203 protein-coding genes, 1 other RNA gene, 4 pseudogenes, 4 riboswitches and 4 other annotated features (2 of these 216 only partly in view) are annotated in these 230,686 nt (G+C 30.2%); of the genes and pseudogenes, 156 read left to right on the top strand and 52 right to left on the bottom strand.

Annotated features, from left to right (window positions below; all coding sequences use genetic code 11):
* Positions 1-356 carry the 3' portion of a 2,4-diaminopentanoate dehydrogenase gene (ord, locus tag KQI89_RS06815; protein WP_216456436.1) on the top strand. It extends 700 nt beyond the left edge of the window, so the window shows 356 of its 1,056 coding nt (coding positions 701-1,056); the start codon falls outside the window, past its left edge; it ends in the stop codon at positions 354-356.
* Between the two features lie 102 nt (positions 357-458).
* Here ord and KQI89_RS06810 read toward each other — a convergent pair whose 3' ends face one another.
* Together KQI89_RS06810 and KQI89_RS06805 are read right to left on the bottom strand one after the other, a co-directional pair.
* Complete coding sequence (locus tag KQI89_RS06810; RefSeq protein ID WP_216456435.1) at positions 459-1,490, bottom strand: NAD(P)H-dependent amine dehydrogenase family protein; 1,032 nt, start codon at positions 1,488-1,490, stop codon at positions 459-461.
* A 71-nt stretch (positions 1,491-1,561) separates the two neighbouring features.
* Positions 1,562-2,395, bottom strand: a complete 834-nt coding sequence (locus KQI89_RS06805) for a MerR family transcriptional regulator (RefSeq protein ID WP_216456434.1) — start codon at positions 2,393-2,395, stop codon at positions 1,562-1,564.
* 192 nt (positions 2,396-2,587) lie between these two features.
* Between KQI89_RS06805 and KQI89_RS06800 the strand changes: the two genes are divergently transcribed.
* Both KQI89_RS06800 and KQI89_RS06795 read left to right on the top strand, forming a co-directional pair.
* A complete protein-coding gene (locus KQI89_RS06800) occupies positions 2,588-3,007 on the top strand; it encodes a DUF3785 family protein (RefSeq protein ID WP_032122322.1) in 420 nt (139 codons plus the stop codon).
* A gap of 56 nt (positions 3,008-3,063) precedes the next feature.
* Positions 3,064-3,222, top strand: coding sequence for a hypothetical protein (locus tag KQI89_RS06795; protein ID WP_096877968.1), 159 nt, complete (start codon positions 3,064-3,066; stop codon positions 3,220-3,222).
* 334 nt (positions 3,223-3,556) lie between these two features.
* On the opposite strand, the gene KQI89_RS06790 is transcribed toward KQI89_RS06795, so the two are convergent.
* Positions 3,557-5,329: a M3 family oligoendopeptidase gene (locus tag KQI89_RS06790; protein WP_216456433.1), complete on the bottom strand. Its 1,773-nt coding sequence runs from the start codon at positions 5,327-5,329 to the stop codon at positions 3,557-3,559.
* 267 nt (positions 5,330-5,596) lie between these two features.
* On the opposite strand from KQI89_RS06790, the gene KQI89_RS06785 reads away from it, so the two are divergent.
* On the top strand, positions 5,597-6,280 hold the full coding sequence (locus KQI89_RS06785; protein WP_042439466.1) for a transglycosylase domain-containing protein: 684 nt from the start codon (positions 5,597-5,599) through the stop codon (positions 6,278-6,280).
* A gap of 281 nt (positions 6,281-6,561) precedes the next feature.
* Positions 6,562-7,320: a polysaccharide deacetylase family protein gene (locus tag KQI89_RS06780; protein WP_216456432.1), complete on the top strand. Its 759-nt coding sequence runs from the start codon at positions 6,562-6,564 to the stop codon at positions 7,318-7,320.
* Positions 7,321-7,372: 52 nt separating this feature from the next.
* On the opposite strand, the gene KQI89_RS06775 is transcribed toward KQI89_RS06780, so the two are convergent.
* Together KQI89_RS06775 and KQI89_RS06770 are read right to left on the bottom strand one after the other, a co-directional pair.
* Positions 7,373-8,092, bottom strand: a complete 720-nt coding sequence (locus tag KQI89_RS06775) for a lysophospholipid acyltransferase family protein (protein WP_216456431.1) — start codon at positions 8,090-8,092, stop codon at positions 7,373-7,375.
* A gap of 232 nt (positions 8,093-8,324) precedes the next feature.
* On the bottom strand, positions 8,325-10,076 hold the full coding sequence (locus KQI89_RS06770) for a DUF6020 family protein (protein ID WP_216456430.1): 1,752 nt from the start codon (positions 10,074-10,076) through the stop codon (positions 8,325-8,327).
* Positions 10,077-10,408: 332 nt separating this feature from the next.
* Between KQI89_RS06770 and KQI89_RS06765 the strand changes: the two genes are divergently transcribed.
* The 5 genes from KQI89_RS06765 to KQI89_RS06745 all read left to right on the top strand — a co-directional run bounded on the left by KQI89_RS06765 (position 10,409) and on the right by KQI89_RS06745 (position 14,302).
* Positions 10,409-11,098 carry a glycosyltransferase family 2 protein gene (locus KQI89_RS06765; RefSeq protein WP_032122317.1) on the top strand — a complete coding sequence of 230 codons (690 nt, stop codon included), beginning with the start codon at positions 10,409-10,411 and terminating at the stop codon, positions 11,096-11,098.
* Positions 11,099-11,134: 36 nt separating this feature from the next.
* On the top strand, positions 11,135-11,500 hold the full coding sequence (locus KQI89_RS06760; protein WP_216456429.1) for a DUF2304 domain-containing protein: 366 nt from the start codon (positions 11,135-11,137) through the stop codon (positions 11,498-11,500).
* Between the two features lie 349 nt (positions 11,501-11,849).
* Entirely contained in the window at positions 11,850-12,995 is a 1,146-nt protein-coding gene (locus KQI89_RS06755; RefSeq protein WP_216456428.1) for a DEAD/DEAH box helicase, read from the top strand.
* Positions 12,996-13,020: 25 nt separating this feature from the next.
* Positions 13,021-13,359, top strand: a complete 339-nt coding sequence (locus KQI89_RS06750; RefSeq protein WP_032122314.1) for an arsenate reductase family protein — start codon at positions 13,021-13,023, stop codon at positions 13,357-13,359.
* Positions 13,360-13,777: 418 nt separating this feature from the next.
* Positions 13,778-14,302, top strand: coding sequence for a phosphatase PAP2 family protein (locus KQI89_RS06745; RefSeq protein WP_216456427.1), 525 nt, complete (start codon positions 13,778-13,780; stop codon positions 14,300-14,302).
* Positions 14,303-14,612: 310 nt separating this feature from the next.
* Here the strand turns inward: KQI89_RS06745 and ytaF are convergent, their stop codons facing one another.
* The gene (gene ytaF / locus KQI89_RS06740) at positions 14,613-15,230 is read right to left on the bottom strand and encodes a sporulation membrane protein YtaF (RefSeq protein ID WP_216456426.1); all 618 of its coding nucleotides are present in this window, start codon (positions 15,228-15,230) and stop codon (positions 14,613-14,615) included.
* Between the two features lie 226 nt (positions 15,231-15,456).
* On the opposite strand from ytaF, the gene KQI89_RS06735 reads away from it, so the two are divergent.
* The gene (locus KQI89_RS06735) at positions 15,457-16,641 is read left to right on the top strand and encodes a M20 metallopeptidase family protein (RefSeq protein WP_216456425.1); all 1,185 of its coding nucleotides are present in this window, start codon (positions 15,457-15,459) and stop codon (positions 16,639-16,641) included.
* A gap of 86 nt (positions 16,642-16,727) precedes the next feature.
* Here the strand turns inward: KQI89_RS06735 and KQI89_RS06730 are convergent, their stop codons facing one another.
* The 4 genes from KQI89_RS06730 to KQI89_RS06715 form a co-directional block, all read right to left on the bottom strand.
* Positions 16,728-18,185: a catalase gene (locus tag KQI89_RS06730; RefSeq protein WP_216456424.1), complete on the bottom strand. Its 1,458-nt coding sequence runs from the start codon at positions 18,183-18,185 to the stop codon at positions 16,728-16,730.
* Between the two features lie 215 nt (positions 18,186-18,400).
* Entirely contained in the window at positions 18,401-19,264 is an 864-nt protein-coding gene (locus KQI89_RS06725; RefSeq protein WP_216456423.1) for a 2-oxoacid:ferredoxin oxidoreductase subunit beta, read from the bottom strand.
* Positions 19,265-20,944 carry a 2-oxoacid:acceptor oxidoreductase subunit alpha gene (locus tag KQI89_RS06720; RefSeq protein WP_216456422.1) on the bottom strand — a complete coding sequence of 560 codons (1,680 nt, stop codon included), beginning with the start codon at positions 20,942-20,944 and terminating at the stop codon, positions 19,265-19,267.
* Positions 20,945-21,204: 260 nt separating this feature from the next.
* Positions 21,205-21,879 carry a uracil-DNA glycosylase gene (locus tag KQI89_RS06715; protein WP_216456421.1) on the bottom strand — a complete coding sequence of 225 codons (675 nt, stop codon included), beginning with the start codon at positions 21,877-21,879 and terminating at the stop codon, positions 21,205-21,207.
* Between the two features lie 139 nt (positions 21,880-22,018).
* A riboswitch (cobalamin riboswitch) is annotated at positions 22,019-22,209 on the top strand.
* A 131-nt stretch (positions 22,210-22,340) separates the two neighbouring features.
* On the opposite strand from KQI89_RS06715, the gene KQI89_RS06710 reads away from it, so the two are divergent.
* The 3 genes from KQI89_RS06710 to KQI89_RS06700 are packed head-to-tail and all read left to right on the top strand — an operon-like array spanning position 22,341 to position 25,300.
* Complete coding sequence (locus KQI89_RS06710) at positions 22,341-23,447, top strand: ABC transporter substrate-binding protein (RefSeq protein ID WP_216456420.1); 1,107 nt, start codon at positions 22,341-22,343, stop codon at positions 23,445-23,447.
* Positions 23,448-23,468: 21 nt separating this feature from the next.
* A complete protein-coding gene (locus KQI89_RS06705; RefSeq protein ID WP_246582966.1) occupies positions 23,469-24,518 on the top strand; it encodes a FecCD family ABC transporter permease in 1,050 nt (349 codons plus the stop codon).
* A complete protein-coding gene (locus tag KQI89_RS06700) occupies positions 24,515-25,300 on the top strand; it encodes an ABC transporter ATP-binding protein (protein ID WP_216456418.1) in 786 nt (261 codons plus the stop codon). Before KQI89_RS06705 ends, KQI89_RS06700 begins: the two co-directional genes overlap by 4 nt.
* 293 nt (positions 25,301-25,593) lie before the next feature.
* Here the strand turns inward: KQI89_RS06700 and KQI89_RS06695 are convergent, their stop codons facing one another.
* Complete coding sequence (locus KQI89_RS06695) at positions 25,594-26,127, bottom strand: DUF6144 family protein (protein ID WP_216456417.1); 534 nt, start codon at positions 26,125-26,127, stop codon at positions 25,594-25,596.
* Between the two features lie 374 nt (positions 26,128-26,501).
* Here KQI89_RS06695 and KQI89_RS17905 point away from each other — a divergent pair, with 374 nt between their 5' ends.
* The 18 genes from KQI89_RS17905 to KQI89_RS06605 all read left to right on the top strand — a co-directional run bounded on the left by KQI89_RS17905 (position 26,502) and on the right by KQI89_RS06605 (position 49,051).
* On the top strand, positions 26,502-27,572 hold the full coding sequence (locus tag KQI89_RS17905; protein WP_216456416.1) for a M23 family metallopeptidase: 1,071 nt from the start codon (positions 26,502-26,504) through the stop codon (positions 27,570-27,572).
* Positions 27,573-27,897: 325 nt separating this feature from the next.
* Positions 27,898-29,703, top strand: a complete 1,806-nt coding sequence (locus KQI89_RS06685; protein WP_246582965.1) for a thioredoxin domain-containing protein — start codon at positions 27,898-27,900, stop codon at positions 29,701-29,703.
* Between the two features lie 84 nt (positions 29,704-29,787).
* Complete coding sequence (locus tag KQI89_RS06680; protein ID WP_216456415.1) at positions 29,788-30,501, top strand: M48 family metallopeptidase; 714 nt, start codon at positions 29,788-29,790, stop codon at positions 30,499-30,501.
* A gap of 235 nt (positions 30,502-30,736) precedes the next feature.
* Positions 30,737-30,959 (top strand) — a binding site (T-box leader).
* 83 nt (positions 30,960-31,042) lie between these two features.
* The gene (locus tag KQI89_RS06675) at positions 31,043-32,410 is read left to right on the top strand and encodes a sodium-dependent transporter (RefSeq protein ID WP_216456414.1); all 1,368 of its coding nucleotides are present in this window, start codon (positions 31,043-31,045) and stop codon (positions 32,408-32,410) included.
* A 414-nt stretch (positions 32,411-32,824) separates the two neighbouring features.
* A complete protein-coding gene (gene mgtE / locus KQI89_RS06670) occupies positions 32,825-34,159 on the top strand; it encodes a magnesium transporter (RefSeq protein ID WP_032122302.1) in 1,335 nt (444 codons plus the stop codon).
* 34 nt (positions 34,160-34,193) lie between these two features.
* Positions 34,194-35,300: an iron-containing alcohol dehydrogenase family protein gene (locus KQI89_RS06665; protein ID WP_216456413.1), complete on the top strand. Its 1,107-nt coding sequence runs from the start codon at positions 34,194-34,196 to the stop codon at positions 35,298-35,300.
* Between the two features lie 107 nt (positions 35,301-35,407).
* Entirely contained in the window at positions 35,408-36,106 is a 699-nt protein-coding gene (locus KQI89_RS06660; RefSeq protein WP_032122300.1) for a DUF5714 domain-containing protein, read from the top strand.
* A 46-nt stretch (positions 36,107-36,152) separates the two neighbouring features.
* A riboswitch (TPP riboswitch) is annotated at positions 36,153-36,263 on the top strand.
* A gap of 85 nt (positions 36,264-36,348) precedes the next feature.
* A complete protein-coding gene (gene thiW / locus KQI89_RS06655) occupies positions 36,349-36,837 on the top strand; it encodes an energy coupling factor transporter S component ThiW (RefSeq protein ID WP_032122299.1) in 489 nt (162 codons plus the stop codon).
* A gap of 34 nt (positions 36,838-36,871) precedes the next feature.
* Positions 36,872-37,702 carry a bifunctional hydroxymethylpyrimidine kinase/phosphomethylpyrimidine kinase gene (gene thiD, locus KQI89_RS06650; protein WP_216456412.1) on the top strand — a complete coding sequence of 277 codons (831 nt, stop codon included), beginning with the start codon at positions 36,872-36,874 and terminating at the stop codon, positions 37,700-37,702.
* The gene (gene thiM, locus KQI89_RS06645) at positions 37,689-38,528 is read left to right on the top strand and encodes a hydroxyethylthiazole kinase (protein WP_216456411.1); all 840 of its coding nucleotides are present in this window, start codon (positions 37,689-37,691) and stop codon (positions 38,526-38,528) included. The genes thiD and thiM overlap by 14 nt, the downstream gene beginning before the upstream one ends.
* A gap of 140 nt (positions 38,529-38,668) precedes the next feature.
* Complete coding sequence (namA, locus tag KQI89_RS06640; RefSeq protein ID WP_216456410.1) at positions 38,669-39,685, top strand: NADPH dehydrogenase NamA; 1,017 nt, start codon at positions 38,669-38,671, stop codon at positions 39,683-39,685.
* Positions 39,686-39,832: 147 nt separating this feature from the next.
* On the top strand, positions 39,833-41,275 hold the full coding sequence (locus KQI89_RS06635) for an NAD(P)/FAD-dependent oxidoreductase (protein ID WP_216456409.1): 1,443 nt from the start codon (positions 39,833-39,835) through the stop codon (positions 41,273-41,275).
* A gap of 105 nt (positions 41,276-41,380) precedes the next feature.
* Positions 41,381-42,337, top strand: a complete 957-nt coding sequence (locus tag KQI89_RS06630) for a glycoside hydrolase family 73 protein (RefSeq protein ID WP_216456408.1) — start codon at positions 41,381-41,383, stop codon at positions 42,335-42,337.
* A 116-nt stretch (positions 42,338-42,453) separates the two neighbouring features.
* Positions 42,454-42,693, top strand: coding sequence for a DUF3006 domain-containing protein (locus KQI89_RS06625; RefSeq protein WP_032122293.1), 240 nt, complete (start codon positions 42,454-42,456; stop codon positions 42,691-42,693).
* Positions 42,694-42,697: 4 nt separating this feature from the next.
* On the top strand, positions 42,698-43,264 hold the full coding sequence (gene lepB, locus KQI89_RS06620; protein WP_042439641.1) for a signal peptidase I: 567 nt from the start codon (positions 42,698-42,700) through the stop codon (positions 43,262-43,264).
* A 93-nt stretch (positions 43,265-43,357) separates the two neighbouring features.
* Positions 43,358-44,752: a dipeptidase PepV gene (gene pepV, locus KQI89_RS06615; protein ID WP_216456407.1), complete on the top strand. Its 1,395-nt coding sequence runs from the start codon at positions 43,358-43,360 to the stop codon at positions 44,750-44,752.
* Between the two features lie 68 nt (positions 44,753-44,820).
* Positions 44,821-46,725: an ATP-dependent zinc metalloprotease FtsH gene (gene ftsH, locus KQI89_RS06610; protein ID WP_042439455.1), complete on the top strand. Its 1,905-nt coding sequence runs from the start codon at positions 44,821-44,823 to the stop codon at positions 46,723-46,725.
* Positions 46,726-46,924: 199 nt separating this feature from the next.
* Positions 46,925-49,051: a HelD family protein gene (locus KQI89_RS06605; protein WP_216456685.1), complete on the top strand. Its 2,127-nt coding sequence runs from the start codon at positions 46,925-46,927 to the stop codon at positions 49,049-49,051.
* Between the two features lie 126 nt (positions 49,052-49,177).
* On the opposite strand, the gene KQI89_RS06600 is transcribed toward KQI89_RS06605, so the two are convergent.
* Entirely contained in the window at positions 49,178-50,257 is a 1,080-nt protein-coding gene (locus tag KQI89_RS06600) for a PRK06851 family protein (protein WP_216456406.1), read from the bottom strand.
* Between the two features lie 286 nt (positions 50,258-50,543).
* On the bottom strand, positions 50,544-51,728 hold the full coding sequence (locus KQI89_RS06595; RefSeq protein ID WP_216456405.1) for a cation diffusion facilitator family transporter: 1,185 nt from the start codon (positions 51,726-51,728) through the stop codon (positions 50,544-50,546).
* Positions 51,729-52,126: 398 nt separating this feature from the next.
* A riboswitch (Lysine riboswitch) is annotated at positions 52,127-52,302 on the top strand.
* A gap of 126 nt (positions 52,303-52,428) precedes the next feature.
* Here KQI89_RS06595 and lysA point away from each other — a divergent pair.
* The 3 genes from lysA to KQI89_RS06580 all read left to right on the top strand — a co-directional run bounded on the left by lysA (position 52,429) and on the right by KQI89_RS06580 (position 64,203).
* Positions 52,429-53,736: a diaminopimelate decarboxylase gene (gene lysA, locus KQI89_RS06590; RefSeq protein WP_216456404.1), complete on the top strand. Its 1,308-nt coding sequence runs from the start codon at positions 52,429-52,431 to the stop codon at positions 53,734-53,736.
* Between the two features lie 135 nt (positions 53,737-53,871).
* The gene (locus tag KQI89_RS06585) at positions 53,872-55,173 is read left to right on the top strand and encodes a M18 family aminopeptidase (protein ID WP_216456403.1); all 1,302 of its coding nucleotides are present in this window, start codon (positions 53,872-53,874) and stop codon (positions 55,171-55,173) included.
* Positions 55,174-55,404: 231 nt separating this feature from the next.
* Complete coding sequence (locus KQI89_RS06580; protein ID WP_216456402.1) at positions 55,405-64,203, top strand: glycoside hydrolase family 94 protein; 8,799 nt, start codon at positions 55,405-55,407, stop codon at positions 64,201-64,203.
* Between the two features lie 240 nt (positions 64,204-64,443).
* Here the strand turns inward: KQI89_RS06580 and KQI89_RS06575 are convergent, their stop codons facing one another.
* Positions 64,444-64,677, bottom strand: coding sequence for a hypothetical protein (locus KQI89_RS06575; RefSeq protein ID WP_216456401.1), 234 nt, complete (start codon positions 64,675-64,677; stop codon positions 64,444-64,446).
* A 204-nt stretch (positions 64,678-64,881) separates the two neighbouring features.
* Between KQI89_RS06575 and KQI89_RS06570 the strand changes: the two genes are divergently transcribed.
* The gene (locus tag KQI89_RS06570; RefSeq protein WP_216456400.1) at positions 64,882-65,256 is read left to right on the top strand and encodes a desulfoferrodoxin; all 375 of its coding nucleotides are present in this window, start codon (positions 64,882-64,884) and stop codon (positions 65,254-65,256) included.
* A gap of 84 nt (positions 65,257-65,340) precedes the next feature.
* On the opposite strand, the gene KQI89_RS06565 is transcribed toward KQI89_RS06570, so the two are convergent.
* Complete coding sequence (locus KQI89_RS06565) at positions 65,341-66,936, bottom strand: peptide chain release factor 3 (protein WP_216456684.1); 1,596 nt, start codon at positions 66,934-66,936, stop codon at positions 65,341-65,343.
* Between the two features lie 288 nt (positions 66,937-67,224).
* Here KQI89_RS06565 and KQI89_RS06560 point away from each other — a divergent pair, with 288 nt between their 5' ends.
* A complete protein-coding gene (locus tag KQI89_RS06560; RefSeq protein WP_216456399.1) occupies positions 67,225-68,373 on the top strand; it encodes a double-cubane-cluster-containing anaerobic reductase in 1,149 nt (382 codons plus the stop codon).
* A gap of 66 nt (positions 68,374-68,439) precedes the next feature.
* Here the strand turns inward: KQI89_RS06560 and trpS are convergent, their stop codons facing one another.
* Together trpS and KQI89_RS06550 are read right to left on the bottom strand one after the other, a co-directional pair.
* Positions 68,440-69,438 (bottom strand): tryptophan--tRNA ligase, encoded by a 999-nt coding sequence (trpS, locus tag KQI89_RS06555; RefSeq protein WP_216456398.1) that lies wholly within the window; start codon positions 69,436-69,438, stop codon positions 68,440-68,442.
* 49 nt (positions 69,439-69,487) lie between these two features.
* Positions 69,488-69,720 (bottom strand) — a binding site (T-box leader).
* 67 nt (positions 69,721-69,787) lie between these two features.
* The gene (locus tag KQI89_RS06550; protein ID WP_106383681.1) at positions 69,788-69,943 is read right to left on the bottom strand and encodes a lmo0937 family membrane protein; all 156 of its coding nucleotides are present in this window, start codon (positions 69,941-69,943) and stop codon (positions 69,788-69,790) included.
* Positions 69,944-70,238: 295 nt separating this feature from the next.
* Here KQI89_RS06550 and KQI89_RS06545 point away from each other — a divergent pair, with 295 nt between their 5' ends.
* Positions 70,239-70,790 carry an ECF transporter S component gene (locus KQI89_RS06545; RefSeq protein WP_343216330.1) on the top strand — a complete coding sequence of 184 codons (552 nt, stop codon included), beginning with the start codon at positions 70,239-70,241 and terminating at the stop codon, positions 70,788-70,790.
* 98 nt (positions 70,791-70,888) lie between these two features.
* Here the strand turns inward: KQI89_RS06545 and KQI89_RS06540 are convergent, their stop codons facing one another.
* Together KQI89_RS06540 and KQI89_RS06535 are read right to left on the bottom strand one after the other, a co-directional pair.
* The gene (locus KQI89_RS06540; protein ID WP_032122280.1) at positions 70,889-71,056 is read right to left on the bottom strand and encodes a zinc-ribbon domain-containing protein; all 168 of its coding nucleotides are present in this window, start codon (positions 71,054-71,056) and stop codon (positions 70,889-70,891) included.
* 156 nt (positions 71,057-71,212) lie between these two features.
* Positions 71,213-72,286 carry an endospore germination permease gene (locus KQI89_RS06535; RefSeq protein WP_216456397.1) on the bottom strand — a complete coding sequence of 358 codons (1,074 nt, stop codon included), beginning with the start codon at positions 72,284-72,286 and terminating at the stop codon, positions 71,213-71,215.
* A 91-nt stretch (positions 72,287-72,377) separates the two neighbouring features.
* On the opposite strand from KQI89_RS06535, the gene KQI89_RS06530 reads away from it, so the two are divergent.
* From KQI89_RS06530 to KQI89_RS06475, 12 genes are all read left to right on the top strand, one after another.
* Positions 72,378-73,775 (top strand): spore germination protein, encoded by a 1,398-nt coding sequence (locus KQI89_RS06530; protein WP_216456396.1) that lies wholly within the window; start codon positions 72,378-72,380, stop codon positions 73,773-73,775.
* Entirely contained in the window at positions 73,765-74,901 is a 1,137-nt protein-coding gene (locus tag KQI89_RS06525; protein WP_216456395.1) for a Ger(x)C family spore germination protein, read from the top strand. The genes KQI89_RS06530 and KQI89_RS06525 overlap by 11 nt, the downstream gene beginning before the upstream one ends.
* A gap of 107 nt (positions 74,902-75,008) precedes the next feature.
* Positions 75,009-75,500, top strand: coding sequence for a YajQ family cyclic di-GMP-binding protein (locus KQI89_RS06520; protein WP_032122277.1), 492 nt, complete (start codon positions 75,009-75,011; stop codon positions 75,498-75,500).
* Positions 75,501-75,538: 38 nt separating this feature from the next.
* Positions 75,539-76,609 (top strand): sensor domain-containing diguanylate cyclase, encoded by a 1,071-nt coding sequence (locus KQI89_RS06515; protein WP_216456394.1) that lies wholly within the window; start codon positions 75,539-75,541, stop codon positions 76,607-76,609.
* Between the two features lie 372 nt (positions 76,610-76,981).
* Positions 76,982-77,392 (top strand): hypothetical protein, encoded by a 411-nt coding sequence (locus KQI89_RS06510; RefSeq protein ID WP_032122275.1) that lies wholly within the window; start codon positions 76,982-76,984, stop codon positions 77,390-77,392.
* A gap of 242 nt (positions 77,393-77,634) precedes the next feature.
* On the top strand, positions 77,635-78,855 hold the full coding sequence (gene tyrS / locus KQI89_RS06505; protein WP_216456393.1) for a tyrosine--tRNA ligase: 1,221 nt from the start codon (positions 77,635-77,637) through the stop codon (positions 78,853-78,855).
* A gap of 247 nt (positions 78,856-79,102) precedes the next feature.
* Positions 79,103-81,193 (top strand): hypothetical protein, encoded by a 2,091-nt coding sequence (locus KQI89_RS06500; RefSeq protein WP_216456392.1) that lies wholly within the window; start codon positions 79,103-79,105, stop codon positions 81,191-81,193.
* Between the two features lie 44 nt (positions 81,194-81,237).
* A complete protein-coding gene (locus KQI89_RS06495; RefSeq protein WP_032122272.1) occupies positions 81,238-81,504 on the top strand; it encodes an EscU/YscU/HrcU family type III secretion system export apparatus switch protein in 267 nt (88 codons plus the stop codon).
* Positions 81,505-81,511: 7 nt separating this feature from the next.
* Positions 81,512-82,198: a metallophosphoesterase gene (locus KQI89_RS06490; RefSeq protein WP_216456391.1), complete on the top strand. Its 687-nt coding sequence runs from the start codon at positions 81,512-81,514 to the stop codon at positions 82,196-82,198.
* Between the two features lie 243 nt (positions 82,199-82,441).
* On the top strand, positions 82,442-83,035 hold the full coding sequence (locus tag KQI89_RS06485; protein ID WP_216456390.1) for a GNAT family N-acetyltransferase: 594 nt from the start codon (positions 82,442-82,444) through the stop codon (positions 83,033-83,035).
* Positions 83,036-83,202: 167 nt separating this feature from the next.
* Entirely contained in the window at positions 83,203-83,490 is a 288-nt protein-coding gene (locus tag KQI89_RS06480; protein ID WP_216456389.1) for an ArsR/SmtB family transcription factor, read from the top strand.
* A 194-nt stretch (positions 83,491-83,684) separates the two neighbouring features.
* Positions 83,685-86,147 carry a DsrE/DsrF/DrsH-like family protein gene (locus KQI89_RS06475; protein WP_216456388.1) on the top strand — a complete coding sequence of 821 codons (2,463 nt, stop codon included), beginning with the start codon at positions 83,685-83,687 and terminating at the stop codon, positions 86,145-86,147.
* 101 nt (positions 86,148-86,248) lie between these two features.
* Here the strand turns inward: KQI89_RS06475 and KQI89_RS06470 are convergent, their stop codons facing one another.
* Both KQI89_RS06470 and KQI89_RS06465 read right to left on the bottom strand, forming a co-directional pair.
* Positions 86,249-87,244, bottom strand: a complete 996-nt coding sequence (locus tag KQI89_RS06470) for a methyl-accepting chemotaxis protein (protein WP_216456387.1) — start codon at positions 87,242-87,244, stop codon at positions 86,249-86,251.
* Between the two features lie 99 nt (positions 87,245-87,343).
* Positions 87,344-88,237 (bottom strand): DUF2225 domain-containing protein, encoded by an 894-nt coding sequence (locus KQI89_RS06465; protein ID WP_216456386.1) that lies wholly within the window; start codon positions 88,235-88,237, stop codon positions 87,344-87,346.
* Positions 88,238-88,589: 352 nt separating this feature from the next.
* On the opposite strand from KQI89_RS06465, the gene yjbM reads away from it, so the two are divergent.
* From yjbM to KQI89_RS06445, 4 genes are all read left to right on the top strand, one after another.
* Positions 88,590-89,384, top strand: coding sequence for a GTP diphosphokinase (yjbM, locus tag KQI89_RS06460; protein ID WP_032122266.1), 795 nt, complete (start codon positions 88,590-88,592; stop codon positions 89,382-89,384).
* Positions 89,385-89,683: 299 nt separating this feature from the next.
* On the top strand, positions 89,684-90,466 hold the full coding sequence (locus KQI89_RS06455) for a hypothetical protein (RefSeq protein ID WP_216456385.1): 783 nt from the start codon (positions 89,684-89,686) through the stop codon (positions 90,464-90,466).
* A gap of 38 nt (positions 90,467-90,504) precedes the next feature.
* On the top strand, positions 90,505-91,635 hold the full coding sequence (locus KQI89_RS06450; protein WP_216456384.1) for an AAA family ATPase: 1,131 nt from the start codon (positions 90,505-90,507) through the stop codon (positions 91,633-91,635).
* A 5-nt stretch (positions 91,636-91,640) separates the two neighbouring features.
* Positions 91,641-93,026, top strand: a complete 1,386-nt coding sequence (locus tag KQI89_RS06445; protein WP_246582963.1) for a vWA domain-containing protein — start codon at positions 91,641-91,643, stop codon at positions 93,024-93,026.
* 343 nt (positions 93,027-93,369) lie between these two features.
* Here KQI89_RS06445 and KQI89_RS18240 read toward each other — a convergent pair whose 3' ends face one another.
* From KQI89_RS18240 to KQI89_RS06430, 3 genes are all read right to left on the bottom strand, one after another.
* Positions 93,370-93,480, bottom strand: a complete 111-nt coding sequence (locus KQI89_RS18240; RefSeq protein WP_484793043.1) for an iron-sulfur cluster assembly accessory protein — start codon at positions 93,478-93,480, stop codon at positions 93,370-93,372.
* Between the two features lie 440 nt (positions 93,481-93,920).
* The gene (locus KQI89_RS06435; RefSeq protein ID WP_216456382.1) at positions 93,921-95,405 is read right to left on the bottom strand and encodes a sensor histidine kinase; all 1,485 of its coding nucleotides are present in this window, start codon (positions 95,403-95,405) and stop codon (positions 93,921-93,923) included.
* The gene (locus KQI89_RS06430; RefSeq protein WP_246582962.1) at positions 95,395-96,111 is read right to left on the bottom strand and encodes a response regulator transcription factor; all 717 of its coding nucleotides are present in this window, start codon (positions 96,109-96,111) and stop codon (positions 95,395-95,397) included. Before KQI89_RS06430 ends, KQI89_RS06435 begins: the two co-directional genes overlap by 11 nt.
* A 164-nt stretch (positions 96,112-96,275) precedes the next feature.
* On the opposite strand from KQI89_RS06430, the gene KQI89_RS06425 reads away from it, so the two are divergent.
* Positions 96,276-96,833 (top strand): class I SAM-dependent methyltransferase, encoded by a 558-nt coding sequence (locus tag KQI89_RS06425; RefSeq protein WP_216456380.1) that lies wholly within the window; start codon positions 96,276-96,278, stop codon positions 96,831-96,833.
* 25 nt (positions 96,834-96,858) lie between these two features.
* Here KQI89_RS06425 and leuS read toward each other — a convergent pair whose 3' ends face one another.
* The 3 genes from leuS to KQI89_RS06410 form a co-directional block, all read right to left on the bottom strand.
* Positions 96,859-99,315, bottom strand: a complete 2,457-nt coding sequence (gene leuS / locus KQI89_RS06420; protein ID WP_216456379.1) for a leucine--tRNA ligase — start codon at positions 99,313-99,315, stop codon at positions 96,859-96,861.
* Between the two features lie 112 nt (positions 99,316-99,427).
* Positions 99,428-99,633, bottom strand: a binding site (T-box leader).
* Between the two features lie 53 nt (positions 99,634-99,686).
* Entirely contained in the window at positions 99,687-101,057 is a 1,371-nt protein-coding gene (locus KQI89_RS06415; protein ID WP_216456378.1) for an MATE family efflux transporter, read from the bottom strand.
* Positions 101,058-101,167: 110 nt separating this feature from the next.
* A complete protein-coding gene (locus KQI89_RS06410; protein ID WP_216456377.1) occupies positions 101,168-101,728 on the bottom strand; it encodes a class IV adenylate cyclase in 561 nt (186 codons plus the stop codon).
* Between the two features lie 89 nt (positions 101,729-101,817).
* Here KQI89_RS06410 and KQI89_RS06405 point away from each other — a divergent pair, with 89 nt between their 5' ends.
* Positions 101,818-102,318: a DUF6106 family protein gene (locus KQI89_RS06405; RefSeq protein ID WP_216456376.1), complete on the top strand. Its 501-nt coding sequence runs from the start codon at positions 101,818-101,820 to the stop codon at positions 102,316-102,318.
* Between the two features lie 32 nt (positions 102,319-102,350).
* Positions 102,351-103,388 (top strand): nucleoid-associated protein, encoded by a 1,038-nt coding sequence (locus KQI89_RS06400; RefSeq protein ID WP_032122259.1) that lies wholly within the window; start codon positions 102,351-102,353, stop codon positions 103,386-103,388.
* A gap of 48 nt (positions 103,389-103,436) precedes the next feature.
* On the opposite strand, the gene fba is transcribed toward KQI89_RS06400, so the two are convergent.
* From fba to KQI89_RS06385, 3 genes are all read right to left on the bottom strand, one after another.
* A complete protein-coding gene (gene fba / locus KQI89_RS06395) occupies positions 103,437-104,366 on the bottom strand; it encodes a class II fructose-1,6-bisphosphate aldolase (RefSeq protein WP_216456375.1) in 930 nt (309 codons plus the stop codon).
* Between the two features lie 176 nt (positions 104,367-104,542).
* Positions 104,543-104,923, bottom strand: a complete 381-nt coding sequence (locus tag KQI89_RS06390; protein ID WP_246582961.1) for a DUF4363 family protein — start codon at positions 104,921-104,923, stop codon at positions 104,543-104,545.
* Between the two features lie 6 nt (positions 104,924-104,929).
* Positions 104,930-105,610 (bottom strand): DUF421 domain-containing protein, encoded by a 681-nt coding sequence (locus tag KQI89_RS06385; protein WP_216456374.1) that lies wholly within the window; start codon positions 105,608-105,610, stop codon positions 104,930-104,932.
* 137 nt (positions 105,611-105,747) lie between these two features.
* On the opposite strand from KQI89_RS06385, the gene KQI89_RS06380 reads away from it, so the two are divergent.
* The 4 genes from KQI89_RS06380 (at position 105,748) to KQI89_RS06365 (ending at position 109,694) form a co-directional block, all read left to right on the top strand.
* Positions 105,748-107,406 (top strand): nucleoside kinase, encoded by a 1,659-nt coding sequence (locus KQI89_RS06380; RefSeq protein WP_216456373.1) that lies wholly within the window; start codon positions 105,748-105,750, stop codon positions 107,404-107,406.
* Positions 107,407-107,465: 59 nt separating this feature from the next.
* A complete protein-coding gene (gene sdaAB / locus KQI89_RS06375; protein ID WP_032122254.1) occupies positions 107,466-108,146 on the top strand; it encodes an L-serine ammonia-lyase, iron-sulfur-dependent subunit beta in 681 nt (226 codons plus the stop codon).
* 1 nt (position 108,147) lies between these two features.
* A complete protein-coding gene (gene sdaAA, locus KQI89_RS06370; protein ID WP_216456372.1) occupies positions 108,148-109,023 on the top strand; it encodes an L-serine ammonia-lyase, iron-sulfur-dependent, subunit alpha in 876 nt (291 codons plus the stop codon).
* A gap of 167 nt (positions 109,024-109,190) precedes the next feature.
* The gene (locus KQI89_RS06365; RefSeq protein ID WP_216456371.1) at positions 109,191-109,694 is read left to right on the top strand and encodes a hypothetical protein; all 504 of its coding nucleotides are present in this window, start codon (positions 109,191-109,193) and stop codon (positions 109,692-109,694) included.
* Positions 109,695-109,708: 14 nt separating this feature from the next.
* Here KQI89_RS06365 and pssA read toward each other — a convergent pair whose 3' ends face one another.
* On the bottom strand, positions 109,709-110,221 hold the full coding sequence (gene pssA, locus KQI89_RS06360; RefSeq protein ID WP_032122252.1) for a CDP-diacylglycerol--serine O-phosphatidyltransferase: 513 nt from the start codon (positions 110,219-110,221) through the stop codon (positions 109,709-109,711).
* Positions 110,222-110,447: 226 nt separating this feature from the next.
* On the opposite strand from pssA, the gene KQI89_RS06355 reads away from it, so the two are divergent.
* A complete protein-coding gene (locus KQI89_RS06355) occupies positions 110,448-111,332 on the top strand; it encodes a YegS/Rv2252/BmrU family lipid kinase (protein WP_216456370.1) in 885 nt (294 codons plus the stop codon).
* Positions 111,333-111,714: 382 nt separating this feature from the next.
* Positions 111,715-112,026: a hypothetical protein gene (locus tag KQI89_RS06350; protein ID WP_216456369.1), complete on the top strand. Its 312-nt coding sequence runs from the start codon at positions 111,715-111,717 to the stop codon at positions 112,024-112,026.
* Between the two features lie 74 nt (positions 112,027-112,100).
* Here KQI89_RS06350 and KQI89_RS06345 read toward each other — a convergent pair whose 3' ends face one another.
* A complete protein-coding gene (locus tag KQI89_RS06345) occupies positions 112,101-113,954 on the bottom strand; it encodes a YgiQ family radical SAM protein (RefSeq protein ID WP_216456368.1) in 1,854 nt (617 codons plus the stop codon).
* Between the two features lie 313 nt (positions 113,955-114,267).
* Here KQI89_RS06345 and sleB point away from each other — a divergent pair, with 313 nt between their 5' ends.
* The 8 genes from sleB to KQI89_RS06305 all read left to right on the top strand — a co-directional run bounded on the left by sleB (position 114,268) and on the right by KQI89_RS06305 (position 120,852).
* Positions 114,268-114,927, top strand: coding sequence for a spore cortex-lytic enzyme (gene sleB, locus KQI89_RS06340; protein ID WP_425514079.1), 660 nt, complete (start codon positions 114,268-114,270; stop codon positions 114,925-114,927).
* Positions 114,928-115,008: 81 nt separating this feature from the next.
* Positions 115,009-115,241: a binding site (T-box leader), on the top strand.
* 118 nt (positions 115,242-115,359) lie between these two features.
* Positions 115,360-116,271 (top strand): cysteine synthase A, encoded by a 912-nt coding sequence (gene cysK / locus KQI89_RS06335; protein WP_216456366.1) that lies wholly within the window; start codon positions 115,360-115,362, stop codon positions 116,269-116,271.
* 20 nt (positions 116,272-116,291) lie between these two features.
* Entirely contained in the window at positions 116,292-116,879 is a 588-nt protein-coding gene (gene epsC, locus KQI89_RS06330; protein WP_032122247.1) for a serine O-acetyltransferase EpsC, read from the top strand.
* A gap of 11 nt (positions 116,880-116,890) precedes the next feature.
* Positions 116,891-117,886: a tRNA epoxyqueuosine(34) reductase QueG gene (gene queG / locus KQI89_RS06325; protein ID WP_216456365.1), complete on the top strand. Its 996-nt coding sequence runs from the start codon at positions 116,891-116,893 to the stop codon at positions 117,884-117,886.
* 120 nt (positions 117,887-118,006) lie between these two features.
* Positions 118,007-118,708 carry a lysophospholipid acyltransferase family protein gene (locus KQI89_RS06320; RefSeq protein ID WP_216456364.1) on the top strand — a complete coding sequence of 234 codons (702 nt, stop codon included), beginning with the start codon at positions 118,007-118,009 and terminating at the stop codon, positions 118,706-118,708.
* Positions 118,708-119,346 carry an endonuclease III gene (nth, locus tag KQI89_RS06315; RefSeq protein ID WP_216456363.1) on the top strand — a complete coding sequence of 213 codons (639 nt, stop codon included), beginning with the start codon at positions 118,708-118,710 and terminating at the stop codon, positions 119,344-119,346. The genes KQI89_RS06320 and nth overlap by 1 nt, the downstream gene beginning before the upstream one ends.
* Positions 119,347-119,409: 63 nt before the next feature.
* The gene (locus KQI89_RS06310; protein WP_216456362.1) at positions 119,410-119,985 is read left to right on the top strand and encodes a LemA family protein; all 576 of its coding nucleotides are present in this window, start codon (positions 119,410-119,412) and stop codon (positions 119,983-119,985) included.
* Between the two features lie 18 nt (positions 119,986-120,003).
* On the top strand, positions 120,004-120,852 hold the full coding sequence (locus KQI89_RS06305) for a TPM domain-containing protein (protein ID WP_216456361.1): 849 nt from the start codon (positions 120,004-120,006) through the stop codon (positions 120,850-120,852).
* A gap of 126 nt (positions 120,853-120,978) precedes the next feature.
* Here KQI89_RS06305 and KQI89_RS06300 read toward each other — a convergent pair whose 3' ends face one another.
* Genes KQI89_RS06300 through KQI89_RS06290 form a run of 3 tightly spaced genes read right to left on the bottom strand, consistent with a single transcriptional unit; the run spans position 120,979 to position 124,594 of the window.
* Positions 120,979-123,225 (bottom strand): ABC transporter permease, encoded by a 2,247-nt coding sequence (locus KQI89_RS06300; protein WP_216456360.1) that lies wholly within the window; start codon positions 123,223-123,225, stop codon positions 120,979-120,981.
* Between the two features lie 21 nt (positions 123,226-123,246).
* On the bottom strand, positions 123,247-123,945 hold the full coding sequence (locus tag KQI89_RS06295; RefSeq protein ID WP_216456359.1) for an ABC transporter ATP-binding protein: 699 nt from the start codon (positions 123,943-123,945) through the stop codon (positions 123,247-123,249).
* Positions 123,946-123,955: 10 nt separating this feature from the next.
* Positions 123,956-124,594 carry a TetR/AcrR family transcriptional regulator gene (locus KQI89_RS06290; RefSeq protein WP_032122239.1) on the bottom strand — a complete coding sequence of 213 codons (639 nt, stop codon included), beginning with the start codon at positions 124,592-124,594 and terminating at the stop codon, positions 123,956-123,958.
* 168 nt (positions 124,595-124,762) lie between these two features.
* Between KQI89_RS06290 and KQI89_RS06285 the strand changes: the two genes are divergently transcribed.
* Complete coding sequence (locus KQI89_RS06285) at positions 124,763-126,037, top strand: dihydroorotase (protein ID WP_216456358.1); 1,275 nt, start codon at positions 124,763-124,765, stop codon at positions 126,035-126,037.
* 425 nt (positions 126,038-126,462) lie between these two features.
* Positions 126,463-127,365, top strand: coding sequence for a D-alanine--D-alanine ligase (locus tag KQI89_RS06280; protein ID WP_216456357.1), 903 nt, complete (start codon positions 126,463-126,465; stop codon positions 127,363-127,365).
* A 108-nt stretch (positions 127,366-127,473) separates the two neighbouring features.
* Here the strand turns inward: KQI89_RS06280 and KQI89_RS06275 are convergent, their stop codons facing one another.
* A complete protein-coding gene (locus KQI89_RS06275) occupies positions 127,474-128,514 on the bottom strand; it encodes a M42 family metallopeptidase (RefSeq protein ID WP_425514078.1) in 1,041 nt (346 codons plus the stop codon).
* A gap of 239 nt (positions 128,515-128,753) precedes the next feature.
* On the opposite strand from KQI89_RS06275, the gene KQI89_RS06270 reads away from it, so the two are divergent.
* The 36 genes from KQI89_RS06270 (at position 128,754) to KQI89_RS06095 (ending at position 171,937) form a co-directional block, all read left to right on the top strand.
* Positions 128,754-130,142: a VanW family protein gene (locus KQI89_RS06270; protein ID WP_216456355.1), complete on the top strand. Its 1,389-nt coding sequence runs from the start codon at positions 128,754-128,756 to the stop codon at positions 130,140-130,142.
* A gap of 177 nt (positions 130,143-130,319) precedes the next feature.
* Positions 130,320-131,261 carry an AAA family ATPase gene (locus KQI89_RS06265; protein WP_216456354.1) on the top strand — a complete coding sequence of 314 codons (942 nt, stop codon included), beginning with the start codon at positions 130,320-130,322 and terminating at the stop codon, positions 131,259-131,261.
* Between the two features lie 278 nt (positions 131,262-131,539).
* A complete protein-coding gene (locus KQI89_RS06260; RefSeq protein WP_216456353.1) occupies positions 131,540-132,412 on the top strand; it encodes a DUF58 domain-containing protein in 873 nt (290 codons plus the stop codon).
* Between the two features lie 89 nt (positions 132,413-132,501).
* Positions 132,502-134,688: a transglutaminase-like domain-containing protein gene (locus tag KQI89_RS06255; protein WP_216456352.1), complete on the top strand. Its 2,187-nt coding sequence runs from the start codon at positions 132,502-132,504 to the stop codon at positions 134,686-134,688.
* A gap of 145 nt (positions 134,689-134,833) precedes the next feature.
* Entirely contained in the window at positions 134,834-135,664 is an 831-nt protein-coding gene (locus KQI89_RS06250) for a Cof-type HAD-IIB family hydrolase (protein ID WP_216456351.1), read from the top strand.
* Positions 135,665-135,785: 121 nt separating this feature from the next.
* Positions 135,786-136,253, top strand: a complete 468-nt coding sequence (gene trmL / locus KQI89_RS06245; RefSeq protein ID WP_032122231.1) for a tRNA (uridine(34)/cytosine(34)/5-carboxymethylaminomethyluridine(34)-2'-O)-methyltransferase TrmL — start codon at positions 135,786-135,788, stop codon at positions 136,251-136,253.
* A gap of 18 nt (positions 136,254-136,271) precedes the next feature.
* The gene (locus KQI89_RS06240) at positions 136,272-137,111 is read left to right on the top strand and encodes a DegV family protein (protein ID WP_216456350.1); all 840 of its coding nucleotides are present in this window, start codon (positions 136,272-136,274) and stop codon (positions 137,109-137,111) included.
* 159 nt (positions 137,112-137,270) lie between these two features.
* A riboswitch (glycine riboswitch) is annotated at positions 137,271-137,376 on the top strand.
* 199 nt (positions 137,377-137,575) lie between these two features.
* On the top strand, positions 137,576-137,953 hold the full coding sequence (locus KQI89_RS06235) for a GrdX family protein (RefSeq protein WP_216456680.1): 378 nt from the start codon (positions 137,576-137,578) through the stop codon (positions 137,951-137,953).
* 88 nt (positions 137,954-138,041) lie between these two features.
* Positions 138,042-138,971, top strand: coding sequence for a thioredoxin-disulfide reductase (gene trxB / locus KQI89_RS06230; RefSeq protein WP_216456349.1), 930 nt, complete (start codon positions 138,042-138,044; stop codon positions 138,969-138,971).
* Between the two features lie 47 nt (positions 138,972-139,018).
* Positions 139,019-139,351: a thioredoxin family protein gene (locus tag KQI89_RS06225; protein WP_032122228.1), complete on the top strand. Its 333-nt coding sequence runs from the start codon at positions 139,019-139,021 to the stop codon at positions 139,349-139,351.
* 82 nt (positions 139,352-139,433) lie between these two features.
* Entirely contained in the window at positions 139,434-140,720 is a 1,287-nt protein-coding gene (locus KQI89_RS06220; RefSeq protein ID WP_216456348.1) for a glycine/sarcosine/betaine reductase component B subunit, read from the top strand.
* A 54-nt stretch (positions 140,721-140,774) separates the two neighbouring features.
* Positions 140,775-141,245: a glycine/sarcosine/betaine reductase complex selenoprotein A gene (gene grdA, locus KQI89_RS06215; RefSeq protein WP_081923262.1), complete on the top strand. Its 471-nt coding sequence runs from the start codon at positions 140,775-140,777 to the stop codon at positions 141,243-141,245.
* A 36-nt stretch (positions 141,246-141,281) separates the two neighbouring features.
* Positions 141,282-142,586: a glycine reductase complex selenoprotein B gene (gene grdB, locus KQI89_RS06210; protein WP_216456347.1), complete on the top strand. Its 1,305-nt coding sequence runs from the start codon at positions 141,282-141,284 to the stop codon at positions 142,584-142,586.
* A 150-nt stretch (positions 142,587-142,736) separates the two neighbouring features.
* Entirely contained in the window at positions 142,737-144,272 is a 1,536-nt protein-coding gene (grdC, locus tag KQI89_RS06205) for a glycine/sarcosine/betaine reductase complex component C subunit beta (protein ID WP_216456346.1), read from the top strand.
* Positions 144,273-144,286: 14 nt separating this feature from the next.
* Positions 144,287-145,447 (top strand): glycine/sarcosine/betaine reductase complex component C subunit alpha, encoded by a 1,161-nt coding sequence (grdD, locus tag KQI89_RS06200; protein WP_216456345.1) that lies wholly within the window; start codon positions 144,287-144,289, stop codon positions 145,445-145,447.
* A 380-nt stretch (positions 145,448-145,827) separates the two neighbouring features.
* Positions 145,828-146,931: a BMP family lipoprotein gene (locus tag KQI89_RS06195; RefSeq protein WP_032122220.1), complete on the top strand. Its 1,104-nt coding sequence runs from the start codon at positions 145,828-145,830 to the stop codon at positions 146,929-146,931.
* Positions 146,932-146,999: 68 nt separating this feature from the next.
* On the top strand, positions 147,000-148,541 hold the full coding sequence (locus KQI89_RS06190; protein ID WP_032122219.1) for an ABC transporter ATP-binding protein: 1,542 nt from the start codon (positions 147,000-147,002) through the stop codon (positions 148,539-148,541).
* Complete coding sequence (locus KQI89_RS06185; RefSeq protein WP_032122218.1) at positions 148,534-149,619, top strand: ABC transporter permease; 1,086 nt, start codon at positions 148,534-148,536, stop codon at positions 149,617-149,619. Before KQI89_RS06190 ends, KQI89_RS06185 begins: the two co-directional genes overlap by 8 nt.
* Positions 149,612-150,547, top strand: a complete 936-nt coding sequence (locus KQI89_RS06180; protein ID WP_216456344.1) for an ABC transporter permease — start codon at positions 149,612-149,614, stop codon at positions 150,545-150,547. Before KQI89_RS06185 ends, KQI89_RS06180 begins: the two co-directional genes overlap by 8 nt.
* A gap of 324 nt (positions 150,548-150,871) precedes the next feature.
* Complete coding sequence (gene rpoN / locus KQI89_RS06175) at positions 150,872-152,248, top strand: RNA polymerase factor sigma-54 (RefSeq protein WP_216456343.1); 1,377 nt, start codon at positions 150,872-150,874, stop codon at positions 152,246-152,248.
* Between the two features lie 455 nt (positions 152,249-152,703).
* Positions 152,704-153,738 carry a sugar-binding transcriptional regulator gene (locus KQI89_RS06170; protein ID WP_216456342.1) on the top strand — a complete coding sequence of 345 codons (1,035 nt, stop codon included), beginning with the start codon at positions 152,704-152,706 and terminating at the stop codon, positions 153,736-153,738.
* Positions 153,739-153,838: 100 nt separating this feature from the next.
* Positions 153,839-154,849 (top strand): type I glyceraldehyde-3-phosphate dehydrogenase, encoded by a 1,011-nt coding sequence (gene gap, locus KQI89_RS06165; RefSeq protein WP_216456341.1) that lies wholly within the window; start codon positions 153,839-153,841, stop codon positions 154,847-154,849.
* Positions 154,850-154,988: 139 nt separating this feature from the next.
* Positions 154,989-156,182: a phosphoglycerate kinase gene (locus KQI89_RS06160; protein ID WP_216456340.1), complete on the top strand. Its 1,194-nt coding sequence runs from the start codon at positions 154,989-154,991 to the stop codon at positions 156,180-156,182.
* A gap of 53 nt (positions 156,183-156,235) precedes the next feature.
* The gene (gene tpiA / locus KQI89_RS06155) at positions 156,236-156,982 is read left to right on the top strand and encodes a triose-phosphate isomerase (RefSeq protein WP_216456339.1); all 747 of its coding nucleotides are present in this window, start codon (positions 156,236-156,238) and stop codon (positions 156,980-156,982) included.
* 193 nt (positions 156,983-157,175) lie between these two features.
* Complete coding sequence (gene gpmI, locus KQI89_RS06150) at positions 157,176-158,705, top strand: 2,3-bisphosphoglycerate-independent phosphoglycerate mutase (RefSeq protein ID WP_216456338.1); 1,530 nt, start codon at positions 157,176-157,178, stop codon at positions 158,703-158,705.
* A 113-nt stretch (positions 158,706-158,818) separates the two neighbouring features.
* Positions 158,819-160,117, top strand: coding sequence for a phosphopyruvate hydratase (eno, locus tag KQI89_RS06145; protein WP_032122211.1), 1,299 nt, complete (start codon positions 158,819-158,821; stop codon positions 160,115-160,117).
* 206 nt (positions 160,118-160,323) lie between these two features.
* The gene (gene secG / locus KQI89_RS06140; RefSeq protein ID WP_032122210.1) at positions 160,324-160,554 is read left to right on the top strand and encodes a preprotein translocase subunit SecG; all 231 of its coding nucleotides are present in this window, start codon (positions 160,324-160,326) and stop codon (positions 160,552-160,554) included.
* Between the two features lie 452 nt (positions 160,555-161,006).
* On the top strand, positions 161,007-163,031 hold the full coding sequence (locus KQI89_RS06135) for a sodium-translocating pyrophosphatase (protein ID WP_216456337.1): 2,025 nt from the start codon (positions 161,007-161,009) through the stop codon (positions 163,029-163,031).
* 345 nt (positions 163,032-163,376) lie between these two features.
* Entirely contained in the window at positions 163,377-165,608 is a 2,232-nt protein-coding gene (gene rnr, locus KQI89_RS06130; protein ID WP_216456336.1) for a ribonuclease R, read from the top strand.
* A gap of 32 nt (positions 165,609-165,640) precedes the next feature.
* Complete coding sequence (locus KQI89_RS06125) at positions 165,641-165,817, top strand: hypothetical protein (RefSeq protein ID WP_216456335.1); 177 nt, start codon at positions 165,641-165,643, stop codon at positions 165,815-165,817.
* Positions 165,810-166,583, top strand: coding sequence for an SDR family NAD(P)-dependent oxidoreductase (locus KQI89_RS06120; RefSeq protein ID WP_216456334.1), 774 nt, complete (start codon positions 165,810-165,812; stop codon positions 166,581-166,583). Before KQI89_RS06125 ends, KQI89_RS06120 begins: the two co-directional genes overlap by 8 nt.
* 102 nt (positions 166,584-166,685) lie before the next feature.
* On the top strand, positions 166,686-167,153 hold the full coding sequence (gene smpB, locus KQI89_RS06115) for an SsrA-binding protein SmpB (protein ID WP_032122206.1): 468 nt from the start codon (positions 166,686-166,688) through the stop codon (positions 167,151-167,153).
* A 128-nt stretch (positions 167,154-167,281) separates the two neighbouring features.
* Positions 167,282-168,676, top strand: a complete 1,395-nt coding sequence (locus KQI89_RS06110) for a hypothetical protein (RefSeq protein ID WP_216456333.1) — start codon at positions 167,282-167,284, stop codon at positions 168,674-168,676.
* A gap of 623 nt (positions 168,677-169,299) precedes the next feature.
* Positions 169,300-169,631, top strand: a transfer-messenger RNA (tmRNA) gene (gene ssrA, locus KQI89_RS06105).
* 690 nt (positions 169,632-170,321) lie between these two features.
* Positions 170,322-170,513: a hypothetical protein gene (locus tag KQI89_RS06100; protein ID WP_216456332.1), complete on the top strand. Its 192-nt coding sequence runs from the start codon at positions 170,322-170,324 to the stop codon at positions 170,511-170,513.
* 398 nt (positions 170,514-170,911) lie between these two features.
* A complete protein-coding gene (locus tag KQI89_RS06095; RefSeq protein ID WP_343216329.1) occupies positions 170,912-171,937 on the top strand; it encodes an alpha/beta fold hydrolase in 1,026 nt (341 codons plus the stop codon).
* A 71-nt stretch (positions 171,938-172,008) separates the two neighbouring features.
* Here the strand turns inward: KQI89_RS06095 and KQI89_RS17615 are convergent.
* From KQI89_RS17615 to KQI89_RS06080, 3 genes and pseudogenes are all read right to left on the bottom strand, one after another.
* Positions 172,009-172,242 (bottom strand): annotated as a pseudogene (locus KQI89_RS17615) (IS3 family transposase); the annotation flags it as partial.
* The gene (locus tag KQI89_RS18160; RefSeq protein WP_216456677.1) at positions 172,191-172,397 is read right to left on the bottom strand and encodes a transposase; all 207 of its coding nucleotides are present in this window, start codon (positions 172,395-172,397) and stop codon (positions 172,191-172,193) included. The gene KQI89_RS18160 and the pseudogene KQI89_RS17615, both read right to left, overlap by 52 nt.
* A gap of 85 nt (positions 172,398-172,482) precedes the next feature.
* Positions 172,483-172,953 (bottom strand): cupin domain-containing protein, encoded by a 471-nt coding sequence (locus KQI89_RS06080; RefSeq protein ID WP_032122200.1) that lies wholly within the window; start codon positions 172,951-172,953, stop codon positions 172,483-172,485.
* Between the two features lie 317 nt (positions 172,954-173,270).
* On the opposite strand from KQI89_RS06080, the gene KQI89_RS06075 reads away from it, so the two are divergent.
* From KQI89_RS06075 to KQI89_RS06055, 5 genes are all read left to right on the top strand, one after another.
* Positions 173,271-175,598, top strand: coding sequence for an ABC transporter permease (locus KQI89_RS06075; RefSeq protein ID WP_216456331.1), 2,328 nt, complete (start codon positions 173,271-173,273; stop codon positions 175,596-175,598).
* Between the two features lie 11 nt (positions 175,599-175,609).
* Entirely contained in the window at positions 175,610-176,365 is a 756-nt protein-coding gene (locus KQI89_RS06070) for an ABC transporter ATP-binding protein (RefSeq protein WP_216456330.1), read from the top strand.
* 33 nt (positions 176,366-176,398) lie between these two features.
* Positions 176,399-177,085, top strand: a complete 687-nt coding sequence (locus tag KQI89_RS06065) for a response regulator transcription factor (RefSeq protein WP_216456329.1) — start codon at positions 176,399-176,401, stop codon at positions 177,083-177,085.
* Entirely contained in the window at positions 177,067-178,458 is a 1,392-nt protein-coding gene (locus KQI89_RS18000) for a HAMP domain-containing sensor histidine kinase (RefSeq protein ID WP_216456328.1), read from the top strand. The genes KQI89_RS06065 and KQI89_RS18000 overlap by 19 nt, the downstream gene beginning before the upstream one ends.
* Positions 178,459-178,725: 267 nt before the next feature.
* Positions 178,726-179,181, top strand: a complete 456-nt coding sequence (locus KQI89_RS06055; RefSeq protein WP_216456327.1) for a GNAT family N-acetyltransferase — start codon at positions 178,726-178,728, stop codon at positions 179,179-179,181.
* A 289-nt stretch (positions 179,182-179,470) separates the two neighbouring features.
* On the opposite strand, the gene KQI89_RS06050 is transcribed toward KQI89_RS06055, so the two are convergent.
* Positions 179,471-180,142: a cysteine hydrolase family protein gene (locus tag KQI89_RS06050; RefSeq protein WP_216456326.1), complete on the bottom strand. Its 672-nt coding sequence runs from the start codon at positions 180,140-180,142 to the stop codon at positions 179,471-179,473.
* Between the two features lie 880 nt (positions 180,143-181,022).
* Between KQI89_RS06050 and KQI89_RS06045 the strand changes: the two genes are divergently transcribed.
* From KQI89_RS06045 to KQI89_RS06010, 10 genes and pseudogenes are all read left to right on the top strand, one after another.
* On the top strand, positions 181,023-181,274 hold the full coding sequence (locus tag KQI89_RS06045) for a kinase to dihydroxyacetone kinase (RefSeq protein WP_216456325.1): 252 nt from the start codon (positions 181,023-181,025) through the stop codon (positions 181,272-181,274).
* Between the two features lie 10 nt (positions 181,275-181,284).
* Positions 181,285-181,353 (top strand): annotated as a pseudogene (locus KQI89_RS18155) (4Fe-4S binding protein); the annotation flags it as partial.
* Positions 181,354-181,800: 447 nt separating this feature from the next.
* Positions 181,801-183,714 (top strand): S9 family peptidase, encoded by a 1,914-nt coding sequence (locus tag KQI89_RS06040; RefSeq protein WP_246582958.1) that lies wholly within the window; start codon positions 181,801-181,803, stop codon positions 183,712-183,714.
* Complete coding sequence (locus tag KQI89_RS06035; protein WP_216456324.1) at positions 183,707-183,844, top strand: hypothetical protein; 138 nt, start codon at positions 183,707-183,709, stop codon at positions 183,842-183,844. Before KQI89_RS06040 ends, KQI89_RS06035 begins: the two co-directional genes overlap by 8 nt.
* 265 nt (positions 183,845-184,109) lie before the next feature.
* The gene (locus tag KQI89_RS06030; RefSeq protein WP_216456323.1) at positions 184,110-184,883 is read left to right on the top strand and encodes a class I SAM-dependent methyltransferase; all 774 of its coding nucleotides are present in this window, start codon (positions 184,110-184,112) and stop codon (positions 184,881-184,883) included.
* Between the two features lie 87 nt (positions 184,884-184,970).
* The gene (locus tag KQI89_RS06025; protein ID WP_216456322.1) at positions 184,971-185,588 is read left to right on the top strand and encodes a CPBP family intramembrane glutamic endopeptidase; all 618 of its coding nucleotides are present in this window, start codon (positions 184,971-184,973) and stop codon (positions 185,586-185,588) included.
* 22 nt (positions 185,589-185,610) lie between these two features.
* Entirely contained in the window at positions 185,611-185,715 is a 105-nt protein-coding gene (locus KQI89_RS18150; RefSeq protein WP_216456321.1) for an aminoglycoside 6-adenylyltransferase, read from the top strand.
* A 108-nt stretch (positions 185,716-185,823) separates the two neighbouring features.
* A complete protein-coding gene (locus KQI89_RS06015) occupies positions 185,824-186,357 on the top strand; it encodes a DUF2314 domain-containing protein (protein WP_216456320.1) in 534 nt (177 codons plus the stop codon).
* A gap of 19 nt (positions 186,358-186,376) precedes the next feature.
* Positions 186,377-186,550 (top strand): DUF6483 family protein, encoded by a 174-nt coding sequence (locus tag KQI89_RS17605; protein WP_343216344.1) that lies wholly within the window; start codon positions 186,377-186,379, stop codon positions 186,548-186,550.
* Between the two features lie 105 nt (positions 186,551-186,655).
* On the top strand, positions 186,656-186,976 hold the full coding sequence (locus KQI89_RS06010) for a hypothetical protein (RefSeq protein WP_216456319.1): 321 nt from the start codon (positions 186,656-186,658) through the stop codon (positions 186,974-186,976).
* 341 nt (positions 186,977-187,317) lie between these two features.
* On the opposite strand, the gene spoVAE is transcribed toward KQI89_RS06010, so the two are convergent.
* The 5 genes from spoVAE to KQI89_RS05985 are packed head-to-tail and all read right to left on the bottom strand — an operon-like array spanning position 187,318 to position 190,267.
* Positions 187,318-187,671, bottom strand: a complete 354-nt coding sequence (gene spoVAE, locus KQI89_RS06005; RefSeq protein WP_216456318.1) for a stage V sporulation protein AE — start codon at positions 187,669-187,671, stop codon at positions 187,318-187,320.
* A gap of 22 nt (positions 187,672-187,693) precedes the next feature.
* Entirely contained in the window at positions 187,694-188,695 is a 1,002-nt protein-coding gene (gene spoVAD / locus KQI89_RS06000) for a stage V sporulation protein AD (RefSeq protein WP_216456317.1), read from the bottom strand.
* The gene (gene spoVAC, locus KQI89_RS05995; protein WP_216456316.1) at positions 188,696-189,175 is read right to left on the bottom strand and encodes a stage V sporulation protein AC; all 480 of its coding nucleotides are present in this window, start codon (positions 189,173-189,175) and stop codon (positions 188,696-188,698) included.
* A 12-nt stretch (positions 189,176-189,187) separates the two neighbouring features.
* Positions 189,188-190,048, bottom strand: a complete 861-nt coding sequence (locus KQI89_RS05990) for a DUF421 domain-containing protein (RefSeq protein WP_216456315.1) — start codon at positions 190,046-190,048, stop codon at positions 189,188-189,190.
* A gap of 12 nt (positions 190,049-190,060) precedes the next feature.
* Positions 190,061-190,267, bottom strand: a complete 207-nt coding sequence (locus KQI89_RS05985; protein ID WP_216456314.1) for a DUF1657 domain-containing protein — start codon at positions 190,265-190,267, stop codon at positions 190,061-190,063.
* A 237-nt stretch (positions 190,268-190,504) separates the two neighbouring features.
* On the opposite strand from KQI89_RS05985, the gene KQI89_RS05980 reads away from it, so the two are divergent.
* The 23 genes from KQI89_RS05980 to KQI89_RS05870 all read left to right on the top strand — a co-directional run bounded on the left by KQI89_RS05980 (position 190,505) and on the right by KQI89_RS05870 (position 213,877).
* On the top strand, positions 190,505-190,708 hold the full coding sequence (locus tag KQI89_RS05980) for a DUF1657 domain-containing protein (protein ID WP_216456313.1): 204 nt from the start codon (positions 190,505-190,507) through the stop codon (positions 190,706-190,708).
* Positions 190,709-191,022: 314 nt separating this feature from the next.
* The gene (proB, locus tag KQI89_RS05975; protein ID WP_216456312.1) at positions 191,023-191,835 is read left to right on the top strand and encodes a glutamate 5-kinase; all 813 of its coding nucleotides are present in this window, start codon (positions 191,023-191,025) and stop codon (positions 191,833-191,835) included.
* A gap of 25 nt (positions 191,836-191,860) precedes the next feature.
* The gene (locus KQI89_RS05970) at positions 191,861-193,105 is read left to right on the top strand and encodes a glutamate-5-semialdehyde dehydrogenase (protein ID WP_216456311.1); all 1,245 of its coding nucleotides are present in this window, start codon (positions 191,861-191,863) and stop codon (positions 193,103-193,105) included.
* A gap of 245 nt (positions 193,106-193,350) precedes the next feature.
* Positions 193,351-194,016: a hypothetical protein gene (locus KQI89_RS05965; RefSeq protein ID WP_216456310.1), complete on the top strand. Its 666-nt coding sequence runs from the start codon at positions 193,351-193,353 to the stop codon at positions 194,014-194,016.
* Positions 194,017-194,930: 914 nt separating this feature from the next.
* Positions 194,931-198,239 carry a type I restriction endonuclease subunit R gene (locus KQI89_RS05960; protein ID WP_216456309.1) on the top strand — a complete coding sequence of 1,103 codons (3,309 nt, stop codon included), beginning with the start codon at positions 194,931-194,933 and terminating at the stop codon, positions 198,237-198,239.
* A gap of 20 nt (positions 198,240-198,259) precedes the next feature.
* On the top strand, positions 198,260-199,762 hold the full coding sequence (locus KQI89_RS05955; protein WP_216456308.1) for a type I restriction-modification system subunit M: 1,503 nt from the start codon (positions 198,260-198,262) through the stop codon (positions 199,760-199,762).
* Between the two features lies 1 nt (position 199,763).
* Positions 199,764-200,897 (top strand): restriction endonuclease subunit S, encoded by a 1,134-nt coding sequence (locus tag KQI89_RS05950; protein ID WP_216456307.1) that lies wholly within the window; start codon positions 199,764-199,766, stop codon positions 200,895-200,897.
* A gap of 117 nt (positions 200,898-201,014) precedes the next feature.
* Positions 201,015-201,599: a hypothetical protein gene (locus KQI89_RS17995; RefSeq protein ID WP_343216328.1), complete on the top strand. Its 585-nt coding sequence runs from the start codon at positions 201,015-201,017 to the stop codon at positions 201,597-201,599.
* On the top strand, positions 201,580-201,804 hold the full coding sequence (locus tag KQI89_RS05940; RefSeq protein WP_216456306.1) for a DUF6718 family protein: 225 nt from the start codon (positions 201,580-201,582) through the stop codon (positions 201,802-201,804). Before KQI89_RS17995 ends, KQI89_RS05940 begins: the two co-directional genes overlap by 20 nt.
* Before the next feature lie 315 nt (positions 201,805-202,119).
* A complete protein-coding gene (gene xerA, locus KQI89_RS05935) occupies positions 202,120-203,073 on the top strand; it encodes a site-specific tyrosine recombinase/integron integrase (RefSeq protein ID WP_216456674.1) in 954 nt (317 codons plus the stop codon).
* A 46-nt stretch (positions 203,074-203,119) separates the two neighbouring features.
* The gene (locus tag KQI89_RS05930) at positions 203,120-203,680 is read left to right on the top strand and encodes a restriction endonuclease subunit S (protein WP_216456305.1); all 561 of its coding nucleotides are present in this window, start codon (positions 203,120-203,122) and stop codon (positions 203,678-203,680) included.
* A gap of 425 nt (positions 203,681-204,105) precedes the next feature.
* Positions 204,106-204,276: a CbrC family protein gene (locus tag KQI89_RS05925; RefSeq protein ID WP_216456304.1), complete on the top strand. Its 171-nt coding sequence runs from the start codon at positions 204,106-204,108 to the stop codon at positions 204,274-204,276.
* Positions 204,273-204,941, top strand: coding sequence for a DUF4272 domain-containing protein (locus KQI89_RS05920; RefSeq protein ID WP_216456303.1), 669 nt, complete (start codon positions 204,273-204,275; stop codon positions 204,939-204,941). The genes KQI89_RS05925 and KQI89_RS05920 overlap by 4 nt, the downstream gene beginning before the upstream one ends.
* Before the next feature lie 645 nt (positions 204,942-205,586).
* Positions 205,587-206,324, top strand: coding sequence for an alpha/beta hydrolase (locus KQI89_RS05915; RefSeq protein ID WP_216456302.1), 738 nt, complete (start codon positions 205,587-205,589; stop codon positions 206,322-206,324).
* A 270-nt stretch (positions 206,325-206,594) separates the two neighbouring features.
* Positions 206,595-207,683 carry a radical SAM protein gene (locus KQI89_RS05910; RefSeq protein WP_216456301.1) on the top strand — a complete coding sequence of 363 codons (1,089 nt, stop codon included), beginning with the start codon at positions 206,595-206,597 and terminating at the stop codon, positions 207,681-207,683.
* A 521-nt stretch (positions 207,684-208,204) separates the two neighbouring features.
* Entirely contained in the window at positions 208,205-208,957 is a 753-nt protein-coding gene (locus KQI89_RS05905; protein WP_216456300.1) for an MBL fold metallo-hydrolase, read from the top strand.
* 146 nt (positions 208,958-209,103) lie between these two features.
* A complete protein-coding gene (locus KQI89_RS05900) occupies positions 209,104-209,742 on the top strand; it encodes a Vat family streptogramin A O-acetyltransferase (RefSeq protein WP_216456299.1) in 639 nt (212 codons plus the stop codon).
* 274 nt (positions 209,743-210,016) lie between these two features.
* The gene (locus KQI89_RS05895; RefSeq protein WP_216456298.1) at positions 210,017-210,394 is read left to right on the top strand and encodes a cytidine deaminase family protein; all 378 of its coding nucleotides are present in this window, start codon (positions 210,017-210,019) and stop codon (positions 210,392-210,394) included.
* Between the two features lie 166 nt (positions 210,395-210,560).
* A complete protein-coding gene (locus KQI89_RS05890) occupies positions 210,561-210,833 on the top strand; it encodes a CD3324 family protein (RefSeq protein WP_216456297.1) in 273 nt (90 codons plus the stop codon).
* Positions 210,834-211,140: 307 nt separating this feature from the next.
* Positions 211,141-211,410 carry a CD3324 family protein gene (locus KQI89_RS05885; protein WP_216456296.1) on the top strand — a complete coding sequence of 90 codons (270 nt, stop codon included), beginning with the start codon at positions 211,141-211,143 and terminating at the stop codon, positions 211,408-211,410.
* Positions 211,411-211,682: 272 nt separating this feature from the next.
* Positions 211,683-212,090: a RidA family protein gene (locus KQI89_RS05880; protein WP_216456295.1), complete on the top strand. Its 408-nt coding sequence runs from the start codon at positions 211,683-211,685 to the stop codon at positions 212,088-212,090.
* Between the two features lie 140 nt (positions 212,091-212,230).
* Positions 212,231-213,133: a GNAT family N-acetyltransferase gene (locus KQI89_RS05875; RefSeq protein WP_216456294.1), complete on the top strand. Its 903-nt coding sequence runs from the start codon at positions 212,231-212,233 to the stop codon at positions 213,131-213,133.
* Between the two features lie 135 nt (positions 213,134-213,268).
* Complete coding sequence (locus KQI89_RS05870) at positions 213,269-213,877, top strand: hypothetical protein (RefSeq protein ID WP_216456293.1); 609 nt, start codon at positions 213,269-213,271, stop codon at positions 213,875-213,877.
* 473 nt (positions 213,878-214,350) lie between these two features.
* Here the strand turns inward: KQI89_RS05870 and KQI89_RS05865 are convergent, their stop codons facing one another.
* Together KQI89_RS05865 and KQI89_RS05860 are read right to left on the bottom strand one after the other, a co-directional pair.
* A complete protein-coding gene (locus tag KQI89_RS05865) occupies positions 214,351-214,704 on the bottom strand; it encodes a hypothetical protein (protein ID WP_216456292.1) in 354 nt (117 codons plus the stop codon).
* Between the two features lie 172 nt (positions 214,705-214,876).
* A pseudogene (locus tag KQI89_RS05860) lies at positions 214,877-215,017 on the bottom strand (Hsp70 family protein); the annotation flags it as partial.
* Positions 215,018-215,277: 260 nt separating this feature from the next.
* Here KQI89_RS05860 and KQI89_RS05855 point away from each other — a divergent pair.
* The 9 genes from KQI89_RS05855 to KQI89_RS05815 all read left to right on the top strand — a co-directional run bounded on the left by KQI89_RS05855 (position 215,278) and on the right by KQI89_RS05815 (position 224,578).
* Complete coding sequence (locus KQI89_RS05855; RefSeq protein ID WP_216456291.1) at positions 215,278-216,045, top strand: ABC transporter ATP-binding protein; 768 nt, start codon at positions 215,278-215,280, stop codon at positions 216,043-216,045.
* The gene (locus KQI89_RS05850; RefSeq protein WP_216456290.1) at positions 216,035-218,026 is read left to right on the top strand and encodes an FtsX-like permease family protein; all 1,992 of its coding nucleotides are present in this window, start codon (positions 216,035-216,037) and stop codon (positions 218,024-218,026) included. Before KQI89_RS05855 ends, KQI89_RS05850 begins: the two co-directional genes overlap by 11 nt.
* Before the next feature lie 85 nt (positions 218,027-218,111).
* On the top strand, positions 218,112-218,783 hold the full coding sequence (locus KQI89_RS05845; protein ID WP_216456289.1) for a response regulator transcription factor: 672 nt from the start codon (positions 218,112-218,114) through the stop codon (positions 218,781-218,783).
* Positions 218,780-219,799 (top strand): sensor histidine kinase, encoded by a 1,020-nt coding sequence (locus tag KQI89_RS05840; RefSeq protein ID WP_216456288.1) that lies wholly within the window; start codon positions 218,780-218,782, stop codon positions 219,797-219,799. The genes KQI89_RS05845 and KQI89_RS05840 overlap by 4 nt, the downstream gene beginning before the upstream one ends.
* A gap of 422 nt (positions 219,800-220,221) precedes the next feature.
* Entirely contained in the window at positions 220,222-221,088 is an 867-nt protein-coding gene (locus KQI89_RS05835; RefSeq protein ID WP_216456287.1) for an AraC family transcriptional regulator, read from the top strand.
* Between the two features lie 4 nt (positions 221,089-221,092).
* Positions 221,093-221,407, top strand: a complete 315-nt coding sequence (locus KQI89_RS05830; protein WP_343216327.1) for a GyrI-like domain-containing protein — start codon at positions 221,093-221,095, stop codon at positions 221,405-221,407.
* 141 nt (positions 221,408-221,548) lie between these two features.
* Positions 221,549-222,502, top strand: a complete 954-nt coding sequence (locus KQI89_RS05825; RefSeq protein ID WP_216456286.1) for an ABC transporter ATP-binding protein — start codon at positions 221,549-221,551, stop codon at positions 222,500-222,502.
* A complete protein-coding gene (locus KQI89_RS05820) occupies positions 222,499-223,254 on the top strand; it encodes an ABC transporter permease (RefSeq protein WP_216456285.1) in 756 nt (251 codons plus the stop codon). The genes KQI89_RS05825 and KQI89_RS05820 overlap by 4 nt, the downstream gene beginning before the upstream one ends.
* Positions 223,255-223,480: 226 nt before the next feature.
* The gene (locus KQI89_RS05815) at positions 223,481-224,578 is read left to right on the top strand and encodes a helix-turn-helix domain-containing protein (protein ID WP_216456284.1); all 1,098 of its coding nucleotides are present in this window, start codon (positions 223,481-223,483) and stop codon (positions 224,576-224,578) included.
* Between the two features lie 287 nt (positions 224,579-224,865).
* Here KQI89_RS05815 and KQI89_RS05810 read toward each other — a convergent pair.
* From KQI89_RS05810 to KQI89_RS05790, 5 genes and pseudogenes are all read right to left on the bottom strand, one after another.
* Positions 224,866-225,687, bottom strand: a pseudogene (locus KQI89_RS05810) (phosphotransferase enzyme family protein); the annotation flags it as partial.
* 166 nt (positions 225,688-225,853) lie between these two features.
* Complete coding sequence (gene rsgA / locus KQI89_RS05805; RefSeq protein ID WP_216456283.1) at positions 225,854-226,933, bottom strand: ribosome small subunit-dependent GTPase A; 1,080 nt, start codon at positions 226,931-226,933, stop codon at positions 225,854-225,856.
* Positions 226,934-227,862: 929 nt separating this feature from the next.
* A complete protein-coding gene (locus tag KQI89_RS05800) occupies positions 227,863-229,503 on the bottom strand; it encodes an ABC transporter ATP-binding protein (RefSeq protein WP_216456282.1) in 1,641 nt (546 codons plus the stop codon).
* A gap of 3 nt (positions 229,504-229,506) precedes the next feature.
* Positions 229,507-229,770, bottom strand: a complete 264-nt coding sequence (locus tag KQI89_RS05795; protein WP_216456281.1) for a hypothetical protein — start codon at positions 229,768-229,770, stop codon at positions 229,507-229,509.
* A gap of 31 nt (positions 229,771-229,801) precedes the next feature.
* Positions 229,802-230,686 carry the 3' portion of a radical SAM protein gene (locus tag KQI89_RS05790; protein WP_216456280.1) on the bottom strand. The gene runs 207 nt beyond the window's last position, so the window shows 885 of its 1,092 coding nt (coding positions 208-1,092); its start codon lies off the right edge, out of view; its stop codon occupies positions 229,802-229,804.

Raw genomic sequence — 230,686 nt, 5'->3', positions numbered from 1 at the left:
ATGTACCTCGCTCAACGGATATTGTTTCTGTTAGTGCTGGAGATGTGGCTGGATGTAGACAGGTGGGGTATGCAGATTTAGGAGATAAATTATTTGTTACCATGGAACATCCACAGCAAATAAAACCAGAATTAGAACAGGTGGAAACTGGGGATTATATAAAAATTAATGGAGTTCCAGAGTTAAACTTTCAAATAAAGCCAGAGATACCAGGAGGAATTGCTACTATTGCTATATGCGTAAATATGATTCCACTGGTTATGAACTCTGAGCCAGGATTAAAAACTATGCTAGATTTACCAATTCCAAGAGCTATTATTGGAGATGTTAGAGACTTAGTAAAGGATAGAGATTAACTAGTTTTTAAAGTGAAATAGAACCTAAAAATATAGGTTCTATTTTTTATGTTATTATTTTGTTACAAAATTAGATTGATTTAGTTATAAATATTTTTTATTCTAATCTTCTACATAAAAATTCATTGGATAAGTAAGATATTCTGCTCTTGGCATTTTTTCTGTAGTATAGAATCCAGAAGGTGCCATAATAAGTTGAGGTATACGGTTTACTATAGTAGCACAAGTAAGTTCTACTGTTGCAGGACATTCTATTTTTACTGTAGTATTTGGTTCACCATGAATGGTCCAAAGATTCCTGTCCACTTCTCCTTCAGGATAAACTTTACCTATACATTGAGCTACAATAGTAGGTCCTTGGTTAGTAACTGTAGTAACTATAGCAGACATTCCAAGGGCATCTCCCGCTTTTATAGTCTTTCCTAAAGTAGATGAATAAATATCCTTGTCATGGAATATAGGAACTAGCTCTTGTTTTATTGATTTTATTGTCCAACCAAATTGTGAACATAACCATTGATTTGCATTCCACATGTAAGAAGGTAGAGAATCATTTTTAACTATCTCTTCTTCAAATTCTTCAGGAGTTAAACCAGCGCCGTGAGCTTCAGCTAAGGCTATACCATAGTCTTCAACATTATAGCTAGAAGAGCCTTCTATTTTTATAATGTTATGAGTAGCACCAGCTAAAGTACTAACAAGATTTCCCCAGAAAACATCTTGATAGCCAGAACCAGTAAGTGTACAGTTATTTTCCTTAGCAAGTTTGTCTAATTTATTAGTAATTGCAGGTGAAGTATTCCAAGGATACATAGCTTCTTCACAAGTACTTATAGCGTTGACACCATATTTAGCAGATAATTCAAAGGCATCATATACATCAGACATTAGACTTTTAACAGAAATTATACATACATCAGCATCACATTCTTTAAAAACATTTTCTGCATCACAGCGAACTGGAACGCCAAGATTAAAGCCAAGTTCAGCTATCTCACCTACATCTTTACCTACTAAATTAGGATTCATGTCTATAGCTCCTACTATTTCAGCTCCCTTCTCATAAAGGTAACGTAGAAATACTATCCCCATCTTACCGCAACCATATTGAATAACTTTAATTTTTTCCTTCATTTAAAAACTCCCCTTTCAAGATATTGTCTATAATTTAACAATACACTTTATACTAAGTAGAGAGTCAAGAACTATTTGAAATCTATAGGAATTTGAAGTTTAATAAATAAGTTTCTTTCATTATTAGAGAAGACAGGAAGCTCAGCAATTACCTCGCAAATATAGTCTCCAACTATCTTATAACCCTGATTTTCAATATGTTCAAGTAGTTTTTTTGCATAGTTTTTTTCTTCATAAAAATCATGAAAATAAATACAAGCAAAGGTTCCTGATTGGATTACCTCTATTCCTTCCTTTGGCTGAAACTCTGGAGCTATAAAGAGAAATATTTCTGTTGAATAAAAATCCTCCATAACTAGTCTGTTTTTTCTTAATATAGAACCTACATTGCAGAAGTATACCATGGGTAACTTATGTAGGAGTATATGGTTTTTAAGTTCACGGAGCATATACTCATAGTTTTCTATTCCGTTATTATATATATTGACGCCACAGTCATAGCAATATATCCTCCTCTCAGGTATATATTCTATTAAAACTACGCCTTCTTTAGGGGATGAAGTATAGCGTTTGTAGTCTTCTATGGATTTAGTTATAGCGTTTTTCTTTTGGGTAAGTGCTAATATATTTTCATCTAAAATTTTCTTTTGACATTCTAATACCTCTTGAATTAATTGCACATTATTATTATCTAAATGCTCCTTTATTTGTTTAAGATTCATACCAAATTCTTTCATATATTGAATCATATCTAGTCTTGCACATTGTTTTATATTGTAATATCTATATCCTGTAGATTCATCAACATAATAAGGTTTTAAAAGACCAATTTTGTCATATAGACGTAAGGCTTGTTCAGATATATTATTAAGTTTAGCCATTTTACCTATAGTTAATTTTTCCACAATATCCCCTCCTAATAATAAAATTATATAATGAAAACCTTATACATGCTATAAAGTTTTCGTTATATATTTATCTTTTTATATTAAGAAGTACCAATATAGTAAAGTAGACTAATTAACATAAAATAATTTATTTTTGTGATACAATATTATAGGATATAAAATATTTTAATTTACAAGAGGAGATAGACTATGGATAGTTATAAATTTGTTTTTAGGGGTAAAACCTATGAACTTTCCAAAGATAATTGCAGTTACTTGATAAATGATGAAGAAAATGAAGTAAAGGGTATAGAAATTTCTGATGTTTTAGAGCTGTTAAATCAATATGAGGGAGCTAATTTTGATTTAGAATATTATAATCAGCCCTGTGAAAAGTGTTTTTATGGAAAGGAAGAAAAGTTAAAGCATTTTAATTTTTTAGAGTATCATTTTTATGTGTTTACTAAGGAAGATAAATATATAATTAGTAACATATCTAAGGAATATGAGAATACAAGCTTTACAAGACTATTAAACCTAGGAAAAGTGGATAATAGCTATATTGTAATTATAATGGTATGTGAAAATTGTGGAGCTTACTCCATAGAAATAGAACAATGCGATATGTGATTTCAGTTTAGATTTTAATTATATAAGTTTTACTTAAGAGGAATGGAGAAGTGCTTATGTCAGATAAGAATATTGAAATGATGAAAAAAATTATTGAAGAAAAAAGATTAAAGGGTTCAAACAAACCTTCTAATCAAAGGGCAGAAAAATGTACTGGAGTATATAGAAAAGCAAGTAGAAGTAGTAAAAAAACTGGGGGATTGTTTGATAAGTAATTAGAACCTTTAGATAAACAGAGTTCTTGCCTTTAGAGAGAGTTTTTACTCCCGCTAAAGTTAGAAGTCCTTATCCAAAGATGTAGCCCATCTTTATTCCAACTTTGAAGAAGACGGGAATATTAGAAGGGGGAGGCATTGGATAAAGTCTGTAAATTCTAAAACATAATAGCTTTCTATTATGAAGTGATCCAAAGGTTCAGGTGGAGCTTACTTATAAAAAGTACTTTCTCTATCTGAACCTTTGAAAAACTTATCCAGACACTTACATTGCTTATGCCAAAGGTTTATAGAAGATGGGGGATTAGCAATGGTAGTCATGGGATAAAACTATTTATTTGCTACATAGATTTAAGAATTCTTCTATGTCTCCTTTAATTATTTCTAAAGAGCCTCTCCAAAATTCTATATCATGAATATCTATGTTCATTACTTTTGTTACCTCTGATGCATTATTTTTACCTGTCAAGGCTAATAATTTATCATATTCTTTAACAAACTCTTCTCCTTTTTTTAGATATTCAGCGTAAAGTCCCTTTGCAAATAATAAGCCGAAGGCATAAGGGAAGTTATAGAAACTATATCCTGCTGAATAATAGTGAGGTTTACAAATCCACATATATGGATGTAATAAGTTCTCATCTAAACCATCTCCATAGGCTTCTTTTTGAGCAGAAAGCATTATTTCTTTAAGTTCATCAGGGTTTAAAGCTGCTTCATCTCTCATATCAAACAATTTCTTTTCAAATAAGAATCTACTATAAATATCTACAATAACCTGTGTTGAATCCTGAAGTTCACTTTCTAATATGGTAAGGGCCTCTTCCTTTGAAGATTTTTTTAGTGCCGCTTTCTTCACTATGGTCTCACAGAAGGTAGAAGCTGTTTCAGCTATAGGCATTGGGTAATCAGAATTTAATATAGATTCACCTAATAGACAATCTCCATGGTATCCATGACCAAGTTCGTGAGCTAGGGTGATTACATCGCTAAGGTTTCCACCAAAGTTTAGCATTATTCTGCTTTGGCCTAAGGTATGCAGACCAGCACAGAAAGCACCAGCTACTTTTCCTTCTCTTGGAAGCACATCTATCCAATTACCCTCAAAGGCTTTTACTGCAAAGTCCCCTAATTTATCACTGAAGCTTCTAAAGTTTTCTTCAACAAATTTCTTTGCACCATCATAACTATAAGATTTGTTGATTTCTCCCATTGGGGCAAATAATTCATAGAAAGGAAGACCTTTCTCATAGCCTAGGATTTCAGCTTTTTTCTTTAAATATGATCTAAAATGAGGCATATATTCTTTCATGGCATTGAGCATGGCATCTAAAGCTTCCATATCCATTCTTGATTTAGCTAAGGATTCGTGAAGAGGGGATTCATAGCCTCTTAATCTTGAAGTAGTTATAACTTCACCTTTTATGCCATTAAGTGCAGCAGCTACAGGATCTTCTATTTTCTTATAGCTTTCAAGTTCAGCGTAATAAGCTGTTTTTCTGACTTCCTTATCTTTATGATGGGCTAAATTTCTAACCTCCGTAAGAGGCAATAACTTCTTTTCACCATTAAGTTCTATATCAACCATTAGTTTTGAAATTAAAGATTCCTTTAAAGTACCCCAAGCAGAGGAACCTGTAGTTTGCATTTTAGCAATTATAGATTCTTCTTTGTCACTTAAAACATGTTTACTATTTTCTTTAATTTCCTTAAGCATAAACTCATGCTCTTTAAGAAGAGCACTAGAGTCTATTATTTCTTCTAAGTTATCTATAGATCCTATAAACTTTTTATATTTTGCATTACTTTCTGCTAATTCAGCTAAAGTTTTTTCAATAACTTCTTGATTTTTTAAGGCTTCAGTATTTTTAGTATCCACTGAAATTGTTAGACTACAAAAGGAATCTAGGTTGATGATTAGATTTGAAAGGTTTATATTATCATTTATATACTTTTCAAGCACTACCTTAGTGTTTTTGCATTTTATGTCTTCATTAACTTCTGAGTTTATTCTAGAAATAAGTTCCTGTAATTCTTTTAAATCCTTTTTAAATTCAGGACTATCAAAGGAAGGGTAAAGCTCCTTTAAGCTCCATTTTAAATCCATAATATTACCTCCTATTAATTACTTATAGAAATATTATATATCATTTATTGATAATACTTCCATATAAAATTGTATTATTGTGTTAGAATAATAGAACAAACCTGATAAGTTTTATTATTGTTACAAAAATGTAAGATTTACAGTATTATTTGTAATGAAGATAAATTGAGAATCTATTTATATATTTATAAAATTAAACTAAGGAATGGATTATGAAAGTTCTCTATTTAAAATTTAAAAAGTAATTCAATAAGGAGAGGGGTTTATATGAAGAAAAAGAGAAGTTTTATCATACTATTGTTTTTGTTTGTTTTAGTTTTAACTGCTTCTACAACAAAATATTATGATAATAAATATAATATAGACAGCAATATAATAGAAAATTTAAAGTTAGAAAAACAGAACTATGTGACTATAGACAGAATGCCTAAGGACTTAAAAAGAGCTGTTATATTAATGGAGGATAAGAGATTTTATAAACACGGAGGTTATGATGTAAAGGCAATAACTAGGGCTTTAATTGCAGATATTAAAGCCAGGAAGATAGTGCAGGGAGGAAGTACTATAACCCAACAGCTGGCTAAAAATTTATTTTTATCAGAGGATCAAAGTTTAAAAAGAAAAATTGATGAGTTATTTTTATCAATTAAGTTAGAAAAAGTATATTCTAAAGAGGAAATTTTAGAGATGTATCTTAATATAATATATTATGGAGATGGAGCTTATGGGGTTCAAGAGGCTAGCAATAAATTTTTCAACAAAAATATTTGGGAGCTTTCAATAGAAGAATGTGCAATGCTAGCAGGGATACCTCAAGCACCAAGTCTATATAACCCTAAGGATAACTTAGAAAAAGCTAAGAGTAGACAAAGGTTTGTATTGAAACTTTTAGATAAAAATAAGGATATGGTTATATCAAGAGTTGTAAACATGAACTTTGTAGAGGCTTAGGATATTTTTATAGATGTTATAAAATAATCATTATTCTGCGTAGTGTACTTAACTTTATAAATTATTAGCATAGTTATTAAATTGTGTGTTAATATAGTATTGTATTGGAAATAAACAGGGTTCTTACCTTTAGAGGGAGCTTTTACTCACTCTAAAACTTAGAAATCCTTATCCAGATACGTAGCCCTATTTATTACCACTTGAAGAAGATGGGAGCATTAGAGTGGATAGTCATTGGATAAACAGTAGTGCGTTAGGGTATACAAGGAAGTGAGGTTTTTATGAAAAAGAGTTCTAAAATATTTATTGCCACAATGATAGCCATAATTTCATCATTATTTATATTTAAACCTGCCTTTGCTAATAGGTTAAATAAGAATAGTGGACAAGCAATTCCTATATTGATGTACCATTCTATTACAGAAAATGACAAAGGATTATTTAAGGTTAATAAAAATGATTTTTATGAACAAATGAAATATTTAAAAGATAATGGTTTTAACACATTATCTATGGATGAAGTTTATGATCATTTACAAAATCATAAGCCTTTTCCAGATAGATCTATAGCAATTACTTTTGACGATGGTTACAAGGATAATTATGAAAATGCTTATCCTATATTAAAAGACTTAGGTTTTAAGGCTACTATTTTTGTGGTTACAGATAATTTAAATACTGGATCTTATTACTTAAGCTCTGATGAACTTATAGAAATGGATGCTGATAATATTGATATCCAAAGTCATACTACTAATCATCCGAAATTAGACAAGCTTACAGATAGAGAGAGAGTTGAAGCTTTAAGAGACTCTAAAGAGTATATTGAGAAACTATTAAATAAAAATGTAAAATATATGGCATATCCTTATGGAAGATATAATGAAAAAGTAATAAAAGATACTATTAATACAGGATATAAGATGGCGTTGACCACTAAGCAGGGTTGGTCTAGTGGTGATGATTTGCATAGATTAAAAAGAGTTATTACTATAGGACATATGAGGATTAATCATTTTAAAAGAATGGTTAATAAATAATTAAAGAAGCAGTTTCATTTTTGTGAAACTGCTTCTTTTTCTTTAAATAATTTTAATTTAAAAGATTCTTTTCAATAATTTTTTTAACTTTATCAGGTAGAACATCTAAATCTTCCTTTGAAAGATTTTTTGTTTCTATCATAGGATGTATAAATATCTCCACATCAGCAGGTTTAATTCTATTTCCGTTTTCCTCCATAAGCTTATAGGAGCCTTTTATTGTAACTGGAACAATAGGTACCTTAGCTTTGGTAGCTAGTTTAAAGCTTCCTGCTTTGAATTCTCCTATTTTATTCCCTCTGCTTCTTGTGCCCTCAGGAAATATTACTAAAGAATGTCCATTTTTAAGAATTTTTATTCCCTCTATAATGGCTTCAGCAGATTTTTTTAAACTGCTTCTATCCATAAAAATACAATTCATATATTCCATCCAGTTTCTAAGTAAAGGTATTTTTTTCATTTCAATTTTTGCTACATACCCTTTAGGTTTATCTATGTAACTCATAAATAGTGCAATATCAAAATTCCCTTGATGGTTACTAATAAATAGTACAGGAATATCCTTTGGAATATTTTCTTCTCCATGAACCTTAACCTTTGCACCGCTCATTTTAACATGGGACATTGCCCATTTTGATGTAGTTTTGTGGATATATTCATCTCTTTCAGTTGTTTTTCCTTGCTTTTCTAAAGATTTAACCTTATACATAGCTGGAATTTTACTGATTAAACTTGTTGCAAAGTGAGTATACCAAGCTATTGTTCTGAACATAATAAACCTCCATATATACTTTAGTATATTTTGATTATAGTACAAAGCTATGTTTTGTTAAAGTATTATAAGCTAATCAAGTGAAACTTGTCCTAAGACAGTATTCATATTGATGAAAATATCCTTTTAGTTTAAAATCAGAAAAGCTTAAAAACTAATTTTAATAGAAGCTATCCTTAACTCTAATTTAAAAAAAACATTGGAGTTAAGGATAGTCATAGGGTAATAGATTTTATTTTTCACTTATATTAGGTATAGAAGAAATATTTTTTTTAGAAGTATCTATTTTAATAAAAGAAAACAAAATAGTTACTAAATAAACTAATATGTTGGCATATAAATATCTAAAATCTTGAGCTGGGGTAGCTATAAATATGGTTGCTGCATTTAGTAGTACTGGCAAAATTACAAGAATGGTTTTTGAACCATTTCGTAATATGGCTACAAAAGCAAATAATATCATAAAAAACATTTGAAAAGCTGGTTTCCAAAAGAAGTATGTCAAATCAGATTTTTGAGTTAAATTTAAAAACTTATTTCCAATTTTAGTTAGGGTATTACTTAAAATAGTCTGTTTTAAACCTAGAGAGTTTTCTGAAATCTCTCTACTACCCCAATTCACATATCCTTTAACTGACCAACCTATGGCAGTTTGAGAACCATAAGCTTTAAGAGCAATTTTAGGATTTTGAATGCAGGCACCAGCCCATAGCTTAAGAAATCCCATTTTATCTTCCATTAGCTTATCAACATTAAAATCTTTATGGAATTTTATATAGTCCACATTTCCAGGCATATAGTTTTCCGCCCATGAATTTAGAGGCATTATTTCCTCTGCCTTTTTTAATTGATCTTCTGTTAAGTAACCATTATTTTTTATAACTGCCGCAATTTGTTGTGTAGGTATTCCAAAAGCCTCACTAGAAGAGGCAGGCTCTATACCAATTATTTTATAAATAGGTCCTTTTATTAAAAGAAAAATGGCTAAAACAGAAATAAAGGTTATTACATAAGGCTTTGATTTTTTTATATTTAATATTATTAATATAGTTAAAGTTACAAATAGGGGCAATAAACCATTATGCCTAAATAAAACAACTCCAAGAGAACAAAGTATAAAATAAATAAGATTTTTTTTAGTATTTATCCATTCATTATTAGTAATAACAATGTTTATAATAAGCATTGTAAATAAAAGTATAAAGCCAGTATAGATTATATCCTTCCATAATGTTACAAACATTATGCCATTAACGGGATTCAGAGCCATGGCTAAAGTAACTAAATACAAAATCTTTTTATCTACACCAAGTTTTTCAAAACTATACATGCAATATCCAATAATTGTAGACATAATAAATACCTGTACTATAACAACCGCAGCAGGAGAATACCATATTCTCGTAATCAAATAAGTGAATAAGGTATGTACTACAGGGTTAGAATCATAATAAACACCCTTTGATATTTGAGTCCATTGATTCATTGAGTCTGCTGTCATAACCCCTGGATAAAATGAAAGTAAGTAAAAAATGCCTAATATAATAAAAGGAATAGCATAGATAAGTATTCTTTTTTTAGGTATCACTTCATGTTTCACTGGAATTTGAACCTGCAAAAGTGCTATAAAAAATATTAAAAAAGAAGTATATAATAATAAAAACATAAATAGTTTTATTGAATAATTAATAATAGTTGGATAAGGTAATAAGTAATTTACATAGGATATAAATACAAGCTTATATCCTAAGCATGATATAAAAGAAAAAATAGGTACTAACATTTTATTTTTTTTGCTTAAGCTATTAAATTTATTAGGTAATTCATCTATTATTTTATTGAAGAATATGGTCAATGGAACAATAAAAAACATAGGTATAAGTACCCGATTATTATTATTTGGATTAATGTATAAAGATAGTGTAAAACTATAAATAATACCTAAAAGTATACTTAATAAAGAATTATTAAATTTGGTATTCATTGATATATCACCTCGTAAAATTTTAATGAAAAATAACACTAAATATTAAAAAATAACATATTAAGTTATTATAAAAAGTATTATTATGGAAAAAGTGGTACATTTTAATATAACCCTTTTACATAATAACATATATTATTAAAAAAAAGTATAATTTTTAGAATTTAAAAGATTATTTTCAAAAAAAAACAAAAATACAATATTTTATAAATCTGTTAACTTATTTGTTATAACTATATGATATAATTTATATGCACATAATCATTTCAAAAAAATTACTAGTTGATAAAGACAATTTTTAAAAATAATAAGAACAAAGGAGTAAATTTTAAATGAAGGTATTGATCATTATTCCTGCCTTTAATGAAGAAAAGAATTTGGAGAAATTAGTATATGATATAAAAAAACATTGTAATTTCTGTGATATTTTAATTGTAAATGACTGTTCTAAAGATAATACGAGATTTATTAGCTTTGAGCCACCAGTTTACAAAATAGATTTAAGTTCTAATTTAGGAATTGGAGGGGCAGTTCAGACAGGATATAAATTTGCTTATTATAATAACTATGATATTGCAATACAAGTTGATGGAGATGGTCAGCATAATCCCTCATATATAGAAGCTCTTATCGAAGAGATTAATAAAGGAGCAAATCTTTGTTTGGGATCTAGATTTATAGACAAAGCAGGTTTTCAATCAACTTTTGCAAGAAGAATGGGGATAACCTATTTTTCTAAACTTATACATTTAGTTTCTAAAAAAAAGATAACAGACCCTACCTCTGGCTTTAGAGCCTGTGATAGAGCTGTTATTAAAATGTTTGCAACTAGGTATCCTACAGATTATCCAGAGCCAGAAACCTTGGTACAACTTGCCAAAAAGAAATTAAAAATTAAAGAAATACCTGTTATTATGAATGAGAGGCAAAGTGGAGTATCTTCAATAAATTTTATTAAATCCATATATTACATGATAAAAGTTTCCATGGCGATATGCTTTACCTCAATTTCAAGTAAATAATGTAATCTATAATTAACATTTTGGAGGATATTTTTTATGAATTTTCAGCTACAAATTATTCTTTTAGTTGTATCTATAAGTTTTTTTATATTTATTTCTAAAATGATAATGAGTTATAAACTACAGCTAAGATATAGTATTGTTTGGGTATTAGCAAGTTTAACATTTATATTATTTTCTATATTTCCTAAGATTTTAACTAATATATCTAAGCTCTTACATATTGAAGAGCCAGTTAATACAATTTTTCTTTTAGTTATATTTTTCTTATTAGTAATCAATTTTACTTTAACATTAACTATTTCAAAAAAATCTAGTACTATAAAGGACTTAGTTCAAGAAGTTGGAATTTTGAAACTTAAGTTTGAAGAGTTATCTAAAGAAAAATTAAAGGATTCTTAAGGCAAAGTGAAATTTGCTAATAAAAGAGTATTAGCTTTTATAGGTATTTCGTAAGATTGATTAAAGATGCAGTGATTTTATATCCAGTGACGTAGCCACTCTTTATTCCTACTTTGAAGAAGATGGGAGTATTAGAGAGGTGAGTCATCGGATAAAATCTACTGTTCTTTTTTTATGAAGTGATTCTTAGGTTCAGGTAAAATACCATTATCAATGGTAGGGATGGGATAAGTTTATTAAGTTTTAAATATATAAATAATAGAAATACAATTAATAATAAGTTTTTTGACAATAGAGAAAACTATTGATAAAATTAATAATTACGGAGTTTAGTGAAAGAGGTATAAATATGGAGATTAATTTTGAAGGTCTTAATATAAGACAAGAAATGATAAATGGACTAAGCAATTTAGGTATTAAAAAACCTACTGAAATTCAAGAAAAGATAATTCCTTTAGCTTTAGAGGGAAAGAATTTAATAGGGCAATCTGAAACAGGTACAGGAAAAACTTTAGCCTATCTTTTGCCTATAATAGAAAAAATAGATATAAATAAAAAAGAGATGCAGTGTATAATAATAGCTCCAACCCATGAGCTTTCAATGCAAATACATAATACTATTGGAGATTTAAGAAATAATTCTGGTATAGAGGTTACATCTACACCTTTAATAGGAAGTGCTAATATTACAAGACAGATAGACAAATTAAAGACTAAGCCTCATATTTTGGTAGGCTCATCTGGAAGGATATTAGATTTAATAAGGAAAAAGAAAATATCTGCTCACACTATAAAGCACATTGTTATTGATGAAGTAGATAAACTTTTAGATAAAAATAACCTTCCTTATATAAAGGATATAATAAAAAGCACTCCAAAAGATACTAGAGTTATGATGTTTTCAGCAACATTAACAGGTAAAACTTTAGATGTAGCTAAAACTTTAGTGGAAGAGTTAACTATAGTAAGAGTTAAAAATAAAAATGCTGTTAATGAAGATATAATTCACAGCTATGTAATTACTGAAAATAGAAAGAAAATAGAAACCTTAAGAAAGCTTGTACATGCATTAAATCCTAAAAGAGCCATTGTTTTTATTAATAATAGCTATGATGTAGATATTACCCTTGAAAAACTTAGGTTTCATAATATAAAGGTGGATGCAATTCATGGCAGTAATGAAAAGGAAGATAGAAAAAGAGCTTTACAAAATTTTAGAAAAGGTAGCATACAAGTATTAGTTGCTTCTGATATTGCGGCTAGAGGATTAGATATTAAGGGTATAACTCATGTTATAAATTTAGATATGCCTAAAGATCCAAAAGATTATCTTCATAGAACTGGAAGAGTGGGAAGAGCAGGAGAAACAGGAGAAGTATTTTCATTGGTAGATACTAAAGAAGAAAATCTTATAAAGAAATATGAAGAAAGCTTCAATATATCTATTACTGAAAAATATATTTATAAAGGTAAAGTTGAAAAGGGAGAAGAGTAAATAGTATTAAGGAGAATGTTTAGGGATGAATATTCAAATTTTCGGTATTAAAAAATGCTTTGATACTAAAAAGGCTGAGAGGTATTTTAAAGAGAGAAAGATTAAATATCAATTTATTGATTTGAATGAAAAGTCATTAAGTAAAGGCGAACTACAAAGCGTAAAAGCAGCTGTAGGTTTAGGGAATTTAATAAATAAAGAAAGTAAGGAATATGAAAGATTAAATCTTCAACATATTAGAAGTGACAGCACAAGGGAGGAGCTTCTTTTAAATAATCCAAAGTTATATAGGACTCCTATAGTGCGTAATGGTAAACAGGCTACAGTAGGATATGAGCCAGAACTTTGGAAGACATGGGAATGATGCAAAATTTTAGTGAGAAATATTATATAAGTAAATGAGGCTAGGCTATATATAGTAATCATAGAGTTATATAAACAGAGTTCTTACCTTTAGAAGGAGTTTTTACTCCGTCTAAAGCTTAGAAATCGTTATCCAGGGACGTAACCGCTCTTTACTCCCACTTTGAAGAAGATGGGAGTATTAGAGCGGTAGTCATCGGATAAACAGAGTTCTTACCTTTAGAAGGAGTTTTTACTCCGTCTAAAGCTTAGAAATCGTTATCCAGGGACGTAGCCGCTCTTTATTCCCACTTTGAAGAAGGTGGTAGTATTAGAGCGGTAGTCATGGGATAAAAATACAAAGTATAATTAATGTAACTTACTCTATTAAATTACGTATATAGTTTGAATAAACAAAGGAAAATCTATGGAGGAATCGAATGAATAGTTATGTTTTTTATGCAATAAATAATTTAGCAAATCATAATAAGGTATTAGATAAAATAATGATAGGATTTTCTAAGTATGGACCTTATGTATCTATGGCATTTTTGCTAGCTATATTCGTAATAGGAATATATAAAAAGAAAAGATTTCCCGTTCAATGTGCCACTGAAACTCTAATAATAACTGTACTTAGTATGATATTAAGCTTTATTTTAGGTAAAGTATTTTATGTGGACAGGCCTTTTGTTAATAATAAGGTAAATTTACTAATAGACCATAAGAGCAACGCATCCTTCCCTAGTAACCATGCTATGGGGACTATGAGTATTTCGGTAGGATTATTTTCCTATGATAATCTTATAGGTATATTTTTAACAGCTTTATCTATAATGGTTGGTATAGCTAGAATTTATGTGGGAAATCATTATCCTTTAGATGTTATTGGTGGATATATATTAGTGTTTATTATAAACTTTGTGTATAGAAGGTACTTAAGAAAGTTTATAATTGCGGACTAACAATTTAAAATATACTTACATATTAAAATAGATCTCACTATTTATTAATGAGATCTATTTTAATTTTAAAGGGGAATATTATTTTAATTAAAATATTTATTTTTATTGGTTTAATTAAGAATAAAAGTCTTTTAAGTGGCTAATAAACAGAATTCTTGGCTTCAGAGGGAGTTTTGACTACCTCTGAACCTAGAAATCCTTATCAAGGGATGTACTCTCTCCTTACTCCAACTTTTAAGAAGTTATGAGTATTAGAACGGGGAGTCATCGGATAAATTTATTAGAGGATTAATCCTTTAATTTAAAAAGATTATATTACCTTTAAAACAGATAAAATTATAAGCATTATTCCACCTAGCCAGGATAAGTCAATCTTTGATTTTTCAGCAAACTTTCTACCTAAAAAAGTTCCTGTCCATATAGAAAATATACCACAAATTAAAGATAACACTATTACTTGGAAGTAATTTATGTCACCTAAGCTGCTTCCAAATCCTACAGCTAAGGAGTCTAAAGAAAGGGCTACTGCAAGATAAAAGGCCTCTTTGGGGTCAAGAGTCTTTGAATTATTAATATCAGCCTTAGTTTCATCAGCATAAATATCTATTATAAATCTAAAATTAAATAGCTTTAAATCTACTCTCTTACTTGAATTTTTTCCTATATAATTTTTAACAAGACCTTGAAATAAGTAATATATACCTAATAGCAGTAGTATGGAAAAGCTTATTATTGATGTAATATTTCCTGGTATAAATTTTTTTACTATAGAACCAAATAAAAGTGATAAACCAAGAAAAGACGAACAAATAATATTAATAATAGTAACGGATATAAAAGGTACTTTTATTTTATTTGTTCCATAGGCAATACTAGCCACAAAAGCATCAAGAGATACTGCTAGCACTAGCAATATAGATTCTAACATAATAACACCTGCCTTTGTATCTTAGGAAAGCATTTGCTTAAATATATTCCTAGGATAAATCTATTAATATGTTATTCATTCCTTCATTAATGGTTACAATACTTTATGATCCTATTAAATGTAAAAGATAGATTTACGCTAAAAAACTTATAATAAATCCTTTGATTTATATATTGTATTAGTATTATAATGTAGACAAAAATCTTATTATAAAGGGGGAGGTAATTTGTTACAAGAACTAGTTTTAAAAAAAGCTGAAGATATAAAAGAGGAACTTATACATATAAGACGTGATATTCATGCCCATCCTGAATTTGCTCTAGAGGAGATTAGAACCTCAGAGGTAATTGCCGAAAAATTAGAGGCTATGGGATTAGAGGTACAAAGAGAAATTGGCGTCACTGGGGTTATAGGTACATTAAGAGGAACAAGTCCTGGCAAAACTATATTGTTAAGGGCTGATATGGATTGTCTAAAAATTGAAGAGGAAACGGGTTTAGAGTTTAAGTCTTTGAATAAGGGATATATGCATGCTTGTGGTCATGATGCCCATATGACCTGGCTTCTTGGCGCAGCTATGATACTTTCTGATCTTAAAGAACATATCAAAGGAAATGTAAAATTCTTATTTCAACCTGCAGAGGAAGTGGTAGGAGGAGCGGAGAGGATGATTAAAGCTGGGGCTTTAGAAAATCCTAAAGTAGATGCAGCTATAGGAGCTCATGTATGGCCATCAATTTCTTCAGGTAAAATAGGAATAAGATATGGTGAAATGATGGCAGCCCCAGATGTATTTACCATAAAAATAATAGGGAGAGGTGGCCACGGTGCGGCACCTCATACTTGTGTTGATCCAATTTCTATAGCTTGCCAAGTTTATATGGCTCTTCAAACTATAGTTAGTAGAAGAGTAGATGCAGTAGATCCTGCTGTTTTAACAGTAGGCAGATTTGAAGCTGGAAACGCCTTTAATATTATCCCAAATGAAGTTATTATGGAAGGTACCACTAGAACCTTGAATAAGGATTTAAGAGAAGCTTTACCAGGAATGATGGAGTCTATTATTAAAGGAATTACAGAATCACAGGGAGGAAGCTATGAGTTCGAATATAGATTTTGTTATCCACCGGTAATTAATGATAGCTCTATGGCAGATTTAGTTAAGGAAGCAGGTGGACTAATCCTAGGAAAGGAAAACATAGAAATAATGAAAAAGCCTGAAATGATAGGAGAGGATTTTTCTTATTTCCAAAATGAAGTTCCAGGTGTATTTATAGCTATAGGTACATTAAATGAAGAGAAGGGAATAAATAAGCCTCTTCATAATGCGTGCTTTACCATTGATGAAGATATTTTACATAAAGCATCTGCTGTATTTGCTATGAGTGCAATAAAGTTTTTAAATGAATAATGAAAATTAACATAAGGATGTCTCAGGATGGAAAGCAATCTCTATACTAAGACATCCTCTAATATTTAAAAATTTATTTATTAATATTAAAATCCTAATCCTTTAGCAATTCGTGATCCAAGTTCCTTATCTGCACTCATGAAGTGCTCAATCATTTTTTTCTGAGTGTGTTTTTCTGCGTAGCATAAAGACTCAACAATATTTGAAATTAAGTGGTCTTTATCAATTTTACTCATGGAGCGGTATCTGTCACCAGCTTGGGTATAGTCATCTGTTTTACTTATTTTCTTTCTCTCTATCTTACCTTCAACAAAAGGAGTGTAGGGAACTCCGTTTTCGGGTGCAGGTTCTGGCATACCACAACCTAGAGTGTTTGGAGAGTAATTAATACTACCTCTATTTGGAGTGAATTGCATAAAGCCATCTTGTTGATTGTTATTAACTGGGACTTTAGGGCGATTAATAGGTAACTCCAGATAGTTTGCTCCAAGGCGATATCTTTGAGTGTCACCATAGGAGAATATCCTTCCCTGAAGCAGTTTGTCATTTGAAAACTCAATACCTGGTACAATGGCAGCAGGACAAAATGCGGATTGTTCAACCTCTGCAAAGAAATTTTCAGGATTTTTGTTTAGCACCATTCTTCCTACAGGTATTAGGGGAAACTGATCCTCTGGCCAAGTTTTTGTGGCATCTAATGGATCGAAGCATTGTTTATTTTCATCTTCTAGATCCATCATTTGAACAAGAAGCTCATATTCTACAGTATTTCCACAGGCTAGGGTGTTAAATAAATCTCTACTAGCTATATCAGGATCAAGACCTGCAAGTCGCTTAGATTCCTTGCTATCTATTGACTGAACTCCTAAAACAGGTTTCCAATGGTATTTTATAAGCATGGCTTTACCATCTTTGTTAACCCACTTATATGTGTTAACACCAAAGCCTTGCATGAATCTATAGCTTTTAATTGTACCCAAGTCTGAGAATAACCAGGTTAGCATATGAGTTGCTTCTGGAGTTAGTGACATGAAGTCCCAAAACCTAGGGTTTTGAGAAGAGTCACCGGGTATGTTAGAAACTGGGTCTGGTTTTAGAGCGTGAATTAAATCAGGAAACTGTATAGCATCCCTTATGAAAAACACAGGTAAGTTATTTCCTACTATGTCGTAGTTCCCCTCCTCTGTATAGAATTTTACAGCAAAACCTCTTACATCTCTTACTGTGTCTGCAACTCCTTTAGAGCCAATAACCACAGAAAATCTTATAAATACAGGAGTTTCTTTTGATGGATCCTGTAAGAATTTAGCCTTTGTATAGGGAGCCATAGACTTATAAACCTTAAAGTATCCATGTGCCCCAGCACCTTTTGCATGAACAACTCTTTCAGGGATTCTCTCCCTATCAAAATGTGCAAGTTTTTCTAAGAAAACAATGTCTTGAAGTAGGGTTGATCCTCTTTCTCCCACAGTTAGGGAATTTTGATCATCATTAACTGGTTCACCTTGGTTTGTAGTAAGATATTCTTTTTTAAATTCTTTCACATTAATCTCCTCTCCAAAAATACTTTTGATTTAAGGATTAAAACTTAAAAAGGCTTATAAAGTACAATATGAATTTTGGAAGTGAATTGCTACTCATTAGGTAATTGTTTATGGTAGTACTTGGATATTATGTGGAGAAAAAATATAGTCTCCCTCAAAATAGAGAGAGACTGTAAATAATATTTTATTTAAATACTTACGAAAGACTATATGTGCTACATGAATTCTGAAAGGAATTTTTCTGTTTCATTAGGACTCCATTGTCTATCTACTAAAGATTTTCCTGAACTTAGTACAGGATGTAACTCTTCATAAGTGGATTTTCCTTCTTCTTTATAAATTATACCAGCTGGTATACCTTCATCTCCAAATTGGGAGGCTTTTTCAAAGGCTAAAAGCTTATTGGTTGCATCATAGGATTCATCTAGATAGTAAACTCTATCTTTATACCATTTGAAGGTATTTACCTTGTTAAAGGTTACGCAAGGTTGAAGTATATCTATTAATGCATAGCCCTTATGGTTCATAGCTGCCTTTATAATTTCAATTAGCTTAGCCTTATCTCCAGAAAAGGCTCTTGCTACAAAGGTAGCTCCTGCACTTATGGCTACAGCTAGTGGGTTTAAGGGATATATATTAACCCCTTCAAATTGCATAGAAGTTTTTTGACCTAATGCGGTGGTAGGAGAGCCTTGTCCTTTAGTTAGTCCATAAATTTGATTGTCGTGGACTAATTGAACTATATCAACATTTCTTCTTTGAGCATGTAAGAAGTGATTTCCACCTTCTCCATAGGCATCACCATCTCCACCGGTAACCACAACCTTAAGATCTTTATTAACCATTTTTATAGCTTGAGCTGGAGGAAGAGCTCTTCCGTGAAGGCCATTAAAACCGTTAGCTCTTATATAGTGAGGGGTTTTTGCAGCTTGACCTATACCAGAAACCATAACTAATTGTTCTGGTAATATTTCAAGTTCTGCAGCTGCCTGTTTTATGGCATCTAATATATTAAAATTACCGCAACCAGGGCACCATGAATTTTCATCCTTAGAGTTATAAAGTTTTATATCTAACATTTATAGCACCTCACTTTTTACTGAATTGTATATTTCTACAGGATTTAATTGTCTTCCGTCATATTTTAATATACTCTTATTCATCATTAATCCTGTTTCTTGAGCTATTAATTTAGCTAGTTGCCCTGTAAAGTTTTGTTCTACATTGATTAAAAGCTTAGCTTCTTTAGAATATTTAGTTAATAACTTTTCTGGAAGAGGATAGATATCTCCAAAACTTAATGCTCCTACTTTTAATCCATCCTTATTAAGCATATCTACAGCTTCCTTTAAGGAACCATAAGTGGATCCCCAACCTAGAAGTAATACTTCTGGGGTTTCTACTCCAAAGTATTCTGGTTCTAGAAGTTCTTCTTTTAGTAAATTTAATTTTTTCATTCTCTTTTCCATTTGTTGATTTCTTACCTCAGAAGATTCTGTTATATGGGAATCCTCTGAGTGTTCGTCACTATCCACCAATACTATTTGGCCTGGGACTTTTCCAGGAATAAGTCTTGGTGATATTCCGTTTTCAGTTAATTTATATCTCTTATACTCTTCCTCTGGAGCTAAAGCCTCTGTTCCTGATATATGTCTTTCTATATTAAGAGAATCCAAATTAAATTTAGGTACAGTAATGTTGTAATCTGCTAGATATTGATCTGTTAATAGTAGTACAACAGTTTGATATTTATCTGCTAAGTTTAATGCTCTAAAAGTTTGATAGAAAGCATCTTCAGGGTTTCTAACGGCTATAACCATTCTTGGAAACTCTCCATGAGAGGCTGTGAGTAAAAAGCTTAAATCACTTTGCTCAGTTCTAGTAGGTAGCCCTGTAGCAGGTCCTGGTCTTTGGGAATCTACTACAACTAAAGGAGTTTCTGTTATACCTGCAAGGCCTAAAGCCTCTACCATAAGAGAGAAGCCGCCTCCAGAAGAACCAGTCATAGATCTAGCTCCTGCATAAGAAGCACCAATAGCTGCGTTAATAGCTGCTATTTCATCTTCCACTTGATCTACTACTATGCCAGCTTCTACTTGTTTTTTAGAAAGGTATGTCATTATACTTGTGGCTGGAGTCATAGGATAAGCTGCATAATAGGAAAGTCCTCCAGCTAAAGCACCTAAAGCTATAGAAGTATTACCATTTATCAGCATAGAGTCTTTTAGTGTACCTTCTTTCAGTTCATATTTATTTTCAACTAATTCATAGCCTTTATTAAAGGCATCTACATTTATTGCTCTTATTTCTTCAGTGAATTTTTTACTAAAGATATCTTCTACATTTTCTTTTGAAACTCCAAAGTACTTTACTACAGCTCCAGCAGCTACAGAACCAAAGGCTCTTGTAAGTCCTGCTTCTTTAGCAATATTCATAAGAGGAAATGCCTTAACCCTATTATCCTCATGGTTTATTTTTTCATCAGCTATAATTAAGCCACTTTCTTTCAAACGAGGAAGATGTATATCTATAGTGTCTTTATCTAAAGCTACTATTAAATCTAAATCAGGATGGTGAGCCAGAATAGGTTCATCACCAAACCCTATCTGTGTGAAATTATGTCCGCCCCTAACTCTAGACATATAGTCTTTATTTGAGAAAACATAGAAGCCTTTTTTCATAAATAATCTTTCAAGGAAATCACTGATGGTATCCATACCTTGACCGGCTGTACCACCAACTAATATATTAAATTTCAATGTTAAACACCTCATTTCATAATATTTTAATAATCTGTTTATAAATTTTTTAAATACTGTTATATTACTTACAATTTAATATTAGTCTATTTTATATAATTTGTCAATAATAATTATCAATTACTAGTTATTATCAATGATATAAAAGAGAGATAAATACAAATAATTTGCGTTTATCTCTCTTTTATGTAATATACAAGCGTATTTAAATTATCCCATGACCACCCGCTCTAATACTTCCATTTCTTTAAGGTTGCATCTTATATGTTTTCAATTTGCCAGTCAATAGGTTCTTTACCTATAGATATAAGAAAATTGTTAGCCTTAGAAAAAGGTTTGCTTCCAAAGAAACCTCTATGAGCAGATAATGGACTTGGATGAACTGATTTTATTATATAATGTTTTGGGTTTGTTATTATACTCATTTTAGATTGAGCATTACTTCCCCATAATATAAAGATAATAGGATCTTCCCTATCATTTAATAAACTTATTATTCTATCAGTAAAGTACTCCCACCCCATGTTTTTATGTGAGTTTGCTTCACCTGCTCTAACAGTTAATGCAGTGTTAAGTAACATAACTCCTTGGTTAGACCATTTTTTTAAATATCCGTTATTAGGAATATAACAGCCTAAATCACTATTAAGTTCCTTATATATATTCATAAGAGAAGGAGGAGCAGGCACACCCGGTTTTACAGAAAAGCTTAAGCCATGAGCTTGATTTGGCCCATGGTATGGATCCTGACCTAATATGACTATCTTTACATTTTTATACTCTGTATAGTGCAGAGCATTAAATATATCATACATATCAGGATATATAGTTCTTGTTTTATACTCACTTATCAAAAATTTTCTAAGGTTTAGATAATAATCTTTTTTAAACTCATCTTCTAATAAATATTGCCAATCATTTTTTAATATTTGCATATAAATCACCCTAATAAATTATAACATAAAGCTTAGATTAATTATGAGAAATTCCATGAGATTTTAATAAAACTATAAAATATTTGTATTTTTTCCATATCTATAGTAAACTACCTATGGATTAAAAAATAATTATAAATATGGATATTCGTAGCAAGGTGGTAAATATTACAAAAATATTTACATAATAGAGAATTAGGTGAAAATCCTAAACGGTCCCGCCGCTGTAAAGTGGAGTAATAATTGCTAAGATCACTGTACTATTGTATGGGAAGATAAATTATTACAATGAAGCTAAGTCAGAATACCTGCCTTGTTATGTATCTTTACTTTGCGTGAGACAGGGGGGAAGATGTATTTTTATTATTAAATAGAAATTCCTGTACTTCGTGTAATAAAGTACAGGAATTTCTTATTTTATGCAGACATATGTACAAATACATTATAGAAGGAGAAGGAAAATGAAGAAAAAAAGACTTGCAATATTTTTAACTTTTATTATGATTATTAGCTGTTTGGTTGGATGTGATTCAACTAAACAAACTAATGTGCAATCTAAATCAGAGATTACTTTTACGGATATAGCGGGAAGGGAAGTTACCATTAAAAAACCAGTAAAAAGAATTATAGTAAATAATAGAAGTTTGTTTGATTCTCTTTTTGCGGTTGGTGGAGAAGAAATGGCAGATATGATTATTGCAACATCAGGTGGTACTAGAGGAATTGAGGGATTCAATAAAACTTATGGAGAAAAGTTTCCTAAATTAAAAGAGTTAGAACAAATATCAGGCGGTGGTGGTAGTGGTGGATATGATGCTGAAAAAATTATTTCATTGAAACCTGATGTGGTAATACTAATTAATCAAAAGCCTGATCAAAATCTAGAATCTTTAGATAAGGTTATAAAAGTTGGAATACCTGTAGTCTGTTTAAGCTACAACATTGAACCACTAGAAGATAGGGTAAAAAACATTGAGATTATTGGGAAAATTTTAGGGAAAGAAGAACGAGCAAAAGAAATATGTGATTTCATTACTGATAAATACGAACTAGTTAACAAGCGTTTGGAAAATATGAATACTCCTGCACCAAATGTTCATCAGCTAACATTTCATGGTGATACACCTAAATCTTTTTGGAGTTGGGCAATAATTGCAAAACATGCTGGAGGACATGATATAGCAGAGGATATACCAAGTGGAAAGCTTGAAAATGGTGGAACTATTGACAATGAGTATTTGTTAAAACGTGACCCTGATATTATAACAATGGGCGGTGACGCTTTAGGATTAGGTGGAAATGAAAAAGAAGCTCAGGCTTATCTTCAAGAAATGGTTTCAAAACAGGCAGGATGGGAAAGTCTATCGGCGGTTAAAAATAAAAGAGTATATGCTATATCTTATTCTACGGCATTAAACTTAGAAACTTTTTATGCAAATATGCAACTTGCTAAATGGTATTATCCTAAAGAATTTGAAGATATTGATCCCGATGCAACCTTAAAAGAGTTTTATGATAAATATATGGTTTTTGATTATGAGGGAATTTGGTCAACCCAACTTAAATAAAATCAAGATATGGAGGAAGGAATGATTTCAAAGGATAAAGAAGCAATAGGTATTTATAAAGATTTAATAAAGAGAAAGAAGATAATATTAGGTTTTTTGATTATTGCTATTATAGGTGTATTTTTTGCTAATATTTTAATTGGTTCCTCAGGTCTTACTATTTTAGAGGTATTCAAAACTATAGGAGGAAAAGCGCCTGATGATATAACAAGAACAATTGTATGGGAAATAAGATTACCTATAGCGCTTATGGCCATAATAGTAGGAGCCGCTCTTGCTATAGGTGGATGTGAAATGCAAACTATATTGAGAAATCCAATGGCAAGCCCCTATACATTAGGTATCTCTTCTGCTGCATCTTTTGGAGCAGCAACTGGAATGATTTTGGGAGTTAGATTTATACCGAGTTTTACAAACTTTACCATACCAATAAATGCATTTTTTTGCACTATGATTGTAGCAACTATAATGTACATATTTACTAAGAAAAAACATGTTGCAAAAGGTACAATAGTACTCTTTGGAATAGCTTTAAGTTTTATGTTTAATGCTTTAACAGCGTCATTACAATACATAGCAACGGAACAAGAGTTACAAGGGTTTATGTTTTGGTCTTTCGGAGATTTAACAAAAACAACTTGGGAAAAGTTGCTTATTACAACAATTGTATTTTCTGTATGTCTAATTGTATTTGCGAAAAATGCATGGAAATTGACAGCGTTAAGTTTAAGTGACAGTAAAGCAATAAGTTTAGGTGTAGACGTTTATAAAATAAGACGAATATCCATAGTATTAATTTCAATGCTTTCAGCTACAGCCATATGTTTTGTAGGTACAATTGGATTTATAGGATTAGTGGCACCACATTTAGCACGAATGTTAGTTGGAGAGGAACAAAGATTTTTACTTCCTATATCTGCATTACTAGGAGCTTTAATTTTATCCTTAGCATCTACCATAAGCAAAATCATTATTCCAGGTGTGATTATTCCTATAGGTATTGTCACATCTTTCATTGGAATTCCTTTTTTTCTAGTTTTAATTTTTAGAAATGGGAGGAATTACATGTGATTGAAATAAAAGATTTAAGTTTTAACTATAAAGAAAACAAGGTTTTAGACAACATTTCTTTGGAGATAAAACCAGGATTAAATGCAATTGTAGGACCAAATGCGGCAGGAAAATCTACTTTGATGAAATGTATTTTTGGATTACTAAAACCTAAAGGAGAAATTTATTATAAAGAGAAATTGCTATCAGAATACAGCCAAAGTGATATAGCGAGTTTTATGGTATATCTTCCGCAAGAAGAGGAGGGTACGCCACAATTAACAGTGCTTGAAACTGTTCTTTTAGGTAGATTACAAAATTTATCATGGAAAATAGATGATAAGGACTTAAATACTGTAATGGGTATACTTCAAGCTCTATGCATAGACAATCTATCTTCACGTTATTTAACAGAGTTAAGTGGTGGACAAAAACAGATGGTGTATATTGCTCAAACTTTAGCTAAAGATCCAGAGATATTATTGATGGACGAGCCTACTAATAATCTTGATATGCAAAAACAATTAGAATTTTGTGAATTGCTAAGGCTAATAATGGAAAAAAAGAATTTAATGATATTAGTTGTATTTCATGATTTAAATCTTGCTGCACAATATGCTGATAATATTATTATAATGGATGGAAGAGGAGGTTTACATAGTTCTGGTGCACCAAGAGATGTAATTACTGAAAAAATGCTAAAAGATGTGTATGGTATTGAAGGAAATGTACATATTGATGAGTATGAAACTCCTATAATATCTGCAAGAAAATCTATAAGAAAAGTAGAGTTTTTAATCTGATAAAAAGTTTGTAGTCATATGAAACTTTAGAACTTATAATTGAATTTGAACTATAGAAAAAGAAAAGTCCTTTATTAATTTTAAAGTTAATAAAGGACTTTAAAATTAATTACAGCATACACAATAAAAAAGGATAGACAACTTTGGGGATTTAATGGTTTAACATTTTATAAACAAAACATAATAATCTTTATAAGCTTTATAAGGTAAAGTTTCTATGTTGTTTGAGGCTTTAAGGCTCCAAAAGTTTTGACAAACAACATATCGTATGTTTTATATAGTAAATATTTGAACTAAACAGTAATTTCAAATATACACTTGTCTGAACCATCCAAGATAGACTGAACTTTTCTAACTTTTACAGAGTACCCAAAAACAGATGAGAACAGTTTTTCAAACCATCCTGCTGAACAATAGCAATAAATTTGTGACATGTCCTTAGCTTGTTTTGCAAGACCACAATAGCAAGAACTATACATACCGATTATGCTTCCATCCTTTGTATGTAGGTGTCCACCACCAATATGCTGTTCATTAAGTAATTGCAAAAAATCATCTAAATTGCTGGACTTTTTATACAACCTCTTAGCCTTATTAATGACTGAACTGGAAATGCATTGATATCCACAGGGCTTCATAACTTTTTCAGCAACAGATTCACCTTGATTTTCTTTGATTTCATCCATTATTTGTTTAACATATTTTGCTTGTTTATTAGGAGTTGCCTTCGAATCTAAAACTCCATAAATTGCTATTATATTATTATAACCATCAATACCTGTATTTGTTTTAATACTTTCAAGTATTCTGTCAACTTTATTTGCCAATGATATCACCTCCCTTTTCCGCTACTTTACCACACATAATATGACAACAGTATGTCATGTTAAATTACTTTTAGAAGATTAGTGGATTTTTGTGGATATTATAGAAGAATGATAAGGAGTCTTTTGCAAATATTACCTGTGGAGCTATGGAAATTGCATTTCTATCACTAATTAGTGGAATTATATTAGCGTAATAATTCTTACTATGGAGTGGCGCATTTTCATTTCAGAAAAATGTTGTAGGTTGATACGCTGATATACCCAGTGATATCATTTAAATAGAAGGTTAAGAAATTAGTGAAACCCATGGTAAAATAAGCGAAGTATTAATAGTCAATAAAAACAATCTAATATATATAGTTGGGGGGATTATAATGCAAATAAATACAATTCCAATAGATTTTATTATTAATATGGCCCTTGAAACTGGTGGAAAAATAGTATCAAATTTCCTTTTACATGGGTTAAAACTTAAAAATGATTCAGGTAAAAATGTAATACTAAAAGATATAAATTTTGAGCTATATGCTTCAGATATTTTAGTGAAACAAGTTACATATCAGGGAAAATCACTTGCAAATTCTATAAAAGAATTTGCAGAAAATAGTGCTTGGCTTGGTAAAGGGTTTGGGGCTAAATTATTTTTGGGTGAAGAGGGGTTTTGGAACCCTGAATGTTATACAAATTCTATAGAGATGGAACCAAATCAGGAAACAGGTATATTTAATGAATACTTCATAATAGTATACGATAAAGTTATAGATTTACTGGTGATAAAGGTTAATTATCTTAAATGTGGAAAGGAATATATACAACAGTTGAAAGTCCCGCTAGTACAATATAAAAATAAAAATCAATATATATTCCCACTTAAAGGTAACATTTCAACTTGTGGAAATTATAACACTTTGCCTGAACATCGACAACATTATTCAATGGAATTTGCTTTTGACATGGCTCAGTATAATGCAGAGCAAAAGCTATGTTACAAGGAAAATATGTGTGAAGAGGACTATATAGTTTATGGTAAGGATATACTTGCAATAGCTGATGGTGAGGTAGTAGATTGTTATCACAGTTTTAATATGACTACTTCTTGGGATTGGAATGAGAGAAAGCTACTTATAGATAAATATGGATTGGCAGCTCAGTGTGGAAATTATATAGTTTTGAAACATGCCAATGAAGAATATTCTTTTTATGGACATATGGTTAAAGATAGTCTAACTGTAAAAAATGGTGATAGAGTAAAACAGGGACAAGTTATAGGTAAAGTTGGACATACAGGATTATCTAATTGTCCTCACTTACATTTTCAACTTATGGATGGACCAGACTTCATGGCAGCTAGAGGACTACCTTGCTCTTTTTCAAATATAAGAGATGTAGCCGGCAATAAGCTTAGCTTAATACAAGAAGAAAATATAATTGTGCATGCAGAATAAAAAAATAATAAATGAGAGAAGTTTCTAAAATAGCAAAATGTTATCTGAATAAAAAACAACAGTATTTGGAAAGAAGATTAGTACGTCACGTTAAGCGGAGGATTAAATAGATCTATGAAATCAAATAAATCTTATAAGGGAAGAATACACAATAGTTAATTCTTTAAGTAGTATTTGGATTGAAAAGCAAGAATTTTATTATTACACACTTAGGAAGCGTGAATGGGAAAATAGGTTCTCTATAAAAGTAAAAGCTACCAGATAATATCTGATGGCTTTTTTGGGTATAGTAATATAGATAAAAAGATGAAGGGAGCGTGATAATATGACAGAAGAGAAAATGTATAATAAAACCAATAGATTAATAAATGAAAAATCACCATACTTACTTCAACACGCTTATAATCCAGTGGATTGGTTCCCGTGGTCTGAAGAAGCCTTTGAAAAGGCAAAAAAAGAAGATAAGCCTATATTTTTATCTATAGGTTACAGCACTTGTCACTGGTGCCATGTTATGGAGAGGGAGTCTTTTGAGGATGAAGAAGTAGCTTATTTATTAAATGCTTATTTTGTTCCTATTAAGGTAGATAGGGAGGAAAGACCAGATATTGATAGTGTGTATATGTCTGTGTGTCAAGCTATGACTGGAGCAGGAGGATGGCCTCTTAATTTGTTTTTGACACCAGATAAAAAACCTTTTTATGCAGGCACATATTTTCCTAAAAGACCTAAATATAATCAACCGGGATTGATGGAGCTTTTAGAAAATATAAATGAGGTTTGGAAGAATAATAGGGAGCATGTATTAGCTACCTCAAATCAGGTTGTAAAAAGTTTAAAAGGCTATAGTGAGGATGAAAGCGGAGAGATTCCAGAAGATATATTTAATAAGGCCTATGAAAGTTTCCTAAAATCCTTTGATCCTGTATTTGGAGGTTTTGGAAGGGCTCCAAAATTTCCTACGCCACATAATCTATCCTATCTTTTAAATTATTATAAAGTTAAAGGAGAAAATAAGGCTTTAGATATTGTAAAGACAACTTTAGATAATATGTACAAGGGAGGAATTTTTGACCATATAGGTTTTGGATTTTCTAGATATTCTGTAGATGAAAAATGGTTAGTTCCCCATTTTGAAAAAATGCTTTATGATAACGCTCTATTAGCTATAACTTATTTAGAAGCTTATGAAGTAACTAAGGGGGAACTATATAAGGAAGTGGCGGAGAAAATATTTACTTATGTATTAAGGGATATGACATCACCAGAAGGAGGATTTTATTCTGGAGAAGATGCAGATTCAGAGGGTGTGGAAGGAAAGTTTTACCTTTGGACTTGGCCAGAAATATATGAACCTTTAGAGATGGAAGAGGGAGATCTTTTTGTAAATCACTATGGTATATCTAAAACAGGTAATTTTGAAGGGTCTAATATACCTAATTTAATTGGAGAGGAATTAGAAGATATTGAACAAAAGCAGTTAAAAAATTCTTTAGAGAAAATAATAGAGAAGTTATTTAAGCATAGGGAAAAAAGAATACATCCACATAAGGATGATAAAATATTGACATCATGGAATGGACTTATGATTGCAGCCTTAGCTTATGGAGCTAGAGTACTTAATAATAATGAATATAAAACTGCGGCTCTTAAGGCTTTAGATTTTATCTTTCATAATCTAGAGAGATGTGATGGAAGATTACTTGCGAGATTTAGAAAGGGAGAATCCGCATATCTTGCCTATCTAGAGGACTACGCTTTTATTGTTTGGGCTCTTATTGAAGCTTATGAAACTACTAAAGATTATTCTCACATTGAAAAGGCCTTAGTGCTAAATGAACAGATGATAGAACTATTTTTGGATGAAGAAAAAGGCGGGTTATTTATATATGGAAAGGATAGCGAAGAACTTATTTTAAGACCAAAAGATATTTACGATGGAGCTATACCTTCAGGTAATAGTGTGGCAACTATGAATATGCTAAAACTCTATGAAATTGCAGGGGATAGAAAATTAAAAGAAAAAGCAGAACAGATATTTAGAACCTTTGGTAAATCAATAGAGGGAATACCACAGGCTCATTCAAAAATTCTTAGTGCTTTCTTATATTATAGTTTTCAGTTAAAATAAATTTATAGATATTTTAACCGTACTGTGTAGAATGTACATAGACACTCTAAGATATCTATGATTATCTAAGCTTAGAGGGGAATTATGAAAGATAAATTTATATATAAGAACGAAGAGATAGAATTTGAAATAATATATAGTAAGAGAAAAACGCTAGAAATAAGTATAGAGCCACCAGATAAAATAAGGGTTAGAGCACCTAATAGGTTGCCTAAATATAAGATTATAAATAGGTTAATTGAAAAGGGAGATTGGATATTAAAACATTTAAATTATTTTAAAACTATAGATTATAAAGAAATAAATAAAGAGTTTATTGATGGAGAGAGTTTACTATATCTTGGGAAGGAATATACCCTTAAAATATATGAAGAAAACTTAAAGAAAAAATCTGAAGTGTATATAGAAGAAGATAATATAGTTGTAAGAATTAAAGATAAAAATAAAGATAAGATAAAAAAAGTTCTACAACTATGGTATAGACAACAGGCTTTAAGCTATATAATTCAGAGTGCAGAAAAATATGAAAAGATTTTTAGCAAAAAACCAAAGGACATAGTTGTTAAAGAACAGAAAAGAAGATGGGGAAGCTGCACCTATGATAATAGATTACTTTTTAACTGGAGATGTATAATGGCAGAGCCTAGGGCAATAGACTATGTAATCCTTCATGAGATGTGTCATATGGTTTATAAAGATCACTCTAAAAATTTTTGGAATTTGGTAAGCTCTATAATGCCTGACTACAAGGAGCAAAAACAATGGTTTAAAATAAATGGACATAAGTTAGAACTTTAGAAATTTTAAATTGTAAGAGTCTATTTTTTATTTAATTAAGGATGTTTTTGGAAAAGGATACTACATATATCTTAGTAAAGTATAGAAGGTAAAGCCTATCAAAATATCAAGTAAAAAATAATAAAATTGCAATATAAACGATTACTTTTAATTAAATAGAATTAAATTAACTTGTGTATTTATTGAATTGATTATAAAATGTATAAATACTAATTGTGAAAATTTAATTTTATATTTAAAGGTTATGATGGAGGGAGTAGTTGTAATTTATTCTTTAGAGAGCTAATGGTAGGTGGAAATTAGTGAAGATTTGCAATGAAGTTCGTTCCTAAACTACAAGCTGAAAATTATATATTAATGATTAAGCTGAGTCGTATGTCTACGTTACAGATTAGAGAGATTTAAAAATTAATTTAACTGTCAATAGGGTGGTACCACGGATAAAGTTCGTCCCTTTATCTTTGGTACCTTTTTTTATGTTTTAATAAATTTTAAAAATATAATTTGGTAATAATAATGGAAAAGTGAAAGGAGAGAGGTTATGAAGGATTTGAAAGAGAGAGAATCATTCTCATCGGGACTTGCAATATTTTTTGCTACACTAAGTTCAGCTGTAGGTCTTGGGAATATATGGAAGTTTCCTTATGTAATTGGTAGCAATGGTGGAGGAGCCTTTTTGTTTATATATCTTTTATGCATTGTTTTTGTTGGGTTACCTGTAATGATAAGCGAGTTTTATATTGGAAGAAAAACTAAGAAAAATATAATTGGCGCCATAAGAAGTATTAAAGGTGACTCTAAGTGGAAACACATGGGTACTATAGGAATTATTACTGCTTATTTAATTTTATTTTTTTATAGCTCCGTAGCTGGATGGGTGTATTCTTATGTATTTAAAGCATTAAAAGGAGAGTTTAATAATATAAATTCAGCTAGTGCAAGTTCTATTTTCACTAATACTATGATAGGACCCATAGAACCAATAGTTTGGCAGTTTATCGCAATAATTGTGGTGTCTTTGATAATATTTTTAGGGGTAGGAAAGGGAATAGAAAAATTTACAAAAACCCTTATGCCATTATTATTTATTTTAATAATTATCTGCGATATAAGAGCTGTAACTCTTCCAGGCGCAGCTGAGGGATTTAAGTTTTTATTTAAACCTGACTTTTCAAAGTTAACTAAAGATGCATTTTTGGTTGCTCTAGGATTATCCTTTTTTAAATTATCTCTTGGTATGGGAACCATGGTTACTTATAGTAGTTATTTTACAAAGGATAACAATATGATAGGTACATCTATAAAGGTAGCTTTGTCTGATACCCTAGTTTCCATATTGGCGGGAATTGCTATTTTCCCAGCAGTATTTTCCTTTGGATTAACACCAGAATCAGGACCAGGATTATTATTTTTAACTATACCATTAGTATTTTCTAAAATTCCTTTTGGAAACATATTATTAGTAGCATTTTTCTTATTAAGTTCTATAGCTGCTACTACAGCTATGATGTCTATGATGGAAGTATTAATTGCATACCATACAGAGGAAAAGTCAATGAGTAGGAAGAAAGCTGTTATTATAAATGCTTTAATTATAATGGTTGTTGGAGTTTTTGCTACTTTATCAGCTGATGGACAAAGTATTTTAGGTGGAATAAGTATTTTAGGTAAGAAAATTTTTGATATATTTGATTATGTTTCTTCAAATATTCTTATGCCTATTGGAGGATTTTTGGTAGCCATATTAGTAGCATATTATAATAAGAAAGAAAATATTGTAGATGAACTATCTAATGAGGGAACTTTAAATAATAAAAAAGTAATTAGTTTGTATTATTTTTTAATAAGATATATTTCTCCTGTACTTTTAGTTATAATATTCTTCTATTCTATAGGATTAATAAAATAAACAATTGGCACCTTTGAGGGAATAAAATTCTATGAAAACTCAAAGGTGTTTGTTTTTGTATCTTACTATTATTTGAAATATTTTTATTCTTTTCAGTTAATTTTTTTATATAGAATAATCTTTACGTATATGTTTTGCTGATTTTCTGTTATAATAAATATAACAAAAATCCATTATTAAATATAAAATAAAAAAAGAAAGGGAGATGGTAGTAATGGATGATTATCCTAGTGGGGATAATAAAAAAATAAATATGTATAATATGTTCAGCCATCTTCTAACTATTATAGTGTAAAAATTATAATGGATTGTTCTAAAGCAATTAATTATAAAATGTAGAAATTTTTACAATAATAGAGGTGATTTTTCTATATAGTAAGGAGATAGAGCTGAACTTATTTAGGAGGTTTGGCTATGAATAATTTACTATTTGGTTACTTAGATAAGGAAAGATTAGAAACATTAAGAAACAAATTTTCTGAAATGAATGTGGTAGATATAGCTCAAATGTTTGAGGAAATACCAGAAGAAAAAAAGTTAATAATTTTTAGGATATTACCAAAGGACATTGCTGCAGAGGTATTTTCCTACATGAGTCAAAAGGAGCAGCAATTCATAATTGAATCTATAACAGATAAAGAAGTTCAATCTTTGATAGAGGATTTATACTTAGATGATACTGTAGACTTTATAGAGGAGCTACCAGCTAATGTAGTTAAAAAAGTTTTGAGAAATACAGACGAACAAACAAGAAAGACAATAAATCATTTTCTAAATTATCCTGAAAATTCTGCTGGAAGTATAATGACTATAGAGTATGTAAATCTTCATAAAGAGATGACTATTAAACAAGCTATAGCTAGGATAAAAGAAATTGGGGTAGATAGGGAAACTATAGATACTTGTTATGTGACTTCTAAGGGAAGAAAGTTAGAGGGCGTAATTTTACTTAGGCAACTAATATTAAGTGAAGAAGAAGAAGTAATTGAAAATATCATGGATAAAGACCTTAAATATGTGCATACTCATGATGACCAAGAGAAAGCTGCTTCATTATTTAAAAAATATGACCTTATTACTATGCCAGTAACAGATAATGAAAATAGATTAGTAGGTATAATTACTGTAGATGATATTTTAGATATTATTGAAGAAGAAACTACAGAGGATTTCCAAAAAATGGCGGCAATGGAGCCTTCAGAGGAGGAATATTTAGAAACAAGTGTTTTTTCTTTAGCAAAGCATAGAATTGTTTGGCTTTTAGTTCTTATGATTTCGGCTACCTTTACTGGTAATATAATAAAAAGATATGAGGATGTTCTTCAAACTGTTGTAATTTTAACTGCATTTATTCCTATGCTTATGGATACTGGAGGAAATGCAGGTTCCCAATCTTCTACATTAATTATTAGAGGATTGGCTTTAGGAGAAATTAAACCAAAGGATTGGGTGAAAGTGGTATTTAAGGAGCTAAGAGTTAGTTTGTTAGTAGGAATAACCTTAGCTGTGGTAAACTTCGGAAGAATTTATTTCTTAGAAAAAGTTGACTTTTATGTATCCTTAACAGTTTGCATTACATTATTTTGTACTGTAATTATTGCAAAAGCTGTAGGTGGATTATTACCTATAGTTGCAAAAAAGCTTAAAGTAGACCCAGCTATAATGGCTAGTCCTCTTATAACTACCATAGTAGATGCATTAGTTTTAGTTTTATATTTTGCTACAGCAACAGTACTTCTTGGGATTTAAAGGTTAGATATAACTTTGGAAAGGTGGAGTTTTAGTGTTGTTCAATTATTTTATGCCCACAAAAGTTTATTTTGGAAAAAATATTTTGTGGCAGAAGAAAGAAGAGTTTAAAAACTTCGGTAAGAAAGCTTATATTGTAACAGGAATGAGATCATCAAAGGTTAATGGTTCTTTAGATGATGTTATAAAGGTATTAGAAGATAACGGCACAGAATATGTTATTTTTGATGAAGTAGAAGAAAATCCTTCTATAGAAACTATAGAAAAGGCAGCTTTAGTAGGTAAAGAAGAAAAAGTGGATTTTATAATAGGCATTGGAGGAGGGTCACCTTTAGATGCTTCTAAGGCTATTGGGATTTTTATAAATAATCCTGAAGTAAATGGTGAAAACATATTTCAGTTAAAAAATTTAAAGAGCATACCTGTAATTGCAGTTGCTACAACTTCAGGAACAGGTTCTGAAGTTACTCAATACTCTATAGTTACTGATCATAAGGAGCTTACAAAAAAGAATTTAGGACAAAGTGTTTTTCCACATATAGCCTTTTTAGATCCTTCCTATACTATGGATATGAGCTATGATGTTACAATAAGTACGGCTATAGACGCTTTTACTCATTTAGTGGAAGGTTATTTAAACAGTAACGCCAATGATTTAACAGATATAATGGCAGAAAAAGGCATAGAACTTTTTGGGCAATGTATAAAAAATTTATTAGAAAATAATATAGACTACTCTAATAGAGAAAAGCTTATGCTAGCTTCTACACTAGGAGGAATGGTTATAGCGCAAACGGGAACTTCACTTCCACACGGTATGGGATATCCTCTAACCTACTTTAAAAATGTTCCACACGGAAAAGCAAATGGAATATTATATGGAGAATACTTAAAGGTTTTTAAAGATAAGGAAAGAGTAAATAGAGTATTAAGCCTTTTAAATGTAAAAGACTTAGAAGAAATGATAGATATATTAAATAAATTAATGCAATGTGATGTAGAAATAACTGAAAAAGAGATAAAGGTTTATGCAGAAACTATGTGCTCAAATGAAGGGAAGTTAAAGAATCATCCTGAAAAGATAGGTTATGATGAAATATATAATATATATGTAAATAGTCTAATAAAGAAAATTAAATAAAGATTTTCTAACTGTTTGCTTATATGAAAATAAAACTGCTTACAATAATATTTTGTTAGCAGTTTTTGTTATAATTATTACATAATAGGTATGAAAAGAGGGGTTTTATGGAACATAAATATAATTGTCTAATATGTGGTGGAAACTTAGTTTATAAAGAAAAATCAACAGAATATAAGTGCTTTTACTGTGGAGAAACCCATGTCTCACAGGCAATATGTGAAAATGGACACTATGTCTGTGATGGATGTCATGCTAAGGGAGCCTATGACATAATACAGGAATACTGTGTTAAAAGTGAAAGTATAAGTCCATTGCATATTGCTACAGATTTAATGAGGCACCCTGCTATAAAAATGCATGGACCGGAACATCACTTTTTAGTGCCGGCGGTACTTATATCAGCTTATTATAATGCTATAGGAAAAAAGGAAGATAAAGAAGGAAAAATTAAAGAAGCTGCAAAAAGATCTAAAAATGTGTTAGGGGGTTTTTGTGGCTTTTATGGAAGCTGTGGTGCTGCTGTAGGAACAGGAATATTTATGAGTATAATTACTGGGGCTACTCCACTGTCTAAAGAGCCTTGGAAGTTCAGCAATTTTGTTACTGCTAAAAGTTTAAATGCTATAGCAGAAAATGGTGGACCTAGGTGTTGCAAAAGAGATAGTTTTTTAGCTATAGAAGAGGCTAGTAAATACCTGGCTGAAACTTTAAATGTAAATTTAGTAAATGATAAAGTAAGTTGCTCTTTCAGCCAATTTAATCCACAGTGTATAAAAGAAGAGTGTATATTTTATAGAAAATAATTATTGATTAAAGAAAAAAATAGTGTTATGATTTGGTTAACAACATAATACAACACAAGGGAGCTAGAACAAGGCTGGCTGAGAGTAAGAATCCTGATTCTTAGACCTTAAACCTGAACTGGATAATGCCAGCGTAGGAAGTGTACTATTAAATAATACAATATTTTTAGGGATAAATAGCACAGATCTTACGGATCTGTGCTTTAATTTTTTTAAAATATTCTAATAAGGGAGGATATTCAATGAAGACAAAAAAATTAACTTTTTCTGCTATGCTTATTGCTATTGGTGTACTAGGAAGTCAGCTTATTTATATACCAGTGGGAGCTTCAAAGTGTTTTCCAGTACAGCATACCATTAACGTACTTGCTGCTGTAACCTTAGGACCAGTGCATTCTATAGGAATAGCTTTTGTAATTTCCTTATTGAGAAATTTATTAGGCGTAGGTTCATTGTTAGCTTTTCCAGGTAGTATGATAGGAGCTCTATTATCAGGGATATTATTTAAGATTACTAAGAAAAAGGGTTTAGCTGTACTAGGCGAAATATTTGGTACAGGCATTTTAGGTGGGATATTAGCCTTCCCTATAGCAAAATTTGTTTTAGGCAAAGATGTGGCAGCTCTATTTTATGTTGTGCCATTTTTAATAAGTACTATAGGTGGAAGTATCATAGCCTATGCTATATTAAAAGCTTTTGATTTTAGTAAGGTTACTAAGAAAATTATGTAACATAAGATAAGAATAAAATAGTGGAGGTAAGAAAATGAGAAAAGCATTAACCATTGCAGGTTCTGATAGTTGTGGGGGAGCTGGGATTCAAGCGGATATAAAAACTTTTAGTGCTCATGGGGTTTATGGCATGAGTATTATTACTGCTGTAACAGCACAAAATACTCAAGGAGTTTTAGCAGTTCAGGATATTGAAGAGAAAATAATAAAAGCTCAAATGGATGCTATATTTAAGGATATTAATGTGGATGCATTAAAAATAGGCATGGTATCAAAAATAGAAACTATAGAAGCAATAGGAAAAAAGCTTAAGGAATATAATCCGAAGAATATAGTTTTAGATCCAGTTATGGTATCAAAGAGTGGATATTCACTTTTAAGACCTGAATCTAAAGAGGCTTTGATAAAAACTTTAATACCTCTTGCTACTATAATAACTCCAAATATTCCGGAGGCGGAGGTAATATTAAAGGCTACTAAATCTGAAATTATAGAAATAAAAACTATAGAAGATATGGAAAAGGCAGCTAAGATAATTTATAAATTAGGTTGTAAAAATGTACTTATGAAAGGTGGACATATTGAGGGTGAAGCCATAGATGTTTTATATGATGGAAGAGACTTAACACATTTTTATTCAAAGAGAATAGATGCAAAGAATACCCATGGCACAGGATGTACACTTTCTTCAGCTATAGCTTCTAACTTAGCACTTGGCTATGACATGGTGGAGTCTATAAGAAGGGCTAAGGAATATATAACAGAAGCTATTGAACAATCTTTTAGTATAGGTCATGGAGTTGGTCCAACCCATCATTTTTATAGACTTTATAAAAAGGCAGGGATAGAAGATGGAGATATGTAAAGAGTTTGGGGAACAAATTCAAAATATAAAGGATAGAAAACCTTTGGTGCATCATATTACGAATTATGTAACTGTAAATGATTGTGCAAATATAACTTTAGCTATTGGAGCTTCTCCTGTTATGGCAGATAGTGTCCATGAGGTAGAGGAGATGGTTAGCATAGCATCTTCTTTAGTATTAAATATAGGAACTATAAATGAAGAAAAACTAATATCTATGATAAAGGCAGGTAAAAAGGCAAGGGAGCTTAATATACCTGTAGTTTTAGATCCTGTAGGTGTAGGTGCTACAGCTTATAGAAAAGAAGCTGTAGATAGAATAATAAAAAATGTGCATTTAGACATAATTAGAGGGAATTTTTCTGAAATAAAGACTATCTTTGGACTCCAAGGACAAGGAAAAGGAGTAGACTCTGAAGAAATACATAGTGAGAAAGAATATATGGAAGAAGCTATATATGTAGCAAAAGAACTATCTAAAAAATTAGATTCCGCTATAGCTTTAAGTGGTGCTATTGATATTATAGCTGAGGGAGACAAAGTTGCTAAAGTATTTAATGGACATGAAATTATGACTAAGGTTACAGGAACGGGATGTATGAGTGCCTCTTTAATAGGTTCTTTTTTAGGGGCTAAGGTTGAGGCTTTTAAATCAGCAATTTTTGGTACAGCTTCCATGGGTATATCAGGAGAAATGGCATATGAAGCTTTAAAGCAGAAGGAAAATCAAGGTATTGGAACCTACAGGGTTAATATAATAGACTCTATATACAATTTAAACTATGAAAATATATGCAAAAGAGCACATATAGAAGTTGAAGGTTAAAAATTAAGGTTTAATAAGGTTTAATTTGACAATATCAATCTGTAGCACTATAAATTATCATACCCTTTACCTTATGGATATTTTAGAGTAAAATTATATTAACAAATAATTTTTAAAAATAGCTAAATGAGGTGATATGGTTGAAAATATTTGAAAGCTACAAATTGAAGGATATAGAGTTTAAGAATAGAATAGTTTTACCACCTATGTGTATGTACGGTACTGACCAAGAAGGGCTGGCAAAGATATTTCATTTTATTCACTATACAGAAAGGGCTATTGGAGGAGTAGGACTTATAATCTTAGAAGCCACAGCCGTTACACCTAATGGGAGGATAAGTAGTAAGGATTTAGGAATATGGAGTGATAACCATATAGAGACTTTAAAAACCATTGTGGAGTCAGGTCAAAAATATGGCTCTAAAATGGCAATACAATTAGCACATGCAGGAAGAAAATGTGAAGCAGAAGCAGACTATATAGTGGCTCCAAGTGCTATAGCTTTTAGTGAAAATTACAGAGAACCTAAAGAACTTTCAAAGGAAGAAATAAAAGAGTTAGTTAAAGTTTTCAAAGATGCTGCTATTAGAGCTGATAAAGCAGGTTTTGATATGATAGAACTTCATGGGGCTCATGGTTATTTAATAAATGAATTTTTATCTCCCTTAACTAATAAAAGGGAAGATGAATATGGCGGAAGTACTGAAAATAGAGTGAGATTCTTAAAGGAGATATTAGAAGAAATAAATAAGGTATGGCCTTCTAATAAGCCTATAGGTCTTAGGGTTTCTGCTTCTGATTATGCAGAGGGTGGAGTAGATATTAATGAAATGGTAAAAATAATTGATATGATAAAGGATAAGGTGGATATAATCCATGTAAGCTCAGGGGCAGTAGTACCTACGCCTATAAAGACTTACCCTGGATATCAAATTAAGTTTGCAGAAGAGATAAAACATAGGTGCAATATACCCACTATTGCAGTAGGATTAATAGAAAATCCTGATATGGTTGAAGAGATACTTCAAAATAACAGAGCAGATATGGTAGCTTTAGGCAGAGAATTATTAAGAAACCCTTATTGGGTTCTTCAAACGGCTTATGAAAAAGAAATAAACATGGAGTTTCCAGAGCAATATATAAGAGCTTTTAAGTAGTTTTTTAAAAGTATTTTTAAGTTATATATTATGTAAAAATTAAATATTATTTTACCTGAGAATTTGAGAAGGTGCATTTGAATATAAGTCAAAGGCACCTTTTTGCTATAAATTAAAACTATTATTCAATATGAAAGGGTGAAGGATATGTATGATGTAAGTATTATTGGTGCAGGAGTTGTAGGTTCTGCTATAGCAAGAGAATTATCAAAATATAATTTAAACATTTGTCTTATAGAAAAAGAAGATGATGTTACAACTGGAGCATCTAAAGCTAATAGTGGAATAGTTCATGGGGGTTATGCAGCTAAGTATGGAACCTTAAAGGGGGAGCTTTGTGCTAAAGGAAATAGTATGTATAAAGAATTAGAAGAACAATTAAATTTTGGATATAAAAACACAGGAGCTTTAGTTATTGGTTTTGATGAGAAGGATGAAAAAACCATTAAGGGTCTTTATGATAATGGAATAAAGATAGGCTGTGATGATTTAGAAATCATATATAAGGATAGGATAAAAGATATAGAACCACATATAAATGATAAAGTTAAGGTAGCTTTATATGCAAAAAGTGTAGGGGTTACCTCACCTTATGAATTTACCATAGCATTAGCAGAAAATGCTATTGAAAATGGGGTTGAATTAAAACTTGAAACAGTTGTACAGCATATTGAGAAAAAAGAAGGTTATTTTATAATAAAAACAAATAGGGAGGATATAGAAAGTAAATATGTAATAAATGCAGCGGGACTTTATAGTGATAAGGTGGCTAATATGGTGGGACTAAATGATTTTACCATAGTGCCAAGGAGAGGACAATATCTATTAATGGGAAAAGACCAAGGTCATCTTGCAAAAACAGTAATATTTCAGGTTCCTACTGAGAAGGGAAAGGGAATACTAGTAACTACTACTTATCATGGTAATTTAATGATTGGACCTAATGCGGAAGAAGTAGATGATGTAATGGATGTAGCTACAGATATAGAAACTTTAGAAAGGGTTTTGGAAACTGCAAGAATGTCTATACCAGATTTTGAAGTTAAAAGAACCCTTACAACATTTTCAGGCATAAGAGCTATAAGTAGTACAGGAGATTTTATAATAGAAGAAAGTAAGGTTAAAGGTTTTATAAATGTTGCAGGTATTGATTCACCAGGACTTACTTCGTCACCAGCTATTGCAAAACTGGTTGCTTCAATACTTAAAGACTCTGGTTTATCATTAAAGGAAAAGGAAAACTTTAACCCCTATAGAAAGCCAATAATCATAGAAAAACATAGGGATTTTGATGGTAAAATTGATGATGAAAATCCAGAAAAAAATATAATTTGTCGTTGTGAAAAGGTTACAGAATCAGAGATTATAGATGCTATGAATAGAGGAATTAAAATAAAGTCTACAGATGCTATAAAAAGAAGAACTAGAGCAGGAATGGGACAATGTCAGGGGAATTTTTGTCAAAAAAGAGTAAAGTCAATAATAGCAAGAGAAATTGGAATACCTATGGAAGAGGTAACAGTAAGAGGAAGTTCCTCTGAAATTAAGGTAGAAAGAGCTGATATAAATTTAGTTAGAAAGTTAAAATAATAGATTTTAGCTAAGGGATATTGTAAATATGTGAGTTTTATAAGATAATATAGATATCAGTGTTTAAAATATATAGTATTTAAAGTAGTATTGAGGAGAAAAAGCATGACTATTAAGAAAAAAGTTACAATATCCCTTATTATGATATTAATATTATCATCTTCCATTTGTTTTTTATTGTATAAAAGAAATTATAACTTAAAATATAAAAATATAAATTTTAAAAGTATGAAGGTTATAGATTACATAAAATCAGCAGATGAGGCTAGCAAAGGTAAGTTACAGGTTAATTGGAAACAAATGGCTGCGTTAGACGCAGTGAGATATAAAAATAATCTTTCAGAATCCACTGAAGAATCTAGATTAGATCTTGCTAATATGTTTTTAGAAGAGAATAAAGGAGAATTTAAAGTTAAAAATAGTAATTACAGGATTATATCAATGGATGAAGTTATGACAAAGCTTGAGTTTAAGGAAAAGGAAAAAGAAAGAGCAAATAAATACTTAAAAGATTTAGAGTATAGAGGACTTTTGAAAGAAGAGTTAGATAAAGATAGTGTACAAACAGACTTTATTAATAGCATTAAAGAAGGTGCCATTGAAGGGTATACTAGATACGGAATTTTTCCGTCAGTTACAATTGCACAAGCTATTTTAGAGTCAGGTTGGGGCAAGTCAGATTTAACTGTAAAAGCCAATAATCTTTTTGGAATCAAAGCAGATAAAGGTTGGAAGGGAGAGAAGGTCTCCATGAAAACCTCTGAATATAATAATCAGATTATAACAGATAACTTTAGAGTATATAAAAGTATAAATGATTCAATAACAGATCATAGAGAGTTTTTATATAACAACCCAAGATATTCTAAGGCAGGAGTTTTTCAAGCCACACATTATATAGAACAGGCTCAAGCTATAGAAAAGGGTGGATATAGTACAGTAGAGAATCATAAAGGTGAAAAAGTTTACTCTGATTTATTAATAACATTAATAAGAGATTATAATCTTCAACTAGTAGATTATGAAGTTGAAATGAAATATTTAAAAGGTGAAATACGTTAATTTGTAAAATTAAATTAATATCTATGAAATTTGTATTAAATACTATTTAAATTATATGAAATTTATTGTATCATGATATAATTATATCATGATACTTTTAATTTTGGAGGTATAACATGGAGTTTCAATTAGGAATAGATAAATATATAGTGGATAGAATAGAAGAAAATATAGTAATAGCTGAAGATAATGAAGGGAATATAATTAATATACCCTTAAAAAATTTTAAACATCCTATAAAAGAAGGGGATATTATATTTAAGGAAGGAGAAACTTATTTTAAGGACCCTGTGCTTACAGAAAATAGAAGAAAATATGTTAATGATTTTATGAAAGGTATGTGGGTAGATGAATAATGATATGACGGATAAAATTGATGATATTGGAGAGTCAAATGATAATTCACAAAATGAAAATAAATTTATGAAGTTTTTTACTGAGTGGATCTTACCTATATTTTTAGCTCTTATAATAGCAGGACTTATAAATAAATTTTTAATATTTAAAGTGTATATACCATCTGAATCTATGTTACCAACACTTAAAGTAGGGGATCAACTTTTTGTTACTAAGATATATAATACAGAAAAAATAGAAAGAGAAGATATCATAGTATTTTACTCTAATGAATTAGAGGATCTTTTAATAAAAAGGGTAATAGGATTACCAGGTGATACTGTGGAGATAAAAGATGATGGAAAGGTCTTTGTTAATGGAGAGGAACTTAAAGAAGAATATGTTAAACATCAAGATGATCGTGGAGGAAAGTTTAAGGTTCCAGAAAATAAGTTTTTTTTCTTAGGAGATAATAGAGCTAATTCTAAGGATAGTAGATGGTGGAAAGACCCATTCATAGATAAGTCTGATATAAAGGGGAAAGCTCAAGTAAGAGTATATCCTTTTGATAGGGTTGGTATGGTAAGGTAATTCTAACAATTAAAAGTTAACTATAATTAAAATTAAAAATTAATTTATAAAGAGGAATATAAGTAATTTCCGTCTAATATGAAAGGGGTTGGGATGACAATGATATCTAGAAGGATAGATGAACTAAAAGATGAGATCATAGAGTCTACAAGAGAAGTATTAATGATAAAAAGCGTTGAGGATGAACCCTCAGAAAATGCTCCTTTTGGTAAAGGTGTTTCTAAAGCCTTAGAAAAGGCTTTAGAAATAGCTAAGAATCTAGGTTTTAACACAGTAAATATGGATGGGTATGTAGGCTATGCAGAATATGGTGAAGGTGACGATTATATAGGTGTTTTAGGTCATTTAGATGTAGTTCCAGAGGGGGATGGATGGATTTATCCACCTTATGGAGCTGAAATTCATGATGGAAAAATATATGCTAGAGGAACTTTAGATGATAAAGGTCCTATGATGGCTGCACTTTTTGGATTGAAGGCTATTAAAGATAGTAATTTACCTATTTCTAAAAAGATAAGAATTATCTTTGGAACTAATGAAGAAACTGGTTCAAAAGATATGGAGTATTATATGGAACATGAAAAAGCACCCTTAGCTGGATTCACTCCTGATGCTGAGTATCCTATTATATATGCAGAAAAGGGTGGAACTGTATTTGATATTGTAAAACCTATGGTTTCTTCAGAAAATGAAGACTTTAAAGTGAATTATATTAAAGGTGGACATAGAGCCAATATGGTTCCAGATTATTGCGAGGCTTCTTTATCAGGTTTTTCTTATAAAAATTTAGAAGCCTACATAAAAGAATTTAATAAAAGAGAGGGTTTTAAAGTAGAATTAGAAGATAAACCTAAAGAAATAATTATAAAGACCTTTGGAGTTTCAGCTCATGGAAGTGTCCCACAGTTTGGTAAAAATGCTATAATGCTTATGATTGAGATATTAGCAGGATTGGAGCTTTCAAATTCCACATTAAAAGAGTTTGTAGATTTTTCTAATAAGTATATAGGTCATGAGGTTTATGGAGAGAGCTTTGGAGTAGGATTAGAAGATGAGGTTTCAGGAAAGTTATCCTTTAATGTAGGCATAATAGATTATCATGAGGATAAGCTTACTATGACTTTAAATTTAAGATATCCTGTTACCTTTAAATTAGAGGATATGACAGAGCCTTTTAATAAGAGATTAGAAGGTACTGATATAAAAATAGAAAACTTTGAACACCAAAACCCATTGTATTTTCCAGAGGACCATGATTTAATAAAGACTCTTCAAAGGGTTTACAAGGAACAAACAGGTAAAGAACCAGAGCTATTAGCTATAGGTGGTGGAACCTATGCAAAGGAAATACCTAATATAGTTGCTTTTGGACCTATATTCCCAGGAAAACCTGATTTAGATCATCAGGCTAATGAGTATATAGAAATAGAGGACTTAATTTTAAATGCTAAAATATATGGTAATGCTATATATGAGCTTGCAAAATAGACATTAGAAAGGAAGTGTAAAATAGCTTTGTTTTAAGATTTAATCTAGCTTAAGATAAAGTGGATAGGATGTTTAATGACAAGAAGTTTAAATATAGAATGTTTTATTTAGTAGGAGTAATATTCGTAGTACTGCTTATAAATTATTTCACTACAAATTTAAGTACAAAGCAAATACCTTATAATGAATTTTTAACTTTACTTCAAGAAAATAAGGTAGAAAAGGTAGTTCTTCAAAGGGATAGAATACTTATAAAGGCTAAAGAAGATACTGAATATGCAAATAAAGCTTTATATACAGGAAATCTTAGAGATCCTAATCTTGTAAATATATTAAATGATGCAAAGGTAGAATTTAATGCTGATGTACCAAATAATAGCCCTATTTTGGATATAGTATTGACTTGGGTAATTCCATTATTTATTTTTATGATGCTAGGAAGGCTTATTTTCGGAAGAATCGATAAAAAAATGGGTGGAGGAGTTATGTCCTTCGGTAAAAATACTGCAAAGTTATATGCTGAAAATGAGACAGGAAAAACCTTTAGGGATGTAGCAGGACAGGAAGAAGCTAAGGAATCCTTAGTTGAGATTGTTGATTTTCTTCATAATCCTCAAAAGTATGCAGAAATCGGAGCTAAATTACCTAAGGGGGCTTTACTTGTAGGACCTCCAGGTACAGGAAAGACTTTGCTTGCTAAAGCCGTAGCAGGGGAGGCGAAGGTTCCATTTTTTTCTATGTCTGGTTCTGACTTTGTTGAGATGTTTGTGGGAATGGGAGCATCAAGAGTTAGAGATCTTTTTAGACAGGCGGAAGAAAAAGCTCCATGTATAATATTTATTGATGAGATAGATGCTATAGGAAAAAGTAGAGATGGAGCTCTGCAGGGTAATGATGAAAGAGAACAAACTTTAAACCAATTACTTTCAGAGATGGATGGTTTCGATCCTTCTAAGGGAGTTGTAATTTTAGCAGCTACAAATAGACCAGAAGTCCTTGATAAAGCTCTTTTAAGACCAGGTAGATTTGATAGAAGAGTTATAGTAGATAGACCTGACCTTAAGGGGAGAGAGTCTATACTAAGGGTTCATGTAAAAGATGTTAAGCTAGGAGATGATGTAGATATATCTTCTTTAGCAAAAGCTACCCCAGGAGCTGTGGGAGCAGACCTTGCAAACATAGTAAATGAAGCTGCTTTAGGAGCAGTAAAAAATAATAGAAAAGTAGTAATCCAAGAAGACTTAGAAGAGGCTGTAGAAGTGATAATAGCTGGTAAAGAAAAGAAGGATAGAATAATGTCCGATAAGGAAAAGAGAACAGTGGCTTTCCATGAAGTAGGTCATGCCCTTGTAGCAGCTATGCTAAATAATACAGACCCTGTTCATAAGATAACAATAGTTCCAAGAACCATGGGAGCCTTAGGCTATACCATGCAACTACCTACAGAAGAAAAATATTTAGTTTCTAAAGAAGAGATGATTGACCAAATAACAGTTATGTTAGGAGGAAGAGCTGCAGAGGAAGTAGAGTTTAATATGATATCTACAGGAGCTTCCAATGATATAGAAAGAGCTACACAAACAGCTAGAAGTATGGTTACTATTTATGGTATGACGGATAGATTTGACATGATGGCCTTAGAATCTATAAGTAATAGATATTTAGATGGTAGACCAGTTCAAAATTGTAGTGCAGAAACTGCAGCAATGATAGACAATGAAACTTTAAGTATAATAAAAACTTGCCATGAAAAGGCTATAGAGATATTAAAAGAAAATAAAGAGCTTTTAATAAAAATATCAGAATTCCTTATTGATAAAGAAACCCTTACTGGTGAAGAATTTATGAATATGATAAATGAATATAGAGAAAAAAATAATTTACCAAGGATAGGGAAAGAAGAAAATCATAAGGATACAAAGGTAGAGCCTACTGTTATAGAAGAAGAGCCTATAAAACCTATTACTGATTAAAGTTTTATAGCACTTATAAAGAGCACTTCTTTAGGATAGCCTAAAGTTAAGTGCTCTCTCTATTTAAATTAGTATTGAAATATTATAATTGTAGAAATTTATGATATAATAAAATACTATTAATACTTTGAGAAAGTTTTAGATAAGTCTTTTAAGAAAGGAGGATATAAGGAGCATTAATGCTTCTTATACTTTGATTATGGAAAGAGAAGATATAAAAAGAGAAGATAGAGAGCTTCAATTAGCTATGGAAAAAATAAAGCTAGAGGATACAAAAAAGATAATAAATGTTGAAATAATGAAATATCTAGATAAGAGAAAAAACATATCTAATTATATATTAGATTATAGAAAAAATGTAATAGAAGAGTTTAGAGATGATGAAGATAAGATAATCGAATATTTTGACCATGAAAGATATGTAAAGGAAGAAGCTTTTAAAACCATAGATAGAAGGTTAAAAGAGCTTACACAGCTAAGGGTATCACCTTATTTTGGAAAGGTAAAATTTAAAGATGATGATTATAATATGGAGGAAGAAATATACATTGGTAAGTTTGGAGTAACTCCTGATGGATATTTTGAGCCGGTTATAGTTGACTGGAGGGCTCCTGTATCCTCGTTATTTTATGCAGGTACTACAGGAAGTGCAACCTATGAATCACCTGGTGGAAAGATAAATACTGAAATAATTGGAAGAAGACAGTTTATAATAAAAAAAGGTGAGCTCCAAGGAATGTTTGATTCAGACTTAGATATAAAGGATGAGATATTACAAATAGTATTAAGTAGTAGTAGTGGAGATAAGCTTAAAGATATAATAATGACTATACAAAAAGAACAGGATATGATAATAAGAAGACCGAGAAGTGAGATAGTGGTAGTAAATGGTGTAGCAGGAAGCGGAAAGACTACAATTGCTCTGCACAGAATAGCATATCTTATGTATAATCACAGAAAACTTTTAGAAAATAAGGTTTTAATATTAGGACCTAATAATATATTTATGGAATATATATCTACGGTACTTCCAAGCTTAGGAGAGGTTTCAGTAAAACAACAAACCTTCAAAACTTTTGCAGAAAACATATTGGATTTAAAAGCAACCACTATGAATTTTAAAGACTATATTGAAGCTGTAATAAAAGAAGATGGAGATTTAATTAGTAATATAAATTATAAAAATTCAAAACAATATAGAGAGAACTTAGATAAAACTCTAGAGGATCTAAATAAAAATTATTTTTCAATAAAAGATGTGATGTTTAAAGAACAAACTATAGTAGATAAAAAGGAAATTGAAGAAATGTTTTTTACTCATTATGCTCATATGCCTCTTTTTAGAAGAAGTAAAAGAATTAAAAGAGTTTTAATCACTAGAATAAAAGATAAGAGAGATGAGTATTTTAGAGACATAGAGAAAAAATATAAACTTATTAAAGAAAGATTAACAGAAGAAGAGAAAAACCTTCAACTAAATTCCTTAGAATTTAACAGAAAAATAGAAATAAGAGAACTTATAAGAGAAGTAATGAAAGCCAAAGAAGAGCTAATTTGGCTTCATAATGAATCTGTAGAGGAGATATATGATAGATTAAATCACAATAAGCCTTTTATAGTTGACGATTTAGCTCCTATGCTATATATAAAATTAAAGCTAGAAGGTATAAAACTTGAAGATGACATAAAACATGTGGTTATAGATGAAGCTCAAGATTACAATTCTCTTCAATTTGAAGTAATAAAACATATTACAAATTGTAAATCCTTCACTATTGTGGGAGATAGCAATCAAAGGCTTGTAAATACTAAAGAAAAAGCAGCTATGACAGATTTAAATGAAATCTTTAAAGAAGATTCTATAGAGTATTTTAATTTAAATAAGAGTTATAGATCTACAGAACAGATAATGGATTATGCTAATAAATATCTAATAGAGGATAAGATAGTGCCTTTTGTAAGAGAAGGTAAGGAAGTAGAACAGAAAAGCTTTAGTAATAAAGAAGAGCTTATAGGTAAGATAAAGGATTCTTTAGAAGACTTTAAAAATAAAGATTATGAAACCATAGCTATAATATGTAGAAATGAAGAAATCATAAAGTTATTAGAAGAGCCTTTAAAGAGAGAGACTTCAATAAAAGTTATAGGGTCAGAAGATACTATATATACTGGAGGAGCTGTTTTAATACCTTCCTACTTTGCAAAGGGATTAGAATTTGATGCAGTAATTGTAGTAGATTATAAAAGCCATAGAGAAGAAGATTTAGTTAAGTATGTAATGTGTACAAGAGCCTTACATGAACTAAAAGAATTTCAAATATCTTAACAGTAGATACATTAAAGGATGAGTATATAATATCTACTCATCCTTTATTAAAATTAATACATTTACATATAGGAGGAAAATAACTAATAGATTATAGGGAAATTATAAGTTATCATTTAGGTATTATTATTCATAACATTCTATTTTTTCGATAGTTTCCTTATAAACCATATCTAACTTATCAAAATCCATACTCTCTATATAGAATTTTTCTAGCTCATTACGGATGGTTTTAACATCAGATAAAAGGTTAAGTGCTTTTCCGGAAAGTTCATAGAAAAGTTTTTGGCTGTAAGCTATTTCCGCCTTGTATTTATTCAAAAAGTTCTCATCTAAGAATTCATTCATATTTATTTCTTTTCCATTTAAACTTTTTTTATTTATTTCATTTGAGGTTAATAGGGCTATAGATAGCTCTGGAATTAATATATGCTCTATTCTAGTAGGTATAAAAGGATCATGAAAAACTTCTACATACATACCTCTTTTAAGAGCTTCCTCTCCTATATAATTTAAAATATTAGTCTTTCCAGTACCTGGACCTCCTTTTAGGATATATACCTCCTTATAATTTTTATATAAGGTATCCACAAAGGTTACTATTCCACTAGGAGTAAAGGCTGTGGCAAATAGATGTCTAACAGTACCTAGTTCACATATTGGCATAGGAAGCAATTTGTTTTTAAAGTCTTCCTTAAGTAAATTTATTTTAGAAAGATTTAAAGCGGTATTATTTAAACTACTCCAATCTTCATGAACTACTCTAGCAGCACTTAAATATTTATAAGCACGTTTAAAGCACATACTTACATCTTTGCTTATACTCATTATAAGATCCTTTTGTTCTTTTATCTTAGTTTCATCCCAGTACTTGCCTACATCTAATATTTCGTCTACAGCTCCAGGGGTTTTTGGGTCTACTACATGGGGAGCAGTTCCATCTAGCATAGCTACATTAAGCTCTTTTATTACTATACCGTCAAGAGAATCACTATCTGATGAGCAATGATGAAACTCTATGTTATAGCCCTTTTCATTAAAATACTTACCTATCTTTTTTAACATGGAGGATTTACCTGTACCAGGACCACCCTTTATACATATAATTTTATTAGCTTCCTTTTGAGATAATATATAATCAAAATATGAAAAAAAACCTTCTGAACTATTACTACCTAGAAACATATGTCTTTCTGTACCTTTCATTAAATCACACTCCTAAATTAAAAATTAATACATATATATGAATATGCATTTTATTAGGTGATTACTTATAATATTTTAAAAAAATAATAGGTATTTATTACATAGTATTAGATATTTTAATAAGTATATTACTTTAATCATATATTTTTATCTTATAAATTATAGAAGTTTTTATTTTTGAATCTTATTAAAAATTCAAAGATACTTAATGTCCGAAATATAACTTTATATGATGATTACCACTTTAAATATGAATAAGTGAAAAAATGATAAATTTCTGTTTTTTTTATATAACATTAAAGTCATTATCTATAGTTATTACACACTCATAATAAGGAGAAAGCTCTTTCACCCTCACTGAAATAATATTTTTTAATTCCTCATCACTAATTTCTTTTCCACGTTTACTAGAGTCTACTACCACATCAAATATGAGATTTTTATGTTGCCCTTCCCCTACTACTCTAAAGTCATGCATGGACTTTACAATTTCTATTTCATTTAAAATATTCTCTAGTTCCTGTTGAGTTTTTAAAATTTCTTTATCCTTTACACAAATTGGATCAGTGTGGATCACAAGATGTATATTAAGATTCTTAGAAATCTCTTTTTCAGCTTTATCTATAATTTCATGAATATAAACTATGGAAGCGTTACTAGGCACCTCTGCATGAATAGAAGCCATACATCTTCCAGGACCATAATTATGAATGATCAGATCATGTACACCGGTTATGCTGTCGTAGGATAAGACGCTATCTTTTATATTACGTACAAGTTCTTCATCTGGAGCTTCTCCTAGAAGAGGACTTAAGGTATCTTTTACTAAAGAGTATCCAGAATATAATATCATTAAGGCAACTAGTATTCCGATATATCCATCTATAGGAAAGGTTATAAAGCGGGATAATAGTAAAGAAAGTACTACAGTACTTGAGGTTACCACATCACCTAGAGCATCTATAGAAGCCGCTTTTAATGCAGAGGAATTGATGCTCTTCCCTACAAAACTATTAAACTTGCTTAACCATACCTTAAAGGATATGGAAATTAACAGTAAAACAAAAGGTAAGGTTTGGAACTTCACAGGTTCAGGATTTATTATTCTTTGGAAAGAGGATTTAATAAACTGAAAACCTACCAGCATAACCATAAAAGCTACAATAAGACCAGAGATATACTCAATCCTACCATGCCCAAAGGGATGTTCTTCATCAGCAGGCATGCTAGATAATTTGAATCCTAATATGGTAATTATGGAAGAGGCTGCATCAGATAAATTATTAAAGGCATCAGCAGTAACAGCTATACTGCCAGCAATTATTCCCACGGATAATTTAATAATGAATAAAAGTGAATTTATTATTATTCCTACTATGCCCCCAAGAAATCCATAGGAAGTTCTTACTTTTTCATTATCTGTATTTTTATAATTCTTTACGAATGTTTTTACAAGAAAATTAGATAGCATAAAAACACATCCTTACAGTTATTATCTTATCCATAATTATAACACAGAGATTAATAGGAATCTACAAGATTAGATTATCAGTTGATAATAAAGTAAGCATAACTTTTAATTAAATTGTAGATAGAAATTTTTGTGATAACATATGAATATATAAGAAATAGGGCTTGACTACTAGTGATTCCATATCAGATAATAATAGTGATTATCATTAATTATACATCTCATATCAAATGATAATGATGTGTTTGTTATTTCTAATAAGAATATTTAGTTATAAATACTATAATTTTAAATTATAAAATAAAAAATTATAAATAATATAGTTATTGACAGTTAGGAGATTTTAAAGTATAGTATTCTTTAAAATAATAAAATTTAAAAATGAATATATTCAGGTACCCTAGGGTAGAGGAGCTGTTAATTAAGAGTAATCATCAAGAGCTGGCAAGTGTAGAGGGATGATGAAAGGGATTATGGCCGAAGGAGATAAGTTGGCGGACTTGTTTCCTGGTCTTTCATAAAATATATGGAGGATTGTCATCAAGATTTTTCTTGATGGAGAGCTACAAAGGTACACCACTGTTTATCTATATAAAAAATTTTTATAGTACGCAGCAAAGGTGTCCTTTGCTGCGTACTATATTTGTATGCCCAATATTATTCTGAATATAAGCATTAAATAGTATTGGAGGTTTTTTATATGAGATTATTTGGAACAATGGAAGTAGTTAAAGATAATTTAAGCATTGGAGGAGTAGATACTACTGCTTTGGTAGAGGAGTTTGGAACCCCTTTATATGTAATAGATGAAGCTTTAGTAAGAGATAATTGCAGAAGATATTTTAATAGTTTTAAGGTTAAGGAAAGAGATAATAGAGTAGCATATGCAGGTAAGGCTTTTTTAACTATCGCTATGTGTCAAATTATAAAGGAGGAAGGTCTTAATTTAGATGTAGTATCTGGAGGAGAACTTTATACTGCATTTAAAAGTGGGTTTCCTATGGAAAGGATATATTTTCATGGAAACAATAAGACCTTTGAAGAAATAAATATGGCATTAGGTTTTGGTATAGGAAGGGTTGTAGTAGATAATATACAGGAACTTGAAATAATAAATAAAATATCTTTAAGCCTTGGAAGAGCTCAAGATATACTTTTAAGGGTTACTCCAGGAATAGAAGCTCATACTCATGAATATATAAAGACTGGTCAAATAGATTCAAAGTTTGGATTTAGTGTGTTAAATGGAAACTTAATAGAAATTATGGATATTATTAAGGAAATGAAGGGAATTAACTTTAGAGGGTTACACTGCCATATAGGCTCTCAAATATTTGAACCAGAAGCATATGAAGCTACTATAGATGTTATGACAGAGATGATAAGAGATTTAAAGAAAATCACGGGTATATCTGTTAAGGAATTAAATCTAGGTGGGGGATTTGGAATTTATTATAAAGAGGGAGATGAACCTAAGGAAATAGAGGAGTTTTCCAATATAATCATAAATAGAATGGATGAAAGATGTAGGAATTTGGATATAGAGGTTCCAAGACTTATAATAGAACCAGGTAGATCTATAGTTGGGAATGCTGGAACCACATTATACACAGTAGGATCCATAAAGGATATACCTAATGTAAGAAAATATGTATCTGTAGATGGTGGCATGACAGATAATATAAGACCTTCGCTATATAATGCAGAATATGAGTGTGTTCTAGCTAACAAGGTTACAGGTAGTTTAGATGAGCAGGTAACTATATCAGGAAAATGTTGTGAGTCTGGAGATGTGCTTTTAAGCGATGTAAAGATACCTATTGCAACACAGGGGGATGTATTAGCTGTGCTTTCTACAGGAGCTTATTGTTATGCTATGTCTAGTAATTACAACAAGATTCCTAAAGCTCCTGTGGTTTTAGTAAAAGATGGACAATCTACTCTAATATGTAAAAGGGAAACCTATGAAGATATAATAAAAAATGAGCTTTATATAAATGCAGTTTAACTGAAAAGCCTTATAAGTTAAATTGTGTTTAAAACAATAGAAAGGTTAGTGACTCTAAAATAACCCCAATTTTATATACCAAAATATATAAAAAGTGTTAAAATGGTAGTAAGAGTTCAAGAAGGGGGTAGTACCATGGAACAAAATATTAAATTAGCAAATGAATTAATAGATTTTATCTATGAAAGTCCTACAGCATTTCACGCAGTAAGTACTGTAAAGTCAGTATTATTAGGAGAAGGCTTTAATGAATTAAAGGACTCAGAAAAGTGGATGCTTGAAAAGGGTGGAAAATACTTTGTAACTAAAAATGATTCTGCTCTTATTGCTTTCATTGTAGGAAAAGGAGCTTTAGAGCAGTATGGATTTAAGCTAATAGGTGCACATACGGATTCACCTTCCTTTAGAGTAAAACCATCTCCAGAGATGACTTCAGAAAATATTTATGTAAGGTTAAATACGGAAGTTTATGGTGGCCCAATACTTAATACTTGGTTAGATAGACCTCTTGCTATAGCAGGTAGAGTTACATTAAAAGGAGAAAACCCTTTATTTCCAGATACAAAGCTTGTTAATGTTAATAAGCCAATACTTGTAATACCTAACTTAGCAATACATATGAACAGAGAAGTGAATCAAGGTGTAGAGCTAAACAGGCAAAAGGATATGCTTCCATTATTATCACTTATAAATGAAAATCTTGAAAAGGACAGATACTTATTAAATACTGTAGCTTCAGAATTATCTGTAGCTGTAGAAGATATATTAGACTTTGATTTATTCCTTTATGAGTACGAAAAAGGAAGGGTTATAGGATTAAATGAAGAATTCATATCTTCACCAAGACTAGATGATTTATCTATGGTTCATGCAGGAATAAAGGCTCTTATAAACGCAGAAGTGAACATGGCTACTAATGTTATGGTATGTTTTGATAATGAAGAGGTTGGAAGTTCAACAAAACAAGGTGCTGACTCAAATCTATTATCTGATATATTAGAAAGAATAGTTTTAAGCTTTAATGGAGGACGTGAAGATTTCTTTAGAGCTTTAGCAAGTTCGTTTATGATATCAGCGGATTTAGCTCATGCTGTACATCCAAACCAGGGAGAAAAACATGATCCCATAAATAGACCCGTTATAAATAAGGGACCAGTTATAAAGATAAGTGCAAATCAAAGTTATACATCTGACAGTAATTCTATTGCAGTTTATGAGCAAATATGTAAAAATGCTGGAGTACCAGTACAAAAGTTTGTAAATAGATCAGACTTAAGAGGTGGATCTACTATAGGACCTATATCTTCAACACATTTACACATTCGCTCAGTAGATATGGGAACACCTATACTTGCAATGCATTCTATAAGAGAACTTGGAGGAGTTGAAGACCATAATTATGTAATTAAATCCTTTGAGGAATTTTATAGAATTTAACAACAAAGAGTGTCAGGCTTATTAAAAACATAATATTAATTCAGATAATGTACCTATTAAATCTAAGAATAAACAATAATATTATAGAACTATTAACAAAATTTAATTTTGTTAATAGTTCTATTTTTTTATCTATTTATTTTTTATATTTAATAATTTTATATAAATATGGAAACACTAATGGAGCATGATAAGAGTATAAAAATAACCTAATAAAAGGAGTCTGATATTATGATATATATCTATCTAGCTATATTTGTAGCAATAGCTGCTTTATTTATGTATCCATTAAATCTAAAAAGTGATCAGGGAAGAGAGGATAATACAAGAATTAATTATAAGGAAGATAAGGAAGATAATTTTAAAAGGATGAGTTTAGAAGAATTAGTTTTAAATTTATCTGAACAGAAAATTATACCAAATAAAAAAATTAAAAAAAAGAGACTAATGCAAGTTTTAGATAGAGAATATAAAAATATAATAAGAAATTATGAAGAGTTGAAGAAAAGGGCCAAGAAAGAAAAACTACTAATTGCTTCAGGGGAATGGCTTTTAGATAATATATATATGATTGAAAAAGAATTTAAAACAGTAAAATATAACATGCCCAAAAGTTATTACAAATATTTACCTATAGTTCAGGAACAGAGTTCCTATAGAAATCTTAGGGTATACTCTATTGCAAAGGCTTTGGTTAAGTACTGTGATAATAGTATAGACAAAAGTACTGTAGAGGAATTTTTAATTGCTTATGAAAAGTATAGGCATCTCTCTATGGGGGAACTATGGTGCCTTCCTTTAATGCTAAGAATGACTTTAATAGAATCTATAAGTAAAAACTCCTTTATAGTGAATGAAATTCATAAAGAAAAAGAAAAAGGAGATATTATAGCGGATAGAATAATTACAGCTTATTCTAAAGATAGACTTAAGGAAGAATTGGATGTATTAATGAATGAAGATATCTCCTATAGTGATGCATTTATAGATAGATTGATAAGTTGGATAAAAGACAATGGATTGGATGAGGAAGAAATTTTTAAATGGATAGAAGAAAAGTATGATATATCAAAAGAAGAGATTTATCTAGCTATAAGAAGACAGAGTTTAGTTGAATCTAATCTTCAAATATCTATGGGTAATGCTATAGGTTCTTTAAGAAATATAGATGCTACAGATTGGAAAAAGGCTTTTGAAGATATGAGCTATGTAGAAAAGATACTTTCTAAAGATCCTTTAGGTATATATAAAACCATGGACTTTAATTCACGTGATTATTATAGACATAAGCTAGAGAAGTTTGCAAGGATAGTTAAATGCGAAGAAAGTTTAGTGGCAGAGAAGGTTCTCCAGTGTTCTATAGATAGTAAAAGTTTATTTGATAAGGGTGAGATCAAAGAAGAATATAAATGTCATGTAGGATATTACTTAATTGATGAGGGAGTTATAGATCTTAAAAACTCTCTTAACTATAAGGATAGCTTTAGTGAAAAATTAAAGTTATTTACAAATAAATATAAGTTTTCACTTTATAGTTCTACTATTATATTAGTTGTGCTGCTTTTTCAGTATTTAATTTTAAGTAGTATATTTAGAAGGGATCCTAATATTCAAAGTTATAAATATGTATTAGGATTTATATTGATGATTATTCCTTTAAGTGAAATTGTTATATCAATTTTTAATTGGAGTATAAGTAAGCTTATGCCGCCAAGATTTGTTCCTAAGATAGAGTTTAAGGAAGATATCCCAAACAATTGTAAGACTATGGTAGTAATACCTACTTTAATAAATAATGAAAGTAGGGCAAAGCATCTAATAGATGACTTAGAGATTTATTATTTGGCCAATAGGCATAAAGGATTGTATTTTGCTATATTAGGAGATTTTAAGGATGGAAAAAATAAAGAAGAACAAGGTGATGAATCAATAATAAATACTACGTTAAAAGAGATAAAAAAATTAAACGAAAAGTATTCACAGGGAGAAGACATATTTTATTTCTTTAATAGATATAGACAGTACAATGAAAAAGAGGGCATCTGGTTAGGCTGGGAGAGAAAAAGAGGAAAACTCATGGAGTTTAATTATCTAATAAGAGGAGACAAGAACACTAGTTATAATGTAATAAGTGGAGATATTAATAAACTCCAAGATATAAAATATATAATAACATTAGATGCAGATACAAAGTTACCTATAGGAACAGCCAAGGGACTTATTGGAGCTATGGCTCATATATTAAATAAACCTAATATTGATAGAACCTTAAAAAAGGTAGTAAGAGGTTATGGATTGATGCAACCAAGAGTTACGGTGAGCATAGAAGCTGCAAGTAAAACCTTTTTCTCAAAGCTCTTTTCTGGTGAAACGGGAATAGATACATATACAACTGCAGTATCTGATGTATATCAAGATATCTTTGGAGAGGGTATATTCACAGGAAAAGGAATTTATGATGTAGATGTGTTTAACCAAATGCTACAATATGCTATTCCAGAAAATTCAGTATTAAGTCACGACCTTTTAGAAGGAAGTTATGTAAGATGTGCATTAATTACAGATTTACAATTAGTAGATGGATATCCCGCATACTACAATTCTAGCATCTTAAGATTACATAGGTGGGTTAGAGGAGATTGGCAACTTCTACCTTGGTTATATAAAAAATCTCCTATTAATTCATTATCAAAGTGGAAGATACTTGACAATTTAAGGAGAAGTCTATTAACTCCATCTATTATACTTTTACTATTATATGCTTTAACTTTGGCACCTTTAAGCTTTAATACATTTACCTTAGTAGGCTTTATTGCTATGATTTGTCCTATTTTATTTCATATAACTGATATTGTAATAACACCAATAAAGGGAATAGGGATCTCAGGAACTTTAAATTCCTTTAAAAAAACATTAGAACAGGTGATTTTAATATTTTCATTTATCCCCTACCAAGCTTATATGATGATGGATGCTATTTTAAGAACTTTATATAGGTTATTTATCAGTAAGAAAAATCTTCTTCAATGGCAGACAGCAGCAGATGTAGAAGCAAGAGCCGGAAAGAGGATAAGGGACTATATAAAATCCATGATAATGGGAAGCTTTATAGGTATATTAATAGGTTATCTAGCTTTTGTAAATAGCAGGGAGGCCTTTTATACTTATTTGCCTATAACTATTCTTTGGGTGATAAGCCCAATAATAGCTTATTACATTAGTAAAGAAAATGTTGATTATAGAGAAAGAATATCTAGTGATGAAGAGCTAATTCTAAGAAATATATCAAGAAGAACTTGGGCATATTTTGAAGACTTTATAAATGAGGAGAGTAGCTGGTTAGCACCAGATAACTATCAAGAAGATCCACTAAAGGGAGTGGCTCAAAGAACTTCCCCTACTAATATAGCTATGGCATTTACATCTAATCTATCAGCCTATGACTTAGGATATATAGGTATAGAAGAACTAATGGGGAGAATGGATAAGTCTTTAAATGCTATAAGAGATTTAGAAAAATATCATGGACATCTTTATAATTGGTATGATTCTACAAATGGTAAACCCCTATATCCTAAATATGTTTCCACAGTAGATAGTGGAAATTTAGTTGCCTATCTATGGATGGTACCAGAGGCTATTAAGGAATATTGTAAAAAAACACTAATAAATGAAGAGGCAATAAAGGGCCTTCAAGATACAGTAAGGCTTGTAAAAGAAGAACTACCTGATAAAGATATTTATTTTAAGGAGGATATTGTAAGTTATAACTCTATAGAAGAATATAAGAATACCCTTAATGTTATAAGAAATAATTGTATTGATATAGAGAAAAAAGAAAAGGAATCCTATTATTGGAACACTAAATTAAAATCCATGGTAAATAAAAGACTTAAAGAGCTTCAAAACCTATTACCTTGGTTAGATAATGCCATTATAAATGGAGGAGATTTTAATAAGAAATTGATGGATACAGTAATGAATAGTCCATTAGAGCAATTACCAGAGCTACTAGAAAAATTAAAAAATGCAGAAGGATGTTCCTTTGAATGTGAAAATCTTATTGAAAATAGTATTAAACAAATTAATAGACTATTAAGCAGGATGAAAAATTTATGTTTAAAGTGCGATAAATTAGTTAAGGATACAGATTTTAAAGTTGTATACAATAAGGAAAGAGGAATATTTTATATTGGATATAACTTAGAAGATAAAAAGCATAGTGATTCTTATTATGATTTATTAACTTCAGAGGCCAGGGTAGCTAGTTATATTGCAATTGCTAAGGGAGATATAGACGCTGATCATTGGTTTAAACTAGGAAGATCTGTAACAAAGATTGAAAGAAATAAGGCATTAGTATCTTGGAGTGGAACGATGTTTGAATATTTAATGCCACTACTTATGATGAAGGTTTACCCAGATACTTTATGGGAGGAAACTTATGAGTCTGTGGTTAAGGCACAGAAAAATTATGGGGATAATCATAAAATTCCTTGGGGTATATCTGAATCTGCCTATTTTCATTTTGACTCAGAGCAAAACTTTCAATATAAAGCTTTTGGGGTACCACAAATTGGGCTTAAAAGAGGATTAGAAGAAGAAATGGTTATATCACCTTATGCTACAGTTATGGCACTTATGGTGGATATAAAGTCTTCAATTCATAATATAAAATCCCTGTTAAATATTGGAATGCTAGGCAGATATGGACTATACGAAGCTATTGATTATACAACAGAAAGAGTACCTAAGGGAAAGAAAAATGCCATAATAAAATCCTATATGGTACACCATCAAGGAATGAGTTTTATGGCTTTAGATAATGTGCTTAACAAAGATATATTCCAAAAAAGGTTTCATAATATTAAGGAGGTAAAATCTGTAGAACTTTTATTACAAGAAAAACCTGTAAACAGGATAATCTATGGAAGACGAGATGATTTTTCACCTATAGATAAAACTAATTATGAAAAAAATATAATAATTAGAAGATATAATAATCCAAATACTGAGTTCCCAGAGATTCAGATATTGTCTAATGGAAGTTATTCTTTAATGGTTACTAATGATGGTAGTGGTTATGGAAAGAAAGAAGATATTATGCTATATAGGTGGAGAGAGGATCCTACAACTTCTTTTGGAGGACATTACTTTTATATCAAAAACTTAAATTCTAATGAGTTTTGGAGTGCAACCTATGAGCCTTGTAAGTATCAAGGAGAAGATTATGAGGCTATATTTTCCTTAGACAAAGTTCAATACAAACGACGTGATGGAAATATTACTACCAAATTAGATATTACTGTATCTAAAGATGATAATACAGAAATAAGAGAGCTAACTATAACTAATAATAGTAGCAGTACTAGGTATATAGAAATAACAAGCTATATGGAAGTAGCCTTATCTAAATATGTTTCAGATATAGCACACCCAACTTTCAGTAACTTATTTATAAACACGGAATATATAGAAGAGGACCAATGTCTTATAGCTAGTAGAAGACCTAGAAAAAAGGGAGAAGTAAACCATTATGTAATGAGCAAGGTTATTGTACGTGGAGAAACTGTGGGACCTATGCAATACGAAACAAATAGACTTAATTTTATAGGAAGAAACAGAAGTCTTTCAAATCCTTCAGTTATGGATAATGAAGCTCCTTTAAAAAATACTGTAGGTTATGTTCTAGACCCTATATTAAGTCTAAGAAGAGTCATTAAGCTTAAAAAGGGTGATAGTGCTCAGATAGCATTTGTTACCTCTATAGCAGAAAGCAAGGAAGAACTTTTAGAGATTTCAGAGAGATATAATAGCTTAAGAACTATAGATAGCGTTTTTCAAGTTTCAAACAATCAAGTTAGAGCTGAACTAAAACAGATGGGAATAAAGTCAAATCAAGCAAATCTATATGAGGTTTTAGCTTCTAAAATAATATTTATAAATCCTTCCAAAAGAGAAAGAGAGAAGTATTTAAAAAATATAATTAGAAGTCAAAAAAATTTATGGAGCTATGATATATCTGGAGATTATCCTATAGTTTTAGTTAAAATCAGTGATGAAGATGGCTTTGACTTAGTAAGGCAAGTTCTTAAGGCTTATAAATACTTAAATAAAAAAGGAATAGAATTTGACTGTGTAATCATTAATGAAGAACCAGTCTCTTATGATGAACCAATACAAAAAGAAATTTATGACATTGTGAGAAATTTAGGACTTAGTTATAAAGAAGGAAAGAGGTCAGGAATATTTATTAAAAGCAAATCTAATATGGAAGAAGAAGATATTAATCTTATTATGGCCATTGCTAGATTTGTATTTTATGAAGAAAAGGGCAACTTTACATCTCAGATAATGGAAAACCATAAAGAGGAGGATAGTGCTGTTAAATTAAACAATATTCAATATGATTCAAAGGAAAGGGCAATAAATTTCATTAGAAATTATAATTATAAGGATAATGAAAGTGTTATACCTAACATAGTATCCTATGATTCCCTTGACAAAGGGTGGAATAGGGAATTAGAAGGTAATAAACCTCTTAAATGGTTAAAGGTAGGGTTTGATTCAGAGTTTAGTGCTGAAATTAGTAAAAATTATAGAATAAATAGAGAGTCAAACTTAAATGTAAATAAGTTTTTTGATACATCAAACTTACTGTTTTTTAATGGTATTGGGGGATTTCATCCAGAAAGCAATGCTTATGTGATATGTCTAAGAAATTATAATAATACACCAGCACCGTGGATAAATGTTATGGCAAACCAAAGTTTTGGATCCTATGTTTCAGAAAGTGGGTCTTCACATACTTGGAATAAAAATAGTAGAGAAAATAAAATAACTCCTTGGAACAATGATGCTGTAATAGATTCTATGGGAGAAGCTTTGTTTTTAAGAGATGATGATACTGGTGATTTTTGGAGCATAAGTCCAAAACCGGTAAGAGATGAAGGTGAATATATAATAGAACATGGCTTTGGTTATAGTAAGTTTTCTCATGTAGCTTATAATATCCAAGGAGAGGCAACCATGTTTGTAGATATAAATGAACCTATTAAGTATCAGATAATAACAGTTAAAAATCAAAGCACTGAAACTAGAAATCTTTCTGTAATATACTATGCTAGAATGGTTTTAGGTACATCACCAGAGGAGAGCTGTAACTATGTATATACTCAAATAGATGAGGAGTTTATTTGGGCAAGAAATCCTTATAGTGAGCATTTTGGAAACCTAAAGACCTTTTTAAAAATAACAGGAGGGACAGATTTAAGCTTTACAGGAAATAGAAGGGAGTTTATAGGGAAGGGTGGAGCATTAGAATATCCTTTAGCTATAAAAAAGCAAGGACTTTCTAATATGGCAGGAGCAGGTTTTGATCCTTGCCTTTCACAATGTACCCAAATTACATTAAATCCTGGAGAAGAAAAGAAACTAGTAGTATTTTTAGGAGAGTATGAAGATATTCATAATATAAGAACTATTTTAAAAACCATGGAAGATATAAAAGCTGTAGAAGATAAATTGCATCAAGTTAAAAGCTATTGGGAGGAGATTTTAGGAAAGATTAAAGTAGAAACTCCTGATAAGAGTATGGATATAATGTTAAATGGATGGCTTATGTATCAGACTTTATGTTGCAGATATTGGGCGAGAACTGCTTTTTATCAATCAGGAGGAGCCTACGGTTTTAGAGATCAGCTTCAGGACTCCATGTCTATAGGCTTGTTAGATAAGAATATAACAAGAGAGCAGATATTAAGAAGTGCAGGTAGACAATACTTAGAGGGAGATGTACAACATTGGTGGCATCCTGTGATAAACAGTGGTATACGTACTAGATTTAGTGATGATCTATTGTGGCTACCCTTTGTAACTGCAGATTATATAAATCATACTGGAGATATTTCTATTTTAGATGAAAGAATACCTTATTTAAAGGATGAGCCTTTAAAGGATGGTGAAGATGAAAGATATAATGTGGTTACTAGTTGTGACAAGGATGGAACTATATATGAGCACTGTTTAAAAGCCATAGATAGAGGTTTGAACTTTGGACCACATAACATACCTCTAATGGGAAGTGGTGATTGGAATGATGGTTTTAGTACTGTGGGAAATAAGGGTACAGGTGAAAGCGTATGGCTTGGATGGTTCTTATATAATATACTAGATAATTTTATTGAAATATGTGCTATTAAAAAAGATGACACTACTAAAAAGAAATATGAAGAATCTAAAGTTTTTATAAGAGAAAATTTAGAAAAGAATGCTTGGGATGGAGGTTGGTATAGAAGAGCTTATTTTGATGATGGAACTCCACTTGGCTCTATAGAAAATAGGGAATGTCGAATAGACTCCATATCTCAAAGCTGGGCTATAATTTCAGGGGCTTCGGATTTAAATAGAGCTGAAAAGGCAATGGAAGCAGTGGAAAAAAATCTTATAAGGGAAGATAAGGGAATGATAGTTTTACTATCACCTCCTTTTAATAATTCTAATTTAGAACCTGGATACATCAAAGGATATGTACCGGGAGTTAGAGAAAATGGAGGACAATATACTCATGCTGCTGTTTGGGTTATAATGGCTATGGCTAAATTAGGATACAGTCATAATGCGTGGAGATTGTTCAATATGATAAACCCAATAAATCATTCTTCATCTATAATGTCTGCAGAAACTTATAAAACAGAGCCTTATGTAATGGCAGCAGACGTATACTCTTTAGAACCTTATGAAGGTAGAGGCGGTTGGAGTTGGTATACTGGAGCGGCAGGATGGATGTATAAAGTAGCCATAGAAAATATATTAGGATTAAAGATAATTAAAGGAGAAGGATTCACTGTTGTACCTTGTATTCCACAAGAATGGAATGAATATAAAATAACCTATAAAAGGGAAAAAGAAGTTTATAATATTCATATATTAAGAGGGGAAGAAAAAAAATTATTAATTGATGATATGGTAGTGCCAGAAGGTTTTATAAACTTTAAAGAGGGAGAACATAATATTAAGGTTTATATATAAGATAAAAGCTACCCTATATTTTGTAAAATATAGGGTAGCTAAAACATTAAATGATAAGCAAGCTAAAGAGCGGTGGTTATATGGGTTAAGATGATGGAACTGTAAAGTTTGATAAATAAAATCATAATAAAGGTTAATCATAATACTAATATTTCTTATCTTTAAAATACAGCTTAAACATAATTTATCCAAGAATTAAGCTATAATTTTATTAAGGTTAATAGAAAAATAAGTGATATTTTATTTATCAAGTTCAGAATCGTTATCTTCACCTAATATGTCCTTAAATCCATTGTAAGTATAATTAAATTCTACATTAGCTATATTATTAGAAACTATAGGATCCTGTACTGGATCTGGAAGCTTTGAGCAACTGTCTTTATTTTTTTCGGAACAAGACTTTAACTCCCTAGGTGCTTGCTCTAAATAGTCTCTCTGATGGGGACCATAAGTTATTTTATTTTTATCATTCATTTCATATCACCTCTATATTTATTATGTGGAGTATTTTTTAAAAGATAATATAAAAAGTATGTTATTAGTGAATAAAAAAGGAACAAAGAGTAAAAATTATATAAATATTAAAAATTTTCTTTGAGTGAACTTGGATTGGAATGTAGTATGATATATAATTGAATTATGCATAGCTTAATTTTAAAAATTTAAGGAGGAATATAAATGGCAAAATTACATGAAATTTACAAATGTGAAGTCTGTGGAAATATAGTAGAGGTTGTACATCCATCAGGAGGAACTCTAGTATGTTGTAATCAGCCAATGAGGCTTTTAGAAGAAAATACTGTAGATGCTGCAAAAGAAAAACATGTACCTGCAGTTGAAAAAGATGGAGATATGGTAACTGTTAAGATTGGAGCTGTTGAACATCCAATGGAAGAAAAACACTATATAGAGTGGATAGAAGTTATAACTGAAAATAAAGTATATAGAAAATACTTAAAACCAGGTGAAAAACCAGAAGCAACCTTTAAGGTATGTGGAGAAATAATATCTGTAAGAGAATACTGTAATATCCATGGATTATGGAAAGCTTAAAATTATATAACAATTAAAAATACCTTCAAGAACACTGTTCTTGAAGGTATTTCCTATTTAAATTCATTAGTTTTTTCACTAAATCTAATCTGTAGTCTTACCCACATCAGATAGAATAAGGTCTTTATTGTGCTCTAGAGCCCAGTTTATACCCCATTCATTTTGGAATATAAGTATGTTTCTATCTTTTAAGTCTACAACTTTTTTTGTATCACTAGTTAGATTTAGAGTATTCATATCTAAGCCTTTATTTTCAATCCATCTAACATATCTGTAAGCTAATCTATCCATTTTTATATCTACATTATACTCGTTTTTAAGTCTGTATTCTAATACTTCAAATTGAAGCACTCCAACCACACCTACTATAATTTCTTCCATACCTATGAAAAGTTCTTTAAACACCTGTATAGCACCTTCTTGAGCTATCTGAGTTATACCTTTTACGAATTGCTTTCTTTTCATGGAATCCACAGGTCTAACCCTTGCAAAGAACTCTGGGGCAAAGGTTGGTATACCTTCAAACTTGAATTTATTATCTGCCTTACAAAGAGTATCTCCTATGCTAAATATACCTGGATCAAAGACTCCTATTATATCTCCAGAAAAGGCTTCATCAATTATCTCTCTATCTTGAGCTAAGAACTGTTGAGGCTGAGATAATTTTATCTTGTTATTGCCCTGCATATGAAATACTTCCATACCTTTTTTAAACTGTCCGGAGCATATTCTCATAAAGGCAATTCTATCCCTATGAGCTGGATTCATATTTGCTTGTATTTTAAACACAAAAGCAGAAAAACTCTCTCCGAAAGAGTCTATTTCACCTATGTTTGATTGTCTTGAAATAGGTGGCGTAGTTAATTCTAAAAAGTTTTTAAGGAATGGTTCTACACCAAAATTAGTAAGAGCACTTCCAAAAAATACAGGAGATAATTCACCTTTTCTAACCTTTTCTATATCAAATTCATCTCCAGCAATATCTAATAGTTCAATATCCTCTATTAGTTTATTGTGAAGAGCTTCTCCTAAAAGGTCATTAAACACAGTATCTTCTATACTTCCTTTTACAGATTCTACTTGATTTTGACCATGATTGCCTCCACCAAAGACCTGAATAGTGTTAGAATCTCTTTCGTAAACACCTTTAAATTCATGTCCTGAGCCTATAGGCCAGTTCATAGGATAGGACTTTATGCCAAGTTCATTTTCTATATCCTCTAGTAGTTCAAAAGGATCTCTTGTTTCTCTATCCATTTTATTTATAAAAGTAAATATAGGAATACCTCTTAGGGCGCAAACATGGAATAGCTTTTTAGTTTGTTCTTCTACACCTCTTGCTCCATCAATAACCATTACTGCGCTATCAGCAGCCATTAAAGTTCTATATGTATCTTCACTAAAATCCTGGTGTCCAGGGGTATCTAATATATTTATACAATATCCATCGTAGTCAAATTGCATTACAGATGAAGTAACAGAAATACCTCTTTGCTTTTCTATTTCCATCCAGTCAGAAGTTGCGTGTTTTGCAGCCTTTCTAGCTTTAACAGAACCTGCAAGCCTTATGGCTCCTCCGTATAACAGTAGTTTTTCTGTAAGAGTAGTTTTACCAGCATCGGGGTGAGAGATTATGGCAAAGGTTCTCCTCTTTTCTATTTCTTTTCTAAGATCCACTATAAAATCCTCCTTATGTTTTCAAGGATTAAACCCCATTCCACTTTGGAAATGGGGCTTTAATTCTAAACATAGTAATTATAACAGTTAAAAAGAAAATTTTCAATAATAGTAATTTTTAAGATTTATGAAAATTAAATTTTGTTTTAATGTTAAACTATAGCATGTAATTATAGAATAGTGAAAATCCATAGATAAAAGAAATGATACTATGGATAGTTTTTATGTTACTATGAATTATAGCAAGATAATAGGGATTAGTATAAGAGATGTTGGAGGGAGAGTTTACTTATGGAGAATTATCCTAAAGGATTTGAAGAGTTCAGTGAGGCACGTAGAAACGGATTTATAAAAGTTAAGGAATTGAAGGATCAGGGTAAAAAGGTAGTAGGTACATTTTGCACATTTACTCCAGTAGAAATAATATTTGCAGCAGGGGCTATACCGGTATCTTTATGTGGGATGAGTGGAGAGCCTATAGAAGATGCAGAGATAGATCTACCACAAAATTTATGTCCTCTTATAAAATCAAGTTATGGTTTTGCAGTTACAGAAACCTGTCCTTATACATATTTTTCTGACTTAATAGTAGGTGAAACTACCTGTGATGGCAAAAAGAAGATGTATGAATATTTAGGAGAAATAAAAAATGTACATGTAATGCAGCTTCCACAAAATTTAGATAGAAAAGATTCCTTTACACTCTGGAAAAATGAAATAATATATCTTAAGGAAAAAATAGAGGAAGATTTTGGGGTTATTATTACAGAAGAGAATATAAAAAAGGCCATAAGAGATAGAAATAAAGAAAGACTTTTGCTTCAAGAATTTTATGCTCTTTCAAAGCTTTCTCCTCCACCTATAAGTGGATATGAAATGCATAAAGTTTTAGATGGAGTTTCCTTTACTTTAGATAAAAATGAACAAAACAAAAAAATTAGAGAAATGATAGATGATATAAAGAGTAAGTATGAAAATGGAGAAAGAAGGATATCTAAAACTGCATCAAGGATACTTATTACAGGATGTCCTATAGGTGGAGTAGCAGATAAGGTGATAAAATCTATAGAAGAAAATAATGCAGTTGTAGTATGTTATGAAAATTGCTCAGGAGTTAAGGAAAAGAGCAGACTTGTAGATGAAGATATGGAACCTATAGATGCCCTTGCAGAAAAATATTTAAACATAGGTTGTTCTGTTATGTCTCCAAATACTAATAGAATAAATTTATTAAATGAACTTATTGATGAATATAAAATTGATGGGGTTATAGAGGTTGTTCTTCAGGCTTGTCACACCTATGCTGTAGAAACTAAAAAAATTAAAGAGTTTGTTACAAAGGAAAAAGGTATTCCTTATATGTCTTTAGAAACAAGTTATTCACAATCAGATATTGGACAAGTAAAAACAAGAATATCAGCCTTTATAGAAATGTTATAAGTTATCAATATAAGACACAAGAGTATTTTATAGTTATATCTCTTGTGTCTTTAATATTAAAAAATATTATCTAGGAATTAAACCTATTTTCTTTTGCATCTTTCTTAAAGTTTTCATGGCTACATAATTTGCTTTATCGGCTCCTTTTTTATATATTTCCTCTAAATAAGTTTTATCATTCATAAGGTCTCTAACTTTGTTTTGAATAGGCTCTAATTCAGAAACTATAGAGTCAGCTACGTCTCTTTTAAGTTCTGCATAGCCTAAGCCTTCGTAGCTTTTTACTATATCTTCAGCAGGAACTCCTTTTATTGAGCTTAATATATTTATTAAGTTCTTTACACCAGGTTGATCATCAGTATAATTAACTACACCGATACTGTCTGTAACAGCTCTACTAACCTTTTTTCTTATAACTTCAGGAGGATCCATTATTAATATATATCCATTTGGATTTTCTTCAGATTTAGACATTTTCTTACTAGGATCTTGTAAGTCCATTATTTTAGCTCCGAAAGTAGGTATATAAGCGTCTGGTACGGTAAAAGTAGGGCTGTAGACTCTATTAAATCTTTCTGCTATGTCTCTTGAAAGCTCTAAATGTTGCTTTTGATCGATTCCTACTGGAACTAAATCCGCGTTATATAAAAGTATATCCGCTGCCATAAGTACTGGATAGGTAAACAAACCAGCACCTATAGATTCTCCATACTTTTGAGATTTGTCTTTAAATTGTGTCATTCTCCCAAGCTCTCCCATATAGCTATTACAGTTTAATAACCATGAAGCTTCTGAGTGAGCTGATACATGAGATTGTATAAATAATGTGTTTTTTTCAGGAACTATTCCAGAGGCTATATATATTGATAAAATCTCTAAGGTTCTTCTTCTAAGCTCCTTAGGTTCTTGTTTTACAGTTATAGCATGCAAATCTACTACACAAAAATAGCAATCATACTCTTCTTGAAGATTTACCCAGTTTTTTATAGCTCCTAAGTAATTTCCTAATGTAAGATCTCCAGAAGGTTTTACACCACTAAAGATAATTTTTTTTCTTTCTTCCATAAGTTACACTCCTTTAAAAAATTATAAATAAAAAAACGCTCTATGAAAATCATAGGGCGTTTATATTCACGCGGTACCACCTAATTTAAGGACAAAGTCCTCATCTATTAAGATACTATCATATCCTACCTTTGTAACGTAAGGTAAACGGCTTAAAGTACTAAAATTTCATCTAAGCACATCCAAGACCCATTGGGCTTAATCATGATTGCTGTATTTACACCATCAACAGCTCTCTGTAAATCTGTTTTTAAGCTTACTTACTTCTTTTTAACGTTTTAAATTATATTACTTTATAATTATTCAATAAAATTTATTCTGTGATTTAATTATATACTATAATTATCTATTATACACCATTTTTTCTTCCAAATAAAGCATCTACTACAAAGATTATAGCAGCTAATAATAGTAATAGATGTATTAAGCTTCCTCCTACCCTAAATATAAGACCTATTAGCCAAAATAAAATTACTAGACCACCTATCCATCTTAATATTGTCATAGTATCACTCCTTTAAATCTTTGTTAATAGATTTATCTATAATTTTATTATTTCACAATTCTTTATCTAATATTCAAATTGCTAATAATTTACTGAGTAATAAAGTGTATCCATACATTTTATTTTTTAGGTTTTAAACTATATAATTTAAAGTAGTAGACATTAAGTAATTGGAAGATTCAGATGAGATTTTCTCATAAAGATGTCTATCTTTAACTGAAACTTATAAGAATTTATCTACAGGAAGGGTAGTCATGGCATAAAATTTATAATTTATATTAAGGAGGAGTATTAAGTGGAAAAGAATAATGAATTATCAAAGAGGAATATTAAGATTCAAGACTTAGTGTATATGTCTCTTATGTCTGCACTTACTCTTTTAGCTGCCTCATTTATAACTATACCTTCATATAATGGAGTAATACACATTGGGGATAGTATAGTATTTATATCAGTAGTTGTGCTAGGTAGAAAAAAGGGTGCTATATCTTCAGCCCTTGGAATGTTCTTATTTGATATACTTCATGGATATACTTATTGGGCACCATTTACACTGATTATAAAGGGAATTATGGCCTTAATAGCGGGGTATTTATGGGAAAAGGGTGAAAGTAAATCGATTATTCAGGGGGGGGTGGCTTTTTCTATGTCAGGCTTATTTATGATATTAGCCTACTTTTTATCAGGTGCATTAATAAAGCTATTGTTTTCAGGAAAAGCTATTACATTTACACAGGCGCTTATAGTATCCTCCTATGATATATTTGGAAATGTGCTTCAAGTGGTAGTAGGAATAATTATCGCTATGCCTATAATAAAAGGAATAGAAGCTTACAGAAAATCCTAAACATCTATGGTAAGAATCTTAATTGCATATAATGTTAAAATAAAAAAAGGACTAATCTGAATATCAGATTAGTCCTAAACATACGAGAAAATAATATCCTAATATCTTCTTTCTCTAGAGTTTTTTTCAGCCTTTCTTGCTTTTCTGCACTCAGGGCATCTTACTGGATCGTTTTCAAATCCTTTTTCTTTAAAAAACTCTTGTTCTCCTACTGTAAATACGAATTCTTTTCCGCAGTCTTTACAAACTATGTTCTTGTCTTCCATTTTACAAACCTCCTTGTGATCATAGGGTTAATTTACAGATAACTTCTTCCCATGATCTAAGGAAGGGAAATTACCTTATTAAATTAGGACCCAATAATTATAGAGCAAAGCTCATAGGAATATTATATCATATAGCACTAATATTTCAATAAAAAATTAAGGCTTTGACCTAATTTTATATAGGGTAAAAGCTACTATAGGTACTAATAAATAATTGAATAAACATATGTATAAATAGTGGTTTAGTAGTTGGAATAATTTATAATTATTCTTTGTAATAAAATAGCATGTGATATATATGATAACTATAACTATGTAAGAAAAATACTTACTTATTCGTGTTTCAAAAAGCTGTTCGATTACATAACAAAAAGTTTTAAAAGTCAATAAAAATTTTATAAACCACCCGCCGATTATTTCCATCAATATAAGAAAATCGCCGCTCTCAATAAATCTCCAAAAGCTAACTCTCTGAGTTTGAATAAGTTTAGGATAAAATATATTGGTATCTCTTAGAGGACCAAAGGTAGCAACTAACCCCATTATTGAAAATATTTCTATTATACTTGTTATAATCAAAGCTATTATAGTGTATTTTTTTAATTTTTTATTATCTTCTACGCTAGATATGTAGGGCAAGGTTATTGCTATGCTAGCATAAGCAGAGACTATTTTAATTATACTTAATATAAAATCCTTGGTTATGCCGTTTTGCATTATAGGAAGTAAAAGTTTATAAGATTTATATTTTTCAACCAATATTTCCGCTAACACTCCCGATAAAAGCATAAGTCCTAAGGCTATTATAGTTACTATTAAGATGCTTCTCATATCTTTTCTTACTATATATAAGCTTGGAATTATTAGTATTAATCCTATATACCAAGGAGGGGATTCTATGAATATATTAGCATGAATTGCACTTATTTCTATAGACATAGATTCTATTGAACTTAGTAATAGGTTTAAAGCATAAAAAAATAAAAGTATACATCCTAAGTATTTTCCGAAGGCTTTTTTATAAATTCCTTTTATACTAATGGAAACATCATAATTATATATAGAAATTATGTAATTATAATAAATATAAAAGATAATGGAAGCTATTATTGTAGCAATCCAAACATCCCTTCCATTGTGGGCTGCAAATACTGAGGGGTAGGTTTTTAGTGACATAATAGCTGTTCCAAATATTAAAAACATAAAATGTTTTGCAGATATTTTATTCATAGTTCACCTCAATAATAATAGTTACTTATTATTATTAACAAGATTAGGTATATTAAACTAAAAGATGATAATAATAATTTTAGGTGATGATATGAGTATTTATTTATATATAAAAGAACAACTAGACGGAAATATAGATATTAAGTTTAGACATATAAAAAGTGCATTGGGAAACACAATAGTCGTATTTATTGACGACTTAAGCGATAAAAATTTTATAAGTGAACATATAATTGAACCTATAAGAAAAAATAAAGAAAATATAAGTATCAATAATATTGAAAACATAGTAGATTCAAATACCTTTGAAAAGGTAAAGGATCAAAATGATGCTCTTTATCATATCCTATCAGGGGATGTGGTTATTATATTTGATGAGCTAGACATTGCTTTTTATTGTGATTCAAAAATGTACGCTAAAAGAGGGATAAATATACCCATAACTGAATCCGTAATAAAAGGACCTAGAGAAGGATTTTCAGAAACCCTGGTGGATAATATATGTCTTTTAAGAAAAAGGTTAAAAACCCAAGAACTTAGAGTAGAGCCTTCAATATTAGGAAGTAAATCTAAAACTTCAGTGGTACTAATTTATGTTAGGGGCATAGCTGATGAAAGGCTTGTAAATTATATAAAAGGAAAAATGCAAGAAATAGATGATGACTTTATATTGGACACATCATATATTGAAGAAAAACTAAAACATAATCACACATTATTTGACACTATAGGATATAGTGAAAAACCAGATGGAGTAATAGCTAAAATCATGGAAGGTAGAGTGGCAATATTGGTAGATGGAAGCCCTTTTGCACTTACAGCTCCACATTTTTTTGTGGAAAATTTCCAAACTCAGGATGATTACTATTCTAATAGGTATTACAGTAACGTTATGAGAGTTTTAAGATATATAGCGCTATTTATAGCTACTTTTTTGCCTGGATTATATCTTTCAATTGTTACATACCACTTTTCCTTAATACCCTCAGTTTTTGTATTTAGATTAGCAGTATCTAGGGCAGGAGTACCTTTTCCTACAGTAATTGAAGTAATTATGATGATGATATTTTTTCAATTAATAAAAGAGGCTGGTATAAGATTACCACAGCCGATAGGTCAAGCTATGAGTATTGTGGGAGCTTTAATCTTAGGAGATGCTGCAGTGGGGGCCGGTCTAGCTTCACAGATTACCATACTTATTGTAGCTATAAGTACTATATCCTATTTTTTAATTCCTAATATATATGGGGCCATATCTGTTTGGTCTATGGGATTGGTGATTTGTGGTTCTCTTTTAGGGTTACCAGGATTTTATATGGGATTTTTTGTGCTTATAAGTCATTTAGCTTCTTTAACAAGCTGTGGATACCCTTATTTATTTCCCTTTGGAACTGTAAGAACTTTAAAATTTAAAGATACTTTTTATAGAAAACCATTAAGTGAAATATCTAATAATATATTTTTCAAGGATGATGTAAATGATAAATAGAAAATTAATAGTAAAAAATATTGTTAAAGTCCTTATTTTTATTTTATTATCTTCAAGTTTATGTGGATGCTTTAATTATAGGGATGTTAATAGAGTGGCCTTTGTTACAGCTATTTTATTTGATGTAGATAAAGATAAAAATATAATAATATATCTGGAAGCCTTTAAGCCTTTTAGAAGTGCATCTAGTGCCTCAGAAAAAGGACAAAGATTGCTTTTTAAAGGGATTGGTAAAACAATATTTGAAGCTTCCAGGAATATTAACTTAAAGTCCTCTTTTATAATTAATTATACTCAAAATAGAGCTTTAATATTTACTAAAAATGCTGCGGAGTTTGGTATAGATAAATATATAGATCTTCTAGAGAGGGATCAGGAATTTTTAGTAAGACCTTATCTTTATATATATACAGGAGAGCCAGAGGAACTTATGAATCTTAAGATAGAAGCAGAGGAGTATATAGGAATATTTTTGAATGATTTAATTCAAAATGTAGGAGTATCTTCAAGAGCTGTAAATATAACTTTAGCAGAATATCTTTTAAAAAGAACTTTGCCTAGCAAAACTACTGTATTAACAACTATAGATATAGATCATGAAGGTTTATCAAAGGTAATTCAAATAAATGGAGGGGCAATCATAAAGGATGATAAATTAGTTGAGATTATGTCAAGAGATCAAGGTCAGGCATATAATTTTTTAAATAACACTGTGAAAAGAGGGACTTTAGAGATAACAAATCCTGATGAGCCAGATAATTATATAACCTTGGAGATATTAAAAAGTAAGACAAAGAGCAAAATAGAGTTTGAGGGAGAAAGAATTAAGTTAAAAAAAGATATAAAGATAAAGGTAAGTATTGGGGAAGTGCAAGGTGAGTTAAAAGTGGATTCAGAAAAATTAAGTAAAATAAAAGAAAATTCGGAATATAATATAGCTAAATACAGTAAGATGGTTTTTGAAGGATTTAAAAATAAGAATATAGATATATTTGAAGTAAAACAGGAATTAAGTAGAAAATATCCTAAGATAGAAATACCTGATAATTATATGTATTTAACAGATATAGATATAAATGTAGAGGTTTTTGTGGAAGGATCTAATAGTATATTAAATTCACTTTGATATATTCACTTTATTATTTAGATATTTAAAAAAGTAGTAGTTGATTATATATTAGAAATATTTTAAACTATATTTATTACCATATATAAGAAAAGGGGTAGAGAAGTATGGCAAATAGTTATTCTTTTGATATAGTATCACAGGTTGATATGCAAGAAGTAGATAACGCTATAAATCAAACTTTGAAAGAAATAAGTCAAAGATATGATTTTAAAGGTAGTAAATCAACAGTTGAACTTGGTAAAGATGAGATAAAAATAATTTCTGATGATGAATTTAAACTAAAGTCTGTAATAGAAATATTAAAATCTAAGTTTATAAAAAGAGGTATATCTCCAAAGGCTTTAGATTTTCAAAAGATGGAGGATTCTAGTTTAAGTACAGTAAGACAAACAGCAAAAATAGTTAATGGGATTTCCAAAGAAAAGGCAAAGACCATAGCTAATGAAATTAAGGTTAGCAAGATAAAGGTTCAAACGCAAATACTTGATGACCAATTAAGAGTTACAGGGAAAAATAAGGATGATTTGCAAGCGGTAATAGCTCTTTTAAAAGGAAAAGATTTTGATTTAGAGCTTCAATTCACTAACTATAGGTAAGTATTGTTATGAAATCCTAGTTTAGGGGAAGATAAGAAATGGATAGTTATAAGGAAAAGTATGAAAGGGTATTGGAAGAATTTGAAACTTATCAGAATTTTGCAGAAACACAGATACAACTTCTCAGTGAGAAAAATATACAATTAGAAAAGAACATGGATGCTCTTGTAAATATTGTAGAGATAAGTAAGTATATAAACTCATATTTAAGTGATGAAAATCTCATACCTATGATAAATGATATGATAATAGGCATATTAGGAGTAACATATTCATCTGTTTATTTAAAAGTAAATGGAGAGATGGTTATGAAAGCTAGTAATATTCAAGATTCCTCATTAATACTTATGGAAAATAAGTATATTAAAAGAATCGAAAATGGTAAGCCTTTTATATTAAACTGTAAAGAGCCACTTTTTCAGACAGAAGATAGAATAGATTTACATTCCATAATAGGAGTGCCTATACAACTTAGAGATAAATTCATAGGTTATATAATATTAGAACATACCCTATGGAACTTTTTTGGCTATGACCACATAAAATTTATATCCTCTATAGCAAATCAAATTGCTATAGCAATTGAAAATAGTTTTCTTTATAAAGAGATACAGGAACAACTTAAAAGGGATCCGCTACTTGGAATATATACAAGAAAATATTTTATTGATTTTGTAGAGAAAAAAATAAATAAATCAAAAAAAGATATCTTCGCCATTGTCATGATAGACTTAGATGATTTTAAAAATATAAATGATCGTTTTGGACATCAATTTGGAGATACAGTTCTTTTAAACACGGTAGAACTTATAAAAGATAATTTAAATCCAAAGGATATGGTGGCTAGATATGGGGGAGAGGAAATTGTATTATATATTGAAGAGGCAGAAAACTCTAAAGCTGTTTATGAGAAGATAGACTCTATAAGAAAAAATATAAAGGATAATAAAGTGGACTTAAGGCAAAATAACTATAAAATAACAGCAACCTTTGGAATATCTTATTACCCTAAAGATGGAAGAGATGTAAACAAACTGCTTCAAGTAGCAGATGAGTTATTATATGAAGGAAAAAGATCAGGCAAAAATAAAGTTTTAGTTAATATATAGATAAGGGAGGAACTTTTCTTGAAAGAGATGGGATTCTCCCTTTTTATTTATTCAAACTATTTCATCTACAATACAATTTAGTTTTTCTATAATATACTTTACTGTAGGTATAGTATATTATAGGTAAATTAGGAGAAAATATATATGGATAGGAAAAAATTAATAATTCTATTAAAAACAAATTAAAAAACAAGTTTTTTAATAAAGGATAGAGGAAAAAATTTTTAATTATTTATCAAGAAATAGATTATTTTAAATAACATGTAAATAAATTATTAAGTTTAAAAGCAATATTGAAAAAATATTCTGAATATTATATAATCGTATTAACAGGATATTTTTCACCTGAAATATAATGAAGGGGTGGTTAAAATGATACATGTGTTTTGTAGTGAAAGAGGTACAGGAAAAACTAAGGCTTTAATAGAACGAGCAAACAATAAAGCAGAAGAAGCAAAAGGAACTGTCATATATATAGATGATGATAGAAGGCCTATGTTTGATTTGGATTCTAGAATCAGAATGATCACTACTGAAGATTTTAAATTAAAAGATTATGATGAACTGTATGGTTTTTTGTGCGGCATACTTTCAGAGGACTATGATATAGAAACTATCTTTATTGATGGATTGTGTAATGTTGTCTCTGGAAATTTAGAAGATGCGGCACATTTGTTTTTAAAGATGGAAAAACTAGCTCACAATTATAAGTTGGAGTTTTATATAAATATTAATGGTCAATGCGCTGCTATGCCAGAATTTATTAAAAAATATGTAGCTTAAGTTTAAAAAGCTTATTTTACAGTTAACAAACTGTTAAAGATAAATCCTTTGCAAAATAAACCGATTAAAAAATTAAGTTTTTTAATCGGTTTATTTTTCACCATATAAATCAGTAAATTGCAAAAGATTTTAATATTTTAAATAAGCTTTAAGAAGAGTTTAACTGTTGCGGCTATTAGAATATATGTGATAGAATATTTCTTAATGGATATAATGGAAAGAAAGGTAGGCAGAGTTATAAGATGACAAGTGTTTTTGATTCATTATTAGAAAGAGGATACATAAAACAAATGACCCATGAAGAGGAGATAAAGGAGCTATTAAAAAAGGAACCAGTAACCTTTTACATAGGATTTGACCCTACAGCAGATAGTTTACATGTGGGTCACTTTATTGCACTTATGTTTATGGCACATATGCAAAAGGCAGGACATAGACCAATAGCTTTATTAGGTGGCGGAACTGCCATGATAGGAGATCCTTCAGGAAAAACTGACATGAGAAAAATGCTTACAAAAGAAGAAATAGAGCATAATGTTCAAAGTATTAAAAAACAAATGGAAAGATTTATAGATTTTTCAGAGGGAAAGGCTATATTAGTTAATAATGCAGAATGGCTTTTAAATTTAAATTATGTTGAGTTTATAAGAGATATAGGTGTACATTTTTCAGTAAATAGAATGCTTACAGCAGAATGTTTTAAACAAAGATTAGAAAAAGGATTGTCTTTCTTAGAATTTAACTATATGCTAATGCAAGGCTATGACTTTTTAGAGCTTAACAAAAGATATGGATGCTCTATGCAGTTAGGTGGAGATGATCAATGGTCTAATATGATAGCTGGAGTTGAGCTTATAAGAAGAAAGGAAAGAAAATCAGCCTTTGCTATGACATGCTCACTTCTTACAAATAGTGAAGGAAAGAAAATGGGTAAAACAGAAAATGGAGCTTTATGGCTTGATAGTGAAAAGACTTCACCTTATGATTTTTATCAATACTGGAGAAATATAGACGATGCAGATGTGGAAAAATGTTTATGCTTATTGACTTTCTTACCTATGGATGAAGTAAGAAGATTATCTAATCTTCAAGGAGCAGAAATAAATGAAGCTAAAAAGGTTTTAGCATATGAAGTTACTAAATTAGTTCATGGAGAAGAGGAAGCTACTAAAGCTAAGAACGCAGCAGAGGCTCTTTTTGGTGGCGGAGGAAACATGGAAAATGTTCCTACAGTTACTATAAGCAAAGAAGAGTTAAATTCTACTTTAGTAGAGATATTAGTTAATAAGGGAATACTTCCTTCTAAGGGAGAGGCTAGAAGATTAATTCAACAAAATGGATTATCTTTAAATGATGAAAAAATTACGGATACGTTAGTCACACTAAAGGAAGAAGATTTTAAAGATGGAATAGCTCTAGTTAGAAGAGGAAAGAAAAATTATCATAAGATAATAATACAGTAATTAAAAATATATTTATTAAGTATTAAGGTTAAGAAACAATTTTAAACTACTCTTTCAAAAAAGAGTAGTTTTTTATATTTATTTAAGCTAAAGTTTAAGATTCTTTCCATTGAAAGTTTAAATATTATTAATAAGGATTTCTTACATATAATATCTATAAGTAAAGTGAGTTGTTCATGTTCAGAAATTCTATTTTTATACGATAATATAGTAATAATTATGAAATTTAACTCTGGAGGATGAAGCTATGCAAAATATAATTAATGTAAATAATCCTTACGGAAGTACCAATAAAAAATTTACATCAAAGCTAACTTTTCAAACAGGAGAGAAGTTTTCAGCAAGAGTGATAGGAACTGGAGATTCTAAGAAAGAGGTTTCTTTAAGATTAATAGATGGTTGGCAATTTAGTGCTGAAGTAGAAGGGGATATTGATCTAGACTACAGAGGTATAAAAAGATTTGTTGTAGAAGGATTTGAAGATGGTAAACTTAAGATAAAGGCTTTAAAAGGAGAAGGTGCTTCTGAAGATAATATTGCGAGTTCTATTAACTCTATATTAGAAGAGAACGGATTATCAGAGGAAGATGGAGCTCTTTTAATTAAAATGCTAAAGCATAATATAGATTTAAATAAGGAGAACATTTCAAAAATAAAAAATTTAGTAGATTTTAAAGAAAAGATATTATCTGATCCGCAAAAAGAGTCGGCTTTTATAGCTAAATATTTAAATAGTAAATCTATAGATATAAATAGTACTGAAGGAAAGAAGATTGAAAAAGTATTAAAAGAATTTTTTAATGAGCTTAAGGATATATCCATAGATGATTTGCTTTTTATTATAGAAAATGATATCCCACTAGATAAAGAAAGTATTCAAAGTTTTAAAAATATGTTCAAAGGAGATAGTGACCTTTATGCTCTATTAAAAAACATAGATGAAATGTTAGAAGAAAGTAATAATAGTAAAGAGGTTCCAACAATTCTTGAGGAAGTTCAAGAAGTAAAGATAGAAGAACTAGAAGTACCAAAAGCAGAAGTTATAGAAAGGGGAACTCTTGATGAGAAAAAAGTAGAAGATATCTTATCTCAAGGTATAAAAGATGTACTAAAAATGGATATGAATATTAATAAGGATTCTTTGTCTGATTTAACTTCTGTATTAAATAGGTATACAAAAAATAACTTGCTAAATAATTTAGATGAATTTTGTAAAATAGGAAAAATAAATATAGATGATATGTTGGAATATATCGCAAAAGGGGAATTTAATGTACAGGATTTTGAAAATCTTTTTTTACTTGTGGATATAGGAGAACAACAGATTTCTAATTATAAAGATCAACTAAAGCTTGAAATAAAAAATATGTTTCCTCAAGAGCTTATCTTAACGGAAAATGAAATAAATAATCTAACTGCTTTTATGGAAGAAAAAACTGAAGCACAATCTCTTACAAATTTCAAAAAGGTTTTATCAAATGTGTCGGAAGATATGTCTAAAAGCATATCAATTTTAGATAATTTAAGTGAAGAAAGTATAGCTAAGATTTTGAATATTCAAAGTAAGGAAGGGCTAAGCTCTAATGCAACTGTAAAATTTTTAATGGAATTTGTGAAGGATGCAAAAAAACATGATGGGTTAAATATGTTAAAAGAAAATTTAGGAGAAGTTTTAAATTCAACTGTGGTAGAAAATAGTGAAACCCTTTTAGGAGTAGAAAGTTCTAAAGATAAAAGCTTAATTCAAGAAAAAGTAGCTAATACTATATCTAATGAACTATTAAAAGAGGGTGCAGAGGCAGTAAAAAATCAAATAAATATAAAAACTGAAGATATGAAAAATATAATTAAAAGTATATTAAATAAATCCTTAGAGGGGAAAGATAATATTAATAATATATTATCAATTATAAGAGATAATATAAGTGATTTCAAAGTATTTAATACAATTTCAAATCAATACTATTATATGAACTTACCTATATCATTAAATTATAGCGAGTATCCTTGTAAGATAATCATAAAAGATAAGCGAGAAGAGGGTAAAAAAATTGATTCAAAGGATGTTAAGATGGTAGTCACTGTAAAGACTCAGTTTTTAGGAGAAGTGGATGGATTTATAAAAGTAAAAAATAATTTTATGAATTTAGAGATAAAATCTCATGAGAAATTTACGGATATATTAAACAAGAAAAAACAAGTTTTAGTGGAGTCTTTAGAAGGATTAGGGTACCAGTGCGAAATTAAAGTTTCTAAAAAGCAGGTTGTTTCTGATATAATAAATTGCAGAGAATTTTTCAATGATAGTGATTTTACAGCTTTAAATGTTATGGTTTAAAAATTTAAAACATTAAGTTTAGCTCTTAAGGTGGTGGTTTAACTGTGAAAAAAAGAAGGAAAGCAGCTGCTATTAAGTATGAAAGTTCCTATGATGCTCCTGTTGTTACAGCTAGAGGTATGGGGCAGATAGCAGATAAAATATTAGAAAAAGCAGAGGAAAATGATGTCCCTGTAGTTTACAATAAAGAATTGGCTGACTTATTAAATAATGTTGATGTAGGTGACTATGTACCTTCAGAGCTTTATGAAGCTGTAGCAGAGATAATAGCTTATGTTGCTGATATAGATAAACTTGTGGGAGAAAGGTGAGTGAGAAATGGCCTTATATGCTATATCTGATCTACATCTTGCCTTAAGTGGTGATAAGCCAATGGATGTGTTTGGAGATCAGTGGTTTAAACACGATGAAAAAATAAAAAATAATTGGTTAAATAAAATTACAAAAGAGGATACAGTACTTATTGCAGGGGATATATCTTGGTCTATGACTATGGAGGAAAGCTTAAAAGAACTGCAATGGATAAGTGAACTACCTGGCAGAAAAATATTTATTAAGGGAAATCATGACTATTGGTGGACTAGTATTACAAAGCTTAATTCTATGTTTCAGAATATGAACTTTATACAGAATAATTTTTTTAATTATGAGGATTGGGCTATTTGTGGCACTAGAGGATGGAACTGCCCAGGAGGAGATAATTATACAAGTCATGATGAAAAAATATATAAAAGAGAGGTTATAAGACTTAAATTATCTTTAGATATGGCTGTTAAAAAGGGATACAAGAAGATAATAGTGATGATTCATTATCCTCCTACAAATGAAAGATTTGAAGAATCTGAATTTACCAAGATATTTAAAGAATATGGGGTATCTAAGGTTATATATGGCCATTTGCATGGACCTGCTTTAAATAGGGTTTTAAATGGATATAAAGATGGTATAGAATATATAATGACATCCTGTGATTATATAGATTTTAACCCTGTAACAATTTTATAATAAAATATTATTTCAGGTAGGCGCTTTGCCTACCTGATTTTTATATGAGTTAAAGCAAGGAATTATGGGTACTTCTTAAGGTGATTTTAAGTACTTAATTGTGCTTTTTATATTAAAGGTTTATTTTAAATAAGTCTCTTTTGTACATGAAAATTCAGCAATAACATGAGTTAAATAGCTCTTTGGAACAGAGTATAATGGTATTAAGTAAAGGTTATTTAGATAACCAGGGAGGTTTAAATCATGGGTAGTACGGGCATTAGAGATGCTCAAGATAGTGACAGTAGTATTATGGCTGAATTAATTTATAGTACTGAGAACGAACCAGAGCAAATATGGGGAGGTAAGAGTAAAGAAGAAAATCTAAATATAATAAAAGATCTTATTAGAAATCATAATTCAAGGTATAGTTCAAGCTATTCTAAAATTGCTGAGCATAATGGAGAAGTGGTAGGTGTACTTGTAACAATACCATATAATGAATTAGAATATAGTAATATAAAAACTGATTTAGCCATATTAAAAAATCTTAGAGGGTTTAAAAGAAAAGTGGGTTTTTTATTAAATGAACTGAAGTTTTCTGTTATTAAAGAGTGCAACAAGGGAGATCTTTATATAGCTAATATAGCTGTAGATAATAAAGCTAGAGGTTTAGGTATTGGAAAGATATTAATGGAAGAGGCAGAATTACTTGCAAAAGAAAATAATTACTCCAGATGTACCCTTTTAGCAAAGGACGAATATGTAGCAAAATTTTATAGAAAAATTAATTATAGATTAGTTTATGATAGAAATATATTTGGTAATAGAATAATAAAAATGGCTAAAGTACTATAGTTTTTAAATTAACTTTTTTATAACAAATTAAGGTAATCACTAATTAAATGGTGTTTAAAAGACTATTTCTTAAAAGGGAATAGTCTTTTATTGTATTTAAAAATATTGACATTAATATCAATATATCGTAATATATAAATATAACGATATAACAGGAGATGTGGTAAATGGACAATAATTATAAGAGGTTTCAAGATACAGCAGAATTACTAAAAGTTATGGCTCACCCTGTAAGGTTATGCATTTTAAGAGGTCTTATTAAAAGCGGTGAGTGTAATGTTACATCTATGCAGGATTGTCTTGAAATACCTCAGTCTACTATTTCACAGCATTTGCAGAAACTTAAATCCGCAGGATTAGTGGAAGGAGAAAGAAGGGGACTTGAGATTATTTATAAGATTAAGGATCCTAGAGTTAAGCTATTGATAGAAATTTTGGTTGAAGAAGAAAAGTAAGCTTAAATAATAAATTATTTTGATTTTATCCGCTGGCTGACCGTTCTAATACTCTATCTTCTTCAAAGTGGGAGTAAAGATCGGTTACAGCTTTGGATAATGATTTATAAGCTTCAGGAAGAGTTAAAACTCTCTTTGAAGTTAAGAGCTCTGTTTAATGAAATAGAAAATAATTATAAATTAGGAGGGTATGTATGGGACGTAAAGTATTAATTGTTGGTGGAGTGGCAGGAGGAGCTTCTACTGCTGCAAGGCTTAGAAGATTAGATGAAAGTCTTGAAATCATAATGTTTGAAAGAGATGAGTATATTTCTTTTGCTAATTGTGGATTGCCATATTATATAGGGGAGACCATAAAGGAGAGAGAAAAGTTACTAGTACAAACCCCAGAAGCTATGAAATCTAGATTCAATATAGATGTAAGGGTTAATAGTGAAGTGATAGATATAGATACTAAAGAAAAAACTTTAAAGATTAATAGCAAGGAAAAAGGGATTTACGAAGAAACTTATGACTATTTACTTCTTTCACCAGGAGCTAAACCTTTAAGACCAAGTATTGAGGGGATAAACAGCAAAAAGATATTTACACTTAGAAATATACCAGATACAGATAAAATAAAGGCTTATGTAGATGAAAATCAAAGTGGTAGTGCTGTGGTTATCGGTGGAGGATATATAGGAGTGGAAATGGCTGAAAACCTTAAGGAAAGAGGATTAGATGTTACATTAGTAGAAGCTGCTCCTCATATATTAGCTCCTTTTGATTCTGATATGGTTGTAATGGCAGAAAAAGAATTAGAAGATAACGGAGTTTCATTAATTCTTGGAGATGGTGTTAAAGATTTTAAAGAGGAAAGGAATAAGATATCAGTAAATTTAAATAGTGGTAAAGAGTTAAAAGCTGATATGGCTATATTAGCTATAGGAGTTTCGCCAGATGTCTCTTTTTTAAAGAATTCTGGTATTAATTTTGGAGATAAAGGTCATATAATAGTTGATGATCATATGAAAACAAATGTAGAGGGTATATACGCTGTAGGAGACGCTGTACTTATCAAAGATTTTATAAACGAAAATCCTTCAGCTATTCCTCTAGCAGGACCTGCCAATAGGCAAGGCAGAATTGCTGCAGATAATATATGTGGTATAAATTCTACCTATAAAGGAACACTTGGAACTTCCATAATTAAAGTATTCGGACTTACTGCTACTAGCACTGGAAATAATGAAAGAACATTAAAGAGATTAGAAATTCCTTATAAGGTTATCTATGCTCATCCGAATTCTCATGCAGCTTACTATCCAGGTGCTGTTCAAATGTCTATTAAACTTATATTTAATGAAGATGGTAAAATATTAGGTTCTCAAATATTAGGCTATGATGGAGTAGATAAGACTATTGATGTAATAGCTACGGTAATAAAATTAAAAGGTACAGTAAAGGATTTAACGGAACTTGAATTAGCTTATGCACCACCATATTCTTCTGCTAAATCACCGGCTAATATGGCGGGATTTATAGCAGAAAATGTTTTAGAGGGAAGAGTAGATACAATTAATTTAGAAGAACTTGAAGAGTTTACTGAAAATGAAAAGATATTATTAGATGTAAGGGATGAAGTAGAAGTAGATAACGGAAGTATAGATAAAGCTATAAATATTCCTGTTAATTCCTTGCGAAGCAGAATTAATGAATTAGACAAGGATAAAGAAATCTGGGTTTATTGTCAAGTAGGGCTTAGGGGTTATATAGCATCAAGAATATTATCTCAAAATGGATTTAAAGTTAAGAATTTAACTGGAGGTTATAAGAGTAAAAAGGCTTCAGAGTTTAAACCCTCAGAAATAGATAATTTTAATGCTACAAGTAAAGAAAATAATTCAAATAATAATACTTCAGAGATAGAGTTTCATAAAGAAGTAGACGCCTGCGGTTTATGTTGTCCTGGTCCATTAATGACTGTAAAAAGTAGTATGGATCAACTAAAGGAAGGAGAAATATTAAAGATTAAGGCTTCTGATCCAGGTTTTTATGAGGATATAAAATCCTGGTGTAATACTACAGGAAATCAACTCTTAAATGTAAATAAGGAGGCTGGAATAATAATAGCCTTAGTAAAAAAAAACTCTAACAATGATGAGATAAAGAGAGAATGTACCATGACAAGCTCTCGGGTTCAATCTAAAGATGGAAAAACTATGGTGGTTTTTAGTGGGGATTTAGATAAGGCTATAGCATCTTTTATTATAGCTAATGGAGCAGCTTCTATGGGGAAAAAGGTAACAATGTTCTTTACCTTTTGGGGAATAAATATTTTAAGAAAAGGTGAAAAGGTAACTGTAGTTAAAGGTTTTATGGAAAAAATGTTTGGATTTATGATGCCAAGAGGTACTAAAAAGCTTAAATTATCAAATATGAATATGGCTGGTATGGGTCCAAAGATGATAAGAAAAATAATGAAGGACAAGAATGTATCATCTCTTGAAGAATTAATAACAGCAGCTATAAACAGTGGAGTAGAAATTGTAGCTTGCCAAATGTCTATGGATCTTTTAGGCTTGAAGAAAGAAGAGTTAATAGATGGAGTTAAAATAGGAGGGGTTGGATACTATTTAGGAGAAGCAGAAGATTCTAATGTTAATTTATTTATATAAGTAAATAAAAAATAGCTAGTAGTCTACACTAGCTATTTTTTAAAACAGATATTTAAGTATAAATAAACTATACATAATTAGGGTATCTTTTTAATAGACAGCTATTTAGTAAAGGATGACTCTATATTATGTATTCCTTCATTAATAGTTTGTATAGCTGTATTCTGTGCTTCTATGGTAGCTGCAATCTCCTCAGAAAGAGAAGAGTTTTCTTCAGATAAAGAGGATATTTCATCAATAGAAGATATTATTATATCCTTCTTTTCAGAAGCATTTGTAAGATGAACTATACATTGGTCTATTTCTTCTACAGATTCATTTAATTCACTTTTAATTGTTATAAAAGTATTTTTAGTTTGGCTTATGGTAGCTTGTTGGCTACTTAATGCACTATTTCCGCTAGCCATTGCAGAAGATGTGTTTAAAATATCTACTTTTATTTCTTCTAAAATTTTGGTGATATTTTGAACCGCTATCTTTGAGTTTTCTGCAAGTTTTCTAACTTCTCCTGCAACTACGGAAAATCCTTTTCCAGCTTCGCCTGCTCTAGCAGCTTCTATGGCTGCATTAAGTGCTAAAAGGTTCGTTTGACTGGCTATTTGACTTATGGAGTCTGTGATTAAGTTTACAGACTCTAATTTTGATACCAGATCACTAACCGTAGAGTTTGAAACACTAAGAGCCTCTTGAAGCTCATCGAAAGAAGAGTCAAGAGAATTAATGCTCTCTAGTCCTTCATCAGCCTTTTTATCACTATCCATAACCTTGATTTGAACATTAACTACATTCATGGCTAGATTTTCCATATCATTTCTAAAATCTTGTAATATTTCAGTAGCTTGAGATAAATCTTTACTCTGAGCCATGTTACTAGAGGACATTTGATGAATAGAAGAATTTATATCTGAAGATGTAGCAACTACATATTCCATATTACCCTTTAATGCAGAGATTTCTTCTATTATATGTACCTTATCATCGTTTATAATTTTTTCATTTTCTGGTTGGATACTGTAATCATGTTGGCTATTTTCAATAGGAGTAGATACGCCAATTTCTTTTTTGTGTTCAGTGTTTTTTTTGCTAAAAAAAGCCATAGTTAACCTCCTTATATGTATCAACCTTACATTTATATAACAAATTTAATTATATCATATTTTTACTTAAAATTCATTTATTATGCAAATTTAACTAAATTATTTAAATAAAAAGGAAAAAATACCCTTTTTATGCTTGGATTCTAAAGTAGCATTTTTTTCTAAATCTTCTGTCTCTGATTTTGCTCCAGTAGAAGATTTTATAATATCTCTTTGATCCCTTGCCAGGTCTTTAATTTTCTGTGGCACTGAAGGAGTAGTTATTACCTTGCTAAACCATAGTAAGGACTGCTCATAATTTTCTGTTCTTCTATTTAATTCACCTATGAGATACATAGTTGTATATCTATGCATACCATATATAGGAAAATCCTCATTGTAATAGGCTTGATTAAAGCCTTCAAGTGCCTTTTTCATAAAGATATTTTCCTGATTGGAGTTTTCAATTAGCCTATACATCCAAGCTAACTTTAAGCAGTTCATAGCTTTAGAGCTGGCCTTAGACTCCATAACTACATAGTTTAAAAGAGAGAGTTTATAGCGTTCTATGGCTATATTTATATCATAAGTATCAGGATAAACCTTTCCAGTCCACTTAGTAGATATACTCTCTTTTATCATTTTTATTTGATAATTTTTTATTTTTTCAAAGTCTACTTTCATGGCGGCATAACCGCAAACATTGCATAGCCAAACATCATAAAAGTAAGGGTTGATGTTATCATGTCTTAGAAAAAAGTCAGAATCTTTTTTTATTACCCTAGGTGCAGAGATTTTTACTGCCCTGGCCTTAAAACTATTTCCACATACAGGGCATGTTATTTCTTTGTTGTATAGCATAGAAAGTTGCTTTTCAGTATCATCTAGATTTTTAATCTGCTTTTTAGTTTCACTAGTTTCTTTTTTAAATATTTCTATACCATTTATGTTGTCGAAACCTAATGATTCAAGACCTGAAAAGATTTCTTCATTATTTTTGTTAGAATCAGTCATGTTTACACCCCATATGAATTAAATGTTGTTTATAATAAAATAATAGTAAAGTTTTTGGTTTAACCTGGAACCCTTTATTCTACTTAAAGCCTAAATATCATTATCCATTTATATATCTAATATTATATTTGTAGAAGATTGGAGTATTATGACATATAATCATTGGATAAATAATATAATTATAGCATATATAAGTAAGAATATAAAAGGAAGTATGAAAAATCTTAATTTTTGTAGAAAATTATATAATACTAGTTTTTTAGTTATTTAAAATATATGCTATTATAAACTTAAGAGATTTTTGTTATAATGTAATCAATAAAAGTAATTAAAGTGTTTAGAAGGTGAGGCTATGGCTATAAAAGAATGGAAGTCTTTTTTAACTCCATATGAACAGGCAGTTGAGGAGTTAAAAGTAAAGTTTAGAAGTATAAGAAAAGAATATAGAAGAAAAAATGAATATTCACCAATAGAGTTTGTAACAGGAAGGGTTAAAGAAATATCTAGTATACTAGAAAAGGCTAGCAAATTTGATATTCCTTTAGATAGACTTCAATATGAAATAGAAGATATAGCTGGTATCAGAGTAATGTGCCAGTTTGTTGATGATATAGAGAAAGTTGTGGAGCTAATAAGAGAAAGAAAAGATATGCAAATAATGTATGAAAAGGATTATGTGACTAATGTTAAAGAAAGTGGTTATAGAAGCTATCATATAATAATAAAATATCCAGTGAATATGGCTGAGGGCCAAAAGGAAATATTAGCTGAGTTTCAAATAAGAACTCTTGCCATGAACTTCTGGGCTACTATAGAGCATTCTTTAAATTATAAGTATAAGCAGGAAATACCAGAAGAAATAAGAGGTAAACTAAAAAATGCAGCAGATTCAGCATTTCAATTAGACCAACAAATGCTAGAAATAAAAGATGAAATAAAGGATGCTCAAAAACTATTTGAAGTAAAGTCTGATATAATATCAAGCATAATAAATAACATACTTACACTGATTTCTTTAGGCAAAATAGCAGAGTCTAGTAGGTATCAAATTCAATTAAATAAGCTAGTAGAAGAGGGAGAAGTGTGGGAACTCAACAATCTTCTTTTTTCAATAAAAAGGGATGTTGATAAGTTTAAAGAGTTATAAGTAACTTAAAAGTAGTATTTTAAAATTAAGCATATATTATCATGAGAATAAAAAGTAATATTGAAAATGCAAGGGGATTTATTTAAATAAATCCCTTTATTAATGGTGCACAATTTAATGATATATGATATAATTACTATCAAATAATAATTACTGTTTATTAAAAATATTATTATTTCCAAATGGAGTTCATCCAATAAGAATGAGATTTCTAAAGTTTAAGTATAAAAAACTTAATTATAACTATTACAGCTATAGTTATGGTTAAATAATAAAAGTTAGTTAAAGGAGAATAGGTAATGTCAAAAGAAGAATTAGAATTAAAATTAATTTATGAAAATCCTTTTCACATTAAGAATATAGAAAGTCCTAGTTTAGAGATGCAGCTTATTGCTGTTAAAAAAAATGGCAGTACAATTCAGTATATAAAAAATCCCTCAATAGAGGTTCAAAAGGAAGCAATAAAGTCTAATGCTTATGCTATAGAATATATAATAGACCCTAAGGAAGAAATACAAATATTGGCTGTGAAAAGTTCTTGGAATGCTTTAAGATATATAAAAAATTCTACAGATAAAGTTAAAAGTGAAGCAGTAGGAGCTAAAGGATGGGCTATACAGTTTATTAAAAAACCATCAGAAGAAATACAAATTATGGCGGTAAAAAAAGATTATGATGCTATAAGATATATAGAAGATCCTAGTGAAGAGGTTCAACTAGCAGCAGTTAATAATTATTGGGCAGCTATTAAATATATAAAAGACCCCTCTATAAGTGCTCAAAGAGCTGCAATAGCACAAAGTGAAGAGGCCATCACGTATATAGATATTTATGAAGAAAATAAAATTAAAACTTTTCTACAAGCAAATATAAATATCTTAAAATACATTTATGAAGATGTGGCAGAGGAATTAGTGGATGAGGTTTTAATGGATAAATTTAAGGATGAAAATATAGATGAAAAGTATGTTAGAGACTTTTTAAATTTAGAAATATTAGATATGGATAAGATAGAATTTATCTATAATTATGGAAGTAAGAGAGCAAAACAAATTTTAATTGATTATAAACTAGCAATATAAATTCAAGTAGGTAATCATAATAGAAAGGAAGTATTTTTGTGAAATTTTCTGATGCCTTATTAACAGTAGATTTAGTATTAAGAAGTGAAGCGGTTCCTCTAATCATCGGAGAAAGTGGTATAGGAAAAACTTCTTTAGTTAAAAAGTTAAGTCTTCAAAAGGGAGATTATTTAGTAACCATAGATGCCAATCTTTTAAAAGAAGGAGAGATAGGCGGACTTCCTACAGTAGAAGATTATGAGGTTTTTGAAGGAAGTAATGCAGGAAAGAAAAAGAGAACCATATATGCAGTGCATACAAAATTAGTAGATATTGACGAAGCAATAAAAGAAGATGAAAATAGAAAAGTTATACTATTTATAGATGAGATAAATAGGTGTGAGCACAGTGTTCAGCAGGAACTTATGAATTTGATATTAAATAGAGAGATAAACGGATATAGCCTTCCAAAGAATGTTGAAGTAATTGCCGCTATGAATCCATCAAATAAATATGACTCCTTTGAAAATAGTGAATATCAAGTAGTAGATATGGATCCAGCTCAAGAAGATAGATTTGTATGGATAGAAATGGATTCCGATGCAAATGAGTGGATAAAATGGGGTATGAGTAAGGATGGAAATATACATGAACATATATTGGAGTTTATTTCTACCTTTCCACAATATCTGCACACACCAGATTCCATGGATACCATAAAAGCTACACCAAGAAGTTGGGAAAGAATTTCAAAGGCTTATAGAATATTTTTAGAGGTTAAAGACACCTATCCTTCTAATATATTCTATAATGTGGTAAAGGGAAATGTAGGTTCAGCTATAGCACAGGATTTTATATCCTTTATAAAAAACTATAAGGCTTCTTCTATAAAACCACAAGATATATTTGTAAGTGAGGTAATAAGTCAGGATATAAAAGACAGAGTAAAAAGGGAGAGTCATTCTAAACTTTATATTATAGGAAAAAATGTATTAATGTACTTATATGAAAGTTCCCATAGTGAAAAAGAAATATCCTTGTTTTCAAGATATTTAAAATTATATCCAATGGATTTAAGAATGGGAATAATGAAAGAAATAAGGGAAGAGTATAAAGAGAATCTTTATAAAGAGTTTTTGGATAATGAAGATTTTATTGAGTTATTCTTTTCTTGCTTTCTTTGGAGATGATATGGATGGGAAGTAGATCAATAGAAACTTTAAGGGTAGATCTTCTTAAAAGACTTGCAAAGTTTTATACAGGTAATAAAGAAGAAGATAAGATCATTATGGTTAAAAACTTTGGAGACGAATTTAAAAGAGATTTTAATGAGTTATTAGAAAGATGTATACTTTCCCTAATGGAGGGAGAGGATAACTTTTTCGGACTTTTTATGATTCAAACTAAGAGAGAAATAAGTTTTGACATAGAATGGCCCATAAGTACAGAGATAGATATATCAGGTTTTAAGATGTATTTTAACCCTTGGAAGTTTTTAAATTGTAGCTTTGAAGAAATGAAATCTCTTATAAAACACGAAATATACCATATTATGTATGGGCATCATGTTAGAGCTAAAGATTTGTATAATAAGTATGGTAGAACTCCTGTAAATCTTGCTATGGATATATCTGTGAATCAATTTATAAAAGGATTACCTAGTTGGGCAGCAAAGCTTGATAATATAGCCTTAGAATTTAACGTGGAGCTTAGAGAAGACTCTACAATGGAAACCTATGCTAAAGAAATATATGAAGCTATACAGAAAATCATGAGAGAAGCTCCAGATAAAAAGATTAACTTAAAGGAATTAGAAGATTTCGATTTAGAAAGTCTTCATAATTCATGGGAAAATCCTGCCCAAAGCATAAATAAGGAGGATATGAAGGAACTTGTAAAAAACACTGCAAGAAATGCTCATAAGGGTAAGTCGCCTAGAGGGCTAGAGGAAATTTTGGCTGCTTTAAATAAGGTTCCAGAAATTAGTTGGGTAGATTATCTTAAGAAAATAATAAGATCAATGCCTTCAGGTCACAGAAAAACTATTACTAGAAAGGATAGAAGGCAACCCAATAGATTAGAATTAAGAGGAACATTAAGAGATAATATATCAGAAATACTAGTAGCAATAGATATAAGCGGAAGTATTACAGATAAAGAAATAGAGCAGATATTTACAGAGATATTTGGAATAATTAAAAATAAAGAGGTACGAGTTACCGTAATAGAATGTGATGATAAGGTTAGAAGAGTATATAAATTAAATTCTAAAAAGGATTTAAAACCTAGGTTAGATAAAAAAGGTGGTACTGCTTTTTCGCCAGTTTTTGAATATATAAATAAAAAGTCACTTAGAAATTCACTTCTTATATATTTTACAGATGGACTTGGGGAAGAAGAATTAAGGGTTAAGCCTATTAATTATAAAACTCTTTGGATTTTAACAGGTAAGGGAGAAAGGTTATCTTTAAAAAAGTCTTATGGGGAAATAAAAAGATTAAAAGCTAAAGGCCAGTATGAAGCGGACAATACTTATGGATTAAAGGTTATGAGAGAAATGCTTCATGACTGGGCTAGATAAAACACTGAAAATATATTAAAAAAGATTATTAATATGTTTAAAATAAATCCCATAAAAAATAAAGAATAGAAGGTGTAAAATCACTTTTCTATTCTTTATTTTGTTTATATGTTATTTATAAATATTAGTGGCAACCACCGCTACAACCTGAGCAACCACCGTCACCTAAATCCTTTATAGGTTCAAGCATCAAGCCTCTACCATTTTCAGCAGAGGAAGTTATCATAAACCCATGGAAATCTTCTACAAGAGATTTCTCTATAAGGAAAGTAACATCCTTTACTTTTTCAACTATATCTGTATCCTTTTGTTCATCCAGAACAATATTAAATGAAGGGCCACTTCATCCCATACCAGCTAGATTAATCCTTATAGTATATTCAGGAAGATTATTTTGATCTAGAAGTTCTTTAAACTCGTCATAAGCTACGTCACTTATTTTAATAACATTCATGTATATCCCTCTTTTCTTAAATAAGTCATATCTAAATAGATAACTAATTTTTGCACTATACTGGTTAAGCAAACTCAGGTAATAGCAAAGCAGCATTAATACCCATACTTTATTGCTTACTTTAAAAATTCTAAGACTTTTTTACCAAGGATTTATTTTATAATGTTTAACTAATAGCATAACTTAGTTTATCCTAATATCCTTACAGATATTAAGTAACTAAATGGTTTATAAACTAATTATAATATAGAGATGGTATTATGTATAGTGATAGGTATATATTTAACTATAGATAAAACAAATACTATATAAATTATTTTATAATAATAGCTATTTAACTTTAAAGATTAGAAAAATATTTCTATAACCATACAAAAAAGAATTTTTAAATAAAAATAAAGGAAATGTATTAAAGATCATACATTTCCTTTATAATTAAATTAAATTTTTAGACTTACAAAAAACTTTATATCATTACCATGGCACTCCGCCCAAATGTTTCCTTCGTGTAGTTCTACGATGCTTTTAGAGATGGCCAGGCCTAAACCACTACCTCCCTCAGAGCTACTCCGTGACTTTTCAACTCTATAAAATCTGTCAAAAACTTTATTTAGATCAGAATCTGAAAAGGAATCACCTTTGTTAGAAATGCAAAGAATAGCCTCACTATCTTCTTTATATAATTTAATATAAACGGTGCTAGGCTTATAACTATATTTTATTGCATTCATTAATAGATTTTCAAAAACTCGAACCATCTTATCACCATCTATATTTACTAGTATTTTGCTAGGTTCTATATCTTTATGAAGTATAATTTCATTCTCTTCTGCTACTGGAACAAGTTCATATATAAGTTGTTCAATAAGTTCATTAAAAGATACATTTTTTTTATTTAAAGGGATACCTTTATTAGATAACTTAGTATATTCAAATAAATCTTCTATTAAAATTTTTAGTTTTTGTGATTTATTAAAAGCTATATCTAAATAATCTTTCATTTGATCTTCATCTTCGTACTTACCGTCCTTTAAAAGACCTAGATAGCCCATTATAGAGGTAAGGGGAGTTTTTAAATCATGGGATACATTGGTTATAAGTTCACTTTTTGTATTTTCAGCTTTAGTGGTTTCCTCTATTTTATTTTTTAGCTCCTTTTCCATATAGTTTATGTTTTGGGCTAACTTAGATAATTCATCGTATCCTTTTATATCTATATTGTAATCTAAGTTACCGGTGGATATTTGTATAAGTCCATGAGATATTTCCTCAATATATTTTACTTTTTTTCTAGTTAACAATAAAAATAATAAAATAAAAGCAATAAGGGCTAATATTATACCTAAAATTGAAAATCTAGTGCCATAGTGATATTGATTATGTTCCGTAGGAGATGGAACAGCACTTAATATTAAATAACCATTAGAATCCTTAAATTTCAAAGGATATATGCTGTAAAAAAGGTTTTTATCATAAGAGTTTTTTCTATATTCCATAGAAGTTCTCATAATGTTTTCAATGCTTAACTTAGAAGCTACAAAATCCTCTTTAGAATAAATTATATTTCCATCTAAGTCCGTTATTACTATGTTTATACCTTTATCACGAGTATAAGAATTTTCTATGATTAAATTTTTTATTTCATCTTTATCATTTATACTTAAATTTTTAGTTTCTATATAATTGCCTAAATCTAAAGTATTAGAATCTATTCTAGTAATTCCTTCAGAGTAAGAGGTATAAGTATTCATAGAATTAGACTTAATATAAGAAGTTTGGAATATACCTAGTATTAATCCACATAAAGTGAGACATATAGCAATTACAACTAGAAGTTGAAGTCTAAGCTGCTCTTTTATAGATTTTCTTACAAATGCATAAAATTTTTTAACCCTATTTTTAATAGAGGGTATTCTATTCTTCAATTTTGTATCCAACCCCCCAAACAGTTTTTAAATATCTAGGCTTTCTAGGGTTAACTTCTATTTTTTCTCTTATTTTTCTTATATGTACCATCACTGTATTATTAGATTCCATGTAATCCTCGCCCCATACTCTTTCATAGATTTTTTCTATGCTAAATACCCTGTTCTTATTTTCTGCTAGGAGCTCTAGAATTTTAAATTCCATAGGTGTTAGTTTAATTTCTTCTTTTCCTACAGTAACTTTATAATTAGTTGAATCTATTACTAGATCATCTATTTCAATTACACCTTCCTTTACAAAATTTTGAGGGATATTTAATTTTTTATATCTTCTAAGCTGTGATTTCACTCTCGCAATAAGCTCTAAGGGGTTAAAGGGTTTGCAAACATAATCATCAGCACCGGTAGTAAGACCTATAATCTTGTCCATGTCTTCCGTTTTAGCAGATAACATTATAATAGGAATATTTTTTTCTTCTCTGATTTTTATGCAGGTTTCTATGCCGTCCAACTTAGGCATCATTACATCCAATATTATTAAATCTATCTTTTTGTTCTTAAGAATTTCTAGAGCTTTTATTCCATTTTCTGCTTTAATAGTTTCATAGCCCTCATTTTTCATGTAAATGCCTACTAAATCTCTTATTTCTTTTTCATCATCTACAATTAATATATATTCTTTATCCACTAAAAAGGCTCCCTTCATATAACATCTTATATAATAATATATCAAAAAAATGAGTAAAAACACATGTTAAGAAAATATTAAGAATTTTTTAAGGACTTTTAAAGAGGTTTATTAGGATATTCTTAAGTATTCCTCTATATAATTAATTCATAGATTAAAATAAGTTTCTAAGGGAGAGTATTATGGAGGGTGTAACATTTTTAAAGCAATATATTTTAAATTGGAGAACTGTAGGAGCTATATTTCCAAGTTCTAAAAAACTGGCTTGTAAGATGGTAGATAATATAGATTTTGAAAATGCAAAGTGTATAATCGAATATGGACCTGGTACAGGAGTATTTACTGAAGAATTAATAAGAAGGAAATATTCTAGTACTAAGCTATTTATAATTGAGTATAATTATGAATTTTATAATATGTTAAAAGAAAAATATAGTAAGGTAGAAAATCTTTATATAATCAATGATTCTGCGGAGAATATAGAGGAGTATTTGAAGAAAGAAGGCATAGAAAATGTAGATTATATAGTTTCAGGATTACCTTTTGCAAGCCTTAAAAAGGAGATGTCTGAAAATATACTAAATAAAAGTAAAGATATATTAAAAGTTCATGGAAAATTTATTACCTTCCAATATACCTTGTTTAAAAGAAACTTTATAAATAGATTTTTTAACAACATAAATATAGATAAAGTTATGATAAATATGCCACCGGCCTATGTTTTTATATGTGAAAATTAAAAAAGACGACTTAGTCGTCTTTTTATTATTTAACTACTATATTTACAAGACGGCCTTTTATAACTATGACTTTTACTACGGTTTTGCCTTCTATAAATACTTTTATCTCTTCGTTATTTAGAGCTTCTTCTTTAATAGCATCTTCAGTGAGTCCAGATGGTATATTTATTCTAGATTTTATTTTTCCATTAATTTGTATAGCTATTTCAACTTCATCTTTTATTAAAGCGTTACTGTCAAATTCAGGCCATTTTTGGTTAAATACTGAGTAACTATTATCATTAGATTCTGATTTATATAGTAAGTTCCATTGTTCTTCAGCAAAGTGAGGAGCAAATGGAGCAACAAGTTTTATAAAATCTGTTAGTGTAGCTTTAAGCAATTCTAAATTCTTTTCTTCTTCATTCATATATTTAGATAAAGCATTTGTTAATTCCATAAGTCTTGCTATAGCTGTATTAAATTGAAGTATTTCAGAATCAGAGGTAACATTTTTTATAGCAAAATGTCTCCAGTAGTTTAATTCCTTTTCATTTTTGTCCATGGTAGATTTATTGGACTTATTATCTTCAATGGCTTCTCTTGCTGAATCAAGAACTCTTTCCATCCTGTCAACAAATCTTGCTACAGATTTTATTCCATCATCGCTCCAAGCGCCACCTTCAACATAAGCAAAACCAAACATTAGGTACATTCTAAATACATCAGATCCATGTTGACTTATATATTCATCAGGAGAAATAGTATTCCCCTTGGATTTACTCATTTTTTGACCATCAGGACCAAGTATTAATCCTTGATGAGTTAATGAAGTAAATGGTTCATCAAAGTTTAAATATCCCATGTCTCTTAAAGCCTTAGTTATAAACCTAGAGTAAAGAAGGTGCATGCAAGCATGTTCAGGGCCACCTACATATTTATCCACAGGTAACATTTTATTTATTTTTTCTATATCAAAGGCTTTTTCACTATTGTTAGCATCGGCATATCTTAAATAATACCAAGAGGAGCACACAAAGGTATCTAAAGTATCTGCTTCTCGTTTTGCTGGTTTACCACATTTAGGACATGTTGTGTTTATAAAACTCTCTGATTTAGCTAGTGGAGACTTTCCATCTGGTGTAAACTCTACATCATAAGGTAATACTACCGGAAGTTGGTCCTCTGGAACAGGTACAGTACCACAATGTTCACAATGAATTATAGGTATTGGAGCCCCCCAGTATCTTTGCCTTGATACAAGCCAATCTCTTAATCTGTAATTTGTTTTTTCTGAGCCAAGTCCTAAGGATTCTAACTTTTTAACCACAGCTTTTTTACCTTCTTCTGAGGTTAATCCATTAAATTCATCACTGTTTATCATAGTACCATATTCAGTATAAGGAAGTTCCTCTCCACCCTCTATAACTCTTTCAATAGGAAGGTTATATTTTGTTGCAAAAGCAAAGTCTCTTTCGTCATGAGCAGGAACAGCCATAACAGCACCAGTACCGTAAGTTGAAAGTACATAGTCCCCAATCCATATAGGGATTTCTCTTCCATTTATAGGATTTATAGCATAGGAGCCAGTAAATACTCCTGTTTTTTCTCTAGTTATAGATTGTCTTTCAATATCAGATTGTTTTTTGGATTCAGCTTTGTAAGATTCAACTTCTTCCTTGTGATTAGCTGAAGTTAATACGTCTACTAGAGGATTTTCAGGTGCAAGAACTACATAGGATACTCCAAATAAGGTATCTACTCTGGTGGTAAATACATCAAAGCTTAAGTCAGAATCCTTTACCTTAAAGGTAACCTCAGCACCAGTGGATTTGCCTATCCAGTGTTTTTGCATTGATTTAGTCTTTTCAGGCCAATCAAGAGAGTCTATTTTCTCTAATAATTCATCTGCATAATCAGTTATTTTTAAAAACCATTGAGTTAAGTCTTTTTTTGTAACCTCAGTGTCACATCTTTCACAAGCACCATCAAGGACTTGCTCATTAGCTAGAACTGTATTACAGCTAGGGCACCAATTTACAGGAGCCTTTTTTCTATATGCTAAACCTTTTTCATAAAGTTTTAAAAAAAGCCATTGAGTCCATTTGTAGTAATCAGTATTACAAGTTACTATTTCGTGATCCCAATCAAACATAGCTCCCATAGCCTTAAGTTGCTGTTCCATAGTTTTTATGTTCTGTACTGTGGAATCCTTAGGATGGATACCTGTTTTTATGGCAAAGTTTTCTGCTGGTAATCCAAAGGCATCAAATCCCATAGGCTGGAACACATTATATCCTTGCATTCTTTTCATTCTTGCCCAAGAATCTACAGGACCATAGTTAAACCAGTGACCAGCATGTAACTTACTTCCTGAAGGGTATGAGAACATTTCTAATACATATAATTTTTTATCCAAATTATTTTCGTCAAACTTATATAACTTAGTTTCTTCCCATTTCTTTTGCCATTTTTCATCTACTGAAGTATTGTATTTAGCCATTAAACTTCCTCCTTATAAAAAATAAAAATTATTTTACTAACTTAATGTTTAAAAGTTATAGTTAATTTTAGAATATATAATTTAAAAGAATAAAAAAAGCTCTCATCTCTTATAAAGAGACGAAAGCATATTCCGCGGTACCACTCTGATTAGGCTATAATAAAATAACCTCTCTTAAAAAGATAAGGGATTTACCCTGCTTGCATTTCCTCAAGCTAGCTCCTAGGCGAGTTCATAAAAGTTTATCACTGTTTTTCACCAACCAACAGCTCTCTTTGGACTAAACTTAATACTAATATTCCTAATCATTGCATCTTTGTTTAATTATAAATGATATTATAAATCATTGTATATAATAGGTCAAGAGATATTTATACTCTTTTATGTTCCCAAGTTCCCTTTTTATAGAAGACATACACTACTATAACTTCAACTATATTAGCTATTAAAAAAGTTGACCATATATAATTCATAGGTAGCTTAAGTACTCGAACCATTATAGCAATAAGTGGAATTTGTACCCCCCATCTTGAAATAAGACTAGATAACATAAAAGGAGTATTATGCCCAGAACCTGAAAATACTGATCCAAGTCCCATAGAAACTCCAGAAGCTATTAAGGCTGGCGTCATAATTTTAATCATCGGTATACCAATATCTATAACAGCAGGGTCTTTAATGAATGATTTCATAATAAAAGAAGGGAATAAGAATGCCATTATAGTTAATAAACACATCAAAGATATATTTATTAAGGTGCTATATTTAACAGTTTCCTTAGCCCTACTTATATTTTCAGCACCAAGGCACTGGCCTACTATGGAACTACTACCTATGGCAAATCCAAGTAAGGGCATAAAGGCAAAGTTAAAAAGCTTATTACCTATACCAATAGCAGCTAAAGCATTGGTACCATAATCTGAAACAAAGTATATAGTTATCATTCCGGAAAATTGTCTAAATAGCATTTCAACTCCAGAAGGAAGACCTATAGTTAAAAGTTTTTTATCAATTTCTAAGTCTAATTTAAATATGTTTTTTATTTTGATTTTTATTTTTCCTTTACCAGAGATTAGAATATAAAATCCAATAATAAAGGCTACTACAGTGGATATTACAGTAGCAATTCCTGCACCTAGCACTCCAAGGTTAAGCCCTGGTATAGATGTGCCTGGTATAGTTTCAAACATAAATATAGGATCTAATACTACATTTAAAATTGAAGATACAATCATTATCTTCATAGGAGTCTTAGCATCTCCAAGGCATCTTAAAGCTGTGTTTACAGTGTAGGATGAAAACATTATAGGTAAGAAAAATATTCTTATATACCCATATTGTAGGGCAGATTGAATTACATTTGTATCCTTAGAAAAAATATTTAATAAAGGTTTTATGGTTAATAACATTATAATTGCGGCAATTACTGCAACTAGAGCTTTAAAAATTAGAGTTTGCTCAATTGCTAGACTAGTTTTATTTTGGTCCTTAGAGCCATAGCTTTGAGATATCAAAGAGATGGAACTAGTACCGATAATTTCATTTAAAATATCTACCATCCAAAATATAGTAGAAAAAAGAGTAACTCCTGCTACGGCAGAAGAAGAAATTCTACCAATCCATATAATATCCACTATATCGTATACGGATTGTAGTAGGAAGCCAAGCATAGTAGGTATAGACATTTTTAATAGATTTCTTTTTAAGTCACCTGTAAGCAAATCATTAGTATCTGTAGTCATGATGTAATATCCCCCTTAAATTCTTTGTACCCCCTAAGTAGTTAAGTATATTTTAACATGGAAGAGAATTTAATAAAATGTTAAATATGGAAAATTAATAATTAGATATATTATATTCCAGAAGGAGATTTTGGTGATATACCCTTTTCATTTAATATATCATAAATAGTTTTTGAAGAGGTATCTTCCATGGTGTAACCTAAAAGTTCTACTACTTCCTTTAACTCTTCTTCAGTAGAAGTTTCAACTTCTATGTAAGGAAAAGGACAAAAGGATTCATCGTTTATATCTATTTCAATTAAAGAATTTTTATATTTATAGCTTTCTCTATACTTTTTTATAGAACCTATAAGCTCTAGGCCTAAAGATTGAAATAACTTAATAGCCTCATCACCATCATTTACTTCTATTTCAACTTCTTCCATTACCTTAAATTTATCTTGGCTTATCATTTTTTTAGTGGTCATATAATATTTAACTTTATTATTTAATAAGTCCTCCACAGATCTCACCCTTGCATATCCCTTTTTTGATAGAAGACTTTTATTTGGAAAATCAAATATATTATTTATTTGGTTTTCGCATTTAACTTTTTCTAAATTAAGAGAATTTATTTTGGCTCTTATACTCCCTAAATCAATGTCTATAATTTTTGTTTCAAGTTCTTTCATGATTTAGCTCCTTTCATTTATATTTAAACTGTATTATAATATGATATAATATTTCATTGTAAATATCTATGATTATAGGAGGGGAATTGATGGATAATTTTTATGAACAACTAGTAACCTCTGAAAAGAGTCTTACTTATAAAGTAGCTAATGTCATGGTTTATGGACTTGGCGTACTGGCATTTTTAAGTTTATTATTTAGACAGATTTTTTTGGCTATAATATTAATAGCTGTAGCAGTAGGATTGTTTTTTTTGAAGAAAAATCTTTTTGTTGAATATGAATATGCATTTACCAATGGAGAGATAGATATTGATAAAATACTAGAAATGAAGAAAAGAAAAAGGGTATTAACCTTTCAGATAAAAGATGTTGAGATACTGGCTAAAGAGAGCAGTGATGAGATAAATAACTTTAGTAATAAGCCAAATAAGGTTTTGGATTTATATCCTACAAACTATAATGGAGAGTTATTTGTAGCAGTTTTAAATAAAGGGGCAGAGAAGGTTATGCTTAGATTTGTTCCAGATGAAAAGTTTTTAAGCTTAAGCTTTAAATATAACCCTAAAGCCGTTAAAAAGAATAAATAAAGATTTTATGAAAATACTAGGTTGGTGAAGACATGGAATATATTAATGATATACATATAAACGAAGCTATAATACATGTGTTAGATAATAATGGTGAGGAACCCTTACTTAACTCTTTTACTTTAGATTTAGATGAAGAGATATATAAATTCTTGCTAAAACACATGGATAAGCTTTTAAAAGATGAGGAACTTAAATATGCATTTTTTAACTCAGGAAGAAATATTGTTAAAGAAGCGGCACAGGAATATTTAAATGGAGAAAACGATATAGTTACTGTATCTAAAGACATTGCAAATCAGCTTTTTACTCTTATGAACTCTAATGGTAACATTCCATCCTGTGATCTTATTGTGGTGTCCATATCTACAGAACATAGTCCAATGCTTGCTATATTAAAGATGGATTATGTAAAAAATTACGTACATAAAATAGATTTTGTTGAAGATAACATAGGAATAAATATTGTATCTCAAACTACAGGATTACCTTCTAGTGGACAAAAGATACAAAAGTGTGCCTTTATTAAACCTATAAGAGAGGAGGATAAGTTCCATCTTATGGTTATAGATAAACAAAGCAAGTCAAAAGAAAAAGAAGAATATGGCTCTAATTATTTTATTTCTAATTATTTGGGATGTACTCTTATTGATAATGAGAGAGATATGACTAAAAATTTGGTGAAGGTAACAGAAAACTGGACTAGAAATAATGTAAAAGAGGATGCGTATAGGGCTGAAAACATAAGAACTACCATAAAAAAGAAACTTAGAGAAGATGACATAATTGATATTGAGGAACTTTCTACAGATCTCTTTAAAGAAGAGCCTTTGGCAAAAGAGAATTTTATTCAATTTGCAGAAGCTCACGGTTTAGATAAAAAGGTTCCTATAGATAAAGAGTGGGTAGAGAAAAAGCTTAAAAGAATAAGGCTTAAAATAGATAAAGATATTGATCTTTACATTAATGAAGAGGCTTATCATGATCAAGATAGATTTGAAATAAAAAGAAATGGCGATGGAAGCATAAACATGATAATTAAACATGTGATTAATTATATAGAAAAGTAACAAATAAAAAGTGCAATCCTTAATTTGGATTGCACTTTTATATATGAGTTATTTATTCATACTGTCAACAGAACCTAAAACAAATTCTATTTTATCTTCTACTACTTTTTGTACAGCGCTTCTTCCAGCACCTAAGTATTTTCTTGGGTCAAATTCTTTTGGATCTTCTCCAAAAGTTTTTCTTATAGCAGCAGTCATCGCAAGTCTTAAATCTGTGTCCATGTTAATTTTGCAAACAGCCATAGAAGATGCTTTTCTTAACATATCTACAGGAATTCCTTTTGCTCCTGCTATGTTTCCACCAAACTTATTGCAAGTTGCAACAGCTTCAGCATCTACAGCGGAAGCGCCGTGAAGAACTATTGGGAAACCAGGTAATTTATTTTGAATTTCTTCTAATATGTCAAATCTTAATTTAGCTTCTCCGGCAAATTTAAATGCACCATGGCTTGTTCCTATTGCTATTGCTAAGGAATCCACACCAGTTCTTTTAACGAAGTCAACAGCTTGCTCTGGATCAGTATATACATGAACATCACTTTTAACGTCATCTTCAACTCCCGCTAAAACTCCTAACTCAGCTTCAACAACTACTCCATGAGCGTGTGCATATTCAACTACTTCTTTGGTTTTTCTAACATTTTCTTCATATTCAAAGTGAGAACCATCAAACATAACAGAAGTAAATCCACTAGCTATTGCAAGCTTTACAGCATCTAGATCTGGACCATGATCTAAATGAAGTGCAGCATCTACTCCAGTTTCTTTAATAGATGCATCTACCATAGCCTTTAAATATTCTGGTCCAGCATATTTAAGTGCTCCAGTTGAGCATTGAAGTATTACAGCAGAGTTTTTAGCCTTAGCAGCTCTCATTACCCCTTGAACTATTTCCATATTGTTAATATTGAAGGCTCCTATTGAATATTTACCTTCGTAAGCTTTTTTAAACATTTCTTTAGTAGTAACTAATGCCATAAAAAAAACCACCTTTCATTAATCGTATAAATATCAGCTATTTTTGATATAATATTTAAGGGACTCCATTAGTCCCGCTGGGACTTAATTTATATAAGTATATTATATAGCAATTGAAAAGAATTTTCCATACTTAAATTATAAACTATTTGTATAATTTATAATAGGAAAAAACCTTAAAGTATATTTTGAATATTAATCTTTTGAAGCTCCTGTACGTGATTTAAGTAAAATTTTATTACATGAAGGCTGGCTAAAGACTCTTCTTTACTTTCACCTTTTATGTATTGTGTAAGCTTATACAGTTCATTAGATATGTTATCTAATTCCTCGTGATCGATAAAGATAGATATTAGTTTTGAGTTCTTTTGAATATCATCAAGAAATTTTAAGCTATCTTCATAGGAGTTATCCCAATTTTCGTTGGATATGCTCTCTTCAAGTTTATCACAAGTGTCACGGAGAGAATCACAAGTTTTATTTAAATAATTTATAGAAAAAATCATAGCTAAAATCATAATTATAAATAAAGAAAAAGATATAATTACATTTCTCATAATAGATTAACTCCCTTCATCCATTAGTTGATAAAAAAATTCACCCTTTGAGTCCATAAGAGCTATAAATACATCTTTTTCAGATTTTATATTATTTTTATCTAAGAGGCTTTTAATCCACTTTTCGTCTTTTTTATAATAATTAAGACCTTCTTTTTTAATTTCTCCATTACAAATTAAGACTATGGGAAGAGTTACATCGGAATCTTTTATATTTAAGTCTTGTTTTTTTACGTTATCAAATTGAGATTTGCTTATTACGGACATTTGTCCATCAGTTTCAATAAGGGCATAGGCAATTTCACTAATATCTAAGAATCCTTTTATTCTAAGCTCCTCTAAAAGATCATTTATACTAAGTCTTTGGGTTTTTAATTCTTCAATATTTATTTTGCCATTTTTTATTAATATGCTAGGATTACCGTCAATAATGCTTCTAAATTTATCGCTTTTTAGCTGCATTTCTGAAAGTACAATCTGAAGCACTAAAAGAGTTATTATGGGAATTATTCCATGAATTATAGGAAGTCTAGTATCTTGCATAGGTAAGGCAGCAAGTTCTGATACCATTATAGTTATGACTAATTCAAAGGGTTGTAATTCCCCAATTTGCCTTTTACCCATAAGTCGCATGGTTAATACTACAAAAAGATATAAGATAATTGTTCTAAAAAGTACTATAAACATTTTCAATCCTCCTTATAATTATATATTCTCAAAAAGGCTATAAATTATGAGGGTTTTATAACAAATTTATTTTTAATGAAGTATAATAATATTGATTAGATAAAACACTAAAAATAAAGCTAAAGGAGAGTCAATATATGCAGAAAATGAAATTATTTTTTATTGATGGAAAAGAGGCTTTAGTAGAAAGAGGGACTTTATTAAAGGATATAATTGATAATTATGGATTAGATAAAAAAAGAGAAGCCTTACTAGTTAAAATAGACAAGGATTATTTTGAACTTACTGCGCCTTTGAAGAAGGAAGGTAAGTTTGAAATAGTAAAGTTAGATAATTCTATGGGGGTCAAAGCTTATGCTAGGAGCCTTCAGTTTGTACTTATAAAAGCAGTATATGACCTGTTTCCAGAATCTAAAATAACTATAGAACATTCTCTAAGTAAAGGTATATTTGGAGAAATCCATAAAGAACGAGCTTTGGATGAAAAGGATATAGAAAACATTAAAAATAGAATGAAAGGGATAATAGAGAAGGATTTTCCTATAAAAAAGATTTCTGTAACTAAGGAAAAGGCTGTAGAAATATTTAAGTCCTATGGAATGGATGATAAGCTAAGACTTCTTAGTCATATAGATAATGAAGAGGTAAAGATCTATGATATAGATGGAAGATATGATTATTTTTATGGACCTATGGTTTACTCTACAGGGGTACTTGAAAAATTTGACTTAATTTATTATGAGCCAGGATTTATTTTAAGATTTCCAGAGGAGAAAAATCCAAGTTCTATACCGGAGTTTGTAGAACATAAAAAACTTGCAAAGATCTTTTATGAAACAGAGCAATGGCTTAATATTCTAGAAGTAGGAGATGTGGGGGCTTTAAATGATAAAGTAGAAAATAACAATATATTTGAACTTATAAGAGTAGCAGAAGCCCTACATGAAAAAAAGATAGCTTATATAGCTGATACTATAAATGAAAAAAAGGAAGTAAAGATAGTTCTTATTGCAGGACCTTCTTCTTCTGGTAAGACCACCTTTGCTAGAAGGCTTGCCATACAGCTAAAAGTAAACGGTTATATGCCCATTGCCATATCCCTTGATGACTATTTTGTGGATAGGGAGTCTACACCTAAAGATGAGTATGGTGAATATGATTTTGAGTCTATAGAAGCTTTAGATTTAGCTTTGTTCAATCAACATCTTAATGAGCTTTTGAAAGGAAAAGAAGTAAGTGTTCCTACCTTTAATTTTAAAGAGGGTAAAAGAGAGTGGCTTGGCAACAAGATAAAAATGCCCGAGAATGGCATATTAATAATAGAAGGTATTCATGGTTTAAACAATAGGCTTACAGAATCCATAGCGTCACAAAATAAATTTAAAATATATATAAGTGCTCTTACACAATTAAATATCGACAATCACAATAGAATTGCAACTACAGATGTCAGGATGATAAGAAGAATTGTAAGAGATTTTCTATCAAGAGGTTACGGTGGAGAAAGTACACTTTCCATGTGGCCTTCTATAAGAAGAGGGGAAGAAAGGAATATATTTGTATTTCAAGAAGAAGCAGATGTAATGTTTAATTCTACCTTAGTATATGAATTATGTGTTCTTAAAAAATATGCTCTTGCAGAACTTTCAAAGATACCGTATGATAGTGCTGTGTACTATGAAGCATGGAGGCTTAGGAGCTTTTTAAATTTCTTTAAAGAGGTAGATGCAGACATGGTACCAGAGAACTCTATTTTAAGAGAATTTATTGGGGGAAGTTGCTTTTATAAATATTAATAACAAGCTTAAAACTATATTTTTATAATGGTAAAATCTTAGAGGGAAAAGGTGGTTGTATGAAAAAGTTTGGAGTCTTCGATATACTAGGGCCAGTAATGATAGGTCCTTCTAGTTCTCATACTGCAGGGGCTGCTAGATTAGGAAAAATAGCAGGAATAATATCAGGTTCTGAAATAAAGAAAGTGGAGTTTTTACTACATGGATCCTTTGCAAAAACCTATAAAGGTCATGGTACGGATAGGGCATTAGTTGCTGGAATAATGGGGATGGACCCAGATGATGAAAGGCTTAGAGAATCATTACAAATAGCAAAGGATAAGGGAATAGAAATAGAATTCAAAGAAGCTGATTTAGGTGATGTTCACCCTAATACAGTTAAATTTCTTATAACACTTATGGATGATAGTATGGTTACTGTTATGGGTTCGTCCATAGGAGGAGGAAGTATAAGTATATTAGGTGTGGATGAAGAAGAGGTTGAATTTACTGGAGAGTATCCAACTCTTATAGTTAAACATATTGATGTTCCTGGAATTATTTCTAAAGTAACTTCATTAATTTATGAAGAGGGTATAAATATCGCTTTTATGAGAGTTTTTAGAAGTACAAAAGGTTCCAGTGCTATTATGATATTTGAAACAGATAATGTCATTACTAAAAGAGGGGTAGAAAGGATAAAATCTATGGCTAATGTTACAAGCATTAGAGCAATTAACCCAGTAAGGGAAGGTGTATAAAGTGTTTGCAAGTACAGGAAAAGAATTGTTAAATATATGTAAAGAGGAAAATATTAGTTTAAGTGAATATGCCATAAGATATGAAATGCAAAAGTCAGAGGTGGATAGGGAAACACTGATGAAAAAGATGATAAGAAATCTTAAAGTTATGGAAGAGTCTGCATCTTACGGGTTAAATAATAAAACTAAATCTGTTAGTGGATTAATAGGTGGAGATGCTTTTAAGATGAATGAATATGCATTGAATGGACAGTCTTTAACTGGAAACATAATGGTAAAGGCTATGGCTAGAGCTTTATCCTGTTCAGAGGTTAATGCTTCTATGGGTAGAATAATAGCAGCACCTACAGCTGGATCTTGTGGAATATTACCTTCTGTTATAATTACTGCAGGTGAAGCTCTAAATAAAAGTGAAGAAGAGATGGTTATGGGATTATTTGCATCATCAGCAGTAGGACTTATAATCGCACATAATGCTACACTTTCAGGAGCAGAAGGGGGATGCCAAGCAGAGTGTGGATCAGCAGCAGCTATGGGAGCAGCTGCAGTGGTTGAGATGATGGGAGGAACCCCAGAGATGAGTTTAAATGCTGCTGCTATTGTAATAAAGAATATATTGGGATTGGTATGTGATCCTATTGCAGGATTAGTGGAGGTTCCTTGTGCAAAGAGAAATGCAGCAGGTGCTGTAAGCGCCCTTACTACAGCGGATTTAGTTATGGCTGGAGTAACCAGCAAGATTCCTTTTGATGATACAGTGTTGGCTATGTATAAGGTTGGAAAAAGCTTACCTTGTGAGTTAAGAGAAACAGCCTTAGGGGGATTAGCCATTACACCTACAGGAATAGAGCTAAAAAAACAAATTCTTGGTGAATAGTATAGGGATTTTTAAGTATAGTTTTAAAATATAACAAAAAGTACTCTCTTGAATAATTTGATGAAGAGAGTACTTTTTTAATATTATAATATTAAGCTATAATAAGTAATTAACATAAATTATAATTAATATATTTATTGTGATAGCATTGTAAAACAGGTGATATATTGGGAGATAAGCGTTTAATTGAAAGTCACTATTGGGATATGAATAATTTGGTTGATGTACTTTGCAGACTGGTAACCTCCTATAGAGCGGTGGTTGGTGGAGCTGCAGAGTTAAATGGTGTAGCTTTAGCAGACAAAAGGCATGTGAAGGAAGCATTAAAAACAGCTGATGAGATAAATGAATTAATTAGAGATGTTATTGATACTTTAGAGGAATGTGAAGATTGTTACCTTTGTTACTGTAGAATAAGGGCTGGAGTTATTAAAAGTAGGCTTGATGCCCAATATATATTGGGGGAAATAGATGAGGAGTTTGGGGATTTAAAAAAAAATCTAAAATCCATAGACATAAATAAGCTATATACTCATAAAGGGAAGCATAAAAAAGTTAAAAGGAAAGAAAATATCTCTAAGGGTAATGATGAAGAGGAGGAAGACTCTTCTGAGGAAGATAATGGGGATTCTAAGGATGATAAAACTCCTCCTTTAAATAAGGAGGAGTAATTGGCCACTAAAAATTATACTTTTTTTATTTTTATATTGCTTATCATTAAATAAGATAAGATACTCAGTAGTATTATGGGTAATAAAAAATTATCTCTACTATTTAAGGTTAACAGGCCTAATAGGGCAATTATACATCCAGCAGCAGTAATAGGTATACCTAAAAAGAAGCCAGCAAACTCCATAGAATTAAATTTAGCTAACCTGTAGGAACCACAGATTGGAAAAAGTAATAATAGAGCATAGCCTAAAATACCTAGCCTAGAAAGGTTATACATATTATAGACCAAGAGAGAAGGAGCTACACCAAAGGATACCAAATCTGATAAAGAATCTAATTGCTTTCCAAGGTCACTAGATACATTTAACATTCGAGCCACTTTTCCATCATATCTATCCACTAAAGCTGCAAAGATTATGAAAAGACAAGACATCTTATAATTGCCACGAAAATTCATTAATAAAGACATTATGCCAAAACCTAAATTTGTAAAAGTAAACAAATTAGGTAAAAAACTCTTTTTCATTTAAAATCCTCTCCTAATAATCTTATATAAATACCTTAATAATTATAGCTTACTTTCATATATTTGGCTATTCTTTTATTATGTAAAAAGTTAACTTATAACTAATATTAAAATTCTTTTAGAAAAAACAAGATGTGGTTGAATAATTTAGTGTTATCGACAGTATATATATTAAATGTTATAATTTAAATATAATTTTTCGAAAAATAACTGGAGGGTTTTGTTCATGAAAAATGTAAAATTTATATATAATCCTTTCTCGGGAGAGAATGCTATATTAAGTGATCTTGACACAGTAATAAAAACTCACCAAAAGGAAGGGTATACAGTAGTTCCTTATAGAATAAGTTATGACATAGAGATGGAACGAGCTTTTGATGATTTAGATGAAAATTATGAATACATAATAATAGCAGGAGGAGATGGAACAGTAGATACAGTGGTAAATTGTATGAAACAAAAAGGGATAGATTTACCTATTGCTATACTACCTGTAGGAACAGCAAATGATTTTGCAAAATTCATAGGAATGCCTGAAAATGTTGAAGAAGCATGTAATAGGATATTAAATAGTACGCCTAAGCCTTTGGACATAGGAAAAATTAATAATAAATATTTTATAAATGTGGCTAGTACAGGTTTGTTTACAGATGTATCTCAAAAAACTGATGTGAATCTTAAAAATACTATAGGTAAGCTTGCTTATTACCTTAAAGGCATAGAACAATTACCTAGTTTTAGAAAGTTAAATATAAAGGTAGATTCAAAAGAGATACAATTTCATGGAGACATGTATCTTATGTTAGTGTTCAATGGCCAGACTGCTGGAAATTTTAATTTAGCTTATAAATCTGAAATAGATGATGGGCTTTTAGATGTTATAATAATAAAAGCAGTGCCTTTAAAAGAATTACTACCTCTTTTTATAAAAATTATAAGAGGAGAGCATCTAGAGGGACAAAATTCCCTTATATACTTTAAGAGTAACAAGATAAGCATAGAATGCTATGAAGATATAGTTACAGATATAGATGGGGAAAGAGGACCAGATTTTCCTTTAGAGATAGAGTGTGTTCATAATGGAATTAAAGTCTTAGGAATAAATTCTTAAAGAAATTAATAAATATAAGTAGCAATATTTTAGGAGTTTTTATATGGTAAAACTGTACATTTATATACTTTTATTGTTACTTTCACTTTATTGTTGTGTGAGTTCTTTTTATATAACAATAAATTACTCTCCAGTGAAGATAAAAATATTTTCTTCTTTGGTGTTATTAGCCCTAATTGGAAGGTATTTTTCTCTCATAATATTTTATATATCTCAAAATATTAAATATCTTTATTATTTTAAACCTATTTTAAACATTAATTTCATTTCTATACCTTTAATATACATTTTATGTATATTCGTTTTCATGAGGAGAGATAAGGCAAGGTTCGAGAAGGTTTTTCTTATAACGGTCATACTACTGGTTGTATATGTATTTATTATGATGAAATTTACTTTGGTTATACAGATAGATAATATCTTTGGATATGTATTTTCTATTATAGATGAGGTATATATATATTATGGCTATATAATTTTTAGTGGTGTTTTAAGTTGTTTTATTATAATAAATAAGGATAAGCCTCATGTTAATAAAAAATCTATGACAATGCTGCTTTTTATAGTGTTATTTGCCATAGTAGAAAATATTTTATATACTTTCGGTAGAGAAATTGTATGTTATAGCATAGTATCTGAGGTCTTAGCTTTGATAGCTATGAATTTAGCATTAAAGACTTTTAAAAAGGTATGATGAACTGAAAGGGTGTAGATAAAAGAATTTTATCTACACTCTTAATTTTTAAGTATTTTTACTTTAAGCAATCTTTAGTTTTTTCTTTTATGTTTTTTATAAGAGTTTTTCCTATTGACATTTTGGGGTTGGGTCCAATCAATTAAACAGTTTTTTCCCTTGCCAATAAGATCTTCTCTATGAGTTGTTGTTAAGGCTTCTCTAACTAATTGATAATTCTCTGGTTTTGCAAATTGTAACAAGGCTCTTTGCATATTTTTCTCTTTCATATCTTTTGGTACATATACCGTCTCACCTGTAAGAGGATCTATTCCAGTATAATATATGGCTGTAGATAGACTGCCTGGAGTAGGATAAAAGTCTTGAACTTGCTCTGGGGTATAGCCCATATCCTTTATGTAGAGAGCTAACTCAATAGCTGCATTAAGATCACTACCAGGGTGACTAGACATTAGATAAGGAACAAGGTATTGATTTTTATTTATTTTCTTATTAATAGAAAAATATGTATCCACAAATCGGTTATAAACTTCTTTTGTTGGCTTTCCCATGTACTTTAAAACCTTATTACTTACATGTTCTGGGGCTACTTTTAACTGTCCGCTTATATGATGTTTACATAATTCCTCAAAAAACTCTCTGTCCTTATCATAAATCAAGTAATCATATCTTATACCTGAACGTATAAATACTTTTTTTATGCCAGGTAAGGTCCTAACTTTTCTTAAAAGCTGTAAATACTCTTTATGACTTACAATTAAGTTTTTACAGGGTTTAGGAAACATACATTGTTTATTTTTGCAAGTTCCATGTTCTAGTTGTAATTTACAGGATTTGTGTCTAAAGTTTGCTGTAGGACCACCTATATCATGGATATATCCTTTAAATCCATCTAGGTTGGTAAGAAGTTTAGCTTCATTCACAATAGAGTCTTGACTTCTATTTTGAATCATTCTACCTTGATGAAAGGTAAGTGCACAAAAAGAGCAAGAACCATAACATCCTCTATGGCTAGTAATGGAAAATTCAACTTCTTTTATTGCGGGAATACCTCCCTTGGATTCATAAATAGGGTGATATTTTCTTGTATAAGGTAAGTTATAGGAAGCATCCATCTCTTCTACAGTTAAAGGATATTGTGGAGGATTTTGAACTACGTATTTATCACCATGAGCCTGAATTATAGTTTTACCTCTTATAGGATCTTGTTCATAACTTTCTAATTTAAAACTTTCTCCATAAGCCTTCTTGTTAGATGCTACCTCTTCAAAAGAAGGAACCTCTACAAAGTTTTCTAAATTACCTACATCTTTAGAAAGGTATATAGTACCACGTACATTAGATATATTCTTAATATCCATTCCATATCTTAATAAATTAGCCACTTCTAACACTGTTTTTTCGCCCATTCCATAGATTAAAAGATCAGCTTTAGAGTCTAAAAGGATGCTCCTCCTAACCTTATCGTCCCAATAATCATAGTGAGCAAATCTTCTAAGGCTTGCTTCAATTCCACCGATGATTACAGGCACATCCTTAAAAGATTCCTTAATTCTATTTGTGTATACTATTACAGCTCTATCAGGTCTTTGACCACCAAGTCCACCAGGGGAATACAGGTCATCTCTTCTTTTTTTCTTACTTACAGTATAATGGTTTACCATTGAATCTATATTACCAGAGTTTACCAGAAAGGCGTATTTAGGTCTGCCCAGCTTTTTAAAATCCTCTGAATTATGCCAATTAGGCTGGGCTATTATACCAACATTAAAACCGTCTGACTCTAAAGTTCGTGCTATTATAGCAGTACCAAAGGAAGGGTGATCTACATAAGCATCTCCAGAAACTATTATAAAATCTAACTGCTTTATACCTCTATTTTGCATATCCTCTTTGCATATGGGCAAAAAGTCTTTTCCTAATTTCATATAAAATATAACTCCAATCTTAATGTTTATTTATGATCTATAAAAACATAGATTTATATTATCATAACAGTAGAAAAATATAAAGAATTAAGGAGATTTCTTTTTTGATTACCATAAATTTATTGAATTATAAGGATTTTTAACCATCTATAGTAAAGGAATAATTTAAAATATATAAGATTTTTTAAATTATCCCCTATAAAAATGTATTAATTTCTCTATTATGAACCAAAATAACCTTAAGAGAAAGGAGGAGGTTACTTTGGTTAAAAAAGCATTTAGAGTTAGATATCTAATATTGTATCTAATAATAATTTTATGTACATATTTTGTTTCTTCTATGTTTTTACCCATAAATTATAAGGAAGCAAGAGCTGTTACCTATAAATATGGTTCCAGAGGAGGAACAGTAACGGAGATTCAAAGTAGATTAAAAAGGTGGGGATATTATGATGGATCTGTAGATGGTATTTATGGCTATCAAACATATACAGCAGTTAGAAAGTTTCAAGGAAAGAATGGCTTAGCTGTGGATGGAGTGGTAGGTACTAATACCTTAGCTGCACTAGGCATAAACCAAACAGATAGTACTGCGGCTAATAATTCCTCTAAAACCTATAATAATCAAGATGTTATGCTTTTAGCTAGGTTAATAAATGGAGAAGCTAGAGGAGAACCTTACGAAGGCCAAGTTGCTGTAGGTGCAGTGGTACTAAATAGAACAAGAGATCCTGAATTCCCCTCTACTGTGGCAGGAGTGATTTATCAACCAGGGGCTTTTACAGCTATAGTTGATGGGCAAATTAATGCAAATTTAGAACAAAACTCTATAAATGCTGCAAGAGACGCACTAAATGGATGGGATCCTTCTGGAGGAGCTATTTATTATTTTAATCCTGCTAAAACTACCAATAAGTGGATTTGGTCGAGACCTTTAATAAAGGTAATAGGTAAACATAGATTTTGTAGTTAATAAAGTTAAATTTATGTTAATAGAGGTTGACAAATTTAAAATCAGTAATATAATAATAATATAATTCATATCAGAATACTCTGAAATACGTTGAAGAAGGAAAGTAACATATATAAAGGTTACAGAGAGGGAAATATGGTGAGAGTTTCCTACTGGAGTCTATGCGAAGTGCCCTTTGGAGTAGAAACCTGAAATTGTAGTACGGTTTTTTCGGGAGCGCCCGTTACAGTGATAGAGCATACTAATAGTGCTCGAATGGAGTGAGATTCTAGATCTAATTAGAGTGGAACAGCGAAGTAATCTTCGTCTCTAACCAGGGGCGAAGTTTTTTTATATAAAAAAATAAATTTTAAACAATTAAATATGGTAAAATTTATAAGTGAAGTTTAAAAGCATATTTAATTTGTTAAAAACAATAAGGAGGAATAGTAAATGATATTTAATAATGTTTTAGAAATGATAGGTAATACACCTTTGTTAAAGTTAGAAAATTTAATGAAAGAAAATGAAGGAGAGATTTATTTAAAATTAGAAAAATACAATCCAGCAGGTAGTGTAAAGGATAGGGCAGCCTTAGGGATGATAGAAAAAGCGGAAGAGACTGGAGCATTAAAGGCAGGAGATGTAATTGTAGAACCAACCAGTGGAAATACAGGTATAGCTTTAGCTATGATAGGAAATTTAAAAGGATATAAGGTTATAATTGTTATGCCAGATACTATGAGTGTGGAGAGAAGAAATATAATAAAGGCTTATGGTGCAGAACTTATACTAACAGATGGAACAAAGGGTATGAAGGGAGCTATAAGCAAAGCACAAGAAATTGTACAGGGAAAACAGGGATATTTTATTCCACAGCAATTTTTAAATATAGCAAACCCTGAAAAACATTATAAAACTACTGCAGAAGAAATATTAAAAGAAGTTCCAGACATAGATATTTTCGTTGCAGGAGTAGGTACAGGAGGGACTATATCAGGAGTAGGAAGAAGACTTAAAGAATTAAAAAGTGATATAAAGATAATAGCTGTAGAGCCAGAAAAATCACCAGTTTTATCTGGGGGAGAACCTGGACCTCATAAAATTCAGGGCATAGGAGCTGGATTTATTCCAGATATATATGATGGAACAGTAGTAGATGAAATAATAAAAGTAAAAGATGAAGAGGCTTTTGAAGCAGCAAGATTAGTAGCTTCAAAGGAAGGTATGTTAATAGGTATTTCCTCAGGAGCTAATGTAGTTGCTTCATTAAAGCTAGCAAAGGAATACGGAAAACAAGTAAAAATAGTTACAGTGGCACCAGATGGAGGAGAAAAGTATCTTTCTATGGGACTGTATGAATAATTAAAAAATGAGGTGTAGCCATGTTTAAGGATATAAAGTATGATATAAAAAATATAATGAAGAATGATCCAGCGGCTAGAAGTTTTATAGAAGTATTACTTCTATATCCCTCCATACACGTTTTAATTTATTATAGAATAGCACATTTTTTCTATAGTAAAAAAGTGTTTTTTATGGCTAGACTTGTATCTCAGCTGGGAAGATTTTTAACTGGTATAGAGATACATCCTGGAGCAAAAATTGGTAGGGGACTTTTTATAGATCACGGTATGGGTGTAGTTATAGGAGAAACTGCAGAGGTAGGAGAGAATGTAACAATATATCATGGAGTTACTCTTGGCGGAACAGGAAAAGAAGTAGGTAAGAGACATCCTACTATTGGAGATAATGTTATAATAGGAACTGGAGCAAAGGTATTAGGGCCTATATTTGTAGGTAACGGAGCTAAAATAGGTGCTAATGCAGTGGTGTTAAAGGATGTTCCTTCACAAGCTACTGCGGTCGGAATTCCTGCTAAAATACTAAATGTAAAAAAACCTGCAACTATAATAGAAATTAAGGATTATAAAGGAATGAAGAGATCTATATTTAATGAAATGGTAATTTAAGAGGTTGGATTATGGAAAATAGAAGCATACTTGAAAATTATATAAAATCCTTAGGACTAGATACTTTCGGGTTTACACCATTAAGAAAATTTGAAGAACTAAAACCCTTGTTAGAGTATAGGAAAATGAAAGGGTTAGAAAATGAATTTGAAGAACAGGATATAGAAAAAAGGATAGATCCTTTTTTATACATGGAAGAAGGAAAAGTTATAATATCTATAGCTTTTCCTTATCTTTATAGCCATGAATTTAAAGAAGGAGAAGGTTTTTCAAAGTATACTCAGGGTCTTGATTACCATAGAGTAGTTAAATCTTATTTAGATAAAATAGTATTGTTTTTACAGGAAAAGGGATATAATGCCGTTGATTTTGTAGATAGCAATAGACTTCCCGAAAGATATATAGCTTATATGGCTGGACTTGGATTTATAGGTAAAAACAATATGCTCATAACTAAAAAATATGGATCCTTTGTATTCTTAGGAGAAATAATAACGGATATGGATATAGAAATAGAACCTAACAATAGAAGTTTTAATTCTATAAAGGAGTATGAGAGCTGCGGAAGCTGTAGTATATGTTTAAAACAGTGTCCTACTAAGGCTATTAATGGTCCTAAAAGGAATCCCAACATTTGCTTATCCTATATTACTCAAAAAAAACAAATAGATGATAAATGGTTTAAGCTTTTAGGGGGAAGAATCTTTGGCTGTGATTCCTGCCAAAAGCTCTGTCCATACAATGAAAGGGCTGAAATTTCAAACATAAGAGAATTTAAACCTTTAGACTTTATGCAGAATATAAATACTGAAAAAATTATATATATAAGTAATAAGGAATTTAAAGAAACTTTTAAAAATACCTCTGCTTCTTGGAGAGGTAAGAGCCTACTTCAAAGAAATGCCCTTATAAGATCAGTTGTTTTTGAAGATAATAAAGACATAGATATGAAAAGTATAAACTCGCCTTATGTTAAAGACTATGGGATTAGACTTTTAAAAAGGTAAAAAGTATAATATACTGTATATAGAATTTCAGTATATTATACTTTTGTAAAGTTAAACTTAGTCTAGATGGAGTGTTAAATATAATACTCATTGGATAAATGTAGAAAGGTAGAGAATGTTATGATATCACCAACTTTGGCTAAATTAATTTCAAAAATGCCTAAAAGCGTAGTTAACTTTTTTTCTAAAAAGGTAATGGACTATTACATTAATAAATATGCCCATATGGAGGTTAATGGTTTTGAAAACATTAAAGATGCAAATAAGCCTATTTTATTTATTGGAAATCATTTAAGCAATTCTGATGGACTTATACTAAATAAAATTTTAAAAGATTATGATGTAACCTTTGTAGCAGGAGCTAAATTATCTAATGATCCTATTACAAGTATGGGGATAAATATAGTAAAGACTATAACTATAAAGCCTAATACTGCAGATAAAGAAGCATTAACTAAGGTTATAAATACATTGAAAAGTGGTAACAATGTGCTTATATTTCCAGAGGGCACTAGAAGTAGAACTGGAAGTATGATAGAGGCTAAAAGAGGGGTTGTACTTATAGCAAGACTTACAAAAGCTACAATTATACCTATAGGTATTAGTGGTACAGAGAAACTTTTGCCCATAAATAAAGATGGAAATATGTCAGGAGAAAATTTTTACCATGCTAAAGTTAAGGTAAATATTGGCGAGGCTATAGGAGTACCTCCTAAGGAAAAAGAAGAGGATAAGCATCAATATGAAGATAGAGTTTTAAATCACATGATGAGATCTATATCAGCATTACTACCAGAGGAATATAGAGGTGTTTATAAATAATGAAAAATAAAAGTTTAAAGATAATTGAACTACTTAAGATGGAATATCCGGATGCAAAATGTGAACTAGACTATGGTACCCCATTCCAGCTTTTAGTAGCTACCATATTATCTGCTCAAACTACAGATAAAAAAGTTAATCAGGTTACAGATCAGCTCTTTAAAGAATATCCTACAGTAGATGATTTTTTAAAACTTTCACAGGAAGAATTGGAGCAGAAAATTAAAATCATAGGTTTATATAGAAATAAGGCAAAAAATATATTAACTATGTGCAGACAGCTTAAAGAAAACTTCAATGGAGAGGTTCCAAACACTATGGAAGATATAATCTCTCTTAGAGGAGCAGGAAGAAAAACCGCTAACGTGGTTTTATCAAATGCCTTTGGTGTTCCAGCTATTGCTGTAGACACCCATGTGTTTAGAGTAGCGAATAGAATAGGATTGGCTCATGCAGAAGATGTTTTAAAGACAGAAAAGCAGCTTCAGGAGGCTATACCAAAAGATCTATGGTCCTTAGCTCATCATTTAATTATATTTCATGGAAGGAGATGCTGCTTTGCTCGAAAACCTGAATGTGAAAGATGTGTTATTAATGTTTATTGCCATTATTATGGTGACATAGTGGAAGAAAAATAGTATTATTGTAATAAAACATTATATTTTAGATATAAGGGTATAATAATTTGGAGGTGACTTTATATGAAAAACTCGTTAAAAACTATACTAATAATATTAGCTGTAATATTGGTTATTACAATTCCTCTAGTTGGTTCTTACAATGGGATGGTAACTTTAGATCAGCAGGTGAAAACTGCAGAATCTAATATAGATACTCAGCTTCAAAGAAGATCAGACCTTATCCCTAATGTGGTAGAAACCGTGAAAGGATATGCATCTCAAGAAAAAGAGATATTTATTCAAGTTGCAGAGTCAAGAGCAAAGCTTGCAGGAGCAACTACCACAGAACAAAAGGCTGAAGCTGATAAAAACCTAACTACAGCTTTAGGAAGATTGCTTGTAATCGCTGAAAATTATCCACAGCTTAAGTCAGATCAGGCTTTTAGGGATCTTACAGTACAACTTGAAGGTACAGAAAACAGAATATCTGTTGCAAGACAGAATTTTAATGAAGCTGCTACACAGTACAATACGTCAATTAAAAAATTCCCTAAAAATATAGTAGCTGGGGTATTTGGATTCAAGGAAAAACCATATTTTAAAGCAGATGAGGCAGCAAAAGAGGTTCCAAAGGTAGATTTCAAAGAGAAGAAATAATCCTTAAGGAGAATAAATATGAAAAAATTGTTTAAAAGAAATATACTCCTTTCTTTTATTCTTTTGCTATTTTTAGCTATATCTATACCTGTAAGTGCTGCAGAAAAATATCCAGAACCTACAAATCTTAAATATGTAAATGACTATTCTAATGTTATAGATAAAGATACCAAAGAATTTATAATTTCTTTGGGAAAAGAGCTAGAAGATAAGACAGGAGCTCAATTAGTAGTAGTAACAATAGATAATCTAAATGGAAAAGATATAAGGGATTATGGATATGGATTATTTTCTAAATGGGGAATAGGACAAAAATCCAAGAATAATGGACTTCTTGTTTTAGTTGCCGTAAAGGATAGAAAGTACTCAGTGGAAGTTGGTAAGGGTCTAGAAGGGGCTGTAACAGATGTGGGTTCTGCTAGGATAATGGATGATATAGCAAAACCAAGCTTTAAAGAAGAAAAGTTTGCTAAAGGAGTAAAGGATGTTTATGCTATATTTGCTGCATCTGTAGCAAAGGAATATGATGCTACTTTAGAAAATAATGTTAAGGTTCCATTAGATAAAATAAAACAAGCTTCAGATAAAAAATCCTCTTCTAATAGCTCAGGCTTTCCAGGCGGAGCTATAGCGTTTTTCTTCATATTGCTTATTATATTAGGAAGCATGGGAGGTAAAAATAATAGAAGAGGTCCAGGTGGTAGAAGAGGACGAGGAAGATATAGAAGAGGTATTTATATACCACCCTATATAGGATCAGGAGGCTTTGGAAGTAGTGATAATAGTGGAAGTAGTGGTGGAGGAATAGATTTAGGTGGCTTCGGAGGAGGTAGTTCCAGCGGAGGTGGCTCTTCAGGAGGCTGGTAAAACTTTAATTAGGTAAAATAACTTAATATAGTGTTTTAACTAAATCAGATTTTCTTCAAAAATTATTAATAATAAAGTGAAAAGAGCTTAGAATTTATATTAATTTATTCTAAGCTCTTTTTATAGTTACTCTCTGTTTTTAAGTATTTCTGACATATCTACTTTAAATAGTTTTTTCTTTGATATAGAGGATGCTAATTTATATACTGTTATGATGAGAAAGAATCCTATAAAAGTGTATTTTGTCTCCAGCACTATAGGGAAACTTATATTTATATCTTTAGTGGCAGAGGACATTATCTTTTCCAATGAGGTTATAATTAAAGGTATAGAAATAATATATCCCATTATAACAAGTAAAATATTAGAGTTTAAAATTAATGAAGCCAGTTCATTTTTATGATATCCTAATATTTCCATTAGAGATATATTTAATTTGTTTTCTTCTATGGTTAAAGAGGAAATTATATATACTATGATTAAAGCTATAATAAAGGATATAAAAGACATAGCACCGATGGAATATTTTAAAGGTTCAAGGGCTAAATTAAAGGAAGACTTTATTTCTTCTATATTAGTAATTTTAAATATATTATATTGTCCTTTCAGATCACCTTTATTTATAGGTTCTAAAGCTCTTATTCCCATAAAACTTCCTTTCTCGTAATTGAGTAAGGCGTTAAACTCATCTAAAGGTACTATTATAAAGTCTCCGATATAAATCGGTGAAATATTATCTACTTTAAATTCATAGTATTTTGAATCTAATTTGTTTTTAATATTTATAGAATCACCTTTGGAGATTTTTAATTTATCTGCTAGAGATTTTGTAATGGTAGTTCCTTTAATAGGGAGCTTTGATCCATTTAAGTCTCTAAGATTAATATAATCAGATGAGGGGTCTATGCCCAATAAGGTTAAGGAATTTTTCCCTTCCTCACCATAGGAAAATGGAGCTAGAGAATACTTATCTTTAGAATTTATGAGGTTGAAGGAATCTTTATTTTGTATACTAGAAAATAAATAATCGTATTTAAAGCTATATACATTTTCGTAGTTATCTTGTAGGAAATAATCTATGGAGTTTTTCGAAGAAAATCCTAGTAATAATAACATGGAAGCTACAGCTATGCCAAAAATGAGTAACAGGTTTCTTGAAAAACCATTCATAGTTTCTCTTATTCGAAATTTATTGTTAAACCTAAGTTTATTAAGCTTTAGCTTCCTATCTAAAAAAGATATCTTATCTTTAGAAATATTGCCTTTTATAAGATCAAGAGGAGTATGTTTTAAAGCTAGATTTAAAACTAATAGGGTGGTTGACATAAGCATAACCAGAGGAAAAGCAAAACTAATAAATACATATTTTAAGTCAAAAATTATATGATCAAAGGGAATGTTAAAGTAGGATATAAAAAACTTTATCATTGGGTTTAGTAAAAGAATACCTAGTAATAGGCCTAAAATGCTGCCTAAGACACCTATTATTATTGAGAAGTTTAAATAGTGTTTAATTATTTCATTTTTTCTATAACCTAAGGCCATTAGGGTTCCCATACTTCCATATTCTTTTTTTATCATTCTCCACAGTATCATGTCTACTAAAAAAATAGTAAGCAATAATATTGATAAAGGAAGGGTGAAGCTGATATCTTTTATACTTTTAATCTTAGCGTCAACAAAGGTTATTCTTCCATTATCCCGAGAACTTATCCAATTTAATATTTTATTATTTGAGTTTAGATATTCCTTAAAAGACTCTTCATTGTTGCTATTAAGTTTAAGGCTATAAAACATTTGTTTATTATCTAAGCTATTAAAATCTTCCCTAGATATTATAGCTATACCAAAATTTTTAGCATCAGACATAAGATCTGTTTCATTTTTAATAGGATAAACGTAATCAGGAAGAGATATAAAACCTTTTATTTTAAAATCCATGTTGTTTATAAGTAATTTATTGTCTAATGATAAATTATGTGCTTTAGCATAATATGGGTCTAAGTTTATTTCCCCCATGGTGGAAAGTTTATCTCCCTCTATAACAGCGGGTTTATTTATTTTAGAGGATAATGGGAAAATTCTTAAGGTAATGCCTTCGTTATTGATATAATCTGAATAAAATCTCTCTTCTATAATCAAATCAAAGTTTCTCTCTATATCTTCTAGATTTTCTAGGGGTTTTTCTACAATAAAATTAGCATCTTCTTGAACATAGGATTCTTTAAATTTATTGTTAGTATAGTCCATGTTAAAGAATAAAAGATTGAAGAGAAAAAACATCATAGAACATAGGGAAATCAATATTATAGAACCCATATACTGTGATTTGTTTTCCATAAGGGTTCTTCTAATTTTTTTATTTATTATCATAATAAAACCTCCATAGTGATATTACCATTGAATTTCTCTTGGATCTAAAGGAGTAGCATTTATGATGCTTTCATATATTTCTCCGTCTCTTAATTTAAATACTCTATTAGCCATGTTAGCTATAGCGTTATTATGAGTAATTATAATTATAGTTGTGTTATATTTTGTGTTTATGAATTTTATTAAGTTTAATATTTCTTTTGAGGTATTATAATCTAAAGCTCCTGTTAATTCGTCACATAAAAGAAGAGAGGGATTTTTAATTATTGCCCTGGCAATGGATACTCTTTGCTGTTCTCCGCCACTTAATTCTCTTGGAAATCGGTTCCTCTTATCTTTCATAGATATTGCTTTTAACATTTCATCTAAGTCTAAAGGATTTTTGCTTATGTTAGAACATACCTCTATGTTTTCTTCTACATTTAGATTAGATATAAGATTATAAAATTGAAAAATAAAGCCTACATTTTTTCGTCTATAATCTGTTAGTTCTTTTTTACTTAGAGAAGTTATTTCTTTATCCTCAAGATTTACATAGCCTGAATCAGCTTTATCTATTCCCCCTATAATATTAAGAAGAGTAGATTTTCCAGAACCAGAAGGACCTAAGATAACAGCTATGTCACCTTTTTCTATTTCTAGATTTATTCCTTTTAGTACATAAGTTTCACTTTGGCCAGTTTTATAAGATTTCTTAAGATCTTTAACGGTTAAAAACATGTTATCCCTCCTATTTTTTTATACCTGATTTTAAAAGTTCAATCATATCCTTTATTAAAGATTCATAGTCCTTAAAGGTAGTATCATATATAAGTTTTTTTTGAGACTTTGCCATGAGGAGCATTTCCTCTTTAAACTTTACTGTTACCCCTTCAAAAAATAGTAACATAGATTCATCACTTATATCTTGTCTAAGTACGCCCATATCCTTATTAGCTTTTATAAGTTCTAATAAAAAATCTCTAGAGGATTTTAGTATATAATCTAGAGCGGGAAGATTTTTAGGTGCTAAATTTGCATAGTAAATGTTTTGTAAAAATTCTATTATATAAGGTTCCTTTTTTAAAATAGGCCATGAACTTTCAAAGGCAGCATAGATATATTCAAATATATTTATGCTTTTATCTTTAACCAAAGGGGCTTTTGTGTACTCCATAGAAATTTCTATGGATTTTTTTATAGAGTCCATGTAAAGCTCCTCTTTATTTTCAAAGTATTGATACATACTACCTTTAGATACACCGGCGTTTTTTGCTATTATGCCTATGTTGCCATTGTGATAGCCTTTTTTTGCAAATTCTTTTATAGACTCTCTTAAAATATGATCTTGTTTTTCTAATGGTAAATTTAAAAATGTTTCTTTTGCCATTTTGTTAACTCCTTTGTGACTTGTTGGTCATATGACTTTATAGTCATATCATATCACTAAGATTTAAAAAAATAAATAGGTTTTAAAAATTTATTATGATAAAATATATTTAAAAAATTTATTAGATGAAGCTAAATTTGATTTTTAGTTTTTAAAGGAGGGAGTAGTATGATTCTTATTAAGAATGGAAAGATAATTGATCCTTTATCAAAACTCCAGAATTATATGGATATTTTAATTCAGGGAGAAAAAATAGTAAAAATAGAAGAACACATAGAGGAAAAAGATGAGTTTACTGTGATTAATGCAGAAGATTGCATAGTAGCCCCAGGATTAATTGATATACACGTCCATTTTAGAGATCCAGGATTTACTTACAAAGAAGATATATATTCAGGAGCAGAATCAGCAGCTAAAGGTGGTTATACTACGGTAATATGTATGGCTAATACAGATCCTATAGTAGATAACATTGAAACTTTAGAATATATATTAAACAAGGGAAAAAAGGCAAAAATTGAGGTTTTACAAGTAGCAACTATAACGGAAGGTTTAAAAGGAGAAAAACTTACTCCAATGGAAGAGTTAAAAAAAGCTGGAGCTGTAGGATTTTCTGATGATGGAAAACCTATTATGAATGCGAAGGTTGTAATGGAAGCTATGACTAAGGCTAAGGCACTTAATATGCCTTTAAGTTTTCATGAAGAAGATAGTAGCTTGATTAAGGAAAATGGAGTAAACATGGGTGAGGTAGCAAAACATTTTAATTTATCAGGCTCACCAAGGGAGGCAGAAGAAGTTTTAGTGGCAAGAGATGCAGTACTTGCTATTTCTACAGGAGCAAAAACAAACATACAGCATATAAGCTCAAAACTTTCCGTGGAAATAATAAAATGGGCTAAAAATATGGGAGCTAATATTGTAGGTGAGGTTACACCTCATCATTTCAGTTTAACAGAAAAAAGCTTATTAGAGCACAAAGGAAATGCTAAAATGAATCCACCTTTAAGAGAAGAAGAGGATAGAATAGCTTTAATCCAAGGGTTAAAGGACGGGGTTTTAGAGATAATAGCTACAGATCACGCTCCTCATTCTAATGAAGAGAAGAGTAAGGAGTTAAATAGTGTACCTAGTGGAATTGTAGGACTAGAAACAGCTTTGGCATTAGGAATTACTAATTTAGTAAGAACTGGACACTTGAGTTATATAAAATTACTTGAAAAAATGACTATAAATCCAGCTAAGTTTTATGGATTAGACAGAGGATACATAAAGGAAGGTCATAGAGCTGATATAGTAATATTTAATCCAGAGGAAAAATGGAAAGTTGAGGAGTTCTTATCTAAATCATCTAACTCACCATTTTTAGGAAAAGAGTTTTATGGAAAAATTAAGAATACTATTTACAAAGGACAGGTGGTTTATTCAAGTAACAAGCAGTAAAATGCTTTATACCATAGGAGATATATTTAATGTTTACACCATAAAATGTAACAGTTAGATATAAAAAAAACATGTATTCTTTAAGCTAATTGTAAATAATGAATAAATTTTTAAAATTGTATTGTTAATTATTATAGTTAAGTGATATAATAATAAAGGATTTATACTTTAGTCAACTGTATTAATCTGATCTAAGCCTCTTTAAAGACTTGTATTTTTACAAGTCTTTCTTTGATTATAAAAAATCTCATAATTACAGTCCAAATTATTTTGTTTACATAGAATTTATTTTTAAGTTCTTTCATTAAAATTTGTTTTTATATATAATTATATCTGGACATTAAATATTATAAGTTAAATGGCTTATAATAAACTGAAGTTAAAATATTATAAATAGAATTATACTGAGCTTATGGAGGGTTACAATGAAGATTGGTGTTATAATGGGAGGTATTTCTTCAGAAAGAGAAATATCCCTTAGAACAGGAAAAGAAATAGCTGATAATTTGGATTCACAAAAATATGAAGTTAAAGAGATTATAATAAATACTAAAGAGGAACTTATAGATAAGGTAAGGGATATAGATTTTGCTTTAATAGCTCTTCATGGAAAGTTTGGAGAAGACGGAACAGTTCAATCTGTACTTACAACTTTAAATATACCTTATTCTGGATGCGATGCCTTAAGTAGCGCAATATGTATGGACAAGGATATGACTAAAAAGATATTACGTTACGCTGATATAAGAATAGCAGAGTGGATTAATGTAAAATCTTTAGAAGAAATTGATTATGAAGAAGTAGAAAAGCTAGGATATCCTTTAGTAGTAAAACCTAACAATGGTGGTTCTAGTGTTGCTACAAATCTAGTGGAGCGTAAAGAAGATTTAAAAGTGGCTGTAGAACAGGCTTTGAAATATGATAAAGAAGTAATGATAGAAGAGTACATAAAAGGAGATGAGATTACCTGCTGTATGCTAAACGGAAAAATGTTACCTGTATTAGCTATAAAACCAAAGTCTCACTTTTTTGATTTTACTTCAAAATATCAAGATGGTGGCGCAGATGAATTTATAGTTCAATTAAATGAAGATCTTCACAAAGAAGTAGAGGATATGGCTGTTAGATGCTGGAGGGAGTTAAAGTGTAGTGTTTACTCTAGGGTAGATATGATAGTGAAAGAAGGGGTGCCTTATGTGTTAGAGATTAATACATTACCTGGAATGACTAAAAATAGTCTGTTTCCTAAAAGTGCAGCAGGAGTTAATATGAAATTTCCTGAGCTTTTAGAAAATATAATACAATATTCCCTAAAAGAAAGAGCTTAATATCAAGTAGTGTTATAATTGTACTCATGGCACAAATAGAGTTTTTGCATTTATATTTTAGAATTTACATACAAAAAAAGAGGAGTTATCCTCTTTTTTTGTATTTTTTTATTTAAACATACTATATTTAATAATTAAGTCTAAAGTGGCCATTAGAGCATCAAAATGAGTTCTTTCATAGGCATGGGAGGCAAATACTCCAGGTCCTATAAGGGCAGCTCTAACATCCCAACCAGCTCCTAAAGCTGCTGATGCGTCAGATCCATAGAATGGATATATGTCTAATTTGTATTCTATATTATTTTTTTTACATACATTTACTAAAGTTTTTCTTAGGTCATAATCATAAGGACCAGAAGAATCTTTTGCGCATATGCATACTGCATATTCAGAAGAATTTTGACCAGGGCCTGGAGCTCCCATATCTACAGCTATGAATTCCTTTGTATTTTCCGGTATAGCTGCTTTTGCCCCATGACCAACTTCCTCATAAGTGCTTATAAAAAAGTTTGTAGTATATAGAGGTTTTATATTATTTTTAATCATTAACTCTATTGCGTGAAGTAGAACTGCTACACTGGCTTTATCATCTAAATATCTACTTTTTATATAGCCTTTTTCTGTAAAGGTAGTTCTAGTATCAAGACATATGAAGTCTCCTATGTTTATTCCAAGGGCTTCTGTTTCAGATTTAGAGCTTACTCTCTCATCTAATATAACCTCCATGTTTTCAGGAATTCTTTTAAGATCTCTAGCCTCATCTCCGCTGATATGAACGGAAGGTTTTATAGTTTGTACAGTTCCTGTATAACTTTTTCCCTCTAAGGTTTCTACTACACAGTTTTCTCCATCTATGGAAGTCATCATGTATCCACCTACAGGAATTAAACATAAGGCTCCGTTAGATTTTATCTCTTTAACCATTGCTCCTAAAGTATCCACATGGGCTGAAAAGGTTCTTTGATAAGAACTATCATCACCTTCTATTGTAACTATTAAAGCACCCTTGTTAGTCTCTGTAAATTTAGCGTTTAAATTAGTTAGTTCTTCCTTTATATACTTCATTATATTATTTGTATATCCTGTAGGGCTTGAAATTGTCAAAAGCTTTTCTAGATAGTATTTTAATTTGTTTTCATCATAGGAAATTGACATAATATCACTCCTTTAATTTATAATTTATCTACAATATAAATTTTAACATAAATTTCATAAAAAATTAAACATTTTATATAAATTAACGTATAATAGAATGTGGGGTTATTACAAATGGTGAATTTATATATGATATAAACTATCATATAATAAATATTATTAATCTGTAAAATCTATATTAAACTAACACTATTTATAGTATAATATTTATGCGGATAGAAAGGAGAGAGTAAATGCGAAACTCTAAGGCAAAGAAGAATGACAAAAAGAAAAAAACTATTATAATTATATCCTCTCTATTATTGGCAGTTTTATTTGGCATCTCGGTTTATATGGGGTATATTTATAAATATGTTTCTAGTTGGAATAATTATATTTATACAGGTATAAAGGTAGAATCTTTAGATTTATCTGGAAAAACTAAAGAAGAAGCTACTTCCATGCTTAAAGAAAAGTATGGAGAAGCTATATTAAATAAAAAGTTATCCGTTAAAGTATTTGATAAGGTATATGACATGGATTACTCTAAGCTTAACTCTCAATACAATATAGAGGAAGTTGTAGAAGAAGCTTTTAATTATGGAAAAGATAATCAAATGTTATCTAAGTATAAATTAATAAAAAAACAAAGCGGAAAAGAAATAGCACTAAATTTTACTTATGATCCAGCTTATATTGATGAATTTATAGCCAACATTGCTTCTGAAAACAATAGTAATGCTACTAATGCAAAATTAACCATGGTGTCTAGTGGAAAGTTTCAAGTATCAGAGGGTAAAAATGGTTATGCCTTGGATGAAGAGAAGCTTAAAAATGATATAATATCAAATATTAATGGTAAAGTTGAAGAAGAAGTAGTAGTGGAAGCTAAGGTGGATGAAACAAAACCTACAGTAACTGCAGAGGAGTTAAATAAGGTTAATTCAAAGATAGCTACATTTTCAACTAATTATGCACATAATTCTACTAATGAAAGAGCCGTTAATGTAGAACTATCAACTAAAGCAATAAATGGAACAGTACTTATGCCAGGAGAGGTGTTTAGTTATAATGATATAGTTGGTGAAAGAACTAGGGAAAGAGGATATAAGGATGCCCCTGTAATAGTAGGAAATAAGGTTGAGGATGACTTAGGTGGAGGGATTTGCCAGGTGTCTAGTACTTTATATCAAGCGGTTTTAAGAACAGGATTAAAGTCTGTAGAGAGATATAACCATTCATTAGGTACAAGTTATCTTTCATTAGGCCTTGACGCTACAGTGGCATATGGATCCTTAGATTATAAATTTAAAAATACCTTTGATTTTCCTATATATATAGAGGGAATTACTACTCCAAACAGGATGTTATACTTTAATATATATGGTAACAGTGCATCTACAGGAAGAACTTATGAAATGGTAACTGAGGTTTATGAGCATATAAAGGCACCAGTTAAAACTATACAAGATCCAAACTTACCTGAAGGACAGACTGTTGTAGAGAAAAATGGGGTAGATGGATCTAAGGTGAAGGTATATAGAAAAACTTATGAAAATAATGTGCTAATAGACACAGAATTTTTATCTAATGATGTTTATAAAGCTATAGACGGAATAGTTAGAGTAGGCACAAAAAAATGATATAGTCTAGTTTAAAAGGAGAGTTTATGAAATGAGAATTTTGTACAAACTCTCCTTTTATTAGGTTATTTAAGATAGTTTAATCAAAGGTTTTATTTATTTGTTTTATTATGGTATAATTATTTGAGAAAATTTAGAATTGTTCGTGAAAGGAGGAAGCAGTTTTTGCGTTAATGTATGAGAGAAGTAGAAATTATAACTAAGATTGCAGATAACATAGAAAAGGTCATATTAGGTAAAAGAGAAGAGATAATAAATATTTTAAAGGCTGTTATAGCTAATGGGCATGTACTTATAGAAGATGTACCTGGTGTAGGTAAGACTACTTTAGTAAAAGCTTTAGCTAACTCATTAAATTTAACCTATAGTCGTATTCAATTTACACCAGACCTTTTACCTTCAGATATAATAGGGATTTCTATTTACAATCAAAAGGATATGAACTTTGAATTTAAGAAAGGACCTATATTCTCAAATATAGTTTTAGCTGATGAGATAAATAGAACTTCTCCTAAAACTCAATCAGCTCTTTTAGAAGTTATGGAAGAGCATCAAGTATCAGAAGGAAATAATACTTATAAATTAGAGGAACCTTTTTTTGTTTTGGCAACTGAAAATCCAATAGAACATGAGGGGACATTTTCTTTGCCAGAGGCGCAATTAGATAGGTTTATGATGATGGTAAGATTAGGATATCCTTCTAAAAAAAGTGAAAAAGATATTTTAAGACTCTATAGGGAAAAGGATCCTCTTGAAGATATAGGGTGTGCTGTAAGCAAGGAGGAATTATTATATCTTCAAAAACGAGTTAGAGAAGTTAAGGTTAATGAAGCGCTTATTGATTATATGGCTGACATTTCAGAAGCTACAAGAAACTCCAATTATTTAAACCTTGGAGTTAGTACAAGAGCAATGTTAGCTCTTCAAAGAATAGCTCAGGCCACTGCATTAATAAAAGGAAGAGATTATGTAATACCAGAGGATATAAGAGAAAATGTGGTATTGGTTTTATCACATAGAGTTATATTATCATCTGTTGCAAAGGCTAATGGATATAATAAAGAAAAGATGATTTGGGATATAGTTAAGAACGTTGAAGTACCAAGGGTGAATTCATGATGGCTATAAATTATAAATTTCTCATTATAGCCATTTTAAGTTACATATACGCCTATCTACAGGGAGGTTTATTAGCTTATAGTATATTTTATATATTCTTGTTTATGATTGTTATAGCTATTATAAGCACCTTATCCTATTACCTCTTTACAGATGTTAATTTAGAATTAAATAACAATGTATTTTATTGTGGCAACAATGAGAAAGTCAGTCTTAATGTTTATAATAAAGGCATGTTTAATATACCCTACATAATGATTAGGGGAGAGTTATTTTCTATGTTAGATAGTAGGTATGAAGGAGAGGCCATGAGCTTAAGATTCTTTCAGAACTTAAATTATGAGTATCATATAACATTTAGAAAAAGAGGAATTTATAATATTAATGATTTTAAGGTTAATACTTCAGACCTATTTAATTTTATAAACATTGAAAAGAAGATAAAAAATAGAAATTCCATAAAAGTTTATCCTAGAATATACGATTTAGATGAAAGTATATCATCAAGTAACGAATTTTCTGAAAATCCATTCTTAAACAAGGGTTTTTTAGAAGATATATATTCCGTTAAAGAAATGAGAGAATATAGAGATGGGGATAGCTTAAAGAGGATTAATTGGAAAGTAAGTGCTAAATTAAATAAGCTATTTGTAAAGAGTTATGAGGTATTATCTTATCAAGAAGTAATAATATTACTAGATATGAATAAGGATGTTTATGAAATTGATAAAGATGGATTGTATGAAGAGAGTTTAATTGATATGTGCGTTTCTATAGTAAATTATATTTCCAATAAGGGGTTTCGAGTTAAGCTTCATATAAATTCTAAAATGGAAAAATTCATTGAGGTAAATAATAAAGATGATTTTAATAAAGTCATGGAGTTTTTTGTAGAAAATAAAAGTGATGGAGTTAAGAGCTATGATACTTTTATAAAAACAAAAGCAAGGGAATCACGTGGTAATACCATGATACTTATAACCTCTAATATAACAGAATCTTTATTAAAATCTATAGAGGGTTTAAAAGGAGATGGACAGAATATAGCACTTTTTTACTTAGGTAAAGTTGAGAGAAAAGATAGGATAGAATATTTAAGCAAATTAGGTGTTATATTATTTGATATTTGTAGTCTAGCAAAATGGGATTAAGATGGGGTTTTAAAGGTATAGGTAAGATTATATATCTTTATGAATACTAAGGGCACAATACAATTACCATAAAGTTAGGTGGTAAAAATATGAAGTTGAAAAATAATAAGTGGATGGCTTTCGTAGTTTATTTAAATATGGTTTTCTTTTTTAGATTGATGAGAAGTAGTTATGATATTATAAGCTTTAACTACACTTATGTTACAGTGGTATTTATATTTACTTTTGTCTTTTACTATATATATGAAGAATTTTTAATATATAAAAAATATAAAGCCTTGATTCTAATATTGATAATTATAATAGGATCAATTTTTATGTTTTTAAAAAGAGAAGAAGTAATTATCTTTTTTAAGGAGACAATTGAAAATGTATCCTCCATAAATAGTAATTTAGCTGAGGGGAAGGGTACGAATTTTTATCAATTTAAAAATATTATTCTTTTGTTACTTCCGGTTTTTTCTATAATAACTTTTTTCCTTTATTCTAAAGGATTTACTAAGTTTTTATTAGTTATAAATACTTTGGCTATGTTATTTTTTTGGTATTTAGACTATGAAAGAGCAATGGAAGGGAACTTGTTTTATTATGCTTTAATTTGTGTTATTGGATTTTCAGCAGAATCAAATTTAAGGAATATGAAAAAGATAAATATGCATAATATTAGACCTAATATAAAAAAGGGTAATATATTAAGCCAGGTTATATTTTACGGTATTTTAATTGGTATGACGATTAAAATTACACCTACTGAAGTAAAAGGAAAATATGAGGAAATATTAATAGAGAGGGTTAGAGATATTATAACAGTAGAGGATAAGGAAGGAAAATTCTCTGGCAAGAGATATGGGTTGAGTGTATCTGGATACAATGATAGCGATAAAACCTTAGGTGGAAAAATAACCTTAGACAATAAGTCGGTTATGAAAGTAAAGGCTAATAAAAGCTATCACTTAAAGGGGAGTGTAAAAGATATTTATACAGGGAGTTCTTGGACCACTATAACTAATGATTCTAGGGATAGTCTGAATACCAGTACAAATAAATATCTATATCGATATGAAGAAGTTAAAAAGGATGAACTATATATAAAACCAGAAGGAATTAAGAGCAGTACCATATTTACTCCAATTTATACATTAAGTATAAATCTACAAGATGATAGAGAGATTTATAAAAATGAAGATACTGATATCTATGTGGCATCTAAACCCTTATATCAAGGATATAAAATAGATTTTATAGAAGAGGAAAGGGTAGTTGAATTATTACCAAAAGTAAATACATATTATGGAGATATTAATTTAGATAGGTATACTCAGCTACCGCCTACTGTAACGGATAGAACTAAAAAGCTGGTATACGATATAGTAAAAGATACTAAAGATCCTTTGGAAAAATCAAAAAAAATAAGAGAGTACTTAGAGAAGAATTATAGCTATTCATTAGAGGTTTCAGAGGTACCAGAAGAAAGTGATTTTGTAGACTATTTTCTCTTTGAAGAGAAAAAGGGATATTGTGTGTATTTTGCTACTGCTACTACAGTAATGAATAGGATAGCGGGAATTCCAGCTAGATATGTAGAGGGCTTTAAAATGCCTAATGAAAAATATGATAGTGATTTTTACATGATTACTAACAAAGATGCTCATGCATGGAGTGAGATACTAGTAGACGCACCTAATATGATTTGGAGTATAAATGATGCTGCACCTACCGCTCGTGAATATGAAATTTCCTTAATAAGACCAATTATTCCAAGTAGAAATAATCAAAACCCAGATGAAGAATTTATGCAAAAGCCTAATAAAAAGGCAGTTGATGAAATAGAGGATAGCCATAATAAAAATACTAATGAAAATACATTTTTTAATATTTACAACATATTTAAGATAATTTCTATAATATTAATAATACTATATGTGATTATTAAAATAAGTATGGAAAAGTGGAGAAAGAATATTATATTGAATGGAAAAAGCTATAAGTTTTCATATTTTTACTTAGAAAGAAGACTTAAGACTATAAAAATTAAAAGGGAATTAACAGAAACAGAAGGAGACTTTGTAAAAAGAATCAATGATATTGAACTTAGAAATATGTGTTCAGATCTTGTAGAAAACTTATATAAAGAATATTATGGCGGCTATAATCCAGATGCTTTCTCTTGGAATGAATTTTATTTTACTTTAGAAAAATATTTAAAAACACAGGGTAAAATAAAATATTATTTATTCAAATATATTCTACCTTATAGAATTAAGACTACTCCTTAAGTAAAGGGGTAGTTTCATTTTATTTAAATTTTGATATAATGAGATAATGTAGGTAGAAACTATTAATTTCAATAAATAATTACAAAATTTAATATATTAATCTTATTATTAGAAAAAAAGGATGAAATAAACAGGAGGGTATACAATGAAATATAAAATGTTATGTACAGATATGGATGGTACTTTGTTAAATAGTAATAAAGACATAAGCGATAGAACAAAGGAAGCTATAAAAAAGGCTCATGAAAAGGGAGTACATATAGTTGTAAGTACAGGGAGGATGTTTAATTCTGCCAATTATTATGCAGACATGTTACATATCAAAGCCCCTATAATTTCAGCTAATGGTGCATTTATAAGAGAAAAAGATAAGAATGATGTAATATACAAAAATGTGCTAGGAAAAGATAAATGTAATAGTCTATTAAAGGTGTTACAAAAACATAAGGTTCATGCGCATTTCCACACTCCTAATGCTATGTTTTCTGATAAAATGGTATTTTCTGCGAAAATATATTCAGACATGAATAGCTATTTACCAGAGGATAATAAAATAGATATACATATTGTAGAGAAAGATTGGGAACAGATTTTTGAAAAGTATGAGGATTCTATAGTAAAATGTATAGCTATTGATGAAGATGTAGAAAAAATAAAAAATGTTAAATCAGAAATAATGAAAATGTCAGGAATTGAAGTGGTAAGTTCTTATGAAAATAATTGTGAGATAATGACAGAAGGGGTTTCAAAAGGAAGAGGAGTAGAAATTCTTGCAGGATATTATGGTTTGAACCCAGAGGAAATAATCTGTATCGGTGATAACGAAAATGATTTATCTATGATAAAAGTTGCAGGACTAGGTATAGCTATGGGAAATGCTCCAGAGGATATAAAAAAGCAAGCTGATTATGTAACAGATAACAATGATAGTGATGGCGTAGCAAAGGCAATAGAGAAATTCATATTAAATTCATGATATTTTAATAAAATTATGAATAAGAATCAAGTATAATATTTATTATGGTATCTTTACATAGTTATAAAGTTTTAATATTTTGTAGTATAAAAATCAATTGGATAAATTGGAGGTAATTAATTTGAATTTAAATATAGTATTATATCAACCAGAGATACCTCAAAATACAGGTAATATTGCTAGAACTTGTGTATTAACAAATTCTAAGCTACATTTAATAAAACCTTTAGGATTTAGTTTAGATGAAAAACATTTGAAAAGAGCTGGATTGGACTACTGGCCTTTTTTAGATATTGAAATTCATGAAAGTTATGAAGATCTTAGAGAAAAATATAAAGATAGCACTTTTTATTTTTCTACCACAAAGGGAAGCAATTTTTATCATGAGGTAGAATTTAAACAAGGTGATTTTATAGTATTTGGGAGAGAATCTTCAGGGCTTCCAGATTACATAAGGGATAGCGATCCAAAGAGATGTATAAGGGTACCTATGATAAATACCAGCACTAGGTCGCTAAATCTTTCAAATACTGTGGCTATAATGACTTATGAAGCACTTAGACAATTTAGTTTTCCTACTATGAAGTAAAGGGGATTTGGAGAGGAAATGGAAAAAATAAAGATAATAACGGACAGCACTGCAGATCTGCCGAGATCCATTATAGAAAAGTATGAAATTGAAGTACTGCCATTAACTATCAACTTTGGTGAAAAAACCTATGTCGATGGTATAGATATTAATTTTAAATCTTTATTAGAAAAGATAGAAGAAGGAGAGGGGTTTCCTCATACATCTCAAGTAATACCTCAAAGGTTCATAGAATGTTATAAGAGATATTTAGATGAGGGATATAAGATAATATCTCTTCATTTATCATCTAAAATGAGTGGAACATATCAGTCTGCTTGTATAGCTAAAGAAACTTTGGATAGCGAAGAAATAGTAGTTATCGATGGACAAAGTGTTACCTCTGGATTAGGCCTTTTAGTTATAAAAGCTTGTATTTTAGTAGAAGAAGGAAAAAACATATTTGATATAAAAGAAGATATAATAAATACAATTCCTCATGTGAAAAGTGTCCTAGCTTTTGACTGCCTAGAACATTTAGTTAAAGGAGGAAGGCTTTCAAAAACTGCGGGAGTTATTGGAAATATATTAGGTATTAAACCCATACTTGCAGTAAAAGATGGCGAGATGGCTGTAGAAGATAAAGTTAGAGGCAGTAAAAAAGCACTAAAATATATATTAGAGCATTTAGAAAACGTGCAGTTAGATGAAAAAGTTCCTATGATATTATTAAATGCAGAAAATGAAGATATTATAGAGGTTTTGAGAGAAAAACTCATAAAAGAAAAGTATAATTTTGTTGAAGCAGAGGTTGGATGTACTGTAGGGACACATTCTGGTCCTAGAGCTTGTGGAGTATTTTTTATAGAAAAATATTAATTAAATCACAATAATAGATAGGTTTTTAACAATCTATACGATTTCATAATAGTAGCTATAAGTAAATGCAATAGCACATATACCAAATAATGATGGAAATTTTTCTTTTTATGTTGTATAATTAAGGTGAAAAAAATAACAAGTAAATATTAAAAGTGGATGATATTTTCGGGAGATAACCTTATGTTTTAGAAGGTAGCCGAAGGAATAAGTAATATAGCCCATATATTATGAATCTCTCAGGCAAAAGAACCGAAAGTTGACACATCTCTGGAAAGCGAAAGCACCGAAGGAGTAATTCTCTCAGGTACAAGGACAGAGGAAAAGGGCTTAAAGGGCTTCTTTCTTCTGTCTTTTTTTAACGAAAAAATTATTGAAAGATTTTGAAAAAAGCATAAAATCTTTCAAGATAAAAACAATATAATTTTTAGATTTCAAACCTAACTAAGGAAGGAATAGATATGATTATTGAAAGGTTTATAGTTATAACAAACAATGCTTTAAGTAAAGAAAAGCTTGAACAAGAATATACAGTAGAATTCATAAATGAAGAATCTTTGAAGGTGTTATATAAGGTAAGAGACTACATACACTTAGGTCATAAATTATTAACTCATCCATTGATGAGTAGTATAAAGCCTAATGAAACACCATACAGAACAGTATTGGTTTCAAAAGATAAGTTAAGTACTTTAGATATGGATTCTTTGAATATCATTGAAAACGCTATCAACACCACGAAGAAATTTCTTAGAGATTTTAAAACACCTAATTGGTCAGAGAGTATTTTAAGTGACTTTCAATTAATAGATTATGATTTAATATATCACGCTATAAATTAAACATAATTTAGGATATAATATACTCACAAAATAAATTAGCTCAAAAATTGTTGAAATATTAATTTAATTTACGTAAGGAGGAACTTATATGGCTCATATCTATGATACTATCATAATTGGGGGAGGCCCAGCAGGGCTGTCAGCAGGATTATATGCTGCAAGATCAAAAATGAAGACTCTTTTAATAGAAAGAGGTAAGTTTGGAGGACAAACAGCAACTACAGAAGAATTAGAAAACTATCCAGGGTCTATGGAAAATTGTACAGGACCAGGTTTAGTTGAAAGGATGAGAAAACAAGCAGAAGAATTTGGTACTGAGTTTGTAAAAGATGAAGTTTTAGAAGTTGAATTAGATGGAAAAGTAAAAAAAATAATTTGTAAAAAAGAAACTTATGAAGCTAAAACTATCATAATAGCAACAGGAGCTTATCCAAGACTTTCAGGTTTTAAAAATGAAATAGAGTTAAGAGGAAGAGGAGTTTCCTATTGTGCAACTTGTGATGCTGACTTTTTTACAGAGTTAGATGTTGCAGTTATAGGAGGAGGAGATTCTGCTATAGATGAGGCTATATATTTAACTAAATTTGCAGACAGTGTAACTATAATACACAGAAGACAAGGATTTAGAGCAGCTAAAACTTCCTTAGAGAAGGCTCAAAAGAATCCTAAAATTAAGTTTATACTAGACACTGTAGTTGAAGAAGCTAAAGGTGATGAAATACTTGAAGGTTTAGTACTTAAAAATGTAAACACTGGTGAAATAAGTGAACTTAAGGTAGATGGATGTTTCGTATTCGTAGGATATTTACCAATAACTGAATTATTCAAAGATAAGATTAAGTTGAATGATAGAGGAGACATCATAACTGATGAAGAAATGAGATGTGATGTTCCAGGAGTATTTGCTGCTGGAGATGTAAGGGAAAAGACTTTAAGACAAGTTGTAACAGCAGCTGCTGATGGAGCTATAGCTGCAACTACAGCAGAAAAATACATTGAAGCTAATTTTGCTGAATAAGGATAATTTAAATATATCCACAAATAATAAAATGGAGGGATTTACAAATGTTAGAATTAAATAAGGATAATTTTGAAGCTGAAGTGACTCAGTACACAGAAAAACCTGTATTTGTTGATTTCTGGGGGGATAAGTGTGAAATATGTAAGGAACTTATGCCTGGAGTTCATGCTTTAGAAGAAAAATATGGTGATAAAATAAAGTTTGCTAGCTTGAACATAGGTGGTTCTAGAAGACTTGCTATAGCTCAAAGAGTTTTAGGATTACCAACAATGATAATATATAAAAATGGTGAAAGAGCAGAAACAATTACTCCAGATAAAATCAGCACTATTGATGATGTTGAAAACTTCATCAAAGGAGTATATGAAACTCTATAGTATATAAGGTTCAGACCAAGATTGCTATGGATGAATTCATAGTAATCTTGGATGATATAAGAATATTTAGGAGGTGAACGCTTTGCGTCTAGAAGTTGGAAATATATTTATAAAAGATATCCAATTTGGGCCAGAGACAAAAGTTCAAAATGGGGTACTTTATGTAAACAAAGAGGAATTATTAAAAGAAGTATCTGGTGATGAAAGAATTCACAGTATTGATTTTGATATTGCAAGACCAGGTGAAGAAGTAAGAATAATTCCTGTTAAAGACGTAATTGAACCTAGAGTAAAAGTTGAAGGTAAGGGTGGAATATTCCCTGGATTCATCAGCAAAGTTGATACTGTAGGATCAGGAAAAACTCATGTCTTAAAAGGTGCAGCTGTAGTTACTACTGGAAAAATAGTTGGATTCCAAGAAGGAATCATTGACATGACAGGTGAGGGAGCTAGATATACTCCATTCTCAAAAACTAATAACTTAGTTATAATAGTTGAACCTAAAGAGGGAGTTCCTCAACATGATCACGAAGAAGCAGTAAGAATGATAGGATTTAAGGCAGCTACATACCTAGGAAAAGCAGGAAAAGATGTGGAGCCAGATGAAGTTAAAACTTTTGAAACTTTACCACTGTTAGAGCAAGTTAAACAATATCCAGACCTACCAAAGGTTGTATATGTTTATATGCTTCAAACTCAAGGCTTACTTCATGACACTTATGTTTATGGAGTGGATGCTAAGAAGATAATACCAACATTTATTTATCCAACAGAAGTCTTTGATGGCGCTATAGTGAGTGGAAACTGTGTTTCAGCTTGTGATAAAAACCCAAGTTATGTTCACTTAAATCATCCAATAATAGAAGACTTATACGAAAGACATGGAAAAGATTACAACTTCTTAGGGTGTATAATAACTAACGAAAACGTATACCTTGCAGATAAAGAAAGATCATCAAATATGACTGCAAAATTAGCTGAATTTTTAGGTGCTGATGCGGTAATAATATCAGAAGAAGGATTTGGTAATCCAGATGCTGACTTAGTTATGAACTGCAATAAAATCACAGAAAAAGGAATAAAGACAGTACTTCTTACTGATGAATATGCAGGACAAGATGGAAGTTCACAATCACTTGCAGACTCAACTCCAAAGGGTGATGCTGTAGTTACAGGTGGAAATGCTAATGAAGTTATAACATTACCTCCAATGAAGAGAGTAATAGGTCATCCAGAAGTTGCAAATATAATAGCTGGAGGATACTTAGGAAGTTTAAGAGAAGATGGCTCTATAAATGCAGAAATTCAAGTTGTAACTGGAGCTACTTCAGAAGTTGGATTTAACTACTTAACAGCTAAGGGATACTAAAATTTAGGAAATCATAAAATACTTTAATTAACTGGTTTTGAAAGGAAGGATAGTATGTTAGAAGGAAAAAAAGTTATTGCTATAGGCGATAGAGATGGAATACCAGGCCCAGCTATAGAGGCTTGTGTAAAATCAGCAGGAGCAGAGGTAATATTTGCTTCAACAGAATGCTTTGTTTGAACAGCCGCAGGTGCTATGGATCTGGAGATCCAACAAAGAGTAAAAGACCTTACTGAAAAGCATGGTCCAGAAAATGTAGTAGTTGTAATAGGTGGAGCAGAAGCAGAAGCTTCAGGACTTTCAGCAGAAACAGTTGCTGCTGGAGACCCAACATTTGCAGGTCCTCTAGCAGGTGTTGCATTAGGACTTGGTGTTTATCATATGGTAGAACCTGAAGTTAAAGATGAGTGTGATGCTACAATATATGATGAACAATGTGGAATGATGGAAATGGTTTTAGATGTTGATGCTATCATAGAGGAAGTTAAAAACGTAAGAGATGAATTTTCTCAATACAATAAATAAGATAAATAAAAAACTCCATGAAGGGGGGAAATAGTTTTGATACGTGTAGTACATTACATTAACCAATTTTACGCTGGAATAGGTGGAGAAGAAAAAGCAGATATAACACCAGAAGCTAGAGAGGGATTTGTTGGTCCTGGAATGGGACTTAATGGATTGTTCAAGGGAGAAGCTACTATAGTAGGAACTATAATATGCGGAGACTCATATTTCAATGAGAATATGGAAGAGGCTGAAGCTGAAATAATAGAAATGGTGAAGAAATTTGAACCAGATCTATTTATAGCAGGACCAGCATTTAATGCTGGAAGATATGGGGTTGCTTGCGGAGCTATAGCAAAGGCAGTGGAGGAAAAATTAAATATACCAGTGCTTACAGCTATGTACCCAGAAAACCCAGGAGCAGATATGTATAAAAAACAATTATACATTGTTGAAACAAGAAACAGTGCAGTTGGTATGAGACAAGCGCTTCCAGCTATAGCTAAATTAGCTTTAAAGCTTGCAAAGGGTGAGGAAATATTATTACCATCAGAAGAGGGATATATTGAAAGAGGTATCAGAAAGAATTACTTTGCTGATAAGAGAGGCTCTAAGAGAGCAGTTGATTTATTAGTTAAAAAACTTAAAGGTGAAGAATTCGTTACTGAGTTTAAAATGCCTGTGTTTGATAGGGTAGATGCATTACCTCCTATAGCTGACATAACTAAATCAAAGGTTGCTATAGTTACATCTGGAGGAACAGTTCCAAAAGGAAACCCAGATCATATAGAATCTTCAAGTGCTTCCAAATATGGCGAGTATGACATAGAAGGAGTAATGGATTTAACAAAAGAAACTTATGAAACAGCACATGGTGGATATGATCCAACTTATGCTAATGATGATTCTGATAGAGTAATTCCTGTAGATGTTTTAAGAAATATGGAAAAGGAAGGAAAAATCGGATCACTTCATAGATATTTTTATTCTACAGTTGGTAATGGAACAGCGGTTGCTTCTTCAAAGAAATTTGGTGAAGAAATAGCTAAAAAATTAATTGCTGACGGAGTAGATGCAGTTATATTAACTTCTACTTGAGGAACTTGTACACGTTGCGGTGCAACGCTAGTTAAAGAAATTGAAAGAGCTGGATTACCAGTAGTTCATATGTGTACAGTAGTTCCTATATCTCTAACAGTTGGTGCTAATAGAATAGTTCCAACCATAGCTATACCACACCCATTAGGAAATCCAGCATTGGAGCCTAAGGATGAGTATGAATTGAGATATAAATTGGTGGAAAGAGCATTAGAAGCTCTTGAAACACCAGTGGAAGGCCAAAAGGTATTCGAAGTATAAGAGAATCCTTAAAAATTATAGGAGCAAGTCTTTAGGGCTTGCCCCTATAAAATTAATAATTAAGAGTTAAGAATGGGGATTGTGAAGTTATGTCCTAATTCTTAATTGTTAATTTTCATAATCTTTTAAATAATGAGGGAGGTTTTATACATGGATTTTCCGGTAATAAAAAAAGCATCTTATATTTTAGTTAATGCACCAGATATGGTAATACATAATGGTACAACACAAACCCTTGAAAGAGAAACACATCCAGATTCAGAATACTTATTAAAAATTAAAGATAATTTAAGAACTTTTGAAGAAGTAGTAGGTTATGCGCCAAATCAGACTTATATTGGAAACATGACTCCAGAAGAATTAGCAACAAGACCTAGACCATGGTACAATGAAAAAATTGAAAATGCTGATAGATATGGTAAGTTTGGCGAAATAATGCCTCAAGATGAGTTTTATGGATTAATAAAACTTTCAGATGTATTTGATCTAGTGTTATTAGAGAAATCATTTACTGAAAAAATAAGAGAAAAATTCAACAACCATCCTGTATTAAAAATTAAAGCTAATGATCTAAAAGAAGGCGTTGAAATAGAGGATATTAAGAAACTTGTAGATAATGGAGTGGCAGAAGGATTATATGAAGGTAAAGAACTTGTAGGTTGTATTAAAAGAGCTCATGAGTTCGATAAAAATTTAACTGCTCATATAATTGTTGAAAACCTAGCAGTTAAAGCTTCAGGAGTTTTAGCTTTAATGCACCTTATGAAAGATTGTGACGTTAAAACTGAAGAAGTTGAATATATAATTGAATGTTCTGAAGAAGCTATAGGAGATATGAACCAAAGAGGTGGAGGAAATATAGCTAAAGGACTAGGAGAAGTAGCTGGATTTACAGGTGCTACAGGATCAGATATGAGAGGATTCTGTGCAGGACCTACTCATGCTTTAATAACTGCTGCTGCTTTAGTAAAATCAGGAGTATATAAAAATGTTGCAGTAGTAGGAGGCGGTTCTACAGCTAAATTAGGTATGAATGGAAGAGATCATATCAAAAAAGGACTTCCAGTTCTAGAAGACTGCTTAGGTGGATTTGCAGTATTAGTAAGTGGAAATGATGGAGTAAATCCAATTCTTAGAACTGATATAGTAGGAAGACATACAATTGGACATGGAGCTTCACCACAAGCAGTTTTAGAAGCACTTGTGTTAGAACCACTTGAGCATGCAGGATTAAAAATAACTGATATAGATAAGTTTGCTCCAGAGATGCAAACACCAGACTTAACTGAATCAGCAGGAGCTGGAGATGTACCTACTCAAAACTATAAGATGATAGGTGCTCTAGCAGTTAAAAAGGGTCAATTGGATAGAAAAGAGCTTCCAAGCTTTGTAACTAAACATGGATATCCAGGATACGCTCCAACTCAAGGTCATATTCCATCAGGAGTGCCTATAATAGGTCATGCTAGAGAGCATATGCTTAATGATAACATGAATAAGTTTATGGTAGTAGGAAAAGGAAGCTTGTTCCTAGGAAGAATGACTAACTTATTTGATGGAGTATCTATAGTAGTTGAAAAGAATACTGGCGTTAAAGCTGAAGCAGAGGGAATTTCAAAAGAAGAAGTTAAAGCTATGGTAGCTGATGCAATGAAAGATTTTGCAGCTTACTTAATGAATAATTAAGGGGCGTGAGTATAATGGAACAATTAAATGTAAAAAATATGATAGCTGATGTGTTTAATGACATAGCAGAAGGAATAAAAAGTGGAAGCTTTAAAGAGAAGGTTAAAATAGGTCTTACTACTTTTGGTAGCGAACATGGCATAGAAGAAATGGTAAAGGCTGCAGAATTAGCAAAATCAAGATACAATGACTTTGAAATAGTACTTATTGGACCTAAAGTAGAAGGAGATTTTACTATAGTAGAAGTTAAGGATGCTGAAGAAGGTCATAAAAAAATGGTTGAACTATTAGAGTCAGGACAGATTCAAGGCGCTGTAACACAACATTTCGACTTTCCTATAGGTGTGTCTACAGTAGGAAAAGTATCAACTCCAGCAACAGGTAGAGATTTAATATTAGCCACTACTACAGGCACCACATCTACAAATAGAGTAGAAGGAATGGTTATAAACGCTATTTCAGGTATATCTGTAGCAAAGTCTTTAGGTATTAAAAATCCTAAGGTGGGTATATTAAACATAGATGGTGCAAGGCAAGTTGAACGTATATTAAAGGAATTAAAAGATAAAGGATATGGATTTGAATTTGCAGAATCTTTAAGAGCTGATGGTGGTTCAGTTATGAGAGGAAATGATCTTCTAACTGCAACTCCTGATGTTATGGTTTGTGACTCATTGACAGGTAATCTTTTAGTAAAGATATTTTCTTCCTTTACAACTGGAGGAAACTATGAAACTGTTGGTGCAGGATATGGACCAGGAGTAGGTGAAGGATACACAAAACTTGTTAACATAGTTTCAAGAGCATCTGGAGCACCACTTATTTGCGAAGCCTTAAGATACTGTGCTACTTGTGCAGAAAATAAATTAATGGAAGTTGCAAAAGATGAATTTAATAGAGCTAATGAAGTTGGATTAAAGGATATAATAGCAAAAAATACTAAGGAAAAGGTTAAAACTACTGAAGAGGATATAAAAGTTCCGCCTAAGAAAGTTGTTACTTATTCTATTGCAGGAATAGATATATTGGAACTTGAAGATGCTTGTAAAGCTCTTTGGAAAGAAGGAATATATTCAGAAAGTGGTATGGGATGCACTGGACCTATCGTTCTTGTAAATGAGGAAGAGGGAACCAAGGCAGAGGAAGTATTATCAAAAACAGGCTTTAAGTCATAAAATATTAAATAATTTCGCTGTAGTTTAATTCTAGGATTAAGCTACAGCGAAAAATTATAGTTTTTAAATTTTTCAGTATTCCATTTGTAAAAATACTATGATATAATGTAAGGGCGACATAGGTAAAAATGGGTACTATAGTCTTTAAAAAAATTCTTATTGCATAGTTTTGTATAATGCTATAATATATATGTAAGCGGTTTAATATTTAAAAACTATGTAAACGTATAATTATATGTACTATTTATTAACTCAGTTCATATAAATATAATAAAGTTAAAGATTAGTTAATTTTTAACTACAAATTAAGAAGGATTTTTTAGAGATTTATAGAATTTATATGTTGCTGAGGAAGTATAAAAATTTAGGAGGGAATTACTATGAATAAGAAAAGATTAGTTGCTGCTCTAGCATCAGTTGCAGTAGTAGCTACATTATTCGCGGGTTGCGCTGGAAAAAGTGCTGAGGGGGATAAAAAACCAGCTGTAGATACAGGCGCAAAGAAAATTAAAGTTGGATTAGTTACTGATGAAGGAGGAGTTAACGATGGTTCCTTCAATGAGTCTGCTAGTAGAGGTATAGAACAAGCAACTAAAGATTTAGGAATTCAAAAGCTAAATGCTATAGAATCAAAACAACAAGATAACTACGAACCAAATTTAAAGACTATGTCAAATCAAGCTGATTTAATAGTTGGATGTGGATTCATGATGGAGCAAGCTATGAGTAATGTGTCAAAGCAAGTTTCAGATAAAAAATTCTTAATAGTAGACACTATTGTTAAAAATCCTAATGTTTCATCCGTAACATTTAAGGAGCATGAAGGTTCATTCTTAGCAGGAGTTATAGCTGGTAAGATGACTAAGACAAACAAAATAGGATTTGTTGGAGGAAAAGAAGGAGACGTTATTAATAGATTTGAAGTTGGATTTGCAGCAGGAGTTATGTCTGTTAATCCAGAAGCAGGAAAATTATTAATGCCTACAGATGAAAAGACTCCAGGACAAAATGTTAAATATATAGACTCTTTTACTGACCAAGGTAAAGGCTATGAAGCTGCAAAACTTTTATACAATGGTGGAGCTGATATAATTTATCATGCTGCTGGTGGATCAGGACTTGGAGTTTTTAAAGCTGCAAAAGATATGAATAAATTTGCAATCGGTGTTGACTCAGACCAAGCAGTTACACCTACTGCAAAAGACTATAAAGATATTATCATATTCTCAATGGAAAAGAAGGTTGATGTTGCAGTTATAGATACAATCAAAGACATTCAAGCTGACAAATTTAAAGGTGGAGAACATAAGATATTAGGAATTAAAGAAGGTGCAGTAGGAATAGCTCCAACTATTCATCCATCAGTTCCAAAAGATGCTCTTGAATTAGCTAAAAAAGCTGAACAAGAAATAAAAGATGGTAAGATAGTTGTTCCTGGAATAAGAAAAGATGCTTTAGAATTTAAAGCTCCAGAGCTTAAGTAATTTAAAACATAATAGACTAGATGCCCCGCATCTAGTCTTTTTCAAATAAATAGGGAGGAGAAAACTTCATGGGAAAAGTTATTGAGATGAAAGGAATAACTAAGGTTTTCCCTGGTGTCATTGCTAATGAAAACGTTGATTTTGATTTAGAAAAAGGCGAAATACATGTTTTGTTAGGGGAAAATGGCGCAGGAAAAACTACATTAATGAATGTTCTTTATGGATTATATCAACAAGAAGCTGGAGATATACTAGTAAAGGGGAATAAAGTAACTATTAAAAACCCAAAGGAAGCTATAAATCTTGGTATAGGAATGGTTCACCAACATTTTATGTTGGTTCATAATTTTACAGTAGCTCAAAACATGATATTGGGTAACGAACCCAAAAAAGGATTTAATATAGATATTAATAAAGCTATAGAGGATACTAAAGCGCTTTCACAAAAATATGGCTTCAATATAAACCCGGAATCCGTTATAGAAGACATGACTGTGGGTCAGCAACAAAAAGTGGAAATATTAAAGGCTCTTTACAGAGGAGCAGAGATACTTATTCTAGATGAACCTACAGCAGTGCTTACTCCACAAGAAATTGATGAATTAGGAGTAATCCTAAAAAATCTTGTGAAAGAAGGAAAATCTATCATACTTATAACTCATAAACTAAAAGAAGTTATGAGCATGAGTGATAGGGTAACTATAATTCGTAGAGGTAAGTTAATAGGGGTTGTAGAAACTAAGGGAACAAACATTGATGAGTTAGCTGAAATGATGGTGGGTAGAAAAGTAAATCTCATGGTAGAAAAAGCTAATAATAAGCTTGGAGAAAGTGTTTTAAATATAGAAAACCTTCAAGTCTTAGACCACCGTAAAATCCCAGCAGTAAAAGGTGTAAATCTAGAGGTTAGAAGAGGCGAGATACTGGCTATAGCAGGTGTTGATGGTAACGGGCAGTCAGAACTTATAGAGGCAATTACAGGGCTTAGAAAACCTATTGGTGGAAAAATTGTGTTAAACGGAAAAGATATAACAGGAAAAAGCCCAAGAGAAGCTATAGAAGCAGGTCTTGGACATATAGCGGAAGATAGACATAAAAGAGGATTAGTTTTAAAATATTCTTTAGTAGAAAACTCAATACTTGGAATACATTATAAAAAACCTTTTGCAAATGGAATTATGATGAATTATAAAGAAGTTAGAGAGCATGCGAAAAAGTTAATTAAAAACTATGACGTTAGAACACCTAATGAAGATGTATTCGCTTCTTCACTATCTGGTGGTAATCAACAAAAGATAGTTATAGCAAGAGAAATCGAAAAGAACCCAGAGTTACTTATAGCAGCTCAACCTACAAGAGGTCTAGATGTTGGTGCTATAGAATATATACACAAAAGATTAGTTGAAGAAAGAGATAATAATAGAGCGGTGCTTTTAGTATCCTTAGAACTAGATGAGGTGCTTTCTCTTGCAGATAGAATAGCTGTTATATATGATGGTCAAATAGTTGATATATTAGATGTTAAAGATGCTACAGAACAAAAACTTGGTATTTTAATGGCTGGAGGTACCTTGAAGAAAGAAGCAGAGGGAGGGGAGAAACATGAGTAAATCTAAAAAAGATAAGATAGCCCTACCGGGATTTTTAAAAGATTTTTCTATTTCAATTTTTTCAATAGTTGTTGCTTTATTTATATCTGTGTTTTTTGTAATGATAGCTTTAAATGAAGGGTTTGGAGAGTCAGCTAAGACGCTGTTTTCATCAATTTGGGCTGGTAGCTTTGGAGAAAGATCTCAATTTATAGAGACATTAGTATTTACTACCCCTTTAATATTTACTGGACTTGCCCATGCCATAGCCTTTAAAACAGGTTTATTTAATATAGGGGTTGAAGGACAGTTTATTATAGGTATGATGACAGCAACTATGATAGGTCTTATACCTGGAATACCAAAGGTTCTACATATAGTATTGGTATTAATTGGAGGTATGGCATCGGGTGCTTTATGGGCTGCTATACCAGGCTATTTAAAGGCTAAAATTGGAACTAATGAAGTTGTTAATACTATAATGATGAACTTCATAGCTATGCACTTATCAAACTACTTTACTATGGGGATATTCCATAAACCAGATAGTGCTTCAACTTATCCAATTAAGGAAACAGCTCATCTTACAAGATTTTTAGGGGAAAACTATAGGTTGAGCACTGGTCTATTTATTGCATTGATATTAGCAGTTCTTGTTTATGTTCTATTTTGGAAAACTACCATAGGATACGAAATTCGTGCTGTAGGATTAAACGCCTTTGCAGCAGAGTATGGTGGAATAAGTATAAAGAAAAACATAGTATTAGCTATGGCTATTTCAGGAGCTGTAGCAGGTCTTGGTGGTGCTATTCATATAGCTGGGGTTCAACTTCAATCTGTTCAACTATTTGGATTCCCTAACTTTGGGTTTGATGGTATAGCCGTGGCTTTAGTAGCTAAGAGTAATCCTATAGGGGTTATATTCTCAGCATTATTATTTGGAGCTTTAAACTTAAGCTCAGGTACATTAATGCTTTATGGAATACCAAAGACTATATCTACCCTAGTACAAGGTATAGTTATACTATTTATAGCGGCAGAATATGTGTTTAAGTGGATGTCACAGAAGAAAAAGAAGGAGGCGATTATAAATGAATAGTCCATTGACTTTAGCAATTGTTGGTATAATCTCTGCTACCTTAAGACTAGCAACGCCTCTTATATTTGCAAGTTTAGGTGGAGTTTTTTCTGAGAAATCAGGAGTAGTTAACATAGGATTAGAAGGAATAATGACTGCAGGAGCATTCTTTGCAGTATTAGGTTCATATCTTACTGGAAGTCCATGGATAGGTATAATCTTTGCTATACTTGGAGGAGCTTTATTTGCTGCGTTACATGCTTATTTAAGTATTCATCTAATGGCAGATCAGGTTGTATCAGGTGTTGGTATCAATGTATTTTCAGCAGCTTTTGTGAGTTACTTAGTTTATAAGTTCTTCGGTACACCATCACAAACTAGTGTAGTAACTTCTCTACCATACCCTTCAGCAATGTTCGCTAAGATTCCTTTAATAGGACCTATCTTAGCAGAGTTAAACTGGTTTGTGTGGGTAGCTATAATACTAGTATTTGTATCACAATATATATTATATAAAACTCCTTTAGGTTTAAGAATTAGGGCTGTAGGAGAACATCCAAAGGCAGCGGATACTTTAGGGATAAATGTTTATAAAATTCGTTACTTCTCTGTTATTCTTTCTGGAGTTCTAGGTGGACTTGGAGGAGCTACACTTTCTATAGGTATAATGAATTTATACAGAGAGAACATGGTAAGTGGTAGAGGATTTATAGCTCTTGCAGCTATGATATTTGGTAACTGGAAACCTAAAAATGCGATGCTTGCATGTTTATTATTCGGATTTGCTGAAACATTACAGTTATACGCTAAAGGTTTTGGTTGGAAGATACCAGGAGAGTTCTATGCGGCTTTCCCTTACCTATTAACAATGATAATGCTTGCAGGATTTGTAGGAAAGACTCAAGCTCCATTAGCTGATGGGGTTCCTTACAAAAAAGGCGAGAGATAATATATGTGTAATTAGAGGACTCTAGAGAGTTCTCTTTTTTTATGCTATAAGTACCTACTGCGATGATTTTTAAAGAAATTTTGTCTTGATATCTTAAGATTAGTAAGGAGTATAATGAAATCATAGATATAGTAATTGTCATCTTAATAACTTTAGATGAGCAAGCTAATATAGAAAAGAAATATGAGAATAAAGTGAAAATCTTATGAAAAAAATATGAAAATAGATTTTGCATTAATAGGAAGCAGACTGTTATCATTTACAAATAACTAAAAAATGATATAATTAACAATAACTAAATTGATAGTAGGGTGAGCATGAAATATGAAAATTGATTTTAATTTAAATTTAACCCAAGAGCAAAAGTTAATAATGACTCAACAGATGCAACTTTCTGTGAAATTATTACAGATGTCTAGTTATGATCTGCAAGAATATATAGACAAGGAATTTCAAGAAAACCCAGTATTAGAAGCAGCTTATGAGGAGAAAAAAGAAGAAGAAGTAAAAGATAGAATAGACTATAAAGAGCTTGTAAAATATTTAGAATTTGATAATTATGGATCTCAAAGTTATGGGAGCTATAATAATGATGATGATGAAGTATCACCCTTTAATTTTATATCAAATAAAACATCCCTAAAGCAGTATTTACATGAACAAATTTTAGAACTGAATGAGAATGATTACATAAAATCTATTTGTGAATATATAATAGAAAGTTTAGATGGTAGAGGATATTTACCCATATCCATTGAGGATATATCAAAAGAGATTAAAATAAGTATAGAACTTGCAGAAAAAGCATTAAAGATAATTCAAAGTTTAGATCCCGATGGAATAGGTGCTAGAAATATAAAAGAGTGTCTTAAAATTCAAATACAGAAAAAAGAGTTAGGCAATGACAAGATATTGGATATAATAGATAATCATTTAGAGGACTTAGCAGAAAATAGATATCAAAACATTGCAAAGGAACTAAACATAACAGCCAAAGAGGCACAATACTATGGAGATAAGATAAAAACTTTAGAGCCAAAACCATCGAGAGGATTTTTTACTGGAGAAGAAGTAAGGTATGTAGTGCCTGATGCTTATATTCGAAAGATTGATGGTGAATACCATATAATAATGAATGATAGTTTACTACCTAGGCTATCTATAAATAATGTATATAAGGATATATTAAAAGAAGAAAAAGATAAATTTGCGGTGGATTTTGTAAAAGATAAGATAAATAGTGCAATGTTTTTAATTAAAAGTGTAGAACAAAGAAAAAGTACAATATATAGAGTTCTTGAAAAGATTATAGAACTTCAATATGATTATTTTGAATTTGGAGCTGAGTACTTAAAACCTATGACCTTGAAAGAAATAGCAGAAAGCTTAAGTATGCATGAGTCAACTATAAGTAGAGCTATAAGAGATAAGTATGTATACACAAGCAAAGGTACAATAAAGATAAAGGATTTATTTACAACAGGTATATATAGTAATAATGAGGGAGAGGATATTTCTGTTATAAACATTAAAAATCAAATTAAAAAATTAATTGATGAAGAAAATAAAAAGAAACCCCTTTCAGATCAGATTATCTGTGATGAATTAAATAAAATGAATATGAATATTTCTCGTCGGACTGTGGCAAAATACAGAGAGGAACTAGGAATAAAGTCATCTAGTAAGAGAAAAAGATTTTAATACATCTTTTTATGTAGTGATTTTAAACTTTATTATTAAAAGCATTAGAGTATTAATCTTTTTAAATGTATGATAAAGTTCTATTGTTTTTATCTGATGACTAACCGCTTTAATACTCCCATCTTATTCAAAGTGGCAATAAAGAGCGGCTACGTCCCTGGATAAGGATCTCTAAGCTTTAGAGAGAGTAAAAACTCCTTCAAAAGGCAAGAACTCTGTTTATCTGTAGCACCATTGGACGGTTATCTAGAGGCTTTGTTTTAAAATAATATGCTTTAAAACAGAGCCTTTTTTTTCCAAAAAGAGAAAACTTGATGAATTTCCACAGAATTTAACACAATGTTAACAAATTTTTATAAAAGCCTATTTAAAAGTTAAGAAAAATAATTTATAATAATAAGTGTGGGACGTAAAATTATCAACTGGGACACTTAATGACCAAAGGAGTGTTTTTCTTGGAAGAAATTCTTAAGTTACAACAAAAGATAGTTCCGGAATTAATTGAGCTTTTAGAAAAGCGATATAATATTTTGAGAACTATATACTATAATCAACCTATTGGCAGAAGGATATTAGCTAATCAACTAGATTTAGGGGAGAGAGTAGTAAGGACTGAGATAAATTTTTTGAAATCTCAAAATCTTATTGATATAAACACACCGGGAATGACAGTGACAGAGGAAGGGGAAGAGATAATAGATAAACTTAAAAGTTTCATACATGAAATTAAAGGATTATCTGAAATCGAAAGTATTATAAAAACTACCCTTGGTTTAAAAAATGTCATAATAGTTCCAGGAGATATGGATGAAGATAAAACTGTAATTAAAGAGATTGGAAGAGCAGCAGCTAACTTTTTAAAGGTTACATTAAAAAGTGGGCACACCATAGCTCTTACAGGTGGCAGTACAATAAAGGAAGTCATAGATAACTTCCCTAAAATGAATAACATAGAGGAGGTATTAGTAGTTCCGGCCAGAGGTGGAATGGGAAGAAATGTGGAGACACAGGCTAATACACTAGCAGCTAATTTATCTAAAAAGACAAATGGATCCTACAAGATGCTTCATGTGCCAGATAATATAAGTGATAGGATATTAGACAGTATATTAAATGAAAGAGACATAAAAGATGTGTTAGATAGCATAAAAAATGCAGATGTTTTAATATACGGAATTGGAAAAGCTGAAGAGATGGCAGTAAAAAGAGGAATGGACCCTGAGAAGGTAGAGAACATTGTAGATAAGGGTGCAGTAGGAGAAGCTTTTGGCTGTTACTTTGATAAAAAAGGTAGTCTTGTATGCTCAACCTCATCTGTAGGTGTTACTTTAAGTGATACTAAGAGAATACCAATTCGTATAGCTGTAGCTGGTGGTGCTAGCAAGGCTGATGCTATTATTTCTACAGAGTTTGGAAATGATAACAGTACACTTATTACAGATGAAGGTGCAGCTAGAGGTCTTATGGAAATAATAAAAAAAGAGCTATAAAACTATTTGTATACTTTTTAATAGGTCCAAAGGATTTTAACTTGGGTATATAAATATTTATAATAAACTAATTAAAGTAAAAATTAGGAGGAGATTTTAAATGGTTAAAGTTGGAATAAACGGTTTTGGTAGAATAGGAAGAAACGTTTTCAAGGCGTTATTAGCTAATTATGGAAGTGAATTAGAAGTGGTTGCAATCAACGACTTAACTGATTCTAAAACATTAGCTCATCTTTTAAAATATGACTCATTATTTGGAAGATATGACAAGTCAGTAGAAGCAAAAGAAAGTTCAATAGTAGTTGATGGAAAAGAAATAAAAATATTTGCTGAAAGAGATCCTAAGAATATTCCTTGGGCTTCAGTAGGAGCTGAAATAATTATAGAATCTACTGGATTCTTCACAGATGCTGAAAAAGCTAAAGCTCATATGGATCAAGAAGGAGTTAAAAAAATCCTTATATCAGCACCAGCTAAAAATGAAGATATAACAATAGTTATGGGAGTTAATGATGAAAAATATGATGCAAAAAATCATCATATTATATCAAACGCATCTTGTACAACAAACTGCTTAGCTCCATTTGCTAAAGTTTTACATGAAAAATTCGGTATAAAGAAAGGTCTTATGACAACTGTTCACTCATACACAAATGACCAAAAGATATTAGATGCTCCTCATAGTGATTTAAGAAGAGCAAGAGCAGCAGCGGAGTCAATGATACCAACTACAACAGGAGCTGCTAAAGCAGTTGCACTTGTATTACCAGAATTAAAAGGAAAATTAAATGGATTCTCATTAAGAGTTCCAACTCCAACTGTTTCTTGCACAGACTTAGTTGTTGAAGTAGAAAAGAATACAACAGTTGAAGAAGTAAACGCTGCATTAAAAGAAGCTGCAGATACTTATATGAAAGGTATCCTTGGATATGAAGAAGAACCACTAGTATCTATGGATTACAGAGGAGATGTTAGATCTTCAATAGTAGACGCTCAATCAACAATGGTTATAGAAGGAAATATGGTTAAAGTTATTTCTTGGTATGACAATGAGTGGGGATATTCAAATAGATTAGCAGACTTAGCTTCAAAGGTTGCAAAGAGCTTATAATTTTAAGTTTCATATGTAAATAAAAAATAATAGCTTTAATAGGCTTAATAAAGGTCTGGTTTTGTAGTTAATTAAGCTATAAGACCAGACTCTTTTAAGCAGATAGTAAAATCTATAATTGTAAAAAGAGGTGAAGGCTATGCAATTTAATAAAAAAACTATAGAAGATATAGAGGTAAAAGGTAAAAGAGTTTTAGTAAGATGCGACTTCAACGTGCCACTTCAAGATGGAGTTATAACAGATGAAAATAGATTAGTAGGAGCTATGCCTACAATTAAATATTTAATGGAAAATGGGGCTAAGGTTATACTTTGTTCCCACCTTGGAAAAGCTAAAGGACCAGATCCATCAAAAACTTTAGCACCAGTAGCAAAGAGATTAGGTGAAATGCTTCAGAAGGAAGTAATATTTGCTGCAGATGATGAAGTTGTAGGAGAAAATGCTAAAAGGGCTGTATCTGAAATGAAAGAAGGAGATGTAGTTCTTCTTGAAAATACAAGATTTAGACCTGAGGAAGGCAAAAACGAAGATAGTTTTTCAAAGGATTTAGCATCTCTTGCAGATGTATATGTAAATGATGCTTTTGGAACTGCTCATAGGGCTCACTGCTCTACAGTGGGAGTTACTAAATTCATTGACACAGCAGTGTGTGGATACTTAATTCAAAAAGAATTAAAATTCTTAGGAAATGCTGTAGAAAATCCAGAAAGACCATTTGTAGCAATACTTGGAGGAGCTAAGGTTTCTGATAAGATAAATGTTATAAACAATCTATTAGAAAAAGTAGATACTTTAATAATAGGTGGAGGAATGGCATATACTTTCCTAAAATCTCAAGGATATGAAATAGGAACTTCACTACTTGAAGCAGATAAAGTAGATTATGCAAAAGAAATGATAGAAAAAGCTAAGACTAAAGGAGTTAAACTACTACTTCCTTTAGATTTTGTAATGGCAGATAGATTTGCAGCAGAGGCAACACCTGTAGTTACAGAAGATCAGAACATAGCTAAAGATTATATGGGACTAGATATAGGACCTAAAACCGCTAAATTATTCTCAGATGAAGTTAAAGGAGCAAAAACTGTAATTTGGAATGGACCAATGGGAGTTTTTGAGTTTGAAAACTTTGCAAAGGGAACATTAGCAGTGGCAAAGGCAATGTCAGAGGCAAATGCTACTACTATAATTGGTGGAGGAGACTCTGCAGCTGCGGTTAATATATTAGGCTATGGAGATAAGATGACTCATATATCTACAGGTGGAGGAGCCTCCCTAGAGTTCTTAGAAGGAAAAGAATTACCAGGAATAGTTGCTTTAAACGATAAATAGTGAAAAATTACAAACTATTTTAAAAAATTAGGGGAAAGAAAGAGGTGTTTTTAGTGAGAAAGCCGATTATAGCTGGAAACTGGAAGATGCATTATACAGTAGATGAAGCGGTAAAAACTATAGAAGAATTAAAACCTTTAGTTAAAGATGCTAGTTGTGACGTAGTGGTTTGTGTACCTTTTATATCATTAGATGCTGTACTTAAAGCGGCTAAAGGAACTAATATAAAGGTTGGAGCTCAAAACATGCACTTTGAAGAAAAGGGAGCTTTCACAGGAGAGGTTGCTCCAGGTATGTTAGAAGCTATGGGAGTAGACTATGTTGTTATAGGACATAGCGAAAGAAGACAATACTTCAATGAAACAGATGAAACTGTAAATAAAAAGTTAAAAGCTGCATTTGCTCATAACTTAATTCCAATACTATGCGTTGGAGAATCCTTAGGAGAAAGAGAAGCCAACATAACTAATGAAATCATTGGTGCACAAATTAAGCTTGATCTTATGGGACTCACAAAAGAGCAAGTGGAGAAAATAGTAATAGCTTATGAGCCAATTTGGGCTATAGGCACAGGAAAAACTGCTACAGCAGATCAAGCAAATGAAACTATAGCTGCAATAAGATCCGTTGTAGAAGGTTTGTACGGAAAAGAAGTATCAGACAAGGTTAGAATTCAGTATGGTGGTTCTGTTAAACCATCTACCATAAAAGAGCAAATGGAAAAATCTGATATAGATGGAGCTTTAGTAGGTGGAGCTAGCTTAGTTGCATCAGATTTTGCAGGTATAGTTAACTATTAATATATTCCTTTTAGTGGGTCACATATAACTCTATTCCTAAGACTGTAGGATATAATTAATTGTATAAAATTTTATAGGCTATTGTCTTAGGTGTACATAAATAGTATAATAATTAATAGATAATGATTATTAATTAACTCTTTTTTATTTTAAAATTAGGAAGAGAATAAACATATTTTTGGAGGAATATATTATGGCTAAAAAACCTGTAATGTTAATGATATTAGATGGCTTTGGTTTAAGTGATAAAGTGGAAGGTAATGCTGTATTAGCAGCAAATAAACCAAATTTTGATAGAGCTTGGAGTAACTATCCGCACACTAATTTATATGCTAGTGGACTTGATGTTGGATTACCAGCAGGACAAATGGGAAATTCAGAGGTTGGTCACTTAAATATCGGTGCTGGTAGAATAATATATCAAGAACTTACCAGAATAACAAAAGAAATAGAAGAAGGAAACTTCTTTAAAAACGAAGCTTTAAACCTTGCTATGGATAAAGCTAAAGAAAATAATAGTGCATTGCACCTTTTGGGATTACTATCTAATGGTGGAGTACACTCCCATATAGATCATCTTAAAGCTTTAATTAAGATGGCTAAGGACAAAGGATTAAACAAAGTATATGTTCATGCTTTTACCGATGGTAGAGATGTTCCACCTTCATCAGGAATTGATTTTGTAGCTGACATTGAAAAATATATGAGTGAAATAGGTGTAGGTAGACTAGCTACAGTAAGTGGAAGATACTATGCTATGGATAGAGATAATAGATGGGAAAGAGTTCAACTAGCATACAATGCTATGGTACTTGGAGAAGGTGAAAGAGCTACTTCAGGAGTAGAATGTATGCAAAGATCTTATAACGATAATAAAACAGATGAATTCGTAGTACCTTGTGTTATAGAAGAAGATGGTAAAGCATTAGGAAAAATAAGTAATAATGACTCAGTAATATTCTTTAACTTTAGACCAGATAGAGCAAGAGAAATAACTAGAGCAATAAATGATAAAGAGTTCCAAGGCTTCAAAAGGGAAGCTTTAAACTTAAATTATATAACTATGACTCAATACGATAAAACCCTTGAAGGAGTAGAAGTAGCTTACAAACCAGAATCCTATACTAATACTATTGGAGAATATGTAAGCAGTATGGGCAAAAAGCAACTAAGAATAGCTGAAACAGAAAAATATGCTCACGTTACTTTCTTCTTTAATGGGGGAGTGGAAGCTCCAAATGAAGGCGAAGATAGGGTTTTAGTAGCATCACCTAAGGTGGCTACTTATGATTTAAAACCTGAGATGAGTGCCTATGAAGTAACTGAAAAGTTAATAGAAAGGTTAGACTCAGATCAATATGATATGGTAATATTAAACTTCGCAAATCCAGATATGGTTGGCCATACTGGGGTATTTGAAGCCGCTAAAAAAGCTATTGAAGTTATAGATGAATGTTTAGGAAAAATAGTAGATAAGATATTAGAAAAAGATGGGGCAGTGTTTATAACAGCAGACCATGGAAATTCAGAGCAGATGATAGATTACTCCACTGGTAAGCCTATGACAGCTCATACTTCTAACAAGGTTCCTTTCCTATATGTAGCAAATAATGCTACAGCATTAAAGGAAGAAGGAAGATTATCTGATATAGCACCAACTATGTTAGAGGTTATGGGACTTAAAGCTCCAATAGAAATGACAGGAGTATCTTTAATTAAATAATTAGCCAATTTTGCTATATTTATGGTAATATAATCTCTGAGTATTATATACTATACTTAAAGCAATAATATAAATGAAAAACATTTATAAGATAATGAGGAGGTATAAACCAAATGAAAAATTATGTTGAAATAGTAGATGTTTACGCTAGACAAATATTAGACTCAAGATGTTTCCCAACTGTAGAGGTGGAAGTAACTCTTGAAGATGGAACAGTAGGAGTAGCAGCAGTACCATCAGGAGCATCCACAGGAATATTTGAAGCAGTGGAATTAAGAGACGGAGACAAAGAAAAATACAATGGTAAAGGTGTTCTAAAAGCTGTTGAAAATGTAAATGAAGCAATAGCTTCAGAATTAGTAGGAATGAATGTATTTGATCAAGTATCCATAGATAATCTTATGATAGAATTAGATGGAACAGACAACAAAGGTAACTTTGGTGCAAATGCTATGCTTGGAGTATCTTTAGCAGTAGCAAAGGCAGCAGCTAACTACTTAGGACTTCCTTTATATCAATACATCGGAGGAGTAAATGCAAAAGTTCTTCCAGTACCAATGATGAACATAATAAATGGAGGAAAACACGCTGATAACAACGTTGACCTTCAAGAATTTATGATAATGCCAGTAGGAGCTACTTGCTTTAGTGAAGCATTAAGAATGTGTGCAGAAGTTTACCATTCATTAAAATCTTTACTAAAATCTAAAGGCTATGATACTGGTGTAGGTGATGAAGGTGGATTCGCTCCAAACCTAAAATCTAACGAAGAAGCAATTACAGTTATAATAGAAGCTATAGAGAAAGCTGGATACAAACCAGGACAAGACATGTTTATAGCTCTTGACCCAGCTTCATCAGAAATATTTGAAGATGGAAAATATAACTTAAAGGGAGAAGGAAGAGTTCTTACTCCAGAAGAAATGGCTAACTACTATGTAGAATTAGCAAATAAATACCCAATCATATCTATCGAAGATGGTATGGCAGAAGAAGATTGGGAAGGATGGAAGCTTTTAACTGAAAAGTTAGGAGATAAAGTTCAATTAGTAGGAGACGATTTATTCGTAACTAACACTAAGAGATTAAATATGGGTATTGAAAGAGAAGTTGCTAACTCAATACTTATAAAATTAAACCAAATAGGAACATTAACTGAAACTTTAAATGCAATTGAAACTGCTCAAAGAGCTGGATATACTGCAGTTGTTTCTCATAGATCAGGAGAAACTGAAGATACTACAATAGCAGACCTTGTTGTTGCAGTAAATGCAGGACAAATCAAAACTGGAGCACCAGCTAGAAGTGAAAGAGTTGCTAAATACAACCAATTATTAAGAATAGAAGAAGAATTAGCTGATATGGCAGAATATAGAGGAAGAAAAGCTTTCTATAACATAAAAAACAAATAATTTAAAGGAAAGTTTTCATTAGATTATATTCATTTATTAAAACTACTCCTGTAAAAGGAGTAGTTTTATTTTAAGTTTTTATAAATAATATATGGATTTTTTTGTTTCTTAATCTTTAAAAAAGTTGTAAAGTGAATTATAATATGCTAGAATGTTTTTATGTATATTGCATATAAAGGTAATATATTTTGGGAGGTACTGGTATAATGCGAAATTTTTTAGTAGTTTTAGAATTTATATTAGCATTAGGACTCATGGTAGTGGTTTTAATGCAACCTAGTAAAGCTGATGGATTAAAAGGATTTATAACTGGAGGATCGGAAACATTTTTTAGTAAAAATAAATCTAGAACAAAAGAAGCGGTACTATCAAGACTTACTGTTATAACGGCTATATTACTTGCCTTAAACATATTGGCATTAAATATAGTTAAGTAATTATCATAGCTAGAATTTAGTATAAAGAAAATCTTTAAATTATATAACTAAATAATGTTATAAATTTTGTATTTATAGTAAAATATATACACTTTGTTTATAGCATTATTTGCTGCTTATCATGCTATGGACTTTAAGGGGATAGTATGCCTTTAATCAATGCCGGTTATGATGTATGCAGCTTTTTTTATTGATGTTATATTTATAAATTAATCTTAATTTCAAAGGGAGTACTGCTTACTCCAATTGAATTTTAGGTGGATTTTCTATGGGCGAGCTACAGTGTTATCCTTCTTTTATAAGGGGGACATTACTTAAGTAGCAGGAGAGGAATTACATATTTTCCGAAGGGGGTTATTTTTATTTCTATTTTAAAGGTAGGGGGAATAATTGGCTTTTAGAATGGGGATAATTAACAAATATAAAATTAATTTATTTTAGGAGGTTTTTCTATGAACTCTATTTACATTTATTTGGCGGCCGCCAGCGGAATTTTAGCACTTATTTTTGCTTTTATACTAGCCAGCGGGATATCTAAACAAAGTGCCGGAAACGATAGAATGAAAGAAATTTCTGGCTATATACACGAAGGGGCTATGGCTTTTTTGAATAGAGAATATAGATATCTTGCTGTATTTGTAGTCATTGTTGGAGTAATTATAGCAGCATTTATAGGCTGGGAAACGGCAATATGTTTTGTTGTTGGAGCTATTTTTTCTATATTAGCAGGTTATTTTGGAATGATAGTTGCAACCAAAGCAAATGTTAGAACAGCAGAAGCTGCAAGACATGGTCAGAGTCAAGCTTTAAAAATCGCTTTCTCAGGTGGAGCAGTAATGGGAATGAGCGTAGTTGGTCTTGGAATATTAGGACTTAGTATTTTATTTTTAATTTTTGATGGAAATCCAACTTACCTTACAGGATTTGGCCTTGGGGCCAGTTCTATAGCTTTATTTGCTCGTGTTGGTGGAGGTATATATACAAAGGCTGCAGACGTTGGAGCAGATTTAGTAGGAAAAGTTGAAGCTGGAATACCAGAAGATGATCCAAGAAATCCAGCAGTTATAGCTGATAATGTGGGTGATAATGTTGGAGACGTAGCTGGTATGGGAGCAGACTTATTTGAGTCTTATGTAGGTTCTATAATATCTGCAATAACTTTAGGAGCTGCCTTGTTCCCAAAGGGTCAAGGAGTTTTATATCCTATAATATTGGTATCAATTGGTATAGTTGCTTCCATAATAGGAGCTGGTATAGCTAGAAATAGTAAAAATTCTAACCCTCAAAAAGCTTTAAATACAGGAACTTATATAGGTGGAATTTTAGTTATTATATGCTCTGCTGTATTAAGTAAATCAGTATTTGGAAACTTTAAGGCTTTCTTTGCAGTGGCAGCAGGATTAGTAGTAGGTATGCTTATTGGTAAGATTACTGAAGTTTATACATCTTCAGATTACAAATCCGTTAAAGTAATAAGTGATCAGTCTCAAACAGGACCAGCTACTACTATAATTTCAGGATTGGCTGTAGGTATGAAATCTACTATGTGGCCAATAATACTTATAGTAATAGGAATATTGGTATCTTATTTTGTTATGGGTGGAGCTTCAAATGCTACTATGGGTCTTTATGGTATAGCATTATCTGCTGTAGGTATGTTATCTATAACAGGTTTAACTGTAGCAGTAGATGCTTATGGACCAATAGCGGACAATGCTGGTGGTATAGCTGAAATGGCACATTTACCAGCTTCAGTTAGAGAAATAACAGATAAACTAGATTCTGTTGGAAATACTACTGCAGCTATAGGAAAAGGATTTGCTATAGGATCAGCAGCGTTAACAGCTTTAGCTTTATTTGCATCCTATGCTCAAGCAGTAAATCTTAGTACCATAGATTTATTAAACCCTGCAACATTAGCAGGAATACTAATAGGCGGAATGTTACCATTCTTATTTGGTGCCCTTACTATGGAGTCTGTTGGTAAGGCTGCAAATGAAATGGTAGAAGAGGTAAGAAGACAATTTAAAGAAATACCAGGAATCATGGAAGAAGAAACTAAACCGGATTATGCAAGATGCGTTGAGATATCAACTGCAGCAGCATTAAAAGAGATGATCCTTCCAGGAATACTTGCTATAGCTATTCCAATAGCAGTAGGAATACTATTAGGTGCAGAAGCCTTAGGAGGACTAATAGGTGGTTCTGTAGTTACAGGAGTTCTAGTAGCTATACTTATGGCAAATGCAGGTGGGGCTTGGGATAATGCTAAAAAGTATATAGAAAGTGGAGTACATGGCGGTAAAGGAAGTTATGCTCATAAGGCTGCTGTAGTTGGAGATACAGTAGGTGACCCATTTAAAGACACTTCTGGACCATCAATGAATATATTAATAAAACTTATGACTATAGTTTCATTAGTTTTCGCTCCAGTTATATTAAAATACGGCGGAGTATTATTAAATTTATTTAAATAAATAGAAGATTCAATAGACTACTATTTTGTTATAGTAGTCTATTTTTACTTTTTTTTAAGAAAAGTATATTTAAGAGGAAAAATCAATAAGATTCCACTTAATAAAAATATAAGAGAAAAATTATTAATTACCATTTTATGATATAATAAAGTATAATATTATTTACGTTCAGGGAAGAAAATTTAGGATTTTAGAGATTAAAATTAATAGTAATATGAGCTGTAATCATTATTTCAAGGATTTTAGCATTAATATTATTAATTATGGCAAAAATATAATAAAATATAGTTTTATATAATTCTAATAGGGTATTAGTTTATATAAATTTTTATAAGGAGTGATTGGATGAATATTAAAGAAACTATAATTAGTTTCATGAGAGAAAAAGCATATAAACCTATGGATGTTCATGATTTAGCTGCGGTTTTTGATATAAACAAAGGTGAATATAAAGACTTTAAAAAGATGATAAAGATTATGGAAAAAGAAGGTCTAATAGTAAGAACTAATGCAGATAAGTTTGGGCTAACTGAAAAGATGGGATTAGTTTCAGGAAAACTCCAAGCCCATCAAAAGGGATTTGGGTTTGTTATACCAGATGAAGAGGGAGTAAAGGATGTATTTATTCCTAGTTCTTTTATGAATGGTGCTATGCATGGAGATAAAGTAGTAGCAAAAATAATAAGAGAAGATTTTGGTGGAAGAAAAAGAGAAGGAGAAATAATAAGAATTACAGAAAGAGTAAATAAGACTATTATTGGTGTTTACGAAAATAGCAAAAACTTTGGATTTGTTGTGCCAGAAGATAAAAGAATACATTATGATGTATTTATATCTAAAACCGATAAAAATGGAGCTAAAGACGATGATGTGGTAATAGTTGAAATTACAGAATGGCCAGGACAAAGAAGAAACCCTGAAGGAGTAGTTGTAGAAGTATTAGGTAAAAAAGGTGATAAGGGCCTTGATATATTAACTATAATTAAAAAACATGGATTACCAGAGGAATTTCCAGAGAAGGTAGAAAGATTTGCAGCAGCAATAGAAGAAGATATACCTAGTAGCGAATATGCTAGAAGGAAAGACTTAAGATCTGTTAGAATGGTAACCATAGATGGAGAAGATGCAAAGGATCTAGATGATGCTGTATCCATAGAAAGGCTAGAGGATGGAAACTTTGAGCTGGGAGTACATATAGCGGATGTATCTCACTATGTTAGAGAAAAAAATCCTTTAGATAAGGAGGCTTTAAATAGGGCAACTTCAGTTTATTTAATAGATAGAGTTATACCTATGCTACCTAAAAAGCTTTCTAATGGTATTTGTTCATTAAATCCTAAGGTAGATAGGCTTGCTTTAAGTTGCTTTATGGTAATAGATAGAACTGGTAAAGTTCTTGAACATGATATAATGGAAAGTGTAATAAAAACCAGTGAAAGAATGACTTATACAGATGTAACTAAGATACTAAAGGATAATGATAAAGAGCTAATAGAAAAATATGATTATCTTTATGATGACTTTAAGGCTATGGAAGAGCTTTGTAATATATTAAATAAAAAGAGGTTAGGTAGAGGGGCTATCGATTTTGACTTTGATGAATCTAAGATAATATTAGATAAAATGGGTAAACCTGTGGATATAAAGCCTTATGATAGAGAAATAGCTAATAGAATAATAGAAGAATTCATGCTAGTATGTAATGAGACCATTGCAGAGCATATGTATTGGGCTAATATTCCTTTTGTATATAGAATTCACGAAAATCCAGATGAGGAAAAATTACAAAAATTTAGTGAATTTGTATATAACTTAGGATACTTTTTAAAGTTTAATAATGATGTGCATCCAAGGATGTTACAGGAAATATTAGAAAAAGTAAAAGGAAAGAAAGAAGAAACTGTAGTAAGTACATTATTACTACGATCCATGATGCAAGCTAAATATGCTCCAGATTGCGTAGGGCACTTTGGTCTTGCCGCTAGATACTACTGCCACTTTACATCTCCAATAAGAAGATATCCAGATCTTATGATACATAGAATAATTAAAGAATACATTAATGGAAATCTGGATTCAGAAAGAGCTTCAAAGCTTACAGGCATAGTAGACTATGCAGCAAAGCAATCCTCAGAAATGGAAAGAATAGCTGAAGAGGCTGAAAGAGAAGTAGACGACATGAAAAAAGCTGAATATATGAGTGAGAAAATTGGGGAAGAATTCGAAGGAATTATATCCTCAGTTACTACTTTTGGATTCTTCGTACAGCTTCCTAATACGGTAGAGGGCTTGATTCATATAAGTAGCTTAGATGATGATTATTATGTATATGATGAAAGACATCTTACCCTTATGGGCGAGAGGACAAAGAATATATTCAGATTAGGTGATTCTGTAAAAATAAAAGTATCAAGGGTAGACTTAGCAAACCACGATATTTATTTTGATCTTATAAAAGAAGACTTAGAAGAAGAGGATGAATCTAATATAACTAAAAATATAAACTATATGGATGATGAAGATGAAGATTTAGGTAGTTTAGTAGAGGATGTTAAGAAGGAATACTTTAGGGAATAATTAAAAATCAAGAGTGAAGTTAAAGGTTAGTCATGAAGAAGTTAGAAGGTTTTTCTTTCATTTCTTTTGGAAAATTAAAATCAATGAAAAGAGAAGAAGTAAAAAAACTAAAAGGTAATCACAAGATTTTAAAGGCTTTTAAGTTATCTCAAATTGCTAACTCTTCACTCTTAAATAAAATAACTATATTAGGGGAAAAAGATGGATAGATACACGCTTATAACTGGGGCTACTTATGGTATAGGTTATGAACTAGCGTCTGTATTTGCTAAAAATGGTCATAATTTATATTTAGTATCAAGGAGCTTAGAGAGACTTCAACATATAAAAACTACCTTTGAAAAAGAATATGAAGTAAAAATAGCTATATGTGCCTTAGACCTTTCCTTAGAGAAGAGTGTAGAGGAACTTTATGATAATATAAAGAAAGAAGATATAATTATAGAAAATATAGTTAATAATGCAGGTTTTGGAAGCTTTGGCACCTTTCATGAAGTGGATAAGCATAAGGATCTTAATATGATAGATTTAAATGTAAGATCTCTAACTCATATATTAAAATTATTTATACCAGAGCTTATTAAAAATTCAGGGGGAGGTATTATGAATGTGGCATCCACAGCTGCCTTTCAATCAGGACCTCTTATGTCAGTTTATTATGCTACCAAGGCCTATGTTTTATCCTTGTCTAGAGCTTTAAAGATAGAGCTTAAACCTTACAACATAAAGGTAGTTACATTATGCCCAGGACCTACAGATACAAATTTTCAAAGCCTAGCTCAGGTTAAAAAGGCTGAAATTGCAAAGAAATCTATGATGAATGCAAAAGAAGTAGCTGTAGAAGGCTACAAAGGATTTCTCAAAGGTAAGGAAGTTATAATACCAGGATTTAAAAATAAATTTTTGGTTTATTCTTCATATTTATTGCCTAGGAAATTAATTCATCATATAATATTGAAAGTAAATAAAGGATAGAACCTTCTATTAATTAATAAGGAAAAGATAATGAAATATTATATTAATAATTAAATACACAATAAAAAGATTATAATTCATAATTAAATTGAGGTGAGATTAATGGCTAAAAGTAAAGGAGAAAAAGTTTTAGCAGAAAATAGAAAAGCAAGGCATGATTATTTTATAGAAGAGGGCTTTGAAGCTGGAATAGAATTAGTAGGTACAGAAGTTAAATCTATAAGAAATGGAAGAGCAAATTTAAAGGATAGCTATGCAGAGGTTAGAAATGGAGAAATCTTTGTAAGAAATATGCATATAAGTCCCTATGAACAAGGTAACATATTTAATGTAGATCCTTTAAGAGATAGAAAGCTTTTGCTTCATAAAAGTGAAATATATAGATTAGCAGCTCTTTCAGCTCAAGATGGCTACACTTTAGTTCCACTATCTTTATATTTAAAAAATGGTAGAGTAAAACTAAACTTAGGAGTAGCTAAGGGTAAAAAGAACTATGATAAAAGAGATGCTATGTTAGAAAAGGCACATAAAAGAGATATAGAAAGAGAAATGAAAGAAAAGTACAGATAAATATAGAGTGAAATTCAATCACAACAAACAGTAAATCTGTTAAAAATAATAAGCATAGATAATTAAAGCACCATGTTTCTAAGGTTGCATAACCTATAATATGAAAAGTATTATTAAGGAGGGAATACATGGATATTGCATTGACGTCTATGCACTATATTTATTTACTCTTTATCATAGTAATTATTGTTGCTATGATAAAAAAATTAGATATATCTTTTTTATGTATATTAGGAGTGTTTGTACTGGCATTGATTGGGACAGGCTCTCTGCATCAATCTGTAATGGGGGTATTTAACAGCTTTATTTACGCTACAAAAGAATTGATGCCAACCATATTTATAATATCTATAATATCGGCCATGAGTAATGTGTTAATGGCCTCTGGAATAAATGAAGAACTCATTGCACCCTTTGGAGGCCTAATGAAAAATTATTATCTATCATATTGGATAATAGGTATATTAATGATGATAATATCTTGGTTTTTTTGGCCTTCTCCAGCAGTAGCTCTAGTTGGAGCCATATTTCTACCTATAGCTAAAAGAGCTGGACTTCCTGCTATGGGAGTTGCAGTTTCCATGAATTTATTTGGTCATGGGATAGCTTTATCCAGCGACTATATAATTCAAGCAGCCCCTAAGATTACAGCAGATGCAGCAGGGATAGATCCTTCTGTGGTAATAAAGTCTAGTGTACCTTTAGTTATAGTTATGGGGGTTGTAACTACTGTTACTGCATTTATCTTACTAAGAAGAGATATAAAAAGTGGGGTATTGTCAGAGAAGGATGAAGGCGAAAAAAATACAGGAATAAATAAAGAATACCAAATAAAATTATCACCTAAACTAAGAAAATTATTTGCTTTAATGATACTTATATTATTTGCATCAGATATAGTAGCCATGTATATATTTAAACTCCAAGGAGGAGATGCTACATCTCTAATTGGAGGAACAGCAGTATTTATACTTTGTATAATATCAATAGTATCTTACAAAGCAAAATCCTTAGACAAAATAACTTATCATCTTATAGAAGGATTACATTTTGGTTTTAAAATATTTGGTGTGGTTATACCCATAGCAGCCTTCTTTTACTTAGGGGACATGGCTATAGTAGAAGTATTGGGAAAAGTTTTACCAGAAGGTTCACAGGGTATAGTTAATGATTTAGGATTTGCACTTGCAAATGCAGTTCCTCTTAATTCCTTTTTAGCCTCAGGAACCATGACTTTAGTTGGAGCTATAACAGGACTAGATGGCTCAGGTTTTTCTGGAATGTCCCTAGTAGGTTCTGTAGCAAATTTATTTGCCTCTGCCGTTGGACGGGGCATAGGAACTTTAACAGCCTTAGGACAAATTTCTGCAATTTGGGTAGGGGGCGGCACAGTAATACCCTGGGCACTTATACCTGTTGCAGCTATATGTGATGTGGATGCCTTTGAAATAGCAAAGAGAAATATGAAACCAGTAATAATAGGACTTGTAGTGACAACCATAGTTGCTATGCTTATTATGTGAAATATTGGTGATACTCCTTAAAGAGGAAGAGATATCTCCTAAAGTTGGAGATGATAGAATCCTTGAGATTAAGTGATTTAGAATTCTTATGCTGGCATAACAGAGGTTACATGTCTTTAGATAAGAGCTTCTAAACCTCAGATGGACAGGAGTATTACTTCTAAGAAAGTTCCGCTTGAAATAGAGAATCCATTGATAACTAGAATTTTAAAAGGAATAAGAAGAATTCATGAGGTGTTCAAAAGTTAATTTGAACACCTCATGAATTTACTTTGAGATGTAAATCTTAATGTAAATAAAGATAATGAGATTTTAATTTTTATGAGTTAAAATCTAATAAAACAAGAATTGGATTTTTAGCAAATTCGTAAATAATAAATCCAAGAAAGCTTAATTAGAAGAAAAACATATATAATAATATAAAGAATGTAAATTTATAATTTAAAAACCTATTGCTAAAGAAGAATAAGTGATGTATTATAGAAGTTGTCGGAGATATGTAAAACATATTGACTTAAGATAAAATGCTTGATATAATATAGATTCATATCCATGTAAAATTAAAATTTAATAGTTTATCTAAAGCACTCTTAACCAAGTGCCATGTTATAACATGGGGGCGTAATGGTTTCGACGGGGGTAAGAGAAGTTAGAGAAGCGAGTGGAGGGAACTCTGGGCCCGCCTTAAAAAACTAGGGATTAAAGATAAACGCAGAAGATAATTTTGCATTAGCAGCTTAATATAGCTGTTCGTTCTACCCGGGAGTCCTACGGCCTGGGATAGGGCGCCGATTAGTAGGGAACCGCGCCTAGGAAAGCTTTGACCTAGGAACGGAAATTATGAAGCTACTGAAATGAAGAGCCTGTCTGTCGGCGATTCATGGAGGGAATGTTAAAAGATAGACTGCACTCGGAGATGCTCGGCGGATCTACTTTCGGACAGGGGTTCGATTCATAAATAGAGTCGCCTTATGGAGTGATCCATAAGTGAAAACTTGGCTTTATCGGTGAAGCCGTAACACTGAAAGGTGACGGTAACGCCGAGTGGTATGTGAAGAAATTCAACAGCCGTGTATCGACTCATAGGCTTCTAAACTAACTCATAGGGGTTAGCAGGAAGTACTAGGATGGAAGCTACAAACTATATTATGGCTTTCATAATACGCCAAGAGGCTTAGTAATATTAAGTCTAAGACATAGTCAGTGCTATTAGAGATAATAGGGAACATGTCCCCTCGCCTCCACCAAAGAAAACCCACCACAGAAATGTGGTGGGTTTTTCAATGTTTTTAAATATATTGAATAGTTAGTTACCATTAATCTCAAAGTACCATTAAAGATGATATAATCAATATAAGGAAGAATTAGAATGGTTTAATGTACAAAGATAAAAAGTATATTAATGAGAGGTTAAAATGAGTGATATATTTATTTCATCAAGTGTTATACGAAAGCTTAAGTAAGAATTAAACACATTAAATGAAGAGTACATAAATTTATATGGAAAAATGAAATTAAATATAGAAGGTTAAAGAAGTTAACATTAATAATTAAGAGTAAAAATAAAGGTGAAGAAATAGATATTGGAGAAATAGAAGGAGTCTTAGAAGAAGAACTAGCAAAGTTTTATCAAGATTTAGATGAGTTGCGTGATAACTTAAAGAGCTATGGAGAGTTTTTAGAACTTCCAAGATTAAAAGGAGAAGAAATAAAAAAGCTTAAAGAAATATTTAGAAATTTAGCTAAAATACTGTATTCAGATTTAAGTAAAGATTTAGATGAAAAATCATGGAGCTGTGGATTAAAGTTAAAGAAGCTTATGAAAATAATGATTTAATAATTCTTGAAGGAATAGTAAAACATAATGACTTAAAAGAAGATATTAAGTTAATCTCTATAGAAGAAAATATAAGCAAATTAAAGAAAAAATTAATGAACTAAAAAATTTTATAGATAAAGAAGAAAACAAATTTTGTTTAAATATAAAAGAACTTATAAATGATAATGAGTATATTAAAGATAAAAAACAGGATATAACTAATGATATACATTAATATGAAAGAATGATTTTGAGGTTGAAAAGAGTATTGGTGAGTTATTAAAGGAGAAGAGCTATGGATAAATCAATAACAAGCTATAGTTATGGATGAGAATTTTAACTTAGAAATTTTAGAGATTGCAACGTACACTAATATTATACACAAAGGTTACTATAGGGCCTAATGGAGGTTTAAAGTGAAGATAATTAAAAGTGGAAAGAAGAAGTTTCTTATAATAAGTATAATCCTAATAATGCTTACAGCATTATTTTTCCCAACATGGACTCCAAAGATAAAAGGTGATAATAGTATAAGTTTATTGAAGCAAGTTAAAATAAATGGCAGTAATCACCAGGTTATGATAAGAGGTAAAGATAAAAAAAATCAAATTTTACTGTTTGTTCATGGTGGGCCTGGATGTTCTGAGATACCTTATGTAACTAAATATCAGGATCTATTAGAAGAGGATTTTACTATAGTTCATTATGATCAAAGAGCAAGTGGGAAGTCATATCATTTCTTTGAGAATTATTCTAATCTTTCGTCAGAGCTTTTGGTGACGGATTTATTAGCTATGACAAAGTATGTATCAGATTTATTAGGAAAAGATAAAGTAATACTGATTGGACATTCTTTTGGAACGTACATAGGTTTACAAGCAGTTAGTAAAGTTCCAGAAATGTATAGTGCTTATATTGGTATTGGACAAGTTTCAGATTCAATTGACAGTGAGTTAGATAGCTTAAATTATTGTATTAGTAAAGCAGAAAAAGCTAGGAATACTTATGATGCTAAAAAATTAGAAAAGCTAAGAGAAGACATAGAGAAGAGGGAAGTACTAACACCACGTAAATATATTAGGAAGTATGGTGGAGCTTTTAGGCTAATTAATGATAATGATGATTATGTTAAAGGATTTTTATTTGGAAGTGAATATAATTTATTAGACGTTATTAGGTATAGTTTAGGGGTAAACTATTCACAAAAGACTTTATTAAAAGAACAATTTGAAAAACCTTTGCCAGGTATTGTTAAAAGCATTAAGATACCTTGCTATTTTATAATGGGAGAATATGATTATATGACTAGTACAAAGGCAGCAAAGAGTTATTTTAACAATCTTGATGCTGATAAAAAGGAATTCATTATATATGAAAATTCGGCTCACTATCCACAATTTGAAGAAAAAGAAAAGTTTGCAAAGTGGATGAAAGGGCTGTGAGAATTTTATGAAATTAAATATATAATAGATATCTTAAACTTGTTATTTCTAGGTTTTGATAGATTGACATATTATTCCATTTTTGAAGCTACCTTCACTTTTTTACTTGTGTTATTGTAATATTTTTCTGGTGTTAAATAATCGTTAGAAGCATGTATCCTTTGCCTGTGACAAAATATCTCAATATATTCAAACACTGCTGCACAGGCTTTTTGGCGTGTTTTAAAGTGTTTATCATAAAGTCATTCACATTTCATCTTCCCCAAAAAGGATTCCGTAGGAGCATTGTCCCAGCAGTTTCCTTTGGATTAAAATGTCCACTACCAGGGAAAGGAGCTTGTAGTGATTGTTTATATTTCTTTACCCAGCCTTGCATAGTTGTTGCCTTTATTCCTAATTCTGATGCTACCTTTGATACTGGTTCACCAGTTTTCTCTATCCTCTTTACTGCTTGTACTATAGTGTTTGTTCACTTAAATTATTCCCTTCACTTTTAGTATAACTAGAGTTCCTCGTGGCTACCAAAGTGGGTAATGGAATATGTTTTATCTAGTTAATTTCTTTATTATATTTTCAAGATTTGGATACATATTCAAAAGTTCTGTTAGCTCAAATAACTCAAAATCATCAAAAGTAAATGCAGGTGACACCATACATCCAACTAAAGCAAACCCATCATTGTTCATAGAAGAACCAAATATATATCCCTTAGGAACTAAAATTTGGGGAACTTCTCCTTTTTCTATATCTAAGCCTAATTGCTTAGTTATAAGCTCACCCTCTGGTGTTATCATATATATAGTCAGAGCTTGACCATCGTGGTAATACCACATCTCATCAGAAGTTAATCTGTGAAAATGAGACACCTCTCCAGTTTTAAGTAAGAAATATATGCTACTAAATAATTTTTTATCTTCTTTAAAGAAATCTTCTGATATTACTGATTCTTTGAAGTATCCTCCTTCCAGATGTGGTATCATGTCTAATTTTTCTATATAATATTGTGCTGATTTCATGTTGTACCTCCTAAGTATAATAAATATATTATATCAAAAATTTAATGATTTGTAGAAATAATAGAAATTGATGTAACACTTAGGGAAATGTGGGCAAAATTTAATCCTGGGTATTATTGATGTAAATCTATTCCAACATAAAACTCCTAAAACCCATCAAAAGCATATTGATTTTTAGTCAGTATCCTTTTTATTTTATATATTAAATAATTAAATTGGAGAATAAGGTAATAAGATTAAAATGTAAGAATTCATTAAGAATTTGAAATAAATATATTAAAAATTAATTTGTATTATAGAATTATGGGGGTGTAGTGATGTGGAAAAAGAAAATTAAGCAAAAAAAGATGCAGTTTACTTTGATAGCTATTATTTTAATGGTAGCTTCATCTATATTTGCAATATCCATGAGTTTTACAAGCACAGTTTCAAAATATACCAGTGATTATTATGCAGGAGAAAATATAAAGGATATTGTAGTCCAAACATATAATGATGATGTTATTTCAAAAGTTGAAAGTTTTATTATGGAAAAAGAAACTAATGAAAAAGATATTAGAAAAACAAAGGGGTTAATGGTAGACAGACAAGTGTTTTTAGGGGATAAAAACCTTGATTTGGGCATGGCAAATTTAATAATTTATGAGGGGATGAAAGCTCACCCATGGGATGTAGTAATAACAGAAGGTGAAAAAGCAATTATTCCAAGCAAAGGTACTGTTTGGGTTTCTAACCTTTTATCTGATTCTAAAAATTTAAAAATAGGAGATAAGTTAAAGATAAAAGATGGTGATGAATATAAATATTTAACTATATCAGCATTAGTAAATGACTCATTAGTTCCAAGTTCTGTTATGGGGTATAACAATTTATATGTAAATAGTAATGATTATGGAGATTTTAATGAACTTATTAAATCTCAATATATTGGTTATAATTCATCTAAAGAAGGGAACGATGCAACATCTGACTTAGTTTCTTATGTAGGTGATTCTGTTGATGGAGTTATATACGACAAGTGGATTACTATATTTGCAGCAAATGCTGGAAGTCAAATTACAAGTGCAGTAGGATTAAGTACAGCTATATTAATATTTATTGTATCTATTGTAATAATAAGATTTGTACTGTGGAATAACATTTTAAAGGAGTATAAATCTATAGGTATATATAAATCATTAGGATTTACTTCAAAACAAATACGTAATATATATTTAAAAAGCTTTGGGATAGTAGGAATATTTGCAATAACTTTTGGAAGTTTCTTTAGCATTTGGCTTGTTAATTATTTAGTAGAGATATCTATTAAATATATTGGAATATATAAGGGTGGTATAAATAACTTTAACTTTATAGTTTTAACAATAATATTAATGAGTTTTGTTTTAATATCTAATATTTATCTTTTACTCAGAAGAATAAATAAAATAAAGCCAGTTGAGGCCTTCAGAATAGGAGTAACTTCATCTAAAGAGAAATTTAAGAAATCAATTATTAAAGATGCTTTATCACCAATGTCCATGGCTATAAATGATATTTTTAAATATAAAAAACAAAGCTTAATTATAGTAACTGTATTATCTCTTGTAATATATCTTTCAGTATTTTTAGTTAGCGTGAATTACTCAATGGTTAATATGAAAGACAATACATGGAATATATTTGGATTACTTCAGGGAGATTTTACCTTAGATTTTCCAAGTGGAGAGGCGTCATATGATGAAGCTTTAGAAGAGGTTAAGCGTGACCCAAGAGTCTTAGGAGTGAGGGAATGTTCATTTGATGTAGGAAAGGTCGTTTATATAGATGTATCAAGATACAATATAAAAAATGCACAAATTATTACTTATTTATACGATAATTATGATAATAACCAGGGATTTAATGTATCCATTGCAAAAGGAAGAAATCCTAAAAATAAAAATGAAATTGCATTGTCAGCACAAATTCTAAAAGATGCAAATTTAGATATTGGTGATTATATAGATATGAAAATATTAGGGGAAGAAACGTCATTACTTATTACTGGTAGCTATGTAGGTATAATGTCGAATAATTACAATATGAGGATGACTTTAGATGCAGTGCCTAAGGAAATTAGAAAAAACCTTAATAACTTAAATATCAATATTACTTTAAAATATAAAGATGATTATGAAGTATTTAAAAATGAATATAAGGATAAATATGAAGTATGCTCTATAGATATATGTCCAAGTGTCGTTGTTACAACAAGTAAGTCAATTATTGAGATAGTTATACCAGTTACAACAATTATTCTTTTAGGGATAATATTATTTAGCATTCTAAATATAGTAAATCTTATAATTATGAACAATACTGATAATAGAAGAAATAATGCAATTATGAAATCTCTAGGATTTTCAAATAGTTATATTTTGAAGAGAACTTTATATAGAATTATGTTGCTTACAGGTATTTCATCTTTAATTGGATTTATTTTGAATGCTACTATGTCTAAAATTGTATTTAAGGCCGCAATGATGGGAATAGATAGTTTAATCATTCCAGATGGTAAAGTTATAAGCACAATAGTATTTATTGAAATATTAACTATTGGTGCAACAATAATATCAATGTTTAGTATAAGAAAAATATCTACAGTGGAACTTATGGAAGAGTAGGGGGAGAAGAGATGGAAAGTATTATCAAGGCAAATGGATTATGTAAATCCTTTATTTTAGGAAAAACATCAAATAATGTATTAAAAAATATTAACTTAGATATATATGAAAGCGATTTTACCGTAATAATGGGTAGTTCAGGTTCTGGAAAATCCACATTGTTATATTCTATTAGTACTATGGATAAGCCAAGTGCAGGTAGCGTTGAACTTTTAGGAAAAGATATAACCAATATAGGTGAAAAAGAAGCTACCAGTATTAGAAATAAAGATATATCCTTTGTTTTTCAAAGTATAAATTTACTTTATGATTTAACTATAAGAGAAAATGTTACTTATTGTGGTTATCTAAACAATAAGGATAAGAAGAATATAAACAAAAAAACAGATGAACTATTAAATAAGTTAGAACTAAAAGATATAGAAAATAAATATCCTTCAGAAATATCAGGAGGACAACAGCAAAGGGTTGCAATTGCTAGAGCATTAATAAACAATCCTAAGATAATTTTCGGTGATGAACCAACGGGAGCACTTAATTCCTCAACAGGAGCTAAGGTACTAGATATACTTACTGAATTAAATGAAGAGGGACAATCCATAGTGATGGTAACCCATGATTTAAAGGCAGCTTCAAGAGCAAGTAGATTGATTTATTTGAAGGATGGAAGAATTGATGGAGATTTATCTCTTGGAAAATACAATGAAAAAGATTCAGATAGTAGAGAAAAAAAGATATTTGAATTTATAAAAAGTAGGGGTTGGTAAAATAATGATATAATTAAAGTGGGGGTGAGTAAAATGGGTGATAAAATTTTAGTCATTGAAGATGATAATGATTTAGGAAACTTAATAAAAGACTATTTAGAAATAGATGGATTTCAAGTGTTAATAGCTAATGATGGCTTAAAAGGAGTAAACTTAGCCAATGATCCTATGATAAAGCTCATTATTTTAGATATTATGCTCCCACTTTTAGATGGTGTTGAAGTTTGTAAAAGAATAAGGAGAATATCCAAAATGCCAATACTTATGCTATCGGCTAAAAGTGGAGAGATGGATAAGATACTAGCATTAGGAGTAGGGGCAGATGACTATATGACAAAGCCATTTTCTCCAATGGAATTAGTAGCAAGGGTGAAAGCTCATATAAGAAGGTATACTTCATTTTCCAGTGATATACCATCAGATGTAAAACAATTTGGTGATTTAATAGTAGATTCTAAGGCATATAAGGCTATATTATATAATCAGGAAGTACCACTGACTTCTAAGGAATTTCAAATATTAGATTTTTTCACATCTAATCCTTCTCAAGTATTTTCAAAATCTCAGATATATGAAAGTGTATGGGGGTACAGTGAGTATATGGATGAAAATACCATAGCTGTGTACGTTAAAAGATTAAGAGAGAAACTTGGAGAATACGGTGAAAGATCAATAAAGACAATATGGGGAGTAGGATATAAGTGGGAGATAGCAGAGTAAGAGATAATTACCTTAGTAAAAAAATTAGTATATTCACAGGACTAATATGTCTACTTATTTTATTATCAGTGATATATTCTCTTCTGATTTTAAAAGAAGATATTAAAAAAGAAGATAAGTCTAACCTATTAAGAATAGAAACGTCAAATCAAAGAGCATTGATCAAAGAAATGTTTAAGGAAGATAACTATTACATGGAAAGTGATTTTTACGATTATGGAGTTATAAACTTAAAAGGAGAGGTTATCTTTTCTTCTATAAGTGATTTTAACAAAGAAGAGAAGATAAATCTTGAAAATGAAATAGGTTATGATAATGCCTTTGACAATAGAAAGAATGGATTAATTAGATACAGTACTCCTTTAGTTAATAATGGTTTTCAAGAAGGTATTATAATTATAGATTTACCGCAGAATGTGTTAAATAGCGGAAATAAAAATGAAAAATTTCTACCTCTGTGGATACTTTTATTTTTAATAGGAGTATTAGCTTTTATGATAAATAGATTTGTAAAAATAGATATAATAAAACCAATTAAGGAGCTCCATAAAAGCGCAAAAACCATATTAAATGGAAGCTATAAGTGTAAAGTAAACTATGATTACCATGGGGAAGTTGGAGAGTTTTGTCATGATTTTGAAGCTATGAGAGGTGAAATAATAAACTCAAAAGAAAAGGAAGAGAAGCTTAAAAGAAATGAAAAAGAATTATTAGCCTGTATTTCACACGACTTAAAAACTCCTCTTTCATCCATTTCAGGATATGTTGAAGGAATAAGAGATAGAATTGTAAAGGATGAAGAAGGTATAAAAAGATATTCAAACATTATATTGAAGAAATCTAAGGAACTTTCAAAATTAATAGATGATATATTAGAACAGTCAAAAACAGAGTTAAATGAAATGTCAATTGAAAGAAAAGAAATATACTCTGATGATTATCTAATGGAGGTTTTAGGGGATTTGTCTATTGATGTAGCTACTCATAATATGAGGCTAACTGTTAAGGGAGAAATACCGAGAGCGTTAATTTTCATAGATACAATAAGAATAAATCAAGTTATAAATAATATCATTGCAAATTCAATAAAATACTCTAGGGCAGGAGAAAGTATTGAAATTTGGTTAGATGATGATATTGATAAAATTACTGTAAATATTAAGGATTTTGGTAGTGGGATTAGCATAGGTGATATACCATTTGTCTTTAATAAGTTTTATAGAGGTGAAAAGTATAGGAATACTAATATATCAGGTTCAGGACTTGGTCTTTCTATATCTAAGTATATAGTAGAGAGCCATGGAGGGAATATAAAGTGCTCATCTGCTTTAGAATCTGGAACTACTATTAGTTTTACCATACCTAAGATGTAGATAATGAAGCTAGAACTACATAAATATTAAAAATGAAGTAAATTAACTTTATAATTAAATATTGTATATTATTACTTGCTATTTTCTTGTATACTTTAATTAGAAATTGTAGATTATGCAGGGAATTTTAAAGAAAGTTAAAAAAATAGATATAAGAAAAAAACACAGTTAAGCTTAATAAAATGTGCAAAAAATATGATACTAGGTACATGTATTCACAATATAGTGTAAAAGCGTCAGTATTGTTTTATTAATGGGGGGATAAAAATGAATATTTATTTAAAAGATATTGATGAATCAAATTGGGAAAAATGTATTTCGTTAACTACCAATAAGGATGGTCAACATTTTATTATTGAGGAATTTGTTGCTTCAAATGCTGTTTCTATTGCTCAATCAAAAGTTGAAAAAGGCTGGATTACAAAGGCAGTATATGCTGAAGATACTATGGTTGGATTTACAATGTATGGATACTGCTACGAAGACAACATTTATGAAATATGCAGACTTATGATAGACTACAAATATCAAGGAAAGGGATATGGGAGGGCAGCACTTAGAAATGTTATAGAAGAAATGAAAAACTTAAAAGATTGCAATGAAATTTTCCTATCCTTTGAACCAGAAAATCACATTGGACAAAAATTATATGAAAGTTTTGGATTTAAAGACACAGGTAATACTGTTGAAGGTGAATTATTATATAGTTTAAGTTTAAAGTAGTATATAACTTTCTTAAAGTATAAATTTAGAAAATTACACATAAATCATGTCAGTACCGTTATGACCTTAAAAGAAAAATTTCAAGTTAAGGGTGAAGTATATATGAAGCTTGATAATATATTATAAGAAAAGTTGAGTTTTACGGTAGGGATTTTCATAAATGTTTATATTTTAGAAAAAGGGATATAATTACCCATCACCTATGTGTAGGAGAATATTTTAGAAAGATATAATTAAACCCCTGGACCTAATAAAAGTCGAGGGGTTTCAGCTTATTCTTTTAATACTTTTATGATGGTAAGAATTTAATTAAACTAACTTTCGTTAGCACTGCCTGATTCCTAGTTCCAGGACTATTAACCATATGCCATGCAGTGTATTGTTCAGCATAAAGATTATCAGCGGACATGCAGTCAACGGGAACAATAACATTAGAGCCACGAAAAGCAGCACTAGTAGCTGTATGGAGCACTGCACCATTGGCAGCATAACCAGTAATTATGACAGTTTTAATACCTTTTTTCTGTAATATTTCTTCTAGATTGGTTTTATAGAATTTATCTACGCTTGATTTCACAATGGGATCATTGGGCAAAGGTGCTAGCTGCTTGAAAATATCCATAGGATTTCCTCTAGGTATAAGACTATAGACAACTAGCATGTGGTTTTTTCTAGCTTTAGCCAATAAATTATAAATATTAGGAATAGAGCCTATACAGCGAGGACTTTTACATATGGAGTTTTCCATATCCAATATTAATAGGGCACTGGTTTTGGGATCAACTGCTACTGATTTCAACTCAGGTGAAGGAGGGGGAGAGACGGTATTCCATTTGTCTATGATTGTTTGATCTGTTACCTCAGCTGTTATGTGCCTGGGGTAGAAGTATCTACTATAGTTAAGAATTCTATTGCTAAAACATTCAAAACATCCGCCATAAATAGGGCAAAAATATATCACATTCATCCTCCTAATATGTTTTTATATGATTATATAATATGTAATAGATAAGAGAGGGTGTTAAAAAGATTTGCTCAAGGAAGATGGGAGAGTGGGTAATATAAGAATTGTCCAAATTCATGAAATATATTCTAGTACTAAGCTAAAAGATTTCAAGGCTAAATAAGTAATATATGTATAAGAATTGAATTTTATTTTTAATTTACTTTTATTTGTGTATAATTAAATAAGAAATTAATAAATAATAAATGAAGTAACTGTTAAGGAAAAGGATATTGTAATTAAAAAATTAGATGGTATAGATAACACTAACTACTTAGATTATGTTGATAAAAATCCAATTATTGCAACGAAAAATGAACAAGAAAAGGATTTTACTAGATTTTATAAAACTGTTTTTAACACCTTATGCTGTGGCAGATGTTTCTTGTTATGATAATTTAATAAAGTCTTTAAAAAATAATTCTAAATGTTAAATTAGTATATAACAATTAATAGTTAGTAGAATTTTTAAATTCGATGTATATATTTTAATAGCATCTTCTTTAAAAAGTTGTAAATCTTCTTTTGATGAATATGACATTATACAAAATAATACGAATAATTTAAAAAAGCAGTTACATTAACTGGTTTAAGGCGCGTAATAGTGTATAATAGGAGATAGATTTATAGTTGTAAAAAAAGTAGAAGATTTTAATGAAAATATATTAATAGTATCTCATGGATTTTTTTAATAACATTAATTGATGAATTGCAACTATTAGGTTTTAAAGGTGACATACCTAAAAAAATGCAAAATGGATATTTGTATATACTTAAAAATGATAAGGAAAGATATTAATATAAACAAGAATTTTCAAAACAGAAAAGGAGGGTAATTATGATTCAATACAGATTTGACACACAGTTGTTAATTGATGGAAAAAATCTTTCGGAAGATGAAATTAACGAATATATCACAAAAAACATTGAAGGAGATTGTTTACTTGCAGTTGGGGATGAGGAATTGATAAAAATACATTTTCACACAAATACTCCATGGAAAGTGCTTGAATATTGTTCTTCATTAGGTGATATTTATGATATTGTTATAGAAGATATGGAACGACAAGCCAATGGACTTCAAGGTTAAATAATTTTAAGATAAATGTATAATATGTATGAGGTGTTATAATTTTTGTCCTAATAAAGGCTATACAAATGACGAATAAAACAAAAAATATAGTTAAGTAAATTTTCTAGAAAGAAGTGCTAATCTTGCGAGGATGGAGCACTTTTTTCTTTGCTTTTAACTTCTATATCAAGACCAAGAAATTTAATCTTAACTTTTAAATGATGTATAAAAAGATTATGTTTTAGAATTAACCTAATTACATGAATGACTGATATATACTTTATAAAGGTATCAAAAAAAATCTGGGAAATGCAACAGAAAAAATGAATCGGAATTAGATATGGATTTTACATATAAAGGTAGTATTGAAGATTTTCACAATAAAATAGTTTGAATAGTTCAAAAAATCTGAAACATACTATATAATTAAAGCAAGTGCTAAAATTACCAAATATTGTTTTGGAGCACAAATCCTATGATAATGAAAGGATTGAGGAATTTTATGAATAAGACAAGCTATACTTCAATTGAGGAGCTAATACAGATGCCATGGATTCAATCAATAAGTATTGGTAAGGGAGGAAAGGTTGTTTCATATGTTAAAAGGACTTCTGATTTGGCTGAAAATGCATACAGAAATCATGTATGGGTTTATGAAATAGATGGGCAAAAGCATTATCCAATTACAACAGGCAAATCTGAAAGCAGTAGCCCTGCATGGGCTCCAGATAAGAACTATCTAGCCTATATTGCAGAGATGGGTGAAAAAGAAAAGCTTAGAAAGCAAATTATTTTGAAAACCTTTGACGAGTTCAATGGAATTCAGATTACAAACTCTGCGGAAGGTGTAAACAACTTTATCTGGTCCCCTGACGGTAAGGGAATATACTATACCACTACGGAAGCTGATTCAGAGGAGTTAAAAAGGCGTAAAGAGACTTATGGAGAATTTGAATATGTTGATAAAGAATATAAGAATGATTATTTATGCTATGTAGGAATAGAGGAGGCAATTGAATCATTTAAAGAACTAAGTAATAAGAAAAAAGGTGAAAATGAAGGAACAAAGGATGTTGAAGTGGCAATAACAGATCCTAGGGATTTTAGCATAAAGGGTTTTAATATATCAACCGATGGGAAGAAAGCTGTACTTATATGTACTCCAACAGGGGACATAAGAGATAGAGAAACAAAGGTGTATCTATTGGATATCTCCACTAAGAAGTTTAGAGAACTCAATATTACTGGAAGCTTTAGTTCAAATATTTCATTCTCTCCAGATGGAAACAGGATTGTATTTGCTAAAACTCCAAGAGAGCCAGAATATTACAAATGGAAGGTTGATGAAGATGTTGTTTTAGAAGTATATGATATTGAAAAAGAAGAAACCACAATGAGATTATCTAAATTGGATAGAAGCGTTATACCTATTAAATGGACAAGCAAAGGAATCCTTGTAACTTGGCAGGATCGAGCAAACTATCGAATTGGAATGGTTTCTGAAAATGGTGAAATCTCTTCAATCTATAGCAAGGGTGAATGTTATATAGCTGAGGCAGATAGTACCTCCGACGGTGAAAATATAGCTTATATTAAAATAGAAAAAAATAAGGCGGCTGAAGTTTATTTAAATGCAGTAAAAATAACCAATGAAAGCAGGGTATACGAGAACAAACTATTGAGTAAAAAAGAACTTCTAATCTGGAGCACCAAGGATGGTCTTGAGATAGAAGGGGTTTTATCAAAGCCCTATGATTATGATTCTAATAAAAAGTATCCGCTTTTGGTAGTTATACATGGTGGACCAACCTGGGCATCATTCCCCATCCATAATATGAATAGACTTTATCCAATTGAACAGTTTATAGAAAAGGGTTTTATTGTTCTTGAGCCAAATTATAGGGGAAGCTCAGGCTATGGGAGCAAGTTCTTGACCGAGAATTTTAGAATGCTTGGGGTAGGAGATTATGAGGATGTTATTTCAGGAGTAGATAACCTAATAGAAAAGGGCATAATAGACAGCAAGAGGGTTGGCGTAATGGGTTGGAGCCAAGGAGGATACATCTCAGCCTTCTGCGCAACCTTTAGCAATCGATTCAAAGCAATCTCTGTAGGAGCAGGAATAAGTAACTGGATTACGTACTATGTAAATACGGACATAACAACCTTTACTAGATCATATCTAGGAGCGACGCCATGGAACGATCCAGAAATATATGCAAAAACCTCTCCTATGACCTATATAAAAACTGCTTGTACACCAACCCTTATCCAACATGGTGATAATGATAAGAGAGTGCCTGTTCCAAACGCATATGAACTCTACAGAGGACTACAAGACTTAGAAGTGGAAAGTGAACTTGTAGTATTTAAGGGAATGGAGCACAGTCCACATAAACCAGGACTTCATAAAGCAATAATGGAACAAAATCTTGAGTGGTTTGTAAAACATGTTTAATAAGAACAGAAATTATTTTTATAGAGGCTTATATGATGTTTTAACTATTAGTGAAAGAATTATTAGCTACAAAGATTTTAAAATAATTATAGATAATTTAGAAGAGAGCTTTGAAGATTATAAAAAATAAACTTAACAAGAATGAAGGAGAGAGTTTGAAATAGTGGATTTCCTCCACCATGTTTCGCTTCCACCAGTGAAAAACACGACAGTTTGTCGTGTTTTTTATAGAAAAAATTTTTAATAATATAGGAATTTTTGTGATTTTATAAGAATTACACAAGAAGAGGTTGCAAGAAAATAATATAAAAAATTATATCCTAACTTCAATATTATAGTATAATATTTGTTGGAATATAAACATAGCATACTTTGGAGAAGAGGAACATAAAGAGATGACAATAGAATTAGAAAAATACTACAATAAATTTTGTGAGGACAAAAGATTAACGAGAAGATATGGACAAGTTGAATATATCACTTCCATGAAGTATATTCATGAGTATCTAGAAAATAATGAGGAGGCAAAAATCTTAGATGTTGGTGCAGGAACAGGGAGATACTCTGTACAATTAGCCAATGAAGGATATGATGTTACTGCAATTGAACTTGTGAAGCATAATCTAGGAATTTTAAAATCAAAAGGAAGTACAGTAAAAGCAAAGCAGGGAACAGCATTAGATTTATCAAGATTTTCAGAAAATACTTTTGACATGACCTTGGTATTTGGCCCAATGTATCATTTATATAAGTTTGAGGATAAAGTAAAGGCCCTACAAGAGGCAAAAAGAGTAACGAAAGTTGGAGGCGTCATCTTAGTAGCATACTGTATGAATGAATATAGTGTATTAACATATGGTTTTAAGGAAAATAATATTCGTGCATGTATTGATAATGGGAAACTTAGTGATGATTTTCATGTTATATCGGAACCAAAAGATTTATATGATTATGTAAGGATTGAAGATATTAATAAGTTAAATGATGAATCAAGACTTCAAAGAATAAAATTAATTGCAGCAGATGGACCAGCTAATTATATGAGACCTATTTTGAATGCTATGGATGAAGAGACATTTCAACTTTTTATTAAGTATCATTTTTCTACCTGTGAAAGACCAGATTTGTTGGGAGCAAGCGCGCATACATTAGATATTTTGAGAAAGTAATATATAAAGAATTAAGAGAGAAATCAATTTTTAAATTATTTAAATTGCATTATAACAAATGTAACTAATAAATATGGGGGAATTGAGATGGTTTATTTAATATTAATAGGGATAATATTGTTTTCATATACAATCTTAGAATCCATAGTTAAAAAGATATTTCCATCCTTAGGAAAAGATCAGTTATGGGCAAATGTAGGCTATTATTCTTGGGGATTAGTATTATTAATTATTTATTTAATAATTAGACCTATGGATTATATAACCAAGATTCCTATAAATAATATCCTAGGTATTAGTTTTATAATCTCTTTTTCTGTAGTTACAATTTTTATATGTATTAAAGATCCAAATGTTTATTACCCAAGAAAAAATAATAAATTAAAATGCTTCCATTATGGAGTAATACAACCTATTTTAGAAGAAGTGGCTTTTCGTGGCTTGATTTTACCAATGACAATTTATTTATCAGGAAATAACACCAGTTTAATTATATTGTTAAATTCATTTATTTTTATGTTTTTTCATTTGAATTATTGGTCTCTTGAAAAGAAACACAAAAAGCTGTTTATTAATTTTTTTATGCTTGGATTATTCTTTAATTATATAGCTATTGGAACCCAATCTATTTTTTATGGAGTTTTATGCCACATAATAGTGAATGGGGGAAATACGCTTTATAGAAATTGGGTAAATAGAAAATGAATTTGTAGGTAGTGGGATTATCGTGAGAAGTGAAAAAGAGATGTTTGATCTAATTTTCAATGTTGCAAATAAGGATAATGGAGTTAGAGTTGTTTATATGAATTGTTCTAGGCAAATCCTAATGTAAAAAAGGATATAGTGATGGATATTATCCTTATTATTAGGATTAGATAAAGCAAATAATATATGTGAATTAATAGTTGATTTTATGATATTAGATTGTGAGGATTAATAAATGGATAGAAAAATAAAAAAAGGTTTTATAATAATATTTTTAATAACGTTATCTTTTAATATAGTTGCCTGTAGCAAGTCATTGCCTAAAGAGACAAAAGGGAATGATTCTATTATTAATGTTAAATCAGAAGACGAAGAAATGAATTTAATAATTGAACAAGCAAGAGAAACTATAGATGAATTTTTAAAAGAATTAAATGATCCAGATACAAAAGGAATTGATTTTGCTGTAAAATATCCTTTTGATACAGACCCAGGAAGTAAGTCATCTAAAGAACATATATGGATTGTGAATATAGAGAGAAATAATGATAAGTACCATGGAATTATATCAAATGACCCGTTTTATATAAAAAATATGAAAATGGGAGACAAAGTTGAATTTGATGTAAATAAAATTTCTGATTGGAAGTATGTAAAGGATGGATTTTTAGTTGGAGGCAAATCAATAGTATATTTTTACAATCAGATGTCAGAAAAAGAAAAAAAGAACTTTGAGAAAGAAGCTGGGTTTAAAATAAAGGGTAAATAAATACCAATTATATGTATATATATTATTTGAGAAACTGCATAAAAATCCTTCTAAGGATTTGGTCAATATAGGAAAAGGTTTCTATAATATGTTACTTTTAAAGAGTGATGAGGAGCTTATTAAAGCAGACTTCTCTAGGAAAGAAGTATTTCAGGGATTAAGGGATATAGAAAAATTTATTTATAAGTTTTAAGAGAAACATGTGTCGAAAATACGTTCGTATAATATAGAAATTTATGGTTAAGCTATTAATATAGCTTAATAATTGCTATAATTATAGTTGGAGGATGATTTTATTATGGATGAAAAAGTGTTTTCTTTAATGGAAAAGATGTATGCTGAAATATTAAATCTAAAAGAGGGTCAAGGAACATTAGAGCATGGTCAAAGAAAGCTTGAGGAAGATATAAGAAGATTGGGTGTTAAAATAGATGGGGATATCACTCCTAAGATTTCAGCACTTTATGATGATAGAATAGTTATTCATGAGAAGTTAAATGAGGTGGATGGGAAGATAGATGATCTACAGGTAAAAGTAAATAATTTATCCTTGGAAACCTTAATGAATAGTAATAAGATTATTGAATGGGATAAGAAATTAAAAAGAACTAATTTATAAGACATAATTATATAAATACAGCAGTGAAAATTGTGATAAAAGCTGATAGGTTATTCCCTATCAGCTTTGCGTTTTTGAAGCGTTGTCTTAACTATTTCTGCTGGGCTACCTATTCTTAATGAAGGTTCTAAGGTTTCGTAGCCAGAAGTAATTAGTACATTAAAGTTATTTTTTATATAACTATAATGGTCTTCATAAATACCTTTAGTTATAAGATTAAAAGGAACAAGTTGACCTTTATGAGTATGCTCTGATACTTGTAAATCAATATTTGATTATAGACTTTTATAGAATTGTGACAAGGAAACCACCCTTGCTTTCCACGGTGCTAATTGACATTCTTAACCTTTAGGTTTAAATACCATAGCAGAAATAAACCCAAAGATTATTGCTGCAGAAACTCCTGCACTTACTGTCTTTAAAACACCGGTAAATATTCCTATAAAGCCTGTTTGCTCAGCTTCAGTTATAGCTGCTGTTACAAGAGTATTTCCAAAACTACTTATAGGCACAAATGCACCTGCACCTGCAAATTTTATCAAAGGATTGTATAGACCAAGACCACCTAATATTGCACCAATTACAACTAGTGTACAAGTTGTGTGTGCAGGAGTAATCTCTAAAGTATCCATCATAAGTTGCCCAATAACACAAATTAAACCACCTATTATAAATGCAAAAATAAATTTTTCCATAACTTAAATAACACCTTCTTTTTTACATTTCTATAGAAACAGCATGTGCAACGCTAGGTATGCTTTCTTTTTGCTGAAAGGATACAGGAGACATTAAGGCGCCTGTTGCAACAATTAGTATTTTCTTTAATTCTCCTTTACGCATACGATTAAGTAAATGTCCATAAGTTACAACAGCAGAGCAACCGCACCCACTGCCACCTGAAAAGCTTGGTTGATCTTTTTTATATATTAAAAGTCCACAATCTGTAAATAGATGTTTTGGCATATTTACACCGTGTTTTTCCAATAAAGCATTGGCAAGATCATGACCAACTTTTCCTAAATCTCCAGTAGCAATAAGATCATAATGGGAAGCATCAATATTCAAATCCCTAAAATGAGCTTCAATGGTATCTACAGCTGCCGGTGCCATAGCTGCACCAACGTTATAAGGATCTGAAATCCCCATATCTACTACTCTTCCTATGGTAGCAGAGGTTACTTTAGGGCCATTTCCATTTTGACCAAGAATAGCAGCTCCAGCTCCAGTTACTGTCCACTGAGCAGTAGGAGGTCTTTGAACACCATATTCTGTTGGATATCTAAATTGTTTTTCAGCAGCTGCATTATGACTACTTGCAGAGGCTAAAACATATTTTGCTGCTTTACTTTCTATTAATTGAGCTGCTAATGATAAACTTTCCATGGAGCTAGAGCAAGCACCAAAGATTCCTAAAAAAGGTATTTCTAAAGTTCTTGCAGCAAAGCTACTGGATATAATTTGATTCATTAAGTCTCCGCTTAAAAAAAAGTTAATATCTTCTTTTCTTAAATTTGATTTTTGTATTGCTCTTTCACAAGCATGCTCAAGTAAAACTCTTTCTGCTTTTTCATAACTATCTTGTCCAAGCCATAAGTCTTCATGAAGTATATCAAAGTCATCAGCTAAAGCACCGTTACCTTCAAAAGGACCACCAACAGCTGCAGAAGCTAATATTGTAGGTTTAGAATTAAAAATCCAGGATTGATGTCCTTTAAGCATTTACATCACCCCCAACCATTTTATTGTCATTTTTATTGTAGCAACTACAAAAGCAGAAAAAACTCCATAAACAATAATGGCACCTGCAAGCCTGAACATATTTCCAGCCACTCCAAGTACAAATCCTTCACTTTTATGTTCAATTGAAGCAGAAGCTATAGAGTTTGCAAAGCCTGTAATAGGAACAGCAGATCCACATCCAGCCCATTGACTAAGGTGATCATAAATCCCAAGACCAGTAAATAAAGCTGCAAAAAATATTAAAACTACGGAAGTAGGACCTACTGAGGTATTTTCATCAAAATTAAAATAGTTAATAAAAATCCACTGTAGCCCTTGACCAATTGTACATATAGAACCACCTACTAGAAAGGCCCTAATACAATTGGTTAAAATAGGTCTTTTAGGTTCTATACTATTTACTAATTCATCATATTGCTGCTGAGTTGTAGTCATTTTCTTCTTTTTCATATTTGACATTTATATCACCCTCTAACATAATAAATATGGTTCTAATTTTTTCATAACTTTTTCTAATTTTTTAGCATTTTGTGAGTACATAGCTTTTGCATTTTCATTATCACAGTCTAAAGAAAATGACATAAGATCTGCCTGACTTTTTTGAATACTAGCATATAGCATTTCTTTAATCTGTGTTTTAGGGACTTGTATCATATCATCAAAAAGATCTATATATAAATCTCCAGAAGAATCCACTTGACCAAGAAAAACATTTTCAAGGGAAACCCCTTTCACTTCTAGTTGGGTAGTAAGCCATCCTCTATTTAATCCAGCATTGGTAAGACCTTCATTTAATATATTTCCATCTAAAATAACTGTTTGTGGTTCAGTTTTAGGTGATACTTGTTTTCCTAAATCATGTGGGGTAATAGGTTTCTTATCAGCTTTTAAGCTAACATTTATGTCGCCGGTTGTTTCCATTACAGCAAACTCAACATCTGCTAAGTTAAATGCTTTTTGGGAACGCATTTCTTGCAGGAATTCTTGACCTGTAATTCTCTCTTTAGATAAGTTATCTTCCATTATTTTGCCGTTTTTAACTAATACTCTTTCTTTACCATGTAGTAAGTTGTAAATTGATTTACTTCTCATAGAAGCGAAATCTAAGATAATAGGCATAAGAGCCCAAACAGCTAGTGCAATTAGTCCAAAGTAAATATTATCAATTATATTTAAAGAAATTAAAGTAATTATAATAGCAATGACGGCATAAGAAATAAAATCAAAGGGAGTAGCTCTAGATAAGGTTTTCTTTTTCATATATTTTGTTATAACTATTGCTAAAAAAAATAAAACTATTGAATTAAATAATATTATTAACCAAGAATTCATATTCCACCTCACTTAGTCGCCTTTGTATTGGGGTTCTTCAAACTCCATGGCTCCTATTCTTTTTTCTAAATCTGTTTTAATTTCACTTATTTCTTTGGATGCCTCATTATAAATAGCTCTAGATTTTTTATCACGTTCTTGTAATGAATACATTTTTAAAGTGGCCTCAGCCCCCTTTAATGTAGCCAATGTTTGTTTTACCTTTGAAATCGCAGTCATATAAAAGTCTCCTTTATATTTATTAAATTACTTTAAAGTTACTTTAACCAATAAGTTTAATTTTAATTCATTTGTTAATATGAATATTTATTTGAATTATTAAAGGTAAATTACTAAGGTTTGATAAGTTATGATTAGATTTTAAATGGAATACATTTCATTATAAGCAGACTGAATATTAAAATTTATTATGAACAAAATATAGTTGCAATAAAAAATTATAAAGGAGGGATTTTTATGCCAACAGGAACTAAACTTGAAACAGCTTTAGCTAGTGCGAAAGGATTAGCTGCTGATATGAAGACATTTTCTTTAGATACAGATAATCAAGAAGCACAGCAAATGTTTAATCAACTTTCAAATACAATGGAAGGTGTACAACAAACTCTTCAATCAAGACTTGACTTTGTAAAACAAGAAGAACCTCAATATAATAAATAATTAATATACTCTCGTATCTAGTTAAATTTATATTTTATAGATATGGGAGTATATTAATATATAATATAATTTTCAGTTATTTTAAGATTATTAAACTATGACAAATTGTAATAATAAATTGAAGTAATTTCTATACACTATCCTTTAGCTTTATTGTGTGTACAGGATATATTCTTCGGTTTCTTATATTTTACCAAGTATTTCTAATTGATTGTAAAGTAGCTTGGTATTAATAAACTTGTATTTTTATGATAATATTATTATAAACTTATTAATAGATAAAATTATTGAAGAAAACTTAAGAGGAGACAAAAATGAACTATCGGGAAAATATTAAGAATTCAAAAAGAATAATTATAAAAATCGGTACATCAACCTTAACCTATGACAATGGAAACATAAACTTAACAAGAATTGAAAAAATAGTCATGTCAATAGCTGATTTAATAAATAGTGGTAAAGAAGTAATTCTTGTAACATCTGGATCTATAGGTGTTGGAGTAAGTAAAATGAACTTAAAGGAAAGACCAAAAACTATTAGAGAAAAGCAGGCAGCAGCATCTGTGGGACAAGTAGAACTTATGAATATTTATAGCAAATTATTTGGAGAATATGGCTATTCAGTAGGTCAAATACTTTTAACAAGAGACATTATAGAATGTGAAAGAAGTAGAAATAATGTTGCAAACACTTTTGAAACCTTGCTAGAAAGAAAGATAATTCCAATAGTAAATGAAAATGATAGTGTATCTATAGATGAAATTGAAAATATATCTAGGTTTGGAGATAATGACAATCTAGCAGCAATAGTTTCTACTATTGTGGATGCAAATCTTTTAATAATACTATCAGATATCGATGGTTTTTATGACTCTAATCCAAGAACAAATAAGGATGCAAAGCTTATAAAAGAAGTGAAATCTATAACTGAAGAAGTGAAAAGTTTTGCAGAAGGTGCAGGAAGTAATTTAGGTACAGGTGGCATGGAAACTAAATTACATGCAGCAAAGATTGTAACTGATAATGGAACAAATATGATATTAGCAAATGGAAAGAACCCAAGTAAACTTATTGACATATTAAATGGAGATGATGTAGGAACTTTATTTCTCGGAAAAGCAAGATAACAAAACATAAAGGGAGTAATTTTAGATGGAAGAGTTAATTTTAAAAGGTAAAAAAGTAAAAGAAGCTGCGTACATATTATCAAATATTTCAACAAATGAAAAGAACAAAGCTTTAAATGAAATGTCAAAAGCATTATTAGAAAATGCTAGTGAAATAATATTAGCAAATAAAATTGACATAGAAAATGCGAAAAGCAAGGGAACATCAGAAGCAATAATAGATAGATTACTTTTAAATGAAGATAGAATCAAAGGAATGAGTGGAGGCTTAACACAAGTAGCAGGATTAGAAGACCCTGTAGGTGAAGTAAGTTCAATAGTAACTAGACCAAATGGACTACAAATGGGAAAAAAAAGAGTGCCTCTAGGAGTAATAGGAATAATATATGAGGCAAGACCAAATGTTACTTGTGATGCAGTAGGGCTATGCTTAAAATCAAGTAATGCAACAATATTAAGAGGTGGAAGTGAAGCCATAAATTCCAATAAAAAAATAGTACAAGTATTAAAAAAAGCCTTAGAAAAAACTCAGTTACCAGTAGATTGCATCCAATTAATAGAAGATACAAGTAGAGAAACTGTTAAAAATATGATGAAGCTAAATGAATATATAGATGTACTAATACCAAGAGGAGGAGCTGGACTAATAAAATCAGTAGTAGAAAATGCCACGGTTCCAGTAATAGAAACTGGAACAGGAAACTGTCATGTTTATGTTGATAAAAATAGTGATTTAGAAATGGCAAAACAAATAGTTATAAATGCAAAAACTACTAGACCAGCAGTTTGCAACTCTGAGGAAAAATTACTTGTTCAAGGAGATATAGCAAAAGAATTTATTCCAGTAATAGTAGATGAGTTAAGACAAAGAAAAGTAGAAGTTAGAGGAGATAAAAAATCTATAGAAATAGTAAATGACATAATACTATCAGATGAAGAGGACTATTATAAAGAATATTTAGATTATATAATTTGTATAAAGGTAGTAAAAGATATAGATGAAGCTATAAGTCATATAAATAAATATGGCTCAGGACACTCTGAAGCTATAGTAACAAATGATTATCAAAATGCTCAAAAATTTCATCAACAAGTAGATGCAGCAGCAGTTTATGTAAATGCTTCTACTAGATTTACTGATGGAGAGGAATTCGGCTTTGGAGCAGAAATAGGTATAAGTACCCAAAAACTACATGCAAGAGGTCCCATGGGACTTAAAGAGCTTACTACTAATAAGTATATAATATTTGGAAATGGTCAAATAAGATAATAACTAAGAAATGAGCCAAAGGGAGTGAAATTATTTTGATTCACTCCTTTTCCCGTTATAAATATGGCAAGTTAGATTTGCAAAGAATCTTTAATTATTTAATAATAAATTATTTTATAAAAGTTATTTAAAGTCATCTGTAAATAATTGGACAAATTGAAAAGTGATTGTGAAAAATCATACCTATAGTATTCAAATTAATCTTCGATATATAAAGTGTAATTAATAAATGAGAGGTAATTATTATGGGGTCAATTAAAATTAATAAAACAATCTCCTATCCAATAAATTCAACTGTTAATGAACATAAAATTAAAGACAACAATAAGAATATAGAGAAAAATTCCAATGATGAAGCTTATAAGGAGACAAATGATTCAGTTATATCAAAGAATGCTGCAATAGGTTACGAGTTTTTGAGTCGTATTGAAGCTTCAGTTAGAGAGGTTAACAAAGTCAATTTCATAGAAAAATATGCTTCAGAATACGAAAAAATTAAAGGTGAAATTGCTTCTGGCAAGTATGGAAAGGATACAAAAAAATATATGAGATTGCTAGATAATGCATTTAAAGACTCATTGGAAAATGCTGCTAATATCCTAACAAAAACATTAGAAAAAACAAATGTCAAAGATAGTAGAATAAAGTTTTCAGGAGCAAATTTAATTAAATATCAAAAGCATCATGATATAGCCACAGGAATTGCTTGGATACTTAGAGCAGAGAATAAAAGAATTTCACAGGAAATAGAGATCTATAGGAAGAAAAAAAATCACAGAAAGGTAACTTCCCTAAGTCAATTAAGAAATACTTATAACCGTATCATAAACAATGTTTCTGATATAGCAACTAAGATAAGAAGTGATATTGATGATAATTATAATGAAGATAAACAGGGTTCTAAGCTTTAGAGGTAATTTTTACTCCCTCTAAAGCTTAGAAATCTTTATCTGAAGACGTAGGTTCTTTATTCCCACTTTGAAGAAGATAGGAGTATTAGAGCGAAGTCATCGGATAAAGTTAAAGAATGATTTAAAAAGCTTTTAAATAGCTTAAGATTTTTTATAATTAGTCCCTGGAATATAAATAAAGTGTAAATAAGCAAGGAATAATAGGTATATGGTAAAATAATCAAACTGCATACTCCTTAAATTAGGGGGAGCATACTTTTACTTAAATCATATTCAATGGGTATTAGTATTACCTTATTATTCAAACACAATGAAACTTACTAATACATAAAGACTCTATTGGAGAAATTCCATAGAGTCTTTTTATTCCTATTTGTAAGGAAGTTTATAATTACACAAGGAGAGCTTTACCGTAAATAGCGGAGGTTTTATGTAGAAGGTTAATGTAAACCATCCTATTGGAATGGTTTCTGAAAATGGTGAAATCTCTTCAATCTATAGCAAGGGTGAATGTTATATATCTGAGACAGATAGTTTATATAATATCTATTAATTTTTAGTTGCAATTAGATTACTGAAATAATTACAGAAGGTGTTAATAGATTTGATTCACAGAGAAAAGTTCAACGTTTAATAGATAAGAAGATTGAACCACTAATTGAAGAGATATTATGTTAAAATGATTATATAATAAAGATATTACTCTAATACATAACAATATATTAAGTTTATGTACATACTTTAAGTTATAAGCTTTTATTAAGAAGAAGAAAATTTGCTGATATAAATCAGTTGTTATCTAGACAAAATAGATTAATGCTTGATCAAATATACACCAAATTCTTTAGATGATTTAATAAGAGCGGATGGAATGGTATTTAGTAGTTAAGTGAAAGTCAATGGGGGGAAATATGATGTCTAATTTTTCTTTTTTAAATAAGAAATGGCCAATATTAGCCAAGCTAGGAACACAAGCAGAAAGTTATCTTCATACAGATAATAATGCATCTATGTTAAAAATGCGTATGTTTGGAGAAAAAATAATAGATCATATGCTAGCAGCCTTGAAAATTGAGGTTGATAGATTTGTAACTCAAGATGATAAAATTAAACTTTTAAGAAATACAGGAATAAATGGAGCCATTCCAGACCTATTTGATATAGTAAGACGTTATGGTAATAAGGCAAATCATGAAGGTTATGAAAATAAAAAAGTTGCACTAGAATGTTTAGTTTCTATGTATAAAGTAGCTACATGGTTTTATATTAAGGTAACAAAAGATACTTCTATAAAACCATTAACATATAAAACTCCAAAGCCAGTGATAACTAAAGAACCGGTATATAATATTGAAGAATATGCTAAGGAAAAGGACAAAATAAAAGAAGGGCACACTAAAGAAGTAAGTTCAATTAAAGAAGAAGTAAAAGTATCAGTTGAAACTGAAGCAGATAGAATTATAGAAAAGGAAGTTGAAAAGACCTTAGAGCTTAATGAAGCAGAAACTAGAAAGAAGCTTATAGACCTAATGTTAAAGGATGCAGGCTGGGATATTAATAACAAAGAACTAGTTAAGTTAGAACTCCCACTAGAAAATCATAAAGAGGATGGTAAAAAAGGTTTTGTTGATTATGTTTTATTTGATAAAAAGGGTAAGCCTATTGCAGTAGTAGAAGCTAAAAAGACATCAGTTGATTCTATTATAGGCAGACAACAAGCAGTAGAATATGCTAATACTATTGAAAGAGATTATAAAGTTCGCCCAATAGTGTTTTATACTAATGGTTATGAAATCTATATGTGGGATGATAAGCATAGTCAACCAAGACAAATTTGGGGATTCTATACTTTAGAAGACTTAGAGGAGTTATTCTTTAAACATAAGTATAAGAAAGACTTAAATAAAGTTGAGATAGATAAAAATATTGCAGGTAGACCATATCAAATAGAAGGAATCAAAAGGGTATATGAAAGATATTCTAATGGGCATAGAAAAGCTCTTTTAGTAATGGCAACTGGAACAGGAAAGACAAGAACTGTTATTGCATTAACTAAAGGTATGATGGAAGCAAATTGTGCTAAGAGAGTATTGTTCTTAGCTGATAGAGATGAACTTGTTAGACAAGCTAAAGAGGACAAGAATAGCTTTAAAACCTTTATGCCAGAGCAAATATCATGTAGATTTACAGGAAAAAATTCTGATAATAGAGAAGCAACATTGTATTTCTCAACTTATCAAACAATGATAAATTACTATAGTAAATTTAGTGTTGGTTTCTTTGATTTAATAATATGTGATGAATCCCATAGAAGTATCTATAAAACTTATAGGGACATATTAGAGTATTTTGATGCAAATATTATAGGGTTAACAGCTACTCCTATAGATTTCATAGAGCGTAATACATTTGATTTATTTAACTGCGAAACAGAGGACCCAACATTTAATTTTTCAATAGATCAAGCTTGGAGTCATATTCCACCATACCTTATTGAACCAAGAGTAATTGATGCTACTACTGACTTTTTAAGAAAAGGAATAAAGTATAGCCAAATGACAGAAGAACAAAGAAGGCAGGTTGATGATGAAGGACATGATGGTGATGAAATTGAATATGATAAAAAAGAGTTAGAAAAGAAAATAACAAATAAGGATACCAATAGATTTATATTAAAATCTTTAATGGATAAAGGTATTAAGGTTGGAGATCACTTAGGTAAAACCATCATATTTGCTAAAAATAAAAATCATGCGAACCTATTAGATTCATTATTTAATGAAATGTATCCTCAATATAATGGAAAAATGACCGCTGTTATTTATTCTGACATTATTGAAAAAGAAAGACTCATAGAAAACTTTAAAAATGAAGAATTTCCACGAATAGCAATATCTGTAGATTTATTAGATACCGGAATAGATGTACCTGAAATAGTTAATCTAGTATTTGCAAAGCCTATTTATTCAAAGGTTAAGTTTTGGCAAATGATAGGAAGAGGAACAAGAAGATGTGATAATTTATTTGATGGCGGAGTAGATAAAACAGAGTTTGCTATATTTGATTGCTACAAAAACTTTGAGTTCTTTGAACTGAATCCAAAAGGATTTATTCCAAAGCCACAAAAAACCTCTATGCAGGTAAGATTTGAGCTTATGTGTAAGCTTTTAGAAATATATAAGTCAAAGAATGAAGAAAACATATGTAATGACTTTGCAGAAAAGTTAAAAGCAAATATTGAAGAGTTACCATCAGAGAGTATAGAAATAAAGAAGAATAGAAAGAAAATAGATCAGGTTAAAAAGGAAGAGTATTGGAGTCGTTTAAGTGAAGATTTCATTAAAAAGTTAAAATTAGAAATAGCACCACTAATACAATGGATTGAAGCTAAAGATAATTTAGATGCTATATTGTTTGATAACTCAATTTATAGAATACTTCAAAGTTTTGAGGCTGATGATAAAGATTCATTAGTTAGAGAAATCAATGCTACTATGGAAAAGCTAGCAAGACTAAAAATAAATATAAATCAGTTTGATAGAAAAAGAGAACTTGTAAAATCTTTATTAGAGCCATCAGGATGGGATAATCTAAAGTTTGAAAAACTAGAACAGATAAGAAGAGACTTAAGAGATTTAATGAAATATAAAGGAGCTACAGCAGGAACTTTTGTGGTAATGGATATAAAGGATACTGGTGAAGCAATAAAGGAAATTAGTGCTGGCTCAGTTCTTTATGGGGCTAATATGGAACCATATGAAAAGAGAGTAAAATCAGCCATTGAAGAGAAGTTAAATGACCAGTTAGTGATTCATAAAATTAAAAAAGGTGAAAAGCTTTCACAAACTGAAATTGACGGTATATATTCAATATTTGGTGAAGATTTTGTTTATAGTATAGATGAACTTTCAAGTAAAACAGATATAGATAAAGAAGATATAGTTGGTATTATAAGAAAGTTTATTGGTGTTGATGAGATAGAATTAAACAAAATGTTTGAAGAATTTATTCAGAAGCATCATAATAAAATGAATGCTACACAGATTAAAACTTTAGAAATAATTAAGAATGATATTGCTAAAAATAAAGGTATATCAGTTGCGGCATTGTTTGGAGCACCATATACATCATTTAATCCTAATGGAGTTGATGGTATATTTGGAAGAATGGCCGATGATGTTTTTGATTTGATAGCACCTTTTAAAGTAAGTGTTATATCTTAAAGTTAGGGAGGACGACAAACGTGTTAAGTGCAGAAATTAAGAGTAAAATTGATAAACTATGGAATAACTTCTGGTCAGGGGGAATATCTAACCCACTAACTGTAATAGAGCAGATATCATATCTTTTATTTATAAAGAGATTAGACGATATAGATAATGCTAATGAAAAAAGAGCTAATAGAATAGGAAGGTCATATAACTCTATGTTTTCAGATGAGTTAATGAAGTGGAGTGAGTTCAAACATTTGGATGTAAATGAAATGTTTGATGTTGTATCACAAAAGGTTTTTCCATTCATAAAGAATATGGGAGGAGAAGAATCAAGCTTTACAGCTGAAATGAAGGATGCAGTATTTATGATACCTAAGCCGTCATTACTTCAAGAGTCAGTTAGACTTATAGATGGAATAAACATGGATGATGTAGATACTAAGGGAGATTTATATGAGTATCTTTTATCAAAACTTTCAACATCAGGAGTAAATGGTCAGTTTAGAACACCAAGACACATAATAAGAATGATGGTTGAACTTATGGATCCCAGTAGTGAGGATAAAATATGCGACCCAGCATGTGGGACAGCTGGATTCTTAATTAATGCATTAGAATACATATTAGAAAAATATACAAAACCAGAAAGTATATTTACTGATGAAGAAGGTAATCTTCAAAATAGAATTGGAGATATGATGAGCAATGAGGAGTGGGATCATTTTAGAACTGAAATGTTCTATGGATTTGATTTTGACCCATCAATGGTTAGAATAGCTTCAATGAACCTTATGCTTCATAGCATTGATAATCCTAATGTGAGACAAATGGATACAATGTCAAAAGCATATGAAGAAGAAAATAAATATACTTTGGTGCTAGCAAATCCACCTTTTAAAGGAAGTATAGATGCTGGAGATATAAACCCATCTTTAACTAAGGGAGCTAAGACAACCAAGACTGAGCTTTTATTTATGAAGCTTATAAATAGAATATTAGACTTAGGAGGAAGATGTGCTGTTATAGTACCAGATGGAGTTCTATTTGGATCAACTAAGGCCCATAAGGATATAAGACAAAGTTTGGTAGAGGAAAATGCACTAGAAGGTGTAATATCAATGCCGTCAGGAGTATTCAAACCATATGCAGGAGTATCAACAGCGATTCTTTTATTCACAAAAGGGGGAGAAACAAATAAAGTATGGTTCTATGATATGCAAAGTGATGGCTACTCACTAGATGATAAAAGAAATAAGCTTGATAATAATGGGGATATTCCAGATATAATAGAAAAATGGAGAGCAATAAAGAAAGATAATACACTAGAGCCAGTTAAAGAGGATAAGTGGTTCTGGGTAAAAAAAGAAGAGATAGCTAAAAGTGGCTATGATCTTTCTATTAATAAGTATAAGAAAATAGAGTATGAGGAAGTTGTGTATGATGAACCAAGTGTTATTTTGGGAAGAATTGAATCTTTAGAGGAAGAGATAACTCAAGGATTAAAAGATTTAAAAGGAATGCTTGAGGTGTAAAATGATAAAATTAGGAAGTTATATAGAGTTAGTATCAGGGAGAGATTTGACAAAGTCTCAGTATAATGACAAGAAAAAAGGTATTCCATATATTATGGGTGCAAGCAATATGATTGATGGAATATTGAATATTGAAAGGTGGACACAAGAGCCCACTGTAATTGGAAAAAAGGACGACTTAATAATTTCAGTAAAGGGAACTGTTGGAGAATTATTAATTTTAGAAGAAAATGAAGTGCATTTAAGTAGACAGGTTATGGCAATAAGATCTAAAAGTGGTTATGAATTTAAGTTTATATTTTACTATTTAAAATATTATTTAGATAGATTAAAAGAAAAAGCAAAGGGAATGATTCCAGGAATAACAAGAGAAGATATTTTAGGTGCTGAGTTTATTGAGATGAACAAGGATAAACAACAAAAAATAATAAAGATATTAGATAGTGCACAAACATTAATTGATAAGAGAAAAGATCAAATAGAAGAATTAGATGAGTTAGTTAAATCGAGATTTATCGAGATGTTTGGTGACCCAGTTTCAAATCCCAGCGGCTGGAATAAATGTATATTGCAAGAATGTTGTTCTAAAATAACTGATGGTACTCATGATACTCCTCAACGCTTATCTGAAGGTAAATTATTAATAACAGGTAAGAATATAAGAAGAGATAAAATTGATTTAACTGATATCGAATATGTATCTGAAGAAGACCATGAAATAATTTATAAAAGATGTAATCCAGAATACGGAGATGTGTTATATACAAACATAGGCGTTAACTATGGAACCGCTGTAATCAATAGTTTAGATTATGAATTTAGTATGAAGAATGTTGCTTTATTAAAACCGGATAAAAGTAAAATTAATGGCATTTACTTGTGGCATTATCTAAACTTATGTAGAAATTTTATTTTAGAAGAAAATAAGACTGGTGGAGCACAAACATTTATGAGTTTAGCTACAATAAAAAAATTAAATGTAGTTATTCCATCATTAGAACTTCAAAATCAATTCGCAGCTTTCGTTAAACAAGTCGACAAATTGAAATTTGAAATGCAAGAGAGTTTAAAAGAATTAGAGAACAATTTTAATTCATTGATGCAAAAAGCATTTAATGGAGAATTATTTAGCTAAAATTGATTTATCTAAGAAAGACATAACATAAACAACATTTTTATCTTTCAGGTGGATTGGAAAAACTACAATATAAATAAAATGTTATTTATAAGTTTGGATGAGAGGTGAGGAATAGTGGATAATAATAAATTAATTAGAACCTTAGATGCAATAAGTTATGAAACGAAATTAGGGAAGAATCTAAAGAATACGCTTAGAAAAGTAGACAAGGAAGTTTTAATAGAAGAACTTAATGACTATAGGTTATTTTTAAAGAAAAGAAGAAGGTTATTAGATGACTACACATATAGAATCAAATCTCTACAATCCATAAAGCTTAAATATGATAGATATTACCCAAGTAAAGAAATAGGTTCATGTTTCAATGATATATTAGGAATTAGGGTTATAGTTGAAACTTACAATATAGTTTTAAGTAATGATAATATAAAACACGTAGATATGACAAATGGCAAGAAAAACGATGATGGATATAGAGGGTATCATATTTATTATAAGAAAAGCAATTACCATTATCCGATAGAAATACAATTTTTCACCAAAAGAGATTATATATTTAATATGTGGCTTCACAAATATATATATAAATATAAGGATAATACTATAGGAGTAAAATTAAAAGAGTTATATGATAATGGTATTATAAGCAATGAAGAGGATTTTAAGGAGGTATTGAAAAATGTATTATATATTAGTTAAAAAATTCGATTCCATAGGATCATTAGTTTATGGTTCAAATGATTCTAAAGAGGTAGATATGATAGATGATTTATTAAATTATAAATTAGAAGGAAAGGATAAGCAGGTTGTTTTATTATCTAATTTAGAAATGTGGAAGGAATATGAACCTTTCAATATAGTAAATAATGTTGGGGAGTTTATTGATAGAGCTATTTTGAATTAATTTTACAATAGCATTTAAATTTATGAATTCAATTTAAAGAATACGCTAAAGGCGCGTATTTAGTACTTTAGTAGATTTCTTAAGAGGTTAGCAATGCAAAATTTAAGCCAAATGCAGAAGAAGCTTTAAATTTAAACAATAGGGCAAAACAAGTTATAAAAAAAGTAGAAGATGAATTAAGCATTGCTAAAAATTTAGATTATACAATAAAAGTTATGAAAAAAAGATAATAAACTTGTCAATAATACTACAATCAAAATGTTAAAAGAGAGGTAGATTGTAGTGGAAAAGCTTATTGTTGAAATTGAACAGGAAATGGTAAAGTTACTTAATAATATGCAAATGGAAGAGCTTCATAAAGTTTTATTGAGAAGGCTACAGGGGGTAGATTTTATAGATGAAGCCAGCAACAAAAATTTAGCTAATGAGGAAGTAAATTATTGCAACATATTTATTTGTGCAAAGCGAGTAGAAGGATGCTCAGAAAAATCTATTAAATATTATAAATCAACCATAGAAAATATGTTAAAAGCCTTAGACAAACCAGTTAAGCATATTACAACAGAGGACTTAAGAGAATACTTAGCGGGATATCATAAAAGAAGTAATTGTAGCAAGGTCACTGTTGATAATGTTAGAAGGATCCTATCCACATTCTTTTCGTGGCTTGAGGATGAAAATTATGTTTTAAAGAGTCCAGTAAGACGGATTCATAAAATAAGAACTGGAAAAATCGTGAAAGAAACATATACAGATGAGCATTTAGAAATAATGCGCGATAATTGTAAAGAAATACGTGACCTTGCAATTATAGATTTGTTAAACTCTACTGGAATACGTGTTGGAGAATTAGTAAAGTTAAATATTGATGATATAGATTTTAATGAGAGAGAATGTATTGTTGAAGGAAAAGGTGATAAACAAAGAAGGGTTTATTTTGATGCTAGAACCAAAATACATTTGCAAAATTATCTTAATAGTAGAGTCGATGATAATAGAGCATTATTTGTATCACTAATAGAACCGCATAATAGGTTAAATATTAGTGGAGTTGAAATTAGAATGAGAGCTTTGGGAAAAAAGCTTAATATTAACAAGTTACATCCTCATAAATTTAGAAGAACACTTGCAACAAGAGCCATTGATAAGGGAATGCCTATAGAACAGGTACAACACCTTTTAGGACATCAAAAGATAGATACAACTCTTCAATATGCAATGGTAAATCAAAATAATGTTAAGATTTCTCATAGGAAGTATATTGGATAGTTTTTTATAAATTGTAATTAACAAAGTCAAATCGAGATTTATCGAGATGTTTGGAAATCCTATAGAAAAAAGATTTATAGGAAAAACATTACCAGAAATAATTACTGAAGATAAATATGCACTGAAAAGAGGTCCATTTGGAGGCTCATTAAAAAAAGATGACTTTATACAAAAAGGATATTTAGTATATGAGCAACGTCATGCTATACATAATGATTTTGAGTATGCTAAGTATTTTATAAGTAAAGAAAAATATGATGAAATGATTATGTTTAAGGTAGATCCAAAAGACTTACTTGTAAGTTGTTCAGGGGTTACACTTGGTAGAATATCGGAAGTACCAGAAGGAGCTAAAAAAGGAATTATAAATCAAGCGTTATTAAAAATAACTTTAGATCAAAATATTATGAACAATATCTATTTTATGCAGTTATTCAGAAATGAACAAATTCAAGATAAACTATTTGGATTTAGTAGAGGAAGCGGAATACCTAATTTTCCATCCATGAATGAAGTAAAATCTATGGAGTTCTTATGTCCACCAATAGAACTTCAAAACCAATTCGCCGACTTCGTCAACCAAGTCGACAAATTGAAATTTAATTAAGTAGTAGAGTGGGAGTAATAAAAACTCCCTATAGTTTAATTATGTCTGAAATTCTCAATATATTTTGTATATTTGGGACTATACCGTTTATCTGTCTCCATCATTGAAACCAAAGAACCGCCTATAGGTGGAAATTCATTTAATAATAAAGTTTCTAGAAGAGTTTTAGTTTAGAGTTATGCCTATTTTGGTGGATATTAGAAGCCATGCCTCGCCTCTAATATTTAAACCCACGAAAATCTAAAATTTAGATTTCTGTGGGTTGCTTTAGTTTACGAAGATTTATTTATTAATATTTTAATTGAATATGGTGAATATGAGTGTATTGGTTATGGTAAAATTAAAAATATAATTGATGATTATTTTAAATCATAATAAATGGTGAAATTATAATAAAGTATATTTATTAAGAAGTGGTGTTATACATGGAGAAAGATTTACCAAAATTTAAATATCATCCAGATCCAATTAAAACAGGAGCATTTTCAACTAATAAAAGCCTAGGATATTTTATGCCAAATCAAATGAATGAGTTTAGGTATAAAGATTTAGTATTTATAATGAATACTGCAAGATATAAGGGGGAAAGAGTGTGAATCCATTGGAAAGAAAACAAAAATCTATAGAAATATTAAAAGCTAATAAAGTTCCATATATGGAAGGACTTCCAGTTATTGAGGATGTAAATGAAATAGAGGTGCGAAGTGCAGAAGAAATAGCTAAACGTGCTATTGCTTGTTTAATCTCCATTCAAGTAGCTTGTGATATTAATAGCGGAGAAAATATTGAAGAATCCAAAGATTTTTTCAAAGGTTTTTTAGAGAAGTATGGGGTAAAAGAAGAATTAACAGAAGCTGAGAAGAAAATTATATTTGGTAATCCAGAAAAGCAAGATATAATTAATATGGCATGGAAATATGAAGCCTATTGGACACTTATTTGGGCACTAGGAATTGTAGATAAACTAGAATATCCTTCTCAAGTATGTGATTGTGACTTTGCTATTCATGCAGTAGCAGACTGTGAACATTTTAATGATTTTATGAAAAAAGTTAAATTAAAAAGTATAGAGGAAATATTAGAAGAGGCGGATTTAATTTATCGTTATAACTGGGCTTGTGTAGAGGCTAGAATACATGGGGGAAATCCGCCAGAAGGTTTAGATTCAGGAGTCGTATTTGAACGTCATTGGGGATTAAACTGGCTAATTGGAAAAGGTACATATAATGCTAATTGGGATAGTGTCTCAACAGATACTTAATAAATTAGAATATGAAATTATTTAATTATGATTCAATAATATGGATAATGGGCATTTCATCACGATACAGTATATTATGGAAATCCATCAATTTCAGAAAAGGACTTAGTGATTTAATTAAATTAGCATCAATAAGAAAATAGTGATAGATATAAATATGCAAGATATATTATATGCTTAGGGTTATATAGGAGAAGCAGTGTGATAGATAAAACTAAGTTTATGCTAATGATGGATTTTAAAGGTCATGTATCGACTTTACTATAGAATCCACCAAGATATATTAATACAGTAGATGTATTAATATATCTTTTTTATTTAGGAAAATTAAAATAATAAATAGTGTGCTAGGAGAAGATTATTACGGATTTAGATGAAAACACTCAGTATAATAGACAGTTAAAAAATAAATTAGTAATATTCGTTAGAGTTTAAAAAATTGCATATTAACATCCTTTCTTGAATAGGTGCAAAAAATAGGGTATACTAGTTGTTACAAATTAATTAATAATAATTATCATTTTCTTTAAGACTATAAAGGCTGATTTGAAAAAAGAGTTGGTTATAATGAGGAATTTTATTTTAGTAGGATATTCAAAAAAGTTCGGAGTTTCTCCAGATAAATTAAAGAAGGGATAAAGAAAGATGAAAGGAACGATTTTAACAAGAACAGTATTAAAAAGAGAAATATTTATTTATTTACCGGAAGGATATGATACCTCAAATAAAAGATATCCTGTAGTTTATGCTCATGATGGAGATAAATTTAAAGGGTTTTTAACAAAAATAATTGATGATATAGAAGAGGGATTTTCAAAGGGACTATTAGAAGAGCATATAATAGTTGGAATTACCCCTATTGATAGGTTAAATGAATATACACCCTGGTTTTCAAAGTCACAGCATGAAAGATTCCATGATTTTGAAGGACAAGCAGATAAATATCTAAGATTTTTATTAAAGGATTTACAAGGCTATATTGAAAATGAATTTAAAGTAAGTACAAATAAGAAAGATAGAAAGATTATGGGACATTCTCTTGGAGGGTTAGTTTCTTTATATTCAATTTATAAAAATAACAATTATGGTAAAATTGCAAGTATATGTGCATCTCAATGGTATGAGAGATGGATTAATTTTATAGGTGAAGAAAATATAGTAAATGATGATTTTAAACTTATAATAATTGCTGGTAAAAAGGAAGGTCACAATAAAGTTACTATTCAAAGATATATGCCAAAGTTTTCTGAACAATCTTATGAAATATTCAAGAGGCGAATAGGAGAAGAAAATGTAAAAATGATTTGGGATGATTATGATCATCACGAAAATATGTTAAATAGAAATAAAGTTGCATTAGAGTTCTTATTAAGTAAAAATTAATAAAACATAAAATGAGTCTTTTATAAAGAGAGGTTTAAAATAGTATATATTTATAAATTTTATATTTGTTTAAAAAACTTACATTATGCTACAGTAATTACCGAGCAATTTCAGAAACTACATGAAAATTTTACCATATAGTGCTATAATGTATTTAAATATAAGTTGCAATAGCAAGAGTGAAAGTAGGTTGTAAATATTATAGAAATTTGCTGTTCATTCAAAGAAAATATAAAATTAATGAATAATTTATGGGGAGATAGCATTGAAATGGGTATAGAGTTTAGTCTAGTTGATTATTTAAATGATGGCGTTGAGAATATTGTGAAGGGTGCAATTAAGGCATCCTTTCAGAATCCAAAAGAAACAACATTCATTATGAGATATATTTTAGAAAGCAAAAAAGCTGCTAAAAAAAGAAAAGCTTTTGAAGATAAAGGACAGCATATTCCACCCTTCCTAATCTCCAGTATCACTAGTAACTGTAATCTCTTTTGTAAAGGTTGCTATGCTAGAGCAAATAATTCCTGTAGTGAAAAGTCTAACAAAAAACAAATGACTAATGCTCAATGGGAAGATATATTTAAACAAGGGAAAGAACTTGGGATTTCTTTCATATTGCTAGCTGGTGGGGAACCTTTAATGAGGAAAGATGTTATAGAAAAAGCTTCTCAAATTAAAGAAATTATTTTTCCTATATTCACAAATGGTACTATGATTGATGAAGAATATATTAAGCTTTTCGATTCTAATAGAAATCTTGTACCTGTGATTAGTATTGAAGGTGATGAGAACAAAACTGATACTAGACGTGGTAAAGGGATCTATGAACTTCTCATAAATAAAATGGATTCCCTTAAATCTAAAGGTATATTATATGGAGTTTCTATAACTGTTACATCTGAAAACATATATACTGTAACAAGGAAAGACTTTATATCAGAGTTATATAAAAGAGGCTGCAAGGTAGTAATTTTTGTGGAATATGTACCAGTAGATGCTTCAACTAAAGCTTTGGCACCAACAGATAAGGAACGTAGTTATCTTGAAAATGAACAAGCATTTCTACGAAAAAGCTATGAAGATATGATTTTTATTTCTTTTCCAGGAGATGAAAAACATTCTGGAGGATGTCTTGCTGCTGGCAGAGGCTTCTTCCACATTAACACAGATGGAGGCGTAGAACCATGTCCATTTTCACCTTTTTCTGATACAAATCTAAAAGATTCTAGTTTACTAGATGCATTACAATCACCATTATTTAAAAAATTAAGTGCAACAGAAATGCTTCTGGGTGAACATAAGGGTGGCTGTGTATTGTTTGAAAAAGAAGAAGAAGTAAAAAAACTTTTATTATGAAACGTTTAGTAACACTATATAAGATCTGCTTTATTTAGTATAGTAACGCTTATTCTTCACCGAAAAATTTATGAAATTCTTATTAGCCTAATTGCTAATATTGTCTTTGGAAGGAAAAATCTGTTGACAACAAGAATAATAGATTATATACTTGAATAAAATTATAGTTATATTAAAAGGAGATTTAAAGAAATGATTTTATTTGTTCTTAACTAAATTATTAAAAGTAAATAATTTGAAATGCTTAAAAAGTTCTAAGATAGAGCTTTATTTAACTATGCGTTTTAAGAACAATATCATCTATTAAACTCTTTTATATAAAAACAAAATAACTATAAATACACACATATAAAACTATATGTTTATTTATCTTACAATTAAAATAGGGATAAATATATATATTGTGTATTAAGTTTAATTTGAATATAATAAAAGATCTTTATATAAATAAAATCCCCATGGATGATATTGTTCATCTGTGGGGATTTTTTAGTTTTATATTAAGAAAGGTGGAGTGTTTTATGGTCTTAACAAAGGTTACAGAAAGAATTTATTTTCTTGAAAATGATAAAGAAACAGATAGACCATTACTTGGATACGTTAAAGGAGATAAATATTCTTTAATGGTGGATGCAGGAAACTCAAGAAATCATGTTGAAAAGTTTAATGACTCTATAGAAAAATCAAACTTAAGATTACCGGATTATGTGGCTATTACTCATTGGCATTGGGATCATACTTATGGAATGAATGCAGTTACTGGAAAAACAATAGCATGTGAAATAACTAATGAAAGATTAAAAGTTATGTCCAAATGGCAATGGACGGAAGAAGCAATGAGTAAGCGTCTTTTAACTGGAGAGGATATTGAATTTGCAGATATTAATATTCGTAAAGAGTATAAAGTTCTTCAAGATATAAAAGTTATACCTGCTGATATAGTATTTAAAAATGATTTAGAAATAAATTTAGGAGGATTAGTGGTTATTTTAAAAAATGTTATTGCTCCTCATTCAGAAGATTCTGTTATAGTTTATGTACCTGAAGAAAAGGTAGTATTTATAGGAGATGCTTACAGTATAGATTTTTATGATAACTACAAGTATGATTCGGTTAAATTACAAAATTTTATAAAGATGTTAGAGAGTTTAGAGTTTGATACTTGTTTCTTAGGACACTCCTCACCTCTAAAAAAGACAGAGATTATTGAGTGTTTAAAATCAGAATATAAAAAAATCTCTACAAATAATGATGGAAAAAAGATAAGTAAATAATAAAGAGAGGATGGAATTTATGTAGGTGGGTATATAACGAAAGAAAAATAATATAGTTAAAGTCATTTGTTATATATCTGTGATTAAGAAGAAATAAAAGTAAGTAAAAATAAAAAATAGATTTAATTGTAAAGGAGATAAGATATATGAATAAATTTGGACCGAATCCAAATAGTATTTATCCTAATGAAAATATAAAGAGCATTTGCTATATAAAAAATGTTATTAAAAATCCTAATATTCAGGTTGGAGATTACACTTATTATGATGATATAAATGGAGCAGAAAAGTTCGAAGAACATGTTACACATCATTATGAATTTATAGGTGATAAACTTATTATAGGAAAATTTTGTGCTATTGCAAAAGGCATAGAATTTGTAATGAATGGTGCAAATCATAGAATGAATTCTGTAACAACTTATCCTTTTAATATTATGGGGAATGGATGGGAAAGAACTATACCAACCCTTGAAGACTTACCTCTAAAAGGTGATACTGTGGTTGGTAATGATGTATGGATTGGACAGAATGTTACAGTAATGCCTGGTGTGCATATTGGAGATGGAGCAGTTATTGCTGCTAATTCTGTAGTGACAAAAGATGTTCCTCCATATCATATTGCTGGAGGTAATCCATGTAAAATTATAAAAAAGAGATTTGATGATGAATTGATTGATTATTTATTAAAATTAAAATGGTGGGATTGGACTGAAGAAAAGATTTTCAAAAATCTTGAAGTGCTTTGCAGCTCAGATTTAGATAAAATTAAGTCTATAAAGTAACTTTTTAAAGTGTGTATAATTTTTCATAGTAGAAATTGAGGATACTCCATATGGTTTATGTTATTAACTCTTACTATTGAGATAAAAGAAAATCATGTTTATTAAGTAATAAATATAGAAAGGAATAAATTTTATGTATAAGGAGGTAGAAATGAAACAATATATTTTTTAAAAAGCTTCGGCTTTCCATATGTTGAGGCTATAAAAGATGGATTATATGTTGGTAAAAAGCGTGAAAAAATAATATAAAAATTTATTTGAAAGGTCTATAACTATGAAATTTGATGAATTATATGATATTGCAAAAAACACATTAAACCCTAGAGAACTTTCTAAAAACTCTTATGCTGGTTCTGTTGCAGCAGCTATTTTGAGTGAAAGTGGAAAAGTTTATACTGGGGTATGCATAGATACACCTTGTTCTATGGGGTTTTGTGCAGAACATGCGGCTATTGCAGCTATGATTACAGCAGGAGAAAATAGAATAACAAAAGTAATTGCAGTTTATGAAGATGGAACAATAATTCCACCCTGTGGAAGATGTAGAGAATTTATTTGCCAAATCCATGATGAAAACTACAAATGTGAGGTAATGATAAAAAAAGATCATATACTTACTATTAATGATTTGTTACCTCATCGATGGGAATAGGATTAGTTAAGAATTTAAATTAAACGAAAATAGTAAAGAAAGGAGTCAATGATTTATGAGAAAATTTATTATTAACGCATAGCAAAGGCTATTGTGTTAATAACATAATTAAGAAAATAGCCTTTGTTTAATCCTAAGTAAAAGAGTTAAATTTAGGAGGAACAAAATGTGCTATATTAAGGCTGAAGATATATTTCCAAAAGAGATAATTGATTTAATCCATCAGTATGTTGATGGAGAATATATATATATTCCTAAAAAACAGAATAATAAAAAGAAATGGGGGGAGGCAACTAATACCAGAAAAGAAATTGAAATAAGAAATGCAGCTATTTATGAGGATTATAATAGAGGTATGGATAAAGAGCATCTTGCTACCAAGTACTTTTTATCAAGAAAAAGTATAGACAGAATTATTTTACAGCAAAAAAGAAAATGATTAATTTAATGAGCCATAGATTAGTTTTATATAGTTTATGGCTTAAGATTAAATCCACAAGATGTAATAACTACAGAACAAATAGAGGGTATCAATTTATATTTATGTTATAATAAAGAACAATAAATTAAAAGGGGGGATGCATATGTTAATAAATTTAATCAGATTTATTGAATTAAGCTCCGAGCAAAGACTGTAATATAAATCAAAACATGACTTGCAAGGGGTTTTATATAAAAATTTAAATAAGTGTTTTGTGCAGTTTTTGCTTAATTATTTACCCCAAAAGTAAATAGGAGTAGATAAAGTGAAATATAAAAAAGCACAAGATGTATTACCTAAAGATATTCTTGAATTAATTCAAGAATACATGGATGGTGGTTATTTATATATACCAAGAAAGTTTGAAAACAAGAGATCTTGGGGTGAATCAAGTGGTTCAAAGCTTGAGATAAGAGGAAGAAATATAGAGATATATAATAAATATAAAGAAGGTATGTCAGTTAAAGAACTTGCTGAAGAATATTATCTATCTCAAAGTAGTATAAGAAGAATAATATGCCAATATAATACATAAAAAAATGGATACTTAGTCTGAGGCTAAGTATCCACTTTTTTATATAAAGAGAATTGCAATTTTCATTTGTGCTCAAAGTCTTTACAGAGGCATTTTCAAACGTGCAATAAGCAAAGAGTGTATGATAAAATTAGATTAAATTATAAAACATTATATAAAAAAGCTTAAGCTGATTTTTTATATAATGATCTTAATAAAAGTAGATAGTATTTAAAAATAACAAATTTAATTCTAAAAATTGCTATAAAATTAATAAAGTGAGGTATAAGTAAATGATGAATAAACAGAATGTTGAAAAAATTAAAAGGATGAACCCTGCAAATATTCCGTCTCCTGTGGGAAAATATAGTCATATAACAAAGATACCAAAGGATGCTGAGATTTTTGTGACTTCAGGCCAAATAGGTGTGGGTATAGATAACAATATTCCTGAATCGATTAATGATCAAGTGGAAAATACCTTTAAAAATATTGCTAATCTATTAGCATCTCAACAATTATCCGCCGATAATGTAATTAAAGTTAATATTTGGGCAACTGAAGAAATTGATTGGAATTACTTAGATGGTAAGTGGGAGTCATTGTTTGGTACAGAATATCCTTCAATGACTATTGCATATATAAGTGCATTGGGCTTACCTGAATTAAAAATAGAAATAGAATTATGGATTGCAAAATAATCAGCTTAATAAGCCATAAACTAGTTTTATATAGTTTATGGCTCATTTTTATTTAGTAAAAGTTATTAAGGTTGTATCATAAAAAATACTAGGATAAGATATAAGAATATAATGCAAATAAGGGAAAGGAAAAATTAAAAATGGATGAAAATTTATTAATTAATAATAAAATATATACTTATAAGTGTAATTACAAGGATGATTTGGCATTAAGAAATAGTTTTAATAGTTTAACAGAAAAAACCTATGGTTTTAACTTTAAACAATGGTATGAAGATGGTTATTGGAAAGATAAGTATATACCATATTCTTTGTTAGATGGAGATAAAGTAGTATCTAATGTTTCAGTAAATATCATGGATTTCTTGATTTTAGGAGAGGAAAAGAGATTTGTACAAATTGGAACAGTTATGACAGATGAGGAGTATAGAGGACAAGGCCTAAGTAGAGCACTTATGGAGGTAGTATTAAAAGAATGGGAGGATAAATGTGATCTTATTTATCTTTTTGCTAATGATAGCGTTCTCGATTTCTACCCAAAGTTTGGCTTTGAAAAGTGTAATGAATATAAATACTTTGTGAAAAGAATTGGGGAGAAGAAGTCAGAGAACATAAGAAAGATGAGTATGGACAGTGATAAGGATAGGAAATTTGTTTACGATATAATTTGTAATGCAATACCTATATCAAAGGTGTCTATGAAAAATAATGCATCTCTTATAATGTTTTATTGTACATATTTTATGAAGGAGAGCATTTATTATATTGAAGACTATAATGCTGTGGTTATCTGTGACTTCAATGAAGATGTTTTATATGTACAAGATGTGTTTACCACAAAAGAAGTAAATTTAGATAAAATTATTAATTCAATAATGAATGAGAAAACTAAGAAGGTGATTTTAGGCTTTACCCCAAATAATATTTCTTCTTATGAAAAAACTTTGGTAAATGAAGAGGATACTACTCTTTTTATTAAGATTGGAAAAGACAATCCCTTTAAAACAGAAGATTTAATGTTCCCTGTATTGTCTCATGCATAATGATAAATAAATGTATGCGAGTTGCTGTAATGGCTTAATTTGAAATAAAATACATTATGTGCTATAATTAAAAAGTTATGTCGTAAATTTAGGAAAGTAGTTTTAATGTGCAGAATTAAGGGGGACAAAATTAAAATGAAAAAGAAATTAAAAATTTGTGTTATTAGCTGCCTGGCTATACTTTTATTAGCTGGTTGTGGAACAAAAGTAAAAGAGCCTACAGAAAGTAGAGTTGACGGGGAAAATTATACATTTACTGGTGAAGAATTTAAGAATTATTTTAATGATACAATTGGAAATAACACAAAAATTAAAGAATTTAAAGGTAAGAAATTAGAGACTCAGAGTGTAGGTGTAGTAAAAGCAAAGTCAACAAAAGATGATGATGTGTATTTTTATATAGAATCTCTAGATAAATGTATGGTTAGTGCTAAATCTCATGAGGAAAATGGCAAACTTACGGAAGTTTCCATTAAATTCCGAGGAGGAACGGAAGAAAATAACGGGTCTCTTACAAAAACTACCTTTAGCAAAGGTGAAGTTAAAGATTTTAAAAAATATGCAAATGCTGTATTTGATGTATGTGAGCCAAATGTAGAAACAAAAAAATTTGAAGAATTTTTTGATAAGTGCTTTACAGGTAACATAGTTCCAACTAGAGAAGAAGAAATTGGAGATTTAAAGATCTCTTTAGATTCAAGGTCGGGGCTAGAAATGAAATTTAAATCCAAAACACAAAAATAGAATTATGTGATTTTGAATAAAGTATACACCAAGCATCGTAAAGGATATACAATTATTCCATATATAAGTAAAATGTATTAAATGGTAAAAAATACATAACTGTGTTTATTAATATGATTTAAAAAGAAAAAAACATAGATGCAAAATTGAAGAAGTTTAAGATTATGGATAGGCTTTAAAGTAAGTCTATCTTATTTTTTAGAAAAACTTTAAGTTGATATATAAACTAAACTTGGTAAGGGTCCAAAAGATGAATATAAAAAAGAAAAGTCTATTGAAATAGCATTAAATAATATAAGTTGAAGGGGGATTTGATATGGAACTGCAGACTATTACACTTCGAAAGGGATGAATGATACCAGTATCCCCCATTCAACTATTAAATTGTACTAAAAATTATAATATAGAATTTATGATAATTTTATAATTTGTTTATATTTAATTGTGTAGGATTCTTATGTGCCTTTCATATGCTAGCCACTATTTTTAATGTTTGAATTATATAGAAAGCTTGGATCAATTTCCATTGAATTAACATTTTGACCTTTCTTAGTTGGTGCCTTTATGGGTTCTTTTATTGTAAATTTGTACTTGTAGCCCTCAATGTTATATCCTCTATTAGTATCTACATTATTCATTGAAAAATCTTTATCTATAAACATCACATTTTTCCCATCAATTTCACCTACAAATGCTTGAGTGTATATATTGTCGTTAAAAGTTTGTCCATTTAGTTCTTCTTTTGCACGAAAATCAAATTTACCATTATCATCAACGTTGACATAAACATTAAGAGGTATAATACTTTTTACATATATAGAATGCAATGCGCCATAATTACTTTCTTTAAATTCTTTTAATGTCTTTGAAACTTTAAGCTTTCTGCCATTACGTATCTCAAAAGATTCATTATATTTTCGTAACCTTTCAACTTCTTCTGGTGAGCAATCTATATATAGTCCATTTGTCCAGGTTTTGAGTTAACAAAATTTTTTCGAATTCATTTTTAAGCCCTGCAAGTTCGCCAGCTCTTTTAGTTGCCTTACGTTGGGCATCATTAAAATAAGCAGGGACGCTTATAACTGCCTCCATAACTTCTTCACCTATATATTTTTCTGTATCTTCTTTTATAGAAGCTAAACTGTTTGTGGTTCCTAAATCTATTCCAATAATAGCCATAGTAATCTCCTCTCTAATTTCTTAAGAAAACCTCCTTGTTAATAGTTGCTTCTCGCTTCCACTTAAACACAAGGAGGTTTGCTTTTTTATATTAATATAACAGAAATGTAATGTTAATGAAATATAGTTCAATTGATACCCTAAATGGAATTGTATAGAATAAATTACATGAGATGAAGTTAAAAACATTAGTTAATATAAGAAAAAGGGGAGAGTTGTAAGTGAAAAACATATTAAGTGTAGAAAAAATTGAAAAGTATTATGGTAGTAAAGATAATGTTACAAAGGCTATAGATAATATCACTTTTAAAGTAGATCAGGGGGAATTTGTTGGTATAATGGGACCGTCGGGAAGTGGTAAAACGACATTACTTAACTGTATATCAACTATTGATAATGTTACTACAGGGAAAATAATAATAAATAATAATGATATTACTAGGTTAAAGTCAAAATCATTAGATAAGTTCAGACAAAACGAATTAGGCTTTATATTTCAAGACTTTAATCTATTAGACACCCTTACAGCCTATGAGAATATTGCCTTAGCATTAACAATAAAAGGGGAGAAAAGTTCAGAAATAGATGGAAAAATAAAATCAGTAGCTAAGTATTTAGAAATAGGAGAAGTATTAAATAAATATCCTTATCAGATGTCAGGAGGGCAAAAACAAAGAGTTGCTTCGGCTAGAGCAATAGTAACTAATCCATCTTTAGTACTTGCTGATGAACCAACAGGGGCGTTAGATTCAAAATCTGCCAGATTATTACTTGAAAGATTTGAAAGTCTAAACAAAGATTTGAATACTACGATACTTATGGTTACTCATGATTCTTTTACAGCAAGTTATGCTCATAGAATACTTTTTATTAAAGATGGAAAAATCTTTAGTGAGTTAGTAAGAGGAAATGATACTAGAAAAGAATTCTTTAATAAAATTATAGAAGTTATAACTCTCCTTGGAGGTGATGATAACAATGTATTTTAAGATAGCTGCACAAAATATAAAAAAGAGTTATAAAGATTATACTATATATTTTTTAACACTAATATTAGCTGTTTGTATATTTTATAGCTTTAATTCTATAGATTCACAAAAGGCACTTATTGATATGAAATCTTCAAGTGCAGATTATATATCAAGATTAACTGAAATTATGTCTGGTGTGTCAGTATTTGTATCAATAATATTAGGTAGTTTAATATTATACGCAAATAATTTTTTAATAAAGAAGCGTAAGAAAGAATTAGGAATATATATGACTTTAGGTATGGGAAAAAGAAAAATATCTAGAATTTTAGTAACAGAGACCTTTATAGTTGGAGCTATATCTTTAATTGCCGGTCTTATATTAGGAATGGGAACATCGCAGGCTTTATCTGCTTTTACATTAAAGTTATTTGAATCTTCCATGAAGGAATATAGATTTAGTATTTCAACAGGGGCTATAGGTAAGACTATATTATACTTTGGAATAATGTTTTTACTTGTTATGATATTTAATGTATTTGTTATTTCTAAATACAAAATAATTGATTTACTAACAGCAGGTAGAAAAAATGAGGATATAAAATTTAAAAATCCATTTATATATTTAGTATCATTTGTTCTATGTGTAGCATCACTTGGGTTTGCATATAAATCTATATTAAAGATAGGTCTGGATTTAAGAGATCCTATGTTTAAGTCATTAATAGTCCTCTCGATAGTAGGTACAGTATTATTCTTTTTTAGTTTATCTGGGGTCATACTATATATAGTAAATAAAAATAAGAAAGTATACTTTAAGAGATTAAATATATTTGTAGTAAAACAAATATATAGTAAAGTTAATACAAATTTTATGTCAATGTCAGTAATATGTTTAATGTTATTTATTACAATACTTGTATTATCTACAGGAATAAGTATTAAGAAAGGTTTTGAATTAGGGCTTGAAAAAGTGACACCTTTTGATGCTAGTATAGCAGTAGAGAATAATAGTGAAAAAGACAATTTAGAAGATGTATTAGATAAAATTAACTTTAAGGTAAGTGAAAATGAAAAATATGCAACTTACAATAAATATATTTCAGATATAAAAGCAGGCGATTTATTATCAACTACAGATGAAGATTATGAGGATATTAATGCATACTTTGTTAAAATATCTGATTATAATAAAATGTTAGAATTAAGAGGTAAAAAAGAAATAAGTTTAAGCAATGATGAAGTTTTACTTATGTCCAGCTATAATGAGGTGGTTAAGCCAGTTAATGAAAAACTAAAAACTAGTAAGAAAGTTAGTATTAAAGGAAAAGAGTATTTAGTGAAAAATGATGAAATAATAGAGGAAAATCTTGAAACCTATTTTATGGCAAACAATAGCTTAACAATAGTTATAAATGATGAATTTTTGTGTAATTACAGTGAAATTAGCAAATCGGTACTTAATGTAATGTATTCAGATAAAAATAGAGAAGAAAATAATAAAAAATATAGCAAAATAAATGAGGACTATTTAAGTGGTAAGTATAAGAGTTTAAATATTGCATATATTGCTTCTTTTTCAAAGGATAAAATTCATTATGATAAAAATGGAGTAACAACATCAGTATTATTTATAGGAATATATTTAGGACTAGTATTTTTAATAACTAGCATGGCTGTATTAGCGCTTCAACAATTATCAGAGGCTAGTGATAGTATAGAAAGATATAAAGCTTTAAAGAGAATTGGTGCAAACAAAAAAATGATAGACAAAACAATCTTCATTCAAACCTTGATATATTTCAGCCTTCCAGTGATGCTTGCATTAATTCATTCAATTATTGGTGTTATAATAGTTAATAAAGAGATAAGCATGTTTAATCAAATAGATATTAGATTTTCAGCTTTAATAACAGCTTTATTATTTATCCTAGTTTATGTGGGATATTTCTATACAACATATACAGGATATAAAAACATAGTAAAAAATAATATTTAATCTTATAATAATTATTAAGGTTATTAAATTTTGTTTCCCAAAGTTTGATAGCCTTATATTCTATGTTAGGGAGGTAAAGTGAGTAATGAAAAAAATTCTTATTATTGAAGATGATGAAGTTATAAGAGAAGAATTACAGAATTTTTTAAAAAAGTATGGATATGAAGTAAATGTACCTGTAGAGTTTAATAATATAATACAATATGTTGAAAATGAGAATGCAAACCTTATATTACTAGACATAAACCTTCCAGAGTTTGATGGTTATTATATATGTAGAGAAATACGCAAAACATCAGATGTTCCAATTATAATAGTTACAAGCAGAGATAGTGAAGTAGATGAATTAATTAGTATGAATTTAGGGGCAGATGATTTTATAACAAAGCCTTATAATACAGAAATATTATTAGCAAGGATAACAAATATATTAAAAAGAACATATGGAAACTTAAAAACGAATAATATATTAAATTACAAAGATTTTAACTTAAATCTTTCAAATGCAACGGTTATTTATAGAGATCAATCCTTGGAGTTAACTAAAAATGAGGTTAAGATACTTTCGTACCTAATAAATAATAGGGGGAATATAGTAAAAAGAGATTCACTTATGGAATACTTGTGGAAAGCAGATTATTTTGTAGATGACAGCACTTTAACTGTTAATATTAATAGATTAAGAAAAAAACTTGAAGAGATAGGTATAGAAAACCCAATAGAAACAAGAAGAGGATTAGGTTATATAATGCCATGAATATAGGGGAATTTATTAAAGGTAAAATGATTATAGTAATATCTAACCTGCTAATATTTATTGTATTAGCAGCTATATTGATTATTGCTAATGTTAATTTCATTATAGTTTTATTTGTGTTTTGCATTTGGTTTTTGCCATTAATTTCATACATGACTTTAGAATTCATAAAATGTAAAAGTTATTATGGTGAAATTAATAGCATATTAGAAAGCTTAGATAAGAAATATCTACTTCCAGAGGTAATAAAGGAAACAAGCTTTATTCACGGAGAAAAACTTAATTATATACTTAAAGAAGTAAGCAGAGATATGCATGAGAATGTAAAATATTATAAAGATATGCAGACAGATTATAGAGAATATATAGAGACCTGGGTGCATGAAATTAAAACACCAATAGCTTCTACAAAGTTAATAATTGCAAATAATGAAAATGAAGTAACTAATAAAATAGACTTCCAGCTAGATAGAATTGAGAGGTTTGTAGAACAGGTGCTGTATTATTCTAGAAGTAATAATGTTAGTAAAGACTATATTATAAAACAAATTAACCTTGATAATGTAGTAAGAAATGTAGTCAAAAGAAATTATAGGGATTTTATTCATAAGAAAATAAAATTAAATATAAAAGATATTAATGAAGTTGTATATAGCGATGGAAAGTGGGCTGAATTTATTATTAATCAGATAATAGGAAATTCTATAAAATATTCAAGTAGTGAAGAACCAATGATAAATATATATTCAGTTAAGAAAGCTAATTCAGTAATGTTAATTATAGATGATAATGGGGTAGGTATAATTGATAAAGATATAAATAGAGTCTTTGAAAAAGGCTTCACTGGTGAGAATGGAAGGAGATTTAGCAAAAGTACAGGAATGGGTTTGTATATATGTGAAAAGCTCTGTTCAAAATTAGGATTGAAAATTACTATTGACTCTGAGATTAATAAGGGAACTAAGGTTACATTAATATTTCCTTTGTCAGCTATGGCAATTTTTACAGAGGATTAAAGACATATTAATGATGGAGGAAATAACACACTTAAACCCTGAAGTTAAATAGTTTAAAAACTTAACTTAGTATTGTCAGGATGAACCTTATCTGTATAGAAGTAAAATTAAAAGAAATCAGTAAGATATTAAAAAATAAGTCAATGATATTACTAAGTATCATTGACTTATTTTTTAAATTAACTCAGAACTAATGAAAAGGCTCCTATACATATTATTATAAATAATAAAATTTTAGGTAGGCAATATGAGAGTAATTACATCATATTAAATTAATATGCAGAGTTAATCTATTCAATGGTCTAAAATTCATTTATGGAGCTTAACATTTTTAATAATAATTTAATGTTTACAAATTAAAGCGAAAAATGCGAGGAAAGAAATTATATGATAGAGTATGCTTATATCAAGGAGGTAACGTAATGGAATGGTTTAAAAATTTGAGTAAAGCTATTGATTATATAGAACAGAATTTAGATGGTGATATTTCATATGAAGAAGCAGCAAAAATTGCTTGTTGTGCAACTAATTATTTTCAGCGTATGTTTGCTTATGTGACTGGTATAACATTAGTTGAATATATAGGACGAAGAAGAATGACACAAGCGGCTTTTGAATTACAGATAAAAAATGCTAAAGTTTTAGATATTGCGATGAAATATGGGTATACTTCGCCAACAGCATTCAATCGCGCATTTCAAAGTGTACATGGAATTACTCCTGCTGCGGCAAAATCACAAGGATGCCAGCTTCGTGCATATCCCCCTATTAAATTCTCCATTCAAATACAAGGAGGTAGTGAAATGCCATATAGGATTGAAGAAAAAGCTCCAATGAGAATCGTTGGTGTCCGTATTCCGTTAACACAGGATATGGATAAAAACTACAAATTAATTCCATTGTTTTGGAAACGAACAAAGCAAAGTGAAATATTTCACCAAATTTTAAATCTGGCTAGTGCATCAGAAAAAAGAGTCTTTGGAATTTCAATTTATAATGCAAGTGATGAAGTTTATTACTATATTGCTACTGTAACAGATAAACCTGTGCCAGAAGGAATGTATGAATATGAAATCCTTGCATCAACTTGGGCTGTTTTTGAGAGTAATGGCCCGTTCAAGGAATCCATACAAACTATATACAAACGTTTTTTTACAGAGTGGCTTCCATTTTCAGGTTACCAATATGCAGAAATTGCAGATGTTGAAGTCTATCCAGTTTATAATGAGGGAGCAGTTAGTGGTTATGCAGAAATATGGATGAGTATAAAAAAAGAAAAGGAGAATTAATGAAGTGGAATATAAAGTGGAAATTAGAGAAATAGAATCTATCAGAGTAGCATTTATGAGGTATAAGGGAGCTCTAATAGAAGCAAATAAGGTGTTTCCTAATGTATTCAAATCAATTCGAGGAAAAGCAAATGGGGCACCATTTTTCAACTACATCACAATGAATCCTAAAACTAAGTTTGGAGAAATTGAATTATGTGTACCTACTTCAATGACTCCAAGTGGAAATGGTATAGAAGTAAAAGAACTATCAAGAGTAAAAGCTTTATGTGTTACCCATAAGGGATCTTATGAATCGATGTTCCAGCATATGAAGTAATTGGTGCTTATGTAGAAGAAAATAGGATTAAATTGAAATGATCATTCCGTGAAGTGTTTATAAAAGGTCCTGGTATGTTTATAAAGGGTAATCAGGAGAAATATATTACAGAAATAATATTCCCTATTGAGGAGGAATAATATGGAAGCAATATATGTAAAAAACATTGTTAAACGTTATAAGAATGGTGTTGAAGCCTTAAATGGACTTTCACTAACAGTTAAGAAAGGGGAGATATTTTCACTTCTTGGTCAGAATGGTGCTGGAAAATCAACTTTAATCAATATCCTTACAACATATCTTGAGCCAACTTCGGGTACTGCAAAAATTTTAGGTAATGATATTTATACTGAAACTGATGCTGTAAGAAGAAATATTGCATGTGTAGCTCAAAAAACATCAATTGATACTTATCTATCATTAAAAGAAAATATGATATTACAAAGTAAATTATATAAAATACCAAAAGAAGAAGCAGAAGTGCGTATGAAAATATTGATTTCCTGTTTTGCATTGGAAAGATATCTGCAATATCCTGTTTCATCCTATTCAGGAGGCGTGAAAAGACGACTGGATATTGCTTTGAATCTTATGTCAAATCCACAGATATTGTTTTTAGATGAGCCAACTGTTGGTATGGACATTCAATCCCTTATGGTTATGTGGAATATGATGAAAAAGATTAGAGACGAATTAGGAACCACGATTTTTCTTACCACACATTATCTTGAAGAAGCAGATGATTTAAGTGATACCATTTGCATTATGAGAAATGGAAAAGAGGTAGTACAGGGAACGCCAACTGAATTACGAGAACTAATCAAAAATAACATGTTGAATATTCGCTTTGCTAATAAAAGTGAGGCTATAAGTTGCTTTACAGAGCTTAGTGAAGCAAGGAATGATATTAAGTTATTCCTTCGTGAGGAAAAGATTTTAGTTCATTCAAAACAAAGTATAGAAGATCTACAAGCAATTAGTCAGTGGTTATTTGAGCGAAAAATAAAATTTGAAGGTATTGAAATAGTTCAACCAACATTGGAGGATGTATTCTTAAGATTAACAGAAGTAAATGAATTGGAGGAAATAGTATGAGTGTTATGACTCTTTTATGGCGCAATGTGAAGTGGCGCTTTCACAATAAATTTACAGTGCTAATTACAATTTTACAGCCAATGCTTTGGCTTATCTTATATAGTGCAGTTGCCAGTCAGGCCATGAGGGGAATAGGCATAGATAATTATACTACTTTTATTTTACCAGGGTTAATGGTATTAGTAAGCTTTGGTGCATGTAGCAGCAGTGGAATAATGAACTATCTAATGAAAGCTGATGGAAGTTTCTATCGTATCTTGATAGCTCCAGTAAGTAGGAAGTCAATAGTATTTGGACAAGTTCTTGAACCGGTTTTATGTACATTTCTAAAAGTCGGAATTATGTGCATTGTAAGTTTGTTCTTCTCTGTAAGAATCCAAATGAACCTTCTTGGATTTCTGATTATTATATTAATTATTTTTCTAAATGCGTTATGCTTATCTTCTTTGACCTATGCAATCAGTTTATCTCTTCCTAATGAGGTAATATATGAAACAACTATGAATGCTATAGTATTGCCAGTATTCTTTTTAAGTACAGCGCTATTTCCATCAGATACATTAACTGGTGGGCTTTCAGTAGCTGTAAACTTAAATCCATTTACACATGTAATTAATTTGTTACGCACATTGATGATGGAAGGTAATGTTGAAGCCTTACAACTCTTTGGAGTATTAGTTATGCTTATTGTAATGAGTGGAATAAGTTTTTTATGGGCTTTATCAAGACTAAAGAAAGAGACAAGTATTTGATAGATAAAAATATAATTTAATTGTAAAATTTGCAAAAACTCATTTAATGCTATTTAACCTTATATTTTTGAAGCGAAGTTTTTTAAAAGTGCTACATTCTAAAAATTAACTTATGGTTAATTTTATTCCTTTATATTTAATAAATGTTCAATTGTAGAAGTAGGTGAAATTAGATAGAATAGACTCAAAGAAATATTTCTTTAGTAGCAAGTTTGGAGATGATAAAATGCCGATGAATATAATTATTCAAGAAAAAAGGAAAGAGATTGGATTAACTCAAGAGCAAATTGGAGAATATCTTGGCGTGTCTACTCCTGCCGTGAACAAGTGGGAAAAAGGATATACTTACCCCGATATTTCTTTGTTGCCCGCACTTGCACGGTTACTCAAAGTTGATTTGAATACGTTACTTTGTTTTAATGAAGGGTTAACAGAACAAGAAATAGGTCACTTTATCAATGAAGTAGGAGCTACAATTAGTAAAAATGGTTTTGAGGCAGGCTTTACTATGAGTATGGGAAAAATACGGGAATATCCAAACTGTGATATGCTTATCAATTCAATTGCATTACTTTTGGATGGTGCTCTTCTAATGTATGGATCAAACATTGACGATAAAGAACCCTATAAAAAACAAATTACAGCTTTGTATGAGCGGGTGGCTAAAAGCGATAATGACCAAATTAGGGATAAAGCAATTTATATGCTGGCATCTAAACATCTTGCTTGTATGGAGTATGAGAAGGCACAGGAAATGTTAGACTTATTGCCAGAAAGAACTGCTTTAGACAAGACACAGCTTCAAGCTAGCCTTTTCATCAAACAGAATAAACTTGATGAAGCTGCTATGCTACTAGAACGTAAATTGCTCAATGTAGTCACTGAGGTGGAGATGATTTTGATGAGTTTGGCTGAAATTGAGATAAAAGAAGGAGACAGCAAGAATTCTTCTTATTTGGCAGAACTTTCTCAGAAGGTCACAAATTTGTTTGAACTTGGGGATATGAATGCCCTTGCTACACCGCTCCATATTGCTATTTTACAAAAAAATGTTGAGGACAGTATTTCACTTTTGAAATCTTATTTTTTGGCAACTTTTACACCGTGGGACCTTAGTAAATCCTCTCTGTACCGCCATATAGCAGTAAAATTGAAAATAGCAAAAATAGTAAAAGAAGAGGTAGTAAAAGAAAAGCAGGAGAACTTAGGAAAACAAGTGCCACTAACGTTGATTTCTGAGCTTGAAAATAGTCCTGAATACATGTTTCTCCATTCGAATGCAGAATTTCAACAGTTGATTGAAGAGTATCGCACCAAATTTTGAGAACTAAATTCCAATTTATATTGAAAAAATTCCATTAATATAATCTTAGAAAAAGTATGATAGAAACTTGAATTTGAAATATTATTAAATATATTGTATATGGGAAGTATAAATTTTTTTACTTACAATAAGTAGAAGCGTACCATAAGCAACGGCGTACTTTTTATAGCTTGATAGCATTTGCACTGCCACAGGTAGTATATATTTATGAAAGTGTAATTTTCAGAAAGAAGAGAGTGTCATAGGTTAATGCATAAAAATCCTATATACACTCCTTCTAAAATTAATTAAATGGGCATTGTAAAGGTATCTTTTCTCCTATCTAATAAATTCTTCAGTTTAATTCTTAAATTTATCATCCAATCAGGTTCGTTGTTCCATTTTTCTTCTACAGAGCGAAGTATACGGACATATCCATATAAATTAACATATCGTCTGAAGATAGGCAATAATTTAAGCATTTCATCAGAAATGGCATACTCTAAGCGGTAACCCTTAATAAACTCATTTACCGAAGGTTCTACTTGTTCTTCTGGCATATCCTCCTTTATGCTATCTAATGATTGCTCGATATCCAATGCATACCAATGATACATCGCATCATCAAAATCTATAGGATTATAGATTTTGGTGATTTCATTATAAAATATGTTGTCAGGTTCAAAGTCATAATGGATAAGTCCAAAGTTTTCTTTTGTAGTTGGTAGTTTTGAAAAATAAGCTTTAAGTATAGATAGCTCACTTTTAGCAGCAGTTTCATCTGGAAAAGTTGATAATACATCTTCCATCCAGCACGCTGTTTCTTCCCAGTCATTACGGTTATTATTTACTGGGCAAAATTCACTGCTTAGTTTATGCAATTTTCCTAAAGTCCTACCTAAACCGAAGATTAAATCCTTTGTCAAAGGCATTTCTGATATTTGTTTACCAGATGCTTTTTTAAATGCAACAGCACAGAATGTCCCCCAAGGTGTGTCTACTACTTCAAGTTCATTGCCAGCTTTAGATAAAATAGTGTCTACGGCAGGATAGCCATTACTTCTCAGATAACTCAGGAATTCAAGTTCAGCAAGTATTTTTTCCTTGGGTTTTTCTTCAGTAGGTGTAAATCTAAGAAAAAAGTATTACATTGATTCTTACAACAATAAACTGCATTTGATGAAATTCTATAATACTTTAAAAGATTAGGGTCATCATAATCATACTCCCAATTTTTAAGTATCATATGAGCTAAATCTTTATTATCAAACAAATATTTTAATTTTAGCATTCAACTTAACCTCTTTTCGTATTTCTTTTATTAAGTTTATTTATTCTGTTATTATAATAGGATTTTTTGTTATCCTTTAGAGTTTTAAGTTCTTTCAATTGGCTTTTGTAGCTGTTAAATCTTTCAATACTTAATGTTCCATCTTCAATAGCTTTTTTAACTGCACAGCCAACTTCTTTATCATGTTTACAGTTTCTATATTTACATTGGTCTACCAAGGAGTAGATATCTTGAAAGCTTTCCGAAAGTATATCTTCATCAGCCCATAACTGCAGCTCCCTAACACCTGGAGTATCAATAACTGAGCAGCCTGAACTATGTTGTAAAAGCTGGCTACTTGTGGTAGTGTGTGTGCCTTTACCATTAGAACTGCTTATAGTATTTGTTTTTTGTATTTCATCACCAAAAAGGTAATTAATAATTGTTGATTTGCCTACACCAGAAGAACCAAGAAATACTACAGTCTTACCACAGCATAAATATTTATCAAAGATATTCATATTGATATTATTTAAAACACTTATGGAATGTATAGCTATCCCTTTTGCAATAGTATTTATTTTTTCTATATAATCAGGGATGTTATCGCAAAGGTCACATTTATTTAACAGTATAACAGGTGTAGCTCCGCTACTAAGAACTAAGGTAATATATCTTTCAATTCGACCTATATTAAAATTATCATCAAGCCCACTTACAATAAATGCAATATCTATATTTGAACCTATAATTTGTTCTTCTATATTTCCTCCAATCAGTATACCGTTTTTCATCTTTCTTCCGCCTGATATAGCAAGTTTACGAGCAAAGTAGCTTTTTCTTGGTAATATTGCATATAGAATAGCTTCAGTATCATTAATGGTTTTAATTGCAACCCAGTCACCAACTGCAGGATAATCTTTTTTCACATCTGCATTATACATAAATTTTCCGCTTAGTCTACTATTAAAGTCACCTTTTTCTGAACGAACAATATAGTTGCCTTTATGTTGAGTTATGACTCTTGCGGCTAAGAACTCTCTATCTAAATAGGGCTCAAAATTGTTTTGAAAATATGTGTTCCATCCTAACTTTTCTAAACTCATAAAATCTCCTTTTCTGTAGTAAGCTAAATTTTAGCTTACCTAAATTTTAAAGCTTAATCTGAGTTTGAAATAAAGTTATATGAAGTTCTGAATGAATTAGCATTATCTTAAATTCATTTGTTAAAGTTATTTATATAAAAAAGTATATAAAAATACCACAGCAAGATTAACCTACTGTGGTATACCTAATATTTGGACATAAAAAATACACGCTAACCTGTACCGTGAATTCTAATACTAACTATTAAGGCTGAAAGGTTAAATCAAAGTTGTTCAAAAGGCACAACAAATAAAGAGTATACTAAGTACTCGTAAAAAATCCTTTTGAACCTATATGCAATTATTTTAAAATCACCTCATATAACTTTTGCATAAAAAAATTCACTCCTTTCGCCTAAAATTAACTATTAAGCTTTAACCATAATATACCATGTGATTATTAAGAATACAATACTTAATTTTAATATTAAATTCAAATTTCAATAGTAAAATTAAACTAAGGGTAATTTGGAAAATAATACAAGTGTATCTTATAATCACGTATTTTATAAACACATAGGTCTTAGTAATATGGGCACAGTTATAATGGTTAGCTTAAATACTAATATAATTCCATGTAATATATCTTTTGTCTTAAAGGTATAATAATTAATATTTTTCTGCAGTAAATATAATGTCATAGCCCATTAAAGAAATGATGCTATAGATGTATATTCCAATAATGTGATATGGATTTAAGTGCCACTTATTATATTTTTAATTGTGTGTCAAGTTATCAAAAAGAAAATTAATACCGCTACATATGCACTTCAATACTATCAAATAATTTCAAAATAAAAAAAGAGAGGTCACATTAAAAATTTTACTTATTCATGCGACAACTCTATTAATAAATACTGACTATTATGGAAATAATTAAACGTACATTATTAATCTAAATTGATGATTTTATTGCATATAGATACAGGAACATGCCTATGGCTAATTGAGATTAAAATTTTGTTATTTTCTATTACATATTTATCAATATTTTCAACAACTTCTTTTTCTAATTCTTTATCAAGTGAAGAAGTTGCTTCATCTAAAATAAGTACATCGAAGCATTTTGCTAACGCTCTGCTGATACAAATTCGTTGTTTCTGACCTCCAGAAATATTTTTTCCACCTTCAAGTAGCAAATGGTTCAATGCTTTTTCAAAGCCTTTAACAAAAACATCAGTCTGGGAAATAGTCATTGATTCAAGTAGATGAATTGAGTCTTGCTGATCGAACAAAATATTTTCCTTTACAGTTCCATCAAAAATGAAAAGATTTTGTTCAACTAAAGACACATTCTCATAAATAGAGGTCTTTGCAATATCTCTAATTGAGATGCCATTTATAAGAATTTCCCCAGTATAGCCTTCGTAAACTTTTAACATTAATTGAATAAGAGTACTTTTTCCCTTTCCGCTAGGACCTACAATTGCAACTTTATCTCCTTTTTCAATCTTGAAGTTTAAATTATTAAGTACTTTATCTTTTTTATCATACGAAAACGAGACATTTTTAAACTCAATTGACGTTATTTCATCAATTGCCATTTTCTTTTTTTCCTCTTCAGTTTCCTTTATATACTCTGGATCCTCTAAAAATTCAGTAACACGGTCGCTCATACCAAGTGTAGTTTGTACACCAATGAACCAATCAGACAAATTTGCCATTGGTTCATAGATATAATTCAAATAGGCATAGAAACCTATTAAGCTTCCGATTTTCAAAGAGCCTTTACTAATTAACATGCTTCCCACTAATAGAATGGCAATAGGAAGCATGCTTTGAATCATATCTGTCGTTCCATAACTAACTGCCTGAAAGAAAAGATTTTTATTTACAAAGTTGATATACTGATTAAGTACGTTTTGAAATTTATGGGTAAAATAGTTCTCTTTCTTAAATATCTTAATGGTATAAATACCACTTATATCCTCTTGAAGATTCCCTGTAACTTTTGAGAATTCCTCTCTTTCCTTTAGGCTGTTTTCCCTTAAGTGCTTATTAATGAGGTTAAAAAGGAGACAATATATTGGAGCAGTAACAAGAACAATCAATGTCAATCGTATATTAAGTAATGCCATAAGTACAAATACAGCTAAAAGCCGTATGATATTGATAAGTAACATTGGAATACCAATTGCTATATGTTCTGCAACAGACGTTACATCATACAGAATTTTAGATAGAATATCTCCTGATTTGTTTTCTTTAAAATAAACAAGTTTCTTATTTATAGTAGCCTTAAACATCTCTAATCGTATGTGGTTAATAAATTTTACACGAAATCTATGCCATACATAATTCTGCGCAGTATTTAAAAGAGAAGCAACGAAGGAAACAATTCCAATGAATATTCCCGTTCTTGTAATTACTGATAAAGTTTTTCCGTCTTGAATCTGATTGATAAATAATGCCATCAGATATGGTGTTAAAATCGATACCAACATTCCAATCAAACATAATGATGCCATAAATATTTGCTGTCTGATGTAAGGACCTATAAACCTATATAGTTTTATATACTTTTTAATCATAACTTATTCCTCTATTATTGAAATAAATTGATTTGCATGTAAAAAATTTATTAGTTCCTCAACATCTTCTTTAGTGACATTATTAATTTTAGCATATTGATTTAAATCTTCATTAGTACATGATTTTTTATCTATAATCTTTTCAAAAATTTGAATTGAGATTTTATCTAGAGAAATAGTTTCAAAAGTTTTAGTATTAAATAAATAAAAGCAATCAACTTTTTCTGCAATTCTTGTAGGATAATCTATACTTTTTATGTTAACCATAATATCATTCCTTTCTCAAAAATATATTTTATTAGGATAATTCATTTTTTTCTATCATCTCAAAATACACATCACAATTGCTTATATGATATGGAACTTTCAAATCGTTTAAAATTAAGAAGCAAGGAAAACATTCTTTTTTAAAATGACTACATTTGTTACATGGTTCATATTTTGTTTCATACTCATTGCCTTCAACTTTTTGGAATGGTATATTAAAGTCATTTTCTGCCCAGATATCAAAAAACGCATTTTTATTGAGATTGAACCTTTCTTCATTAACACCATTTAAATTTACTGATAAATATCTATCACAAGGATAAATATATCCCAAATTATTCATAAAGGCAAAAGACATACCTGCAGAGCATCCGTGGTACACATCTGGAAAAGGTAACCCAAGCACTTTAGCACAGTAATCTTGGGCCATAGGTCTAACGAATTTAGGTATTATAGTAATTTCATCTTTAACAAGTTGATATTTTTTTGCTATATTTTCTACTAATTTAAGCTCTTCTTTTGGATTTAATGAAATATTTAAATTTTCAGCATTTCCCTGTACTATTAATTGTAATAAGTCTAATTCATTGACACCTAATTGTATAGAAAAATCAATCATGTCAATAATATAATCATAATTTGTTTTGCTGACAACAGTGTTAACTATAATTTTTAAATCATTTAAATGATGAGTATTTTTAAAATCAATGATAGATTTTAAATTGTTTATTGTTCTATCAAATACGTTTTTTCCCCTAATAAAATCGTTAATTTCAGCATTTGGCCCTTCTAAACTTACTACAAGGTTTTTAAAATTTTTATTTAATAGAAGTTCTCTATTTTTATTAACATTAAAATCAATACAGTTTGTGTTAAATCCAAAGTCTATATCTTTCTGATTCAAGTAGGTACATAT

It is taken from the genome of Clostridium simiarum (assembly GCF_018919175.1).
In the GTDB taxonomy this organism is placed as follows: Bacteria; Bacillota; Clostridia; order Clostridiales; family Clostridiaceae; genus Clostridium_L; species Clostridium_L simiarum.
Note: the sequence above shows the minus strand (reverse complement) of the source record. Positions and strands in the feature narration are given on the sequence as shown.

Coding starts and splice junctions, on each gene's coding strand:
- KQI89_RS06810 (WP_216456435.1), bottom strand. CDS start 1,490: ATGAAGGAAAAAATTAAAGTTATTCAATATGGTTGCGGTAAGATGGGG.
- KQI89_RS06800 (WP_032122322.1), top strand. CDS start 2,588: ATGGATAGTTATAAATTTGTTTTTAGGGGTAAAACCTATGAACTTTCC.
- KQI89_RS06795 (WP_096877968.1), top strand. CDS start 3,064: ATGTCAGATAAGAATATTGAAATGATGAAAAAAATTATTGAAGAAAAA.
- KQI89_RS06790 (WP_216456433.1), bottom strand. CDS start 5,329: ATGGATTTAAAATGGAGCTTAAAGGAGCTTTACCCTTCCTTTGATAGT.
- KQI89_RS06785 (WP_042439466.1), top strand. CDS start 5,597: ATGAAGAAAAAGAGAAGTTTTATCATACTATTGTTTTTGTTTGTTTTA.
- KQI89_RS06780 (WP_216456432.1), top strand. CDS start 6,562: ATGAAAAAGAGTTCTAAAATATTTATTGCCACAATGATAGCCATAATT.
- KQI89_RS06775 (WP_216456431.1), bottom strand. CDS start 8,092: ATGTTCAGAACAATAGCTTGGTATACTCACTTTGCAACAAGTTTAATC.
- KQI89_RS06770 (WP_216456430.1), bottom strand. CDS start 10,076: ATGAATACCAAATTTAATAATTCTTTATTAAGTATACTTTTAGGTATT.
- KQI89_RS06765 (WP_032122317.1), top strand. CDS start 10,409: ATGAAGGTATTGATCATTATTCCTGCCTTTAATGAAGAAAAGAATTTG.
- KQI89_RS06760 (WP_216456429.1), top strand. CDS start 11,135: ATGAATTTTCAGCTACAAATTATTCTTTTAGTTGTATCTATAAGTTTT.
- KQI89_RS06755 (WP_216456428.1), top strand. CDS start 11,850: ATGGAGATTAATTTTGAAGGTCTTAATATAAGACAAGAAATGATAAAT.
- KQI89_RS06750 (WP_032122314.1), top strand. CDS start 13,021: ATGAATATTCAAATTTTCGGTATTAAAAAATGCTTTGATACTAAAAAG.
- KQI89_RS06745 (WP_216456427.1), top strand. CDS start 13,778: ATGAATAGTTATGTTTTTTATGCAATAAATAATTTAGCAAATCATAAT.
- ytaF (WP_216456426.1), bottom strand. CDS start 15,230: ATGTTAGAATCTATATTGCTAGTGCTAGCAGTATCTCTTGATGCTTTT.
- KQI89_RS06725 (WP_216456423.1), bottom strand. CDS start 19,264: ATGTTAGATATAAAACTTTATAACTCTAAGGATGAAAATTCATGGTGC.
- KQI89_RS06715 (WP_216456421.1), bottom strand. CDS start 21,879: ATGCAAATATTAAAAAATGATTGGCAATATTTATTAGAAGATGAGTTT.
- KQI89_RS06710 (WP_216456420.1), top strand. CDS start 22,341: ATGAAGAAAAAAAGACTTGCAATATTTTTAACTTTTATTATGATTATT.
- KQI89_RS06705 (WP_246582966.1), top strand. CDS start 23,469: ATGATTTCAAAGGATAAAGAAGCAATAGGTATTTATAAAGATTTAATA.
- KQI89_RS17905 (WP_216456416.1), top strand. CDS start 26,502: ATGCAAATAAATACAATTCCAATAGATTTTATTATTAATATGGCCCTT.
- KQI89_RS06685 (WP_246582965.1), top strand. CDS start 27,898: ATGACAGAAGAGAAAATGTATAATAAAACCAATAGATTAATAAATGAA.
- KQI89_RS06680 (WP_216456415.1), top strand. CDS start 29,788: ATGAAAGATAAATTTATATATAAGAACGAAGAGATAGAATTTGAAATA.
- KQI89_RS06675 (WP_216456414.1), top strand. CDS start 31,043: ATGAAGGATTTGAAAGAGAGAGAATCATTCTCATCGGGACTTGCAATA.
- mgtE (WP_032122302.1), top strand. CDS start 32,825: ATGAATAATTTACTATTTGGTTACTTAGATAAGGAAAGATTAGAAACA.
- KQI89_RS06660 (WP_032122300.1), top strand. CDS start 35,408: ATGGAACATAAATATAATTGTCTAATATGTGGTGGAAACTTAGTTTAT.
- thiW (WP_032122299.1), top strand. CDS start 36,349: ATGAAGACAAAAAAATTAACTTTTTCTGCTATGCTTATTGCTATTGGT.
- thiD (WP_216456412.1), top strand. CDS start 36,872: ATGAGAAAAGCATTAACCATTGCAGGTTCTGATAGTTGTGGGGGAGCT.
- thiM (WP_216456411.1), top strand. CDS start 37,689: ATGGAGATATGTAAAGAGTTTGGGGAACAAATTCAAAATATAAAGGAT.
- KQI89_RS06635 (WP_216456409.1), top strand. CDS start 39,833: ATGTATGATGTAAGTATTATTGGTGCAGGAGTTGTAGGTTCTGCTATA.
- KQI89_RS06630 (WP_216456408.1), top strand. CDS start 41,381: ATGACTATTAAGAAAAAAGTTACAATATCCCTTATTATGATATTAATA.
- KQI89_RS06625 (WP_032122293.1), top strand. CDS start 42,454: ATGGAGTTTCAATTAGGAATAGATAAATATATAGTGGATAGAATAGAA.
- lepB (WP_042439641.1), top strand. CDS start 42,698: ATGACGGATAAAATTGATGATATTGGAGAGTCAAATGATAATTCACAA.
- pepV (WP_216456407.1), top strand. CDS start 43,358: ATGACAATGATATCTAGAAGGATAGATGAACTAAAAGATGAGATCATA.
- ftsH (WP_042439455.1), top strand. CDS start 44,821: ATGTTTAATGACAAGAAGTTTAAATATAGAATGTTTTATTTAGTAGGA.
- KQI89_RS06605 (WP_216456685.1), top strand. CDS start 46,925: ATGGAAAGAGAAGATATAAAAAGAGAAGATAGAGAGCTTCAATTAGCT.
- KQI89_RS06600 (WP_216456406.1), bottom strand. CDS start 50,257: ATGAAAGGTACAGAAAGACATATGTTTCTAGGTAGTAATAGTTCAGAA.
- KQI89_RS06595 (WP_216456405.1), bottom strand. CDS start 51,728: ATGCTATCTAATTTTCTTGTAAAAACATTCGTAAAGAATTATAAAAAT.
- lysA (WP_216456404.1), top strand. CDS start 52,429: ATGAGATTATTTGGAACAATGGAAGTAGTTAAAGATAATTTAAGCATT.
- KQI89_RS06585 (WP_216456403.1), top strand. CDS start 53,872: ATGGAACAAAATATTAAATTAGCAAATGAATTAATAGATTTTATCTAT.
- KQI89_RS06580 (WP_216456402.1), top strand. CDS start 55,405: ATGATATATATCTATCTAGCTATATTTGTAGCAATAGCTGCTTTATTT.
- KQI89_RS06575 (WP_216456401.1), bottom strand. CDS start 64,677: ATGAATGATAAAAATAAAATAACTTATGGTCCCCATCAGAGAGACTAT.
- KQI89_RS06570 (WP_216456400.1), top strand. CDS start 64,882: ATGGCAAAATTACATGAAATTTACAAATGTGAAGTCTGTGGAAATATA.
- KQI89_RS06560 (WP_216456399.1), top strand. CDS start 67,225: ATGGAGAATTATCCTAAAGGATTTGAAGAGTTCAGTGAGGCACGTAGA.
- trpS (WP_216456398.1), bottom strand. CDS start 69,438: ATGGAAGAAAGAAAAAAAATTATCTTTAGTGGTGTAAAACCTTCTGGA.
- KQI89_RS06550 (WP_106383681.1), bottom strand. CDS start 69,943: ATGACAATATTAAGATGGATAGGTGGTCTAGTAATTTTATTTTGGCTA.
- KQI89_RS06540 (WP_032122280.1), bottom strand. CDS start 71,056: ATGGAAGACAAGAACATAGTTTGTAAAGACTGCGGAAAAGAATTCGTA.
- KQI89_RS06535 (WP_216456397.1), bottom strand. CDS start 72,286: ATGAATAAAATATCTGCAAAACATTTTATGTTTTTAATATTTGGAACA.
- KQI89_RS06530 (WP_216456396.1), top strand. CDS start 72,378: ATGAGTATTTATTTATATATAAAAGAACAACTAGACGGAAATATAGAT.
- KQI89_RS06525 (WP_216456395.1), top strand. CDS start 73,765: ATGATAAATAGAAAATTAATAGTAAAAAATATTGTTAAAGTCCTTATT.
- KQI89_RS06520 (WP_032122277.1), top strand. CDS start 75,009: ATGGCAAATAGTTATTCTTTTGATATAGTATCACAGGTTGATATGCAA.
- KQI89_RS06515 (WP_216456394.1), top strand. CDS start 75,539: ATGGATAGTTATAAGGAAAAGTATGAAAGGGTATTGGAAGAATTTGAA.
- KQI89_RS06510 (WP_032122275.1), top strand. CDS start 76,982: ATGATACATGTGTTTTGTAGTGAAAGAGGTACAGGAAAAACTAAGGCT.
- tyrS (WP_216456393.1), top strand. CDS start 77,635: ATGACAAGTGTTTTTGATTCATTATTAGAAAGAGGATACATAAAACAA.
- KQI89_RS06500 (WP_216456392.1), top strand. CDS start 79,103: ATGCAAAATATAATTAATGTAAATAATCCTTACGGAAGTACCAATAAA.
- KQI89_RS06490 (WP_216456391.1), top strand. CDS start 81,512: ATGGCCTTATATGCTATATCTGATCTACATCTTGCCTTAAGTGGTGAT.
- KQI89_RS06485 (WP_216456390.1), top strand. CDS start 82,442: ATGGGTAGTACGGGCATTAGAGATGCTCAAGATAGTGACAGTAGTATT.
- KQI89_RS06480 (WP_216456389.1), top strand. CDS start 83,203: ATGGACAATAATTATAAGAGGTTTCAAGATACAGCAGAATTACTAAAA.
- KQI89_RS06475 (WP_216456388.1), top strand. CDS start 83,685: ATGGGACGTAAAGTATTAATTGTTGGTGGAGTGGCAGGAGGAGCTTCT.
- KQI89_RS06470 (WP_216456387.1), bottom strand. CDS start 87,244: ATGGCTTTTTTTAGCAAAAAAAACACTGAACACAAAAAAGAAATTGGC.
- KQI89_RS06465 (WP_216456386.1), bottom strand. CDS start 88,237: ATGACTGATTCTAACAAAAATAATGAAGAAATCTTTTCAGGTCTTGAA.
- yjbM (WP_032122266.1), top strand. CDS start 88,590: ATGGCTATAAAAGAATGGAAGTCTTTTTTAACTCCATATGAACAGGCA.
- KQI89_RS06455 (WP_216456385.1), top strand. CDS start 89,684: ATGTCAAAAGAAGAATTAGAATTAAAATTAATTTATGAAAATCCTTTT.
- KQI89_RS06445 (WP_246582963.1), top strand. CDS start 91,641: ATGGGAAGTAGATCAATAGAAACTTTAAGGGTAGATCTTCTTAAAAGA.
- KQI89_RS18240 (WP_484793043.1), bottom strand. CDS start 93,480: ATGAATGTTATTAAAATAAGTGACGTAGCTTATGACGAGTTTAAAGAA.
- KQI89_RS06430 (WP_246582962.1), bottom strand. CDS start 96,111: ATGAAGGGAGCCTTTTTAGTGGATAAAGAATATATATTAATTGTAGAT.
- KQI89_RS06425 (WP_216456380.1), top strand. CDS start 96,276: ATGGAGGGTGTAACATTTTTAAAGCAATATATTTTAAATTGGAGAACT.
- leuS (WP_216456379.1), bottom strand. CDS start 99,315: ATGGCTAAATACAATACTTCAGTAGATGAAAAATGGCAAAAGAAATGG.
- KQI89_RS06415 (WP_216456378.1), bottom strand. CDS start 101,057: ATGACTACAGATACTAATGATTTGCTTACAGGTGACTTAAAAAGAAAT.
- KQI89_RS06410 (WP_216456377.1), bottom strand. CDS start 101,728: ATGAAAGAACTTGAAACAAAAATTATAGACATTGATTTAGGGAGTATA.
- KQI89_RS06405 (WP_216456376.1), top strand. CDS start 101,818: ATGGATAATTTTTATGAACAACTAGTAACCTCTGAAAAGAGTCTTACT.
- KQI89_RS06400 (WP_032122259.1), top strand. CDS start 102,351: ATGGAATATATTAATGATATACATATAAACGAAGCTATAATACATGTG.
- fba (WP_216456375.1), bottom strand. CDS start 104,366: ATGGCATTAGTTACTACTAAAGAAATGTTTAAAAAAGCTTACGAAGGT.
- KQI89_RS06390 (WP_246582961.1), bottom strand. CDS start 104,923: ATGAGAAATGTAATTATATCTTTTTCTTTATTTATAATTATGATTTTA.
- KQI89_RS06385 (WP_216456374.1), bottom strand. CDS start 105,610: ATGTTTATAGTACTTTTTAGAACAATTATCTTATATCTTTTTGTAGTA.
- KQI89_RS06380 (WP_216456373.1), top strand. CDS start 105,748: ATGCAGAAAATGAAATTATTTTTTATTGATGGAAAAGAGGCTTTAGTA.
- sdaAB (WP_032122254.1), top strand. CDS start 107,466: ATGAAAAAGTTTGGAGTCTTCGATATACTAGGGCCAGTAATGATAGGT.
- pssA (WP_032122252.1), bottom strand. CDS start 110,221: ATGAAAAAGAGTTTTTTACCTAATTTGTTTACTTTTACAAATTTAGGT.
- KQI89_RS06355 (WP_216456370.1), top strand. CDS start 110,448: ATGAAAAATGTAAAATTTATATATAATCCTTTCTCGGGAGAGAATGCT.
- KQI89_RS06350 (WP_216456369.1), top strand. CDS start 111,715: ATGATGAAATTTACTTTGGTTATACAGATAGATAATATCTTTGGATAT.
- KQI89_RS06345 (WP_216456368.1), bottom strand. CDS start 113,954: ATGAAATTAGGAAAAGACTTTTTGCCCATATGCAAAGAGGATATGCAA.
- cysK (WP_216456366.1), top strand. CDS start 115,360: ATGATATTTAATAATGTTTTAGAAATGATAGGTAATACACCTTTGTTA.
- epsC (WP_032122247.1), top strand. CDS start 116,292: ATGTTTAAGGATATAAAGTATGATATAAAAAATATAATGAAGAATGAT.
- queG (WP_216456365.1), top strand. CDS start 116,891: ATGGAAAATAGAAGCATACTTGAAAATTATATAAAATCCTTAGGACTA.
- KQI89_RS06320 (WP_216456364.1), top strand. CDS start 118,007: ATGATATCACCAACTTTGGCTAAATTAATTTCAAAAATGCCTAAAAGC.
- nth (WP_216456363.1), top strand. CDS start 118,708: ATGAAAAATAAAAGTTTAAAGATAATTGAACTACTTAAGATGGAATAT.
- KQI89_RS06310 (WP_216456362.1), top strand. CDS start 119,410: ATGAAAAACTCGTTAAAAACTATACTAATAATATTAGCTGTAATATTG.
- KQI89_RS06305 (WP_216456361.1), top strand. CDS start 120,004: ATGAAAAAATTGTTTAAAAGAAATATACTCCTTTCTTTTATTCTTTTG.
- KQI89_RS06300 (WP_216456360.1), bottom strand. CDS start 123,225: ATGATAATAAATAAAAAAATTAGAAGAACCCTTATGGAAAACAAATCA.
- KQI89_RS06295 (WP_216456359.1), bottom strand. CDS start 123,945: ATGTTTTTAACCGTTAAAGATCTTAAGAAATCTTATAAAACTGGCCAA.
- KQI89_RS06290 (WP_032122239.1), bottom strand. CDS start 124,594: ATGGCAAAAGAAACATTTTTAAATTTACCATTAGAAAAACAAGATCAT.
- KQI89_RS06285 (WP_216456358.1), top strand. CDS start 124,763: ATGATTCTTATTAAGAATGGAAAGATAATTGATCCTTTATCAAAACTC.
- KQI89_RS06280 (WP_216456357.1), top strand. CDS start 126,463: ATGAAGATTGGTGTTATAATGGGAGGTATTTCTTCAGAAAGAGAAATA.
- KQI89_RS06270 (WP_216456355.1), top strand. CDS start 128,754: ATGCGAAACTCTAAGGCAAAGAAGAATGACAAAAAGAAAAAAACTATT.
- KQI89_RS06265 (WP_216456354.1), top strand. CDS start 130,320: ATGAGAGAAGTAGAAATTATAACTAAGATTGCAGATAACATAGAAAAG.
- KQI89_RS06260 (WP_216456353.1), top strand. CDS start 131,540: ATGTTAGATAGTAGGTATGAAGGAGAGGCCATGAGCTTAAGATTCTTT.
- KQI89_RS06255 (WP_216456352.1), top strand. CDS start 132,502: ATGAAGTTGAAAAATAATAAGTGGATGGCTTTCGTAGTTTATTTAAAT.
- KQI89_RS06250 (WP_216456351.1), top strand. CDS start 134,834: ATGAAATATAAAATGTTATGTACAGATATGGATGGTACTTTGTTAAAT.
- KQI89_RS06240 (WP_216456350.1), top strand. CDS start 136,272: ATGGAAAAAATAAAGATAATAACGGACAGCACTGCAGATCTGCCGAGA.
- trxB (WP_216456349.1), top strand. CDS start 138,042: ATGGCTCATATCTATGATACTATCATAATTGGGGGAGGCCCAGCAGGG.
- KQI89_RS06225 (WP_032122228.1), top strand. CDS start 139,019: ATGTTAGAATTAAATAAGGATAATTTTGAAGCTGAAGTGACTCAGTAC.
- grdC (WP_216456346.1), top strand. CDS start 142,737: ATGGATTTTCCGGTAATAAAAAAAGCATCTTATATTTTAGTTAATGCA.
- grdD (WP_216456345.1), top strand. CDS start 144,287: ATGGAACAATTAAATGTAAAAAATATGATAGCTGATGTGTTTAATGAC.
- KQI89_RS06195 (WP_032122220.1), top strand. CDS start 145,828: ATGAATAAGAAAAGATTAGTTGCTGCTCTAGCATCAGTTGCAGTAGTA.
- KQI89_RS06190 (WP_032122219.1), top strand. CDS start 147,000: ATGGGAAAAGTTATTGAGATGAAAGGAATAACTAAGGTTTTCCCTGGT.
- KQI89_RS06185 (WP_032122218.1), top strand. CDS start 148,534: ATGAGTAAATCTAAAAAAGATAAGATAGCCCTACCGGGATTTTTAAAA.
- KQI89_RS06180 (WP_216456344.1), top strand. CDS start 149,612: ATGAATAGTCCATTGACTTTAGCAATTGTTGGTATAATCTCTGCTACC.
- rpoN (WP_216456343.1), top strand. CDS start 150,872: ATGAAAATTGATTTTAATTTAAATTTAACCCAAGAGCAAAAGTTAATA.
- gap (WP_216456341.1), top strand. CDS start 153,839: ATGGTTAAAGTTGGAATAAACGGTTTTGGTAGAATAGGAAGAAACGTT.
- KQI89_RS06160 (WP_216456340.1), top strand. CDS start 154,989: ATGCAATTTAATAAAAAAACTATAGAAGATATAGAGGTAAAAGGTAAA.
- gpmI (WP_216456338.1), top strand. CDS start 157,176: ATGGCTAAAAAACCTGTAATGTTAATGATATTAGATGGCTTTGGTTTA.
- eno (WP_032122211.1), top strand. CDS start 158,819: ATGAAAAATTATGTTGAAATAGTAGATGTTTACGCTAGACAAATATTA.
- secG (WP_032122210.1), top strand. CDS start 160,324: ATGCGAAATTTTTTAGTAGTTTTAGAATTTATATTAGCATTAGGACTC.
- KQI89_RS06135 (WP_216456337.1), top strand. CDS start 161,007: ATGAACTCTATTTACATTTATTTGGCGGCCGCCAGCGGAATTTTAGCA.
- rnr (WP_216456336.1), top strand. CDS start 163,377: ATGAATATTAAAGAAACTATAATTAGTTTCATGAGAGAAAAAGCATAT.
- KQI89_RS06125 (WP_216456335.1), top strand. CDS start 165,641: ATGAAGAAGTTAGAAGGTTTTTCTTTCATTTCTTTTGGAAAATTAAAA.
- KQI89_RS06120 (WP_216456334.1), top strand. CDS start 165,810: ATGGATAGATACACGCTTATAACTGGGGCTACTTATGGTATAGGTTAT.
- smpB (WP_032122206.1), top strand. CDS start 166,686: ATGGCTAAAAGTAAAGGAGAAAAAGTTTTAGCAGAAAATAGAAAAGCA.
- KQI89_RS06110 (WP_216456333.1), top strand. CDS start 167,282: ATGGATATTGCATTGACGTCTATGCACTATATTTATTTACTCTTTATC.
- KQI89_RS06080 (WP_032122200.1), bottom strand. CDS start 172,953: ATGAAATCAGCACAATATTATATAGAAAAATTAGACATGATACCACAT.
- KQI89_RS06075 (WP_216456331.1), top strand. CDS start 173,271: ATGTGGAAAAAGAAAATTAAGCAAAAAAAGATGCAGTTTACTTTGATA.
- KQI89_RS06070 (WP_216456330.1), top strand. CDS start 175,610: ATGGAAAGTATTATCAAGGCAAATGGATTATGTAAATCCTTTATTTTA.
- KQI89_RS06065 (WP_216456329.1), top strand. CDS start 176,399: ATGGGTGATAAAATTTTAGTCATTGAAGATGATAATGATTTAGGAAAC.
- KQI89_RS06055 (WP_216456327.1), top strand. CDS start 178,726: ATGAATATTTATTTAAAAGATATTGATGAATCAAATTGGGAAAAATGT.
- KQI89_RS06045 (WP_216456325.1), top strand. CDS start 181,023: ATGATTCAATACAGATTTGACACACAGTTGTTAATTGATGGAAAAAAT.
- KQI89_RS06040 (WP_246582958.1), top strand. CDS start 181,801: ATGCCATGGATTCAATCAATAAGTATTGGTAAGGGAGGAAAGGTTGTT.
- KQI89_RS06035 (WP_216456324.1), top strand. CDS start 183,707: ATGTTTAATAAGAACAGAAATTATTTTTATAGAGGCTTATATGATGTT.
- KQI89_RS06030 (WP_216456323.1), top strand. CDS start 184,110: ATGACAATAGAATTAGAAAAATACTACAATAAATTTTGTGAGGACAAA.
- KQI89_RS06025 (WP_216456322.1), top strand. CDS start 184,971: ATGGTTTATTTAATATTAATAGGGATAATATTGTTTTCATATACAATC.
- KQI89_RS06015 (WP_216456320.1), top strand. CDS start 185,824: ATGGATAGAAAAATAAAAAAAGGTTTTATAATAATATTTTTAATAACG.
- KQI89_RS06010 (WP_216456319.1), top strand. CDS start 186,656: ATGGATGAAAAAGTGTTTTCTTTAATGGAAAAGATGTATGCTGAAATA.
- spoVAE (WP_216456318.1), bottom strand. CDS start 187,671: ATGGAAAAATTTATTTTTGCATTTATAATAGGTGGTTTAATTTGTGTT.
- spoVAD (WP_216456317.1), bottom strand. CDS start 188,695: ATGCTTAAAGGACATCAATCCTGGATTTTTAATTCTAAACCTACAATA.
- spoVAC (WP_216456316.1), bottom strand. CDS start 189,175: ATGTCAAATATGAAAAAGAAGAAAATGACTACAACTCAGCAGCAATAT.
- KQI89_RS05990 (WP_216456315.1), bottom strand. CDS start 190,048: ATGAATTCTTGGTTAATAATATTATTTAATTCAATAGTTTTATTTTTT.
- KQI89_RS05985 (WP_216456314.1), bottom strand. CDS start 190,267: ATGACTGCGATTTCAAAGGTAAAACAAACATTGGCTACATTAAAGGGG.
- KQI89_RS05980 (WP_216456313.1), top strand. CDS start 190,505: ATGCCAACAGGAACTAAACTTGAAACAGCTTTAGCTAGTGCGAAAGGA.
- proB (WP_216456312.1), top strand. CDS start 191,023: ATGAACTATCGGGAAAATATTAAGAATTCAAAAAGAATAATTATAAAA.
- KQI89_RS05970 (WP_216456311.1), top strand. CDS start 191,861: ATGGAAGAGTTAATTTTAAAAGGTAAAAAAGTAAAAGAAGCTGCGTAC.
- KQI89_RS05965 (WP_216456310.1), top strand. CDS start 193,351: ATGGGGTCAATTAAAATTAATAAAACAATCTCCTATCCAATAAATTCA.
- KQI89_RS05960 (WP_216456309.1), top strand. CDS start 194,931: ATGTCTAATTTTTCTTTTTTAAATAAGAAATGGCCAATATTAGCCAAG.
- KQI89_RS05950 (WP_216456307.1), top strand. CDS start 199,764: ATGATAAAATTAGGAAGTTATATAGAGTTAGTATCAGGGAGAGATTTG.
- KQI89_RS05940 (WP_216456306.1), top strand. CDS start 201,580: ATGTATTATATATTAGTTAAAAAATTCGATTCCATAGGATCATTAGTT.
- xerA (WP_216456674.1), top strand. CDS start 202,120: ATGGTAAAGTTACTTAATAATATGCAAATGGAAGAGCTTCATAAAGTT.
- KQI89_RS05930 (WP_216456305.1), top strand. CDS start 203,120: ATGTTTGGAAATCCTATAGAAAAAAGATTTATAGGAAAAACATTACCA.
- KQI89_RS05925 (WP_216456304.1), top strand. CDS start 204,106: ATGGAGAAAGATTTACCAAAATTTAAATATCATCCAGATCCAATTAAA.
- KQI89_RS05915 (WP_216456302.1), top strand. CDS start 205,587: ATGAAAGGAACGATTTTAACAAGAACAGTATTAAAAAGAGAAATATTT.
- KQI89_RS05910 (WP_216456301.1), top strand. CDS start 206,595: ATGGGTATAGAGTTTAGTCTAGTTGATTATTTAAATGATGGCGTTGAG.
- KQI89_RS05905 (WP_216456300.1), top strand. CDS start 208,205: ATGGTCTTAACAAAGGTTACAGAAAGAATTTATTTTCTTGAAAATGAT.
- KQI89_RS05900 (WP_216456299.1), top strand. CDS start 209,104: ATGAATAAATTTGGACCGAATCCAAATAGTATTTATCCTAATGAAAAT.
- KQI89_RS05895 (WP_216456298.1), top strand. CDS start 210,017: ATGAAATTTGATGAATTATATGATATTGCAAAAAACACATTAAACCCT.
- KQI89_RS05890 (WP_216456297.1), top strand. CDS start 210,561: ATGTGCTATATTAAGGCTGAAGATATATTTCCAAAAGAGATAATTGAT.
- KQI89_RS05880 (WP_216456295.1), top strand. CDS start 211,683: ATGATGAATAAACAGAATGTTGAAAAAATTAAAAGGATGAACCCTGCA.
- KQI89_RS05875 (WP_216456294.1), top strand. CDS start 212,231: ATGGATGAAAATTTATTAATTAATAATAAAATATATACTTATAAGTGT.
- KQI89_RS05870 (WP_216456293.1), top strand. CDS start 213,269: ATGAAAAAGAAATTAAAAATTTGTGTTATTAGCTGCCTGGCTATACTT.
- KQI89_RS05850 (WP_216456290.1), top strand. CDS start 216,035: ATGTATTTTAAGATAGCTGCACAAAATATAAAAAAGAGTTATAAAGAT.
- KQI89_RS05845 (WP_216456289.1), top strand. CDS start 218,112: ATGAAAAAAATTCTTATTATTGAAGATGATGAAGTTATAAGAGAAGAA.
- KQI89_RS05840 (WP_216456288.1), top strand. CDS start 218,780: ATGAATATAGGGGAATTTATTAAAGGTAAAATGATTATAGTAATATCT.
- KQI89_RS05835 (WP_216456287.1), top strand. CDS start 220,222: ATGGAATGGTTTAAAAATTTGAGTAAAGCTATTGATTATATAGAACAG.
- KQI89_RS05825 (WP_216456286.1), top strand. CDS start 221,549: ATGGAAGCAATATATGTAAAAAACATTGTTAAACGTTATAAGAATGGT.
- KQI89_RS05820 (WP_216456285.1), top strand. CDS start 222,499: ATGAGTGTTATGACTCTTTTATGGCGCAATGTGAAGTGGCGCTTTCAC.
- KQI89_RS05815 (WP_216456284.1), top strand. CDS start 223,481: ATGCCGATGAATATAATTATTCAAGAAAAAAGGAAAGAGATTGGATTA.
- rsgA (WP_216456283.1), bottom strand. CDS start 226,933: ATGAGTTTAGAAAAGTTAGGATGGAACACATATTTTCAAAACAATTTT.
- KQI89_RS05800 (WP_216456282.1), bottom strand. CDS start 229,503: ATGATTAAAAAGTATATAAAACTATATAGGTTTATAGGTCCTTACATC.
- KQI89_RS05795 (WP_216456281.1), bottom strand. CDS start 229,770: ATGGTTAACATAAAAAGTATAGATTATCCTACAAGAATTGCAGAAAAA.